Consider the following 230,686-nt stretch of genomic DNA (forward strand, 5'->3'; position numbering starts at 1 on the left):
CGGCTGACGGCTATGTGATTGCCTTTTATCTGCCGGAGCAGGTGGGGGAAAAAGCGAATGGCGTTTATCCCGTCACGGGTACTCCGTTTAAGACTTTCTCCATTTCCGGAGATACGGCAACCAGCAAACTCACGGTCACGGAACAGGCTGAAGGCCGTTCCCCCTATGTCACCCGTTATTGGCAGGGAATGGGAGGCGCCTGGTGCATGTCCCAGGGTGAAGGAGAAGACGCCATTTACACCCTGCGGGAAAAACAGGCTATCACTTCCACCACATGGAAATTGATCACTACCGTTCAGCGCGGAGAAACAGGAACACCCATTTCTCGCGTGTGTGAAACTTATGAACAGACCTCCAAGGGGAACCTTTGCACCAGCCGAATTGAAGCCTACGGCACTGATTATGCCCGGGAAACCACTTACGATTATAACAGCATAGGAAAACTGTCACGGGAAACTGCTCCCGACGGGAGTGTCAAGACGTGGGCCTACGACGCTTTTGGTCGTGAAACAGTTCGCATGGAACCCTGGTCCGGAGGGGAAAGAAAAGGCACCTACACCTATTACCGGTACTCGGACCGTCCGGATCCGGATATCATCCACCAATATGTCGTTCTTACCATCAAAGCTGTACGGTTAAGGGACACGCACTACACCTATGAGGAAGCCAATGATGTGCGCCGTGTGACCAAGCGGACGGCTGCCCTGGGTGCGGAAGGAGAGCAAGTGGAAATAACGGAAACATGGATGCCCTCAGCTTCCAATGTCCATGCAAGGGGCCGGTTGAAGATGCGGCAGGCCGTCAATGGGGTACAGACCTCTTACGAGTATGAAGCAGACAGTCAATACGGCGCCCTGTACAGGATCACGGCGGAAACCCGGGTTGGGGGAGAGGCTGTGCCGGGGCAGAGCAAGCGCAAATTGACTTACGTGTCCGCACAGGGCACCAACACCCGGATAGAAAAATACGCTTTTCTGATGGATGGAACCTGGGCATTGACAGATACGGCGGACTACGAATATGACAAGGAGAGGCGATGGATCAAGCGCACGCGCGGCAACGAACGCGTGACGGAACGTGAAATGATGTGTTGCGGCCCCTTGTGGGAAAAGGATGAAGACGGAGTAATGACCACCTACTCCTACAACACGGCCCGCCAGCTTGTGGAAACCATTCGTTCGGCTACGGAAACTACTCCGGAGACCATTGTCAGCTACACGCGGGACGCTTTTGGCAGAGCCCTGGCGATACGGCGGGACGTCGGTCCCATGGCAACCAGTGAAGGGCGGGAATACAACCTGCTGGGGCAGCTTGTTCGTGAAACGGACGTGCTTGGGAGAGACCATGCCTATGCCTATAGTGAGGATGGATTGACGAAAACCGCTACCACGCCGGCAGGAGCCACGCTTGTCACCCGCCGCCATGCGGATGGAACCATTTTGGAACAAAGCGGAACGGGACAGAGGCATTTGCTTTATCAAACGGAATGCACGGAAGAAGGGATTCTCCATTCCACCCTTATACCGCAGGAAGCCGGGGAACCGGTCCTTATGGAACAATCTGTAACGGATGGCTGGGGCAACGTAGTCCGTCTTTCCCGGGCCAATGCCAACGGCGGCCTCATCCATGAACGATACAGTTTTGATACAAAGAACAGGCTGTTGCGGAAAGGGACGGACGGCATGGCTCCGATGCTCTACGACTATGACTTCTTCGGCAACGTGGTGAAAGAGACCTGGAAGTTGGCGGAAGAACCTGCTCCGGCTAACTCCCATATAACAGAATACTCCTATGCCTGTGAACGGAGGGAAGACGGCATATACCGTGTGAAGACTGTGGTGAATTACAATAGTTACGGGCTGCCTTACTCGAAAAGCACGGCGAGGCTGGTCTCTTTCCTGTCTCCAGTCGTTGCTGAAAAGATCATCTCTTCGGATACGAGAGGCAATGAAATTCCGGAATGGATGGAATATACGGCTCCCGGCAAACGTACAATCAGGAAACAGGTTCCTGATTCCATAGTCATTGCAGAAGTGCTTGTCATTGATGGGTATGAAGTCTCCAAAAAGGATTTCGCAAACATGACTACGACTGCGGCGCGTTCCTACACGGCCACGGGGAAAAAGGAAATCCTTACGGACACGCGCGGCAATGAAACCACGATCATGTTTGATCTTGCCGGGCGCGAAACCGGGAGAACAGACGCTGCCGGCAATACGGTTACGACTGTCTATGATCCGGTGACGGCATTGCCCTCCTGCATCACGGACGCACTGGGGAAAACGGCTTGCTATGCTTACGATTTGCGCGGACGCAAGACTGCTGAATATGGTACGGCAGCGCAGCCCTCTGTTTTTGCTTACGACGATGCGGACAGGTTGGTAGAACTCAAAACTTTCCGGGCTCCGGAAGAAACCATAGCAGGTGATCCGCGTGAACGGACGGATGGCGATACCACCGTGTGGAGCTATGATGAAGGCTCCGGCCTCATGACGGCAAAAACCTATGCTGACGGGCATGGGGAAACCTATTCCTATGACGGGTGGAACAGGCTGGTGACCAAATCACAAGCCCGGACGGTTGATGAACAGGGAACTCATCTTATGACGACTTACGGCTATGATGAGTTGACGGGAAATCTGCTCTCTGTCACCCACAATGATGCGACGCCGGCCATAGGCTACACATATAACCATCTCAATCTCCTTACGCAGGTAACGGATGATTCCGGTACGCGCACGATTTCCTATAACCAATATAATGAAGCGGTACAGGAAAATACGGCAGGTCTGGTTGCCAGCCGGCTTGACTACCAAAGAGACAGTCTGGGACGATTTCCTGGCTATAGTTTGCAATACAAAGATGATGTTGTTTTTCAAACCATTTGGAATTATGATATGTATAAACGCCTTGGCACTGTTTCCCTCAGGCGTGCAGGCGACCGGTTTACCTACGGCTATCATGCAGTTCATGGGCTTTTGGAAACGCTCACCTATCCCAACGCCCTCAAGAGATGGTATGCCCGGGAGGAAAAACGTGACTTGCTGACTAAAATAGCCTACCAGCGTCCCGGGAGCGCCGACTATTTAGCTAAAGTCGACTATACTTACGATGCACTGGGGCGCCCCCTGGAAAAGAAGGATTACTTTAATACTCCCAATCCCGATCTTACTCATGTTTACACGTATAATGACCGGGACGAACTGGTTGCCGACGTGATGAACCGGGGCGGAACGTACAGCTACTCCTATGACAATATCGGTAACCGGTTGACCTCACAGGAAGGAGCGGAAGCGGCTCCCACCGTTTATTTGTCAAATAATCTCAACCAGTACATTTCCGGTGATCGGGAACCCTCACAGGAAGAAACGGGAGAAGTTACAATCGTCTATGAGACAAATAGTCTCAACCAATACACTTCCATTATCGGCGGAGAAGAAAGTCCTTTGATACGGGAGTACGACGAAGACGGCAACCAGATTAAGGTAAAAACCTCTACAGGCGAGTGGGAGGTAAAGTATAACGCCTTGAATCAGGCGGTCAGATTCACGCAGGATGCCAAGCGGGTGGAATGCCGTTACGACTACCTGAACAGGAGAGTGGAAAAAACAGTCTATGAAGGAGAAATGCTGGTGTCCCGGAAACGGTTTATTTACTGTGGTTTTCTCCAACTTGCGGAACTGGATGCAGCCAATGCAACGGAAACGGTGCAACCCGTTCTTCGGAAAACCTATCTATGGGATCCTATGGAGTCCACGGCAACACGAATCCTGGCAATGACCACATTCGACGAAACGGGTACCTATGTGGAAAACCTTTTTTATACGCATGATCTGTTGAAAAATACTACAGGTCTATTCGATACCCAGGGAGAATGCCGCGCCCTGTATGAATACGGCCCATACGGCAATGTTCTCAGGATGGAAGGCAATATGGCGAAGGATAATCCCTTCCGTTTCTCCAGTGAATATGCGGATGATGAATTAGGTCTGGTATATTATAATTACAGATATTATAATATTTTAAACGGTAGATGGTTGAATAGGGAGCCCATTGGAGAGGATGGTAATTTCAATTTATATAGAATGGTTTATAATAATCTTTTCACGTTTATCGATTATACTGGGAGTATCCCAGTGAAAACACCGGATGCTGCGATGACCAACTCTCCTTCTTATCTCGCGGATATAGCAAGAGCGACTCGAGGCATTACATCATCATCTAATATATCTCGAAGAGCTGCAAGAGTTGCGGCTGCGGCTGCGGCTGTTGTCATCGCTACCCGGAAAGGCTGTAAACCCTGTAAGCCCCCGGCTGGATCGAAACGGCATGACATTGCCAAACCAGGATCCAGAGAAAGAGGAGCTCACAAGTGTGATACTGTAGGTCACGTTAAAGTATGGACGATGAATCAGGCTCCATTTCCATCATGCATATGCAATTGGAATGGTCCTGTTACTTTGGAAAACACACAAACTCCACCAGAAGGAAGTGCCCCGGATGGCCCTCCCCCTCCTAATCCCGCTGGTGGCGGAGGCCCTTTATAATATAGAACAAAAATAATTCTATGCAAAAAACTATTTATTATCCCGAAGGCTTGCCAGTTAGAACAGGCGATATAGTGTGGAATAATGAGGGTGTGAATGTACGCAAAGTGATAAGTATTGTCACGGAAGAAGAGGCTAAACAGGTGTTTGTTGCAGATGGCGTGACAGATGGGGCCGGATTTTTCTGGTCGCGTTATATCGGTGAATCGGATTTAGGTATCCTTGGCTTTGAATCGAAAGAATCTTTTGAAGAAGAAGGCGTAGGAAAACTCTCTCGACCAGAATTATTATGCGTGAAATTTTTATTTCATTTGCTGGGAAAGCAGATCGGTTTGAATATATGGAATAATAAAGATTATCTGTATTATCCTGTTCTGTGGCCAGAGGAAAGGGAAGACGGAAAATATGAATGGATATGGTATTTGTTTTTCCAACCGTATCGCCCACCAGTCACATCGTTTGATGAAGAACAGTGCTTTCGGTTTGATGAATATCGATGGCATTTTGAAAAAGTGGATCGGAAAAAGCAGGATTTGGTTCGAGGTCTGTAACAAGTATTATGTTTTAAGTACTAAACATAAATATAATTTCTATCTTCTATCCTTTAAAGTAGAATGGAAGCAGCCTTTATAGAATACAGTTCATAAGCTTGTTACATGTTTGATTAAAGTTTAATTCAATCAATGCTAGACCTGTTCTTTTATTTTCCCCTAGGCAGAGATATGATGATATTAAGTACATTTGCCTGCAAAATATGGATCCAATAGTTAGGCAGGAAGTCTGCACTGTGGGCAGGAAACTGGCCCTAGCATGAATCGGAGAGTTATTATTGCATGAGAATAAAGAAAAAGCGTAAATTAACATGGCTATGATTTATCCTTCCGAGATTCTCAATAATATGATCCACGAAGTGGAAAAAGCATTTCCGTTGGAAACTCCTGTTTTTCCAACAAGTAGTATTCGCGATCTCATTGAAAACCCCGACCATCCGGATGATGAAGGGCGAGAATGCGGCGAACCGTTTTTGAACCAACGCTGGATTGATGTTCCTGCTATACAATGGTACTATAACGCCGAGTTTGTGAGTTTTGCTGCAAGTAGTGCTCTTGCCTATTTTCTCCCGTCAATCATAAGGCTTTCTTATCTTGAGGAAATAGCAAATGAAAAAAGGTACATGAGTGACACGAGGGAATGGATGATGAATGTACTAACTGGAATTAATTTTTGGGGAGAAGAAGTGCATTGGCGGATAAAAACTACAAATGATATCTATCATTCGTATACAAAAAAACAACTTGACTTAGTCAGAAATTGGATTTTATTCGAAAATAGAAAGCACAACGATGAATCCGGTTGTACTCATGCTCTTGACTTGGTAGATAGGGCAGCAAAAAAATTAATATAAATATGGCTTATTATTCCCATGAGAGTCTGAATAATATGATTCAGGAAGTGGAAAAAGAGTTTCCTCTTGGAAATTCTTTTTTTCCGACAACCAACATTCGGGAGCTCATTGGAAATCCGGATTATCCTGATGATGAAGCAACAGAATGTGTCAAACCATTTTTAAATAAACGTTGGATTGATGTTCCTGCCATTCAATGGTATCACAATGCAGAGTTTATCAATTTTTCATCGACCTGTGCCCTTTCATATTTTTTCCCTTCTATTATCAGGAATTCCTATATGGAGGAAATATCAGGAGCAAATAATTATATGATAGACACTGAGGAATGGATGATGAATAAACTTATTATAATTTGTTTTTCAGAAAGAATACGGGACTATGTACAAATAGAAGTAGATTATATATATCATTCCTATACAAAAGATCAACTCAGCATCGTTAGGAAATGGATATTATTTCAAAATAAGGATAATTATTTTACTGATGGATGTGATAATGCCTTAAAAATATTAGACATGGCAATAAGGAATAAGTAACAATTCATATGTTAATTCTTAGGGATATGTCCTCTACAATGGAATAACTAACTATGGACTCTCTCTACATCATCGGGTTTCCGTCCCTCTATGGAGGGGCGGGAGCCGAGCTTTACCACCAGATTAAGGTTTGGAGGCACATGTGTGTGGATATTCATCTCATTCCCACCCAAAAAAACGTGCACCGTGCCGAGCTCTATCCGGAAATGGTTGGGCAGGGCGTCACGGTACATGAGGGGTGCGACTGGTCAGCTATTCCGGAAGGCGCGCCCGTCATCAGTTTTTGCAATGAAGAGTTCCTGGCTGCGCTGCCGGAGATACGGAAACGGACAAGAAAGACAGTGTTTGTCAATTGCATGACCTGGCTTTTCGGACGGGAAAAGGAAGCCATGAAGAGGGGTGATATTTCCCTGTTTCTTTATCAGAATGACCAGGTGAGGGAGAGCGTGATGCCGCGCCTGAGAGCCTTGAATGCCGATCCGTCCATCCGGTTCATGACGTTCAAGCCGTATTTTGACACGACTGATTTTCCCTTCATTGTCCAGCGATCCACGGACTGGTTTGGCGCGGGGCACATTTCCCGCCAGGATGAGGACAAATTCAGCAAGGACACGTGGCACATTTACGAGAATTTCGCTTCACCCGTCCGGAAGAGAGGAACTTTTCTTGGCTTTGATCAGCGGAGCGAGGCGAAGACCGGAAGGCCGCCCGACTGGGTGGAGACGTTCCATGACCAGAGGTCTCTATCCCAGCAGGAGTTTTACCAAAGATGCCACATCGTGTTGCAACCCACGGATACGACGGAGAATTGGCCGCGCGTGGGCTTTGAGGCCATGGCGAGCGGAAGCGTGCTTATTGTGGACAAGCGCGGAGGCTGGGAACAGATGGTGGAACACGGAAAGACCGGATGGCTGTGCGAAAGCCCCGGGGATTTCATCACATACGCCACCAAGATGGCGTGGGAACCGCATTACCGGGAGGACATGGCTGCTGCCGCCCGGGAACGCGGCATGGCTCTGGGAGGGCTGGAAGCGTCCAGGGAAAGCTGGCTGGAAGTGTTTGAAGCAATCAGCCGGATACCGGATTAGCAACCTTCTCCCCGCCATGATAGGTGGATGATCTGTTGGCGCACATGGTCAGATAAGCCACGTGCCGTATCGGCAGAGGTTTTTCTGCCTGTTCATGCTGTAGGCGATGATGTATTTGAGGAGGTCTGCCTGGGAGTAGCCGTGTTCTGCGGCCGCCAGGCAGATGGAGCCGCTTTTGCCCAGGTGGCAGCAGATGTTCATTTCCAGGATGCGCCGTTCGCCTTTTTCAAAGTCAATCCGGTAGTCGATGCGGAAATAGTCCATCGGCCCCAGGGCGTCCCAGACTTTCTGCACGTCGTTGGCGATGTCCTGTTCCAGGCCGTGCACGGAGACTATCTGGTAGCCCAGGTGGTCATGCAGTTTCAGGTCTTCCGTGATGATGCTGCCCGGTTTGTCGGATTTCGGCTGCACGTATCCCAGGATGACGGGTTTTTCACCCCCCAGCACGGGAACCGTGACGTCAATGCCTTCGCAGTATTGTTCCACGAGCACTTCATGCCCTTCCTCCATCAGGCGCCGGGCGCACGCGGCTACCGCCTCCCAGGAGCCGCAGATGCTGTCTTCCCGAATACCGCCGGAAGCGGCTCCAAACCGTTTTTTGACGAAGTAGGGGCCGGGAAAGGGCGCCTTGTCCGGAATGCCTTTTTCCCCGGAAAGCCCGATGCCCTCCGGCATGTTCAGGCCCAGGGAGCGGAATACCAGCTTGGTCAGGAGCTTGTCTTCCGCAATGGCGCGGATGTTGGGCGGGGCGCCCAAATAGGGGACCTGGATGAATTCGCAGTACGAGGAGATGAATATTTCAGGCTTGGACATGCCGAACCTGTTCATCAGGGAGAATACATAGTCCACGTTTCCTTTGGCGAATTGCACGGAATAGGGCTTGGAGGAGGAGACGACGTCATAGCCGATGTCCTGAATGGCCTTGTAAATGTTGTAGTGGTACTGGGGATAGCCTCCGTTGCCCGTGTAGGGTTTTTTGGAGAAATCGGGAGCGTCGGGGGCATACGGGGCCAGATACATGATCCTTGCCGGCTTGCCATATTGATTGAGTTGAATATCCGGTATTTCAAACATGGTCTGTGGCGATTGCGTGGAATGTTTCTTGGATTATGGAAATCGCCGCAGTGTTCAAATAATATAAATAATAAGGGACGGCATAGCCGTCCCGGAGAGAATGGAAAAGAAGGAGGGAGAACTCCCACTCTATTTTCTGGACATCCCCTTGGCCACGCGCTTGACATATTGCTCCATGGACGGAAGTTCCTGTTCAATGCATTCCACCAGCTTGAGCTGCGTGCGGCAGCGGATGAGGTTGTGGTCCGGGCGGGAAACCTTGAAATATTGGTCTCCTTCCAGGTAGTCCGTCAGGAACCGGATGCCGATTTCCAGCGTGATGAGTTTTCCGGAGAAAGCAAGCTGGTCTATTTCCGCCTGGGTCAGGAAGCCGTGGGCGGCGGCCAGATACCCTTCCACAATGGATTGGAACATCGGCATGCGCATGCGCACCTTGTCCAGGTCTTCCTCATCTTCTTCCGTAGGCGGGGTAACGGTGCGCACCATGTCGCCGAAGTCGTACAGCACAAGGCCGGGCATGACCGTATCCAGGTCAATGACGCAGACGGCGTGGTCCGTATCCTCGTCCAGCATGACGTTGTTGATTTTGGTGTCGTTATGGGTGATGCGGGTAGGAAGCACGCCGCTGGCCTGGAGGTCCAGCAGACGGTCCACGTCCTGCTCGCGCGCCTTGATGAAGTCCAGTTCCGGAAGGCAGGTGGAAAGGCGTTCCTGCGGATCCTGCGCCGCCACTTCCACCAGGCGGTTGAAGCGGTTCCGGGTGTGGTGGAATCCGGGAATGGTTTCCACGATGTCGTCCGGATTCATGTCGCTGATCAAGTCCTGGAAGGATCCGAATGCAAATCCGGCCTGGTACGCCTGGCGGGTGTTTTCCACCACGTCGTAGGTATGCGTGCCTGCCAGGTAATTGTAGCAGCGCCAGATGCCGTCGCCGGGAATGTCGATGTAGTTGCGGCCGCCGCGTGCCGGATAGAGGTTGAGGGTCTGCCCGGCAGAGTCCTTCAGGCGGCGCAGGACTTTCCAGTTGATGTGCCGCGTGACTTTCTCCACATTGCGCATGACGGCTCTGGGGTCCTTGAAGACATAGTCGTTGATGCGCTGGAGGATGTAGGAGTCTTCCGTCCCGTCGCTTTTGCGGTAGGTGGCCTTGTAAGTGGTGTTGATGTGGCCGCTGGGGATTTCCTTGCCGGTGACGAATTCCCCTTCAATGGCGAAGAGGTCTCCAATTCCGGCGATACGGCACAAGAGCTGGTCGGGGTCTGTCGTTGCGGCAAGCGGAGCGGTCATGTGGAAGGGAGAGAGGGTTGAACGGATGGTTTTAACGAACGAATTTATAGCCTACAAGTTCGTCAAGCTTGCTCTTGAGCCGGGAAATGCCTTCTCCGTTGAGCGCGGAAAGGGGGATGACGTCCACCTTAGGAAAACGCATGCGGAAGTTGGCCAGGTTTTCTTCCGCCCCTTCCAGGTCCATTTTGTTGGCGACGACGAACCAGGGCTGTTTGGCCAGGTCTTCACTGTACAGCTTGATTTCCGTGCGGAGGTTTTGAAGGTCTTCAATGGGGTCGCGGCCTTCGCTGCCGGCCATGTCCAGAACGAAGACGAGCACCTTGCAGCGCGTGATGTGGCGCAGGAATTCATGCCCCAGGCCGCGGTTGTTGTGCGCGCCTTCAATGATGCCGGGAATGTCCGCCACAACGCAGCGGCGGAAGCTGTCGAATTCCACTACGCCGATGATGGGCTGGAGCGTGGTGAAGGGATAGTTGGCGACTTTGGGCTTGGCTTCCGAGATGTCTCCCAGCAGGGTGCTTTTGCCCGCGTTGGGGTAGCCCACCAGTCCGGCGTCCGCAATGCGGCGCAGTTCCATGAAGAAGACGCCTTCCTCCCCTTCCGTTCCCATCTCGGCTTCCGTAGGCGCCTGGTTGGTTGCAGAGCGGAAATGCCAGTTGCCCTTGCCGCCGATGCCGCCCTGGCACAGCGTGAACCGGGTGCCGATTTCCGTCAGGTCCGCAATTTTTTCCAGCTCGATGCCTTCGCCTTCCCGTTCCAGCCAGGTCGCCTCCGCCATGGAGGAGGCATTGCTGCGGTAGATGATGGTGCCGGGAGGAACTTTCCCGATGACGGATTTGCCGTTTTTGCCATGCTTTTTGGCGCTTTGTCCGCCTACTCCATCCGTGGCGATCAATTTGGGGTCGTAGAAAAAGGAGCGCAGATCATTCGTGTGCGGGTCCACTTCCAGAATGACGCTTCCGCCATCGCCGCCGTCTCCTCCGTCCGGACCGCCCTTGGGCACGAATTTGGCCCTGCGGAAGCTGACCAGCCCGTTTCCTCCCTTTCCTGCCCTGGCAAATATGCGGATGTTGTCAACAAACATGTTCTGAATATGAAGCATTTCCCCCCAAAACGCAAGACAAGTGCAGGACTGTACGGCTTTTCCATGGCATGTGCCGCTAACTTTTCCTGTGAACCGGAAAGCTGTTTGGCAAAAGGAAATTCCGGAAAATTACGGCAACCCCGGGTATTTTTCCGACGGCCCGTATTGGTTCGTTCCCCGCTGGCTGTCTTCACAGCAGTAAATGAGAAGAATAATGCTCCCTATCAGCGGAACCAGATAAAGCAGCAGCATAATTCCTCCTTTGTTGGTGTCATGCAGGCGCCTGCATGTGACGGCCAGCGAAGGAATCACGGTAAATAGACTCCATAGCAGAAGGGGAACGGCACCTGCCATGCCATAGGTAAAAGTTTCAGTTGATGACATTTGCTGCGGATGATGGCAGGCAAACAGGATGATCATGAAGATGGTGAGGGCCATGTCCAACAGGAGCAGGACGGCAGTCTGCCCCAATACCCAGTACCAATATTCCGAACGGGTAGCCCTCCCGGAAAATACAGCGTATTTGGAAATTACCGATTTGGCGGCCGTCAGCAGATTGTATCCCTTGAAAGTTGATGCTTGCGTGGCGTTCATGCCTGATGTTAGCCGCCGCGGGTCCGGGATGTCAATTCCCTATCCGGAGGAACGTTTTATATAGGGGATTTAAAGTGTGTGAATTATCTATTAAGAATATCTTTTGGGAAACTCCTGCTGGTCAGAAGTCTGGAAAAATGGAGCCGCATGATGGAACTTCATGGAATCCGCCTTCTGAAGGAGAGGCGCATGCAACCGCTTTTTTCCCGGGCATGCCGGGCAAACGGTCTTTTGGATTGAAAATCAGCGTCGGCATGGCATGATGCCCGTGAATCATGCCCCGCCTTTCCATCCAATTGCCCGACGGTTCCGAGAAAACCATCGTTCTTCCGAAGAACGGCGAATATTTCGCCCGCATCGGACGCGACGAACATTGTGAAATAGTGCTGCCTTTTCAGTCCGTGTCCGGAGAACACGCCCTGCTTCAGTTCAAGGAGGGCGCGTATGTTCTGGAAGACCTGGGTTCAACTAACGGAATCAAGATCAACGGGCTCACGCCCATGGGCGCCGCCTCTCTTTACGATGGCGACGAAATTGCCCTGGGAGATGCCAGGCTCCGGTTTGCCGAAGAGCCTTCTCCGGGACTCATTCCCGAGCCGACCGAAGCGGGGGAGGAAGAGGCAGCTCCTTCCGCCGCCATGCGGAATTTGCAGCAATTGGCGGATGAGGCCACCCGTACGGCGCGGAAGAATTATTTGTGGATGGCCCTGTATGCCGTCCTGATGTTTTTCCTGGCCGTTTTTGCCGGGTTGACTTACAAGCATTATAAGGTGACGGGAGAATTGCTGCCCCTTCAGTGGCTCGGCATTGAGTCTCCCAAGGCAGCCTTGAAGTCCATGACGCCTCCGCAGGCGGCGGACGCCGCGCAGCAGTAGGCCAATTCAAGCTTTTCCGCCGTTTTCACGAGCTGGCAGGGGTATTCCATCGGGCGCGTTCCGCATCCGGGAACAGCATGAAGGGAGCCACGGCACCCTGTTCCAGTTCCAGCAGATATTGCTTGATAGTCAGGCCGCCCGCGTAACCGGTCAGTTTTCCATTGGCTCCAATGACCCGGTGGCAGGGAATGATGATGCTGATGGGGTTCTGGTTGTTGGCATGCCCAACGGCCCGGCAGGCTGATGGCTGTCCAATTTGCCGGGCGATATCGCCGTAGCTTCTGGTTTCCCCATGGGGGATGGTTTGAAGGGCCTTCCAGACCGTTTGCTCAAATTCCGTTCCCTGCGGAGAAAGGGGCACGTCAAACATGCGGCGGCCACCTTGAAAGTATTCGTCCAGTTGGCTGGCTGTTTGGCGCAGCAGGGGCGTTTCCTCCCATTCCACATGCTCCGGTTGCACCATGCGGCTAAAGAAAACGTGCGTGACGGCCGTTCCGTTTTCCACGATGACGATGGCCCCCACGGGGGTTTGATGAAGAAGGGCCCGGCCACGGGGTGAAGGAGTGGTCTTCATACCGTAATCATAGCATGCGGCGGAAGAGAGTTTCTATCCATTTTACAGGGTATTTCCGCCATCCTGCAAGGGAAGGGAGGGAAAAGGCGCCCGTCCGGACGTATTTTGTTTGAAAGGCTGCGGTTCCAAGTACAGTATTGGTCCGTATGAAGAAGAGCCTGTTTGCCGTGTTGTTGGCCGCCTGCCTGTGCATGTCCGTAAAGGGAGAAGACGCCAAGCCTCCGAAGACCCTTCCCGGCGGATGGGTTTATGTTTGGGGTGACGAGTTCAACGGGTCCAAGATAGACGCCAAGAAGTGGAAGCCGGAGCTGGGCGTGATACGCAATCAGGGGTCCCAGCAGACCTATACAGCACGGCCCAAGAACATGAGGCTGGAAGACGGCTGCCTGGTCCTGGAGACCCACTTTGAGAAGTTCGCCAATATCAATTACAAGAAGAGTCCGTCGGACTGGATTAAGAATACCAAATTCATGCCCTACACGTCCGGTTCCGTGACGACGATCAAGACGAAGAATTTCATGTTCGGCAGACTGGAAGTTCGGGCCAAGGTTCCCAGAACCAAGGGCATCTGGCCTGCCATCTGGCTGCTTGGCAAGAACAAGTGGGGCTGGCCCGTCAATGGAGAGATTGATATGCTGGAGAATATTTCCCAGCAGCCGGATGTGGTTTATTCCACCTTCCATTTGAGCCCGGACGGCGTGTCCAAGAAAGATGCTTCCCGCGGAGGCACGGTGAAGATTGATAACCTCTCCGATGATTTTCATACGTATGTCATGGAGTGGGACAAGGATTCCATCAAGCTGATGGTGGATGACAAGCTGGTGAAATCCATTGATCTGAATACCACCAATTATGCCAATGAGGCGGGCAATCCGTTCCGTACGCCGTTTTACCTCATTCTCAATTCCGCCGTGGGCGGCAACTGGTGTGAAAAGGCTCCGAAGGATGGCAACGGTTATCCCGTGAAGTTCCTGATTGATTACGTCCGGTTCTACCAGACGAAGGAGCACGCCCAGCAGGCCAAGCAGTTTGATCCGGAAACCGGATTGCCGAAGAAGAAGTAATCCCGCCTTTTTCCTGGCTGGAACGGTTCCGGTATGGGGGCAGAAGCGGAACGTGTCCGGTTTTGTCCTTGTGCGTGGGAGATAAGGCGGAGACGGCTTTTTAAAGAATCCTTTCGCTTCGCTCTGGAGTGGAGTATGCCCTAAAGGCCGGGAGGCATTCATTCCCGGGTGAGCGCATTCCGTTTATGCCGGGGTGATGTGTTCTTTTACCGTGTTTCCTGATGGTCCGTACTGTAAAAACAGGCGTTTGATCCGTTCATGTTCCGGCTTCACTCCTCCTGTGGATTTCAAGCTGAACATTTCATGGAATGGCGTTGCGCCGCTTTCGGGTTTTGATGCAGTGGCGCAAAAAAACGGCCCCGCCGGACAGGAGGGGCCGTTTTTGCTGTCAAAAAGGAAATGCCAGGCTTTAGAAGGCTGTTCCCGTGGTCTGGGTCAGTTCCTGGAAGCGGGCCAGGATGCGGGCGGTCACCGGACCGATTTTGCCGGAACCCAGCTGGTAGGCGTCCAGTTTGGTGACGGGGACGCATTCCGCTGCCGTGCCGGTCAGGAAGCATTCATCCGCGCAGGTGATGGTAAAGCGGTTCATGGTTTTTTCCTCCGCCGGGATTTGCAGTTCCCGGCAGATTTCCAGCACCACGCGGCGCGTGATGCCGTCCAGGCAGCCGTCCGTGACGGGCGGCGTGAAGACGGCTCCGTCTTTTACGATGAAGATGTTGTCTCCCGTGCATTCGGCCACGTTGCCCAGGTCGTTCAGCATCAGGGCTTCCGCTACGCCCTGGCGCACAGCTTCCATCTTGGCCAGGATGTTGTTGAGATAGTTGAGGGATTTGACCTGGGGGCAGAGGGCGTCCGGACGGTTGCGGCGCACGGAGCTGGTGATCAGGGCCAGCCCGTTTTCATACACGGCGGGATCGTACAGGGAGATTTTATCCGCAATGATGAAGACGCTGGGGCGTTTGCAGTTGAAGGGGTTGAGCCCCAGGTTGCCAACGCCGCGGGTAACCACCAGGCGGATGTAGCCGTCGCTCAGGCCGGAAGCCGCCGCCGTTTCGCATACCGCGTTGGAGAGTTCCTCCCGGGTATAGGGAATGTCCAGCAGCAGATAATGGGCGCAGTTGTACAGGCGGTCCATGTGGTCTTCCAGGCGGAAGACGCGCTTGTTGTAAAACCGGATACCTTCAAAAATGCCGTCTCCATAGAGCGTACCATGGTCAAAAACGGAGGTCTTGGCCTCCTCCTGTTCCACCAGCTTTCCATCTAACCAAATCTTCATCGTTGTCTAGAATTTAGAAATTATTTATGCCAGAGCAGGATAGCCCCATTTGAAGAGGGGGGGAAGCTATAAATTCACCGGAGAGAACAAAAGTTCCGTCACCTGCAACGGGAGAGGCACGCGCGCGTTAAAAATATATGGAGGTATTCATGGAGCAGGCTTGACATTTATTTTCCAGTGCTTTTAGCTCTCGCGCGCAATGTCAGACCCCTCCAAGTTCCGCAACCTCGCCATTATCGCTCACGTTGACCATGGGAAAACGACCCTGGTCGACCAACTTTTGCAGGCGGGGGGAGCCTACCGGGCCAACCAGGCCGTGCAGGAACGCGCCATGGATTCCATGGACCTGGAACGTGAAAAGGGCATCACAATCAAGGCCAAGAATACTTCCATCCTCTGGAACGGCTACACGATCAACATTGTGGATACCCCCGGCCACGCGGACTTCGGCGGGGAAGTGGAGCGCGTGATGAAGATGGTGGACGGCGTGCTGCTGGTGGTGGACGCTTTTGAAGGTCCGCAGGCCCAGACGCGTTTCGTGCTTCGCAAGGCCCTTCAGGAAGGGCTGATGCCCATTGTGGTCATTAACAAGATCGACCGCCCCCATGCCGACCCTGCCGCCGTGCATGACCAGGTGCTGGAGCTTTTCCTGGAACTGGGCGCCACGGACGAACAATTTGAAGCTCCCTTTGTGTACGGGTCCGCCCGCGACGGCTATTTCATGAATTCCATGGAGGGGGAACCTCCTGTGGACTGCACGCCTCTTCTGTTCAAGATTGTGGAGCACATCCCCGCTCCTAAGGATGCCGATCCGGAAGGGGAGTTCAAGATGCTCGTTTCCAATATTGACTGGGACGACTACGTGGGCCGCGTGGCCATTGGCCGCATCACCTCCGGCACCGTGAAGAAGGGGGATACCGTATGGCTTCACCAGAGCGACGGCACCTGCATTTCCGGCAAGGTGACCCGCATGTTTGAATATTCCGGCCTGGGCACCACGGATTCGGCCATCGGCGTGGCGGGCAACATCGTAGGCGTGGCGGGGTTTGAAAACGTGAACATCGGTGAGACCCTGGGCGGTTCCGCGGATACGGAGCCCCTCCCGTTTGTGGCGATTGACCCGCCCACCATTTCCATGGAGTTTTCCATCAACAACGGGCCTTTCGGCGGACGCGACGGCAAGAATGTAACTTCCCGCGTGATTCGCGACCGCCTGATGAGAGAGATGCGGACGAATATTTCCATCCAGGTGGAGGATACGGACAAGGCCGGCGTTTTCTCCGTTTCCGCCCGCGGGGCCATGCAGATTGCCGTGCTGGTGGAAACCATGCGCCGCGAGAATTACGAACTGTGCGTTTCCCGTCCCACCGTGATCATGAAGAGGGATGAAGGTGACCGTCTTACGGAGCCGTATGAAACGATTTACGTGGAAGTTCCGGATGAGCACGCCAACGGCGTCATGAAGCTTCTGCACGCCCGCAAGGGACAGATGGAAGACATGATTTCCAAGGAGGGCACGGGCCACACCTTCATCCAGGCCTATATTCCCACCCGCGGCATCATCGGATTTGAGTTTGAGCTGGTCAACCTGACGTCCGGCCACGGCATTTTCTCCCACCTGTTCCGGGATTACGGCCCCTACGCCGGGGATATCACCACGCGTACCACCGGCACCCTGGTTTCCATGGAAACGGGCGTTTCCACGCCGTTCGCGCTGGTGGCGCTGGAAGAACGCGGACGTCTGTTCGTAGGGCCGCAGGAAGATATTTACGAAGGCCAGATCGTTGGTGAAAACCCGCGCCAGATGGATATGCCGGTCAATCCGTGCAAGGAAAAGCACCTGAACAACATCCGGTCCGCCACGAAGGGGGACGGCATCCAGCTTTCCCCTCCCGTCGCCTTTTCCCTGGAACGCGCCATTGAGTACATTGAGCCTGATGAACTGGTGGAAGCCACCCCCCATTTCATCCGCCTGCGCAAGCGCATCCTGAACGCCAATGACCGCGTGAGGGAGTCCCGCAAAGCTGGCAACTAGAGGTGCCGGAACGCCGGAGAGGCGACCCCGTCCTATGTAGTTGCGTCCTGATGGCCGGTAAGGTAGAATCAGGGCGATGGATTGTAGCCGGATTTCCTGTTCCCCTGTCCCTGTTCACGCGATGATGGAGCTTCTGCGTGAGCTGGGGCCGTTCCATTACATGATGAACCAGGGGAATGTGGGGGATGCCCTGATTGCCGCTTCCACGGTCGCCCTGTTTGAAAGGGAAGAGCTGAATTTCAGTTCATGCGGCCCGGAACTCCCTGCAGGAAAGGAGGAAATAACGCTGGTTTACGGCGGCGGGGGAGGTTTTGTCCCCTATTTTGGCATGCTGCCTCATTATGTACGCCTTTTTTCGGATCCGCGCCTCCGGAAGTGCGTGATCCTGCCGCAGAGCTTCAGGGATTGTGATGAACTGGTGGATGTGCTGGATGAACGTTTTACCGTGTTTTGCCGGGAACGGGCTAGTTATGACTACTGCCTGTCAAGGAATGGGAAGGCGCGATTCCTGCTGGCGGATGACATGGCCGTGGCCGCGGAGCCCGAGATGCTGAAGAAGCGGCCCGTCAGGCTGCCTTTTCTGGAGATGGAGGAACGGGCGTGGGGCAAGCGCATGAAAAGGGATGTCAAGACTTCCTTGGTAGCGTTGCCCGGCGCCGGAAAGCTTGCCGTTTGCCTGCGAGATGATCCGGAAAGTACCGGCCACGCTCAAGCGTTGAAGGAACTCCCTTTGAATACGGACCTTTCCGTGTATTCCGTACGCGTGATTGATGAGGTGGAACACGCTTTTGCCTATACCCGCTGGCTTTTGAAGGCGCTGGACCAGCCTGACGCCATCTTGACGGACAGGCTCCATCTGGGCATTTCCGGAGCTCTTCTGGGCAAGGAGGTTTTTCTGATGGACAATGTTTACGGCAAAATTTCCGGAATTTATGAGTTGTCCCTGCGGGAGCGTTTTCCCCGCGTACATCTGTTGAATGAGTTGAGTGAATTTCCCTGGCTGGAGAAGGTTTTGACTGTACCGGACCTCGACCGCTGCCGGGAAAGGAAGGCGAAGCATGCGCGGCAGATAGGGAAAGCCGCCGCTTTGTCCAAGTACCTTTATTACCGCAAGGAGGAGAACGGAGTGCTCCGTGTCAAGGTCTGCGGCTTGCGGATTTGCAAGAAGCGGGTGGGTTGAGGATATTTATGGCCGCCGCGCGCTTGCATGGGACAGGCTTTATCATTCGCGGCTTTGATGCAGGGGACCCTCTTTTTTACGTTTATAGATCCGAAGGCCAAGAATCTTGATGCGGACGCTGGCCGCATCTTCTTTTTTATAGTACAGGAAGTGTTTGATTCTCTTTCCCATCCGTTGAGGGAAAGTCAATGGCTTGGGCGCCGGGTACACACCCAGGGACAGCCTTTCCTTTAATGCCTGAGCCCACGGTTCCTGAGAAGTTCCCCATTTTTCGGCATCTTCCAGAATGGTCTGGTATTCGTAAAAGATGTGTTCATTCCATATCTCCTTGTCGCGAATTTCATCCAAAGATATATCGCGTAAATAAAAAGCTCCGGAGGCCTTGAAATTCAGGATGGTCCGGAAGCATTTTTCGCATACTCCGCAATTGTCCTGATCCGGATTGGAGTGCCAGCATACTCTCAGGTTGCGCAGTCCTCTTTCCCATTGGCTGACCAATTTTGCCTTCTGGCTCCGGGTGAATCCCCAGCCTTCTTCATACACACGGAATCGCCGGGAAGAAAGGAGGGGGTCCGTCACAAAGTTGGAGCCAAAATCCACTACGCCGGATGAATAGGGATAGGTGCTCCCCACCAGTACATTGCCATAATCCCTTTGCCAAAAGGATGCCATGCCTGTCAAAGCCGCCAGATGAACCAGTTGCCAGTGAAATCCCCAGTTAAGCTGGTTGTTCCAGAATGTATCCAGAGGGAAAATTTCAGGATAATTGCTTCCGCAGCGCAGAAGGTGCGTGATGCCCAGTTCCTCAATCGTAGAGAGAGCTTTTTCATAACAGCGCAGGAACAGGGGTTCTTCGTAAAGTCCCCGGTCTCCGCCCTGTACCAGCAGGCAGGCTTTCACATCCAGGGAATCATACCGCGGTTTCCGATGTGGGGACGCATGCCTGTACAAGGCGAAGGTCGCATCCAGCCCCTGGGAAAAGAGGGCAACCGCAGAATCGTCCACCGGCGCGTTTCTGTCGTCTATAATCCGGTCCGGCTTGATATCTACCACGTTAAGATACTCAGGATGCATTTGCGACCAGGCTTCCATGAAATGCTCTAAATTCCGAAGCAGAGTAAGACTGACGGCCCCTTTCACTTCAAAACGGCCTCCGACATGCATCATTTCAAAAATGAGCATCCTGATCCATGCGTCTGCAAAATTGTTTTCCACTGTGGGGGCCTGGTCGAAGGGTGCGAGGTCTACCCATACCCGGCAGTTATAACCGGGAGAAATAAAATCGCAATACAGGCGGGAAGTCCCATTGGGTTGAATATCGACCTGTTGTTGTGGAATGAGCTGGGAAGTAGCCATGGGAAACCGGAATCGGAAGGGAGGTTGGGTTACTGGGAACTTCGGGACAACAGGGAAGGCTGCTTTCTGATGCAGTGGAACCATACCTGCCGTTTTTCAGATGGGGAAAGGACCGTGGAATGCTTCAAGAGATAAAGCATTTCCTGCTGGAAGTGGCCTGAATGAACAATCGTTTTTGCGAGGAAGCGCAGCGGCTTGTCTTGAAAAGCCCTCAAGTTGAAAACCTTGGAAAATTCCTGCAAATGACCAAGCAGATAAAGCTGGGAAATCGTACGGCGGCATTTCAAGCATGTGCCGCAGTTGAAAGCACGTTCCAGACAAACATTGAGGAAGTCGCAGGCAGGAGGATAATTGGCAAGGATGGCTGTTTTTTCATACCTTGCCAAATCCAGGCCATGCAGGTGGAAACGTACCTGTTCCGTTTCCGCCGCGGATAGAATGTGGGATTGAAGATGGAATTCACAGTAATCCCTCCGGTCCCTGGTGGTGAAATCCGGATGATTGATATGATAGGTGGCGGAAGTCCAGTATGAATTCATTAATCCATTCAGGACAAGCACACTGCCGGAATCCAAAAAGGGAAACCAGTTCAAATATCCCTCGTTGCCATAAAAATCGTACAGGGATGAATCCATCCAGACGAATTCCATACCGTTTTTTTCAGCAAAATTCCGGCTGAGCTTTCGTCTGCCTTCAAGCAGTTCCCGGTTTCCCCAATGGGAGCCGCAGTTATTGTGGAACAGGTGGGTGACAGGCGTCCCCGCCTTTTCCAGCTCCGCGATAGTGCACAGGGAATCCACCCCCAGGGACCCGCCCGTACCAATGCGGCAGCCGGGAATGGGGGAAAGAACTTCCGCGTGAACTTCTCCCGCCAGTTCAACGGGTTTCAGGAAAGGCCCTATTCCTGTCAGGATATGGGAGAGGAGCCGTATGCCGAAGTGGTACAGGTGCGCGGAGATGGCGGGAAGAACGCGAACCTGACCGCCCTGCTGGGAAATCCATGGAAGCAGGGCCACAAGGGCTCCATCCGCCCTGCCGGGATTCAAAAAGTCACGGAAACGGGAGTCTACCGTAAACGAAAGCGTGCGCGGCGCGTGGCCGTCCTGAAGAATGGGATAGGAGATGGTGACCGCATTTCCCTCTGTCTGTACGGATGGATGGTTAATCGTGATCATGAGTGTTGGAAGAGTTGGCGGATTTTATGTCTCATGCCGGTTGGCGGAAGATCCCTTTCCGCCAGCCGCCGTTCCAAGGTGACCGCCCAGGGCTCCTGCCCCAGTCCGTTGGCCTTGGCATGCTTGAGTATTTCCTGGGCATAGAGGACGCGGAAAGGGCGGTTAAACTGAATTTGGGAGATATCTTCATTCATGGCGTTGCGCGGCATGCACGTTATTTTGTCCCTGGGCACTCCCATGGCCATGAAGTTCATGATGGTCAGGCGGCATTTGGTGCATACGCCGCAGTTGCCGGACGCGTCTTTACCTTCCCAGCAGCATCTCAGCAGGGCCATGGCCTTATCCCACTGCGCGATGAGTCCGGCTTTTTCCGTACGATCATGTCCCATGCCGTCCGTGACGGCTTCCTTGCTGTGGGAGCCTAGATAGTGGTCCGTGATGGGATTGGAGGCCCAGGGGTAGGAGAAGGAGTCATAGGACCCTTCGCTGCCCGCCATGAAGTAACCGAAGCGGGAGGTGAAAACGCGCATTCCTCCCATCAGCATGGTATGGTAGGTCATTTCGTAATCCATCCCCATGTTCCGGAAATTGGTCCGGATGCGGTAGAATTGGCGGATGCCGATGTCTTCCAGCAGTTCTCTGGCCTTGGAGAAAGCCTTGTCAAAGTGTTCCTGGTTGTTTTCCGCAATGTCCGCTCCCTGGAACATCACGCAGGCCGTCAGATTAAGGGTCTGGGGGCCTGCCAAGCCTTTCCGGTGGCGGTAGGCGGTGAAGCAGGCGTCCAGACCGCCGGAAAAGCAGGAAATGGCTTCGTCCCGCTGGGGAACAGCGGAGTCGTCTCGCTCGGCGGCATGGATGGTGACGCGGTGAAAGGCGTTGGGCATCCAGCGGTTCCAGGCTTCCGCGTAGCGGTCCAGATTGACCAGCAGGGAACGGGACAGGCGCCCCGGCCCTGTAACGGAGAATTCGCCGCCCGTTTCCATCATTTTATGGATGAAGAAGATGCACCAGGCGTCCGCCAAGTCGTCTTTGTCAATGTCCACGTTTCCGGTGGATTCAATATCCATGTATTGATGGAATTCCCGGCCTGCAGCTGTGGAAAGGACCGCTTTCAGCGTTGTTTTGTGTGGAGAGTGGACCTCGGGGGGAAAAATGCGGAGTTCGTTACTCATGTCGAAAAGGAGTCAGTCTTAAAGTCGAACGAACATTAACGAATAAGAAATCCGCAGACAACATGTTTTTTTGAGGCAGAAAGGGTAGCAGCAGGAGAAAGGAGGATTGCAGAGCGATGGGAAAAGAACGCCCCTGCTTTTTTTTCTTCCAAACCTCCCATTAAATGGATGGTTCAAAGAAAATGTTCCGCTGTCGTCCAGTTGGCGGATTTCTTATCCGCAGTCCGAAGAGCGAAAAAAATGCCCGGTTCCTTTGGGGAAACCGGGCATTGCATCAAAGCCGTTGAAGGGCTGTTTATATCTTGCCGAAGAGGGTCTTGCCGGCGGACATGAGGTTGTCTGCGGCTTCCTGGAGACGGGCGGCGACTCCCTTTTCACCCTTGGCGAGGTAGGAACGGGGATCGTAGTCCTTCTTGTTGCCCACTTCACCGTCAATCTTGAGCACTCCGTTGATGTGTTCGCACATGTGGGAGACGATCGGACGGGTGAAGGCGTATTGCGTATCGGTGTCGATGTTCATCTTGACTACGCCGTAGGAAACGGCTTCGCGGATGTCGGAGAGTTCGGAACCGGAACCGCCGTGGAAGACGAGGGGCATGCGGGCCGCTTCGCCGTGCTTGGCGACCACGGCTTCCTGGCCGTCGCGCAGGATGCTGGGCTTCAGCTTGACGTGGCCGGGCTTGTACACGCCGTGCACGTTGCCGAAGGTGGCGGCCAGCATGAATTTGCCGAGGGGGGCCAGGGCTTCATACGTCATCAGCATGTCTTCCGGAGAGGTGTAGAGCTTGTCAGCGGGGTGGCCGGAGTTGTCCACGCCGTCTTCTTCGCCGCCCACGACGCCGATTTCAATTTCAAGGACGATGCCCAGTTCGGCGCATTCCTTCAGCAGTTCACGGGAAAGCTTGAGGTTTTCAGCCATGGGCAGCGTGGAGGCGTCCAGCATGTGGGAGTTGAAGAGGGGGGCTTCACCGCGTTCCACGCGGCGGCGGGATTCGGCGATCAGGGGACGCAGGAAGGTGTCCACGTGTTCGGGCTGGCAGTGGTCCGTGTGCAGGGCTACAAGCACGTTGTGCTTTTCAGCCAGGCGGCGCGTGGCTTCCGCCAGAACAATGGCGCCAAGGGCGGAACTGCCGATGGAGGTGCCGGAGGCGAATTTGCCGCCGCCGATGGAAACCTGGATGATGCCGTCGCTCTTGGCTTCGGAGAAGGCGCGGAGGGCGCCGTTGATCACTTCGATCGTGGTCACGTTGACAGCCGGATAGGCATAGCCTTCCTTCTTGGCCGTTTCAAGCATGGTAATGTATTGTTCTGGTGTGGCTATTGGCATAACGGGGACATGATAGGTGTTTTTTTTCGGGAGGGCAAGGCTGAACTCAGGCGCGCGCAGGGGTTGCAGAGCTCTTGCGGGACATGGTCATTCGCGGATCATTTTCGCCTCCGGCTGCGCCGGTTCTCCGGAGTCCGTCCGGTAGTTGACGCGCTGCGCGTCCAGGAAGGGCTTGTGCCTGTCCAGGCGTTCCTTGAAGTCTGTGAAGTCCTTGCGGCCAGGCTGTGTCCAGCCCAGCTCCGCGATGGCGAACATGCGCGGAAATACCATGTACTGCCATTTGGCCAGTGTGGTCATGTATTCGCTCCAGCAGCTTCCCTGCACGCCCAGGATGTTTTTTTCCTGTTCCGGGGTGAGCCCCTTCGGAACGGGATTCATGTTATAGACTTTTTGCAGCGGAATGGTGGAGAAAGTCGCCATTTCATATTCGGGGCCTTCCGGATGCGGACCCTCCTGCCGGATCAGGTACGTGCTTTCAAAGGGAGTCATGATCACCTTGTTTCCGTGCTTGATGGCTTCCCGGGCAATGCCGGGATCATGCCAGACCATCAGGGTGGCTGTCTTGGAAAGGCCGCCTTCCCGGATTTCATCCCAGCCGATGATCTGTTTGCCGCGCGCGTTGACGAGTTTTTCCACGCGGTGGACGAAGTAGCTTTGGAGCTCCTGTTCGTTTTTCAAGCCGTTTTTCTTCATCACCTCCTGGGCCTGGGGGGAGTTTTTCCACTGCTGCTTGGGGGCTTCGTCCCCGCCTATGTGGATGTAGGGGGAATCCGGAAAGAGCTGGCAGACTTCTTCCAGGATGCCGTCAATGAATTTGAAGGTGGGTTCCGTGGGACTGAACGTGAAGGGGAGAATGCCCCAGCGCGTCGCCACCCGGGGCTTGTAGCCGGGAATGTCCTTGTTGCCGAATTCGGGATAGGCCGTGATGGCGGCCGCGGCGTGTCCCGGCGTTTCTATTTCAGGCACGATGGTGATGTGCCTGCGTTTGGCGTAGTCCACCAGCTCCTTTACTTCCTTCTGGGTGTAGAAGAAGGTGAAGGGTTTTCCGTCTCCCTTGTTGCGGTTGCCGGGAATGGGGCTTTCCGGGCGGGTGGCGCCGATGGAGGTGAGCCTGGGATATTTTTTGATTTCCAGCCGCCAGCCCTGGTCTTCCGTCAGGTGCCAGTGGATGGTGTTTACCTTGTAGCAGGCGAGCAGGTCGATGATGGTTTTCAGCTCCGCGATGGAACGGGGATTGCGGCCGCTGTCAATCATGATGCCGCGCCACGTGAAGCGCGGACTGTCCGTGATGGTCATGCAGGGAAGGGCCCAGTGGCTGGCGGCATCCTTTTCCAGAGACTGCTTGAGGGTCTGCGCCGCATAGAAAGCTCCGGCGGGGGACGTGCATGAGACGGTGATGCCCTGCGTGGAGACCTTGATGGAATACCATTCCGGAGACAGGGAGGCGTCTTTTTTCAGGAGGATCTGCACGGCATTGGCCGCGGAGGGGGCCGGGCTGACCTTGATTTGATGAATGTTGTTGGAGAACCCCGTTACGAAGGAGGCAATGCAGCTTTTGTCACCCGTTTTGGAAACAGGCAGCGTGTTGCTGACCAGAAATCCCGGCTTGTTTTTTTCCACATCCAGCGCGGATGGAAGGGGGATGATGGCCGGGTCGCCCGGTACGGGCCTGGAGGGCAGGGAATAGGCGGCGGACGCGAACAGGAGGCCTGCGGCTAGAAAGAGGCTTTTGGAAAACATGACGGAAAAGGGATGAAAAAGAGAGGAAAAAGGTTTAACGTAAATAGTATATTCCGCGGGTGTCTGCAAGGCGGCTTTACGGGATTTGCCCTGGAGGGAATAAAGAAGTCCTGCCTCCGGTGCCGGGGGTGGACCGGAAAGCCGCAGGGCTGATGCCGCGGCGCGGATTTTTAAAGATCCGGGAATGTCCGGCCGGGTGTTTTATTTCAGGGTGATGGAGGCGGTGCCGGGCTTGATGGCGTATTTTTTACCGTTAATCACTAGGGAATAAGAGTTGTTGCTTGTGACGCCAACGGTGTTTTTGCCGTCAAAAACGATGTCGGTGGTAGTCGTCCCGAAATGAAGATTTTTTAATCCGTGCCTGCCTTTCTCCCTTTTCAATCTCCACTGGACTTCATTCCGTAGTGCAGAAACCTTATGGAAGCCCAGAACGTTTTCAATGAAGAGGGAAATGGGGCCCAGCGCCGACCAGCCGCAAAATTCCGGCCGGGCCCTGCGGCCATGTTCGGTAGACGGCTCGTTGGAACTGGGGCTGTAGCATTCCCATATCGTGTGCGGTTTGATGCCATGGTAAGCGGCAAGCTGCTGGCGGATGATTTTTTCAGCGATCATGTCGGCTTCCTCATGGTAGCCGTATTCTTCAAGCGCCTTGACAGTCATGTACGTGGTGGGCAGCCAGATGCCGCCGCGCCAGTAATCCCCGGTTTGGCCATGGTAGTCCTTATCCCTGCGGGAAAGGGTGGGCGTCGGGTAGTCTCCTCCGAATTCCTGCGGGTCCCGAAGGTATTTTACCATTTTTTCCGCCTGGGCCGGCGAAGCAACTCCGGCTAAAAGCGGCCAGTAGGAGGCCATTGTCCTGATGCGGCAGGGCTGCCTGCTTTCTATCGCCACATCATAGTAGAACCCGTCCTGCTCATCCCAGTACAGTTCGTTTATTTTGTCTTTCAGCTTGCGGTAGATGGCCTCCCATTTCCCGGCTGCGCCTGCATTGCCCAGTGATTGTTCCAATTGGGCCATGCAGCGTGCGCTCAGGGCTTGCTGGGAAATGGCGTCAATCCATAAAATCTTATTGTAGCCGCCTGCGTCCCGGCCTCTGGGCGTGTTGTCCATTCCGCTGGCGCCCCCCGTCCATGTAAAGCCATCTTCACCGATGGCGTTCAGGTAGATGTTTTGGGGAGAGCATTCGAAACGTTCCCCCGCTTTGGCATTGGCAAACCAGTCAAAATGTTTTTGAAGGTACTGTTTCCGATTCAGGATTTCATGGATGCGGTTTTTGTTTCCGGTAAAGTCGTAATATTCCTTTTCAACCCATGCGAATAACGGAGGGTTGTCCACGAGGTGAATGCGGAGCGGAGTTTTTTCCTTATCCCAAATGGGCTTGTACAGGTTGTCCATGCTTCCCTCTCCGGGGAATGAATGCGGCGCATACTTGGCAAAGAGCACCATGAAACAGGTATCCCAAATCCAGATTTGGTCTTCGTAACAGTTTTCATCCATGTAGGGCGACCCGGGGAGGCCCTCAGGGCCTTTTCTTACCCGTCCGGCCGCGATTTCCCATGTTTTATGGTAAAGGTCCACGAGGTCTTTGTCAGGGTAAACCGGCTGGGGAATTTCCTCTTTCCAGCCTTCCTGGATGCAGCTGTCATGATGGGCCGTAGCTCCAAAGCCTTGCACGCAGGCCATTGTTCCCAGGATGATGCCGCATGCTGTCCGCAGGTAGTATTTCATTTCCAGTATACGGCCAGGGAGGCGAGAAAATATCTTTTTTCTCGTCCCGTACCGGGTGGAAGGATTTTCCATGCCGTCATGTTCCCCTGGCAGGCCAATGATGGCATGGAACCGAATTAGTATTACTGAAGGCGGCGCTGCCGCCGGAAGGATGAAAGTGAAGCGACAGCGTGGAGGAAAGGGAAAATGATTTTTTCCGTCAACATGGAATAATAGGAAAAGGGACGTCCCTCCTCCGGTTTTTATCTTCGTGAGACGCCCCTTTGAAAGTGGGGAAAGATGAAGCGCGGGAGGTTATTCCGGAATGGATTCCCCCCGGATGAGGTCTTCCCAGGTCTGGCGGCTGCGGATGACGTTCCACTGGTTTCCGTCCACCAGCACTTCTTCCGCCATGGGGCGGGAATTGTAGTTGGAGGACATGGAAAAACCGTAGGCGCCGGCGGACAGCACGGCCAGGAGTTCTCCCTGGCGCACGTCCGTCATGTCCCTGTTCTGGGCCAGGAAGTCCCCGGATTCGCAGATGGGGCCGACGACGTCCGTGGTAATGCAGGATTCGGAGAGGTGTTCCCTGACCGGGATGATTTCATGATACCCCTGGTAGAGGGCGGGGCGGATGAGGTCGTTCATGCCCGCATCCACGATTTTAAAGGTTTTGGCCTTTCCAGTCTTTTCATACAGGCAGCGGGTGATGAGCGCGCCCGCATTTCCCACGATGAGGCGTCCCGGTTCCACGATGATATGCAGGCCCAGAGGCTGGAGGGTGGGAACGACGGCCTGGGCGTAAGTGCTCAGCGTGAGCTGGGCGCAGTCTTCATTCCACCATTCCTTGACGCCGGAATCCAGCGTATCCTGGTAAACGATGCCGATGCCGCCGCCGATGGAGAAGAATTCGATGCCGTGCTTTTCTTTCAGCGCGGCGGCCAGCGGAGCCACTTTCCTGACGGCTTCCAGGAAGGGTTTCGCCTGGGTGAGCTGGGAGCCGATGTGCATCTGCAGGCCCTTGAGTTGGAGGTTCGGAAGTTCGCGGGCCGCCATCTCGTAAAGAGGTTCAATGAGTTCAAAGTCCACGCCGAATTTGTTTTCAGCCTTCCCGGTGGTGATGTATTTGTGCGTCCCCGCCTCCACATTGGGATTGACGCGCACGGCTACCGGAGCCTTCACTCTCATGGACGCGGCGATGGCGTCAATGGCGCGCAGTTCCGCCTCCGATTCCACATTGAAGCAGTAAATGCCCTGTTCCAGGGCGTAGCGGATTTCCGCCTCTGTTTTTCCCACGCCGGCATAGGTGCATTTGGAAGGGTCTCCGCCGGCCTTGAGGACGCGAAAGAGTTCTCCGCCGGAAACGATGTCGAACCCCGCGCCATTGCGGGCCATGAGGTTCAGGATGGCGATGTTGGAGCTGGCCTTGACGGCGTAGGCCACTTCCGCGTTAAGGGGCGCCAGGGCTTCCCTGAGGCGGTGGAAATGGTTCAGAATGGTCTGCTTGCTGTAGACGTACAGGGGGGTGCCTTCCTTGTCCGCCAGTTCCTGGAGGTTGACGTTTTCACAGTAGAGCGTGCCGTTTTTATATGCGAATGAATGCATGGATTATTCCTTGGTTGTGCTTTCGTTGGTTTTCCCGGAATGGAGAGGAGGGAGCGGGAATCTGGGCGTAGGGGGGTTGTCGATGAGCTGGGCGATCCAGGCGAGATCCTTGGAGCTTTCCAGCCCGAGCTTGATCAGCATGGTGATGGGGACGGCCAGCAGCATGCCGATGGGGCCCCATACCCAGCCCCAGAAGATGACGGAGAGCAGGACCATGCTTGTCACGATGCCGAATTGGCGGCCCAGCAGCATGGGTTCCAGGCAACTCCCCAGGACCGTGTTGATCACCAGGTAGCCGCCGGCTACGATGATGCCCGCGGTGGGGCTGATCAGGAGCATGGCGAGCAAGGTGGGGGGAATGGCCGCGATGATGGAGCCGAAGGTGGGGATGAAGTTGAGCGCGAAGGCCACGATGCCCCACAGCAGCGGGAAGTCCACCTTCATGTAGTAGCAGAGCAGGAAGGCCAGCAGTCCGGTGGCTGCGCTAATGAAGGTCTTGATAATCAGGTATTTCTGTACTCCGGCCAGAGCTTTGGAAAATTTGCGGATTCCCGTGTCGCTGTTGTTGCCCAGTTTGTTGATGTTCATCCGGAAGCGGGGGGCTTCCCCCAGGAAGAAGGTCATCAGGATCAGAATCAGGGTGGTGAAGGTCAGCATGGAGGCGAGCTGCCCCATCACCCCCGTGGAGAACGCCACGATGCGCTGCCCGTTGAGCAGGTCCGGGAGTTCCTGAAGCATCTGGTCCGCCAGATTGTTCCAGTCACGTTCAATGAGGAAGGCGCGGAGTTCGTGGATTTTCTCCATCATCAGGGGCTGGTATTTGACCGTGACCGTCCGGGCCAGGTCCTGCCCCAGGTACTGGGCCAGATAGGCCAGGCCCACAAGAATGCCGAAGTCCATGATCACCGTGAAGGTTACCGCCAGCCAGTGCGGAAAACGAAGACGGCCCTTGAAAAAAGTGGTCAGCGGGTAACTGACGATCGCCAGAAAGCCGGACAGGACGATGGGGAGCAGCACCGGCTTCCCCGCCTGCAGCCCGGCCGTGATGACGATGACGCTGGCGAGCATGAGCAGGATTTTCAGGCCCTCTTTTCCGGATTCTTTCTGGGGAGTCATGGAAGGATTGGTGTTAACGGGGTGAGTAATGGTGTCCGATTTCCTGCGGGATTGCAATATTAAAGGCCCTCATTCCCATCATGTTCCCGGAAAAAGCGGTCCAGGTCTTCAAAGCGGGTCAGGAGGTAGTCAGGCTTCCGTTCTTCGAGCCCCTTTACATCCGCCTCCGCGGCCCATCCTGCGGCAAGAATGCGGATGGGAACGGCGCGGCATGCGTCCACGTCCGTGGGGGAATCCCCGATGTAGATGGCTTCCCCGGCGGAAGAGTCCAGGCGGTCCAGCGCCCGCCTGATGCGGTCCGGCTTCACGCCGCCCTCAGGGGAGCCTGTTTCCAGAATGGGGAAGAACTCGGCCAGATGGAAAAATTGAAGGGAAATCTCCGCGCTTTCCAGGCGTTTGCCGGTGACCATGGCCAGACGGATGCCGCGGCTGCGCAGGGCGTGCAGCAGTCCGGCCGCCCCGGGGAAGGGAGTGGGCGCCAGTTCCGGATGCAGCTCATGGTAATAGCGGAGGAACAGTTCCCTGCCTTTTTCGTGCAGTTCCGGCTTTCCGGGAAGCAGTCTTTGGATGACGCCCAGGTCGTCCGGCCCGAACTGGCGTTCGATTTCCTCATCCGTCAACGTTCTGCCGTCCAGTTCCCGGACGGCGCGGCGGAAGGCTTCCCGGCACAGGGGTATGGTATCCGCAAGCGTTCCGTCAAAATCAAAAATGGCGGTTTTGATCATCAGCCGTACCCTACATGCCGCCTGCGGACGGTTCAAGGGGAAAGCCGTGCCTGAATAGTCATGATGACGCTGCGGGGCGTTCCGGACCGGCAGGACGTGTCATCTCGTATGGAAAGGTCAACGTTCCGTCCCTGTAAGCTCTCTAATTCCCTTATGCACGGGAAGGCTCCAAAAGAATATTTATCCCTGTGGAGCGTGATTGCATTGGGAATAGGTTCCATGGTAGGAGCGGGAATTTTCGCCCTCATGGGTCAGGCGACCCTGATGGCGGGCAAAAACGTGTACTGGTCCTTCCTGCTGGGAGGCGTCGCGGCCCTGCTTTCCGGTTATACCTACGCCAAGCTGGGTTCCCGTTATCCCGGTTCCGGAGGAATCATGGATTATTTCAACGAGGCTTTTTCCCATAAGACCCTCTCCGGCGCGCTGACGCTGATTTACCTGGGAACGCTGGTCATTACCGTGGCCCTGGTCGCCAAGTCCTTCGGGGCCTATGCGTCCCGCCTGTTTTTGCCGGACGAATTAACCAACATCTATTCCACCGCCCTTTTCGCCAGCGTGGCCATTCTGCTGCTGGGAGCATTGAACATGGGAGGAGCCAAGGCCGTAGGGAAGTCGGAGGTGGTGATGGTGGCGTTCAAGCTGCTTATTCTGACGGTTCTGATGCTTGCCAGCTTCGGTTCTTCCGTGCCAGTGGGCGCGGACCCCATTCCGGTGAAAGGACTGGACGGGCTGCTGGGGAGCGTGGGACTGACGTTTTTCGCGTTTGCCGGCTACGGCATGATGGCCAATACGGCGGGCAATCTGAAAAATCCTTCCAAAACATTGCCCAAGGCCATTTTCCTGGCTATCGGCATCGTGCTGGTTCTGTACCTGGTGCTTTCCTACGTAGTGCTGACCAACGTTCCCGCCACTTCCCTGGAAAGCCACACGGAAACCGCCGTGGCGCAGGCCGCCTATCCCGTGCTGGGCGTGTGGGGCTTCATGGCCGTATCCGTGGCGGCGCTCATTGCCACGGCGTCAGCCATTAACGCCACCATGTTCAGCATGCTGGACATTTCCCGGGCACTGGCGCGCAACGGCCAGCTGGGAGCCATCTTCAAGCAGCCTTTCTGGGGCAGCGGCACGGAAGGCTTTTTCTATCTTCTGCTGGGCATTCTGGTGATGACGAATGCCTTTAACCTGGTAGCCATCGCCAATCTGGCGGGGGCCTGTTTCCTGATCAGCTACCTGGCGGTGTTCGTTGCCCATTGGCGGCTCCGGAAAGAGACGCAGGGGAACGCGCTGCTGATCATCCTCGGGTTCCTGCTGATGCTGTTTATTCTGGGAGCCTTTTTCTACCAGATGTTCTTCAGCCAGCCTTATCTGATTCCGCTGATCCTCCTGTTTGTGGCCGCCTGTTTCATTCTGGAATTTTTCATTCGCAAAAAGCTGGCGAAGGGGGCTTCCAAGGCTTCCTAGGCTGTGGGGGTTAGGAAAGAAACGCTTTCCCTCCCGTTGCACTTTTAATGCAGGAAGGAAGTGAGGGGGCTGGTGGCGGCAGCCCGGACGGAAACGGCGGGAAGGCCGGCCAGATGGGCCATGCGCCCGGCGCGGCAGGCCAGCGCGAACGCTTCCGCCATGGAGGCGGGGTCTCCGGCGGCGGCGATGGCCGTATTGACGAGCACGGCGTCCGCCCCCATCTCCAGGGCTTCCGCCGCATGGCTGGGGGCTCCCAGCCCGGCGTCCACCACTACGGGCACGACGGCCTGTTCAATGATGATGTTGATCAGCTCCCTGGTCAGCACGCCCTTGTTGGTGCCTATGGGAGCGCCCAGAGGCATGACGGCTGCCGCTCCGGCTTCCTGGAGGCGTTTGGCCAGCACGGGGTCCGCATTGATGTAGGGAAGCACCGTGAAGCCTTCCCTGACCAGGATTTCCGCCGCTTTCAGCGTTTCAATGGGGTCCGGCATCAAATACTGGGCGTCCGGATGGATTTCCAGCTTGATCCAGTTGGGGAGTCCGGCTGCCGCCGCCAGTCGCGCCAGTCGCACGGCTTCTTCCGCCGTTGTCGCTCCGCTGGTGTTCGGGAGAATAAGGTATTTTTCAGGGTCGATGAAATCCAGAATATTGGCGGCGGGGTCATGGGAGCCCGTCAGGTCCGCCCGGCGCAGAGCCACCGTCACAATTTGGGAGCCGGAAGCTTCCAGAGCTTCTTTCATGCTCTCATTGGAAGAAAACTTTCCCGTTCCCACCATCAGGCGGGAGGTGAATTGGCGTCCGGCTATCTGCAAAGGTGAATCTGTCATTGCGGGTGAAGGGTACCTCCCCTTTCCTTTCCAGGCAAGGGGGAATGAAGAAAAAGGCAGGAGTTGCCGCGGCATGGACGAGCGCCTCCGACTGGGAATGAAAGGTTGATTCATCCATCTTCCAGATTTACCCGCCCTGCGGGCTTCAAGATGAGCTTTCCATCCAGCCGGACTTGTCCGGTTTCCCGGCCTTCATACAACCTTTCCGATAAAAAATATTCTGAAAACTTTCCTTCAAGTCCAGGAAAAACCGGTTTTTGAATGGACGGAGGGAGAACCCCCCTCCTCCCCTCTATTATTCTCCGCTGAAGGAAATGCCCCGGAGCGCTCTGGGCTTGCCCAGGATTTCCTGATAAAGAATGGCCGTTTTCAAGGATTGGGAACGGCGCAGGGAGTTTTTCAGGGAAAGAGGTTCGGACGCGGCGACCGTGGGAAGCGGTTCAGACCGGCTTTCCTTCATTTCCCTTTCCTGCAAACGATGCAGGGCGGCCTGTTCCGCGTCAGACAGGGAACGCATGGACTGCCGGGCTTCTTCCGTGGCCTTTACGTAGCGTTCCAGCACGTTCTGGGCGGTTTGCTGGGCGGTTTCCGCCGTCCACTCCGGCTTGGGTTCCGGTTCAGGACGGCGCTTGCGGGCCACGGCGGGAGTGGGAAGCTCCACGGGTGGGGCGGAGGGGCGCGGAGCGCGCGCCGGAGCCTGTGGCCGTGCCGGCTGTGGCTGCCGCGGCTGCGGATTGGTCCGGCGCATTTCCGCAATGACTTCCTTCACGCGTTTTTCATGATGGTCTTCCGTGTCCAGGACGGGCGTTTCCTCATCTTTTTCTTTTGGTTTCAAAAACTCAATTACTTTCTTGATGAGAAAGATCGCCCCCACGATCAGCCAGAACCAGAGCTTCAGGCTGTCGTCATCGCCGCCGGAGGCGAGCATGTATGCCAGTGAATCCATAAAGGAGGAAGGGCCACCGGAGAGAAAATCCGGTCTCTCCGGTGGCCTGAGAATTTATTTAATGGAAGAGGGGGAAGCATCCGGCTTGGCAATGGAATCCCTCATCTTGGTATCGGCCACTACGTTCTGGTAGCGGGCGTAATCCAGCACTCCCAGGTTGCCGTTGCGGAAGGCTTCCGCCATGGCCATGGGAATCTGGGCTTCCGCTTCCACCACCTTGGCGCGCATTTCCTGCGTTTTGGCGGCCATTTCCTGTTCCGTGGCTACGGCGGCGGCGCGGCGGACTTCCGCCTTGGCCTGGGCAATCTGCTTGTCCGCTTCCGCCTGTTCGGCCTGGAGGCGCGCGCCCACGTTGCCGGCCACGTCCACGTCTGCAATGTCAATGGAAAGCACTTCAAACGCCGTGGCGGCGTCCACGCCCTTGTCGCTCACAGTGCGGGAGATTACCTCCGGCTTTTCCAGAACATCCTTGTAGGAGGGCGCGGAGCCTACGGCGGAGACGATGCCTTCCCCGACGCGGGCGACCACCGTTTCTTCCGTGGCGCCGCCTACGAAAAGGTCCAGGTTGGTGCGCACCGTCACGCGGGCACGCACTGCCACGGCAATGCCGTCACGGGCCACCGCCGTCAGGCGCGTCTGGCCGGAGCTGGGGTTCGGGCAGTCGATGACGCGGGGGTTGATGGAGGTTCGCACGGCTTCCAGCACGGTCTTGGACGTGCCTTTCACGGCCAGGTCAATGGCGCAGGCACGGTCATAGCTCAGCGGGATGCCGGCTTTTTCCGCAGCAATCAGGGCGAGGACGCAGTCCACGATGTCGCCGCCGGCCAGGAAGTGGGCTTCCAGTTCATCCGTGCTGATGTCCAGTCCGGCCTTGGCCGCCGTGATGCGGGTGTCCACTACCAGGGGGTAGGGCACTTTGCGGAGCCACATTCCCAGCATGTTGCTCATGGAGACAGGGGCTTTCGCGAGGCGCGCGCGCAGCCATGTCTTGAAGAATTTGGCGATGATGGCGAAGAAGATGACCAGGAAGATGACGAGGACGATCACCAGGATGGTCCCCCAGGCGGTGGCGTTGGAGATGTTTGCTAACAGCAAATTGTTCATGTATCCTTCCATACCATATTAACCGAAGCAGGGTAAAGATATAATTGTGTTACCTATGGTTTAAAGGTATTGACCTTTCGGCGGATTCGTGGCAATGCACTTGGCCGTGCGCACCATTGATTTTGATTATCCGCTGCCGGAAGAGTTGATAGCGGACCGCCCCCTCCCGGACCGCGCCGCCTCCCGGATGATGGTCATCCACCGGGATACCGGCCTGATTGAGCACAGGCATTTTTGCGACCTGCCGGAATATGTGCGGGAAGGGGACCATTTCATCCTGAATGATACCAGGGTGGTTCCCGCAAGGTATTTTTCCAATGACGGCGCCATTGAAGTGGTGCGTGCAGAGGTGCTCAACCCCCTGCTGTGGAAGTGCATGGTGCGCCCCGGGCGCAAGATGAAGCTGGGGCGTACGGTCTCCATCGGTAATGCGGTGGGCACCGTGGAAGGCATTGACGGGGAAGGCTACCGCCTCATCCGGTTTGACCGGGAGGTGGATGAGGAAAAGTACGGCCGCCTGGCGCTTCCCCATTACATGAACCGGGAGAGCGACCCGTCCGACAAGGAGCGCTACCAGACTGTTTACGCCAGGCATGAAGGGGCGATTGCCGCTCCCACGGCCGGGCTGCATTTTACGCCGGAGCTGCTGGCGGCCGTTCCCCATGATTTTCTGACGCTGCACGTGGGCGTGGGAACGTTCCGTCCCGTGAAGGCGGACAGGATTGAAGACCACCAGATGCACACGGAACATTTTTTCCTGCCTGAAGCCACCGCGAGGGCGATTAATGAGGCCGGGAGGGTGATCGCCGTGGGCACCACCAGCGTTCGCGTGCTGGAGCATGTGGCTACCGCGGAAGGACTGCCGTTAAGGGAGTGCTCCGGGTCAACGAACATTTTTATTTATCCACCCTACAAGTACAAGGTGGTGGATGCCCTGATCACGAATTTCCACCTGCCCCAGAGCACGCTGCTCATGCTTGTCAGCGCCTTTGCCGGCAAGGAGCTGGTCATGAAAGCCTACCTGGAAGCCATCCGGGAACGGTACAGGTTTTTTTCCTACGGGGATTGCATGCTGATTCTGTAGGGTTCCGGCGGCCTTTCCTTCCCTCTGGCGGAAGAAGCGCAGGCTGCCTTCAACGCTTGCCGCACGGAAGTTGTTCCGGGCTGCGAGGGGATGAAGACGGAGCGCCGTCCGGGGAAGCGTCCGGATGCTGCTCTTTTTTAAGCTCCAGCAGGGTTTTTCCGTGGTCCCTGATTTGCTGGAGGGCAGTCAGGAAGTGCAGCGTTTCCCCCAGCAGTATGTTCATGACGTTGGCATAGTGGCAGTCCGTGTTTTTCAGGCACAGCCGGGGAAAATAGGAGGCTTCCAGCTCCGGCGCATTCCATTTGTCCCGAATGATGCGGCTTCTGCGGGATGCCGGAGGCCAGCAGGGATGCTGCCGGTCCCTCAAATAAAGGAGGTAGCAGTCTTTTAACATGTCGAGCTGGGAGGCAACACCGGCACGTGCAGGAGGAGTGATGGACGGCTGGACATCCTTTACTCCTTCAAGCGTCATGTTGATGGTTGTTTCCGCAAGGACGGTCCAGTAAAGAATAGGTTCCGCCACGGAACGGCTCCGCCTGCGGAACCGCAGGTAGAAATGATGGCTGAGTTCCAGGGCCGACAAGGCTTTTACGTAATGCACCAAAACCACCCGGCCATATTGCCGGAAAATGAAGTGTTCCAGCTTTTGCCGGAGGGGAGCGTCTTCCATTCCCGTTTCCTTCCTGAGAAGGGTCCACTGTTCCTCGAATGTTGAATTTTCAGCCATGAATTTGGGAAGAGGTTATTTTTAATAAATATAAATTATGTTACCATGAAATTCAAATAAAATAACAATCATTATCAATGTTTATCAAAATAATCCGGGGAAAAAGAGAGGAATTCCTGCGGATGGGGCGGTAACACGGTAACCGCCTGGCGCAAAGGCGTACGAGAAACACCTGCGTCCGGAAAAACAGCCTGGGAGGTGGTAAGCCCGTGCACGACGGCTTGAGATGTGGATGCCGCGGATAATGAAAACGCCATGCCCGGACATGCAGGCATGGCGCTTGTCAAATCAGGCCTGAGCCGGATCAGAAGTTGTAACGGTAGCCGAGGGCTCCGCCGATGGAGGTGTCTCCGGAGCGGAGATCCGCATTGCCGTCCACGTAAACGGCGCCGTAATCGGAGCAGGGAATGCTGAGGCCTGCGCCCAGCTGGACGCCGGTGCGGCCGAGCTTGGCTCCCCTGATGGTCTGGACAAGGCCCGGATTGGCCAGGTAGGCCACGTTGGCCTGTGCCTTGTCCTCCCCGAAGTCCTGAGAAACCAGAACGCGGAATTCTCCCGTGATATCACGCCCGGTCAGGTTGGAACCCAGAACGCCTTTCAGGCGCAGACCGGCGGCCACGCTTCCGGTGGTAATATCCATGTCATCCACGCGGAGTCCCGCTCCGCCTGCGCCGGCTTCATTGAAGCCATCCACGGAGGAGTGCATGACGCTGACATTGGCGACCGGCTGAAGGATGGCCGTCCGGCGTTTATTGAGAGCCAGGTCATAAGTGAGCTCATACATGGCTCCGAAACTCATGCCGGTGGTGCTGAAGCTGGCCTGGTAGCTTCCCAGCTCATGGCGTACGCTGCGGGTAATATCCGCATCTGACCAGCCTCCGGAGAGAATGAGGGAGTGGCCCCATTTCCTGTGGCGGTAGTGGCCGAAGAGGCTCACGTAGTAGGTGTCCAGGTCGCCGGAGGCGGAATCAGCCCCGTCAGAGGAGTAATCCCCATAGTTGGCGGAGAAGGCCGCGCCCAAAGTGAAATTCTCCGAGCAGTTGACGTCCAGCCCGGCGGTGCCTCCCCAGGAGTTAAGGGTGAAACCGTTGCCTTCATTGGAACCGTCCAGGGAATCCCTGCCCCCGTTGGCTTCAATCCAGCCGTTCACCTGGGGAAGGTCTCCCTGAATGTAGTCGGGATTGAGGCCCATGGTTTCCGCGCGGTTGCGGATGAAGGTCATTTCCCTCCGCAGGCCGGACCTTTGCGCGGCCAGGATGCCGGGAATGGCCGTTCCGGCGGAGGCGCTCAGAAGGCGGTTGGCCCTCGCGTAATCTCCGTCGTTCCAGGCGTTGGAAACGGCGCGGTTCAGGGAGCTCAGCTCCGTTCCGTCCTTGATCTCCCCGCAGTTCCAGAGCAGGACGGCCCCGGCGGCGGAATTGGAGGTATCAGCCGTGGCGAGCAGGGCGTTGTCCGCCTTGCGGGTTCCTGTCAGCACGATTTGGCCGTCCCGGTTTTCCGCATGCAGCTCGGAATAATAGGTGCCCAGCGCGCCGTAAGCGTTGATATTGAGGTAGCTGCCCACCATGTTCCCTTCAAAGAGAACCAGTTCCAGCATCCTTTCCGGCGCGGCGACGTTGGATTCAATATTGAGGGTGGTCCCGTTGCGGTCTCCCTGAATGGTCAGCGTGGCTCCGTCTTCCGTGGAAATGAAGGGAGTATTGGTCTGTGCCAGCAGGGGATTAATCACGAGCGTGATGGTGGAACCGTTCATGAACTGGCTTGTTCCGTTAAGGAGAAGCGTGGTATTATGGGCGGCTCCGGCGGAGGCCATGGCGAGCGTAAGCGTCCCGGTGGCATCAACCGTCAGGGAATGGAGCAGAATGGGATTGGCTGAATCACGGATCAGGGCCACTTCCCCTTCCGTAATGTTGAGGTTCAGGGTGTCTGACCCCGCGCCGGTGTAGGTCCATGCCGCTTTCCCCGCCTTGTTGATTGTGCCGTTCCCCTGGAAGGAGCCGGAAAAAACGGAGGATTTTTCCGCATGGAGGGCGAGTTCCCCGTTGTTGAAGATCACGGAGCCTTTCCCCAGCAGGCCGCCCACCATGGAATTGCGTGTGGAGCCCAGGTCCAGCGCGGCGGCAGCGGATTCCGGACCCACGGCGACCGCCGCTCCGTCAAACCTGGCATTTCCGGACAGGGTGAAGGTTCCTTCCTGGACGGCCAGCAGGCCGGAACCGGCAATAGTGATGTCCGTGTCCAGCTTGTTGCCGTTGCGGATGGCCAGCATGGAATCCGCGTTCAGCCGCAGGATGCCGGTGCCGGTGATGGAGGCGTTTTCCGTCAGGACATTGGCCGTTCCGCTCATCTCCAGGGTGGCGTCATTCAGTGTTAGAGCGCCTTCCTGCCCGGAGAAACGGGTGGTGGAGGACGCATGGAAGATGGAAATGCCGCCTCCGTTCAGCATCATGGCTCCGTAGGCGGAGGATTCGGAAGCGAGGATGATGGCTCCGCTGGTGGAATCCAGATGGAACCCCGCGTTTCCGGCGCTTCCCAGCGTCAGGGCGCCGGCGCCTTTCTTGCTGAGCGTGCCCGTGCCTTGGAGAGTTCCGTTCCACGTGAGGGGATTGGCCGTATCCAGGGTGATTTGGCCGCCCTGGGCGGCCAGAACACCGTCTCCCGTAATGGAATGAATGACAATGTTCCGGGTGGCTCCCGCGTTCAGGGTGGAAGCGGCGGAATCCAGGGCCAGCGTAGCTATTTCCATCCGGGCCTGGTTGGTGAAGGCCAGCGTTCCCTGGGTGATGTGCAGGGTACCGTTCCGGGTACCGTCAATGTAGATGGCGTCTCCAATGGTGTTGCTGCCGTCAAAGGCAAGCGACTTTCCTTCCGCCAGGGCGACGGTGCCGGAGCCTACCAGTTTGAGGCCGCTGGAAATGGTATTGTCCGTTCCGGTCAGAGTAAGGGTGGAATGGAGAAGATTGATGGAGCCCCGGGTGCCGGTCAGCTTTCCGACCTTGGCTGTGGCTTCCTCCCTGGCAAGCTGGGACACGCCGAAGGTTCCTCCGTTCATCTTCAGCTCCCCGATGGTGTTGGAAGCGCCGGAAAGCACCAGTCCCCCCTGCTGTACGTCCAGAGCTCCGCTGGTGGAGAAGCCGCCGCCCAGCACCAGGTTTTTAGCCCCCGTCTTGATGAAATTGGCGTCATTGCCGATGACCTCTCCGGCGCAGATGGAGTCCATGGCGGTGTTGGAGAGATTGACGGTCAGCGCTTTCCCCGCAGTGATGGTGACGTTGTATTCCGCCTTGTCTCCTCTGAGGGAGGGCAGGACGATAGTAGAGCCTTCACCCGGATCAATAGTCATGTTCCGGTTGACGAGAACGGAAGTGAAGAAATTCAGGTCAATCTGGTCCGTGATGGAAGCGCCGTCCACGGACGCATAATAGGTGGGGTCATCCTTGAGCACCCAGCCCATCTCCGCAAGGAGGGCTTTTTCCTGGTCGCTGGGGTTTCTCCTCTGGATGCCCTCCCCGATGGAATATTGCATCAGGGCGTTCGGGTCGCTTGCAGCGTCCACGTGGGACATGCTGGAACCGGGAGCGAAAACAAAGGGATTGTAAACAGTGAGGCCTCCGGAACCAATCGTGTAGGAAACGCCGGTCTGGTAATTGAAGCCCGCATCTCCCGGATGGTTGCCCTGGGCATCCGTGATCAGGGAATCCCAGATCGTGTAGTATTCTCCGTATGTTCCTGTATCATTCAGCGAGTTGAAGCCGACGTTATGCCCGATTTCATGCAGAAGGACGCTGATGAAGTCTGTGGCGTTCTGGGGCGTGGTATTGCCTGTGCTGAAACCGTAGACGGGATTGAATTGGAGCCTGAAATCCATTTCCCCTTCCTCCAGCACGACGTCTTCCCCTTCTTTCCAGATGACTTCCGTGGAAGTGGCCGCATTGTAGTTTTCCCCGTCGTATTCGACGTAATTGGAGAAAGAACCTGCCAGGACGCCTTCTTCAAGGGCCCCCCAGGAAATGGTCGCTTCAATCTTCCGGGAAGCGGTGTTGCGGAAGGTATCGTCCCATATATTGAGGGTGGTGGTGACGGCGGCTATCTGGTCGTCACTCCAGTCACGGGTCCCCATCCAGTCCGCCGGACCGTCCCCGTTGCCGAGGAGCGTGATGTGGAAGTTCTTGGTAGTGATTTCATGGGTGGCTGCCCAGCCCATGGGGGCCAGGGTAGAGAGGCCCGTCAGACAGGATAGGATAGATAGGGTGAGTTTCATCAACACGCTTTATAGGAATCCCGTATGCGTAAAGTCAATTAGAAACGATTGAAAATACAATAAAAACGGAGTTTTTAATAAAAATAAAAATATGATAGAATCCTGCCAGGCTCCGTTTTTCCTGCCGCAGATTTCCCCCGGCAAGAAAAATGCGACTGCATTCCAGTGCGGCGCAATGCGTTCTTGTGAGGGGAAATCAAACGCGATAGCGTAGGAACGACCTGGTGGTCAAAGATACCCTCTTAGACTTGTCACGCGCGTATGGATCACGATTTCAGCCTCATCTTCACTTTTGTCGGCGGATTGACCGCCGCCCTCCTTTTCGGCCTTATTGCCAGAAAACTGCATTTGTCTCCACTGGTCGGGTACCTGCTGGCCGGGGTAGTGGTAGGGCCGTATTCGCCGGGATTTGTGGCGGATTCCCACACGGTGGAGCAGTTCGCGGAGCTGGGCGTTATTCTGCTGATGTTCGGGGTGGGGCTCCATTTTCATTTGAAGGATTTGATTGCCGTGCAGAGGGTCGCGGTGCCGGGAGCCGTGGTGCAGATATCCGTGGCTACGGTGCTGGGGGTACTGGTGGGCTGGATGTTCGGATGGTCCACGATTTCCGGGCTGGTGTTCGGCATGGCGATCTCCGTGGCGAGCACCGTAGTGCTTACACGAGTCCTGGAAGACAACCAGAACCTCCATACGCCGAGCGGCCATGTGGCCCTGGGGTGGCTGGTGGTGGAAGACCTGTTCACCATTCTGCTGCTGGTGCTCATCCCCGCCGTGATGGAGGCGCGCCAGAGCGGTGCCGGGGACTGGAGCGGCATTCTCTACGAACTGGGCTGGATGTTCGTCAAGCTGTCCCTGCTGGTGGCCCTGACGCTGTTTGCCGGAAAAAAAATCATTCCGCTGGTGTTGCGCTACGTGGCGCGGACGGGAGCGCGGGACCTGTTTACGCTGGCGGTGCTGGTCATTGCTCTGGGCGTAGCGGTGTGCTCCGCGAAATTCTTCGGCGCTTCCATGGTGCTGGGAGCGTTCCTGGCGGGGATGGTTGTGGGGCAGTCGGACTTTTGCGCTCGCGCGGCGGCGGAGGCCATGCTGATGCGGGATGCCTTTGCCGTGCTCTTCTTTGTTTCCGTGGGGATGATGTTTGACCCGATGTCCGTGGGGGATTGCTGGCCGCTGGCCCTGGCGACGCTGGGGGTGGTAATGATCGGCAAGCCGCTGGCGGCCTATGCGGTGGTGCGGTGCCTGCGGCGTCCGCTGCCGCTGGCGCTGAGCGTATCCGTAGCCCTGGCGCAGGTGGGTGAATTCTCCTTCATCCTAGCCGGGATGGGGCTCATGTACAACATTCTGCCGCCGGACGCCAACCAGGCCATCATTCTGGCGGCCGTCGTCTCCATTTCCCTGAATCCCATCCTGTACCGCCAGATTGGCCCTGTGGTCAAGTGGCTGCAAAAGCGCGGCATCGGCCTTACGGATCTGGGCGGAGTGAACAGCCTGGCGCTCCCGTCGCCGGACGCGCGGCGCGTGGTGCTGGTGGGGTTTGGCCCTACGGGGCGCATTCTTAAAAGAATATTGAATGACAACGGGGTGGAAGTCATCATCGTGGAGATGAACATAGACACGGTCACCGCCATACGTGAACAGGGCGGAGACATCGTTTACGGGGATGCCAGCCAGCGTGAAATCCTGCGCCATGCGGGCATTGAATATGCGGAAAGCCTGATTCTCTCCGCCTCCATTCCGGATGCCAAGGAAATCGTGGGGGTGGCTCTGGAGCTCAACCCCCACATTGACGTGATGATCCACACCAAGTACATGAGGGACGTGGACGTGCTTAAGGAAGCCGGCGCCTCCCAGGTCTTCTCCTCGGAATCGGAAGTGGCTCTGTCCATGGCGGAATACTTTCTGCGGGAAGGCGGCGCGGACGACGAACAGATCGTTTCCGAACGCCAGCGCATCCGTGCGGAACTGGACAGGGAAGTGCCCGGAGCTTCCGCCGCGGGGCACTGATGACCGGGGGCGCTACTTCTTGCGGGCGGAGATAATCAGCATCATGGGGCGGCGCAGCTCTTCCTGCATGCCGGGGACGGAATCCAGAAGTTCACGGGACGGCTTCGGTTCCTCCATGGCGGTAACCTCAAATCCGCCGGCGGCCAGAGCGCCGAGATAGGAAGTAAGCGTCCTGTGATACTTGGTCACTTCCTCCCCCAGGAAAACGGCCTGCCGCGGGCCTTCCATGAAATAGCCGTCCACGGGCCAGTGCATGATCTGGCCGGATTCATCGTAATGCCAGTCCTGCGTTCCCTGGGCGGTGAAAACGGGATGCTCCACGGAGAAAATAAAGGCGCCTTCCGGCTTGAGCCAGCGGGAGACATTCCGGCAGACTGCCTGGAAATCCGGCGTGTAATGGAAGGCCAGGGAGCTGAGGACAATGTCGAAGGAAGCCTCGGGAAGCAGGATATCCTCCATGGGCATGCAGCGGTACTCGATAATGCCTTCGTTTCCCATGGACCTGGCTTTGGCGATCATCTTTGCGGAAATGTCCACGCCCAGCACGGAGGCCGCCCCGTGCTCTGCCGCATACCGGCAGTGCCAGCCGAATCCGCATCCCAGGTCCAGAACGTGCTTGTCATGGAAATCCGGCAGCAGCCGTTCCAGTGTTTTCCATTCTCCGGCCCCTTCCAGCCCCTTTACGGAACGGTCCATTTGACTGTATTTCTGAAAAAAGGCGTTATCGTCGTACTTGTTTTGTTTCATGATGGGGAGGAAATGAACGTTGCGTGGAAATAAAATGCTGTTTTATTTGGCCGGTTTCAGAATGACGGTAACGCGGCCCAGGTGGTGCAGGGCATTTTCTATCTGGTCTTCCAGTTGGGAGGCGATCTGGTGGCATTCCCGGATGGTCAGGGATGCATCCGCGGAGCATACGCAAGTCAGGGTGGGAAAATTGTCCTCCCGTGCCAGGTCCAGCTTGAGAACCTTGCAGATATTCCTGTGCTGCTGGAGGATAAGGTTCACCTTCAGGCGGACTTCCTCCGGCGGAACGTGCTCCGGAATGGCGTTCGCCTTCATATCGCGGCAGTCCGGCTCAATGCGGCAGATCACCTTCTCCGGCTTGAGCGCATGCTGGACGGAATCCCGGAACGCCTTCACCACATGGTAGCCGCGCTCCAGAGGCCAGTCCGCGGGAATCTCCACATCCATGAAATAACAGGGAGCATGTTTGCCGCTGCCTGCATAAAATCCGTGGATGCGGACATGGTGGCGCAGGGCCAGCCGGTGGACGACCGTGTCCGGCTCCATGTTGGAAAAATTCTCACGGGCCGGTTCGATATGGACGATCACGTCCGCTTCCGGCAGCTCGTACTTGACAATGCCTTCGATGGACTCCGCCACATCATGGGCGTCGTCCACGTGCAACTCCGCGGGCGCTTCCACGTCCAGCTCCACAAAAATGCGGGCGCCGCCGTCACGCAGACGGATGCGCTTGACCGGGTAATCCGGGGCGTTCTTCTTCATGGCGGTTAGAACCTGCTGCGTCAGGGCGGAAGACCCCCCGTCCATCAGGGCGTGAATGGAACGTTTGGCAAGGCCGAAGGCCACGGAACAAACCAGGGCCGCCACAAACAGGGCTGCGATGGCGTCCGCCTTCTCCAGCAAGCCGTGCCAGACGGAATCTGCGGGAACCAGGTGCGCCAGCCATACGCAGAAAAGGCCCAGCAGCACGACGGCGGAAGACCAGATATCCGTGGTAAAATGAAGGGCGTCCGCTTCCAGCGCCTGGCTCTTGTGCTTCTTGGCCACCCGGCGGAGCATGGCGGAGCGGTTCACGTCCACCAGCAGGGAAACGGCCACCACGGCGAAGGCCCACCAGGTGAGGGTGATCTCCGCCTCATTGTAAAACAGCCGGTCCACAGCCTCCCATACAATCCATGCGCAGGTAATCAGGAGCAGGGCAGTTTCCGCAAGCGCGGAAAGATTCTCCACCTTCTCATGCCCGTAGGGGTGGCTCTCGTCGGCAGGACGGGCGGCCACCTTCACGGCGTAAAAAGTCATGGCCGCAGCCATCAGGTCCAGGCCGCTGTGCAGGGCCTCGGAAATGATGCCCAAGCTGCCCGTCACGATACCGGCCCAGAGCTTGATGCCCGTCAAAAAGGCGGACCACAGGACGGAGGAAAAGGCCGCATGTGATTTTTCTTGGTGCGCTGCTTGTTCCATAAGACAGAGAAAAGGAAGAGGAGCATATCTAAGCCCGCCTCCCTTTCTTAGTCAATGATAACACAGACGGCGTTGAACTTCGGTCCCGTTCCATGACGGAATAGAGGTTTTCCCGGGAAAATGCGGGACAGAATATCGCGGATACTTTTAATTTTTATTATTAACTTGAATATTTTTTGAATGGATTTCTAATCAAGCCGGAACATGCCGGGCGTGTGGCGGAAATCCTTTTTTCCCGTGTAAAAATGATTACGGAGGTTCTTTCAACAAGTGGAAATGCCATCCTGTCCTCCCTCTGATGGACTGTGTCAGGAAAAGGCGGAGAAGGGGCCGGCAAAAGTGGTTATGCTCCACGTCCGGATGGTCGTGACATTTTCCGAAAATGGTTCTAAAAGATCAAATAAAGAGGGTTCGGTTTATTGAAATAATTGATATATCCTTCACATCATATTAGGATACATCATTCAGGGTAATGATATGGATCATGTTATGAGGTGTTCTTTATACATTTTTTTAATAGCAGTTTCAGGCGGGATAACTTTTTCGGAAGGGGCGAGGCGAATGATTGACCCGGTTGGGCATCCTGTGATGGATTTATGGGAGCCCCTCAACCCTGGCTATTCCGACCGGAAGTATCCTCCCGTCAATGGAAGATGGATTGAACAAAAGTTGATCGAATTCAATGATCATCAATATCTGCAATGGAAACTGATTCTTAATTGTGAAGAATGGATCGACGCGCGCCGCGGAACAAACCGGAAGCAGGGAGAGGCTTTGAATTTCCTGTCCGGATTCTACCCCAAAAAGGATTATGATGAAACGAACGACCGGGAATGGACGGACATTCAGGAATATGCGTTGTGCATTTACACCTATTTCACCGCGGATGGGAAAATCTGTGACCTTGACGATCAGGGCTATCACATGCGTGTGGTGGAAGAGAATAGGGGACGCAGGTGCGTCACTTTTTATGGTGTACGGGGAGAAGATGCCCTTTGTGCAAATGGTTACCACCGGGGAGAGGTTATTTGCCAGGAAGGGGCAGGGATTCTCAATGGTCCTTTCATTTTCAGGGAATCCTTTTTTGGAAAAGGAGATGATTCAAGAAGTGTCGTAAGCCAGGAGCCTGTGGATGTGGAACGTCCGGCCATTTTTCCGAAGGGACGAATGATCCGTTACCATCAGTACAAGGCAACGCCTGCCGTGGAGGCGGGCGTTGCCTGCCTGGAAGTTCATCAAGGATGGGAAGCGGAATTGACGGCTTCCACAAGAAAAACCTTTTATTTAAAAGAAAGATTTGGTGATTGGAACGATATCGATCAATTGCGGTTACTTCTTCCTGAAGATTTGCTTCAAGCAAAGTATTATCTGGACCCTTATGATGTAGCTGAAGCGGAATATACGGACAAGTTTGGCCGGTTGACTCGTGGCCTCCAGGGGTGGGCCCGGCGTTGTGCAGACCATTATGAACCTGGGAGTGATTTGGGAGGAGGCCGCGCCGTGAAGGAAATCCGCTATTACGACGAAAACGGAGAGTTAAGTTCCGATCATTTAATGAAGTGTGCTATTATCCGTTTTTCCTATCCGGAACATGGATTCCAGCAAATCAGCTATTTTGATGAGCATGGCAGGGAATTGAAGCATTTTCAAAAAGCAAGGGAAGGGCCTTTGGAAAAGGAAGAGCCATATAGTTATTATTCCATGTTAAACGAAGATGTTACCTGCTATGAGCCCGACAACCGGGATGAAGGGGAAATAATAGAGCGTGAGGCGGACTAGCGGAGAGAGGATAAAGCGGCCGTCCATCTTTTCCTGGAGATGCTCGCGCTTTCATCAAATTAAATAAGACGGGCAGTCTTTCCGTAGAATGATTACTCCAGACTGTGGGAGGAATTGTTTATCCGGTTCCCTGGGGTTTGCTTCCATGCTTCCGTGACCTAAAAAAGTATTGCCAATGCTGGGGAATACGTTATTTTGCGTGTGTTGAGAGTGACTGCCAAGCGGTAGCCGGAGCCCCTTAAGGGTGTGCGGCGTGTTCCCCGGCAGAGTATCCGGTCCCTGTAACCTATTTACGGATGGCCGCACCCTGATTCCCTTCCTGCGTGGTATTTGCGAAAGACAATGTGTTCGCCCGGGTTGAAGAACAGTTCCACTTGTTAGTTTGTCTCTTTTCACATACACTTACTATTATTCCCAATTCTATGTCAGGACATAATAAATGGTCTAAGATCAAGTACGTTAAGGCTAAGGAAGATGCCAAGAAGGGCAAGGTGTTTGCCCGCTTTGCCCATGAAATCATGCTGGCCGCCAAGAGCGGCGGCGGAGATCCTGATCTGAACCCTCGCCTGAGGGCCGCCATTGACGGGGCCAAGGCCGTGTCCACCCCCAAGGAGAATATTGAACGCGCCATCAAGAAAGGCACCGGGGAACTGGGCGGCGCCACCATCCAGGAGATTACTTATGAAGGCTACGGCCCGGCGGGTACGGCTTTCCTGATTGAAGTGGCGACGGACAACACGAACCGTTCCGCTTCCGAGCTGCGCACTCTGTTTACCAAGAACGGGGGCAGCATCGGCACTCCCGGTTCCGTGGCCTACCAGTTTGAACGCAAGGGAGAAGCCCGCATCATGGCGGAAGGCCTTACGGAGGATTCCGCGATGGACCTGGCGCTGGAATGCGGCGCGGACGATGTGGAGCAGGGTGATTCCGACAATGAATGGGTGTTTGTTACGGACCCGACGGAATTGAACAATGTGTGCGCCGCCCTGCGCGAGGCCGGGCATACGGTGATTTCCATGAAGCTGATTTCCGTGGCGCAGAACGTTTCCGTGATTAACGATCTGGAGACGGCGAAGGCCGCCCTGCGCTTGTATGAAGCGTTGGACGATTACGATGACGCGCTGAACGTCTTCTCCAATTTCGACGTGGCGGAAGAAATCCTCGAACAGCTTGACTAACGCCGTTGTCTTTCAGGAGACGCCTGTTGTTGCAGTCCAATTTTCTTTTCCATGTCTGATACCCCCCCAGATTTGACTCCGGAACAGGTTTCTCCGGAGCCATCGCCCAAAAAACGTATTGTCCGCAGAGCCAAGTCTGCGGCGGAAGCTCCGGCAGAGTCCCACGCCGCTGCGGAAGTTTCCGGGACGGAACAGGGTTCTTCCCCGGCCCCCCGCAAGCGGACGGCAAGGAAGAAGGTTCCGGAATTGGCGGGTGAAGGGATGGAGAGCACGGATGCGCCGCAGAAGAAGAGCGCCCGCAAAAGCAGCGCTGAAATTCCGGCGGCGGAAGGGACGGAGGAAGCTCCTGCCAAGCCCCGGCGCGGACGTCCCCGCAAGAAGCCCGTGGAGGAAGTTCCGGAAACTGCCGGTTCCCCTGATGTTCTCGTAACGGAAGCTCCCGTCAAGCCGGTGCGCAGGCGTTCCGCCAAGACCATTGCGCCTGAAGACGATGCCGCAGAGGGCGCCAAAACGGACGCTGCCGTTTCCATGGCGCCTGCCGAACCGGCCGCCAGTCCTGCGGATTCTGCTCCGGAACAGTCCGAAGGAGGCAGGCCGAAGGTGATCCGCCAGAGGTTTGTGAGAAAACCGCGGGTACAGGAGACGGGGCCGGATGCGGATTCTGCCGCTCCGTCCATCAAGGTGGTACAGGAAGGCGCGACGGATTTCTCCGGAGATGCCGCGCGGGAATCCCATCGGACGAATGAACCGCAAAGGCAGCGTTTTGAGAGACAGAACCGCCGCAATAACAACGACCGTTTCAATAAGAACCGGAATAACCGGCAGGACGGCCGCAATGGCAGGAACGGCAATGACCGGGTTAAAAACCGCTGGAACAATAATCACCAGGAGGGGAATGCTCCCCAGAATAATGCTCCCCGTGAGCTGGCGCCCCCGGAACCGGTGGACGGCCTGCTGGAAATCACGAATAAGGGATTCGGCTTTTTAAGGAAGCCGGATAATGATTTTGACGCTTTTGCGGAAGCCGTGTACGTTCCGCAGGACATGATCCGCAAGTTCGGCCTGCGCCCCGCCGTTTGGGTGCATGGACAAGCCTGCCGCCATGACCGCGGCATTCTTCTGACGGAGATATCCGCCGTCAACGGAGATGCGCCGGAGAAGGCCCGCAAGAGCCCGCATTTTGAAGAGCTCAAGGCGGTCAATCCGAATAAGCGCATTTCCTTTGAAACCCGTCCGGAGCGCTATACCACGCGCACGCTGGACCTGATTGCGCCGATCGGGCGCGGCCAGCGCGGCCTGATCGTTTCTCCGCCCCGCGCGGGGAAGACGACGCTGCTGCAGCACATGGCGGAAGCCATTCTGGAGAATTACAAGGATTCCATCCACCTGATGGTGCTGCTGGTGGACGAACGCCCGGAAGAAGTGACGGAGTTCAAGCGTTCCCTTCCCGGAGCCGAGGTATACGCTTCTTCCAATGACGGCAGGGTGCGTGACCACTGCCGCATGGCGGAGCTTTGCATTGAGCGCGCCAAGCGGCTTGTGGAAGCCGGCCAGCATGTCTTCCTGCTGATGGATTCCATCACGCGCCTTGCCCGTGCCTATAATAACGCGGACAAGGGGAGCGGCCGCACCATGTCCGGCGGCATTGATGCCCGTGCGCTGGAAATGCCCCGCCGTCTTTTTGCCGCCGCCCGCAATACGCGCCAGGCCGGTTCCCTGACCATCATCGCCACTGCACTCGTGGAAACCAACAGCCGTATGGATGACCTGATTTTCCAGGAGTTCAAGGGTACGGGCAACATGGAGCTTGTCCTGAACCGCCGCATTGCGGAGCAGTATATCTTCCCGGCCGTGGATATCCTGAAATCGGGAACGCGCCGGGAAGAACTCATCATGCCGGAAACGTGGCTGTACAAAATGAACCTGATCCGCCGCGCGCTGGCGGGGCACAAGCCTGTAGAGGCCATGGAACGCTTCCTGTTTTTCCTGAACAAGTACCCAAGCAACGCCCAGATGCTGCTGGACCTGAAGCAGAAGGCATAAGCTGCCGGAATGATGGGGCGAAGAGCTCCACGCAGGATGCCTGCCAGGGAATATTTTCCTTTGACTATACAAGGGCGTTTTCAAACGCCCTTTTTGCTGTCCCAAATGGCGATGTGCAGACGGTCTGAAAAGCGGAGGCCATAACGGAGGCACCATTCCACCGTCTGCGCGCGCATGGCGTCCAGCTCTGCCCGTGTGGAGGCCAGTGGCATGAGCAGGATGCGTTCTGCGGGAATGTCTGCCCCGGAAGCCTGCCGCAGGGCGGTTTTTACATCTTCCTCGCACGCCACTACGAATTTGAACCACGCTTTTTCCGTGGAAGCCAGACGGCGCAGGATGTCCGGTTTCCATGTTCTGGCGGTTTCATTGCCGGAGTGGGGGAGTTTGGGAGACACGTTGAATTGCGTGATGCGTTCCAGCAGTTCCGCATCCGGCATAATGGTGCCGTTGGTTTCCAGCTCCACGGCATGGTCCGGCAGCAGGCGCAGCAGGGCGGGAAGGGCTTTTTGCTGAATGAGCGGTTCTCCCCCGGTCAGTACCAGGCGGCGGCATGGATAACGGAGCGCCAGTTCCGCCGCCTTTTCAGGCGTGAGCCGCACTCCGGGAACTGTCCCGTTCCAGGAGTACGCCGTGTCACACCAGGAACAGGCCAGGTTGCAGCCTGCCAGGCGCAGAAAGACGCAGGGAGTCCCCTGGGAGACGCCTTCCCCCTGGATGGAATGGAAAATTTCCGGTTGTCCGTGAAGCTGGGCCAGTGTGAGCATGATCAGGCAGGCCTGAGACTACCATATCCCTGCCGCCCGTCAACGCCTCCCTGCGGAGGGCGCCGGAAGAGCGGCAAACGGGACGCAGGAGCTTTTCTTCATTCCGTGCCCTCAAGTTTTCAGGAACACGCTCAGCCGTTGCTGCGGCGGAAGGCCCCCACCGTGAACAGGAGGAGGATGAATCCCACAACGGAGGCAGCGCCCGTGAACAGCTTCTGGAAGGAGGCATGGTCCTTTTCCTCCTTCTCCAGCTTTTTCACTTCTTCTCTGGAAGACTTGCGCATTTCAGCTCGGGCCTCGTCATAGGTCCGGGACGCCTGTTCCTCTTCTTTCCGGGCTTGTTCCAGAGCGTTCCGGACGGCTTTGGACTGCTCCCTGTATCCGGCTGTAGCCAGCAAATCGTCATCTCCCGGGTCCGGGGCGGCGGTTTCTTCCCGGTCATCGTCGGTTAAGGCCTTGTTTTTCTGTTCGGTGAGTTTTTCCTCCGCTTTCTGCATCAGTAGCTGCTGCTTGCCGGTTTTTTCTTCCAGGGCTTCCAGGGCGGCGTCCAGAGCCTGCATTTTTTTCTTTGTGGCGGAGGTTTTCAGGCGAATGAAGGCTATTTGCGATTGAAGTTCCGAGATGTTCTCCTTCTGGGGAGCGGCTCCTGAAAATTTCTTTTTGGCTTTGGCATCCTCCCGGTTCTTGGCCAGTTCCCGTTCGGCCTGCCCCAGTTCCGCCTGAATACTTCTCTGCTTGTCGGCCAACTTCGCAAGCAGGGTTTTCATTCCCTCCCTCTTTTGAAGCAGTTCTTCCCTGGCGGACTTGGAGTTTTCCCTCTGCCTGCTCATGCGGCGGCGCAACTGGTCAATCCTCTGGTCGTGTTCCTTCACTTCCTCCTGCTGGTCCGCCATGCTTTTTTGGTAGGCGGCAACCTGGGCTTCCTGCTGCTGCTGTCTTTTCTGCTCAAGATAGGTTTCCCGGAATTTTTCCATGGCCTCTTCCGCCGTCCGGGTGGCGTCCTGGGCTTCATCCAGTTTCTTCCGGGTCTGGCTGACGGTTTTCTCCAATACTACGGCCTCCTGTTCCATGGCTGTTTTCCGGGCGGCCAGTTCCTTTCCTTCCGGGGAGATATGGTGTTGATAGTACCAGACGGAGAATCCGGCGGTTAAAATGGTCAGGAGAAGCAGTACATAGCGCATGAGAGTGTTCCAACGATTCGGGTAAAAGTACAAAAAGGAGTGTGCCTTGTCAACATGGCAGAAATAAAGGCAACCCGCCTCCCTCCGGGAATGGAGAGGAAGCGGGCTGCCTGGAAGGCGGGTTCCGGAAGAGTCCGGAGATGAGTCTAATTCCTGTTAAAGATTCAGGGAGAAGGCGGAGATGGCGTCTATCTCTTCCGCAATCTTGTTCAGCAGTTCATCGGAAACGGGTTTGTTGGTCTTGAGGACGGCCAGGGCTTCCCGCGTGGCGTGATCGGCCGGAGCGGCGATGTTGTCAATGTTGATGCCGTTGGAGTACAGGGCGGAACCGATGGTGGCGATGATGCCGGGACGGTCCTTGTAATGCAGGAACAGCGTTGTGCCGCGCAGGTCCGCATACAGCCCGTTGAAGTTGTTCAGGCGGGAGACCATGGGAATGCCTTCCGTCACCACGCCGCGCACGCTGGTGTTGAAATATTCCCCCTCATCTTCCATCACCACGTCCAGCGTGATGGAATCTTCATAGGGCTTGTCGTCCTTGGGCTCCCGCGCCTTGAAGACGATGCCGTGCTCCCGCAGGGATTCTTCCGCGGCGGCGGGCATGAGGCCCTTTTCCGCGTGCGGCAGCAGCCCTTCCAGAATGGGGGCAGTGAACCATTTGCGGAAGACGCGCAAGTTGCCGTAGAAGGTGCATTCCACCCGGCGGATAGGCTTGTTGCCTCCGGCTTTGCGGGCCAGGGCAGCGAGCAGGAAAGCCAGTTGGAGATGGGCCGGATTGAGACCGTTGGGGGATTCCCCGTTCACCACGCAGGAGGTGTCTCCGTCAGAGAAATAGGCCACCATCTGTTCCGCGGCGCGCTTGGCCGCCTTCGTGTTGGCCTCCCGGGTGTTGGCGCCCAGGTGGGGAAGGATGAGGTCCGCCACGGCGGCGGAAGGTTTTTCTCCGGGCGCGTCCTTGGGGTGGACGTCCGTCAGGTAGCCGATGTTTTTGCCCGCGGCCTTGGCGGCGGCCAGCGCTTCTTCATCCACCACGCCGTAGCGGGAGCAATTGATGAGCACCGCGCCGTCCTTCATGCTGTCGATAAGTTCCGCGTTCACCATGTGGTGGGTGGAGGGACCGCCCGGAACGTGCAGGGTGATGATGTCGCACTGGGAGAAGATGTCTTCAATGCTGGTGGGGGTGACGCCGATGTTCAGGGCGCGCTGGCGGGCCAGAAAGTGGTCGTAGCCCAGCAGGGTGGGTTCAAATCCCTGGAGGCGCTTGACGAGGTTGCGGCCGATGTTGCCCAGGCCGATAATGCCGACGGTTTTTTTGGTCAGCTCGCTGCCCATGTATTTTTTCTTTTCCCACAGGCCTTCCCGGGTGGTGGCGTCCGCCTGGACGATGTGGCGGTAATACGCCAGAATCATGGCCATGACTTCCTCCGCCACGGCGTTGGAGTTGGCGCCGGGGGTGTTCATGACGTCCACATTCTTCTTGCGGGCGTACACGATGTCAATGTTGTCGTAGCCGGCTCCGGCGCGGATGACCAGCTTCAGGGAGGGTAGGGCGTCCATGATTTCCGGAGTGACTTTTTCACTGCGGACGATCAGGGCCACGGTGTCCGGATGGGCGGCGGCCTGTTCTTCCAGAGGCGTGTCGGCATCCTGGACGACTTCATAGCCGGCCGTTTTAAGCGTATTGGCCGCTACGTCGGAGAGTTTGGTGGGAATAAGAACCTTGTTCATGTTGGTATGGTGGAAAATGTCATTGTTCAATGGTATGGACAAAAAGTCCGCTGCGCAGCTTGGGCTCAAACCACGTGGACTTGGGGGGCATGATTTCCCCAGCGTCCGCCACGCGGAAGAGGTCGTCCATGGTGACGGGGTACAGGGAGAAGGCCAGCGCCATTTCTCCGGAGCAGCGGCGTTCCAGTTCTCCCAGGCCGCGGATGCCGCCTACGAAGTCGATGCGGTCGCTCGTGCGCGGATCGTCAATGCCCAGGATGGGGGCCAGCACATTCGCCTGAAGAATGGCGCAGTCCAGGCTTTCGATGGGATGGTCCGCCGGGAAGGTTCCCGGTTTGGCGGTGAGGGAATACCACCGGCCGTCCAGATACATGCCGAATTCGTGCTTGGCGCGGGGGGCGTAGCCTTCTCCGGGAATGGCGTCCGCAGGCGCCACGTCAAAGGAGGCGCGGAGCTTTTCCAGGAATTCTTCCCTGGCCAGGCCGTTCAGGTCGCGCACGACGCGGTTGTAGTCCATGATGAAGAGGTCTTCATCACAGAAGACGACGGCCATCAGGTAATTGAATTCCTCCTGTCCCGTGTAGTCCGGGTGCTCCTTGCGCCGCCTGGCGGAAACGGCGGCGCTGGACGCCGTACGGTGATGGCCGTCCGCTATGTAAAGAGCATCCACTTCTTCAAAGCCTTTGCGGATGGCTTCCACCGTGCCGGGATCGGAGACGGGCCACAGGATGTGGGTGACGCCGTCTTCCGTGGTGAAATCGTACTCCGGTTTGTGGAATTTGATCCATTCCCGGATGATGCCGGAAAGGTCCTCGTGCTTGCGGTAGGCCAGGAATACCGGTTCCGTCTGGGCGGAACAGGCGTCAAAGTGCTCAATGCGGTCCAGCTCCTTTTCCCTGCGGGTCAGTTCATGCTTTTTGATGACGCCGCTGGCGTATTCATCCACGGAGGCGCAGCCGACGATGCCCGTCTGCACGCGGCCCCACATGATCTGGCGGTAAATGTAGAAGGAAGGTTTTTCATCCCGGACGAGGTAGCCCTTGCGGACGAATGCTTCCAGGTTTTCCCGCGCCTTGGCATAGGTTTCCGGGGCGTGGATGGCGGTTTCGCTCGTGTCGATGTCGGAGCGGCAGACGTGGAGGAAGGAGGCGTCGTTTCCGGCGGCCATTTCCCTGGCCTCCCGGTGGTTCATGACGTCATAGGGGAGGGAGGAAACCCGCGCGGCCAGTTCCCGGGGCGGACGGAGGGCGGGGAAGGGATGGAGTGTGGACATGGAAAAATGAGAGAGTACAGAAGGTTAATGACGGAGGGAGCAATGATATAGCGCACGGATGCCGGAGACAAGCCCCGCCAAAATACATGCCGCAATGAACAGCAGCAGGTACCGCATGGGCGCTCCTGCCGCTTTGAGAAAATCCAGGGGCTTGAACAGAAGAAGCCGGACAAACTCTCCGCCTCCCGGAATGCTGTTCAACAGCAGGAGCATCCCGATGAGCAGCAGGAACAGGCTTGCCGCGGCGGCCATGCTCCATGTGCAGGAGCGCGCCATTTCCCCCGCCTGTTCCCGGTCCAGGCGTTTTTTCACCAGGATCAGGTAGTACGGAACAAGCATTAGAAAGAAGGCTCCGGACCAGGGGCGCATGGCTTCATTCAAGGCTCCGGCGATGATGAGGGCCGTCAGGACGCAGGCGGAGGCGATGATGAACAGAGCCTGGAGCGCCGTGTGAAGAACCTTGTTCATGGCGGCTGTTCCGTTCATTCTCCGGAGGAGGCGTTCTTCCCTCTTTCCCGGGCGGGGCCGGAAAAGAGGGAAGGGAAAACGCTTACTTGAGTTTCAGGATGTCCACGATGTTGGACGTGATGGAGCGCATGTCGTCCATCGTCAGCTCACCCATGTGGGCGATGCGGAAGGTCTTGTTCTTCAAATCCCCGTAACCGTTGCCGAGCTGCATGCCGCGTTCGATCAGCACGTTGTTCAGGGCGGCGATGTCAATGTCCCTCGTGTTGCTGATGACCGTCAGGGTGCGGGAAAGATGGTCCCGGTTGGCGAAGACGCTGAAATATTCATCCGCCCAGGAGCGCACGAATTCCGCCATGGCTTCATGGCGCGCAAAGCGGTTTTCCACGCCTTCCTGCATGATGCGCTGGAGCTGGAGGTCCATGGCGTACATGATGGAGACGCAGGGGGTGTTCGTGTACTGGTAGTCCTTTTTCTGGATAGTGTCGTAAATGGAGCGCAGGTCAAAGTAGCAACCGCGGTTGGGGACGGAGGCGGTGCGTTCATAAGCCTTTTGGGACAGCGTGCAGACAGCCATGCCGGGGGGGAGCGCCAGCGCCTTCTGGGTGGAGGTCACCAGCACGTCCACGCCCAGCTTGTCCGTTTCAATCCGGGAGCCGGCGGCGGAACTTACCGCGTCCATGCACCATATGACGTCCGGGTATTTTTTGAGTACTTCCGCAATTTCCTCCACCGGGTTCTGGACGCCGGTGGACGTTTCATTATGGGTGATGCAGATAGTGTCGTACTTGCCGGTGGAGAGGGCGGCGTCCACCATTTCCGGGGTGGTGGGCTGGCCGAGTTCGCTCTTGAAAATGTCGGAGGGAACGCCGTTGCCCGTGGCAATCTTGTACCATTTGTCGCCGAAGGCGCCCACGGAAAAAATGGCGGCTCGCTTGGCGGTGCAGGAACGCACGGCGCCTTCCATCAGGCCCGTACCGGAGGAAGTGGAGAGCAGTATTTCCTGTTCCGTCAGCAGAATGCGGCGCAGATTGTTGGAAATGCGGCGCTGCAGGGCGGAAGCCGCCTTGGATCGGTGCCCCATCATCGGGCCGCTCATGGCGGCAAGTACTTCAGGTGCTACTTCAGTGGGTCCGGGAATGAATAATTTGGTTGCCATTTGTTTAAAAACTGGGTACGTGTACTATAGCGTCTCCAAACGGTTTGGCTATGAATTTTTGTTGGGGCAGGCTGGGAAAACCTGCCGCAGCAGCGGGAATAGGAGCGGTTTACTGCCCGGATCCGCCGGGAAACGAATGATAAATCCGGAATCAGGGGCTGCTTTTTATCTCAAGGAACTCATGTTGAGTAGCCGTTTCTCTGTTGGAAACCGTTCCGTTGCGGATGAAACGGCCTTTTTGCTTCCGTACGGGGAGGAGACGCGGATGCATGCTCCCCCCCGCAGGCGAAAGGTCTTTAAAGTTTAGAAGCTGATGAGCTTGACCAGCCAGTAGCCGCCGAAGAAGAGCCAGACGTACAGGAGGCCCGCAAGCAGGAAGGGGCGCGCTCCGGCTTTCTTGAACTTCTCAAAGCTGGATTCTGCGCCCAGAGCCGTCATCGCCATGGTCAGCAGGAACGTGTCCAGGGTGTTGATGGCGTCCACCAGTTCGGCAGGCAGCAGGTGCAGGGAATTGAAGCCGATGACGGCGAGGAACAGGAACGCGAACCAGGGGATGGTGATTTTACGTTTTTCGCTGTTTCCTCCGGCGGCGGAGTCCCGCCGCGCCAGGATGATGCTCAGGATGACCAGCACCGGGGCCAGCATCATCACGCGGATCATCTTGACGATGATGGCCGGGTCGGAGATGGCCTGCCCCATGGCGTTGCCGGCGCCCACCACGTGGGCCACTTCATGAAGGGTGGCTCCGGTAAAGAGGCCCATCTGTTCCGTCGTCAGGTTCAGCATTCCGGCCCGGTACAGGGCCGGATACAGGAACATGGATAGCGTGCCGAAGATGACGACGGTGGAAACGGCCACGGCCGCCTTGTAAGGCTTGCTTTTCACGACGGGTTCCGCGCCCAGGACGGCCGCCGCCCCGCAGATGGAACTGCCGATGGAGGTCAGAAGGGCCGTGTCCCGGTCCATTTTCAGCAGCCGCCCCAGTCCCGCGCCCAGCAGAATGGTGAGGGAGACCACAATGAGGTCGATCAGAAGAGCCGCGCCCCCGATGTCGATCACGCTCTGGAAGGTCAGCTTGAACCCGTACAGGACGATGCCTGTTCTCAGCACCTGCTTGGTGCAGAACTGGATGCCGGGCACCCACGCTTCCGGAAGGTGGTTGCGCAGGCTGTTGGCGTAAAGCATCCCCAGCACGATGCCGACGATCAGCGGGCTGAAGGAGAGGTGTTTCACCCATTCAAAGTCCGCAATGTAGAAGGCGGAAAAGGAGAACAGGACGATGAGCAGGATGCCGTGGAGCGGATTGGCGAGATGTTTGGGGGACATGGGCTGTAGAATGATGGCTGCGGCCGCCCGTCTTGTCCGGAGGGGGAACGTGCCGGAACGGCTGCGTGGGAGATATACTCCACAATCATCATAAAATCTAATCAGAAATTGTTATAGGCGATTAGATTTTGTTATAATAATTCCGGCAGAATTTGATGAATAATTCATTGATTCTGCTGTAGTCTCCGTGCCCGTTGGCAAAGTGAAAGGAACGGCGGATTTCCAGATGGCGGAGATGGATTTTTTTCAAATCCCCGCGTTTGAGCTCTTCCCGCACGGCGAGGGAGGAGAGAAAAGAGCATGCCGGGGAATGCGCCAGATACATCTTGATGCTTTCCGTATTGCCCAGCGTCATCAGGACGTGGAGGCCGGAAGCGGCGATTCCGTGTTTCTTCAGGACTTCCTCCACCACCCGGCGCGTGCCGGACCCCGGTTCCCGCATGATCAGGGGAACATGGGAGAGCTGCGGGAGGGAGAGGCCTTCCCGCGGGGCGGCGGCATGAGAACCGCCCGCCAGAATGATTTCATCCTCCATGAAGGGCAGGTAATGCAGGTCCGTGCGCCTTGCGGTGCCTTCCACGATGCCGAGCTGCACGGCTTCATCCTGCACGGCCTGTTCGATTTCCTCCGTATTGCCGCTTTTCAGCCGTATGCGTATTTCCGGATAATGGCGGTTGAACAGGGCCAGCAGCGGAGGCAGGACGTACTGGGACATGGTGGAGCTGGCTCCCAGGCTCAATTCACCGGAAACGGGCGTATTCCGGCCGGAAGACATGTCTTCCGCCAGCGTTTCATATTCCTTGAGGATGCGGCGGGAATGGACCAGCAGGCGCACGCCTTCCGCCGTCAGGGCGATGCCGCGGCCTTCCCTTTTGAACAGGCGGGCGTCCAGCAGGCGTTCCAGCTCCTTGATATGCCGGGTGACGGCCGGCTGCGTGATGAACAGCTCCTCCGCCGCGCGCGTGAAGTTCAGGCGCCGCGCGACGGTCTCAAACACTTTCAGCCGGAAATCCGTAATCATGGAGAAGGCATGCATTCAACCACGCCTCCGCGTTCCCGGCAAGCTCCTTTCCTTCATGCGGTTGCCCGTTGAAAAGAAAAGGCCGTGAAATCCGGATGATGACATGATGGCGGCTCGTGCGGGGAAGCCGGAAGGAAGAGAACAGGAGCAGCATGGGCATGAGATGGCGGATTATGGCCGCGGCGGCATTTTGCGTGGCCGGGTGGGCTTCCGGGGATGTGCCGTCCGATCCTTCCAGGGAGTTTTTACTGCCTTCCGGAACGTTGAAGGCGTTTGCCGAATATATACCAGCCTATGGAAAAGGTGCGGTTCCTGGTCCGGAGGAGACGGAGCCTGTCCGTCTGGAACAAGCGATAGACGCCACCCGGGCGGCAAAGGATGCCCGTGCGCTGAAGGAAGCCGCCGCCGCACTGGACGCCTATTGGCAGTCCCGGCTGGATGCTCTTTATGCTCCCGTAGCCGCCTGGTTGGCTTCACGGTGGTTTGTAAAGTCAGAATTGATTGAACATCAATCAAAGTGGTTTAAGGAAATGCCTCTTCAGGAATTGCAGGATGAAATAGTGATGGAATCCTGGGTGCAGGCGCAGGTGGCTTGGGAGGCATTTTTAAGAGCGGATGAGAGGTTTTACAGGGCGTGGATGCTGGCCGCCCAAAACCGGCGCTCTGCCATGAAGGGGGAGGGCGTACCCGATGCCGGGTCATTGGGAGAGCTGGAGGAGGCGGAAGTCCATGTGCGCCGGGCCTTCAAGAAGATGGAACGGATGATGGCTATTGCGGATACGGCCTGCGCGACGAATGCCTACCCGCTGGTAGACGTTGCGCCCGTGGATCCCGGCTGGCAGGAGAATGACCCCGTGCTGCAAAAGGTGGAACAGGCCGTTTGTTCTTCTGAATATCCCTTCGTCAAGTTCCTGCTGGGCTCCTACCGGAATTACTGGAAGGCCCGGTTGTCCGGTATCCGGACGGCTTTCTTGCCGGAGAATGGCTGCAGTTTCATGCGTACCGGATGGGAGGACAGGCTCCGGGAGGCGGACCGGGCGTGGCGGCGTTATGTGGTTTTTTCCGTGGAGTATGAAATTCAGCCCGGCATTTATTTCTGGAGTTCCTGGATAGGCATTTACATGACGGCGCATGAGTCGTGGCTATACCGCCAGAGGTGCCGGGATTTGCTGGCCGTCGCGGGGCTGGTACCGGAGAGAAGATCAGAGGGCTTCACCAGCCCGGCCCGGAATTTTGCCGGCTTTGGGGAAGCGCGTCTGATCGCGGAGCGCATGGCAGCAGCCGGAGGATCGTCCGCTGCGGCTTACCGAAAATTGTCTGAAAACCTGGAAAGGCTGCGCACGGATTTATTCAGTTCGGTTTCTCCCTGGCCAGCCGTTTTTTTGGCCGTGGAAACGGGGGATGAGAGCATGCTTCGTTTTCTGATGTCCCGGCTTCGCCTGTCCGGGGAGGATATGCTTCCGGGCGGTACGACGACTCCCCTGATGAAGGCCGTTGCCTCCCGATCCGTTCCCCTGGCGGATATTCTGGTTTCGTGCCGGGAGCTGCTCAATGCGGTGGATGCCAGGGGCCGTACGGCGTTGGACATGGCGCTGGAGCGCGGGGATGGGGGAGATGGCCGCGTTGCTGCGGCGTCACGGAGGCATCACCGGAGAAGAACGGAAAAAGGAGAGAGAACATTCCTCCCCTTCCTCTCCGCCTGCGTATGACTGAGCCGGAGCCGGGAACGTTTTTCAGAGCTGGTGCGGGAGGTCATTCCCGGCAGGTTTTTTTGTTGGAAGGGGAATGGTTTTTGTTAATGCCGCCTTACCTGCCCGGAGCATGATTGTCCGGAATATTCCGGAGGGTGCAAGGGCTGGAAGAGGTCCCGATGGTTTCCGGCGTGCAGCAACGCGTTCAAGACGGAGATAAGACAAACGGGCGGAAGTTCTGTCATTCATAAACGTTTCTGTTTGAAAATAAGTGAATTTGGAAAGTTTTCACGGCACAGTGGAAGTTCCCGGAACCGTGCATCGTCTGAACGGAACGAGACGGGAGGGAATCAAATGCCTATATGAAACTGCATTCCATGATCATTGTCGGCGGAGCCGGCCTTTTGCTGTTGGGGGCCTGTTCCCCTTCTTCCTATCAGACCACGTTCCCGGAACCGGCCTATGTGAAGGTTTCCACCAATAACGGAGCCTATGCGCCTTATCCGGACAACCCCATCGGCCAGCAGGAACTGGTGTACTGGTATGATTCCCTTACTACCCCCATGACGGTGGTGGCGGAAGTACCGCCCACTCCCATCGTCACCAAGGGCCCCGGCCCGGTGATCCTTGATTCCAACGATTTCTCCGCGAAGCTGTACCGGGACAGAACGGAAATCAAGAAGAAGGACAAGGATGGCAACTGGGTCACCAGCGTGCGCCCCACCACTCCCGCTGACCAGCGCATGAGGAATTATGTGATGGCTTCCAAGAAAGCCCGTTAATCTTTTCCTCCGTTAAATTCACGAAAACCTGTCCGGCCTGCTTTCCTCTCCGGAGGAAGCAGGCCCGGCTTGTTTACAGCAGGTTTTTCTTCCCATTCATCCGCGGAAACGGGACGGCGGCGAACGCTTTTCCCCGGCCATGGGAGATAGGCGTCCGTATAAAAGGAGGAGCCGCAGCCCCGGCATTCCAGCATGATGCCTGTATCCGGCCTTCCCTGTTCCTCCGGCGTCTGCGAGGCGGGGCGAAGCCCGGCATGCCCGCAGTGTGGGCAGCGGATGGGGAGAGGGGCGGCATATTGAATCATCAGAACTGCCGTGCAGACGAGCGCCCAGGCAATGTAACCGGCCCAGAAAGGCCATTCCGGATTCAGCAGCCAGATTGTCGTGACGACGGGAACGGAGCACAGGGCATATAGCAGGGTGCGCTTCTGCCTCGTGGCCAGGAGGTGGAAGCAGTAGATCGTATCCTGCATGAAAGGGGGGAAGGAAACGGTTACAGATCCTTCAGGGTCCATTCATCCTTCCATTCCAGAATGATCTGGTCGCCGTCCCATTTCATGGGAAGCCACATGTGGCGGCCGTCAATGGCGTTTTTAGGCCGCCAGATGTCCGCCATGAAGATGAATTTGCCGGGCTTGCCCTGTACGGGCAGGATGTAGGTGCTTTGTCCGCCGAAGGTGATATTGGCCTTGGGCCCCACGCAGGGATTTTTGAGCTCCGTCCACGGTCCGGCCATGCGGGGGGCCACGGCGCTGCGGGCCGCGTTGGGCGCCCAGCCGGAGCAGCCGGAGGCGATCATGTAGTATTTCCCGTTGTGCTTGCAGATGGCGGGAGCTTCCATGTAGCGGTTGACGAAGACGCGGACGTATTTTCCGTTATGCCCGGTGTAGTCCGGCGTCAGTTCCGCGATGTGCAGGGTGATGTTCCCTTCGGAGGAGTAAATATGGTAGGCCTTGCCGTTGTCGTCCACAAAGATGGTCATGTCACGGCTCATCTGGCCGCCGGGGAAGTCCCTGCGGATGATGCGGACATAGTCAGGCATCTCCTTGGTGAACTCGGTCGTCTGGTCCTTTTTGTCCAGATTCAGGGGCCATTTGCCTGGATTGACGCGCCCGGCTTTCAGGAACGTGAACGGTCCGGTGGGCTTTGTGGCCGTAGCCACGCCCGCGTACGCGGAACCGTAGCCCTTCCCCCTGAGTTCCAGGTGGAACCACATCACGTACTTTTTGGTCTTCTTGTTGTAGACTACCTTGGGGCGTTCCAGGATGCAGCCCTTGGCGATGGGGTGGGAGTTGTCCCCTTCCACCACTTTCAGGGCGATTCCTTCGTCCTTCCAGTTGTAAAGGTCCCTGGAGGAATAGCAGTGCACGCCCACCTGGGCGCGGTTTCCGGCGTCCCCCTCCACCTTGTGCTCCCCGTACCAGTAGTAGGTGCCCTTGTCGTACAGGATGCCGCCGCCGTGGGCGTTGATGTGCACGCCGTTGTTGTCCGTCCAGATTTCACCGGGCTTGAAGGACGTGTGTTTGACGGGGGCGTCAGCCGTGGCAACGGAGGAGAGGCAGCAGGCCAGTCCGGCAAAAAAGGTGAGCAGCAGTGTTTTCATGCGTGTTGGCGGTGAATCGGGTTACATGTCTTCCAGTTTCCATTCGTCTTTCCATTCCAGTTTGATCTGGTCTCCGTCAAACTGGATGGGAAGCCACATATAGCGGCCGTCAATGGCGTTCTGGGGCCGCCAGATGTCCGCCATGAAGATGAATTTGCCGGGTTTGCCCTGTACGGGCAGGATGTAGGTGCTCTGTCCGCCGAAGGTGCTCCCGGCCTTGGGACCCACGCAGGGGTTTTTGAGCTCCGTCCACGGTCCGGCAATGCGGGGAGCCACGGCGCTGCGGGCGGCGTTCGGCGCCCAGCCTGTGCATCCGGAGGCGATGAAGTAGTATTTGCCCTTGTGCTTGAAGATGGCGGGAGCTTCCATGAAGCGGCCGGGGAAGACGCGGACGAATTTTCCGGTGTGCTCCGTGTAGTCCGGCGTCAGTTCCGCGATGTGGGTAGTGCTGTTTTCCTCGGAGGAATAGATGTGGTAGGCCTTGCCGTCGTCATCCACAAAGATGGTCATGTCACGGCTCATCTGTCCTTTTTCAAAGTCCTTCTTGAACATGTCCTCGGAACGCACGCCTTCCGGCAGGGCGCTGGAGGTCAGGCCGGGCACTCCCTTGAACGTTTTCATGGTCTGGTCCTTCTTGTCCATGTTCATGGGCCATTTGCCCGGATTGACGCGCCCGGCTTTCAGGAACGTGAACGGTCCGGTGGGCTTTGTGGCCGTAGCCACGCCCGCATAGGCCGCGCCATAGCCTTTTCCCTTGAGCTCCAGATGGAACCACATCACGTACTTTTTGGTCTTCTTGTTGTAGACCACCTTGGGGCGTTCCAGGATGCAGCCCTTGGCGATGGGGTGGGAGTTGTCCCCTTCCACCACTTTCAGGGCGATTCCTTCGTCCTTCCAGTTGTAAAGGTCCCTGGAGGAATAGCAGTGCACGCCCACCTGGGCGCGGTTTCCGGCGTCCCCCTCCACCTTGTGTTCCCCGTACCAGTAGTAGGTGCCCTTGTCGTACAGAATGCCGCCGCCGTGGGCATTGATGTGCACGCCGTTGTTGTCCGTCCAGATTTCACCGGGCTTGAAGGACGTGTGCCGGACCGGCGTTTCCGCGGTGGAAACGGCGGCCGCGCCGCAGAACAGGCAGAGCGCCAGAAGGGATTTCATGGTGTTTGTCATGGCCGGAATGGTGTGGAAGTAAGGGATGAAGGCGGTTCCGGCTGTCCGTACAGCTTGTCCCACGCGCGGGAAAGGGCGTAAAGGGCGTAGCCGGTGCCGTAGAATTTGTGATAATTGTACAGGGGGTAATCCCACCAGGAACCGTCTGTTCCCTGACGGGTGAGGATGTCGTCCGCCAATAGAGACGCATGGCGTTTTACCTGATTTGGGGCCAGCATGTCCAGACACATTCCTGAATAATAGTATCCGTAGTAGAAAAAGTAGCCGGAATTCTGGGCGAAACTTTCATGGGGAGTGGGCTTGTGCAGGGCCATCGTCAGCCATCCCCGGCGGCTCCACAGGCGGTCCAGTCCGTCCACGAGCTGGCGCAGGGAGATGTCCTCCGGCTCCCAGAGCCTGATGGCGTAGTCACAGGCGGGGGTGCGTGCCAGGCTGCCGGTGTGGCGGTTGATGGGCCGGCCGGGATAGAAGGCATGCCCCAGGGAATAGACGTAGGTTCCCGCCGGCGTCCTCTGGGATTTGAGGAATTTCAACGCGCGGCTGAATATTTTGTTGTCCAGCGACAGGCCGAATGATTTTCCGGCCATCCAGGCGGAGATGAGGACGGTTCCCGTCAGGAAGGAGGTAGGCTGCGCCGCGGGCCGTTTGCTGAAGCCGGAATAGGTGAGGTAGCCCCAGCCCCCCATGGCGGAAGCCAGCTCATTGAGCTTTTTCACCTGGGCGCCGGCGCAGCTTTTCAGCTCCCGGTAGCGCGGGCTGTTCCGGTCCAGTCTTGCGGCCCGCATGCTCATGGCGTCCAGCACGTAGGTATGCGCCCAGGTGTTGTACACGCAAAGGGAGTCGCCGCGCTTCAAATGGGGCATCGTACGGATCAGGTAGTTTTCCGCGCGGGTCATGGCCTGCTGCACGGCGGGTTCGTTGTGCAGGGGGCTGGCGTTAAGCCCCGCAATGCACAGGGCGGTGCTTGCCGTCTTGAAGGTGAGCGGGCCGTCCGGATAGGGGCAGAGGATGTTCCAGGTGCCGATCACCCGGTGGTCGCCCCAGGAGCCGTCCCTGTTCTGCGTTTTCAGCAGGAAGTCTACGCCGCGGCGGAACGCCTGGTCAAATTGTTCGGGTTTCGCGGGCGGGATGTCCGGAATTTTGGCGATCTGGATGGCATCCGCCTTTTCCGCCTGCGCGGGTTTCCCGTGCGCTGCGGGAAGATGCAGGCACAGAATCGCGAGAAGGCTGGTCGTCAGCAGGCGGAACATGGGTCAGGAGGCCGTTGCGGCATTGGAAGGGTACAGGGATTCCCTGACGCGGGAGACGGCGTACAGGGCATAGCCGGTACCGTAGAATTTATGGTAGTTGTACAGGGGATAGTCCCACCAGGAGCCGTCTTTTTCCTGCATGGGCAGGAGGTCGCTTGCCAGATGGGAGGCATGGCGCGCCAGATGTTCCGGGGCCACTTCCTCCAGGCAGCGGGCGGCGTAATAATACCCGTAGTAGAAGAAGTAGCCCGCGTTCTGGGCAAAGCTTTCATGGGGAATGGGCTTTTTCACGGCCAGGGAAAGCCAGCCGCCGCGGCTCCAGATGCGTTCCAGGCCGTCTTCCAACTGCCGCCTGGAGATGAAAGCCGGGTCATACCGCATCAGGGCCAGGTCTCCGGCGGGGGTGCGGGCCAGACTGCCGGTGTGGCGGTTGATGGGCCGGCCGGGATAGAAGGAGTGGGAAAGGGAATAGACGTAGCTGCCGGCAGGGGTCCGCAGTTTTTCCAGGCAGGCGACGGCGCGTTTGACGACGCGGGCATCCGGCTTGAGGCCGAAGGCCTGTTCCGAGTCCTTGTAGGCGAGCAGGACCGTAGCCGTCAGGAAGGAGGTGGGCTCTCCGATGGGACGTTTGGAAAAGGTTTCAAACGTATAATAGCCCCAGCCGCCCTGGACGTCCGCCATCTGGTCCAGCGCCTTGACCTGAAGGCCGGCCACTTTTTTTAGTTCCGCATACAGGGGGGAATCCGCAGGAAGATTGCGGGCCGCCCGGCTCAGGGCGGAGAGGCCGTAGGCATGGCCCCAGACGCCGAGCACGGTGCGCGTGTCTCCCCGTTTCAGGGTGGGCAGCGTGGTTAGCAGGTACTGCACGGCCTTGTCCAGCGCGGCCTTGACGGCGGGGTCCTCCTTCAGGGGGCTGGTGAGCAGGCCGATTACGCACAGGGAGGTGGAGGCCGTTCTGAACGACCTGGGCCCTTCAGGGTAGGGGCAGATGACGTTCAGCCCCTTGGTGCGCGTATGGCTTCCCCAGGAGCCGTCCCTGTTCTGTTCCTTCAGCAGGAAGTCCGCCGCCTTCCGGATGGAGGCGTCCAGGGTTTCCCGGGAGGGCGGCGGAACGTCCGGCACCCTGGCAATGGGAATGGTATCCCTTTTTTCCGCGTTTTCCTCCGGAATGGAGGCGCAGAGCGCCGTGCTGGCCCCCAGGGCGGCGAGAAAAAAGACGGCTTTATTCATGGAGGTCCGTAGGGGGATCAGGCCTGCTGGTCCTTGATGGTGACCTGGACGGGGAGGCCGGGAGCGAAGATCTGGCTGGCGGGAACCTTGGGCGTGATGATGATGCGGCGCTTGCCGTCCGCCCCCGGAATGGGGCTGGCTTCCGTAATGACGCCGGGAATCTGCATGTTCGTTACCTTGATGACGACGGCTTCCCCCACCTTGGGCGTGGCGGTGGAGTCCGGCAGCGTGGCCTGCACGATCAGTTCCGAGTTCGGCGGGACGATGGTGGCGATTTTGTCAAAGGCTTCCAGCTTGCCGCCGGGCTTGAGCTTTTCCGCCACCGGAATGGCTACCCATTTGTCCGCCACATAGCCGCCGTACAGCAGGATGCCGTTTTCAGGGGCCTTGAAGGCGGCCATTTCCCGGTCCGCTTTCAGTTCGTTGTATTTGTCCTGAAGGCGGCGCAGGGACACCTCCGCCTCCGTCAGGGCTATCTTTTTCTGTTCCAGGTCAAAATCAGCCTGCTTCCGGGCCTGTTCCAAATCCATCTGCTTTTCCTTGACCGCCGTGGCGTAGTCTTCCCCCAGGCGGTGGATGTTGCGCAGCTTGGCCAGCTCCGCGACGAGCTTGGCTCCCTGGACGGCAAATTCGCTTTCCCCCAGTTCGTTTTTCAGGCGCTTGAGGATGATTTCTTCCGTTTCCTCCGCCACCTGGTCATCCTTGTACATCTTGGTAAGCTGGTTCAGCTCCTCCTGCTTGTAGGACATGTGGCGCAGGGCCTTGTTGACGCGTTCCTCTTCTTCCGCCAGCATGCGGGCCTTCCGCTTTTCCAGGAAGTCTTTCTGGTCCTCCTCCGTCCGGGTCAGGGCCGTCTGGTATTTTTGCAGAGCCAGCGCGGAGCGTTCCTTCTGCTGGTCCAGGGCATACCGGAGTTTCAGCACTTCCAGGTTTTTGCTCTTGATGGTGCGTTCGTAGTCTTCAATGCTCTTGTCCAGGATGCGGAAGTCCGCCTGCGCCACGGATTCCCCCTTCTTGACGGAGCTGCCCTGCGGCATGATGCCGAGCAGGAAAATGTCCGAGCTCCCCTTGGGGGAGAAGGAAATGGACTTGGTGTTTTTCTTGGGAAGCAGGATGCCCGGGGCAATGGAATCCGCCAGGGCGGGAATTCCGATGAGCAGGGCGGCCAGAAGTCCGGCCGTTGTAAGAGTTGTGCGGTTCATGGTGGCAGGATGGAATTAGGATTGATGCGCGGAAAAGGGGACGAAGCGCCCCTTCTTTCCAAGAATAACGGTGTGAAAAGTGGTTTTCTTTCCTTTATGTGAGGCAGGCACGGCCTCCGTGCTCACTTCAAAACCCGCTTTTTGGAGTGTGCGGGCAAGCCGGACGTCCGGCCGGGCCACGGTGATGACCAGCAGGCCGCCCTGCTTGAGCGCGGCAAAATAGTCGGAAGCCTCCGCCACGCTCAGGTTCATGCGTTCATGCGTGGAACGGCACAGGATGGCGTGGAAGCTTTTCGGGTTTTTGCGGGCGATCTGGAGCGCCGGAGTGAATTCCACGCTGACGCGGGGATCGTGCAGGAAGCCGGGGCGTTCCCCGTCCATCAGCTCCTGGTGCCAGTCAACGAGCGGCTTGCAGGGCTCCGCTACGATGAAGCGGGCCTTTTCCCTCTGGACCAGGTCCATCAGGGCAAACAGGGTGAACCCCAGGCTTAAGCCGTCCAGGAGAAAAGCGGGCTGGTTGGCCCTTTTAACCGGGGCTGCCGCCATGGCCGCCGCCGCTTCATTGCTCCCATGGGAAAAACTGGACGCGAGCTGCACGCCGTCACGAAGAAGAAAATGGAAGCCGTCCCGTTCCCAGAGGTCGAGAATGGAACCGTCGGGCAAGGTGGTGGAAGCTAATTTGGTAATGGGTTTCATATGAAATAATGCCGGATACACAGCGTAGGAAAGAACGCTTTTCAGGGCAAGTCCGGACAGCGTGTTTAGGATGGAATACGCTCCAAATTAAAAAAAATTGCATGGAATTTGGGCTTTGCGCATTCTTTTTCTTGATTTACGGTCGGAAATAAGCGAGAGCTATCGTTCAGCACAGCTATTTTTTCCGATATGAGTAATCCACCTCCCCCCTCCATTCCGGGCGGTACTCCGCCTCCGCCCAGCATTCCGACTCCGCCGGCCGCTCCCTCCGTGCCCAAGGCACCGGCGGCTCCCTCTGTCCCTCCCGCCTCCGGCGCTCCTGCGGCTCCCGCCGCACCCGCCGCGCCGCCCGCTGCTGCTGCGCCCACCATTCCCCTTCGTCCCGCCGGGCTCGGCGGAGGCATCAAGCTTGGCGGCGGGTTGAAGACGGTTGCTCTCGGCTCCGCCACGACGCCCGTGGCTCCTCCCGCCGGTGCGGCACCCGCAGCCGCTGCGCCCACCGTTCCCCTGACCTCTCCCGGGGCAGGCATGGCGACCGCCCAGCTTCCGCAGGCCACCATCGGGCTGAATACCGCTCCTGCGGCCGCTCCGGTTTCTTCCGCCTCCTTTACGGCCAAGAAGTTTGAAGAAGATACGGAAGCGGCCCCCAATACGCTGCTCAATATTCTTTCCTTCGTGGCTCTTGCCTTTGCGCTTATTTTCGTTGGTTATCAATACGCCACGGATACCCTGGAAGCCCGCAGCATGACGGGCTGGCTGGGGAGCGACTCCAAGCCCGCTGCCGCGGCTCCCACCTCCGCCGGTGAGGAAGCGACCGATGACGCGGCCGCCGAATCTTCTTCCGATGACGCCTCCTCCGATGCCCCTGCAGAAGAGTCTTCCGATGATGGCGCCGATGCAGAAGAATAAGTGAACATAATGACTGTTGAAATACTCTAAGCGGTACTATGGCAAACGTATTTTCTGAAGCAAATTTTGAGGATGAAGTCCTGAAGTCCGACATTCCTGTGCTTGTCGACTTCTGGGCTACATGGTGCGGCCCCTGCCGCATGATCGCCCCGATCATTGACCAGCTTTCCACGGAACTGGCCGGCAAGATCAAGGTGGGCAAAGTGGATGTGGACGCCAACAACGGCCTTGCCGCTACCTATGGCGTGCGTACCATTCCCACCCTCCTGGTTATCAAGGACGGGGAAATCATGGATACGATGGTGGGAGCCTCTTCCAAGGACGCCATCATGCAGCGTTTGCGTCCGTTCATGTAACCGGATTGGTTTATTCATTCAAGCCGGCCTGCTGCGGAATGTACCGCGGCAGGCCGGTTTTTTGTTCCTGGGGCCTGTCTGAATGAATCCGGTGAAGGGAAGGCTAATAACGGGCCGTCCGCCGGGGTAAGATGCATTTTTTCTTGGCAGGACCGCCATGGAAGAATACATTGTCAGCATGGGCCCCGAGCAGCGGGACCGTTCCTCTACTCCTTTGCCGTTATGCGATTTATCTCTTCATTCCTCTCTGTCTTTTCCGCCTGCTGCCTTCTTCCCGCCGCATGGGGCGCTGGAGACATGGCGCCGGATTTAAAATCCGGCGCGTTCTGGATCCTCCCGCAACCGGATTTGTTTGGGAAATATTTCAACGGGGAATCCGGAGGCTGGGTGGACAGGGACAAGACCCAGCTCCGGATTGCGAAGCCTGCAATCAAAATAGGGGAAATGTCCCTGGGGGAAATGCTGGTGCACTGGAAGGAAGGCGTTCCCCAGTCCATGACCGTCATGATGTACAACAAGGGGGACAACGGGGCCATTGACAAGGATGAGTTTGAAAAACGCCTGGACCGCATCAGGGAAGGGCTGACCGCTCTCACCGGAGTGCAGCCCAGGGAGTACCGGGCCACCCGGAAGGAGGCGGTGGTCAAGGTCAATGGCTGGTCCTGGATTTGGGACAAGGGGGCGATTACCCTGGAAACCAATACGTCGCGGGAGGGCAGGGAATTTGAAGCGGAATTCATCCGGTTGAAGGCCGGCCCCACGGAGGCTTCCATCGCGAGGGGCGACGCTTCTTCCCGCGCCAGAAAGGCGGACATCAAGCAGCACGTCAGGAAAGAAGGAAAACGGGTGGTCATCCAGGACATTCCCATGGTAGACCAGGGGCAGAAGGGTTATTGCGTGGTGGCGACCGCCGCCCGGATTTTTGCCTATTACGGAATGGATTACGTGGACCAGCACGAACTTGCTTCCCTGGCCAATTCCTCCGCGGAAGGAGGAACCAGCACGGCGGCAATGGCGGAGAACCTGAAAAAGATAGGGGCGCGCTTCCAGATCCGGATCAAGGTGCTGGATTCCCTGACGGACACCCGTGATTTCCGGAATCTGCTGAAAGCCTACAACCGCGCCGCCTCCAAATTAAAAAAGGAGAAGGTGGAGAATGAATATGACTGGTCCGGCTTCTGGGACAATGCGGACGGGGAGGTGCTGAAGCTGGCGCGCGCCGGATCTCCGTCCCAGATGGACAAATGGCTCAACGCCATCAGGCCCTACATCACGGCGGGCATTCCCGTGCTGTGGTCCGTTCAACTGGGCATCGTTCCTGAACCGCTGCGCCTGTCCCAGACGCGCGGTGGCCATTTGAGGCTCATCATCGGCTTTGACGAGGAAAAGAAGACGCTCATCTTCTCGGATTCCTGGGGTGCGGCCCACACGGAAAAGGAAATGCCGCTGGCGGACGCCATCGCCATTACGACGGGGCGGCAGGTTATGCAGCCCTCCAAATAAGGCCGTGCTGCACGCCCTCCTTCCGCTGCCGGAAGCGCCTGAATATTCTCTCCGGAGAAAAGTAATTCTGCTGGCATGGGAAAGGCGCTGTATTATACTTGCGCCATGATCAGCAGAACATTGGTGAAATATGCTTTGAACAGTGAGGCGGAAATGCCGGACGTATTGATTCAGGGCTGGGTGCGTACGCGCCGTGATTCCAAGGCTTTTTCCTTTCTGGAAGTAAATGACGGTTCTTCCGTGGCTTCCCTCCAGGTGGTGGCGGATGCAGGCATTCCCGGTTATGAACGGATTGGGGAAATGACCACGGGCTCCGCCGTGAGCGTTCGCGGGGCTCTGGTTGCCGGACAGGGCAGGCAGCGATGGGAACTGCGCGCTGCCTCCCTGGAGCTGGTGGGGACCGCTCCGGATTCCTACCCTTTGCAGAAAAAGGGGCATACGCCGGAATTCCTGCGTTCCATCGCCCATCTGCGCCCCCGCACCAACCTGTTCGGCGCCGTGTTCCGCATGCGCAGCAGGCTGGCCTATGCCATTCACCGGTTTTTCCAGGAGAGGGACTTTTCCTGGGTCAGCACGCCCATTATTACCGCCAGCGACTGCGAGGGCGCCGGTGAAATGTTCCGTGTGACGACGCTGGACGTGGGCGACGCCGCCTCCCGTGACGCAGCCCTGGATTTCTTCGGCAAGGCGGCCTACCTCACCGTGAGCGGACAGCTTGAAGGGGAGGCGTTCGCATGCGCACTGAGCAATATTTATACCTTCGGCCCCACTTTCCGGGCGGAGAACTCCAATACCACGCGCCATGCGGCGGAATTCTGGATGGTGGAGCCTGAAATGGCCTTCTGCGACCTGTACGGAGACATGGACATGGCGGAAGCGTTCGTCCGCTTCCTGGTCGGCGACGCCCTGGAGAACAGCGCGGAAGAGGTGGAATTCCTGACCCGCTTTGTGGACAAGGGGCTGCGGGAACGCCTGGAGCATGTGAAGGAAACGCCGTTTGTGCGCTGTTCCTATACGGAAGCCGTGGATATTCTGCTCAAGAGCGGGAAAACGTTTGATTACCCCGTTTCCTGGGGCATCAACCTCCAGAGCGAGCACGAACGCTTCCTGACGGAAGAGCATTTCAAATGCCCGGTCATCGTTTACAATTACCCGAAGGAGATCAAGCCTTTCTACATGCGTCTGAACGAAGACGGCAGGACCGTTACCGCCATGGACGTGCTGGTGCCCGGCATCGGGGAAATCGTAGGGGGAAGCCAGCGTGAGGAACGGCTGGACATTCTGGAGGAAAACATGCGCCGCATGGGCATGAATGAGGAAGCCTACCGCTGGTATGCGGATCTGCGCCGCTACGGCACGGTTCCGCACGCCGGATTCGGAGCCGGGTTTGAACGCCTGCTGATGTTCGTGACCGGAGTGACCAACATACGCGACGTACTGCCCTTTGCCCGCACGCCGCGCAACTGCGAGTTCTGACCTGCGCGGAGAAGCTTCCGTTTTTCCGTTCGGGACGGCATTGCGCGGCCCCGGAGCGGGCGCGTTGGCGAATGGGGAAATGCTTGTGAAAATTGACCCCGCCGGCAAAAGAAAACCCCGGCTTTCCCTTTGGGGAGCAAGCCGGGGTAAAATCGGTGCTGGGGCGGAGACTACTGTCTCTTTCTTCTTAACAGCAGGGAGCCCAGTCCCAGCAGGCTCAGCGTGGCCGTTGCGGGTTCCGGAACGGTTTCATAGTTGATCAGTACCTTGGTGACGCCGTTTTCTGTGACCTGTGTCACGGTCGCCTGTACCTGGGAGTTGCTGGCGATGTTCAGGCCGCTCAGGTCCAGATTGAGGTTGCCTCCCTGCTGGGCGGATTTGATGGAAGCCAGTTCAATCGTTCCGCTTCCGGAAAGGCTGTTCATATCCAGCGTGCCGGTGAAGGTGACGGTTTTTCCGTTGGTCCAGAAGTTGGTGAGGTCCGTAGCGGTCCAGGAACCGTGTTCCGCCGCCGTAAAGGTGCCGAAATCCAGCGTAAAGTCACGGCCCAGTCCAAAGGCGTTGCTGGATTCAAATACCAGATGGGAATTGCCTTCCAGGGTAAAGGAATTGACGTTGAGATCCCCTATCGTAGTCGTGCAGACCAGGGTGCTTCCGGACCCTACCTGGACCGTATTGGTAGCGCCGAAGAAGGATTGCGCGGTGGACCAGGTAACGGTTCCGGCGTTTTCCCCGATGATGGCGTTGTCATTGGTGCTGTGCTGCGGGAAGTAGCCGTTCGGCGCGCCGTCCACCGTCCAGTTGTTGGAATCTCCATAGATCCCGTTTCCTGCCGCTCCGCTCCAGACATAGGTGGCAGCCTGGGAAATCCCGGCGGATAGGCAGCATAAAATGCAGAATGTAGATAATCTCATGCTCAACAGATACTTTAACAGAGACACGGATAACGGATTTCCAATCCGGCGTCAATGCAAATGTTTGAGGGAGGAACACATCAGGCAAACATATCTTTACTACAACTTAAACGGAAAAGAGGGCACGAGCATTTAATTAATTCATAATTCATTTATTGTAAAATATTTATTTTTTAATAAACCGGGAATCGGATTGGAAATCCGTGCAGACGTCATTCCTTTATTTCGAAATGCCGTTTTTAAAAGAAAAGATTTAATGTGCGGCAGGAGACAGTGGCTGAAACATACGGAAAACCCTTTCCCGCACAGGGCGGGAAAGGGCCTACCATAACCAAGTAAAAGCATGCGCTGAAGCGCCGTCCTACTTAGAACGTATAGCTGATGGCTCCGTTGATTCCATGGGAGGTCAGCTTGTTGCGGGTCTCGAACTGATAGCAGACCCGTGCTCCCCAATTGCTGGAGAAAAGCACGTCAATGCCGGCATTCAGGCGGAATGCGGTGCGACCGACGTTGACGCCGCGCACGTTCCAGGCTCCCAGGGGTCCGCTGACGTTGGACTTGGGATTCATGCGGCTCACATCCTGCGCCGCGGCCACCGTCAAGGCCGGGGTGATGGTGGTGCCGCCGTCCGTCTGGTAGGCGCGGGCGATGGTCACGCCCAACGGAATGGTCCAGTTCTGGGCGCGGGCGTGGTCAAAGGAGCGGCCGTAAGGTCCGCTTTCCGAGAAGCCCTTGAGTTCGGTGGTCATGAATTCGATACCCGTGTAAGGCGTTACGAAGGCCTTGCCGAGTGCGAAGTGTTCCGTCCAGGTGGCGTACAGGCCGCCGCTGAAGGAGTCCGCATTTTCATTGCCGTTGGCGGCGGTTCCCATGATGTAGGAATTGCCCTTGAACTTGGAGCGTCCGTAGGCGCCGTAGCCGTCCAGCGTGAACTTGCTTTCCCTGAAGGGATGCATGCGGCCGTAGATCATGGCCATGAAGGAATCCACGTCGTAGTCGGAGCCGAATCCGCTCTTGTCCTTGATGTCGCCGAAGCTCTGGCCCACTGCAATGCCGATCAGGGAACCCTGGGCAGCCTTGTAGTCAATACCCACGGCATAGCCGCCTGCATTGTACTTGTAGCCGGAGATGCCTCCGCGGGCGTCCTGGTCATCCCAGTTGCCCATGCCGCCTACCCAGATGTTGCCGTTGCCCTTGGCGATCGTCTTGCGGGCGATCGGGGAGCCCTTGGCGTCCACCACTTCAATGGTGTCTTCCGTCTGGCGGGCCATGGAAGCGGCGGACTGGATGCGTCCCAGGTCGGCAAAGCTCCTCAGCGTCCGGCTGGCGGCCCACGCGAAGTTCATCACGTTTTCACCGCTGACGGACTGAATCATGTTGGCAGCTTCGTTCGGGTCCGTCACGCGCAGCAGGGTTTCATAGAACTGGGCGGCGGGAGAACCGGCGGCCACGTTCAGGCGGTTGCTTTCCAGAGCGGCCGCTACGGTGTAAACGTTGCCGTTGTAGCCGGACATGGGACCGTCAATGCCCCTCATGTTCTGGGTGATGGTGGTGGTGCCTTCCGTTGTTCCCGGAGCCATGGTGGTGGTCAGGAACAGGTTGTTCAGCAGGCGTCCGGAAATGTCCGTGCCGTTCAGCGTGACGTTCACGCTTTCCGTGCCCTTCTTCAGCTGGGCGATCGGGACGGGATTGCCGGTGGCGTCGGATACCTGGATGCCCACGCGGGAATTATCCGTGAAGGTGGCCGGGGTGCCGAAGTCAAGCACGGAGCCGTCGCTCAGGAGCAGGGTGGAATCGCCGCCGAAGGTGGCGGAAGCCCCCTTCATGGTGGAATTCTGCGCCAGGGTCACCTGGCCCGTCCGGATGTCGTAAACCGTATCGTCCGTGCCCATTACGGCGGCGCCGATGGACTGGAGGGGACCGACTTTTCCGGTAGCGGCGTCCACGGTTCCAAAGGTGGCGTGGCCGATGATCAGGTTGCCTTCAAGCTGCTGGTAGGTGCCTCCGAACGTGTCGGTGGCTCCGCCGCCGTAGACGAGGGTGCCCGTGCCGGTCTTCGTCATGACGGTCTGGTCAGCGGCCAGAGGGGCGGCGTCAGCCGTGGGGGCCGCGGGAGCCGCGGTGTCAATGCCGTCATTGATGAAGGTGTAGGCGGTGCCGTCCGTATAAACGTTGATCTGGGTGTTCTGGCCCGCATGCACGGAACCGAGGACGCCGTTGGACGTGTTGTCGGAAAGAACTGCGCCGGAACCGATGTACAGGGTCTGGCCGTCGGCCAGGTTGATGGCGGCCTTGCCGGCGTTGGTGGCGGTGTTGCCCACGACCTGGGTGCCGTCTCCGATGGAGATCTGGCCTCCCGCAGTGATGATGCCGTCAGCGGCGGTATTGCCGGTGATCACGCTGTTGGTGCCGATGGCAATATTGTCATCCGCCGTCAGGGTGGAATTCCCCTTGACGGTGGTGTTGTTGCCCAGGGTGACGCTGCCTTCGATGGTGTCCAGCTTTTCCGTGCCCACAACCGTATTCCAGTTGCCGTCGTCATTGCTGTAAACCGTCTTGTTCAGGTCGACGGATTCCGCGGAAACGGTGGTGCCGTTCAGAACGGTGTTGTCTCCCAGGGAAACATTGCCGCCTACAGTCTTGATGATGATGGATCCGGCCGTGGTTTCACCAAGGACGATGCCGCCGGAAATGCTGTCATCCATGGAATCGATGACGGTTTTGCTGTTCTGGTTGTTGGCCGCGTCAAACTGTTCCGTGGTCACGGTGCCGATCCCGGCCGTGGAGGTCACGTCTCCGTTCAGCGTAACTTTGGCCGCCGGATCACTGACGATCTGGCCGGTAGCCGTCACGGTGTCCTGCATGGTGACGTTGTTGCCCAGGACCACGGCCTGCTCGTTGGAATTGCTGTAGGTGTCGTAGGTCGTCCTGGTATAGGCCTGACCTGCCGGGGGCGTGGAGGGGTCCACCGTGTGGGCCGCCTGGCCGGTAACGGTGACGGCTTTTTCCATGGAAACGTTGTCGCCGATGCCTACCTGTCCGTTCGTGGAAGTGACGGTGGCGCCTACCGTCTTGGGATTGGCGGCGTCATTCGTTCCTTCGATGGCAATGTTCCTGCCGTCAATGGTGGTGGTGTCCGTGGCGTTCGTGACTACGATGTCATTGTCGCTTCCCAGGGGTTCGCTAAGCGTGATGTCGTTGAAGCTGACCTGTCCATTAACCAGATCATAATTGAAATTAACCAGTTTGCCGCTGGGGTCCGCCATTTGGACGGTAACGTTGCCCGTTCCGGAGATGGCGTTCAACTGGGCCCGTTGTTCCTGGGTCAGTGTGATGTTATCGGAGCCTGCCGGCACGGTGATAGTGATGGTTGACGCTTCATTCGAGGCGGCAGCCTGGTTCCAGGCCGTCACGAATGAATCGGCGCTGTTGGCCGCATAGTTAGCTGCCGTAGCAACGGAGAAACTGCCAAGGCAAGCGATAACTGCTGCCAGCAGCATATGTGGGAGTCTTAATTTCATGCTTTTTTATTTGTTTAATGATTAGGTGGTTATGCGTTCGTGACAATCACGGCGCCCGAGGTTTTAGATGATTCTCGTTCCGGGCTGTTCAGTGGGATGACATGGGAAGGTTTGATGGAGATGGGAATGAAAATGATTCAGGATAAGATGGTTGCGGCTATTGTCTGGCGGTCTTTGTCATGACAGGGTTTTTAAACCTGGAGCCGGAAAGGAATTCCAGAAAGCTTCCAGTAAATTCATTTTCCTGAGAAGAAAAAATATCTCATTGATGGTGAGGGATGTATGATGTTTTCTGGGTCCTCTTTTATTTTGCTGTTTCCTTCCCGGAATAATGGCCGTGAAAATGGTTCAAACATAAATAAGAAAATTTGTTTCCGGCTGTGGTGGCAGTTTGGATGCTCCGTTCCGCCTCTGCAAGAATGGAGCCTCCCGAACAGGGATGTGTCCAAAGCTGTGCAATCAGGCGAATTTTATTGACTGCCAACGGTCGGCAGCCTATTACCGGGGAATGACTACCCGATTGTTTACGGTCCTCGCGGCCGTGTTGCTGCCGCTTGCCCCGGCGCAGGAGGCCGATGTGCCGCACCAGCCGCGCGTGTGGACCAATACCGCCGGCAAAACCATCACGGCGGCTTTTGTCCGCTTCAACGCCGCCGGCAGGAAAGTTTCCCTTAAATTGGAGAAAGGCCGACAGGTGGAACTGCCTCTGGCAAGCTTGTCCGGGAACGACGTGGACTGGATCAAGGAGCATGTTCCGGAAGCCATGAGCAACCAGGAGCGCATGCAGCGGCATACGGAAGGAAGGCTGGGGAAGATCACTAAAATCCCCGCTACGGCTTCCTATCCGGAAGCCTTTGTCTATTATCCATCTACGCTGAAGGCGGAAACTCCGCCTCCCGTCATCATTCTGTTTAATTCCGTAGGCAATGGACAGCACATGGTCCAGAAATTCCGGAAGGCCTGCGAGGCCAACGGATGGGTGGCCCTGGGATTGACGACGTTTAAAAATTCGGAGTCCAAGGAACATGAAGCCGGACTGGGCAAGCTGTGGACTTCCACGAACGGGAGTTTGGAGAGAATGGCCTTTTTTGATGCGGACCGCATGTACATGGGCGGCATTTCAGGCGGAGCGTCCCGTGCCTTTACATATAGTGAGCGCAGGATTCCGCCCGTCCGCCCGTGGAAGGGGATTGTATCCATGGGCGGCTGGCTGGGAGGGAAGGACCGCCTCACGTGCCCCACGCGCATGGCGGTGGCTATTATTAATGGAGACAAGGACGGAGGGGCCAACAGTGCCGTCAGCCATGACGTCAAGGTTCTCAAAAGAAGACAGTGCGCCATCAAGGAATTTCCCTTTCCGGGAAAGCATGAAATGCCGCCGGACGAGAATTTGGTGGAAGTCCTCAAATGGATGGAGGAGGTGTCTCCCCAGACCTCCGCGCAGCGTCTTCCCTCCCCGGCGGAAAAGGATTAAAGACCCGGTGCGCCCCGCATTTACCGCAGGAAAGGGGGACAGGCTTCTTATTCTACCGCCCACTCCTCCACCAGGCTGGCCGGGAATTCATCCAGAAAGCGGGAGGGCATCTGCATGAAGGTTCCTCCCTGCGCGCGGCAGTTCCAGCGGGGGTAGGTCAGGTAAAGCTGGTCCTTGGCGCGGGTGATGCCCACGTAGAAGAGGCGGCGTTCCTCCTCAAGACCCGCCAGGTCTCCGTCGTCAATCACCCGCTGGTGCGGGAACATGCCGTCGCACAGGCCGATCAGGAAGACGACGGACCATTCCAGCCCCTTGGCCTGGTGGATGGTGGACAGGGTGACGGCGCCTCCGGAGAGATCCGCCGCCGCGCTTTCATCATCCGTATTGCCCAGCAGGGAAAGCTGGGAGAGGAAATCCTCCGTGGATTCAAAGCGTTCGGAGAATCCGGCCAGGTGCAGGAGGTCCTGCCTGCGCTGGTCGTAATTCTCAAAGGCGGCCTGCATGTACTCGTCATACACGGCTTCATTGATGGAAATGAGCATGGAGGCCGGCCCGGCGATTTTTCCGGCTGGGGCCAGTTCATCCAGCGTGTAGCAGAGCTGCGTCCAGGCCGTTTTGGATTTGGCCGGGACCGGAAAATCCAGCATCAGGGCGGAGAAGGATTCCGGCGGCGTTTCCAGCCGGCTTTCCGGGCATGCCGCCCAGCGTATCCAGAGCTTCTGGGCCATGCCGGGACCGATGCCGGGCAGCAGCATCACCATGCGGCGGAAGGAGAGTTCATCCCTGGGATTGACCACAAAGCGCATGAACGCCACCACGTCCTTGATATGGGCCTGTTCAAAAAACCTGATGCCGCTGGTGATGCGGAAGGGGATTTCCCCGCGGGTCAGTTCCATCTGCAATTCCATGCTGTGGAAGTGCGCGCGGTAGAGCACGGCTATTTCATTGGGGTCCGTGCCTTCTTCAATGAGGTCCCGGATGCGCTGGGCGACAAATTTGGCCTGCATCCTGTCGTCGTTGAGCGGAACGAGGGCCGGGGGCATTTCCCCGGTAGGCCGCACGGAGCGGAGCCTTTTTTCAATCTGCACCTCGTTGGCGGCGATGGCCGCGTTGGAGAGCTCCAGAATTTCCGGCACGCTGCGGTAGTTGGTCTCTATCTTGAAGGTCTTTGCCGCCGGGTAGCGGGTAGTGAAGCTGAGGATGTTCTCCATGTCCGCCCCGCGCCAGGAATAAATGCTCTGGGCGTCGTCCCCCACTACCATGAGCTGGCCGTGTTCCCGGGACAGCAGGTCGATGAAGCGGCTCTGGAGGTAGTTGGTGTCCTGGTATTCGTCCACCAGGATGTGCTGGAAGCGGGAGCCGTACAGGGCGCGCAGATGCTCCTGTTCCTGGAAAAGCCTCACGACGTTGAGCAGCAGGTCGTCAAAGTCCATGCTATTGGTTTCCTGCTTGCGGGCCACGTACTGTTCATGCACGTCCAGGATGGCGTCCAGGTGGTTGGAGAGGTACGGATAGGCGTTTTCCAGCGTTTCCTGGATATTGGCGCCCTCATTATCCGCCAGGCTGAACAGGGAGGAAAGAACTTCCGGTTTGGGGAAGCGGGTGGATTTCTCATCCAGTTTGAGGGACTTGATCACGCTTTTAATCATGGATTTGCGGTCGTCGGAATCCATGATCGTGAAAGCCGGAGTATAGCCCAGGTATTCCGCGTGCTGGCGCAGGATGCGGTTGGCAATGGAATGGAACGTGCCGCTCCACAGGCGGGACAGATCCAGGGGAATCAGGGAGCGAACCCGTTCCGTCATTTCCCGCGCCGCCTTGTTGGTGAAGGTCAGCAGCAGGATGTTCCACGGGTCCGTGCCATGATCCAGGAGCCACGCCACGCGGTAGGTCAGCGTGCGCGTTTTTCCCGAACCGGCCCCTGCAATGACGAGCGCCGGCCCCGGTTCCGAAGAAACGGCTGCATACTGTTCTTCATTAAGGGCCGTGCGGTAGTCGATCCCGGAGATGGGAGCGGCTGGTGCGGCATCCTGCTTGATGACGTAGCGGCGGGCCATGCGTTTCAGTTAATAGTTAATAGAGAATAGTTAATAGAGAATAGTTAATGGGATTGGTTGAAAAACTTTTCTCTCCACTCTCCACTCTAATCACTCTTTAAAAGTCCAGGTACATTTCCGCGCGGCGGTTTTCCTTGCGGGCTTCATCCCGCGTTCCTTCGTCCGCCGTGGGGGAGTAGGTGCGGCGCGGTTGTGATTTGCCGAATCCCTTCGTGATGATTCTTTCCGCAGGAACGCCGAACTGGACGAGCTGGGCCTTCACGGCCGCCGCCCGGCGTTCGGAGAGGCCCTGGTTGTAGCGTTCACTCCCCACATCGTCCGTGTGGCCGCTGATTTCCAGCTTCTTGCCGCTATCCGTCTTGATGGCCTCCGCCACAATCTGGAGCTGGCGTTCGGAACGCTTGGACAGAGAATCTTCATTGAAACCGAAGAACAGGGCCAGGGAATCGCCCCCCTGCGGATTCTTCACGATGGGGATGAAAATGTCGTCTCCGGCCCCCTGCCGTTTCGTGTAGGCTTCCAGCATGTTGTCCAGGGAGGCTTCCGTAATCAGCCATTGTTCATCCTTCTTGGCTACGGTCAGGCCCACGTTGCCGGCTTTCCTGCCCTGGGCGTCCTGCAGGTGGACGAAAAAGCCCGCATTGGTGGGCGCTTCATAGGCGGTTTTGATGGGAGCGTCCTCCCGGAGGCGGAAGGCGCCTTCTTCAAACAGGATGCACAGCCCGGCCACGGTGGCGTCCTGCACCTTGGTTCCGTCCACGAATTTCCGTGCCGTGCGGAAGTCCGCCTTGGCAACGGCGTCCATGAAGGAGCTGACGATGCCCATGGGATCGTTCATGGCCATGGGGGCGGCCTTGTCCTTGGCCAGGTCCTGCTTGCTGGGCAGCGTAAGGGTGTCCAGCGTCCACTGCTGCTTGTCATTGCGCTTCATGTCCAGGTAGCCGCGCGCGCCGCTGCTGAAGTTGAGCGTGTATCTGGCCGTGGGGTTGGCCCCCTGGTTATTCGCGCCGATGCTGGTGATGCCGGGGGTGGAAAGGCGCACATGGCGCGCTTCCATGAGTTCCCGGATGATGCGGCCCTGGGCCTCCGTGACGGCCTGCTGGATTTCCAGGGATTTCAGGGTGTCCGCGTCCCGGTCCTGAATAACCTTGGCAATCGCCTGCGCCAGCGTCTGGGGGGAGCTGAGGTTGACCAGGGAGGACGGCGTGGCCGTCTGCCGGCTGATGTCTTCCTTGGTGAGCGGGTCCACGGTGGGCTGGGGCGTTACCGTCTGGCGCGGAGGAACTTCCGTTTGCGCCGCGGGTTCAGCGGGGGCGGGCTCCTCCTCCCGGTTTCCCAGGAACAGGAAGACCAGGGCCAGGCTGCCCACGACCAAGAAGCTGATGATGAAGGCGGTGATGGTGGATGCGTTTTTCATTGGAGGTGAATGTATGAAAAAGGGTCAGGCGTTCAAGGCTTCCAGCAATTTGGCGTGAATGCCGTCAAAACCGCCGTTGCTCATTACCAGAATAACGTCTCCCGGCTGGGCTTTCTTGCAGACGGCGGAGACGATTTCCTGCGCCTGTCCGCCGATCAGGGCGTCCTTGCCCAGCGCGGAGAGGTCATTGGAGAGTTTGGTGAGGTCCAGGCGTTCCTCCAGGGCCACCTTGTCCGGATGGTCCACGGCGGCCACCACGGGGAAATCCGCCGTAGCGAGGGATAACGCCAGTTCATTCTGGAAGATGTTTCTGCGCGTGGTGTTGGAGCGCGGCTCAAAAATGGCCCAGATGCGTGATCCCGGGTAGCGCTGGCGCAGGCCCAGGATGGCCTGCTTGATGGCCGTGGGGTGGTGGGCGAAGTCGTCCACCACGGAAATGCCGTTGACCACGCCCTTGACTTCCTGGCGGCGGGCCACGCCTTCAAAGCGGCTCATGGAATCCGCCAGCTGCTTGACGTTCAGCCCCGCAAATTGTGCGGCGGCAATCGCCATGGCGGCGTTCCGGATGTTGAATTCCCCGATCATCGGCACGTAGTAGCGGGTTCCTTCCAGCGTGAAATGGCTGCCGTCCGTGGAGGTTTCCACGTCCAGGATGCGAATGTTGGAAGAGTCGGAAAAGCCCAGTGTCTTGACGGGGCAGGGGGCCCCCTTCACCACGTCCAGGCAGTTGGGATCGTCCGCATTGACCAGCGCCAGGCCGTTGCGGGGAATGATCTGGGTCAGGCGGCGGAAGCTCAGCTTGATTTCCTCCAGGGAATTGTAAATGTCCGCGTGGTCGAACTCAATGTTGTTGATGACCACCAGTTCCGGCAGGTAATGCAGAAATTTGGAGCGTTTGTCGAAAAACGCCGTGTCGTATTCGTCCCCCTCCAGCACGGAGAAATCGGAATCCGTAAAACGGCCGCCGCGGCCCAGATTACGGGCGATGCCGCCGATCATGAAGCTGGGGTTCAGCCCGGAGTCCTCCATCAGCCACGCCAGCATGGACGTGGTGGTGGTTTTGCCGTGGGTGCCGGTCACCACGTAGTTGCGCTTGCCGCGCAGGAAGTATTCCTTCATCGTCTCCGGCAGGGAGAGGTAGCGCAGGCGCCGCTGGAGCACGGCTTCCACCTCCTCATTGCCGCGGCTCATGGCGTTGCCGATGACGATGACGTCCGCGTCCGCGGGGATGTTGGAGGCCTTGTAGCCTTCAAACAGGGTGATGCCCTCCTCCTCCAGGAAGGTGGACATGGGGGGGTAAACGTTGGCGTCTGAGCCGGTGACGGTAAAGCCGCGGCGGGCCATGGCGGCGGCTACCGCACCCATGGCGGTTCCGCAGATGCCGAGGAAATGAAAATGGCTGTTCATGACGGGGGGAGAGGAATGGAGCAGGTTTTTATTTGGAAAAGGTGGGGGCCGCAATGCAGGAATCCGCCAGGGCGCGGTCACGGCGGCGCACGATGCCGTTGGCGATGTCCGTCACCATGCCGGACAGCAGGCGGGTAAGGTGGCTGCCGGGCGTGTAATCCGCCGGGGCGATGAAGTTCACGCGGTCGGAATTGGAAGCCAGGTTATAGCACTTGCGGAAGCTGCGGCCCGTTTCGTCCTCCGGATTGTACACGGCCACGGCGTGGCCGCCGTTCCTGCGCATAACGGTGAAGCAGGGCACGTCCGTGGGGCCGTCGCCGATGTAGATCATGTTGGCGAAGGGAATCGGGCGCATGTCCTCCGGCATGTGGTCGTTCACGTCCTGGTCGTAATCCAGCATGCCCTTGTTGATGCGGAAGAGGTACTGGGTCTTCGTGGTGTGGGAAATGACCCTCTTGGGAAAGTTGATGTAGCCGTTCTCCTCGCTGAACTCGCACCCGAACACGGCCTTGAAATAGGGGCGCAGGGCAGAGCCGTCAATCAGGGCTTTCAGGCCGGAGGAAATGATGTAGTATTCAATGTTGATGCCCAGGTCCGTATGAAGGGAGGACAGGGTCATGGACGGGAAGGCGTCAAAGAAATCCGGCAGGCCGGGGTAAAAGGTGAGGCGTTCCCCAAGCTGGGTGAGCCGGGTATTGCTGACGCGGTCCAGGGAGAGGGCGTCCAGCAAGCTTTTCATGTAAATCAGTTCCCCGTCCCAGCCTTCCCGTTCCCCGGTGGCGTTGCACCTGGTCCAGAACTCCTGCGGGGAGATGCCGAATTCCGGAAAAATGGCCTGATCCTGCATGTAGAAGGGGCTCAGGGTCTGGTCATAGTCGAACACCAGGGCGATCGTATTCTGCGGAGAGGACATGGGAGGGGCGGAAAGTGGCGTTACATGCGGAACTGGTCGCCCAGGTACTGCTTGCGGGCGATGGGGTCGTTGGCGATTTCCTCGGAAGTGCCGTGCTTGATGACCTTCCCTTCAAACAGGATGTAGGCGCGGTCCACGATGTGCAGGGTTTCCCGCACGTTGTGGTCCGTAATCAGGATGGAAAGGCCGTCCGTATCGCGCAGCTCCATGACGATCTTCTGGATGTCTGAAACGGCGATGGGGTCCACGCCGCTGAACGGTTCGTCCAGCATCAGCAGTTTGGGGCTGGTGGCGAGGGCGCGGGCGATGGTCAGCCGCCTCTTTTCCCCGCCGGAAAGCTGGATGGCCATGGAGCGGCGCAGCTTGGTGATGCCGAAGCGGTCCATCAGCTCCACGGCGCGGTCCTTCTGCTGGCGGGAGGTCATGTCCTTGCGGGTCTGGAGAATGGCCAGGAGGTTGTCCTCCACGGAAAGCTTGCGGAAGATGGACTCCTCCTGCGGCAGGTAGCCCATGCCGCGCCTGGCGCGCAGGTTCATCGGCAGTTCCGTGATATTCTCGCCCGCAAAAATCACGCGGCCTTCGTCCGGGCGCACGAGCCCCGCCACCATGTAGAAGGAGGTGGTTTTTCCCGCGCCGTTCGGCCCCAGCAGGCCTACGATCTCGCCATGGCCCACCGTCAGGCTGACCTGGTCCACGACGGTCCGCGTTTTATAGGTTTTGCAGATGCCTTCGGCTCTCAGCAGATGGGTGGATAGGGGGGAGCTCACGGCTTGCGGTTGGTTTTCTGTTTGTCCCGGTCGGAAAGCTTCTTGTCTACGTGGCGGAACGTGGTCTTGGTGCCGCGGCTGCTGTACATATTCCCGTTCGAGTACACGCGGATGAAGGCGTCCTTGTTCGGATTCTTGATGATGGCGTCCGGCGTAATAATCACCGGGGAGCCTGTCAGGATGATTTCCCCGGTTTTGGCGTTATAGGTGATCTTGTCCGCCTGGGCGTTGCTGGTTTCCCCCTCCTTGTTGGTATAGCTGGCTTTCACGTTGCCGGAGGCTGCGACCGTTTTAATGGAGTTATAGTCAAAATTGCCGCCGTTGGGGAGGGCCACCTGGGGCTTCTCCCCTTCTTTTTCCTTTTCCTTCTCTTTTTCCTGCTTGCGTTCGGAGGGCTTCTTGTCGCCCGGCTTCTTCGGCACGAACTCCGCATAAATTTTCAGGTGGTCCGCACAGTCCATGGAAAGATTGGGGTTGCGCACCCGGACGTTTTTCATGAACACCAGCACGCCTTCTTCCATGTCGAAGTACAGGTCCCCGTCACAATCTACGGAGTACAGGTTGTTTGAGGAATTGGCGCGCATGAAGTTCTCTTCCGGATTGGGCGCAGCGGGAGCGGTGTCCGCAGCCGGGGCGGCGGCATTGCCGGTGACCTGGTGCTGCTGGCGGAATTCCTGAATCTGCCCGTCAACGGTCTTTTCCTTCACGTTGTACGCTTCAATCGCCTTCTCACCGTCTTCCTTCAGGCCCGCGGTCGGAACGGGGGCCAGTTCCCGTTCCCTCCGGGCGGTTTCCTCCGCCGTCAGGGGACGCACGATGCCGGAGGGGGGAGCCAGGGGCGGCTCCAGGCGTGGATCCAGTTCCTTGGGCAAAGGCTGTACGATATGGGCGGGAACGCCGTCAGTGGCGCCGCAGGCAAGACCCCCGGTCAGGGCGAGCAGCAGCAGGGAGGAAAGTTTTTTCATAAAAGGAATGGTTACTTGTTGCGTTGATCCATGCGGATGGTGGTTTGAACGGGGCCAAGGATGATGCCCCTCTTGATATTGGTATCCATGTAAAGGCCGGTGCCCCTGGCGGAAAAGTTCTCTTCCTTGAGGGTGGTCTCCGTATGGGAGACGACCAGTTTTTTGTCCAGAAAGTAGGAGGCGGCCTTCGTGAAAAGATGGGAGGTCTGGTTGTTCTTTCCGTACAGGTACACGTTCAGGATGCTGGCGGCAATTTCCTGCGGGGCGGCTACGGTCACGCTTGAAGCGGTCAGCAGCATGGAAAGGCGCGGCCCTTCATACCGTGACAGGCTGACTTTGGGGAGCACCTGGCCTACGGGCAGAAGCTCCAGCATGGGCAATTTCTTGTCTACGCCGGCGAAGGGCGTGGCTGCGGGCAGGGTGGTATCCGCCTGCGCCGCCATGCCATGCATGGCAATTACCAGAAAGCATGTGAACGGTAACTTTATCATGACTGAACCGCCTGATGGATGGACTGAAGGCGTTTCAGCACGCCTTCAAGCAGGTGGAGGGGGATTTGGTTGGGCCCGTCGGAAAGAGCCTTGGACGGATCCTTGTGCACCTCCATGAACACGCCGTCAATGCTGCCGGTCGCCATGGCGGCGGACGCCAGCACGGGAGCCAGTTCGCTGTCTCCTCCCGTGGTTCCACCCAGGCCTCCGGGCCTCTGGACTGCGTGGGTGGCGTCAAACACGACGGGGAAGCCTTCCTGTTTCATCCAGTACAGGGAGCGCATGTCCACCACCAGGTTATTGTAGCCGAAGGAGGTGCCGCGCTCGCACATCATGAACTCGTCACAGCCGAAGGCGCGCATCTTTTCCCCGATGTTCACAGTATCCCACGGAGCCAGGAACTGGCCCTTCTTGATGTTCACGGGACGGCCGCTCTTGGCGCAGGCTTCCAGAAGATCTGTCTGGCGGCACAGGAAGGCGGGAATCTGGAGCAGGTCCACGTATTCGGCGGCAATCTCCGCTTCCCGGGCCGTATGCACGTCCGTAACGACGGGCAGTTCCAGCTCTTTGCCGATTTCCGACAGGATGCGGCAGCCTTCCCGTACGCCGGGTCCGCGGAAGGACGTGATGGAAGTTCTGTTCGCCTTGTCGTAGGAGGCCTTGAAAATCAGCGGGATGTCCAGGTTTTCCGCAATGGACTTGATGGAGCGGGCCATCTCCCAGACGAAGGATTCGCATTCCAGAGAGCAGGGGCCCAGGAGGTAGAACGGCCGCGGGCCGCCGATTTCAACGGATTGAATGTAAAACGACATAAAACAAAACCTGTATGTCCTTATATCATGACGGTTTCAAGCCCTCCGGTCAAGCCGCTATCCTGCCTCCGCCGGGAGATTCGGCAAGAGGGGGCTATTTTCTCCGGACCCTTTCTTTAGAAGGTTCATAAGAAAATGAAAATCAGCGGAATAAAAGAATTTTTCCTGCCGTATTGCGGAGAATGGGCGGCCATGGAGGGAAAAGGCAGTTATGGTATTGCCGGAATCCGGCGTTTCTGTTACAAACGGCAGGCATGCACCGTCCCTGCGTCTGCAAGTGGGGAAGATGCTGAACGCCGCCTTCCCTCCGGGGTCTCACTTCACATGCCCAAAAAAATTTACAAGCTATGCGTCTCCTATGATGAGGCGGGGGCCGAACTCCGGCAGCATCTGGCGGATCGCATCAAGCTGCTGGGCATGGACGGCGCTCCCGTCTGGCAGGCTTCCTTCCGGGACATGCAGGCGGACGACCTGCCTCCGGGCGACGGGGTGGTTCAGATTTATCCAGTCTTCATGCAGAGCGGCTGGACGGTGACGGAAGCGCTGCCGGAACAATTGAGCGCCATGTATGCGGAACGCGGCGTGTCTCCGGAATTCGAATTCAAGCCGGTGTGGGGAGCCGGGGAAGACGTGATGCCCCTCCTGACCGTCCGCGACGCCCTCGGGAAAGAGCTGGGGCCGGGAACGTCCCTGCTGGTGGTGGCCCATGGAGTGGTGGGAAAGGACCTTCCTCCGGAGCCGTTCGCCTTTTTACAGAAACTGCGGGCCTTTTTATGGCCGCAGGAAACGGATATGGCCCTGGCCTATTTCGGCGCTTCCCCCTCCGTGGAGGAAGTATTTCCACGTTTGAAGGGAAACAGGGTGGTAGTGCTTCCGTTCCTGATCGGGGAGGGAAAGCACATGAGGGAGGACATGCCTTCTCCGGAATTGGCGGAGAAGTGGGGCAAGGAACTGGAAATATTGCCTCCCCTGGGCGCGTTTTATTTGCAGAAGGCGCGGGAATACTGGGGAAGGGAACGCTCCGGGGTTTCCGCGAAGACCTGTGATTGACCCCTGCGGCGTTCCATGACGGTTTCCCTTTCCTCCGGGTGAGATACCGGTTCCGGTGCGGGGCGAATGCCAGCCGCAATCACGCGGCCTGCCGGACGGCTCCCGGCTCTTCCTCACGGCAGGGAGGAAAGCCCTGCTTCATGGACCGCGCCAGCTTTCTGCTGGTGAAGTAATAGGCGATGGCGAGAGGCACGCAGGAGCCGATCCAGGCGGCGGGGCTCGCCATGCTGGCTCCGGTGAAGCCCAGGCAGCGGGCCAGCACGATGGCGGCCAGGGCGCGCATGCACAGCTCCATGACGCCCGCGAAGGTGGGCACGATGCTCTGGCCCAGCCCTTGCAGCGTGTAGCGGAAGACAAAGAGAAGCGCCAGCACCCAGTACATGGAGGCATTGATGTTCAGGTAGGTCTGGGCCAGGCTGACGACTTCCTTTTCCCCGTCTCCCACGAACAGCCGGATCAGTTCCGGTCCCCAGGCAATATTGGCGGCGGCTACGGCGATGCTGAACCCCACGGACATCAGGTTGCACTGGAGAACGCCCCGGCGGATGCGCTCCAGATTCCTGGCTCCGTAATTCTGGGCCACGTACGTAGCCATCGTGATGCCGAAGGACATCATGGGCAGCGTCGCCACCATGTCGATTTTCTGGGCCGCGCTGAAAGCCGCTACTGACTGCGCTCCCAGCCGGTTGAGGGCAAACTGCACCAGAATGGCGCCAATGGCGATGATGGATGCCTGGAACCCCATGGGAAGGGCCACGCGGATATGCGCCCAGAGGTAGCGGCGGCTCATGTTCCAGTCCGCCCTGGTCAGCCGGAGAATGGGAAACCTTTTAAAAACGTAGGCGGTGCAGCAGAGGCCCGCAACCAGTTGGGAGGCTACGGTGGCGACGGCAGCCCCCGCGGGTCCCATGCCGAACCGCAGGATCAGCGCCAGGTCCAGCGCAATGTTCAGTACGCAGGCCAGAACCAGGAAATAGAGGGGCGTCCGGCTGTCCCCGAGGGCGCGGAGAACGTTGGAGAGGAGGTTGAACAGCATGGCTGCGCCGATGCCCCAGGAAATGACGATGATGTAGGCGTGGGCCGCCTCCAGGATTTCCGGAGGAGTTTGCAGCAGTTCCAGAACGGGACGAGCGAAGGCGACGCTGACGGCGGTCAGCAGGACGGTCATGATGGAACTCAGGACGATGCAGACGGCAAAGCTGCGCCGCACCGCCCGCCTGCGGCCCGCTCCAAAGCGCTGGGCCGTGATGATAGCCAGCCCCGCCGTGAATCCGATGACGAAGCCGAGGATGAAAAACATCAGGCCGCCTGTGCAGCCCACGGCGGCCAGGGCTTCCACGCCCAGCGTGCGGCCCACGATCAGGGTGTCCGCCATGTTGTAAAACTGCTGGAACAGGTTGCCGATCAGCAGGGGAATGGTAAACAGGAAAATCAATTTGGCGGGATTGCCGCTTGTCAGGGTCTTGGTCATCCGGAACGCCCGCATGGAACGCCTCTTCCATGTTTTTTCCAAGACTGTTTTGCGGCATGTTCCTGTTTTTTGTACGATAAGTATCAGGCAGGGGGTGAAAGCCGCTGCGGAGGCGCTCCTCCGGCGGGATGCCGCGGATGGCGGAATGGTTGCGTAAATCAATGATTTATGCTTTGACAAGAAGGGCGTCGTGAAGTATATTATTTGTCCCTCGCGTGATTCGGCGCAACCTGAACAATGGGGATCGGAGGGGTAGAAAGCGTCGAAGTCCCCAAAAACCGCTTTTCCTGCCGCAAGGAAAGCCACCTACATACATATATGATTAATGATCTGATTAACCAGATGGTTGAAGCCGGTGTTCATTTGGGCCACCAGACCCGCAAATGGCACCCCAGCATGAAGAAGTACCTTCTCAAAGACAAGGCCGGTATCCATATCATCAACCTTGAAGAAACGGAAAAATGCCTGGACAAGGCTTGCTCCTTCCTGGCCGATCTGGCACGCCGCAACAAGAAGATCCTCTTCGTCGGCTGCAAGCGCCAGGCCCAGGAAGCCGTCCGCGAAGCCGCGGAAGCCACTGGTCAGTACTACGTCAACCATCGCTGGCTGGGCGGCATGCTCACCAACATGAGCACCATCCGCAAGAGCATCGAACGCCTTTCCTACCTTGAAGGGATTGAAAAGACCCCGGAATTCAAGAGCATGTCCAAGAAGGAACTGGCCGCTCTGGACCGCGAACGCCAGAAGCTGGAACGCAACCTTCAGGGCATCCGCAACATGGGCGGCGCTCCGGACGCCATGGTAGCCATCGGCGCCGATCATGAAGACATCGCCATCCGCGAAGCCCACCGTCTGAACATTCCCGTCTGCGTTCTGGTTGACACCAACGCCGACCCGAAGGAAATCGATTTCCCGATTCCCGGCAACGACGACGCCGTCCGTTCCATCCGTCTGGTCCTTGACTGCATTGTCAAGGCCATCAACGAAGGCAAGGGCGCTCCCGCCGAAGCCTAAACCAACCCATTTAGAAAGAACAGAAACACTATGGCAGAAATTACTGCAGCTCTCGTCAAGGCCCTCCGTGACAAAACGGACGCCGGCATGATGGATTGCAAGAAAGCCCTCAACGAATGCAACGGCGACATGGAAGCCGCTGTGAAGTATCTTCGCGAAAAGGGCATTGCCAAGGCTGCCGCCAAGGCTGACCGTGACGCCAAGGAAGGCGTGATCCGCGCCGCCGTGGCTCCCTGCGGCTGCTCCGGCATCATCCTTGAACTCAACTGTGAAACGGACTTCTGCGCCAAGGGCGACAAGTTCCAGGGCCTGGTGAACGACGTTGCCAAGGCTCTCATGGATTCCAAGGCCTCCACGCTGGAGGAAGCCCTCCAGGTTGCCATGCCCGAAGGCACTACGGAAGAATACATCAAGGCCATGTGCAGCTCCATCGGTGAAAACATGGCTCTGCGCAAGTTCGCCCGCCTCACGGTGGACGGCTCCGGCGCCGTGGTCTCCTACATCCACATGGGCGGCAAGGTTGGCGTTCTGCTGTCTATCAAGGCCGGCAAGGAAGAAACCGTCAAGTCTGACGCGTTCAAGGCTCTTGCCAAGGATCTGACCCTGCACATTGCCGCCGCCGCTCCCAAGAGCGTCAGCTCCGACAGCCTGGACCCCGCCTTCGTGGCTGAGGAACAGGAAATCGCCAAGCAGCAGCTCATCCAGGAAGGCAAGCCCGAACACCTGCTGGAAAAGATTCTTCCCGGCAAGCTGAAGGCCCTGTACGCCCAGTCCTGCCTGCTGAACCAGGGATTTGTTAAGGATCCCAACGTCACGGTGGACGCCCTGCTCAAGCAGGTCGGCAAGGAACTCGGCGATGACGTCTCCGTCGTCTCCTTCGTCCGCTACCAGCTCGGCGCGTAAGCTCCGCGGCAGCATCAATCTCAGGAGCCGTTCCCTTCGCGGGGAACGGCTCTTCTTCTAAATTTTGTTTGACTTTTAATTTTTTTTATGTAAAAATAAAGATTTATGAAGGTTATAACAAAATTATTTTTTGGATTATTGTTCTCAGTAGCATCACTTTATGGAGCTTTAGAAGCTACACAATTGAAATGTGAGGTAGATGTAGAGGATCTTGGTTTGGAGCCATTACGACAGACCAATACTTTATATTCTTATGATGTCAATGCATCATGTGTTTTTACTTACAATCATCATGATGGTAATGGTCGCTCAGAAGATTTTAATGAAAAACTTGGACCGTATGTCGTAAGCAAACTACCTCCGGAAGGAAGAGTACAAGCTTTTATCAAAGCATACTACTCAGTATACAGAAAAGCATATGAAAAATTGCGTGAAGATTGTAAAAATAACGGGTGTGACTGCGTGCTCCACGGTTGTTCTTGTTTAGGTTGTAAGCCGGCCCCTCTTCGTCTGCGCGCTAGAAATAATATCGCTATTGAAGATGAGAAGCAAGTGGATGAAGATGCTGCCGCTTTAGTAAAACCTATTATATTGAAAAAAATAAAAAATATTGGCGGAATCAAAACTGCACAAAAGGAATATCTTTATAAACATTATAAAGACGAGATGCTTCATGGAATCATTAATATGTACACCATGTACGATAGTCGGTATATTCATATTGCGGCCATCCAGGATGAAGCTGGCCAAGTGAAGTTGGTTTTCTTTGATATGACTGATATTTATAATAAAATTGGAAAAAGGGGTGACAAGTTTGAGAGGTTGAAGGTCAAAGAATTGATGGCAAGGCATAAATCAGTGAAGAAACAAGGCGATCTGGTCAATGAATGAAGCTAATAAATATCTCGCGAATATGAGATATTCCTTTGATTTTAGAAAATACTGAAATATAAATTTGGAGAAGAATGGATAGAAGTTTATTTATTTTATCTAGAATGAATGCGATGAAAAATATTATAAAATTATTATGCGTGGTATTGTTTATATTCGTACCGTTAGTCGGGTGTTCTGATGACAAGGAACCGATTGATGAGATGGATGAAACTGTGCAGAAGGAACAAAATCTCATTAGATCCATGATGAAACTGGTTCTTCTTGAAAACGTTGAAACTGTTGAAGGAATCAAAGCGGCGCAGGATGCCTATCTCAATGATCATTATAAAGACTATGAATACCGTGGGGGCAATATGTATGGAACGTTTAAGGGCTTATATATTCAAAGCATTGGTGTTCATAATAAAAAAGGACTTATGCAACTTGTATCTTTTGATATGACCGATATTTACAAGAAACTTGAGAAATCAAATGATGAGGCTACCAGGAAGAAAGTCAAAGAATTGATAAGGCGGCACGGAGATTTAGAGAAATAGGTTGGTGGAGAATGAAATAGTTTCCAGAGATAAACCTTAATGACACTCGCAGTAATTCCTGTTGACGAAGCTGGCACGGTTGGGGTCTTGTCTTGCTCCGGGAGGATTGTTAGAGTGATGGCATGGCTTTTCTGGAACTGGATCATGTGAGCGTTGTCTTTCCTGCGGTGCAGGGGCTTCTCTCCTCCCGTAAACCGGCGCCCGTGGTGGCGGTGGACGGGGTATCCCTGTCCGTGGAGCGCGGGGAAATCCTGGGCCTGGTGGGGGAATCCGGCTGCGGCAAGTCCACGCTGTCCCGGACAGTCATGTTGCTCCAGAAGCCCACGGCGGGCCGCATTTGGCTGGAGGGGGAGGAGCTGACCGCCCTGTCCCCTTCCGAGGTCAGGAAGCGCCGCCCGGATTTCCAGATGGTTTTCCAGGACCCTTATGCCTCCCTAAATCCGCGTTTTACCGTGTACGCCACGCTGAAGGAGGCTCTGGAATGCCGTTCCCGCAAGCGTTCCTTTTCCCAGATGAGGGATGCCGTGGCGGAACTGATGGAGCGGGTGGGGCTGAATCCCTCCCTGATGCGGAAGTATCCGCATGAATTTTCCGGAGGACAGCGCCAGCGCGTAGCCATCGCGCGTGCCTTGGCGCCGGAACCCCGGCTGGTCATTGCGGATGAACCCGTTTCTGCGCTGGACGTCTCCATCCAGTCCCAGATTTTGAACCTTCTCATCGCTCTGGCCCGCGGCTTGAACCTGACCATGATCTTCATTTCCCATGATTTGTCCGTGGTTCATTACATTGCGGACCGTATTGCCGTGATGCGCAAGGGCCGCATCGTGGAATACGGGGAGGCGGACGAAGTTTTTTCCTCCCCCTCCCACGAGTACACCCAGGCGTTGCTTGCCGCAGTGCCGCGTTTGTAAATAGCAGGTCTCCGTGAGTGGAGATTTGAATGAATGCCTGGAAACGCCGCCCTTCCAAGTGGAACTACAATAAATTTAAAAGGGACGGTTCCCGGAAGGAGCGTCCCTGAATTCTTTAACGGAGCATGACCCCCGATGATTTAATTTTCGGGAACCTTGAAAAGAATATAAATGGAATTGGAACCCGGAATGGGCATGATGCCCACGGCTTCCGCATTGTTGGCTTTCGCGAAGGCGGTGATATCCGCTTCCGCCAAGGGCTTCTGGTTGGCCGTGTAATACTGGCGTTCGTAAAGTACGTATTTCATGTTTGTTTTTCTTGTTGTTGGCGACATGACTTCCCTTTTGTCGTATTCCGGAAGGTTCTCATTCCTTTTCCTTCATCGTCTTTTTGGAGGGGAAGGGAAACAAGTCTTACACGTTATGGAGGGGGAGGTGGTCACGCAGAGCGGAAGGATGGGTTTCCGGGGAGTTCATGGTTCCTCGGCGCAATTTTCCTCCACACTTCCCCTGGGGAAAATTTTAACATGATGGTGTCATTTTTATGGAATGAAAGTAATCGGAAAATTGTCTTAATAAAAGATCATCTAATCGTGAAAAAATCGCTGTTAATCCCTCTGGTTCTTTTTTGTTGTCCTGTTGCCGCGGTTGCAGTGCAGGAGCCGAAGGTGCAAGCTGCCGCCAGGGACGCCGTGGAGTGGCGGCACCATATCCATGAGAATCCGGAATTGTCTTTTGAAGAATACAAGACGAGCAATTATGTGGCGGACCTGCTTGCCTCGTTCGGCCACATTGAAGTTCTGCGGCCTACGAAGACCTCCGTGGTCGGCATTCTGCGCGGCGGAAAGCCCGGGAAAACCGTCGGCTTCCGGGCGGACATGGACGCGCTTCCCGTGCAGGAGGAGACAGGATTTTCCTTTGCCAGCAAAACACCGGGCGTAAGCCATGCCTGCGGGCATGACATGCACACGGCCATGCTGCTGGGAACGGCCAAGGTTCTTGCCTCCATGCAGAAGGAATTGCCCGGCACGGTGTATTTCATTTTCCAGCCCGGGGAGGAAAAATCGCCCGGGGGCGCCCTTCCGATCATCAAGAGCGGAGTTCTCAAAGGCGTAGACGCCATCTTCGGTGCGCATGTGATGCCCAATGAACCTGCCGGGTCCATCGGCATTCTGCCGGCGGGGGCCGCCTCTTCCTCGTCGGACGGCTTTTCCCTTACCATTCAGGGGAAGGGTTCCCATGGCTCCATGCCGCAGCTGGGCGTGGACCCCATCGTCACGGGCTCTGAAATCGTGATGGCGCTGCAAACGGTCGTCTCCCGCAATGCGACGCCCGGGGACATGGCCGTGATCACCGTGGGAAAATTCCAGTCCGGCAACGCTCCCAACGTCATTCCGGACAAAGCGGTGCTGGGAGCCTCCATCCGTTCCGTAACGCCGGAAACCCGCAAACTGCTGGAAGAACGCACCCGGTCCGTCATCGACCATGTATGCAAGGCCAATGGAGCGCAGTACAAGCTGGATTACGTTCTGGGCTATCCGTCCATCCAGAATAACGCTGCCCTGCGGGAACTGGCGAAGAAGGCGGCCGTTGAAGCCGTGGGTGAGAAGAACGTTTTTGATTCTCCCAGAGTACCGGCTAGTGAGGATTTCTCCTATTATGCGCAGGTAGCGCCCACTTATTTCATGACCATCGGTTCCGGGGACGGCCCTGCGAATCACAATCCCGGATTCAAGGCGGACGACGGAGCGATTCTCAACGGAATCAAGGCGGAGGTCCGGATTATCCTGGATTACCTGAACTCCAAATAAAAGGAGGAAGGCAACAAGGAAAGGCCCCTATTCCTGACCGGAGCAGCGGGCGGCCTCCTGCATTTCCCGGATGCATTCCTCCATTAGCGCGGCGTCTATTTCATGGACGTCCTTTCCCCGGCCTATCCCGGTAAGCATCAATACCGTCAAATGGCCGCCAAGGTGCTCACGGAAGGCTTCCAGGCCCTTCAGCACTTCGCATGCGCCATCCTCCGTCCTGCGGGAGAGCAGAGGGTGGAACACGGGCAGTCCCAGGGCTTTCAGTACGGAGACGATTCTTTCCGCCTCCGCAGCAGGCAGCCATCCCTTCCTGACGGAATAAAGGATGTCCAGGCACATGCCCACGGAAACGGCTTCCGCATGGTCCAGCGTGTAGCCGGACATGGTTTCCATGTAATGGGCGGCCCAGTGCCCGAAGTCCAGGGGGCGGCTGGAACCCAGTTCAAAGGCGTCTCCACCTCCGGCGATGTGAGCGGCGTGCAGCAGGGCGGAACGCTCCACGGCATATTCCAGCGCGTCCCGCTCGCAGGCGGCCAGCGCGTCGGCGTTCGTTTCCAGCCAGTTAAAGAAGAAGGCGTCTTTTACCACGGCCACCTTCACCACTTCCGCCAAGCCGGCCCTTTTAAGGGAGAGGGGCTGGGAATGAAGGAACAGGAAGTCATTAAGCGTGGCCCAGGCTACGGCGAAGGTGCCCAGGTAGTTCTTCTGCCCCATGAAGTTGATTCCGTTTTTGACGCCTACGCCGGAATCCGCCTGGGAAAGAGTGGTGGTGGGCACGCGCAGCAGCCGGATGCCGCGGTGGGCGATGGCGGCGGCAAAGCCCGCTACGTCCAGAAACGCCCCGCCTCCCACGGCAATGATGTAGGAATGGCGGTCGATGCCCGCTTCCACAATGTGGCGGAGGGCCTTTTCCCACGCGGCAAAGCCGGTTTTGGCCGCTTCCCCGCCCGGAACGGAACGGCAGCCGGCATAGGCCAGTTCTCCGGCGTTTTTTTCAAAATAACGGTCGATGTCCGCCGGGAGCTGAGGATAAAACCGTTCCAGTCCTTCCTCCATGAGGACGAGGACGCGGCCTCCGGGCCTTTGCTCCATCAGGCTGGCCAGCGCATCGTTTTCCGGACGGAAGGCTCCGTGGGTAAAGCCCGTTCTATAGGGAAAATCCAGCCGGATATTCAGCGTATGAAGGGACATTTCAGAAGGAATGCAATGAAATGGCTCGCGGCTTTGCTAATCCCTGCGGAGCACGGGAACAGCCCTCATCTGGATGAAGCGGTCCGCCTTGGCGGCCTCTTTCTGGGACATGTACATGGTGTACGGCTGCTGGGCCACCTCAATGCGGTGCGTGCCGCCGGGAGCGGGCAGGTCCAGAAGCTGGTTGAGGTGCTTGAGGCTCTTTACCTGGACGCCGTTCACTTTTTCCACAATGGAGGAGTTCATCTGGGCATAGCCCAGCGTGGCCTGGGTGGGCAGCGCCATCAGGAAGACCACGATTTCATCCACGCCTTTTTTCCGGATGTCTTCCTTTTTCTGAATAGCTTCCAGCAGGTTGAGAGGGGGGCGGTTCTTGCTGAGCTTATTGATTTCCCTCATCAGGGCTCCCGTCAGGGGAACGAACACCAGACCTCCGTAAATGCGGTAGGGGGGATTGGAAATAAAGGGGGCCGGATTGATCAGATCCCCCTCCAGCGCGCTCCGGTCAAGCTTGACATCCAGCGTCATGGGCTGGCTGACGCCGTCCTTATCCTTGCGGCGGATGCCCAGCGTAATGATATCCCCCGGCATGGCGGAGTCACGGAACAGGACGTTGGCGGAAACGGGGCCCAGCGCGGGATCCCTGATCAGGCCCTTGCTGTCCAGCGGAATGCCGTTGACGCTTTCCACCACGTCTCCGGGACGCACGCCTGCCTTGTAAAAGGAACCGTAGACAGGCAGTTTCACCACGTAAAAGCCGCCGCCGGTTTCCGGAAGGCCCAGGAACTTGCGGAAAACGGGGTCGGTCAGTTCCGTGACCTGGGTGCCGTCCGCCGGGAAGCCAGTGTAATTGCCGGACCGGGCCTGTTGGAGGAACCGGGAAATCATGGTATGGGTCACGGCCAGCGCCTTCTGGGCGGAAGGATCGCAGCTGGCGCTGAGAGCCACCAGTTTATTATCCCTCATGATGGGGTTGCCCGCGCCGCCTTTCAGAGGCGTGACGGAGGATTTGACATTGTACAGGACAAAAGGTTCGCTGTTGGTGAAAGGGCTGGAGCTTTCCGTTGCCAGAAGGGTTCCGGACGTAGTGATGGGGAGGCCGTCGTCATTGAACTGCCAGAAGGTCACCTTGTCGCCCAGGCGCGGGGCGTTCCCCAGCGTGACGGGCACCAGCTTGTCCAGGAAGGCGGCGTCTGCCTCGTTTTTCAGGCGCAGCAGGGCAAGATTGGCTTCCGGGTCAAAGGCGGTCACGGTCACGGGAACCGTTTGGGAGCCGTCCGCGGAGGTCACTTCCACGAAGCTGGCGGAATAAACGATGTTGGCCGCCGTCAGAATATTGCCGTCCCCCAGGTAAATGCCGAAGCCCTGGCTGTACGCCGGGTTTTCCTTGCTCCACGGCTGGACCATGGCATAGCCCTGGTTGGTGGCGTTAATGCCTACCATGGAGTTGGTGGGAGAAGGGAGCTGCGCCGGAGCGGCCGTTTCCTCCACCTGTTCAGGCGGTGTTTCCGGCTGCTGCCCGGGCTGGGGTTCGGGAGCGGTTCGTCCGGCTTCGCGCGGCTGGCAGCCGCCGAGCAGAATCAGGGAACCGAGGGCGAAAAGGGAAAGAATTTTCATGGCGGTTAACGGGCGGGGTTGGTGTTCCGGTCAGGCTGGCGGCCGGGAATGGCGCTGTCCAGACGGGCGTTTTTCGGGATGTTGTAGGTTTTGGAGATGCGCTTGTTGGCCGCCTCCATGGCCTTGCCTTCAAAGATTAGGGGGCGTTCCCCGTTTTTCAGTTCAATAATCACGTATTCCGGCATATTCTTCGGATAAAGGAGTTCGTAGGCGTGGGTGAGGCCCTTGACCTTCACGCCGTTGATTTTTTCCACGATGGCGTTGGAGATGGAGCCGGACAGGCGCGCGTTCACTTCATCGTCCAGCACCTTGGTGATGATTACCATGTCTTCATGGTCCACGCAGCCGCCGTCTTCCTGGTAATCCCGGATATCCAGGGCGACGTCCAGCATGGAGATGTCCGCCGCCGCAAGCACATTGCGCTGGATGGGCTGGAACACCAGGCCGCCGAAGACAATATAGCGGGGCATCTTGTCGTATTCCGCCATCAGCAGATCCTTGGAGAGAGAGGGCTTCATCACCATCTCCACCTTCATGGGCTTGCCGTCGCGGATGATATCCAGCGGGAGCCGGTCATCCTTGAAGCAGCGTTCAATGAGCTCTTTCATGCTGATTTTCTGGCCGTCCAGCTCAATCATGGCGGAGCTGTCCACGTCGTAGCCGTCCACCTTCATCAGCAGGTCCCCGTTGCGGAGCACTCCATCGGCGGAGGAGCCCTTGAGCACTTTGCCGATCAGGACGCCCTTCTCGTCGTCCGGCAGGCCGAACGCCTTGCGCATGGCGGGATTCAGGATGGGCGCGGCCTGGATGCCCATGTCCACGTAGCCGTCATAGACGCCGTCCTTGATGTCCTCCAGAAAGTGGCGGATGACGGGCGTGGGAATCACGTAGCCCGTGTTGTTGGCGTTGTTCAGGCCCTGGAAGGCTACGCCGATGACTTTGTCCCCCATCAGGGCGGGGCCCCCGCTGTTGCCCGGATTGATGGCGGCGTCCACCTGGATGGTCAGGTGTTCCGTGTTGCGGGGGTGGGCATATGTGGTGAAGTCGATGCGGGAGACTACGCCGCGCGTGACGGAAAGCCTGTTGCCGCCGATGGGGTAGCCGATCACCCTCACCTCGTCTTCCAGGTGGGGCAGGTTCTTGCTGAATTCAAAAGGCCGGATGCCCTTGAAGGGCTTGGGGTCGTCCGCTTCCAGCAGGGCCAGGTCCGCATCATGGGCGATGAATTTGACCCTGGCGGGAATTTTGCGGGAATCCCCGTACATGGAGATGTAAATGCGTTCCGCGTTGCTGACCACATGGGCGTTCGTCATGAAGGCGTTTTCCCCGATCAGGAAGCCGGTGCCGATGCCGCCCTGGTAGCGGCCCGTATCCCATGGAGTGGCGTAGTCCGGCGTCAGGGAATCCACTTCGATCTTCACGACTCCCTTGTATTGGTCATTGATGGAAACGACGGGGCCGGACATGACCTTGTCCACCCCGAAGTCTGAAATGGAAACGGCCGGTTCATCCGCGTAGGAAAAAGCGGCGGCGGCCAGGACTGCACACAGTCCTTGGAGGCAGGTATGGAAGTGCATGGTGGTCTGTAGTGAAGAGGTAATGTTGTGAAAGTAAGTTGGTTATAGATTGCTTTTCCGGCTTTGGGTTGCCAGGCTTTCCTGGAAGGAGTTGACTTCCTCCAGCAAGGAGGAAAAACGTTCCGTAACCTCGTTGTCCACCTGGCTGCGGCGGATGTCCAGCGCGGCTACCGTCTGGCGCGTCTGTTCCACGCACAGGGCCATGCGGGCGGCCATGGTGCAGTAGTCCGCAGCGTTTTCCTTCTCCTGGAGCAGGCAGGAGAGAATGCGCGGGGTGATGTAGCGGATGCAGTAAAAAATCTGGTTCAGGGGTTCCAGCGGTTCCGTCCGGTTCCTCTGGGATTTGTTGATCTCCCGGCTGAACTGGCGCTGGCACAGGTCCGTCAGCTCCATGACCTGCTGGAAGAGGGGGTGGAACATGCAGGACTGCACTTCCTGGGCCTCCTGTTCGTTGAGGATGTCAAAGAGGCTGAGCATGCCGGTGCTTTTGCAGGAACACGGAGTGCCCGTTTCCTCCGACTGGGCGATGTTGTCAAGCACGTCGTCCCAGCCCATCACAAAGGCCAGGCGGATGTCTCCGGTGGGGTTCAGCCTGTATTTCTGGAACACTTCCTGGTAGGCGATGGCGATGGCTTCCGCCTCCCGCAGGCGCTTGTCCCAGTGGTGGTCGGGCAGGTTGCCGTCCTCCTGGGTGTTGGCATAGGTTTTGGACCATTCCTTCACCTGGGTGCGCAGCATCTGCTGGTTCGCCATGATCTGAACCTGTTCCTCGCAGGAATCCATGATCCATTCGGGGAGGGAGACCTTGATGGAAAAGGCCGTGCTTTCCAGCAGCACCATGTCGTGGTGGCTGGTGAACCATTCCAGGTACAGGGAGTTTTCCATGGTTTTCTTCCCCTTGACGGGCATGCGGCGGCTGGCCGTCATGTCCCCCGCCACGCCCCGGATGTTTTCCGGGAGCTGGGTAAGTTCCGCAGGGAGCATCTGGGGGGAGGGGTTCCTGAAATCGACCAGGCATCCGGCCAGATCCTGGAGGCAGTCCCCCTGCAGGGTGATATTCACCGGATGGGGCATCCCCATAAGCTGCAGCGCAAGCTTGACGGTTCCGCGTTCACGGTTGTCCAGCGTGCCGTAGTGGACGTAGTCTGTAATTCTGAAAATCATATGGGGAAGTGGGGGATAGAGGGGGGGTAGGGAGAGGTCAATGTTGAATCAGCAGGAGGCTGTTACCTGGGGCAGTTCCGCATTTTTCTTTTCCACGGCATCCATGTTGACAAGCAGTTCCGCAATGGAATCCCAGCGGCCCCGGCTCAGGGCTTCACGGGCTTCCGCCGGCATCCGGATGGGGAAGGAACCTTCCTTCCAGGAGGCTGTCATGTTCAGGAGGTCGATCGTCACTTCCGTTTCCGGATGATCGGAAATGTACCGGGTCAGTGCGGCAATGTCATCCGCGGACGCGCACACGCAAGGGAGGCCGATGCCGGTGCTGTTGCCGAAGAAGATTTCCGCAAAGGATTCCGCGATGACGGCTTTGATGCCGGAGCGTTTGATGGTTTGCGGAGCGTGTTCGCGGGAGGAACCGCAGCCGAAGTTGGAGCCGCCCAGGATGATGGAAGCCCCCTTGAAGCGGGGATCGTCCACCGGATGGGATTTGGACTGTCCGTTTTCGTCAAAGCGTTCGTCCCAGAACATGACTCCCGCCAGCTCGTCAAACGTGATGCACTTGAGGAAGCGGGAGGGGATGATGCGGTCCGTGTCCATGTCCGGTCCGGGAACAGGAACGCAGGTGCCGGTGATGGAGGTGAATTTGGTCAGAGACATAAAGGAAAAAGTTGGAAAGTTAATTCAGGGAAAACACGTCGCGCGCGTCGGAGACCTTCCCGGTCAGGGCGGCGGCGGCCACCATGGCGGGGCTCATCAGCAGGGTGCGCCCGGTGGGGCTTCCCTGGCGGCCCTTGAAGTTCCGGTTGGAGGAACTGGCGCAGAGCTGGTCCCCCTGGAGCTTGTCCGGATTCATGGCCAGGCACATGGAGCAGCCCGCCAGGCGCCATTCAAAGCCGGCTTCACGGAAAATGTCCGCGATGCCTTCCTCTTCACACTGCCTGGCAGTCATCTGGGAGCCGGGAACGGCCAGGGCCCGGATGCCGGGAGCCACATGGCGCCCCTTGATAAGGGCGGCTACTTCCCGGAAATCCGAGATGCGGCCATTGGTGCAGGAGCCTACGAAGCACACCTGCACCGGCAGTCCCTTGAGGGGCATGTCCGCGGGGAATTTCATGTATTCCAGCGCCTCATTGATCATCTTCCGTTCGTCGTCGTTCCTGGCGGAGGAGGGGTTGGGCGTGCTGCCGCTGATGCCCGTGTTCTGGTCCGGGGAAATGCCCCATGTCAGCGTCGGTTCAATGGCGGCTCCGTCAATCTCCACGATCTCGTCGTACTCCGCGTCCGCATCGGAAGCGAAGCTCAACCAGCGTTCCACGGCCTTGTCCCAGTCCGCGTCGGTGGGGGCGAACAGACGGCCCTTGATGTATTCCACCGTGGTCTGGTCGGGGTTCACGTAGCCGCAGCGGGCCGCGCCTTCAATGGACATGTTGCAGAGGGTCATGCGTTCGTCCATGCTCATGGCGTCTATTACGTTGCCGCCGTATTCATAGGCGAAGCCCAGGCCGCCCTTGGCGCCCAGAAGGCCGATGATGTGCAGGGCCACATCCTTGGCGCGCACGCCGGGGGCCAGTTTCCCGTTCACGTTGATGCGGCGCACCTTGAGCGGGCTGAGGGCCATGGTCTGCGTAGCCAGCACGTCGCGCACCTGCGTGGTGCCGATGCCCATGGCAATGGAGCCGAACGCGCCGTGCGTAGCCGTGTGGGAGTCCCCGCACACGATGGTCATGCCCGGCTGGGTGATGCCGAGTTCCGGGCCTACCATGTGCACGATGCCCTGGAGGCCGGTGGGGAGGTCGAAAAAGCGGATGCCGTTTTCCGCGCAGTTCCGGCGCAGTTCCTTGATCATGGCGTCAGCCGTGGCGTCCGCGAACGGTTCCGCCTGGTTGTCCGTGGGGATGATGTGGTCCACGGTGGCAAAGGTGCGTTCCGGGTGACGCACGGTTAGGCCCAGGTCCCGGACCATTCCGAAGGCCTGCGGAGAGGTGACTTCATGCAGCAGATGTGTAGCGATGAACATTTGCGTTCTTCCGTCCGGCAGGATGCCGACGGAATGAGCGTCCCAGATTTTTTGGAAAAGTGTTTTCCCCATAACTGGTATAAGCATCCGTCCGTTCGGGAACCGCGTCAAGATGCAAGGACGTATTGCTGACACGGTCTGTGTCTTACAGGAAGTGTTTTTTTGAACATTTCCCCTGCATTCATGGTCTGAAATGGCCGCTTCCCAGCCTTTGGCGCATTTCCGTCTTCAAGGGAAGAAGGATTTTTCATGCTCCCCGGCACACTCTGCACCTTCTGAATTCCGGTGGAATTTTTCCTTCCACAGTGTTGCAAAAACGTTTCCGAACCGGTTCAGCAGGTCGTCCTTCTGCCCGGATTCCGGCATTTCCTGTTCCAGGCAGGTCATCTGCACGCCCTGGATGCCGCACGGAGTGATTGCCTGGAAGGGGGGCAGGGATTCGCGGGTCACGTTGAAGGCGAAGCCGTGCATGGCGATCCATTTTTTCACCCCTACGCCGATGGAGGCTATTTTGCGGTCCTCCACCCATACGCCCACCAAACCTTCCCGGATGCGGGCCTGTACGCCGAATTTGGCGCAAGCTTCAATCAAGGCGTTTTCCAGGGCGGTGACGTAGTTGTGCAGGTCCCTGCCGCAGCGGTTCAAATCCGTGATGGGGTACCCTACGAGCTGGCCGGGGCCGTGGTAGGTGGCCTGCCCGCCACGGTTGATTTCATGAACGGGGAAGGGGAGCGCGGAACCGGGGTGCAGGCTGGCGTGGTCGCGCGTGCGCCCGATGGTATAAACCCCGGCATGTTCCAGCAGAAGCAGGTCATCTTCCCGTTCCGGGTCTTCCTGATGGGCCCGGACCAGTTGTTCCTGAAGTTCCAGGGTTTCCTGATAGTCTGCCAGGCCGGGAATGCGGATGATGTTCATGCTGCGGAGGGGCAACCCCCGGTAAGTGCGGGGCTTAACGCGTTCTGCGCACCTGCTGGCCCAGGGCGGTGCGGTACTGGCGCACGGCGGCGGCCAGGGAGGAGGCCATGAAGTTCTGGTAGCGCTCCGTGGAGATGAGCAGAGCTTCCTGCGGGTTGGACATGAATCCGCCTTCCACCAGAATGGCTGGGTGCTTGATGGTGCACAGCACGGAATAGCGGGCGCGCTTGATGCCCCGGTCAACCATGGAGATGCCTTCCTTGATGGCGAGCGGCCCTTTCAGCATGTGCCCCTGCACGGCTGTAGCCAGGGCGATGTTCATGCTGTCTTGGGAGTTGCCCTGGAGGGCGTCCTGGCGGATGTTGCGGGACATGGAGGAGGAAGTGCCCGCAGGGGCCAGCGTGAAGGTTTCCACCCCGCGGGCGGAGGGGCCGCCGTCATTGAAGTGGATGCTGATGAAGATGGCGTTGCTGTGCCTGTTGGCGATGCGGACGCGGTCCTGGAGGGTAATGAAGTTGTCCGTGTCACGGGTCATCACCACCTGGTAGCCCATGCCCTTGAGACGGTCCCGCAGTTTTTTGGCGACGGAGAGGTTGATGTCCGCCTCCCTGCTGATGCGGTTGCGCGTGCCGCTGTCATGGCCGCCGTGGCCGGGGTCAATGACTACCGTATTGAAGCTGCGGCGGTTGGCGATGTAAGTGGGGCGCAGGACCGGGTCAATGATTTTGTGCAGGTCCATGTTGGAGACCATCAGCCCCTTGGACGGATGGTCCGCCACGGGATAGGAAAGCACGAACTTCATGTTGTTCATGAACATGTCCTGGCTGTGCGCCTGCATGCGTATCTGGATCTTTTCCGGCACTTCGTAAACTTTCTGCCGTCCTTCCGTGCGTTCCCGTGTCAGTTTGTAATGGGTGCGCACCTCGGACATCGGAATGTACTGCACGCCGTTGATGGTTTCCGGGTTCCATCCGAAGGCCGTGGACAGCGTCAGCAGAAACATGCCCAAAACGCCGAGCACGGCTGCAAATGATGTGCGAGAGGTCGGATACATAGGACGATATCGCGTCCAGACTAACGGATTTTTCATGACGCACAAGAGAAAAGTTTCCGTGAAAGATTCTTTTGCGCCTGCCTCCGGAAAGGGAAAAGGCGGCTCCCGGAAGGGGGAGCCGCCTTGAATGAGTGGGAACAGGGAAGGAGCCGGATTATTTGGCCGCCTTCTCGTCCATCTTGGCCTTGACCAGTTCTTCGATTTCCTTGTACAGGTCAGGGTTGGACTTGAGGGCTTCCTTCGCGGCGTCCCTGCCCTGGGCGATCTGGCTGCCGTTATAGCTGATCCAGGAGCCGCGCTTCTGGATGATGTCATACTCCATCGCCAGGTCCAGCAGGCTTCCCACGGAGGAGATGCCTTCATTGTACATGATGTCGAACTCGCATTCCGTGAAGGGGGGCGCCACCTTGTTCTTGACCACCTTGATCTTGGTGCGGTTTCCGGCTACGGAGCCGTCGCTGGCCTTGATCTGGCCGATGCGGCGGATGTCCACGCGCACGGAAGCGTAGAATTTCAGGGCGCGTCCGCCGGGAGTGGTTTCCGGGTTGCCGAACATGACGCCGATTTTTTCACGGATCTGGTTGGTGAAGACGCAGACGGTGCGGGCCTTGGAGATGAAGCTGGTGAGCTTGCGGAGGGCGGCGGACATCAGGCGCGCCTGGGCGCCCACCGTGGAGTCTCCTATTTCGCCTTCCAGCTCCTGCTTGGTGACCAGCGCGGCCACGGAGTCCACCACGATGACGTCAATGGAATTGGAACGCACCAGGGCTTCGCAGATTTGCAGGGCTTCTTCCCCGGAGCTCGGCTGGGAGACCAGCAGGTCGTCCAGGTTGACGCCCAGGCGGGCGGCGTACTGCGGGTCCAGGGCGTGTTCCACGTCAATGAACGCGGCCAGGCCGCCGGCTTTCTGGGCCTGGGCGATGGCCGTCAGGGTCAGGGTGGTTTTACCGGAGGATTCCGGCCCGTAGATTTCCACGATGCGGCCGCGGGCGAAGCCGCCCACGCCCAGCGCGCGGTCAATGAGAAGATTGCCGGTGGGGATGACGTCCACTTCCATCTTGACGTTGTCTCCAAGGCGCATGATGGCGTTTTCTCCGAAGTCTTTCTGGATTTGGGAGAGGGCCAGGTCAAGGTTGCGCTTGCGGGCCGCTGCCAGTTTTTCCGCTTCGGGTGATAAAGGTGTTTCGTTGCTCATAATATCGTGGAAAGTATAGCTTGCGCGGCGTTATTGGCAAGTGTTCAATAGGTCTTCACGATCTCATTTCCCGTTGAGAAAGAATAGAATTCTGACATGGGGGAAAACCTGTGAAAACCAGGTGTTTCGCTCGGGAGGAATTGAGGAAAATATGGGAGAACGTTCCCGGGAGAAGGCCGGGAACGGGGAAAAACCGCTTCCGGGAGGGGACGCCGGCACGGCGTCATTCCTCAATCGGTTCCGCAAGGGGGATGTCCTCGTAGGAATCGTCGAAAATGACGGGGATATTGTGCTCCGGAATCAGGTTGATGGCGCTGATTTTCCGGTGCGTCTGGCGTGCGTGCCGGAGAGCGCGGGACAGTTTTTCCACCTGGTGCTCCAGGCCGTAATGGCTGAAGGTGGCCTGGCAGTCGTTGGAGAAGCGCACGCAGAAGGACCAGTCGTTGGGCGTGGTGATGGAGACGATGCTGGGCAGGTATTCCGTCACCGTGCCGGAGAGCAGCTCAATCAGCTTCATGGGCGCTTCCAGCTCCCGGATGCCGACTCCGTAGCTGAGCTGGCCGGAGCTGGGCGGCCTGAGCGTGACGGAGGGCATGTGCCTGCCCTGGATGTAGGGCATGTGGACCTGCTCCATACAGGGGAAAATGACGCCCTCCTTGTCCGCCAGAACGCCGTATTTGGCGTCTCCCGGGTGGACGCCCAGTTCCGGGCAGTCAATCCATGCCACGGGGATGCGCGCGTCAATGTCCACCAGCAGCGTGGGATTGGAGGATATCTGGCGCTTGACGGCCGCCCGGCGGATGGCCGGGCATTTTTCCAGCCGCTGTTCCAGTTCCGCGGCATCCATGGAAAAGATGTTGTCCTTCGGGCCTATCCCCATGACGGCGAAAGCCTGCTCGGAGTTGAAAATGCCGTTGCTTTTCAACGTGACGGTGTCGATGGAGAGCCAGTCGTACTTGAGGATGTAATCCGTCCAGAGGAAGACGATGGCCCCGATAAGGCCGAAGATGAGCGTGTAAACGGTGACGATGTGGTATAGCTTGCGCCGGAAGAGCCAGAAACGGTAGTTCCTGCCCTTGCGCTCAATGGTTTCTTTTCTGGCCTCCCGTTCCAGCAGGAGCATTTCCGGCCTTTTGGCGGAGCGGGGGACTGGCGTTGTGGCTTTGTGCGACATCGGGGGGTGTGGGATGGGCGACTCCCCGCCCTCTGTCAAATATTACGCTATTTCCGGGGGGTGGCTAGCGATAATTCCGCTATTTTTTCGCAAAGGGCCTCGTAGGACCAGCCGGCGGCAGCAGCCGCCTTGGGGAGCAGGCTGGAGGGGGTCATGCCGGGAATGGTGTTAATTTCCAGCACGAAGGGGGAGTCGTCTACCTCGCGCAGCAGCACGTCCACGCGGCCGTACACCTCCACGCCGGCGGCGCGGTAGGCCTTCAGGGCGGCCTCCTGCACCTTGGCGGCGGTTTCTTCCGGAAGGTCCGCCGGGCAGATGTAATCCGTGCCTCCGCCCATGTTCATCCACGGGTACTTGTTGCTCAGGTCATAGAAGCCGGAGCGGGGGCAGATGTGGATGACCGGGAGGGCTTCCCCGTCCAGAACGCCCACCGTAAGTTCACGGCCTTGAATGAATTCCTCCACCAGCACGGTGGTGCCGTGGGTAACGGCTTCCTCCATGGCGGGGAGCACGTCTTCCTGCTTGTGGACGATGTGGACGCCCACGCTGGAGCCCTCGCAGGGGGGCTTGATGACGAAGGGAAGGGGAAGGGACGGCATCACGATGCCGCCGGAGCAGTCCAGGATTTCCGCGCGGGGGGTGGGAACCCCGGCTTCCAGAAACACCTTCTTGGATTCGGACTTGTCAAAGCACAGGGCGCTGGAACGGGAACCGGCTCCCGTATACGGAACGCCGCGTTCCTCCAGAATGGCTTGAAGGGCTCCGTCCTCGCCGAAGGTGCCGTGAATGATGTTGTAGGCCAGTTCCGTGCCTTCCGGCAGCCGGAAGTCCGGACCATGTACGTCCACCTCCGTTACGTCGGTAAACCCGGCCTGGCGCAGGGCGCCGTAAACGGACTTTCCGGAGACGAGGGATACTTCCCGTTCCGCTCCGGGGCCGCCAAGGAGAAGGGCAATCTTGAGGTCGCGCTTGAGAGTGCTCATGTTGAAATAAAATAATGAATGGGTTAAAACTGGGGTTCCCGGTCTCCGATGACCTGGGCTTCCGATTTCAGGTCAATGCCGCGGTTTTCCATGGCTTCCTTCCGGATCATGTCAATCAGGATGGTGATGTCCCGCGCCCTGGCATGGCCGCGGTTGATGATGAAATTGGCGTGCACGTCTGACACGCAGGCATCCCCCACGCAGGCGTTTTTCAGGCCCAGCTCGTCAATGAGCCTGCCCGCCGGGATTTCCTCCGGGTTCTTGAAGATGCAGCCTGCGCTGGCTCCTACGGGCTGGGAAAGCTTGCGCTTGGCCCTGGCCGCCGCCAGGAGCCGTTCCATTTCCTCCGCCGGGGCGGGCTGCGCTTCAAACACGGCCTGAAGCACAAAATTATGGGCCAGGTCCGGGATGGAGCGGTACTGGGCGTTCAGTTCCTCCTTTGTGTGACTGCGGATTTCCCCGTCTTCATCCAGGCAGACGACGGAGACGAGGTTTTTAATCATGTCCATGCCCATGGCCCCGGCGTTCATGCGGAGGCTTCCTCCCACATTGCCTGGAATGCCGTCCATCCATTCCAGGCCGCCCAGGCCGTTCTGGACGGCGGTGGAAACCAGCTTTTTCAGCCGCACTCCCGCGCCGGCGGAAAGGCGGTTCCCCTGAATTTCCAGGACGTCGAATTCGCCTCCGGAGGGGTGGATGACGGCGCCGCGCAGGCCGCCGTCCCTGACGATGATGTTGGAGCCGCGGCCAATGACGTGCACGGGAATGTTCCTGTCCCTGCAATAATTGACGGCCGTCTGCATGCCGGAGAAGGTGGAGGGCTCCAGCCAGTACTGGGCGCAGCCTCCCACCCTCATGGTGGTGTGGCGTGACATGGGTTCGTACAGCTTGCCTTCCAGGGATTCGCCCGCGGTGCGTTCCAGATCCTCCAGCAGAGCCAGGTCGCGCGCGATGCGCATGCCGCATTCGTGGACGTTTCCGGCCCCCAGCGTCAGGAACAGGTCTCCGGGTTTCAGCGCGTTGCCGATGGCGTGGTGGGCCGTGCCCAGGTCGGGAAGGTAATGGGTTTCCACCGGGCCGTGCCTGTGCATGGCGTCGATGATGGTCTGGCCGCTCACTCCTTCAATGGGCAGTTCGCTGGCGGGGTAAACGTCCGCCACAAAGACGAGGTCCGCCGCCTGGAGCACCTTGCCGAAGTCGTCCGCCAGCATCTGGGTGCGCGTGTAGCGGTGCGGCTGGAAGTAAACCACCAGGCGGTTCGGGTGGAGGGAGCGGGCGGTCTGGAGCGTGGCGGCTATCTCCGTGGGATGGTGGCCGTAATCGTCCACAATCCGGATGGTGGGGGAAAGGTATTTGGTCTCAAAGCGGCGCTTGGCCCCGGCGAAGGAAGCCAGGCCGCGCGTTATCGCCGGGAAGTCCACGCCCAGTTCCGTTGCCAGCGCAATGGCCGCCAGGGAATTCAGCACGTTGTGGCGTCCGGGAATGCCCAGCTCCACGCGGCCCAGTTCCTCTTCCCCTTTCAGGACGGTGAACAGGGTGCGGCCGCGGCGTTCCAGGATGTCCGTGGCGGTGTAATCCGCACCAGACCAGCCGTAGGAAACGGAATTGGGATAGCCGGCGCATACGTCCGCTGCGCCGGCATGGGCGCGGCAGTAAATGATCATGCCCCGCGTCTGGGAGCAAAGCTGGTCAAACACGGCCTTGATTTCATCCAGGTCCTTGTAATGGTCCAGGTGTTCCGGCTCAATGTTGAGGACGATGCTGTGCTCCGGGATGTAGTTCACCAGCGTGCCGTCGCTCTCGTCCCCTTCCGCCACCAGGTATTCGCTGTCCTCGTTCCAGTGGGCGTTGGTGCCCAGCACGGGGATTTCCGCCCCTACATAGTGGCACGGGCGCATGCGGCCTTCCCGCATCAGGTGAGCGCAAAGGGCCGAGGTGGTGGTTTTGCCATGCGTGCCGGAGACCACGACGCCCTTCTTCCCGTTCAGGATGGCCGCCAGGCATTCCGCGCGGCGCATGCAGGGAATGTTCAGTTTGCGCGCGGCGGAAAGGGCCGGATTGTCCTCCCGGATGGCGCTGGAATAAATGACGATTTCCGCGTCGGAGACGGCGTCCGCTGAATGCGGGCAGGAAAAAGAAAGCCCCAGGCTCTGGAGCCGTTCGGTTTCCGTGCTGGTCACCCGGTCGCAGCCGCTCACCCGGTGCCCCATTTCCATCAGCATGAGCGCCAGGCCGGACATGCCGGACCCGGCCACCCCGATGAGGTGGAGACGTGCCGGATGTTCCCTGTCCATCAGGCGTTTGCGTAAAGTCTCAATCATGGATGGCTGCATGGTCCGTGTTTTCAATGACATTGGCGATGCGGGATACTGCATCAGGCGTATCCAGACGTAAAGCACATTCATTCATGGAGGCCAGCAGGGAGGAATCCTTGAAGACTTCATTCAGAAAAGCCGCAATATCGTCCGGCGTAAGGGTGTTTTCACGCATCATGCGCGCCGCGCCGTGGGCCGCGAAGACGCGCGCGTTGTGCGCCTGGTGGTCGTCCGCGGCGAAGGGGTAGGGAACCAGCAGGGCGGCCTTCCCCATATGGGCCAGCTCCGTCAGGCTGGACGCCCCGGAGCGGGAAATGACCACGTCCGCCGCGGCGTACGCAGTCGCCATGGCGGAACAGAATTCAATGACGTGCACATGGGGCATGTCCGCCGTCAGCTGGCTGACGCGCGTGAAGTCAGCAGAGCCCGTGATGATGAGAAAATCGCACAAGTCCGCGCATTGCCGGGCCGCTTCAATGATCAGTGAATTCAGGTTCCTGGCGCCCTGGGAGCCGCCCATCACCAGGGCCACGCGGCGGTCCCGGGGCAGGTGGAGCTCCGCCCTGGATTCATTCCTGTCCTTCCTGGCCACCATTTCCTGGCGCACCGGGGTGCCGGTGACAATGCATTTGGCGGGGTTAAAGTAATGTCTGGCTTCCTCAATGCCCAGCAGCACGTTCGTGCAGCATTTGGCGGTCATGCGGTTGGCCTTTCCGGGCAGGGCGTTGGAATCGTGCACGTAGGTGCGGATGCCCTTGCGGTGGGCGGCGTAAACGGGGGGGAAGGAAGTAAAGCCGCCCATGCCGATGACGACGTCCGCATTCACCTCGTCCAGAAGGCTGCGGCTGAAACGGATGGCCTTGTACAGCCTGAGCCCGAAGCCCAGCAGGGACATGGACGGGATTTTGGGCATAGCGATGGCCTCAATGGTGCGGAAATTGAGATCGCCGTAATTCTTGCTGGCCTGCGCATCCACCTTCTTCTGGGAAATGAGGAGGGTGACGTTGTGGCCGCGCTTTTTAAGTTCCTGGGCTACGGCTATGCCGGGGAAAAGGTGCCCCCCCGTGCCGCCGCAGGCAATCACGATGTTCAGGGTGGGACGCGAGGGAGAGGGTTCAGTCATAATCTTACGTCAATGGAGCGTTCGTCTTTGCGGGTGATTTCACAGTTGGGCTGTGCACCGGTGGAAAATCTCTGAATGCTGGTGAGCATGCCCAGGGCGGCCAGCGTGAAGACCAGGTTGGTGCCCCCGAAGCTGATGAAGGGCAGCGGTAGCCCGGAGTTGGGCACGGCGTTGGTCACCACGGCAATGTTCAGGATGGCGGGGCAGAAGATGATGGCGACGATCCCCACGGCCAGGAACCGGCCGTAGGCGTCCCGGCACTGCATGGCTACGCCGATGCCCGCATAGGTCATCAGGAAATAGCAGAGCAGGACGAACATGGTTCCGTAAAAGCCGAACTCCTCCCCAAGCGGGGCGAAGATGAAGTCCGTATGGGCGAAGGGAAGCGTGCCGTGCTTTTCCGCGCTGTTGCCCAGGCCCACCCCGTCCAGGCCGCCGCGGGACAGGGCGATGGAGGCGCGGTACTGCTGGAGCCCCGCGCCCAGGCGGTGGGCGTCCAGGTCCTTCCAGGCCAGGAAGCGTTCCAGGCGGTTGGCGTTGCTCTGCACCAGAACGTACAGGGCCGCTCCGGCGAGCGCTAGGGCGCCGCCCAGGTAAATCTTGCGCGTGCCGGCCACGAACATCACGCAGAACGCGGCCAGGGCCAGCGCTACGGAGGTGCCCATGTCCTTTTCAAAAAGAATCAGCGCCAGCGGAATGCCGAAGATGACGCCGGGCATCACGAACCCCCACCAGAAGGAGGTAGTGCGGTCCCGGTACAGGGCCAGCCAGTTGGCCAGCGCCATCATCATGCAGAGCTTGGCGCATTCACTGGGCTGGAACTGCATGCCGATGGTGATCCAGCGGCGTTCCCCGTTGATCTCCTTCCCGATGCCCGGCACGTAGCACAGCACCAGCAGGAAGCAGGCGAACCCCAGAATCCACCAGATATACTTCCTCCATATCCGGTAATCTATCCGGGAGAGGATCATGGCCCCCACCAGCCCCGCGCAGGCAAAGGCGGTCTGCTTGAACAGGGGCTCGTACGGGTGCTTGGTTTCTTCCGCCCAGGCCGCCGTGCTGGATACCATCACCAGGCCCACGACCAGAAGGCAGATGACGAAAAACCAGACCAGAATCATGCAGACTTTGGAAGACATGGCGGCAGGGGCGGGAAGAGAAAGAACTTACTTCTTGGGAATCATGATCTTTTGACCGATCTTGAGGCGTGCTACGTCCCGGTCGTTCATCTTGTTGAATTTCTGGAGGGAGCGCCAGTTCATCTTGTACTTGCGGGCGATTACGGAGAGGGTCTCACCCTTCTTCACGATATGCGCCACGCCGTCCGGTTCCGTTTCCGCGGCGGCGGTTTTTTCCGGCGCCATCTTGTCGCCGGGGCGTGCCGGAATGACGAGCGTGCTTCCGCTGACAAGGCGCTGCACCCTGGGATTGACGGCTTTCAGGTCATTGACGGCCACCTGGTTGTCACGGGCGATCCGTTCCCACGTATCCCCCGTGCGCACGATGTGGCGCGCAGGACCTGCCACCGGAGCGGCATCCGGAATGTGTTCCTGCACGGCGGGAACCGGCTGCCTGTTCGGGCGCGCGTCCACCACCTGTTCCGGCTGCGTGATGGTGACCGGAGCCGCGGGAGCGGCCTGGGGAGCCTGGGGCAGAACCGCCGGGGGAGCCGCAGGAACGGGCGTCTGGGAAACGGTGGGCGGCGCGGGAAGGGCGGTTGCCATTTCCACGGTCTCCGTCGTATTCCTGAACCAGGTGCTGCGGACATAGACGCCGCCGATAACAAGAAGATGGAGAAGAAGGAGGACGACGAGCCAGCGCACGACGGTGCTGCTGGGAGCGTCATCTTCAAATTCGGAGACGCGTGCGCGGTATCTGCTGAGCTTGGCACGGAGCACGGTGCCCATTTTGCGTTTCGGACGGGTGCGTCCGGTCGGATTGTGATCGGGGGTCTTGGTCGTTTTCATGATGGTGGGTTTCTGGTGGGTTGTCAGGAAAGGGGGGAGAGGGCGTTCACCGCGTCCCGGAAGGCCTGGCCGCGCTGGACGTAGCCGGTGAACATGTCAAAGGAGGAGGTGCCGGGGGAGAACAGGACGGTGTCTCCCGTCCTGGCGCGGGCGCGGGCCTTGGCCACGCAGTCCGCCACGTCCGCTGCTTTTTCCGTGGGAACCACGGGGGAAAAGGCGTCCTGGAGCTGGTCCGCAATCTGGCCGAAGACGACGCACGCGCGCACCTTTTCCTTCAGCATGGGCCGCAGGGGCAGGTAATCCAGTCCCTTGTCCTTGCCTCCGGCAATCAGGATGACCGGGGAATTCTGGGATTTCAGCGCCGCTTCCAGCGCGTGCAGGTTCGTGGCCTTGGAATCGTTCAGCCACAGCACGCCGTCCAGCGTGCGGACGGTCTCGCAGCGGTGGCCGGGGGGAGTGAACTCCTTCAATACTTCCGCAGCCGTTTCCGCGGGAATGCCCAGGTGGCGGCAGGCCAGCACGGCGGCCATGGCGTTTTCCGCGTTGTGGCGCTGGTTCAGGGTGGTATCCGCCAGGTTCAGCAGGGGCTTGTCTCCCTCCATGACCTGCGGTTCCCGGTAATAAAGGTCCGCCGCCGGATCTTCCGAACTGAAGGTGCGGACGGGGGCTTTCAGGTGCGGGAGCCTTTCCCCGGCGCGCACGACGGCCAGGTCTTCTTCCGTCTGGTTGTCGAAGATGTGCAGCTTGGCGTGGTAGTAATCCTCCACGGACTTGTAGCGGTCCATGTGGTCCGGCGCAAAATTGAGCCATACGGCCACGTCCGGGTGGAAATCGCGGATAGTTTCCAATTGGAAGGAGCTGACCTCCAGCGCCAGCACGTCCGGCACGGAATCCCGGAGCAGGATTTCCGCCATCGGGACGCCGTAATTGCCGCAGGCGATGGCCGCCTTTCCGGCGCGAAGCAGGATTTTTTCCACCAGGGACGTGGTGGTGGTTTTTCCGTTGGTGCCGGTGATGGCGATGATGCGGCCATGGTAGAAGCGGCAGGCCAGCTCCATTTCACCGATGGTTTCCACGCCTTCCCGCCCGAAGGCCCTGACAAAGGGGCTGTCCGTCTCAATGCCGGGGGAGATGACCACCAGGTCCGCGCGGAAGGCCCTCCCGTCTTCCTCCGTGGCGGCGGCGTGTAGCGGAATGTCTTCCGGCCAGTTGCCGATGGAGGGGGAGGCGTCAAACACGCGCACCCGGGCGCCATGCTTCATGGCGAGGCGCGCCGCGGCGCGTCCGCTTCTTCCCGCTCCCAGAACGGCTATGTTGAGATTGTTGAGCTGCATGTTCGTGGTTGTCAGGCGGTGGTGATCAGGAAAAGGCCCAGGAACGCCAGCAGGAGGCTGATCATCCAGAAGCGGGCAATCACCTGGGTTTCCTTCCATCCCTTGAGTTCAAAATGGTGGTGGATGGGAGCCATGGCGAAGATGCGTTTGCCGTGGCGCAGCTTGAAGCTGCCTACCTGGAGAACGACGGATGTGGCCTCCATGACGAAAACGCCACCGATGACGATGAAAAGAAGCTCCTGCGCCGTGCAGACGGCGGCCATGCCGAATGCTCCGCCCAGGGCCAGGGAGCCGGTATCCCCCATGAAGACCCTGGCCGGGTAGCAGTTGTGCCACAGGAAACCCAGGCAGGCGCCCACCAGGGCCATCATGAAAACGCTGATTTCCCCTGCGCCGGGGTGGAAGGGGATGTCCAGGGAATCCGCCATCAGCCAGTTCCCGCAAATGGCGGCAATGATGGCGTAGGAGATGCCCGTGGTGACGGAGCAGCCGGAGGCGAGGCCGTCCAGTCCGTCCGTCAGGTTCACCGCATTGGAGGCGGACATGACCACCACGACGCCGAAGGGAATGTAAACGTACCACGGCAGGTTCACCTGGCCGTAGAACGGAATGAACAGGGAGGAGACGTAGTCATGCAGTTCCACGCGGGGGCTGCCTTCCGGGTACAGGTACAGGAACGTGACGCCCGCCAGCCCGGCCAGGAACTGGATGAAGAGTTTTTTACGCGCGGAAATGCCGTCCGAGGTTTTCTTGGCCACCTTCAGGTAGTCGTCCCGGAAGCCCAGCAGTCCCAGCGCCAGGGTGACGAACAGGCAGGAGATGATGAAGGGATTGTTCATTCTGGCGCACAGCAGGGTAGCCGCCGTCATGGAGCCTACGATCAGCACGCCGCCCATGGTGGGAGTTCCCGCCTTGGCTCCGTGGAGTTCCGCCAGCTTGTGCACTTCCTCCGCGGTCCTGATGGGCTGGCCGATTTTCAGGGAAATCAGCGCGCGGATTACCCGCGGGGCGAACATCATCGTCAGGACAAAAGAGATGAGGCAGGCCAGCAGGGCTCTCCCTGCCGGTTCTGCAAGCGCCCCCGCGGGGCTGAGCTGTTCAATGAAGGAATGCATAAAATTTACTGGGGCGGAAAGGTGAGGTTCATGACTTGCTCCATCCGGGCAAGGCGGCTGCCCTTGAAAAGGACGATGTCTCCCGGCGCCGTGTGGCTGCGGAGCCATTCGGCGGCTTCCTCTGCGGAGCCGAAGTTCAGTCCTTTGGTGGATGAGTTCGGAGAAATGGCGTCCGTAATCCGGGCGGCATCCGTTCCCACGCTGACCACGCAGTCAAAGCGGAGCTTTTCCGCCGTGCGTCCCACCAGCGCGTGCCCTTCTTCGGAAAACGTTCCCAGTTCCCCCATTCTGCCCAGCACCGCAAAGCGCCTGCCGGTGCAGGAAAGCTCCGCTGCGGTGTGCAGGGCGGCCTGCATGGAATCCGGATTGGCGTTATACGTATCGTCCACTACCAGAATGCCGTTGGACCGGGTGCAGTGGAGCCTGCCGCCCGTGAGCTGCGCCCGGTTGAGGCCGGAGACGATCTGCTCCTTCGCAAGACCTGCCACCCAGCCGGCGGCGGCGGCCAGAAGCGCATTGGCCACCATGTGGCGGCCGTGGACGGGCAGTTCCACCACCTCCCGGCAGAAATCAGGAATGGAAAGGGTGAAACGCGTCCCATTCTCCGTGGAGACCGGGTTTTCCGCGCGGACGGTTCCGGAGTCAATGCCGCACTCAATGCACGCGGCGCGGGTGGACCGGCGGATCATCTCCGCATAATCGCAGTCCGCCGGGAAAATCATGAAGCCGTCTTCCGGCAGGCAGCGGGCTACCGTGCATTTTTCCCGGGCAATGTTTTCCCGGGAGCCCAGGTATTCAATATGGGAAGTGCCGATGCTGGTGATGATGCCGATCTTCGGGCGCGTCATTTCACACAGGGGGGCCAGTTCTCCCGGATGGTTCATGCCCATTTCCCACACGGCGGCCTCGTCCGCCGGGGAAGCCCGGAGGATGCTGAGGGGAACGCCGATGTGGTTGTTCAGGTTTCCCTGCGTGGCGATGGTCCGGAATCCCTGGGAAAGAACGGAGGCGGTCAGGTCCTTGGTGGAGGTCTTCCCATTGGAGCCGGTCAGGCCGATGGCGGTGAGGGTCAGCCCGGCACGCCACCAGGAGGCCAGCTGCTGGAGGGCTTTCAGCGTATCCTCCACCAGGATGACGGCGCAGGAGGGGTCCATCCCTTCTTCCACGCGGCTGACGACGACTGCCGCCGCGGTGCGGGAGGCCTCCGGGGCAAACAGGTTGCCGTCAAACTTTTCTCCTCCCAGCGCGAAGAAAGCGGCATGGGGCGGCAGGGCGCGGCTGTCTGTGCACACGCCTCCGGAAGCGACCCTGTCAAAGGGGCCGCTGACCAGTTTTCCGCCGATGGCGTTGCAGATGCCGTGTGCCGTGAGGGAGGTCATGAAAGATGAAATGATGTGTTATGCCTGCGGGAACTCTTCCCTCTCCTTGATGAACATGTTGCGCCGCACTTCCTTGGCGTCGCTGAAATCGATGCGTCCGGTGGAAAGCTCCTGGTAATTTTCATGGCCCTTGCCCGCAATCAGGACGACGTCCCCCAGCCGGGCCTGTTCGATGGCCGTGGCGATGGCCCGGGCGCGGTCCGGAATGATGGCGTACCTGCCTTCCGGCATGCCCGCCGTAATCTGGCTGATGATGGAGAGGGGCTCCTCGCTCCTGGGGTTGTCGGAAGTGACGATGCAGGCGTCAGACAGGCGCGCGGCCACGGCGCCCATCAGCGGGCGCTTGCCCTTGTCCCGGTCACCGCCGCAGCCGAACACGGTAATCAGGCGGCGGGAGCAGATTTCCTTGAGCGTCCTGCAGACGTTTTCCAGGGCGTCCGGCGTGTGGGCGTAATCAATGAAGATCTGGGCGCCTCCGGGGTGGGTGAACAATTGCAGTCTGCCGGGAACCTGCGGAATGTTCTGGAGGTTCGCGATGGCGTCCCGTACCGGGATGCCGGCGCAAATGACGGCCGCCAGCGCGGCCAGGCTGTTGTACATATTGAATTTGCCGATCAGGGGCACGCGCACCAGGTAGCTTTTTCCCTTGTATTCCAGTTCGTATTCGCTGCCCTTGGCCGTGGCGTGGTGCACCAGCATGCGGAAATCCGCGCCCAGGGCGGAACCGTAGGTCTTGACGGCCATGCGGCCGGAGAACATTTCCGCCAGGCGGCGGCCGTAGGCGTCGTCAATGTTGATGACGGCCACGGGCTTGCGGCGGGCCCTGGTGTCCTGAGCCATCTGCTCGAACAACTTCGCCTTGGCCTGGAAATAATTCTCCATGGTGTGGTGGTAATCCAGGTGGTCCTGGGTCAGGTTGGTGAAAATGCCCACGTTAAAATTAATGCCGGCCACGCGTTCCTGGTCCAGCGCATGGGAGGATACCTCCATGGAAACGCCGCGGCAGCCGTTTTCAAACATCTCCTTCAGCAGGTGTTCCAGCTCCAGCGGGCCGGGCGTGGTGTGGGTGGAGGGGGTGATTTCCTCCCCGTTGTCATAGGCGATGGTGCCGATCAGCCCGGCGCGCAGCCAGGACTGCTTCAGCAGGGAATGGGCGATGTAGGCCGTCGTAGTTTTTCCGTTCGTCCCCGTCACGCCTATCATGGTCATGTGGCGGGAGGGATGGCCGTTCCAGGCCGCGCCCATCAGGCTGACGGCCAGGCGGGAATCGTTCACCTCCACCCAGCTGACTCCGGCGTCCCTGGCTTCCTTCGTGCAGGGCATTTCCGCGACGACGGCGCAGGCTCCGCGGCGGATGGCTTCCGGAATGAACTCGTGGCCGTCCGCCTGGGTTCCCTTCAGGGCAATATAGCAGGAGCCGGGCAGAACGCGGCGGCTGTCGCATTCCAGATGGGAGATTTTCACCTGGGGGGAGCCGGTGAGCGTATGGGCGGGAAGGTCTTTGAGCAAGGTAAGTAGCTTCATGATAGGATTATCTGCGCGGCGGTTTGGACGGGGAGGAAGAGGCTTGGGCGCGGGAGGCTTTTTTGTCCGCCTCCGCGGAAGGGGTATTCTTGGGAATGTTCATGGCCGCCGCCAGGCGGGTGGCCAGTTTCTGGAAGACCGGAGCGCATACGGTGCCGCCGCCGGGGTGGCAGTGCTTGGAGGTGGGATCGTCAATGACGATGAGGCAGACGAAGGCCGGGTCCTCCACCGGAAGCATCCCTACAAAGGAGACGGTATAGCGGTTGTCAAAATAGCCGCCTGTGGGCTTCACCTTGTGGGCGGTGCCGGTCTTGCCCCCCACGTTGTAGCCTTCAATCCGCGCCCTTTTGGCGGTTCCGTCCAGGTCCGTGACGTGGAACAGGGCGTTCCGGAGGTTCCGGGCTGTTTTAACGCTCATGACCCGGCATACTTCCACGGGGGGGGATGGCTGGAAATTCTTGTCGTCCACGTAAATGCCGTCCACCAGCCGGGGGCGCATGCGCACGCCGTCATTCGCGATGGCGGCGTAGGCCATGGCGACCTGCAAGGGGGAGACCATCAGGGAATAGCCGAAGCTGATGCGGGAGAAGTTGACGAAGTTGCTGCCGTCCTGGCACTGGCTGTTGGTTTCCCCCGGCAGGTCGATGCCCGTCTTGGAGGAAAAACCGTACAGGTCAAAATACTTTTTATACGTGGGCCAGCCCGATTTCAGCGCAATGCGGAAGGCGCCCGGGTTGCTGGACTTTTTCAGCACGCCCGCCACGGTCAGGCCGCTGTAGAAACGGGGGGCGTCCGTGACGGGGCGGGAGCCGGGCACCATGTAGGGCGTGCAGTTGATCATGGTATCGAACGTGGCCTTTCCGCTGTCCACGGCGGACGTGACGGAAACGATCTTGAAGGTGGAACCCGGTTCGTACAGGGACTGCACGGCGAAGTGGTAGGCGCCTTCCTGCAGGCCCTCGCGCGTATTTAAATTATAGTGGGGACGGCTGGCCATCGCCAGAATGCTGCCGGTCTTGGGCTCCACGACGATAATGCAGCCGCGGGGCTTGTGGGTCTGGTCCGTGTAAAAGGAAATGGCGGCGTCCAATTCCTCCTCCACGATCGTCTGGTACTCCATGTTCACGGTCAGGCGAACGTTCAGGCCGTCCACGGCGTCTTTGAAACGGGAATCCGCGGAGGGGATGATGCGGCCCCGGCTGTCCTTCCGGTACTCCCTGATGCCGTTGTGGCCCAGAAGCTGGTCGTCCAGCTGTTTTTCAAGGCCGGAAAGGGCCACGGGCCGCGGACCGCTGTCCTTCGTCTGGGCGATGTAGCCCAGAATGTGCACCATGCATTCCGGCACGGAATAAACGCGCTTGGAAGAAGTCTCAAACCGGAACCCCTGGACGCGGGCGTTCTGGATGGCCTGGCGCAGCAGTTCCGCTTTTTCCTCGGACAGGTTCTTGGCGATGACGATGCGCTTCTTGGGAATCTCCCCGTCCTTTTCCACCGTGTTGATGATGTCCTGCACGCTCATGTCCGGCAGGAAGGGGGCGATCACGCTGGCGGCGTATTCCAGATGGGCCTGCACGTATTTTCTCACCATCTCCGGCTCATAAAGCTCTTCCAGCTTCTTCCTGGCCATGTCTACCCCTTCCGGGCCGTCCTCAGGCTCTTCCAGCAGGATTTTCGCCAGATTGTGCTCCTTGCTGCCGTCCTTCTTGCTGGCCGCCTGTCCCAGGATTTTGCTGCGGAAACCGGAAACGAGCTTCTCTTTCTCCTTGTCCGTGGCGGCTTCTCCCCAGAAGGCGGAGTGGACGGCCTTGGAATAGGCAAGAGCCCAGCTGATGGTCTTGGGATCGTTCAGGTGGTAGCCGTCCGCAATCAGCTCGGAACTCTGCATGTTGTTGGTGAGGATCTCCTCATTGGCGTCCATGATGCGGCCGCGCTGGGGCAGGAGAACCTCCCGTTCAATAATGCCGCCGCTGGGGACTCCGCCCGTTTTCCGGGGGGAAATCAGTTGGAGGTTGACCAGCGTCAGCATCAGCCAGATGACCGCAGCGCCCGCCACGCCGCACAGGACGAGGCTTCTTCTGGCAAATCTGGACTTCGTGATCGTGGTCATGAACGGCTCGGCGCATTTAATTGCCTGCCGCGGCAATGCGGGAGGCGTTTTCGGAAGAAATGTATTCTACGGCTGAGGGCTCGATAGGCTGAAGGTTGGACTTGTCCTGGGCCAGCCTGTCGCGGATGGCCCAGCGGCTGGTCAGGGAGGAAGTCTTGGAACGGTAATATTCCTTCGTGAGTTCGCAGGAAGCGATCTCCTCGTTCATTTGCTTGATGTCGCGCGCGACCTGGATCTGGTCGTTTTTCAGCACGGCATAAGTGATGCCCGCCCCGCAGGTGAGGGAGGCGAAGGCAATGAGCCACATGATCATGCTCACGCTGATCTGGTGGCCGGTGAAACGCTGTTTGAATCTTTTCATGGCGGTGGCGAAGGAGAGATGGGTCAGATGATTTTTTCCACGCCGCGCAACTTGGCGCTGCGGGAACGGGGGTTGGTTGAAAGTTCTTCTTCTCCCGCAGTGACGGGCTTGCGGGAAAGCAGGCGGAAGCAGTAATCCGGGTTGGGGCGCGGAGCCGGCCATTCCGGACGGTCGATTTCCGGACGGCTCCGGAGGTCGAAGAACTGCTTGACCCTGCGGTCTTCCAGGCTGTGGAAGGTAATAACGGCCATGCGGCCCCCCTTGCCCAGCAGGCGCACGGAGGAATCCAGCAGCGCGTCCAGCGCGTCCAGCTCCCCGTTGACGGCGATTCTCAAAGCCTGGAACGTACGGGTGCCGGGATGCTGCCGCCCCTTGCGCGGAAGGACGGATTCCACCACGCGGGCGAGCTGGGCGGTGGTGGTGATGGGAGCCAGGGAACGCGCCTTTACGATGGCGCGGGCAATGGCGCGGGAAGCCCGTTCCTCTCCGAACTGCCAGAGGATGTCCGCGATCTCTTCTTCCGGGGCCTCGTTCACCAGGTTGCGGGCGGAAAAGGCGGCGCGGGTGTCCATGCGCATGTCCAGCGGGCCGTCTTCCCGGAAGGAAAAGCCGCGGGAGGCGGTATCAAGCTGGTGGGAGGAAACGCCGAGGTCCGCCAGCAGGCCGTCCACCTGGGAAACGCCCTGCTGGGCGAGGATGCTTTCCACATCCTGGAAATTGCCGGCGAGCACCTTGAAACGGGAGCCGAAGCGGGCCAGTTTCAGCGCGGCGGCGCGGCGGGCGTCCGGGTCGCGGTCAATGCCCCAGACGGTAGCGCCCTGTTCCAGAAGAAATTCCGTATGGCCGCCGCCGCCGAGCGTACAGTCCACGATCAGTTTGCCGGGGCCTGCCGCCAGCATGTCCACCGTCTCATGCAGCAGAACCGTAACATGGTTGAAACCGTTGCCGGAAACGGCTCCGTCCGTTTCCGCGTCAGCGGAGGCGGAAACGGCGTCATCCCCCAGTTCGGAAACCAGGGCGTCCACTTTGGCTTCGGCTTCCGGAGCTTTCAGGGCTTCCGTGTGGTACACGCCTTCCCAGTTCATGGAGGGGGCAAGCGCCTTCCAGGAACAGACCAGCTCGTCCACCCCCTTCTCCTCCGTCAACTCCGCAATCACGTGCACATGGTTGCGGCAGATGCTCCATGCCAGCACGCGGCAGGACGTTTCCGCCGCAAGGGCATTTGCCAGGGCCTGCGCCTCCTCCGTGCGGACATGCGTACCCGCGCCCGCGCGTAAAGAAAGCTCAACATGGCCATCAAAAGCCCGGTTCAGGCTGGAGGACAATGCGCCCAATTTGCCATAAGCGCCCTTCTGTCCCGCCAGGGACATTTCCGCGGTGATGCGCGCCTTCTCCTGCTGCCAGGCGATCATGTCCTGCGCCGGAAGGGCGTCGTGCCCCCAGAAAACAATGGAATAAGCCGTAACCTCCGCATTCAGCCCGGTTCTGGCGCCGACGCCCAGGCCGGAAACAAGCCAGCCCGGGCGCAGCGCAAGCGTTGCGTAGGGATGGGCCTGATGCGTGGGCGGAATGGTAGGGTCTGGGGGCATGAAGGGAGATCAGAGAATGCCGTAGGATTGGTTGATATCGGAAATATTGGCGTTTTCACGCCGGGAGACTTCTTCATAGAGAGAAGGTTCCCATAATTCGAAATATCCTCTCCGCGCGGCGAGCCGGACGGAGGAACTGAGCTGTGCGTGTTCGCACATTTGTTTGGGTATCAGTAGTTTGCCCTGGGCGTTGATGATGGCCTCCACGCAGTTGGCATATAATCTGCCGATGAACAGGTCGATCTGCGCTTCCGTGTAGCCGGGCGTGGCTTCTATCTTGTCAATGAGTTGCTGGAATTTTTCCCGCGTATAGGCTTTAACGGTCGGCAATTCAAGGCGCCGGCCGGATAGCAGGAGCAGGGCGCAGCCTTCGGTAGGCCTCCATTCAGCCGGAATCGCAATCCGGTTTTTGGGGTCCAGCTTGTGCGTGTATGCACCAAAAAGGTTGTCTGATACACTGCTCATCGCATGCAAGTACACTACGTAGTGACTTCAATACACTTTAATGCACCTGAAATGTCAACCCCGTACTGGAAAAAAGTATTTTTTCTTGTGTTCATGTCGTGAAAAAAAGCATTGATCCGCTCTTGCGCCGCTCCGGGACCGGTATTATATTCCGCGCATGATGCAGTTTTGCGTGTTGGGCAGCGGCAGCGGAGGAAATGCCACCATCGTCAAGGCGGGGGAAACCGTCCTGCTGGTGGATGCCGGGTTCAGCGCCGCCAGGCTGCGGGATAAAATGAAATCCGCCGGCGTGGAACCGGAGGAGCTGGACGCCATTCTGCTCACCCATGAACACACGGACCACATGAAGGGCGTGCATCAGTTCACCAGGAAATACACCGTGCGCGTCTATGCCACCCGCCATACGGCCATGTGCGTTCAGGAAAAGGCGCCGGAAGCCCCTTGGGCCTACTTTGAAAAAGGGCAGTCCTTTAAAATAGGGGATATCGTCATCACCCCCTTTGCCACCTACCATGACGCCGTGGACCCGGTGGGATTCAAGTTTGAAACGGAACAGTCCAGCCTGGGCTTCATTTCCGATACGGGGCAGGCCCCTGGCTGCGTGGCGGAACACCTCTCCATGGTGGACAGCCTGGTGGTGGAATCAAACTATGATCCGGACATGCTGGCGGCCACCCCCAAGCGGCCCTGGCCGTTGAAGCAGCGCATCGCCTCCACGCACGGGCACCTTTCCAATGAACAGGCCTGCGACCTGCTGAGGCGCATCGCCCATGACGCCCTGAAAAACGTAGTGCTGGCCCACCTGAGCGCAGAAAGCAATTCTCCGGAATTGGCAGAAAGCCTGATGCGTGCTACCCTGCATGACATGGGACTGGCTTCCACCTCCCTGTTCTGCGCCAGCCAGGACTCCTGCCTGCCGTGGATACGGGTCTGCTGAATCCGCCTCTTTCCTTCCTCCTGCCGCCATGTTCCTCTCCATCTGTGAAATCATGAGCACGATCATTGGAGCCCTGGCGGGATCCATTGCTTCTTCGCGCGTGAAAATGGACCTGTTCGGCGTGATTGTCTGCGGCACCCTGGCGGCCCTGGGCGGAGGGACCGTGCGCGACCTTCTGCTGGACATTCCGGTGTACTGGACGCTGCCCTCCGGGGAAATCTTTGTCCTGGCCGCCGTCGTCACCAGCCTGGGAACCTTTTACGTGGCCCAGAAATACCCGCCGCCCATGGGCACCATCCGCGTGGCGGACGCCATCGTTCTGGCCCTCTTCGGCATGATCGGCACGGAAAAATCCTACCTCCACGGCTATACGCCCACCGTTTCCGTGATGATGGGCATCTGCACCGGCGTGGCGGGCGGCCTGCTGCGCGACGTGCTCACCGGAAACGTTCCCTACGTGTTCCGCCCCGGGGAACTGTACGCCACCGCGGCCCTCCTGGGAGGCGTGGCGTACGCGGTGCTTTACTACTTCGGGATCGACTCCTCCACCTGCTTCGTGACGGGCTTCGTGGTCACGCTCTCCGTGCGCCTGGCGGCCATCCGCTGGAACTGGAACCTGCCTTCCTACATTCCCCTGTTCTCCCCGGAGGCGGAACCGGAAGCCATGGAGGAAGAGGAAAAGGAGATTCTTTCCGGGAAACCCGGCGGACGGTAATCCGCGCTACTTGTGGAAGCACCCTTCCATGCAATAGACGGAAAGCTTCTCCACCGTACCGTCCCGCTCGCAGCAGGAGCGCATGTTGCAGTGCGGGCACAGTTCCCGCACATTTGCTACGTCCAGGGTTCCCCGTTTTTCGTGAAGGGAATAAAGGTACTTCAGGTATTTCCCCTCCGCGATGCGGTGGTGGCTGTCCTTTTCCTTCAGCCCCTTCCATTCGTACAGGCGTTTCCCGCCCTTGGAGGAATTGCAGGACTTGCATACCCTGACAACGTTATCCATGATATCTTCTCCCCCGCAGTCGCGGGGCAGGATATGCTCCGTGGTCAAATTCTTTTTTTCGCCGCAATAAATGCATTCTCCGGGATGTTCCATTTCCCTGACCCATTCGCGAACGGAGGAAGACCAATGTATGGTCCCTGCGCAAAGCTCCTTCCACTTGCTCATAATCATGCCGTAATTGGCCTTTCCGAAGCCGGAAGAAGAGGCAATGATTTTGGCATATTGGTAATAAATGATTTGGCGGACGGATTTGACGGCGGGAGGAGGCATGATGAGGATATAAAAGCTACTTGTTGAATGATGCTGTCCGGATTTTCCGGAGCTTTACTTGCCCAGGCAGAAGGAGGAAAAAATGGCGCCCAGCACGTCCTCCGTATCCACGGCTCCGGTGATTTCCCCCAGATGCGTCAGGGCTTCCCTCAGTTCCAGAGCCGTGAATTCCGGGCTCTCCTGCCGGGAGATGGATTCAGAAGCCAGCCGGACATGCTCCAGGCACAGGCCCAGTTCATGCTGGTGCCGGGCGTTGATGGCTACCAGGGAGCTGCCCGTTTCACCGGGCAGGGAGGAAGCGAAGGCCCGGACGATGGCTTCTTCCAATTCCTTTCTGCCTGCTCCGGTGGCGCAGGAAAAACGGATGCCGGGAACGGCCTCCCAGTCCGGGTGGATTCCCAGGTCGCACTTGTTCAGAATCAGCAGCCGGGGCGCGGTACGGGCGGCCGTGGGGAAAGCCTCTGTCCGGGGCGCGGAGGCGTCCGCCACTTCCAGAACGAGATCCGCGGATTCCAGCGCCCTGTTGGTACGAGTGATGCCGGCCTGTTCAATCACATCGGAAGATTCCCGGACGCCTGCCGTGTCAATCAGCCGCAGAGCCAGCCCGGCGAGCTGGATGGATTCCTCCACCGTGTCCCGCGTGGTTCCGGCGATATTGCTGACAATGGCCCGGTCATACCCCAGCAGGGTATTCAGCAGGCTGGATTTTCCGACGTTGGGCGGTCCGGCGATCGCCGTGCGGATGCCTTCACGCAGAAGACGGCCGCCCTCGGCGGTCCGCAGCAGCCCGGAAAGCTTTTCCTCCATGCTCCGGAGCCGCGCCAGCAAACCGGAAGCGGTGTCCGGGGAAATATCTTCATCCGGAAAATCAATGTAGGCCTCAATATGGGCCAGGACGTGAACCAGGCTGTCCTTCAGTTCGTCCACCTGGGAGCCGATGCCTCCGTCCAGCTGGGTTTGCGCGGCTTTCAGGGCTAGGTCGCTCCCGGCGGAAATCACATCCATCACGGCTTCCGCCTGGGTCAGGTCCATGCGACCGTTCAGGAAGGCCCTCTTCGTAAACTCTCCCGGTTCCGCCGGGGAGGCTCCGCACTGGTAAAGGCGTTTCAGCAGGCGGTCCGTCACCAGCATGCCGCCATGGCAGGAGACTTCCACGGTATCTTCCCCCGTATAACTGGCCGGGGCCGGGAACCAGGTGATGAGCGCCTGGTCAATGGCGGTTCCCTCCGCGTCCAGAATGCGGGCCAGCGTCGCGCGGCGCGGCTGGAGGCGTTCCGTGAAGGCCGCGGGGGTGCATTGTTTCAGGACGGCCATGCAGCCGGGGCCGCTCATGCGGATGACGGCAATGGCTCCCTGTCCTGCGGCGGTGGCCTGCGCGGCGATGGTGCGTTCCGGGTCAATCATGGTTCTATGGATTCAAAAAAACCGCCCCCGAGCAACTTGCCTCCGTCGTAAAAGGCGCAGACCTGCCCCACGGCCAGCGCCCGGAGGGGCGTGTCAAAGCTCAGGCGCACCTTTCCTTCTTCCAGATATTCGCAGGAGGCCCATTCCGCCTTGGCGCGGTAGCGGGGCTGCGCCATCACGCGGGAGGGCAGGGGCGCCAGCGTATTGGAAATGCCGCCAACCACCGCACGGGCCGCGTACAGTCCCTGCGTGGATGCGTCTTCATACCCCAGGATCAGGCGGTTGCGTTTGACGTCCTTCCCCACCACCACATAGGCGATGCCTTCCCGCGGGGAGGCGATGCCGTGGCCTTTCCTCTGGCCCATGGTGAACAGGTGCAGGCCGTTGTGGGAGCCGAGCACCTTCCCCTCCGTATCCACGATTTTGCCGGGTTTATCCGGCAGGTAGTGGCGCAGGAAGTCGCTCATCTTCACCTGGCCGATGAAGCAGATGCCCTGGCTGTCCTTCTTGCGCGCCGTGGGAAGGCCGTATTTGTCCGCCAGCACGCGGACCTCCGGCTTCAGCAGGTCCCCCAGGGGGAACACGGCGCGGGCTGTCTGGTCCGGACGCATCAGGGACAGGAAGTAGGACTGGTCCTTGTTAGGGTCCCGCCCGCGCAAGATGAAGGAGCCCTGCGGCGTATCCAGCCTGCGGGCGTAGTGGCCGGTGGCTACGGAGTCAAACCCCTGCTCCAGGGCGTAATCCAGAAAGACGCCGAACTTCATTTCCCGGTTGCACAGCACGTCCGGATTGGGCGTGTATCCGGCGCGGTAGCCTTCAATCAGGTAATTCACGATGCGGGCGCGGTATTCGTCCACCAGGTCGATGACCCGGAATTCAATGCCGATTTTTTTGGCGACGGCCAGCGCGTCCTGAATATCCTGTTCCCACGGGCATTCGCCGGGAATGCCCTCGTCATTCACCCAGTTTTTCATGTAGGCTCCCACCACGTCATGCCCTTGCTCCACGAGCAGGGCTGCTGCCACGGAGCTGTCCACCCCGCCGGATAAGCCTACAAGAATACGTGCCACGATGTTGAAAAAGATATGGGTGTGATAGGGAACCTGCGTTTGGGAAGTCTTTCCCGCCTGCCCCTGTAAATCAAAGATGCCCCTGCAAGCCAAGACAAAAAGCGGGGAAGACGATTATTCGGACGTAACCTGGGAAAACAAGAAGATGCCTTACAGTCTTTTTATGCAGGAAAGGGTTTGCACTAGTGACGCTTTTGTTGTCCGGATTTAGATGCCTCTTTAATTTTTCTGTTTGGGCAATCCTTTGTAAAGGTAGGCCGCTTTCGGCACCCGGCCGACGGTTCTGTCCAGCAGGGCCGGAATGTCCTTGTCCCTGTATCCGGCCAGACGCAGGTATTTTTTAACCTCCTGGGCCTTGGTCGGGAAGCAGGTCATCAGTTCCCTGATAAATCCGCGTTCTTTGCTTTTGATGGCGAATTGAGCGTTGTTGCTTCTCGAACTCAGCGCGCTTGTCTTGTTGAACAGCTTGGTATCGTTTCCTTCTGGCATTCCGGAGGCATGGTCGATGAGCATGTGGGCGAAAATTTCCGTAGCTTCAAAAGCATAATCTACCTGGCTGTGGAATTGTTTGATGATCAGAGCTTTTGCGGATAAATAAAATCGAAGGGCCTCTTCCCTGCCTGGGAGGCTGCTATTCTTGTCCGTTAGCGCAAGGAAAGGGATGCTGTTCGTGAAAAACTCTTTTGCGTGGTGATCTACGCTAGTGTAGGTAGCAAGCCATTCGACATTTTCGTAATCGTTGAGGTCAATGAACGGGGCCTTGGCAATCAGATAGCACAGGAAAAGCCCCTCCGTCAGTTCCTGAGGGGTGACGTCCTTTTTCCGGTAGCGGTTGGATTCTTTCAATATTTTATCCGCCCCCTGGTAGAACGGAATGATCTGGCCACTGTCCAGCAGTTTCTTAAGCCGCAGGAGTTCCGGGTTTTGCTTGTTCAGATTCCTGATGGCGGAAGGAAGGGGGAGCCCGCCCTGCTCCGGAGAGGCTGAACAGGGAAAAGACAGTGAGTAAAGGACGAATAACAGAAGGAAGGAATAAGATTTATTCATGATGCTAAAAACAGGAGGTTATGGATTGGCGGTAGAGTCGGCATGCAGGGCATTGCCTGCTGTGCTGCGCGTGACGGTGCATCCGAATTTGGTGATGCTTACCTTGATATTTTTCAAGCCCCTGGTGGGAGAGTCTTTATTGGTTTCCCTTTCATCTTCGTACTCAAAACTGAAATCCTGGGAATACGTGTCATTGCCAACCTTGCAGCAGTCCTTGCCGTCGGCGTGTACGTACCACCCGCAGGTCCATGAAAAGGAATCGGGAAGTTTCATGTCCTGCAAGTGCTGCAAGCGAATATCCTTCTCCTTGTCCCATCTCCAGCCGATGTTGTCATGATGGTGGGCATTCAGGGCATTGGGCCACATCAACTGTTTTCCCGGGGTATGCACCGGTTTGAATCCTTCCGGGTCTTCTGCCCGTTCCATGATGGGAACATTGCTGAAACTGACCGCCAAGGGAAGAAAAGTCACGACAAGCTTGGAGGAAGCTCCCGGTCTGTCTTTCTCCTTGTCCCGGGGATGTTTTTCCACCCGTTTCCCGGAATGTTCCGCTTTAATGTCAGAGGGAACGAGAATGCTGAAAACGGAGGGTTCTCTTTTCGGCAGTTCTTCATCAAGGCTGGTTTTAACTCGAACCTTCAGGTTAGTATCCTCGGTAAGGTTTCTGCTGATGGTCAGCGTAGCTTGATTAATATCGTCATTTGATTTCTCAATGCTGGCCGCCTTCTCCGGCTCCAGGGACCATTCAAGGGAATCCGGGTCTACGTCCCTAACTCTCTTGCCGTTCAGGGCCAAGGTGACCACTTCTCCAATACCGACTTTGGTACGTTTCCTGTCCTCGTCCTGGTCTCCCTGGTCGATGAGGCATTGGGGAGAGACGGCTTTCGTTTCCGATTCGATGTACAGGGAGCGGTCATCCGTGGCGGGAATATCTTCCGCATGCGCAAGCGCTGCCAGGGCGTGCAGAAAAATGCCGGTAGAAGAAAGGCGGAAAGAGGGGAAATTCATGCCAGGGTGCGAGCTGAGGAGAGTTATGCTCATGATAGTCTTCCGCCCCTTTTAATGTCAATGCATCCAAAAATATGTTAGATACAGTTTGCCGGGGGAAGAAACGGGCGGTTTTCCGGATGTTTACCGTCCTAGGAGGGGGCTAATGCTCCAGCTCCCGTATGATGCATTTCGCCAGCTCCCGGGGGGAGGCGGAGGGGGCAGCCGGAAGTTCCCGGAGCCATTGCTCCCGTTTCAACCAGGTACGCTGGCGTTTGGCGTATTGCCGGGTGGCGAGCGCCAGTTTCGCCTGGCAGGTTTCACGGGTGATTTCCCCGCGCAGCAGGCTGCGTATCAACGCCAGGCCAAGGGTGCGTTCCGCCGTGGCGGAGCAGGGGCCCAGGGCGGCTGCTTCTTCCACGGCCCCCTCCTGCATCATGCGTGCGGCGCGGAGGGCGATTCTCCCGTCCAGTTCCGGAACTTCCCTGGTGATGACCCAGCCGGGCCCCAGGGGCGGCTTCAGCCAGTTCTGCTTCCAGAAGGAAAGGGGTTTTCCTCCGGCAAGGACGATTTCCAGGTTGCGTTCCACATACCGCCGGTTGGAAGAATTGGTCAGGGCTGCGCCTTCCGGGTCCAGGGAAGCCAGCCTGGCGTACAATTCTTCCGTGGAACAGTCCGCAAAAGCGGCGCGGAGGGCGGCATCCCCCGGCGGCGCTTCCGACATGCCGTGGGAGAGGAATTTGAAGTACAGTCCGGAGCCGCCCGTGACGATGGCCGTTTTTCCGCGGGCATGGATATCCTTCACGCACCGCATGGCGCGGTGGTAGTGTTCCGTGGCGTCCCAGGGCATCCGGGCCGGAATGATGGATACCATGTGGTGGGGAACGCGTGCCCGGTCTTCCGGGGAGGGAGCCGCCGTTAGAATGGGAAGCTCACGGTACACCTGGTAGGCGTCCGAACCGACGATTTCTGCACCCAGCATTTCCGCCAGTTCCACGGCCACGGCGGATTTTCCCGACCCGGTGGGGCCGGCAAGGAACAGCGTGGCGGGAAGGCCTGTAGTAGAAATGCCGAGCATGGCGCAGTCAGGATTTTTCCGGATGCCTGAGGCGTTCGGGCAGCGGCTTGTTTTCTGCGGGATTGCCGATCGCGAGACAGCCGGAAGGCACATCCCTGGTGACGACGGCTCCGGCGGCTACCACGGCTCCGGAACCGATGGTGACGCCTTTCAGGATAATGGCCCTGGCTCCGATGAAACAGCCTTCTCCGATGTGAATGGGCTTGCCGTGCCCGGGATTTCCCCATGTGCTGCCCCAGCTGGCGCCGCTCCGGGGATAGTGCATGTCGTTGTCCAGAATCAGCGTGTCTGCGCCTATCAGCGTATGGCGCCCGATGTGGATGCCGTTGACGCAAACCAGGGTGGCTCCGCTGATGCCGCAGCCGTCCTCCACGGTGATGCGGGCTTCATTGGAAAGGGCCGCCAGGCAGGCATGGTGGGAAAGGACCGGATTCATCCGCGTCATGGAGTGGATGGTGACGCCGTTGCCGATGGTGATGCAAGCTCCCGGAAATTTTTTAATCCGGGGCAGTCCGGACAGGATGACGCCCGTTCCGGTACGCACTCCCCGGAGCTTGAGCAGCAGGCAGCCTATCTTTGAAAGGAACTGAATAATGAGCTTTTTTATCATGGGAAGAAAGGCGAAAACAGGTTTTCTTTGGAAGCTCCGGAGGTAAAAGAAAAACCTGTCTGTCAGGAAGCCGTGTCTTTTTTCTCTTTCATCTCCAGCAGCGAGCCATAGACGTCCATAAAGTCTTGGGAAGTAGTTTGAATACTGAGCTTCCTTTTTATTTCCTCTATTCCGTATTTTCCCATGGCAATGGATTTATCCAGGGATTCCGTCACGGCAAGGACGGCTTGGCGAATGGCTTCGCTGTCTTTGACTGGGAGGATGTATCCGGATTTGCCGTCTTCGACGTATTGTTTGCTTCCGGCATTGACCGTAGTGATAACCGGTAATTCCATACAGCGGGCTTCCTTGACAATGGTGGGTCCTGTATCGGCCAGAGTTGGAAGTAACAAGCACCAGGCCGTTTCCATCTGCTGCCTGAGTTGCATCCTGGATAGTTCCCCAAGCCAATGGATATTGGGAGGGCATCCGGAATTTAGCTTGGTGCGTAGTTTCCCGTTTCCTGCAATATAAAGGTCTATATGCGCCAGGGAGGGATCTTTAAAGGCTTCAATCAGAAAGGGAAGACCTTTACGTTCATTCAGTGATCCTGCGAACAGGCAGGATGGCCGTGTACTGGGAGCGCGTTTCTTTTCCTGGAACTCGGACTCAATGCCGTAGTCGATAAGATGGATGGAAGCTGCCGGGTTGAGTTTCCGGACACATTCCGCAGCCCATGGTGATTCACATGTAATATGCTGGTATGCCGGAGTTGTTCGTTTTTCCCAGAATGCTTGAAGGTGCGCCAGAAAGGGCATTTTACTTTCCCGGCAATAGGCATGCAGGGCCCCCTGGTATGATAATAATCGGGAATACGGCTGGTTCATGCATGCCTTGGCATATGGAAATTCAATGCCCCATGCATGGACCAGGGCTGGTTTCAGGGAATGGAGAAGAAGGCGTATTCTTTTAGAGGCAAGAAAATGCCCGCTTAAAAGTCCCAGAGCCAAACTTGGATCAGGCAGAATGTGAATGGTCTGGCCTTTCAGTTGCCGGACGGTATGGGCCTTTACATATTTTTTGAGAGTAATCCAATGAATTTCATAGCGTTTTTGATGAGCCAGATCGCAGAAAAGAGCATAAATCCATGGAATCAAGGTGTGGTCTTGATCTTGAAACTCTTCAGGAAGCAAGCGTCCCAAAGGCATGTTTGCCAAAATGGCGATAACAGGAAGAGATGACCGATTTTCCATATAAAAACAGCAAGGATTATTAATAACGCGGACGAATTGAAAAGTCCAGAAAATGCGCAAGTATGATGATGAGCGCCTTGGCTGCGAGCAAGATGAAAAAAAGATTGTGTCTGTTTTCTATCTGGAATCCCTTTTTTAAACTGATACAATAATGGTCTTTCTTTAAAACGGGAGACTTGGTTTCCGCAATCTCCTATTGAAAAATTTTAACGCGGAAATTCTCATAATTGAGAAACTGGGTTGCTCTGGAAAATGCAATGATGGAAATGGCGAAAAGGCGTTTTACCATGGGATAACGTTCGTGAGGGACATAGCCGGGGCCGAATTCATCCCATGGAATCAATTCAATCCTTCTGCTTTGGGGTACGGGAGGAGGGAATGGAGCTGAGCAGGTCTTCCCATTGTTGATATACGACTGATGGATCATACTGTTCCTGCCATTGCCGCAGCCCCTCCTGCCCTCGGCGCTCCCGGAATTTTTCGTCCGTCAGAGCCCCCACGGTTTTTTCCAATGTGGCGGAGGATGTTTTTTTCAGGATGATGCCTCCCTTCAGGGTGGAAACGGCTCCCACATCGGGAGCAAACCATGGGATGCCGCACGACATAGCCTCCAGAATGCAAAGCGGCTGCTGCTCCTGATAGGAGTAAAGGAAAACGGCGGCGCTCTCCATAATGGCGGCTTCCACCTCCGGACGGGGAAGATTGTAAAGAATCCTGAATCTGGGATCGTCCCCAATAGCCTGCTCCATTTGCTCAGCGTAGGAATTGCGTTGCGGAACAAGGAAAAGGAAAACGATGTTGTTCAGCTTGGTTTGCTTTACATGGCGAATAAACAGAAGCTGCCGCTTCGTGTTGCAGGCGCTGGCGGGGCACGTGAAAACGGGAGCGTGGGACAATCCGTATTTTTCCCGGAAGAAAGGAACGGCTTGTTTCAGCGCCGGAAACGTGTTGGGAATGCAGACGTAACGGGAAAGATTCAGTTTGGAGCAGTAGTAATAATCGAACCCTTTGAAGGGCGTTCCATAGGGGTCAAGGAAAACAAGGCGGTTTAACGAGGATTCCCGGTGTACGTTCAAAATGCCCCTGCGTATTTGGAAAAAGGAGCAGAGCCATTTTTTCATGCCGAAAAAAGGAGGGTAGTCCACGCGGAAATAGGAACGGAGGTTGGTGGGCATGCCGTGGGAACGCAGAAAAAAGGGAAGGCGCTTTTCCCGTGCGCATGCCAGCAATTCCTTCCGGCACCAGCCCGACCAGGAATGGTAAACGATAAAATCCGGCTGGATATCTTTTAAAAAAGCGTCCAGGTACTCCTTCAAGCGGTTGGTGTCGTCCGTCAGGGAATCCGGCAGGGCCGTGATGGGGCAGCATCTTGTGCGGGAAGGATCCTCCGGCAAATCCTGCTGGCGGGTGAGGACGTGAATGTCCCAGCCTCTGGAGCCCAGGCTGTGCGCCATTTCATAGGCCGCCATACTCACGCCTCCTTCCCCGGGAGGGAAGGCATAGGCGGCAATCAGAATCCTTCCTTTGCTCACGGGCGGTAATATAGATGGAAGAGGGAAATAAAACAAGAATGCTTTATGGAACAATGTTGGATAACTGGTATGGAGCAGGTTGTGGCTTATGGATAAAAAGATGTTGATGCAGTGGATTGTTGTGCTAGATTAATGCCGCTTTTCATGGCCGTATGACTGGCAGAATATCCTGTTTGTATTTTACTAGCCGGATAAATGAAACCGGGTATGAATGATTTCTGTATTTTTTGTTTTCTCGTGAAGAGAGGATAAGTCCATGGAATAAATGGTATGAAGGAGTCTCGCGTAAAAAAAAGCCTGTTGAATGCCCGGGTGAACCTCATTTTTTATGTTCTGATTCTCATCATTTCATTTTTTTCAAGAAAAGTTTTCCTGAATTGCCTGGGCGCTGATTTCGTCGGTTTGACGGGAACTTTAATGAATCTGCTGAATTTTCTCAATTTGGCGGAGCTTGGCATAAGCACGGCTATCGGATATGTTCTTTATAAACCTATTTTTGAACATGATGAGGCCAGAATTAATGAAATTATTTCTGTTCTGGGTTACATGTACCGGTGGATAGGGCGTATCATTATTGCCGCCGGATTGCTGCTTTCCTGTTTTCTGCCGCTGATCTTCCCTTCAACGGGGTTTTCCTATGGAATCATCTATTTTGCTTATTATTCCTTTCTCGCCTCTTCCCTGATTGGGTACTTCGCCAACTACAGGCAGACTCTCCTAGGGGCGGACCAGAGGAATTACGTGGTGGCCTTCTATTTCCAGACGGCCTCCATAATCAAAATTTTATGCCAGATATTATCTGCGTGGTATACGGGCAGCTATTATCTATGGATAATGATAGAACTGCTGTTCGGCATTATTTATTCCTTCATCCTTAACTGGAAAATTAATCAGGTATATCCCTGGTTGAAAAGCAATGTGGCTCTGGGAAAGGAACTGTTCAGGAAATACCCTGAGGTTATTAAATATACCAGGCAGCTCTTTGTACATCGGCTGGGTTATTTTTTCCAGTTCCAGGTCACGCCGTTTCTGGTTTATGCATTTGTTTCCCTGCAGATGGTGGCCTACTATGGCAACTATTCCACCATCATGGATAAACTGTTCCTCCTGGTCAACAACCTGCTGGGCAGCACGGAAGCCAGCGTGGGAAATTTGATCGCGGAGGGGAATGCGGAAAAAATCCGCAAGGTGTTCAATGAATTATTTTCCCTGCGCATGCTGATAGCCGGGACAATCTGCTTTACCCTTTACCAGCTTCTGGAGCCATTCATCACGCTTTGGCTGGGAGCGGGCTACATCCTCCCCCGGGAAATCATGATCCTGATCATCATCAACCTGTTCATCACTGTCACGCGGGGTGCAGTGGATCAATTTTTATACGGCTACGGCCTGTTCTGGGATGTCTGGGCGCCCATTGTAGAAAGCGTGATCAACATTTCCGTAGCAATTATCGGAGGTTACCTATGGGGATTGCCCGGCATTCTTCTGGGGGGTATTTCCAGCCTGGTGCTTATTGTTGGCATTTGGAAACCCTTCATGCTGTACACTTGGGGATTCAGAAAGAACGTGATGAATTACTGGCTCCAATTCGGTTACCAGCTGGCGCTGATTCTGATACCTATGGTGCTGATGAACTGGATTTGGAAATATTCCCCCTTGCAACCCTCCGGGTCTTTCCTGAACTGGTTTGCCTGCGCCTTCCTGATGGTTGTTTCCTATGGCGTCATAACGATTCTTTTAATGTATTGCTGTACGAAAGGCATGCGTGGCATGGTACATCGTGGACTGGCAATAGCGGGGACGCGGCTGCTCTGGAAGAGGAAAAAGTAAGCGTTCCCTATGGGGCATTATAAGGATTTTTTACTTCCTTGGCAGGAAAAATAAGTGCAACTCTTTTTTATTCATATATTCAGGGTAACTGGTTGATTTCCACGACAGCGGTCTGGGCATAGTGGTGGCCGACAAAAACCCACACTTGCCGGGGTTGCCCGGTCGTGTTGGGGGCAAGCGTCAGGGTGATTTGGCCGCCGCCGGCTGGTATCTGCTCCGCGGATTGGCTGCACCATACGGCGGCGGGGTCATGCCCGCACATCGTGTCGTTAATGGCGTACACAGCCTCCGCCAGCGTGGAGGATACCGTCAGCGTTACTTCACCGCCTTCCGCTCCCACCTCCAGCGCGGAAGCCGTCACCTCCGGCACGGGCTTGACCGCCACTCCGTCCATGACCACCTTCCCCAGGATATCCCTGGCCGCCGTGCTGCCGGGCAGGCTGCCCGTGTTCACCCGCATTCCGGCCATTCTCAACCCTGTCTCCTGCGCGCTGGCCACTTCATGGGCTTTGACTGTTGCTGATAATACAGCCGTATGGCCGCCGCCGCAGAACCGCGCTGTCATGGGCATGACGTATTGCCCGTCGACGAACAACTCCCACCTGTTTTCAACGTAGGGATGGTCTGCCGCATGCCGGGGCGCCATTGCTACGGCAAGATAGGTGGCGTCTGGGACCAGCGCCCACACATACCGGGCTTCCCCGTTGCCGCGCCCGTAATCCGTGCCGCGAATCAAGCAGGATGCAGAACTGCCCAGGTAAGACTTGCCGTATAAAGTCGCCTGCCAGGCGGGCGTCATATCATAACCGTTGTAATTATTAACGGAATTGAGCAGAGGAAACCTGTAATCCTGCCCTGTCCCGGCATGGTCATAATTGCACCAGTGAATGGGATGCGCATAGCATGGCGAGGACGGGTTTGTGGTGCATCCATAGCCATGTGTGGTGCTTCCCAGCATGATGGACGCCTTGTCCGCCCCCGTAATGCACCATGCCGCCGCCGCCGCAAAACTGGAATCTTTGTAGGTTCCCAGTGAATGAGCAAATTTCCAGGGCTTAGTGCCCACCCCCAGCAAGGAAATGCCGGAGGCGGGAGTCATTCTAATGACATGGTCATATAGTTCATTTTCAATGATGCCTTCCTTGACGGATGCATTGGCGCTGGAATACTTGTAAATGCTGAGGGATTGCATGCGCACCAGCAATGCCACCCATGGCGGAACGGCGGCATAGGAGGCGCTGCGCACCAGGAGCCATTCCCGTCTGGCCTGCTCTTCGAGCATGGAGTCCCAGGACAGGGCCTCCTGGGCCGTGGCAGGCAGCGGCACGCGTACGCCTCCGTTGGCGTTGACGGTGCCGGCAAAGGTTCCGGACTCCGCCATCATATTTTTTAAAATGGCATCCTCTCCCGGTTGAACGCCGTCCTGGACAAACAATCTCGGGACCGGCGTTTTAAAAATCTGTATGACAAAAGCGTCTTCATCGGATATTTCTACCGCATCCGTCGGAGCCACAAAACCGTATTGGCCCGCTTTTCCTGCTTCCAGAACAAGCATGAGATCCACGCTGGAACTTAAAACGGCATGTACTGTACAAGCTTTTGTACAAGTCATTACATAGGAACTTCCTTTGATAGTGTCAACTTTCATGAATAAACTAATTTTTAAAATACTCCCTACTTGCCGATACGGTCATCAGGTATAAAACGTTGACGCATTCTTGCACACGCTTTTCTGGTCTGCTTTGAATGCGTATACTGCCAGAACTGGTTGGCGGAAATAGTCACCGTGGAACCCGGTCGTGGAAAACTAATGGAGGCATCCGTAAAATGATCTTTTTGGACAAGCCGGAAAATCACTATACCGGAATCTGGGCGTGAAAAGGGCTTCCATGAAAAACCTTTGTACGTAAAGCTAAAAATCAAAAGGAAAAAATGGGCTTATTCTGCTTTAGTAATAACGTTTATGTGCGGGAAAGACAGGCAAATTCTGAAGCTGTGGCTTCGGATCATCATCAGCCGCGGAATGAAAAAGACATGAGCTTCGTGCATTTGAAGCATTTGCAGCCATGGAAATCCCGAGTGGACAATTTCCTGACTCGGGGAAATACCAAGGAAAAAAGGAATACGGATGGTATCCCGAAAAAAATGGCTGATATTGGCGTTCCTTAATAAAAAAGCGCTCTGTAAATCGGTTGCTTCCTGGTCATCGGGAAAGGCAGGAAAAGCTGGCGCAATCCTACTGGTGTTTGCCCTGCAAAAGCCGTTTGCCCTTCCCCAGGAGGCATCTCATTCGGGAAACAAACATTCGGGCAGAATCATTTTGCTTTCGGAAATCCCGGATCTTATCTTTCCACGGAGATTTTTTCCAATACTTGTAGAACAGCCCGTTATCCTGACGCAGGCTATTGGGCTGCCAGGGCTTGGGATGCCCCCAGTAATGAATGATGCCGGGACTGGTGGCGGCTTCCAACAAATCCTTCGGCTCTAGGGGATTATTCTCGAAGCTTTTTATTCCTTCCCAGCGGATCGACCAAATGGCGCCGTCGCAGATGTTCCACATGGGATGGAGCAAAAAAATACGTTCTTGATAACATGCGTTCAAAATATCCTGATCCTGCCAGGAGAGATGATGGATGTTGTTTTTCGCATAAGATAAAACTTGGGATTCAAACCGTTCTTCACGAATTTTCTTAACATGATAAAGAACAACGCCTGCATTGATGTAAATGGAATCCCTGCCCAGATTCATTTCCTGTTTCCAGCGTGAGAAAAACTCCTCAGTCAAATGTTCCGTAGTGAAAACGCCGGCGATGAGGCAATCCCCGAGCTCGGTTTCATACATGGAACTGATATCCCGGTTGAAAATGGTATCAATATCTACATACAGGGCGCGTTCCACCGTGGCGGGAAGTTCCCCTGCGAGGCCAAGACGGTAATACGTCGCTGCCGACCACTTGGAACCAACGGGAAAATCCTTGTATTTATCCTTCATGTCAATGAAGTGTAAACTCAGGCGGTAAGACCGTTGCAGAGAATTTAAACGAGCCGTATTGTCCTCGTTCAAACCGTCTGTCATGATGTAAATATCGGCATGAACGTCGGCTGGTAAATTCTCCATGAGGGAAACGATGCTTACCCCCGTTCCCAGCGCTCCCTTATCGTCTGTAGCGTATACGATGTTCATGGTAAAGGTCCGGCATGGACTATGGCAGGTGAAGAAATGGATCTGCGTTTCCCATCCGCGTTACTGGTTTCTATTGAGAAACAACATGGATCTTCCCATTCTTTCCAGGCGGTCCAGCCAGACGCATAAGGAAACGGTTCTATTCATGAGCGCAGTAAATGATTGTTCCATTCCTTCCTTTGCAAAACATGCCTTCGCATAGGCGTCAAAATAGGTCCGGTTCAGGTAGGGATGCGTCACCTTCCTGATTCTGCCCAGCAAGGAGGTCCTTTCCTCTTCGTCAAGAGCCAGCAACCTGTTGGAATGCAATTCCCTGATGATCAGGAAATGAACGGCGAACTGCCATGTGGGTTTTTTCATGGCTTCAAGTTCATCCAGCAAGGGCGCAAGGAGCGTATGAATGGAGACATGCCGGTAATTCACATCATGCATGGCGGATGATGCCCTTTGCCGGTAAATTGAGGTGACGGTTCCTCCCAGCCCGATCAGGGCTGTCTGCCTCATGCACCGCGTCCAGTACAGGCCGTCTTCTCCATAGGACATATTTTCTTCCCAGGACGGAAGTTGAAACGCAAGAGATGAACTCAGGATAACATTGCTTGGGTGCATGAATAGCAATCCCCTTAACCCCAATTTCCGGATGAATACAGGATGGGATGGGGGACGTGGCGCTATGTTGGCCAACTCGTCCAGGATGTGACGGTTGGAATAAACCAATATCTCAGGATGAAGATTGAAAAAATTAGCCGCCAGCGCCAAATGTTCTGGGTACCAGTAATCGTCCCCGTCCAGAAAAGCGATATAAAGGCCTTGGGCTTTCTTCATTCCTGCATTTCGTGCTCGCGAAACGCCGCCGTTGCGCTGGGAAATAAGATGAATTCTTTGGTCGTGAAAAGATTGGATGATAGAAACGGTTCCGTCTGTAGAACCATCGTCAACGATAATAATTTCAAAATCCTGAAATATTTGAGCCAGTACCGACTGAATGGTAGCAGCAATATATTTTTCCAGGTTATAGGCTGGAATAATAACGCTGAAAAATGGCTTCTGCATTTAGGAAGGAGATGGAACGCTTTTGGAGCTGGACGGGAATCCGGATGTGGAGGAAAGACTTCGCGCTGATTCTGGAGTAATAACAATCGGTAAATGGAGGAGGGAAAAAATCCCTCGTGACGCCTTCATTGTTAATCAACGCATTGATGGACCAAATCATAGCGGATTAAGAATCCGTGATTAATCAACGCCGCCATAAAAGATGCGCATGATAGGGAACATCAGGATGATAGGAGAATCTTTTTAATCCCTGTTATCCCCGTCATCCTTATATTCCCCATTACCTCTAACAAACTTTTTCCCAGATTTTTCCGTTGACGCCGGATTCTTAATCCGGTACAAACGTGACGCCTTATCTATAAGTACTGTGGATCATAGTCCATCTCGGGATTCACATTTCCTTTTCCGTGCCGCTTTTCTTCATGAATCCTCCGGAACTCCCCTCCATCAGCATTATTCTGACTGGGCATAATGAGGAATATTGCATTGGAGATGCCATCCGGAGCGTATTCGGGCAGGATTACGAGGGGCCGGTAGAAATCATCCTGTCTGATGACGGTTCTTCCGACGGTACCTTTGCAGTCATGCAGGAAATGGCGGCGGAGTACCGGGGACCGCACCGTGTGGTATTGAACCGGAATGAAACCCCTCTGGGGCGCGGGCCGCATATACGGCAGGCCGTGGAGCTGGCCACCCATGAATGGATTCTCCGTCAGGACGGAGATGACTGTTCCTTCCCCTGGAGGTGCAGGATTTTTGCCGGAGTGGTGACGGAGCATCCGGATGCCGTGGCTGTCGTTAGCCAGATGACCCGCGTGTATGAGGAAGCCGGCGTTATGTTCGAATTCCCGGCGTTTCCCGCTGTTCCGGAAAAGGCCCCGGTGATCAGGCTTCAAGAGGGGACTTTCTCCTCCACTGCCCATTACGGAGGCAGTATGATGATCAGGAAAAGCGCCTGCCAATGGGGGCGCTCCCTACCGATGACGGACAATTTTGAAGATGACCTGATGGGATTTCATGTGTGGCTGCAAGGCAGCATCTATGAATTGCCGGATGTCTCCCTGTACTATTACAGGTTTGCCGTCAAAAATATTTGTGCCGTCAACAGTGCAGCGCGGTTTGCCAGCATGAAAACGGCTGCGGCCTTTGAAAAAAGGGATCGGATGATGCGGCGCCAGTTGAAGAAAAGCAAGGAAGCCGGCCTGGAACTGTGTAAGGACTTGTTGAAGGGCCGCACTCCGGTTTTCCGTTCGCGGGAAGAATTGCTTGCCGAAATGGAGGAGAGAAGAAAGGCGATACGTTGCATTGATCAACAGCAGAACTGGTGGAACTATTCCTTCCGCCGAAGGTGGGCGCTAAGGAAGCCGGGATGGATGGGCATCGTCCATTGCTTGCCGCAAAAACTGTATCTGTTCTGCATGGTCTTCTTTTTCAAGCTCAGGAAAGTGAAAAGAGCCGTTTGTGGAGTGCGGTAGGGGGTGCCTGAAGACCCCGGATGGAAAGGGACCGCCAGGGCAGGGAAAAAGCTCTTGGATAAAATCTCCGTGAAGTGTTCATGGAACCATGTTCTGCATGGCTGCTTCCTCTGCTGCATGTGGAATAGCGTGTGCAGGTTTGAGTGCGTGGAATGGGAAAAAGGGGATGAATGCGTATTCATGCGCGAAAAAGAAGAAGGGGAAATCTTGATACCGGTCATTTGGCAGATAGGGACACAGGGGGATGAACTGCATGCAGGGAAGGGCGATGCATAATCTTTGTCGATAGGTGAAAGCCTCCAGGAAGCTTCTTTTCAAACCGAAGGGATTGATCGGAGGGATGTAGGGAAAAAATGAAGGAAGTGCCGTATTTCATGGAATCATCCTTCTTTGGTTGTCCGGAAAAACAGAAATCAGGATAAGAAAGCAAAAAGCATTTTATGTTTTGTTACTAAAAATGAGAACTGATGGCTTAACCGCGAATTTCTAATCCGGATTCAATAAAAAATACTTAATATAAATGGTGACAGTTGAGGGGAGGCAATCCTGGAAAGAAATGTCCTTCCTGTCGTGCAGCAGCATGAAGCCGTATAAAAAGCTCATAATGTGCATGTTGGTAAACCTTCATGTATCCGGACAAAGAACCCGGATTAGAAATCCTGTATTTCTCCACCGAGTTTTAAATCTGGAAAATGGAAGAAAAGAACAGGCATCTCCGGGATAGCCGCTATGGTTGGATAGAATTCAGCGTGATTTTAATCGCCTATAATCTGGAGCATTATTTGAGAAAAACCGTTCAATCCGTATTGGATCAGGAATTTAAGAATTTTGAATTGATCATCGTTGATGACGGCTCGACGGATGGCACCCTTCAAGTGGTGGAATTTTTTCAGGATTCCAGAATTAACGTCATTTCCCAGGAAAATGGAGGCGCTTCGCATGCCAGAAACACGGGAATGAAAGCGGCCAAAGGAAAATACGTGGCGTTCCTTGATGGAGATGGCTACTGGTATCCTGATCATTTGAAGATGGCATATGATTTTTTCCGGAAGCATCCCGGCGTGTACGTTTATGCCGCCAGATATACATGGAACAGGGAGGATTGCATTCCCCGCAGGAAGGGAAAACCGTGCTCCTTCGTAGTCAGGAAACTGGGGTTAAGAGGGCTTTTATCCATCCATACGAGCAACGTTGTTCTGAATTCCTCCCTGGCATCTTCTCTTCCCTTATGGGAAGCAGGCATGAAATACGGAGAGGATGTCCTGTATTGGATGCGGTTGATGAGAAGAACGGCGATGATTGGCTTGGGAAAAAGAGTGGGCTCCATCTATGTACAGCGTGCCGGCTCTGCCATGCAGGAGCAGGCTTGCCGTGATATTTCCGTGGAAGACCTGCTGACGCGCCGGCTGGAGGAATGGAAACTGATGCCGGACAGGGAATGGCAGTTTGCCGTGCACTTTTTAATTTTGCGGGAATTACATGTGCCCAGACTGCTGAAGATGGAGAAAGAAGCCCGTATCCGGTTCCTCAAAGAGATTGGTTCCATGCTGCATGGATGGCTGGAGGGACCCTGTTTTAATGCTTATGTGCAGGCCTGCTCGCGGGAGGAGCCGGCTGAGATGGAAAAGGCGTTTGACAAGCTCCAGGCCCGGGTAAACTGCTGGTGCGTCTGGGCGGACAGGGCGGAAAGATGGTGCATGCGCCCCTGGTCTCTCCTGGTAAATGGGTTGTATAAGGGATTTCTATGGGGCAAGTAAATTCCCTTTCCGCAAGGGGTCCGGAAAACCCGGAAAAAGGGATGGAGGAGAAAAGGCAAGCCGCTCTTCCCTGCGTCAACCAGATTTACCGGTAACGGCTTCTCCGTAGTAAAAAGAAAAAGCGCCTTCCCACGGATAGTGGAAAGGCGCGGTAAAAGGAAAGAAAGCGTATACCGGATTAATACACGTCCCGCTGGTAGCGGCGGTGCTGTTTCATGTCCGCTACGTACTCCGCAGCTTCTTCCGGAGTCTTGTGGCCCCAGGTCTGGATAACTTCATGAAGGGCGGCGTCAACGTCCTTGGCCATGCGGGAGGCGTCTCCGCAGACGTAGAAGCATGCGCCGTTTTCCAGCCATTTCCAGAGCTCTTCGCCTTCCTGGACCATGAGATGCTGAACGTATACCTTCTTCTCCTGGTCGCGGGACCAGGCTACGGACAATTTCAATCTGCCGTCCGCCGTCAATTTGGCCAGCTCGTCTTCATAGCAGAAATCGGTAGCTTTGTATGGGTTGCCGAAGAACAGCCAATTGCCGCCCTTGTCCCCGGAGGCGATGCGTTCCTCCCAGAATGCCCGGAAGGGGGCGATGCCGGTGCCGGGGCCAACCATGATGATGGGGGTATCCCCGTCTTCCGGCAGGCGGAAATTCTTGTTGGTATGCACGAACACCCTGGCCGTATGTCCCGGCTGGAGGCGGTCCGCCATGTAAGTAGAGCACACGCCGCCGCGCTTGCGGTCCCGGGCCGTGTAGCGCACCGCGCCCACGCACAGATGCACTTCTTCAGGGTGGGCGTTCGGGCTGGAGGCGATGGAATAAAGGCGCGGCATGATCTTTTTCAGGATGCCTGCAAAAGCCTCCGCAGATTCAAAGGAGGCCGGATACTCCGTTGCCAGATCCAGCACGTCGCGTCCCCACAGGAAATCGCTGAGCGCGTCCTTGTCCCCGGCCAGCAGGGTTTCCAGCTCCTGACTGCCGGAAGCGGTTGCCCATTTGGTCAGCAGGGCCTTGTTGACATTGGTGATGTCATAGCAGTTGATCAGGGCGTCCCGCAGGCTGGCGGCTCCCCCCTCCGGCGTGGGAACCTGGGAATCCGGGCTGAGGCCGAGCTTTTCAATCAGGGCGTCCACCAGGGAAGAATCATTGGAGGGAATGACGGCCAGGGCGTCTCCGGCAACGTACACCATTCCGGCGCCGTCCAGGCTGTATTCAATATGGATCGTTTCTTTCGGGCTGCCTTCCCCGGTGAGGTGCTTGACGGAAAGGACGGGTGCGGGGAACGGATTCTTTTTGCCGTACGGTTCGGTTGTCATGTGTAATGTAAGTTTCTGGAATGGAATAACGGAAATTACCAGCGGATGGCTGCGGCGCCCCATGTGAGGCCTGCGCCGAAGGTGACCAGGACGACGTTGTCCCCCTTGCCGAACCTGCCGGTGCGGCGCGCTTCGTCAAAGGCGATGGCCACGGCGGCGGCGGAAGTATTGCCGTATTTCTCAATATTGATGAACACCTTGTCCTCCGGGATGGAAAGACGCTGGGCCACGGCATTGATGATGCGGAGGTTGGCCTGGTGGGGAATGATCAGCTTGATGTCATCCGACGTCAGGCCGGCGCGTTCAATCACGCTGGCGGCGGAATCCTTCATGCGGGGAACTGCCTGGCGGAAGGTCTCCTTGCCGCGCATGGCGAGGGTAGCCAGGCGTTCGTGGGCGTTCTCCACCGTGGTGGGGCAGCGGGAGCCGCCGCCCGGAATCTGGAGCAGGTCGTGCAGGGCGCCGTCCGTGCCGATGTCCGTAGCGAGGATGGAGCCTTCCCCTTCCTCTCCCGTGGAAGCCTGGAGCACGGCGGCTCCGGCGCCGTCCCCGAACAGGACGCAGGTGGTGCGGTCCTCCCAGTTGACGACGGTGGAAAGTTTTTCCGCGGCGATGATGAGGGCCGTCTTCATCTGGCCCGTGCCGAGGAACTGGACGGCCGTTTTCATGGCGAACAGGAAGCCGGAGCAGGCGGCGGAAATGTCAAAGGCGGCGGCATTCTTGGCGCCCAGGGCGTCCTGGATATAGCAGGAGGTGGAAGGAGTGAACGTATCCGGCGTAATGGTGGAGACGATGATCAGGTCGATATCCTCCGGCTGCAATCCGCAGGATTCCAGCGCCCGCTGGGCGGCCTTCGTTCCCATGTGGGAGGTGTACTCGTCAGGGGCGGCGATGCGGCGTTCCACGATGCCCGTGCGTTCGATGATCCATTCGTGGGAAGTGTCCACCATCTTCTCCAGGTCCGCATTGGTCAGACGGCGTTCCGGAACATAGGAGCCCGTACCGATGATCTTGACGGGCAGTCTTTTAAAGGCGATATCAGAATTTGCGGCCATAGCTTTGGGCGTATGATGAACAGAAAACGTCCTGACGTTTTATGTGGGGACAGTCTAAAAGAAAGGAGGCCTGATGACCAGCACAAAACACGGGACTCCTGCCATGCCGTAAACGGATGGCTTACAACAGCCATCCCTGTCCGTTGGCGGGCGGCGTGGCCCCCATCTTGAGATAGGCGGAAGGCATCGCCACGCGTCCCCTGGGAGTACGGTTGATGTACCCCTGCATGATCAGGAAAGGCTCGTGCACGTCCTCCAGCGTGGAAGCGTCTTCCCCCACGGCCACGGCCAGGGAGGACAGGCCCACCGGACCGCCGTTGAACTTGTAAATCATGGCTTCCAGCAGGCGCTTGTCCATCTCGTCCAGGCCGTCGTCGTCAATCTCGATCATGGTCAGGGCATCGTGCGCCAATTGCTCCGTAATCACGCCGTCGCCGCGTACCTGGGCGTAATCCCGCACCCAGCGCAGCAGGGAATTGGCCACGCGGGGAGTGCCGCGGGAGCGCAGGGCGATCTGTAACGCGCCTGACGGTTCCACGGGAATGTTCAGCAATCCGGCGGATCGCTCGATGATCGCGCACAGATCCTCCTGCGTGTAATAATCCAGCCGGTTCACGAGGCCGAAGCGGGAACGCAGCGGGCTGGTCAGCATCCCGGCGCGGGTGGTGGCCCCCACCAGGGTGAACTTGGGAAGATTCAGCTGGATGGAGCGGGCGTTCGGGCCCTGGTCGATAATAATATCCAGCCGGAAATCCTCCATGGCCGGGTACAGGTACTCCTCAATGGCCGGATGCAGGCGGTGGATCTCGTCAATAAACAGGATGTCCCCTTTTTCCAGATTGGTCAGCACGCCTGCCAGGTCCCCCGCCTTCTCGATCTGGGGGCCGGACGTCGTATGGATGCGGCAGCCGACGGCATTCGCGATAATATTGGCAAGCGTCGTCTTCCCCAGGCCAGGGGGGCCGCTCAGCAGAATGTGGTCCAGCACGTCGTCGCGCTGTTTGGCGGCTTCCACCATCAGCATCAGGCGATCCTTGATCTTCTCCTGCCCGCGGAACTCGCTGAAGGCGGGCGGCCTGAGGGACAAATCAAAGGCGGAGGGGGGTGTCTCCGTAGTGCGTGTGTAAAAGGACTCTCCCATGCGCAGGACTAGCAAACCTGTCTTTGAGGCATACGTCAAGATGGAAGTGCGGGGGGGAAACGCCTTTTCCGGGACATGCCGGAAGCCTCTGGCCTTTTTTGATTGCGGATGGAGTGTGGTTCCGTCAGAATCACGCGCAATGAAATGGCGTATCCTACCTCTTCTGCTGGCGATGGGCGGCAGTGTTTTTGCCGCTGGCGATGTGGAATCCCGTCCCTATCACATCATCCCGGAACCAGTCGAAGTCAGCACTTCCTCCGGCGTCTGTAAATCCCCCAAAATCCTCAAGCAGGCCGCCAACAAGGCTCTGGGACCGGAGGGATACAAAATCACCATCAAGCCGCAGGGCGTGGAAATCCAGGCTGGCGGCCGCGCGGGCCTCTTTTACGCTAAAAACACGCTGGAACAGCTCCAGGCCCAGTACAAGGACGGCGGCATACCCTGCGGCGTCATTGAAGACAAGCCCCGGTTTGGCTGGCGCAGCATGATGATGGACACCGCGCGCCACTTCGTGCCGGTGGAGGACGTCAAAAAATTCATTGATGTGATGTCCTTCTACAAATTCAACAAGCTCCATTTTCACCTTACGGATGACCAGGGCTGGCGCCTTCCGGTGCCCGGATACCCCAAGCTGGAAAGCGTGGCCTCCAAGCGTAAGGAAACCTTTGGCAACAAAACTCCCCATGGTGGCATGTACACCAAGGAACAGCTTAAAGACCTGGTAAAATACGCGGCTGCCCGGAACATTGAAATCATCCCGGAAATAGACGTGCCCGGCCACAACCAGGCCCTTTGCACCGCCTATCCGGAATTCCTCTGCTTCCCGAACCCCAAACTGGAAGTGCGCACGAATGCGGGCATCTCCTACACGCTGGTATGTCCCGGCAACCCGGACGTCTGGAAATTCTACAACGCCGTCTTCAATGAACTCAAAGACATCTTCCCATCCCAATACGTCCATCTGGGCGGAGACGAAGCGCCGGAAGACAACTGGATGAAATGTCCCAAATGCGCCGACTTCCGTGAAAAAGCCGGTATCCATGAGGAAAACAAAAAGGCCGCCGCGCAAAAGGAAATGGTGGAATTCTTCACCCGGTGCGCCAAAATGCTGAAAAGCCGCGGGAAAACGGCCGTCTTCTGGTATGAACCCATGGGCAAATATCCGGACGGAGTGATAGTCACTACGTGGAGAGGCGGTCACACGCCTAAGACGGTTGCCAACACCACGGGCGACAAGGTGGACGTCATCTGCGCGCCCAACGGCAAATGCTACTTTGACTATCCCCAGCTTCCCGGTGACTGGCCTTCCGGCCAGCCGGATACGGGCTGGATGCCCGTCAACACGCTGGAAAACGTGTACTCCCTGGAACCGGAACATGGTCTCTCTGCCAAAGAAATGGAACGCGTGCGCGGCGTAGACTGCTGCCTGTGGGCGGAACGTCTGCCGAACATCGAACGTGTCTTCTACCAGGCTTACCCGCGCGCCCTGGCCCTCGTGGAAACCGCATGGTCCCCCAAGGAGGTGAAAAACCTGAACCGCTTCAAGGACAAACTGGAATTCCACAAAAAATTCATGCAGAAAAAATGGGGTATCGATCTTGAACGCCCGGGAAAGAAATAATGACCGGACAGCAAGAGTCCCTTCCTGAAAGATGCAAACGTTGAAAAAATAGTAAGAACGTTCTTTCCCTTTCTGAAGAAGAGAGGCATCGGGCACGAAGGACTCAACCTTGTTCAATGACAGGCTTCTGTAGATAACAGAAGCCTGTTTTTTGCATGGTATGCATGATTCCTTTCCCATTCTCTTTGAAGAGTCCCAGGCAATACCTCTGTGCTTTCCATCCTTTTCAGGCAACGGGGAAGAGGCGAGAAGAGCCGGGGAAAAACAGGAAAATGCCTCCCAAGTGAAAAAAAGATTGCCAACCCCCTCTTCTGCCGTTACATTACCCCCGCTTTCCTATCTAACACAATCTATCAACGGGCAGGTGTCAGAGTGGTCGAATGAGCACGCCTGGAAAGTGTGTGTACTGGCAACAGTACCGAGGGTTCGAATCCCTCCCTGTCCGCCATCAATTTTCTGCCGCAATATATTCGTAATGAGTATATTGCGGTTTTTGCTTGTAGGAGGGTGCGGAAAATTGTGGGAAAAAGCGATTATGTTTTGCATCTTGGTTTCTAAAATAGTATAGTGTGTTGAAAATTCAAATTCTTAGAAGATATGGGAGAATGGTCAAAGAAGATAGGAGAATATGGGGAAGATGTCGTATACCAAATACTGTCGCTTGTTGGCTGGAGTGCAGCAAGCAAGGGAAAAGACATTCCTTGTGTTGATAAAGAAAACCATGCTAAAAATGGCACAAAAGAACGAATAGAACATGGTATTGATTACATGTATACATACATGAGCCCTCTTGTTTCTGGACAATTAGTTCATGCATTAATATCATCAAAATATAGTACAAACAAATACCCCAATAGCCCAAATAGACTTGTTCGGGAATATACGAATGATTTAGTTTCCGCCTTAGATTGTTTTGATGGCTCGAAAATACAAACCGATATGGACGAAAAATTCGAATACTCTTCGACTAATGATGTAGGCGTTCTTTTTTGGTTAAACAATATTGCAGAAGAGGATGATGATCTGGTACAAAAGATTAGTTCCATGAGATTAGATGCAAATACAGTAAAGAAATCTCTATATATAATAGACAACAAAAGAGCTGGATTCATATTGCAATTAATGTTATATATAAAAGCAAACGAATTTAATTATGACTATGATTTTTATTACCCAAATACAGGATTAAATATAAATCCTATAGACAGGAAAAATGTTGGTAAAATTTTACCAATTGAATATTTTAATTCACCAATTATTCCGATAAAGCTCACTAACAAGAAAAGTAGAGAAACGAGCTTGTTCTTAGGCATTTTAGATAATTTTGAATCAGATAGTCTTATTCGCTTAATCGGCCTTGCAAAAGATATCACAACAGAACTTACTGGTAAAGTAGTAATCGGATTTCATGATTACAATAGGCTTAATGATGAAGAGTACGTTTCTACAGCAAAACAACAATTCCAAGACGATATTTTTACTAAATCTGTTAAAATAATAAATTACACTAATCCATTAGATCTTCTTATTGAATGAAAACAGAGCATAAAGATATAAAGACAGTACTTCCTTATGGTGAGAATTTACGTGGATTTATACAACAAAAATTTATATCTGAATCAGAGTTGCATAAAATATTGAAAAAAAGAGGAATATATGCTTTATCTTCTGATAAGGAATATACTGTTCCTTTGATTCAAACGTTATTGATAAGCCCTCAAGAATTTGATTTGATAAGGGATGCTTTTTCTTCAAAGGAAGACAACAAAAAAATAATTTCTCGAGATATCAAGTGGACAAATAATGCAAATATTTTTGCACAAGATGTTCGTCAAATTGATGGTAATATTATTGCCGATTATTTAAAACGATATTTACCAACATGTAAATTAGAAAGACCATTGAAATTAAGTATTGTTGAAGATAATCCCAACCATGTAAAAGCAGAATTTACGCTAAAGAGGGTGGATCGAAATAAAGCATGGTACGAACAAACCAATTTATTTACAGGCTCTTTTCAGTTCATTAGAGACACAAATTCAAAAGGGCGCGTGGTCATAGAACATACTTCTCCTGAAACTAAATTGCTTGCAGAATTTGCGACATCACAACAAATAAAAAATTATAAGTCCAGAGGAGTAATACCTGATGATGCTATATTAAGGAAAATAATTTTTAACGAGTTCAAAAATGGGGAGCGTTTTGATTTTTTCTTCCAATTGACAAGTAAAATTTCTAGTGATTTTTTAGAATTTGAAGCAATAAAGGATGTTTCTATACAACCGGAGGAAACTGTTTCTCAAGCAGATATAAAATGGATGGAGAAAATTAAAAAACTAGCATTAACTGGAGAAGAATTAGATAAGAAATTTTTCATCCAAGACAAAAAATATCATACGGACTTAAAACTATGGTCTATGGATTCTTCATTCAAATATTCATACAGGGGCCACAAAGGGATAGTTAGAGTCAATTTTGGTTTTCCTGATTTCAATAGTGGAAAAAATGAGACAGCAGAATTTGAAATTAACATTTCTACTTTAACCTCTTCCGATTCCATAAATTTTATAACTAGAAATATGTTGAAAAAGAATCTCCTGTCTGATATCGATCGTCTCAAATCAGCCGCCTATGATACATTTGTATCTAGTAAGATAAAATAATATATGGAACTAGATTTTATAGAAACAGAAATATCTACTATTAGTATCCACAAAGTAGGTAATAAATTTACTAATGAAGGGTGTATATTTTCAAAAGCACCCATTTTCATATCTAAAGATTTACAAAATATTTTAGTTCATTATTTTGTTTCGTCTTTTAACTTGAATGAATTCTATCGATTCAGTCATGAAATAGATCTAAACTTAAATGAATTGTATCTATTTTCAAAAAATATTTTTTCTGACAAAAAAAAATTCCATGATCAATCCTTAAATATTGCAAAGTATTTATATGAAAAAAGTAATCATCCTAAAATAAGAGGAGGAGAACTGTATGTAGTTCATTTTAAGAAATGCCTGCTAAATAATAAATATGTAAATGCTATTGGGATTTTCAAATCAGAAAATAGAAATACTTTTTTACGTGTTTTTCTATCAGATGACAATGATTTTGTTATAGAAAGTGAAAAAGGAATCGATATAAACAAACTAGATAAAGGTTGTATAATATTTAACCAAGAAGAAAAAGATGGATTTTTAATTGCGGTTGTGGATTCATCGAATAAAAACACACGTCCAAAATACTGGACAGATGATTTTCTTCATATTGTTCCGAGAAAAGATTCATATCAAGATACAAAAAACATTTTAGCTATTTCTAATTCATTTATATCTAAAAAAATAGGAAAAGACGAAAAATTTACTAAATCTGACCAGGTAAAATTAATTAACAAATCATTTGAATTTTTTGCAAATAACATAAATTTTAGTATAGATAATTATGCTAATGATGTTCTAGCCGAATACGGTCTTGTTGATAAATTTGATACATATAAATCAAAATATTTGCATGATAATAACATAGAAATTTCAGATGATTTTCATATTTCTAAACAAGCTTTAAAAAAGCAAATGAGAAAATTGCGAGGTCTAATTAGATTAGATGATAATTTTGAAGTTTTAGTACGCAATAGTAATAATTATATTAAGAGAGGTTTTGATAAAGAATCTGGCCTATATTACTATCAATTATTTTTTAATGAAGAACATTAAATATTGAAAATACAATTTCACCCATTTGTCACTTCTTCCTGATTAGGTTCGTAGCTTCCAAAATCTGTTCCAATCAGGATTTTCTTCTTTTGAATGATTGTCCCTAAGACTGTTCTTGCCCTAAATCTCTCCAAGAACCTTCCCTGCAATCTCTAAGTCATTCCTCTATATCCTAAACAATTTTCATAGGAATAATTTTAGAATTAATTGCTTAGAATTATTTTAATTAAAAATGCCTTCGTACAAAACTGATTGACCTTGGAAGTCCTGGAATCTGGTCATACGTAATCATACATTTGGTAATTCCTCCATTTATTATATTCATACATTGAGTGAGATTATTTTTCTTATAACTTATTTGTTTCCATGCGCTTATGAATTTTCATGAAATTTCTGGAAACAATACTAGATATACAGCGGTATACATTAAAAATTCTCTCTTTTATCTTAAGTATACATTGTATGAGACCATTTTTATCATAACTTGCTCATTACAATAAATTTGTAAATTTTAAACCCGTTTTATATTCCTTCATTACTTCATTGTACAGGATCATTTTTGAAATCCCATGTTTGAGAAAATGCAGATTACTGTATACGTAGAATCATTTATACACAGATTATTTTATTCTTAATAGTCCTAGAATTGATTGTATGGATTTTTTAGCCTCTCCCCTTACCAATTACCTTCTTTCCTGAATAATTTCCGTAGAAATCAATTTAGAATTAATTGGGCTATATTCCTTTGATTCCAAGTGATGAATGCTGTTTGGATGACCACGAGGAAAATGTTTTTTTGAAAACGGCTTCGTACAAAATCCTCATAGGGAAATGATGCCGTGTTTTTGGTCAATGGTACGTGCTATTCTTACTAATGAAGGGTAATTTATTCTGAATGACTCCAGGATCATTTGTAAGGATTTCAAAGGAATGATGGGTATTACCCATACGAAAATCTGAAAAATGACCGCAAAAAATAATTTTGCCTTACAAAGGGCTAAATGGATTTTCCTCTTTTCTCACCTGATACATTTCCTAAGGGAGAAAAAGTTTTCATTTTTACCATAGGTTCACGGCATATTTAACGCTTGTGAAGAATAATCGGGATTCCCCAATAGCTTTATTCGTTTATTCCAGCAATGTCGGTTTTGGGTTTTGGGTAGGCTTTATCGGTAATCCATTTTTTCGTTTCAGCCACCATTTCGGGGGTGACGGTGAAATCGTAATTGGCATAGTCGCCGATGTGGAATTGTCCGGTTTCGAAGAAGCCCCATTTCTCGAAGAAGTCGGTCAGGTCGGTTTTTGTGACGTCACAGCATGCCCTGATGAATTCGAACTGGTATTTAATGGTATCATTCCCTCCGTAGTTTCCTGCGTTGTTGCGCAGGTATTCCATGACGTCAGGGTAGAAGTCGGGATGTCCGTTTTCGGTAAAGTAGAGATGGAGCTGCCACAGGGGGACCAGCTTGTTGAAAACGTCCTTTGATTGCAGGTAGGCAATTTTCCCATCGATGATTTCCTTGCGCGCCTTGTCGTAGCTGCCCTGGCGTTTCAAGCGGCTTTCGTTGCCCGTTTTGGCGGCGGCTTGAAGAGAGAAGATGTTGTTGCTGACTTCCGTCATGCCGCCCCAGGTCATCGGGCGCATTTGCATCACGTGGCCGACTTCGTGGGAGAAGCCCCAACAGGCGTCGCCTTTGAGGACGTTTTCAGGATCGGTCACCATTCGCATCGTACCATTGTCTCCCAGGTAGGCTACTCCATCACCGTCGCGGAACATGTAGTAGTTGAAGTTCACGCGGGCAAAGACGCGGTTTTTCGGGATTTTGCCGTATTTCTCAAGGCCCATCAGCTGGTATTGGATGCCTATCAGCTTGTCGTAGGCGTTGATGAGTTCAGTGCCGCGGTCCCTGGTGAATTTTTTCAGGAATTCGACGGGGTAGGCAACCTGGATGTATTTTCCCCGGGCGTCCATGATCGGGGAGACGGCCTGGTCAAGCAGGCGTACCCAGTCTTCGTTGGTATCGCCCCGGGTGGTGTCGAAATAGCCGTTGACTTTGCCCGTCACGAAATGGACGGGGATTTTCGGTGCCGTGTCGGCATCGTTGCTGAAGTAGCTGATGTAGGCGTTGGCGGGCGTTTCTACATCAATGATGTTGATTCCTTCCTTAAGGGGTATTTGCTTTTTGTGCAGTCCCCAGCCGTTGGGATCCTTCGTCGGCTGCACTCCTTCGGCCGGCTTGCGCATCAGGTTCGGGAGCAGAAGACTGATTTCACGCCCATCCGTCTTGCCGACCAGCACGACGTGCTGCCCTTTTTCCAGATAGACGCCCGTCATGTTGTCGTATTTACTGAATCCCTCTCCGATTCTAAGGTTTTTGCCCGTCTGGCGCGGTGAGGGGAGGGCCTGGTATTCGGCATACAGGTAGTCCGGCTTGTAGTTGCCTGCCAGGATTTTGCCCGCGAGTTCCTTCATCGCGTCAGACTGGAAGGCGGAAATGTCTTTAACATGCTGCTTCAAAGCCGTGCAGGAGGCATCCTTGAATAGTTGGAGGTCGTTGCCGATGCTTTCCGGAGTGTTGGCCGCAAGTACGGATGCGAGCGACAACAGGGGCAGGGAGAGGAATGAAATGATTCGGTTCATGATAACGTGGGAGTGGGTGATTCTATGATGTTACAAGTTACATTCTCCGTTTTCCTCTTCTTTCACCATTTCTCTTTTTACCGGCAAACGAAAAAATCAACCTGCTTCAACGGAAGACGGGGCGGGTTGATGAATGGGAACGCTCTCACGTTGTATAGCTGGTTTTCTTTTCGTATGGCGTGTTTTTTAAGGCTTCCATGTTTTACTCAATTGCCTTCCCATACTGCGGTAGTCCTATGAGGGCGTTTGCGACTGTAACCCTTGAGCCATTTGATTGAGTCCTTCTGAAATTCTTCGACATCGGCATAGAATTTCTACCACGCGCCTCCCCGCAATATTCTCTTCCTGTCATCCGTCAGAATGGCTTTTATGTGCCATCCGTGTTGCTGATAGAAGAACAGCACGTTGTTGTTCAGGATGAGGGCTGCCTGATCGAGGCGTTTCTCCATGTAGAGAAAGCGGAGGCAACGGATCCATAGGTTTCTATGAGCATTTACAGGTAGATTCTGCCTGTGTTTTTGGGTTTGCCCGTACAGAGAGAGTCCGGCACAGCCGGGAACCTTGCTTTCCACAGCCATTCCTTGAAGCAAAGTCGCTCTTTTCGGAAGGATGGGCGCTGTTTTGAGTTGCTTGACTTGAGTGAACTCCTTTTCCAGTTTCAGAAACCATTTCCTGCGGTTTCCCGGATGCGGGGTTCCACTTCGAGAGACATTAAAGTTATAGAAATGATCGGCTTCTCACCCTCCTTTAAGAGTCTTATTCTTGAACGGAGAGGCTTCGATACTGTTTTAACAGGAGAGTAGCCTCCAACCGTTTTTCCAATTCCAGCTTCTGATGAAAGGGTCCTTCATTTTTCAAATCAGGTTATTGTTTTTGAGGGCTAACAAGCTTCTTTGGGTCAAGGCTACCTATTTTGCGCTGCTGGCTATTGTTACGGCTATTGCCTCCATTTACCTGGGCGAGTTTGTTCCGTTTGATATTTTTCAAAAGATCGGGGCCGATACGGTCGATACAATTTTGAATATCCTGGCTTCAAGCATGCTGGCGGTTACGACTTTTTCCTTAACCACGGTTGTTTCCGCTTATGCAGCGGCGACGTCGAGCGTAACGCCCAGGGCTACGAAGCTGCTGATGGAGGATTCCACGGCCCAGAATGCTCTTTCCACATTCATCGGTTCCTTCATTTTCAGCCTGATTGCGATTATTTTCCTGAATTCCGGCATGTATGACCAGCGGGGAAGGGTGGTTCTGTTTGTTGTCACCCTGGGGGTGATTGCCATTATTCTGGTCACGCTCATCCGGTGGATTGAGCATTTGTCCAGGCTTGGCCGGGTGGGAGAGACTTCCGAGCTGGTGGAGGGAGTAACGGAAAGGGCATTGCTGGAACGCGCCCGGGAACCCTATCTGGGCGCCAATCCCCTCGTTGATAGGGAGCTTGATATTCCGGAAAATGCCGTTCCCGTCAGGAGTGATCAGACAGGCAATATTCAATATATTGATATTGAAAAGCTGGACCATCTTTCCAGGGATAGAGATCTTGATCTTTACGTCGTCTCGCTCCCGGGGGATTTCGTGTCCGTTACCTCGGTTCTGGTTTATGCTGACAAGCCTGTGTCAAATGAAACCCGGCGTGATTTGCTTGGAGCGTTTATCATCGGGCATGAGCGCAATTTTGAACAGGACCCCAGGTTTGGATTGTGCGTGCTTGCCGAGATTGCTGCCAGGGCCCTGTCTGCAGCCGTCAATGATTACGGAACGGGTATTGATATTATTAACCGGGGCGTGCGGCTGCTGACGAAGTATGCCCGGGAAGAACGCCGTCCCGGCGTGAAGCACGAGAGGATATGGGTGCTTCCGTTGACCGTCTCCAATTTGTTTTCGGATATTTTCAGCCCTATTCTGCGCGACGAAGGAGGGATTATGGCGATTGACATCAAGTTGTTGAAGGCTTTTGCCGCATTGCATGGCCTGGATAACGGGCAGTTCAAGGAGGAAGCCCGCAAGTATTCCCGCCAATGCTATGAACATGCATCCAGAACGGTAGTGCTGGATGAAGATAAGGAAGTCCTGAAAAAACTGGTCATTGATTAGCTTGCTTGTCTTCACGGTGAAGAAGAGGGGTTTTAGAGGTCCAGGTATGGTTGAATGGGCTGAATCTTATTAACGGTCCACAGTTTCCCGGATGGACCAGGTTGCAAAAAGGCGTTATTTTCCGGGAGAATCCATGGGAGAGAAATCATCATGGTAAAACGGATGGCTGCCCGGAATTTCCATGTTCATCAATGGGGCAGCTACGGGCGTCATGTCTGTTGAATGATATTCAACATTTTCATGTGTAGTGTTTTTGGGCAGGAGGAAGTTTCATTCATTCCCCGGTTATTTTCTTCAGCATGTTGAATTTTCGATAGGTACCGGACCGTACATGACCATGATTCAGCGTATTGTCATGAAGGTAAGCACATGTTTTCGTACCGGAGTTCTTTTTTGCCTGTTGATGGCTGGCAGTCCTTATGGTTTTGCGGAGAAGCCCGTTTTAACAGACTGGAATTATTTGCCGTCCTACGGGCAGTCGCTTTCCGTAGGATGGACGGCCAAGCCGGTGGTGACGACGGAGCAGAAGAACGGCAATTTGATGTTCAAAGGCGGCGTTCGTCCTTTTGAGGGCGGCAATGACCGGAGCGCCGTGATTCCCCTGGTAGAAGGCATTTCTCCGGACGGCGCCAGGGGAGAGACGCCCGTTTCCGGCGCTGCCGGGAATTTCATGCGCCTGCTGAAGAAGCGTGACTCCGGGAAGGCGTCCAACGTCCGGTTCCTGTGCTCTGCCGACGGCGTGGGCGGCGTCAGCATCGGTGTTCTTTCCAAAGGCAACGCCCCCTATCAGCGTATTCTGGATGATTTGACAGCGGGGCGCGAGCTCGCCTCCAAGGCCGGCAAGTCATTTTCCATGCCTTGTTTCCTGTGGACGCAGGGGGAAACCGACCAGCAGGACAGGAAAACCGGGGAATGGTACAAGGAGAAGATGCGCGCGCTGATTCAGGATATTGACGCGGACGCCAAGGCCGTTACCGGACAGAAGAACGATGTGCTCTGCTTTGGATACCAGGTTGCCTCCCATCTCAATTATTTTGCCCAGAATCCGACGGATTATCCCGCGATTGCCGTGGCCCAGCTGGATTTGGCTCTGGAAAAGGACAGCCGGTACATCATGACTACGCCCATGTACCATTTTTCCTATAGCGACGGGGTGCATTTGACCGCTCCCATGTCCCGGCTTTACGGGGAGTATGCCGGATACGTCATGTACAAGGTGCTGGTGGAGGGCGTGCATTGGAAGCCCATCCATCCTGTCGCCCATGCAGTTGGCAGGAAGGGGAAGGACTGGACGGTAGACGTGAAGTTTTTCGTGCCTGTGCCTCCGCTGGCGCTGGATACCAAGACGATCCTTGATCCGGGCAATTACGGCTTTTCCCTGGTGAACGCGCAGGGCGAACCCCTGGAGATCAAGTCCGTCACGCTGAACGGCAGAGACGCCGTCCGCATCATAATGTCGTCCGACCCTTCCGGCTGTCATCTCCGGTACGGAATGACCTTGAAGGAGAAACTTCCTTCCGGCCCGCGCACCGGAGCGCGCGGATGCCTGCGGGATTCCCAGGGGGAGAAGGTAAAGACCCGGATTCAGGACGTCGTTTACCGCATGGACAATTGGTGTCCGTTTTTCGACTATCCCTTGGATTCCCGGAATGGGATGAACAAGACGGAGTCCAGGTAGATTTTCATGTGACTGCCAGATTTTTTTGGTTTCTCACTCCTTCAGCATGGTTTATCCATTCCTTTGGAGAGAGTCAGAGTTTCTGCTCTGGTCTTAGGATGGTACGGCATGGATTGCGGTTGTAGAGCCCTTCGGAACAAGATAAAGTCCAGTAATGATGAATTCCATGTTCAAGTTTTTGATGGGTGCGGTGTGCGCCGCAGTTCTGCCCGCCTTCGGGCAGGGAGAGAAGACGGATTTTCCCACGGACAAGGCGGTGACCGTATTCAGCGCTGGGGAAGGGAACCCTTATGCGTCCATCCGCATTCCCGCCTTGCTCAATATCGGGAAGGGGCAGCTTTTGGCGTTTGCCGAAGGCCGGTATAAGAATACTGACCAGGGGGAGAACGACATTATCATGAGCGTCAGCAAGAATGGCGGAAAAACCTGGTCACGCCCCCGGGCGATCGCCAAGTCGCATGGGGCCACGTTTAACAATCCGTGCCCGGTTTATGATGCCAAGACCAAGACCGTGACCGTCGTATTCCAGCGTTATCCCGCAGGAGTCAAGGAACGGCAGCCCAATATTCCTCAGGGTTGGGATGACGAGAAGTGCATCCGCAATTTCATGATCCAGAGCAGGAATGGCGGTTCCTCCTGGACGAAGCCGGAGGATATCACGAAGACGACCAAGCGCCCCACCGGCGTGGACATCATGGCTTCCGGCCCGAATGCGGGAACCCAGTTGAAGAGCGGCCCCCACAAGGGGCGCCTGGTGATTCCGATGAATGAAGGGCCGTTCGGCAAATGGGTGATTTCCTGCATTTACAGTGATGACGGCGGCAAAAGCTGGAAGCAGGGCCAGCCGACCGCCAATATGAAGGGCCTGGTGAATGAAACGTCCATCGCGGAGACGGATAACGGAGGCGTGGTCATGGTCGCGCGCCACTGGGGCGGAGGCAATTGCCGCCGCATCGTGTGGTCACAGGACGGCGGCGCGACATGGGGTGAAGTGGAAGATGCTCCGGAATTGTTTTGCGACAGCACGCAGAATTCCCTGATGACTTATTCTCTGACGGCCCAGCCTGCCTTTGGCGGCAAGAGCCGCCTCCTGTTTTCCGGTCCCAGCGCCGGACGGCGCATCAAGGGACAGGTGGCGATGAGCTATGACAACGGCAAAACCTGGCCGGTGAAAAAACTGTTGGGAGAAGGCGGTTTTGCCTATTCCAGCCTCGCCATGGTAGAACCCGGTGTCGTGGGCGTGCTTTATGAGGAGAATCAGGCGAATATCAAGAAGTTGAAGTTCGTTCCCATTACGATTGAGTGGCTGACCGACGGAAAGGATACGGGGCTGCCTTCCGGCAAGAAACCCCCCGTGGCTAAATAAGTTTTATGGGGAGGATGGATTATTTCATCCTCTATTTTGAGGTAGTGGCTAGTTTGAATTTGCCATACAGTAGTTCAAATTGTTGTTTAATATCAAAGCCTGGATGGGTATCAGAGGTTTTCATGATCTAGTGGTTCGCTCAATAGCCCTCATATAAAGGACGTGACAAAAAAGATTTTGTCGGGTATCTTCTTCTCTGTCGAATTCTTCATGAATTCGAGGATTGAAATATATGTGGGCTTTTGATAGCCGACGAGTGAGCATGGTGCAGGTTTTACCTGCACCATGCTGTTCGTTGAAATATAGTTTAATGCTTTCAATGGCATTGTATTTATGATGATGGTATCTCTCTCCGGTTGTTAATCATTAGGACTATTAGTTGGAAGATTTCAGAGTATAGCCATGTCTTGTGGTATTATTGTAGAGAACTTGATAGGAAAATGCCTGCGTCCACCCTCAAAAAGAATGAAAGAGAATTAAAGAATGTTGTTTACATATATCGAAATCTCTCGTTTTCTCATGGGAATATCCATTTGATGTATGACAAGGTGCGGATGGTTTGTCGGCTTGATTCCGGGGAGGACGCAGTTACCCTGCAAGGCATCCGTTGCCCTTGGAGCTCTTCCCATTCGGGAGGGCCGGCAAACGGAAGATGATTCCCCGTTTCAATATATGTCCTGGATTTATCTGGTGTTGGCCGGTCTCTGTGAGATCGGATGGCCTCTGGGCTTCAAGCTTTCACAGGCGCCCGGCACGGGTTCCGGCAGGTTTGCCGCCTGCATTGCGTTCTCCGTGTTCAGCATGGCCCTGAGCGGTTTTCTTCTGTGGCTGGCCCAGCGCAGCATTCCCATCGGCACCGCTTATGCGGTGTGGACGGGCATCGGCGCGCTGGGAACGTTTCTGGTGGGCATCCTGTGGTTCGGGGATTCCTCCAATGTCTGGCGCATGCTGGCGGCCACCTTCCTGCTGATAGGCATTATCGGGTTGAAGCTGGCCCCCGGGCATTGAGCTTCCCTGTAGGGCAATTCATGCCGGGGCGCCGGAGAAGGTCAGCGTGCAGCAGCCCTCCAGAAGGGTTCAACGGTGGGAAATATATTTTTCCCACACTGTTCCGCAGGCGTCGGAAGGCATGCGCCAGTCTCCTCGCGGAGAAAGGGCAATGGTGCCTACCTTGGGGCCGTCCGGCATGCAGCTGCGCTTGAATTGCTGCCGGAAGAAGCGGCGGATGAAGATGCCCAGGCAGCGGCGAATGAAGTCCGGCTGGAATTCGCCGCGAAAGGCGTGCTCCGCCAGATACAGGATTTTGTCCGGCTCTGCCCCGTATTTGATGAAGTGGAAGAGGAAAAAATCGTGCAGGTCGTAAGGCCCCAGCACGTCTTCCGTACGCTGTTCAATGGAGCCGTCGCCTGACGGAGGCAGAAGTTCCGGGCTGACGGGGGTGTTGTTGATGTCCGCGAGGGTGGCGGCCAGTTCCGGGGACGATTCTCCGGCGATGTGTTCAATGAGGCACCGTATCAGCGTCTTCGGAATGGAGCAGTTGACCGCGTACATGGACATGTGGTCTCCGTTGTAGGTGCTCCAGCCCAGGGCTATTTCCGACAGGTCTCCCGTTCCCACGACCAGCCCCCCGGTTTTGTTGGCCAGGTCCATCAGGATTTGCGTGCGTTCGCGGGCCTGGACGTTTTCATAGGTGGTAGTGCGTTCGGCGGGGTCGTGCCCGATGTCGCCGAAGTGCCGGAGGCAGCATTCGGAAATGGGGATTTCCCGAAGCTCCGCGCCCAGAAGGCGGCACATGGTTAAGGCATTGTCGTGGGTTCTGTCCGTGGTGCCGAAGCCCGGCATCGTGACGGCCAGAATGTCGGAGGCGGGGCGTTTCAACGCCCGGCAGGCGCGCTCGCAAATAAGCAGGGCCAGCGTGGAGTCCAGACCGCCGGAGATGCCGATGACAAGCCGCCGTGCATCGGTGTGCTCCATTCTTTTAGCCAGTCCCGCTGTCTGGATGGCGATGATTTCTTCGCACCGTTCCGGGCGGTGTGCGGGGGAGGGCAGAAATGGCCGCGCCGGATTAAAGGCGTATTCCAGACCGGGGGGGGCGGGAACTTCCGCCGGCAGCGTCAGATGAAGGGCATTTCCGGCAGGGGAAAGGGATTTGCTGTCATTGAAGGAGCTTTCGGAGAGGCGCGCCGCCGCCAGCCGTTCAAAGTCCACGTCCGCAAGGATGAGGGAGCTTTCCCTGCCGAACCGTTCGCCTTCAGCCGCCAGCCTGCCGTTGTCCGCAATGAGGGAATGCCCGCCGAATACGGTGTCCGTGGTGGATTCATGCACGCCTGCGGAGGAAAGGACATAGGAGCAGAGGCACCTGCCGCTTTGCTGCTTGACCAGTTCGCGACGGTAGGCGGCCTTGCCCGTGAGTTCCGTTCCCGCGGAGGGGTTGAATATGGCCCTGGCTCCCTGAAGGGCCAGTCCGGAGCTGGGGGGAATGACGCTCCACAGGTCTTCGCATATTTCCACGCCGAAGCTGAAGGAGGAGGCTGCATCGTGGAAGATGATTTCCGTTCCGAACGGAATATATGCCCCATTGACTTTGGCCTCCTTCGTCCCTGTTCCCAGCTCCCTGCCGGATGTAAACTGCCGCTTTTCGTAAAATTCCCGGTAGTTGGGGAGCACGGTTTTGGGGATCAGCGCCAGCACTCTGCCGGACTGGATGACCGCCGCCGTGTTGTACAGGGCATCTTCATGCAGGAAGGGCAGGCCCGCCACGGCAATGGTGCCTGAGCCTTCCGTCGCTTCCGCAAAGCGGCGCAGGCCGTCCAGGGCCGCCTCCCGCAGGCGCGGCTGGAAGAAGAGGTCTCCGCAGGAGTAGCCCGTGATGCTCAGCTCCGGAAAGACGACGGCAGCAGCTTTCTGTTCCGCAGCCTTCCGGAATCCGTCCATGAGCTGGTCGACGTTGTAATCCACATCAGCCACGCGGAGCTGGGGGACGGCGGAGGCAAGTCTGTAATATCCGAACATGGGCGGCGCAGTCTGGAAAATGGAGCCCGCAGATGGTCGTTTTCCCGTAATCAGGACGCAATCCGGGAGAAGCGGGCCTGATCCGGATACTAAAAGCTCGTGAAAGACTTGTAAAGCCATCAGTGGGGACTGCATCCCGCCCGTTTGCCGGGAGGATGAGGAAGCGGCAGGAAAAGGTATTCACCCGGCTGCCTTCAACGGGCCAGGCGGCGGGAGCGGCTCTTATGCCTTTTTCCTGAAATCCCGCGGTGCGGCGGCTTTTCATGTTCCGGGAACAGCATTGAAGCTGGAAAAACGGGAGAAAAGGAGTAAACCATCTCACAAAGCCCGATGAATAATACTGACCGATTTACCGGAAAAGCCGGGGCCTACGTTCAGGGCAGGCCCGGTTATCCCGCCGCCGTTGTTGAGCTTCTGACGCGGGAAACCCGCCGGGAGAATCCCCGAATGGCGGATATAGGTTCCGGAACAGGCATCCTGTCCCGCGCCATGGTGGAGCATGGCTGGACCGTGTACGGCGTGGAGCCTAACGATGACATGCGGAGGGAGGCGGAGAAGGTGCTGAAGGGTTTCCACCGCTTCCATTCCGTGCCGGGAACGGCGGAGCATACCCTGCTTCCCGGCGCTTCCGTGGACCTGGTAACGGCGGCGCAGGCGTTCCACTGGTTTGACGCCGCCGCGTTCAAGCGGGAATGCCGCCGTATTCTGGCCGCGGAGGGCAGAATAGCCCTGATCTGGAATTCCAGGGTGGAAGACGGCCCCATTGTCCGGGAGGAAGGGAACATCCATCGTCTTTACTGCCCGCGTTTTTATGGATTCAGCGGGGGCTTGGCCGACTTGACGGATAGACTCGGCGAGTTTTTCGACCACCGCTTCCGGGTATTCCGCTTTCCGAATGATCTGTCCTATACGCGGGACCAGTATCTCCGCCGCATGATGTCCGCCTCCTATGCCCTGACGGAAAAGGATGAGGGCCATTCCCCCTGGCTGGACGCCCTTAACGGGCTGTTTGACCGGTTTGAGACGGGAGGCCGTGTTACGGTTCCGAATGAAACCGTGGTGTATTTAGGGGCCTGCTGAGGACGCACCGTTCATGCACTGCATCCGGAAAAGGATGTTCACGCGTTCCTTTGCCGGTTGTTTCCTTGGCCTCCATCCAGTGCGATGTTCTTCCGGCAGAAGCCCGGAACCGCAACGGCCCTTCTGCCGGAATATCCCGGAAATGTCCGGCAATGAAAAAAGGAAAGCTTTCTTTCAATTCATGGATTGAAAGATGATGGCGGCAAGGACGGCGATGATTGCCAGAACAACAATGATGGTGGGAATATAGCGGGTTTTGTTCACGTCAAGAGTCCACTCCCTGTTGAGGCGGGAAAGATTCTCCCCTGCCGCGTAGCGGGAAAAAAGGTCATGAAGCTGGGAGTAATCCAGGGCTTTGGGAGCCATGTAAAGTTCCCTGTTCTTCCCGTTGACGAACGAGATTTCGCAATGGTAGTTTTCCGGACCGTTGCATGTGGTCTGGAGGAACTCGTCTCCGCGGCTGCAGATGATGAAGGCCTCCGTATCGTTTTTGATGCTGGAAAGGGCTTTCTCCTGTGTTTCGCAGGGATCTCCGGAGAGCTCCCAGACGATGGGAGGAAGGGATGAATGAAGGCTCATAATAGAAACGGAACGGTAGAGGAAGATTTCTCCTGCCGCCAGTATAAAAGAACTCCCTGCTTCATTCTTGAGAAGAGAACGGACCCTTGTACGATGCTCCGGAGGGTGATGAGCGCCTTGGCGGGGTACGGCATTCAACGATTGTCTTTCCGCGCCAATTCCGGGCCTGAATGTTTCTTCCGGGCACGTGTCGTCCGGATTTCTACGGCCCCGCATTGATATTTGCTTTTCCGACTCCGGAAAAATCATCCCGGGATGCAGACATGGCTTCTTCTCTCACGTTATTCTTGCTTTATCCCGGTGGGCCTGCCGTGCTACGATGGCTCACCGCCATGACGCAGCAGCCTTTTTCCCAAGAACCTTTTATGGTTTCCGGATTGCATGGGGACCAGATTCTGGGCGCCCGCAGCAATCAGCAGGATTCCTTTTCCATCCTGGCCGGGGATGACGCCCTGGTGCTGGTCCTGGCGGACGGCATGGGGGGCTATACCGGAGGGGAGCTGGCCAGCCGCGCGGCTATAGAAGGTTTTTTTCAGGCGTTTGAGCGGGAAAACCGGTCTCCCGGCAAGAGGATGAAAGACGCAGTGACCGCCGCCAATGAACAGGTGCGTACGGTCCGGAAGAAGAGGGGGAAGGATGACGAGATGGGCACGACGCTGGTAGCGGCCTGGATAGGGCCGGAAGGTCTGCGCTGGGTCAGCGTGGGAGATTCCCTTCTGCTGCTCATCCGGGAGGAAAAAATGTTTCTGCTTAATGACCTGCACCAGTATTCCGCGGAGCTGGAACGCATGGCGGATGAAGGTTCCATCAGCCGGGAGGAGGCCTTGAGCCATCCTTCCCGCCATTCCCTGACCTCCGCCCTGATGGGGAGGGAAGTGCCTTTGGTGGATCTGCGGGAAGAGTGCTTCCCTCTGGTTCCCGGGGACCGCCTTCTGGTCGCCAGCGACGGAGTGGGGCCTTATCTGGACTCCCTGGGCCCGGCGGGGATGCGGTACTTGTCCATGCTGTCCGCGGAGGAATTGGTGCGGTCCGTGCTGGAAGGCATCAACCGTGACGGCGCGCCCAACCAGGATAACGCCACGCTGATCTGTGCGGAAATAGCGGAAGCGTGATTCTCCGGAGGCGGTGTGGCTGAAAAGGGGCCGGAAACAGGCGCTGGTTGAATTTCACATCCCTCCTCCGGCCCGGACGGATAATTAAATGCCCCGCATGCAGGAGACGCATGCGGGGCATTCCTTTTAAATGGCTGGAGCCGTCCGCGTTCAGGAATGATATTCCTGGAGGGAGCGGGGGGATACCTTCACATGCTGGGCGGAGCGGATGCCCTCCACCGTGGCCCTGGCGGCGGCGATGGTGGTCATGTACGGAATCTTCTTCTGGATGGACTGCATGCGGATGAAGGAGTCGTCAATCATGCTGGTGCGGTCCACCGGAGTATTAATGATCAGGTCAATCTGCTTGTTGGTGATCATGTCGCCCAGGTTCGGGCGGCCTTCATGCAGCTTGTTGACCACTTCCGTTTCCACGCCCTGGCCGCGCAGGTATTCCGCGGTGCCTCCGGTGGAGACGATCTTGAAGCCCAGGGAGATGAGGTCCCGGGCGATGGGTTCAATGAACTTCTTGTCGCGGTCGGAGACGGTGACGAGCACCTTGCCGGAGGTGGGCAGGATGCAGCCTGCGGCTTCCTGGGCCTTGTAGTAGGCCATGCCGAAGTTGTCCGCAATGCCCATGACTTCCCCCGTGGCGCGCATTTCCGGCCCCAGGACGGGGTCCACTTCCGGGAACATGTTGAACGGGAAGACGGCTTCCTTCACGCCGATGAAGCGGCAGGCGCGCGGCTTCAGGCCCAGGTCCTTGAGCTTCTTGCCCAGCATGATTTCCGTGGCGTGGCGCGCCATGGAGATGCCCGTGACCTTGGAGACGATGGGCACCGTGCGGGAGGCGCGGGGATTGGCTTCAATGATGTACACCTCGTCGTCGCAGATGGCGAACTGCACGTTCAGAATGCCCTTCACCTGGAAGTCCTTGGCGATCTTGGCGGCGTGTTCCTCAATGGTGCGGACGTGCTTGGGGGCGATGGTCACGGGAGGAATGGCGCAGGCGGAGTCTCCGGAATGGATGCCCGCCAGCTCAATATGTTCCATCACGGTGGCCACGAAGGTGTCCGTGCCGTCGGCCAGCGCGTCCACTTCCGCTTCAATGGCGTTGTCCAGGAAGCGGTCGATCAGCATGGGGTATTCCGGGCTGACCTGGATGGCCTCCACGCCGTAGCGCTTCAGGTTTTCTTCATCGTAAATGACTTCCATGCCACGGCCGCCCAGAACGAAGGAGGGGCGCACCATCACCGGGTAGCCGATCTGGCGGCCCAGTTCCACGGCTTCTTCCAGGGAGCGGGCGGTGCCGCTTTCCGGCTGGCGGATGTTCAGGGCGATCATGCGTTCGCGGAAGTATTCGCGGTCTTCCGCCAGGCGGATGCCTTCCGGCTGGGTGCCCATGATCTTCACCCCGGCGTCCTTGAGGGCCTGGGCGATGTTGAGCGGGGTCTGGCCGCCGAACTGGACGATGACGCCTTCCGGCTTTTCCTTCTCGTAAATAGCCAGCACGTCTTCCACGGTCACGGGTTCAAAGTACAGCTTGTTGGCCGTGTCAAAGTCCGTGGAGACCGTTTCCGGGTTGCAGTTCACCATGATGGATTCATACCCGTTGTCCCGCAGGGTGAAAGCGGCGTGCACGCAGGTGTAGTCGAACTCGATGCCCTGGCCGATGCGGTTGGGACCGCCGCCCAGGATCATGATCTTCTTCTTGTCGTTCACGGGCACTTCATCCTCTGCGCCGCTGTAGGTGGAATAGTAATATTCCGCGTGTTCCACGCCGCTGACGGGCACGATGCGGTAGGTGGCGGTGATGCCGTTTTCCTGGCGGCGGGTGCGGACGGCCTTTTCAGGCACGTTGAAAATCTGGGCCAGATACTTGTCGGAGAAGCCCATCTTCTTCGCCTGGCGCAGGGTTTCCACGGGCAGGGAATCCCAGCCCTGGCCATCCAGGGAGAAGTCAAAGTCCGCCAGTTCCTTCATCTGTTCAATGAAGAACGGGGTGATGCGGGTCAGCTTCACGATTTCCTCCACGGTCACGCCGCGGCGCAGGAGTTCGTAAATCTGGAAGAAGCGTTCGCTGTTGCCGTACGTGATCTTTTCACGCAGTTCCGGCGTGGTGAGGGCTTCCAGCTTCTTCACGCGGCCCAGCCCGGCGCGGCCGATTTCCAGGGAACGCACGGCCTTCTGGAAGGCTTCCTTGAAGTTCTGGCCGATGCTCATCACTTCCCCCACGGCCTTCATCTGGGTACCCAGCTTGTCGGCTGCCTTGGGGAACTTTTCAAAGGCCCAGCGGGCGAACTTGACGACTACGTAGTCGCCGTAAGGCTCGTACTTTTCCAGGGAGCCCTTGCGCCAGTAGGGCAGCTCGTCCATCGTGATGCCGGAGGCCAGCTTGGTGGAGACGGAGGCGATGGGGAAGCCGGTGGCCTTGGAGGCCAGGGCGGAGGACCGGGACGTGCGGGGGTTGATTTCAATGACGATGATGCGGTTGTCCTCACGGTTGTGGGCAAACTGCACGTTCGTGCCGCCCGTGACGCCAATGGCGTCCAGAATGCGGTAGGAGTAATCCTGAAGCCTGTCCTGCACGTCCTGGGGAACGGTCAGCATGGGGGCCACGCAGAAGCTGTCCCCGGTGTGCACGCCCATGGGGTCCACGTTTTCAATAAAGCAGACGGTGATCTTCTGGCCCTTGGCGTCGCGCACGACTTCCAGTTCCAGTTCTTCCCAGCCCAGCACGCATTCCTCCACCAGCACCTGGTTGATCAGGGAGGCGGCCAGGCCGCGGGGGACGATCTGGCGCAGTTCCTCCACGTTGTACACGATGCCGCCGCCCGTGCCGCCCATGGTGTAGGCGGGGCGGAGCACGACGGGGTAGCCCAGCTCGGCGGCCACCTTCTCCGCTTCCTCCACGGTATAGACGGGTTCGGACTTGGCCACCGGCACGCCGATCTTGTCCATGGTTTCCTTGAAAATGATACGGTCTTCACCGCGGGCGATGGCTTCCAGGTCCACGCCGATGACTTCCACGTTGTACTGCTTCAGGATGCCTTCCTCATTCAGCTTGGAGGCCAGGTTCAGGGCCGTCTGGCCGCCGAGGTTGGGCAGCAGGGCATCCGGGCGTTCCTTTTCAATCACGGCCGTGATGCGGTCCACGGTCAGGGGCTCAATGTAGGTGTGGTCCGCCATGCCGGGGTCCGTCATGATGGTGGCGGGGTTGGAGTTCACCAGAACGACGTCGTAGCCTTCAGCGCGCAGGGCCTTGCAGGCCTGGGTGCCGGAGTAGTCGAACTCGCAGGCCTGGCCGATGATGATGGGGCCTGAGCCGATGATGAGGATTTTGCGGATGTCTTCGCGTTTTGCCATGGTATGATGCCTCTATGTGGTCCGTGGTGGTTAAAAATAAATACCGGAAACAAGGTCCGCCCAAGGTGCGTTGCCTCTCCGCTCCGCATACCCGGCGCGTGACCTGACGCACAGTAAGGGACGTTCTGCGATAAGTCCAGACAAAACAACAGGAATTCCGGGGAAAAGGCTATGGTCTTCTTCCCTTTCCGTACAGCGCTGCGCGCGCAATCCGCCCTTGATATTTTCCGCCGCCCGTATACCCTGTGGGGCAAGGATGAGGAATGCTCTGATATTGATTTGCTGCCTTGGGCTGCTGTGGCCGGCAGCCGTGACGGCGGCGGAACGCGCCCCCGCAGGCCGGGGTGCGGCCATGACTCCGGGTGAGGCCGCATGGTACCAGTCCCTGCGCGCCGGACTTTCCCAATTCCGGAAGGGCGGAGGCTACAAAACCAACAGGGAAGCCATGGAAGCCCTGGCGCAGAAAACCTGCCGCTGGGACCCCCGCACGCGCCGTCCCGTCTTCCTTCTCCGGGAGGCCACCCCTTCCTTCTGCTCCTCCGCCTGCTACCTGCTCCTTTTAAAATCCCTGCAACTATGGGACGCCGCCCAGCCGCAGCCCGTTATTTCCGAGCGAGCGTGGCTGGCCCTCATTCCCCGCCTGGGCCAGCATGACGGCGAAGGGCCGTGGGGCTGGGCGAACGCCAACGGTCCCGGCCTGGCCGTGCTGGTGCACAGGCTGGGAGCCGGCGTCAACTTTGAAGACTGGCGGAAGGCCCGTCCCGGAGACTTCATGAAAATATTCTGGACGGACCACATCGGCCGCCGGGAATCCGGCCACCTGACCGTTCTGGTGAAGGACGGCGGGGACACGGTCACCTTCTGGTCCTCCAACATGCCGGACGGCTACGGAGCCAAGACAGTGCCCAAATCCCAAATCAGGCGCGTCATCTTCACGCGCATCACCAGGCCGGAGCGGTTCAACCTGGCTCCGGCGGTAGGAAGCCATCCGTGGCTCTCCTCCCTGCTCCGGCAGGAGGTGGGCATCAAGGAGGTGCGCAGATACTCAGGCATGCAGAACCCGTGACCTCCTCCCGCCGTGAAGAAATGCTCCTTCCCTCCCTCCGTCACGCCGGAATGCTCCGTGCTGGTGCTCGGCTCCCTGCCGGGGGATGAATCCCTGCGGCAGGCCCAGTATTACGCCCATCCGCGCAACGCCTTCTGGAAAATCATGGGAACCCTGCTGGATTTTGATCCCTCCTTGCCGTATGGGGAACGCCTGTCCCTGCTCAACCTGGGCGGGGTGGGGCTGTGGGACGTGGTGGCCTCCGGCGTCAGGCCCGGCAGCCTGGACCAGCACATCTCCCAGGAACAGCCCAATGACATTGCCGCCCTGCTGGAATGTTTCCCCGGCATCGGCACCGTCTGCTGCAACGGCACCGCCTCCCATAAATACCTCAAGCGGTATTTTCCGGAACTATTCCTCCGGGAAACCCCTGCCATCATCCAGATGCCCTCCACCAGCCCGGCGGCGGCGCGGCTGACGTATGAGCAGAAATTCCGCGCCTATGAGGAAGTCATCCTCTCCCGACTCCGGCAGGGAGGGAAAAAAGGCTGAGCTCCCGCGCCTTAATTGCCGTCTAATTCCCTGGAGGTTTTGGCCCCCGCTTCTTTCAGGATGCGCGCCAGGCTGCTCTTTCCGGTGGCGATGGCGCGGTCCAGGGGAGTGGCCCCGCCCCTGGCGCGGAAATTCACGTCCGCCTTGTGCTCAATCAACAATTTGGCGGCGGCGTTTATGGAATTTTCCTGAAGGCCGGAAACGTCCGCGAGCACCCACAGGGCTGTTTCCGAATTGGCCGGCTTGTAATGGCCTAGCCGCGGCTTGCCGTTGGGTTTATTGGGGTCCGCACCGTTTTCCAGCAGGAACCTGACACTCTCCTCATTCCCGTACCTGGCGGCGGAAATCAGCAGGGTTTTGCCGTCGTTGCACACGTAATCCGGGTCCGCCCCGTGCTCCAGCAGATAGGCTGCCTGCGGGGCCCTGGGATTGAAATAATGCCTGGAAAGAAGGGAGGAAGAGGCGTTTTTATACTCGTCGGACCGGCCTATTTCCAGATTGACGTCCGCCCCGTTGGCAATCAGGAGGTCCGCCAATTCAAAAAACTGCATGTCCAGCGCCAGGGCCAGCGCGCAGGAATTATCCCCCCTGATGCCCTCCCCCTGGTAATTCACGTCCGCCCCGGCGCGGATGAAAGCGCTGACTTTGGACAGCTCCGGCTTCGTTCCCTGTTCCGGCAGCTTGTCATACTTCCTCTTGCCGTTGATGGTGACGGAGGTGGTTGTGCTCTCCCGCGCGGGCCTGTAATCCTTCAGCTTGTACAGGTATTCATACAATTCCAGCCCCTTCTTCTCCCGGGTGGCGCGGTCGGCGGAGGGGTCCACGGGCAGCGGAGCCTTTTTGGGAATCAGGCGCAGGGAGCGTTCCGCCGTGCGGTGCCCCTGCCTGGCCGCCTTGGAAAACCAGAATTTGGCCTGGGAGGGACTGCGCTTGACGCCGTCTCCTTTCAGGAAGCAGAGGCCCAGACGGTACTGGGCTTCCGCATTTCCTTCCTTCGCTTCCAGGTAGATGCGCCTCCCTTCTTCCGGGGTGACGGCGCGGACGGCGGGCGAACAGCCGAGGAAGACGGCGGCTGACAACAGCAGACGGGAGTAGTAGGTCATAGTGGGGTAGGGGAGGTGAGGGAGTCTTCATTCAGGAAGACCCGACGGCGGCCAGCAGGTGGACGTCCAGCGCCAGGGCTTCATGAATGTTGAAATTCAAATCGTCGCGGAGCCTGTTAAGGGCTTCCATGCGCTTCAGCAATTCGTTCACGGGCATCTGCGCGGCCAGCGTGCGCACCTCCGGATGAATCGGCGTGACCTCCGGAGCGCCGGAGGCGATCAGGGCCGCCTGGCCGAACCAGCTGATGAGCAATTCCAGGGCCTGGTTGCGCTGTTCCAGGTACTCCGTCTCTATCTGGGCGGTGTTCGCGTCCTTGTTGCGGGACTCCCAGTCGGAAGTATCCGTGCCCTGGGCGGCTTCCTTCGCTTCATCCTTCAGGGCCTGGTTCAGGTTTTTGGTGATGGCGGCCTTGGCCTCCGTCATGACGTCCACGAACTTGCTGCGGAAGGCCAGCGCGGCCAGGTCATTGTCCAGATTGCGGCAGGTCTCCAGCCAGTGGGGCAGCAGGGCCTCCTGGATGGGGGTGAGCCTGAACTCCGCGGATTGCAGCAGGTTGACACGCACGCATCGGGAAATAATGGTCTGGAGAAGCTGGTCCGGCTGGGAGGTGGACAGAATGAGCAGGCACTGGCTGGGCGGCTCCTCTAGGGTTTTCAGGAAGGCGTTGGCGGCCTCGTCATTCATGCGCTCCGCATCCATGAACACGGCTATCTTCCATTTTCCCTCCGCCGCGCGCTGCTGGAGGAAAGGTTCCACCGCGCGGATGTCATCCCGCAGGATGCGGCGCGACTTGGACTTGGGGCGCACCAGGCGGCAATACTCGTCCCGCACGCCGTCCAGGTGGTCCGCCCGGATGCCGTTCATCAGCTCCAGCAATTGAAGGATCAGGCGGGAGGCTCCCTGGTGCTCGTCTCCCACAATGAGCAGGGCATGGGGAAGCCGGTTGCGGGAGAAGGCGGTGCGGAGCAGGTCGAACGCTTGGGATGCCGTGAATGCCATACGCTCCCTATGAAAACATTTCGTTGCGTCAGGGCAACAGAAAAGATTGGTATATGTCGGATATTTCATGTACTAAGGGGGCCGGTTATGGAACAAAACGACATCTCATCCCGGATTGTCTTTGCCGACCGCGGCAAGGTGAATGTGGAAAAAGGCGTGGAATTCGCCCCCAAATTTGACCAGAACGGCCTGATTCCGGCCCTCGCCATGGACCACGTTACCCATGAACCGCTGATGCTGGCCTACATGAACGCGGAATCCCTGCGCATGACCATGGAGCTGGGGGAAGCCGTTTACTACTCCCGTAGCCGCCAGGAAATCTGGCACAAGGGCGCGACCAGCGGCCACGTGCAGAAAGTGAAGCAAATCCTGATTGACTGTGACCAGGATGCCCTGATCGTGCTGGTGGACCAGTGCGGCGCCGGAGCCTGCCACACCGGGCACCACTCCTGCTTCTACCGTTCCGTGCCCTTCGGCGACGAGCTGAAGGCCCAGCCCCAGGGGGAACCCGTCACGCTGCGTGAAGCGGACGGCGGCGTCGTTTTTGATGCTGAAGCCGTATACGGCAAGGGACACTAACTCTTTTTTGCGCGTCAATCTGCGTTCACCGGGTTGACGTGCCCTCTTTTTCTGCTGTAAAGTCATGAATGTGAAAAAGCTGCTTGTCATGATGGCCGCCGTCTCCGGAACGCTGGTGCTGTGCCAGTGCTCTTCGGAAGCGCCCCCGCCCCCTGGAACCGTCCGCATGGTGGACCAGCAGGCGATTGCCCTGATGCAGGAAGCCAGGGCGAAGGAAGCGAAAAACGACCTGTCCGGCGCCATCAAGAAATACAAGCGCGTGGTGGAAAAGCACCCCCTTTCCAAGGAAGCGCCGCAGGCCCGGTTCAGAATGGCGGAACTCTATGAAGCCCGCAAGGAACCTGCGGATGCCTTTGACCAGTACCAGAAGCTCATTGACCGCCACCCGGACAGTCCGCTGTACAAGCAGGCCATGGAACGGCAGAAGGAAATGGCCTTCGGCGCGGCGAGCGGCGCGTTGACCAACCGCGTACTGTGGATGTTTGACGTCCGGATGGACCCCAAGAACGTTACGGAATGGCTGAACCACGTGCGTGACAACGCCCCGTACGCCCCTACCGCCCCGCAGGCAATGAACGTGCTGGGCAGCTACCTGGCCGCCCGCGGCCAGATGAAGGAGGCCATTGAGGCGTATCAGAACCTGGTGGACAACCATCCGCACTCTCCGCTGGCCCCGACGGCCCAGCTCCAGATAGCCACCCTGTACCGCCAGGCCGCCGCGGACGGCGACCGCAACCACGTCAATGTGGCCCGCGCCCAGGAAGCGTATGAAGACTACCTCCAGCGCTATCCCAACAGCGCCCGCGCCGGGGCCGCCCGCTCCGACTTGGCCGCCATGAAGCGTGAGCTGGTGGCCCAGCAGCTGGAAGTGGCGGAATACTACCTTACCAAGATGAAAGACACCGATGCGGCCATCTTCTGCTACCAGGAAGTGGCCTCCAAGGGCAGCGTCAATCCCGCCGCCGCCGCCAAGGCGAAGGCACGCCTGAAAAAACTGGGCGTCACCAGCAGATAACAGGAACTCTACGTCCGCATGAACCGTATCCGGAACGTCTTCAAACTTCTTCTGCCCGTTCTGTGCCTGCTGGCCGGTTCCTGCGGCTACCAGCTCGGCGGCACCAAGCCGCCCAAGCTGGAATTTGCGCAGACCGTCAAGGTGTGCCTCTTTGCCAACAACTCCCTGGAACCCCGCGCCGCCACGCTGGTGACCGGCGCGCTGGCGGATGAACTGCAGCGGGACGGCACCTACCGGCTCAGCACCGGTGCGGATGCGGATATCCGGGTGGAAGGAGAAGTGTACTCCATCACCTTCGACCAGTTGCGTTCCAGCCGGGAAGACACCTACAAGAGTACGGAGCTGGGCCTGCGCCTGGCCGTCAAGTACCGGGTGGTGGACGCCAGGACGCAGAAAGTCCTGTATGCCAGCTCTGCGGAGGAAGTGGGCCAATTCTTTGACCTGGGCAACATCCAGACGGCCCGGACCAACGCCCTCTCCTATGCGGCGCGGCTGGTAGCCACCTCCATTGCGGAAACCCTCACCAACGGCTAGACCTGTCCGGCTCCGGAAAATTTGTGCTTATGGCGGAAGTGGAATACAGCGTTTACTTCGTTCCGGTGCCGATCGGCAACCGGGCGGACGTCACCCTGCGGGCGCTGGACGTGCTGCGCAAGGTGGACGTCATTGCGTGTGAAGACACCCGCCATTCCGGGCTTCTGCTCTCCCACTATGAAATCCGCAAGCCCCTGATGAGCATGCACGACCACAACGAGCAATCCCGCGCCGGGGAAATTGCCGCCCGTGCCGCCGGCGGGGAAAGCTTTGCCGTGATCAGTGATGCGGGCATGCCGGGCGTGAGCGATCCGGGCTACCGCCTCATTCAGACGCTCAAGGAAAAGGAAGTAAGCTTCACCGTGCTTCCCGGACCGTCTGCCGTGGTGACGGCCCTGGTGGGGTCCGGACTGCCTACGGATGCCTTCTTCTTCGGCGGCTTTCTGCCCGTCAAATCCGGCAGGAAGGGCTCCATGCTCCAGGCGGCGGTGGAAGCTTCCCATACCAGTATCTTTTATGAATCACCCCACCGCATCGTCAAAACCGTGCAGGCGCTGGCGGCGCTGGACCCGGACGTTCCCGTCTGCGTAGCCAGGGAACTGACCAAAACCTTTGAAACCTACCACCGCGGCCCGGCTTCCCGGCTGGCGGCGGAATTTGCGGAACGTGCCCCCAAGGGGGAAATCGTGCTGCTGGTGGGCGGCGTAAATGCGCCGCGGGCCGTCAATTAATGAGCCAAGGGCATTAATAACGGACCGTCACCTTGACCGGGCGGTGGTCGGAAGCGGCAGGCTCTTCAATCACCCTGCGTTCCGCCACCTTGAACGCCTCCGCCTTTCTCCCCCTGTACATCCAGATGTAATCAATGCATTCCGCCGGTTGATCGGCAGGGAACGTTTTTTGGGAAAAATCGCTCAGCGGAATGAAATGCTTCTTCATCCGGGCTATCGGTTCCGAGCCTGGCGTCAAATTAAAATCTCCCGCAATGAAAAAGGGCTTCCTGCACTCCGCGGCCAGAGCGGCAATCATGTCGATGGAAGCGTTGCTATCCTCCCGCGTCAGGGACAAATGCGTGACGCAAAAACAGTAATCCTTGAACTCGGCCATCAGCAGCACGCGCGCCTCCTCCCGGCCGGGCAAAGGAATTCGCTTCACGCTCAAAGGCTTCTCCCTGGATAAAAGGCCGACTCCATAGGAACCGCCCGAATAATCAATGGCCTTGGCGTACGTCCCCGTCAACTTTGTCCTTACGGCCAATTCCTGCAAAGTGTCCCTGCCGCCGCTCCTTTTTGTCTTGCTGTCCAGTTCCTGAAGGGCCGCGACATCCGGTTTTGCCTCCGCAATCACCCGCGCCGTACGGTCATAATCCCGCTTGCCGTCCATGCCGGTACCGTTCTTTACGTTGTAACTCATGAACGTGGCTTCCCCGCCCCACAGGGAAAAAGGAGCCAGAAGAACCGCCGCGGCTGCGCATGGACTGAAAATGACCGGATTCATACCTGCAAAAATGAAATTTAGGGCCTGTTGTTCCGAACGGCCCGGATTACAGATAATACGCATGCCTTTCCCCCGTTTCTTGCAGAGCTTCTTTCCTTCCTCCGGGTGAGTAAATCCCGTGGATGGGCGAATCAACAACACATCTCCCGCTCCGGGAAATTTCCTCATCCGGTTTCCGGACACCCGCCTTTTATATCCTTCCTGCCCCATACTGCCGGAAAATGACGCAGGTCTTATCAACTTGACGCCTGGAAGTGTGTCATGATAGTATTCTATCATCATGCTGGAGGATAGGAGATCACGTTCCTCGCGCAAGACACCGGATTTGGTGACTGATGAGCTTATTATCATTCTTCATGAGGCGGGCATGCTGGAATTCAATGACATCTTCCAGCGTACCGTTATCGTGATGAAGCAAAAGCACATGTCCCTGGGCGGTGAGGAAATCCTGCGGCTGCGGATTTATGAAAAGCTCCAGGGCCTCGTGAGCGCCGGCGGCCTAGTGAAAAAAGGCCGCGAATACACAGCCCAGCCCAAGCTGATTACATTGAAATCGGAAAACCCGGTGCAGGGAATTGGCCGTTGAAATGTCTGGCTGGGAAAAGAACGGAGAGACGGATTGCTGAAAGGATAATGTCATGTGAATCAAAGGCGTCTTGGTACAGTTAGCGTGATTTGCTCAGTAGACGATAGACTTCCCCGGCGCCTTTCTTGTCAAAATAGTACCCGTCCAGAGTACTCTTGGTATGATTTGACGATTCCAGGGCATGGTCTGCTGCTGTTTTCCCCTTGTGGTCCCTGACGGAGGCGTCAGCTCCTTGGGCAAACAGGACTTTCACCGTAGCCGTTGGGTGTATTAACCTCAATTCCTTGCTGGACTAGAAAGGGAACAATGGCGGCTTGACCGTACTGGGTAGCTTGATGAAGGGCATTTGCTTTGCCATCTTGCCTGATGTCATGGATATTGGCTCCTTTCGCAAGGAGCATCTTGATGACATTGACGTTTCCTCCTTCGTCCGCCTTGACGATAGCTGAGCCGCTAGCAGAGCAAATAGCTGCACTGTGAATGTGGCATTCCGCGCCATGTTCCAGCAGGAAGCGAACCATGGTTTCATTTCCTCTTGAACAGGCCCAGGCCAGCGCTTCGCCCCTGTCCCTTTTAATATCAAACCCGTTCTCCAGTAAATAACGCATGACAGTCAGGTGGCTGCAATCGGTTTCCTGTTTTGAACGGCAGCCTGCTGATATATTGCATTGATGGCTGACAGCTGCCAGACAGCCGGAATGAAAGGGAACGCCCTGTTCTTTCAGAAAGCGGAGCATATTCAAATCCCCCTTCCGCGCGGCGATGTTTGTAGATCCTACTCTTTGATTGTCAGTATCCGGTATGTGTTTCAAAAGCAGCTCCACCATTGGGGTATGGCCGGATTTCGCCGCAGCATTCAGTATGGCGGAATGGCTCGGGTGGGTTTCGTAGTTGACGTTGATTTTCCCGTCTTTCAGGTCAAGGTTTATCCCATGCTTGATAAGCACTTCCATCATCAGGACATTGCCGGATTTTGCCACGGCAATGGCGGGAAACGTGTCCCTGCCTTCAATGGGCACTTTCTGATTGAGGTCTATCTGGTATTTGTTGATTAGTTTCTCCGCCTCCTGTGCCGATTTTTTGAACAGACGTTCCTGTTTTTGTCTGTTCTGTTTCTGCTTCGAGGCCGAGGGAGGAGAATTCTTGTGTTGTTTTTTTGATGATTTCGAAACTTTTTTATTGCTGGAAGAGGTTTCAATTTCTCCGCTCAGTAAAGATATGAATTTATCCATATAATTCTCGTTATTCCTGTCATCCCGGGCGAAAGACTGGGGAATGAACAGAAACAGGAAAAGGAGCAGGGCGGATAACGGCTTGCTGAAAAATGGGGGAAGCATAGGAGTGTAATGGGTTGGAGTAGCTCTGATGGAAGGGAACTATGTTGGGGTCCTCAAATTATTCTAAGTTGGAAATAATTTCAGGTACATTGAGGCTCTTCAAATTCTTCCGTCTCAGGGAGGAGTTCGATACACTCCTCATCCCCATGAATGGATACGTTCGTAGGGAAAATGATCTCCATGCTCTGTACGGGGACAACTTCATGGGAATGGTCGCTGGTCCAATAGCCTTCAACGGCGGCATGGTAGACGGATCCTTTGACGGCGGTAAAAGTGAGGAGGGACGGAGTCCCCTTGTTTTCTTTCGCATCGTAGGATTCATCTCCGGAAAGTTTTTCGTGACGAATTTTCTGAGGCCGGATCCCTGTGGCATGGGTGAAAATGAGTTGGGCCGTATTGCCCTGCGGCGTATACAGGACGATGCATAAATCCTTCGCATTGCAGAACATTTCCTTTTCTTCCGCTGTCTTGATCCTAATGGAAGCTCCATCCAGAGATTTGGGCGCCTTCACTTCTTCCTGTGAAAACGCGGAACAGGTGCATACAAGACCCATGGAAGCAGATAAAAATGCAATGGATAGTTTATTCATACGAATTTGGGCAACATCATTAATAGATCTTATATCTTTCTAAAGAGGGAATGTTATTGGAAAAATAACGGCAAAGTGATTGTAATACTGAGCAGCTTTTCTCTGAAAGTGACGGTATAATTAGATTCCTGGGCGTCATTTGTTTCCGGACTTGTCGTGTATCCGTATAAATATCCGAAAAAAGCTCCTTCATAAATTTTATCGGATAATTTCTTTGTAAATACCATGTATGGCTCGGGGTCAAACATAGTCATAACTTCTTCAAATGTATCTGAAGCGGAAAGGCAAAGGGAAACATCCGGTTTCCCAGGCTCTTCGTCCAAGTCCAAAACAATTCCGGCTTCTTTTTCATCCGGATATTTTAGGAAGTAGTATAATAATTCGCAGTTTTTCCCGATTTCGTAACTGAGGGTTCTCTTATCCGTCTGGATCTGAAGGATGGTGCCTTTTTTCAGGGTTTCCGGCCCTTTTATACTGCCCGTTACAGGGCGGTTATCGTCAGGAAAAATAAACTCAATTTTTTCGTCTTTCAGCATGGCCAGATTTTGTTGTTCCTCTTCGCCCCTGTAATTATAGTGGGAAAACAAAGATCCCGAGACTGTTCCGGAATAAACATTCCCTTTTCGCCCGGTGAAGGTAACCAAAGCCGGCTTTACTTTTTCTCCATAGACTTCTTCTATTGTTGTTGCTCCGGTAAGCGAGTCTGAAAGATGGATTCTGGGCATGAGCCGCTTATGGTAGCGTATAATCATCCGGGCTGTATTTTTCTGAGGCTCATACCGTTCGATAGTAATATTGGAGGGATAGTATAATTCCCCATCCAAGTTGATCGTTGCCCCGTTGATGGATGCCGGAATCTGAACATCTCCGGCAACTGACTGGCCCCAGCATACGGCGGTAATGAGGAAAAAAGAAAAGAGGGGCAGGATATTCATTCGTTTATTCATAAATTGACGGAAGGCAAAATATAGTTCAAATAAGATAGGATTTGGTTCATGTTCAAACAGGGCTGTAGAATAATATAATTTATTGAAATGCCTGATATGGCCAAGGTAAATGATTTGTGACCAGGAAAAAATCCGTTCTGTTCGTATTTGAGGCGACCCCATGCAAAACAGGCGAGCGCCGATAATAGCGGGAGCGCGTAAGGCCATCGCATATATTCAAAAAGGTAATAGGAATTTCTGAAAAGTAAAATGGACAGCCATGAGAGCAGGATGCCTGCAATGAGCGCAAGTTCAAACCGTACGGATTTATAATAAAACTTCGCCATAAAAATGAGAAGATAGAGGCTGAATATGGATATAATGGCATAAAAGGCTTCTCCCCTGTAAGGGGTATGAAGGAATCCCATGGCTCCACCAACGGACATGGCCGACAGTAATATGGCTGTTAGCGGATTATGGTGGATTCCGGAAATCTGTTTAAAAACAGGGCCGCACATGGCAGGGATGAGAAGGGCCGCCCCTGATATGATGTAGGCCATATTGACGGCAGCGGCATTTTTTACGGACGGGAATAGATCGCCCGTAAGCAGAAAGATAATGTAGGGATCAGAAATGCTATCCTTTGTGTCAATAGTTATTCCAAGGATAAACAAAACGATGATAATGAAAAAAGAAATCAGGGAAGAGACAGGATGTTTTTGGATGGGATAAATGATGTCGTAAAATGAATTTTTATAAGAAAAGCTTCTCTTCCATAAACCGTTGATCCATTCCCCCGCCTCTTTTTGCCCCTCCGGGGAGCACATGACTCCTTTGCCCTGCAACCCTTCTTCCGTATCATCCCACGTACCTTCGTAGATATTGCCGTCGCTCCATGTCATCGTTCCGCGGCCCTTTCTGAATGTTCCGCAAAAAGTCCCCTGGTCCGTTCGCTGGTGCTGCGCATGGTAAAAGGTGGCATTTCCGGAGAGGTTGTCGTTTTCCCATGTCCCCTGCACCCAGGAACCGTCATTGAACGAATAGGTTCCTTTCCCGTGTCGGCGGCCGTCCTTTAATGCTCCGGCATAGCTTTCTCCATGGGGACAGGTCTGAGTATTGCGGGAGTGACCGCTGTTTTCAGCGGGAAAGGGGTTCGGTGTTGTAGAAGTGCTCAACATAAAATGGAGGGATTATTCAGGTTTTTGGTTAAAGGCGATACATCCGGCCTTCAATGCCTGCCAAACGCATACCATCCAGACAAATGGACCAATGATGGCGGCTCCTATGGCCAGACCGACTCCAAGCCCTCCAATACGGAATCCCCATTTTTCCATGGAAGATTCCAGGTCTGTTCCCCGGATGGTTGCTCTGGTGCCATCGTTGAACGCAATACTTTTACCTTCGAGCGCATCCGCATATTTATCTTCCGCTTTCCATTCTGCACTGGTTTCTTGAACGATACTACCGAAAGTGTCCTCTTCCGGGAAGAATCCCATGGCTTTTCCAACCCCGAGGGCAATGCTGTTGAAAAGCCATAAAAGAACCATACTTGCGAAAAAACCTTCCGTCACATAGCCATAAATGGCCACTATCAAGCCTATCCCTATCAGAGGGACGATGACCAGGGGGGCGATATTTTCAACATTCGGCTTCAGTGTCTTCCTGTAAAAGGCTACAATGTATAAGATAAAGGCTATCAGGGAGGTGACCATGATGAAGGCGATAATTTCCTCCGCCTGCGTTATGGAGTCCCCTCCCGTCAAGGATTTCTGAATGATCTGGACGATATTGTGGAAGAACTCCGATAAATTTTCCGATTTTTTCATGAAATGGTTTTATTCAGTAGTCACTATGTAAAAGGAGAGTTGGCTGCAACTATTCAAGGAGGATGAAATCCAAATTAAAGATCGCAGCTCTGGATGATGGAGAGCAGATCTTCCAGAATGCGGCAGCGTGTTTCAGTCATTTCAATGATCATGATATTCATATTGGCTTTGAACCATCCGTCTTCCTTCTTGTTTTCCTTCCCTGCTTTAAGACAGAACCCGCAGGCATGCATGGTGGCGTCTCTGGCGGTAAGCCACGCTTGCTGGGAAGTCTTTAACGGTTCCGCCAGTTCCGGACGGAACGCGTAATATTGCAGCAAGCGTTGATAGACCCGGTGAAGCCTTTTTTCCCAATAGAACCAGAGTTCCACCCTGATTCTATTGGCTTGTTGTTCGTTATTTGGATTACTGGATTTTTTGAGCAATGCCGTTAGTTCCTGCTTGTCGGGAACTAGTCCGGGTATCTGTTTTTCCAGGGCTCCCTTTGAAATATTACCGGAAAAAATGACCAGCAACACACGAGTCGTCATTTTCATTGTTAGCGAGAAAGCATGCCTCATTTGTTGAAATATTGGAATTCGGATTCTTCGGCAAACGTCCGGAAAGCGCTCTTTTGCTGGAAGGGATAGTTGGTGGGAATCAGGCCTCCTTCGCTTGTAAGAGAACCAGCCTTTTGTACATGGCTGCAATGAGAGAGATTCCCATTACCGGGGCCAACAAAATGCTAATGATCATACCCAGGTCAGGACTGATCAGAGACATGAGACCGAGGAGAACCGCAAACGATATCAGGAGAGCTATTGAGGCCAGGAAAAAGGAAAACTTGTTCCCATAAGTGTATTTGTTGCTTAATGTCAGTGCCTCTGTGGGATTGACTCCCTTATCAATCAAAAGAATCGGCGCCAACATCCATGAGTATGCCAGGACGACGCCGGGGATAATAAAGAGACACGAACCAGTGACTATTCCGAAAATCATTAGAGAAGCCATGATAAAAAATTCTCCAAAGAATTGCCTGTAGCGTCTGGCAAAAATACATGTTGGAGAAATGATTTTCCCCTTGGCCAAATCCACCGGAAGGTTAGCTATGGCTATCGTGGTTCCTATATGGATGTATGGAATCCAGATGGTTAAAGCCCACAGGATAACGGCCAGGAAAACAGATAAAAAATTTTTGAAGGCAATGGCATACGTATCCAATAAGATAGGCAGAAATCCCTTTCCGACTTCTCCTTTGGCGAGAGCATGGAATTTTTGCTTCTGCTTGAAAGGCGCTAATGAATAGGGAGAGCCTTGCGGCGGGAGGATGTCACTCAAACGGCGCCATTGGGCATCCCCTTTCCGGATGACGTTGGCGGATTCATGGATGATGTGTTGCTTCAGCAGCTTGCGCAGTTCCTGTTTGCTGACGGGGCCTGTAGCCTGTCCGTCGGCTGAGGCATAATAATATGCCCTGCCTGATTCGTTCATGTTTTCAGCAACAGACGGAGCTGGCTGATCTGCCGCTTGAGGTGGGAGGATGTCACTCAAACGGCGCCATTGGGCATCCCCTTTCCGGATGACGTTGGCGGATTCATGGATGATGTGTTGTTCCAGCAGCTTGCGCAGTTCCTGTTTGCTGACGGGGCCTGTAGCCTGTCCGCCGGCTGAGGCATAATAGTATGTCTTATCTGATTCGTTCATAACAGTGTCGATGTATGTATCTGTTAGTTGAAAAAGTGATTGGCGTCTCTATGGGGCAGCGGGATGGCGATGCAGATGGGGTTGAATGCGGCATCAGGAAGCCATGAATCTTACCCTTGCAAGCACAGCTTTTCCGGTCAGGTAATTGATGCCGAATATTCCTGTGCAGACAGGTATAGATCCTGTAAGAACCAGGGCGAAGGCTGTCAGGAAATATGTTCTGTCCGGACATGGGGTACGGAAAGCAATAGCGTTAGGACTTTTTCCCGCCTTTCAGGATAGATAAAAGCAGTTCCGGCAAAAGAGCCGCGAAGATATAGCACAAATGAAGGGCTACGGGTGCTGCCAGCAGAGATATCCATCCAATCACTCCCCATACGGATAATTCCCCCGACATCAGCAGCCGCACAAGGAAACCTCCCCTGTCCCCGGAAAAGAGGACAAAACAACAGAAGCCGCACAATCCCAGCAACCATACGGGAATCAGCGTTTGCGCCGCTACCAGGGAGAAGCGGAGCTGATACATCATATATCCAATAAGGTCCGAAGGCCCGGAGGCTTCTTTATCCGTCACTTTCATGAAAAGCCGGTCGCAATTCAAATGCAGCCAGATCATGTACAACTGGGAAGCCAGAGCCAGAATCGCCAGGAAAATAAAGATCCCTTTCGCAAAGAAGAGGGAAATGAGCGTGCCAAGCAATAAAATACACAATATGATGACATTGAGCCTGGGCAGCAGCATGGAGGATAACACTGGCTTCCTGCTATAGAAATAGTTGACATTGGCTTTTGAAAACAACCCGGAAATGTATTGCAGGATGACTCCTAAAAGAAAGCCTCCGCCCAACGCCGCCATGAAGGTTCCTCCAGACATTCCACTGTCCGACTCCACCGCCTTTTGTGCGGTTTCCATGGCTCTGGGATTGAACGTGGAATAAGGGGTCATGTACATGGGTTGGGGCTCGGAAGCAATGGACGCCACGGCAAAAGCAAACAGGATGGATGTCAAGATCGTCATCACGCTTGTCAGATGAATGGTGAAATTGACCCACTTTTTAAAGTGAGGCACCAATTTTCTGAACCCGAACAAACTGTACAGACGATTATCTATAAACGTATTGAGGTCATTGAGAGTTTTCTCGGCTATATCCATCATCCGGGCAGCCCCGTCAACGGCAGAAACACGGTTCTCTTCATGCCGCTCCGTTGGCAAGGGAGGGAAGCAGGCAGGGACTGGGGGAGGAACAAACGCTTCGTCTCTCCCGGGCTGCTCGTGATCCTTCAGCATGTGCTTGATTTGGCGCCATTGGGTTTCCCCTTTCCGGATGACATTGACGGATTCATGGATGACACCTTGCGCCAGCAGCTTGCGCAGTTCCTGTTCGCTGACGGGGCCTGTAGCCTGTCCGTCGGGAGGGGCATAATAGTATGTTTTATCTGATGGGCTCATGTTTCCTGCGCCAGGCGGAGCTGGCTGAGCCGCCGCTTGAGGTGGGAAGACGTCACTCAAACGCCGCCATTGGGCGTCCCCTTTCCGGAGGATGTTGGCGGATTCCTTGATGGTGCCTTGTTCCAGCATCTTGCGCAGTTCCTGTTCGCTGACGGGGCCTGTGGCCTGTCCGCCGGGAGAGGCATAATAGTATGTCTTATCTGATTCGTTCATAACGGCGTGAATAGCGTGTATCTGTTGGTCGCAAAAGCTTGCGTGGGTTTATATGGGGCGGAAGGACGGCGGTGTGTGACAGTTGGTTTCGGCAGGCTTCCGTTTTTTCCAGGCTTTTTCCCCCAAGGGTGGAAAAATCATTCCTGACAACAGGGAAGAAGGAAAGAGAACTGTTTTCATGTCGGTTCTGCATCAACATTGTTTATTGGGGCAGAGTAATGGCAATGCCGGCAAGCTTGATTCCGATCTCCTGTCCTATGTTAGTCACCATATACCCCTTGAGCGCGCCCGTGTATGTATTGCCCTTTCTTCCAGTGAACGTAATGACGGCCAGTTGTTTCCTGTCATCATTCACCCACTTTTTAAAAGAACTGGCGCTGGTAATGATCCAAGTCCTGGCTTTTTGGGCATTAAATTGTTCGGAGTACTCGAAAGAAATCAGAGCAGTATTTCCTTGAGGTATATAGCTGCCTTCATCAATCCAGAACTCCCCTGGTTTAAACGTTTCTTCAAAAACTTTACCTTCGCCTTCTAGTTTGTATTCAATAGTAATGGTAGCTCCGGCGATGGATTTTGGGGCATGGATGATGTTGTCCGTCTCTTTTTTCTTTTTCGTTAATAGGACTCGCAGCTCCTGTTCCCTTGTTTCCAGTGAATGGAGTTGCTGTTCACTTTCCTGCAGGAAGCGTTGCAGGGCTTCCAGGTTTTTATCCTGTTTGATTATCTGCTGTTTAAGATATTTCTCTTGTTCCTCCAAAATAGGAATAGCGTGAGCGCCAGAGTCCTGGAGGGCGGGATGGTGTTTTTTGAGTGCTTCTTCCAGGGCGGATTTTTCTTTTTCCTGGGCGGCGATTTCCTGTTGGGCCTGTTGGCATAGTTCCTGATTATGCCGGCATGAGTTGAACAACCATCCAGGAAGACCCAGGGAAAGCGCCAGAACTAAGGGGATAATAAGGATTTTCATGGGAAGAAGGCATTTAATTATTTAATATTTAACGGAGCGAGACGATATCCTGCCGATTCGTCTGGAGGCATGTTTGAATTGAGTTCTTCCCTCCAATGGATGATTTGCCCGATAGAGTTGGTCTCCCACATCTCCTTGGCGTATCCCTGGATGCTGCGGCCTTTCTGATCGGCGTACTTGTAAATATAAATAATTTCCACGTGATTGTTCTGGTAAGCCACTTTGAGAAGGCGGTAACTGCGCCGCGGCCATTTCTTCCAGAATTCCCGGATGTTATTCATGACCATTTCATTGGGAACTTCTCGGTTGTTGGCGTACTGATAATTGCAATAGGGAGCAAAATGCTCGGAAAGCACGGCGGCAGTTCCATGCTTGCGTGCCTTTAGATAGGCTATGCTGGTCTGCCGCAAGAGAGCGTCAGTTTCCGGGCAAGGGGGATTGATCATGGGGGGGGTGACGGTGTTTGCGTTTACGCGTTCCCGGGTATCCGGCCTGATCTTGTCCTTGGTAATTTTAACCAATTCTTTTTCCAGAGTTTCCGTGCGCTTGTTGGCATCGGATAGTTCAGTAAGGGCAGAGTTGTATTTTTGGCGGGTTTGTTCCACCTCCTTTTCCTTTTTCCTCAATATTGCCAGAAGACGCGCATTTTCTTCTTCCTTCAGGAGCTTGCTTTGATTGTTCTTCCGGGCATCATTCTGTTTTTTCCGCAGCAGAGTTATTTTTTCAGACAAATCCGCAGCGTCCTTTTTCAGATGAACTGTTTGTTCCTCCGAGGCCTTTTTTTCTGTGTGCAAATAGTAGCTTAAGCCTCCGCCGGCTGCCAGGATGGCGGCTACTGCAGGAAGGAGCCAATTTAGTTGTTTCTTTTGTCCGGAGCTTGAGGTGTTTGGAGGCGTGGGCGGCAGTGGCGGCATTCCCGGCAACGGTGGTACAGGCGCGTCTGTGGGCGATGGAAGCGGAATCTCCGGCAAGGGCGGTACAGGCGTGTCCGCAGACGGTGGGGGAGGAATCTCCGGCAAGGGCGGTACAGGCGCGTCTGCGGGCGGCGGGGGAGGAATCTCCGGCAAGGGCGGTACAGGTGCGTCTGCGGGCGGTGGGGGAGGAATCTCCGGCAAGGGCGGTACAGGCGCGTCTGAGGGCGGTGGGGGAGGAATCTCCGGCAACGGCGGTACAGGCGCGTCTGCGGGCGGCGGGGGAGGAATCTCCGGCAAGGGCGGTACAGGTGCGTCTGTGGGTGGTGGGAGTGGAATCTCCGGCAAGGGCGGTACAGGCGCGTCTGTGGGTGGTGGGAGTGGAATCTCCGGCAGTGGCGGTTCCGGCGGCAATGGCGGCCAATCTGCTTGCGGCTCCGCCGCGTTGGCTGGTAAGGGCGGGAGAGGAGAATCCATCGGGTGCATAGATCAGGAAATGAAAGGGAATGGAGTGTTAAAATACCTTGCCGTCAGGTAGAAACATCACGGTTTGACTCCGTGGAGTACTATGGTTAGAATGTCTATCATATATCCTCGCCCGCAGGGCCTCCTTTAATCTCCAGATCTTTGCCGGGGAGGGTGGGATCGGCACTGATCGTTCTGCGTTTAACAGGCGTGCCGTTGATATGGGTCAGATTGAAGGAGAAGGCGCCGCCCCGGAGGTAGGAGCGGTAGTCGTTGGCTGCATGCCATTTGCCGCTGAGGCAGCGGCGGTTTTTGTAAATGCTCCCTTTGTACCTGACGGTGGTGCCGGTGGAGCTGTTCATGACGGCCATTTTCGCGCCGAGGTAGGAATCTCCCAGGGTGGTGAGGTAGAAAGTAATCCTCCGGTCGTCCACTCTGCCGCCAATGCTCCCGCAGGAGAATGGGTCAGTGGCAGAGGACGACGGAATGCTCAATTTGCCTGAAATGGTACCATCCCTGTATTCCTTCAGGATTAATGCGCGCGCCTGTCCGCCGCTCGTTCCGGTGACTGTCCCGCGGTAGGTGTATTCCCCCACGATGGGGGAGCAGGAGATCGTCGCCAGCGTCAGCAATGCCGCCGGGAAGGTGTGGATGCAGTCCGTTTTCATAGATCAGGGTTAAGGCCGAGGTGAAAAATCAGGGGAGGATATGGGGATTGTCCGCCAGGGCCTTCCTCAGCTTGTAAGAACCGTAATAGTCCTTCTGGAACAAGGCTTGCCGCAGGGGCTCCTTCCGGAACAGGATTTTGCCGTATTCTTTTTTGTTCCAAAGTTCCTTCTTTTCTTCTTCTTTCATGGTTTCCTGCAATTCTTCGGATTTTTTACGGAGTTCGGCGAGCCTTTCGGCGTTTTTTTCCGCGCTGGATTGATCCTTGATGCTTTCCATGAGTCCAATCATTTCTTCCTGCATGTCCAGGTATTGTTCCGTGTTTGTTTTCTGGCAGGAGACGGCGGTCAGGGTCAGGAGTACGGCGCAGATGGCGGAGATGTTTTTTTTCATCATGGCGAATTAATAGTTAATGGTCTAAAACCCAAAGAGCAGATACTAAAGATTAAAGACGAAAGAGGATGGATAATTAATAGGTAAAATTAATAATTGGTGTGGTGGTTATCTGCGTCTTAAAGCGTTGCGCAGTTTTTCTGATTCATAGTATTTTCCAACGTGAAGTTTATTGCCCAGATCTTCCAATTTTTCGCGGTTTTCCATGTATTTAGGATGATCCTTCAGTTTTTTTTCTTCATCTTTATTTTGATCTACTGTATCAAGCAGTTTGATGAATTGATCCGTGAGTTCAGCAACTTCATTAGCGTATTTATCTGCGCTGTCTCGGTCATTGATTTTTTGCATGGTCCCGACCAAATTGGTTTGTGCGTCCAATGCTTGATCTACATTGCTTTTCTGGCAGGAGACGGCGGTTAGGGGCAGGAGTACGGCGCAGATGGCGGAGATGGTTTTTTTCATCATGGTGTGTTAATAGTTAATAGTTAAAAGTTAATAGGCGATGGTCGGTGGGGATGCGCGCCGGGGGTGGGGTGTGTGCCCGGCGCGCATCTGGGTTTGTTTTTTGCAGTTTGGAGTTAGAAGCTGTAGGAGACGTTAAGGTTGACGCTTTGGTTGGTTTGTCCGCTGCGGACTTCAAGCGTATAATAGGCTCCCGCCTGCCAGTTTCTGCTGATTTGCCAGCCCAGGCCGGCGCGGGTCATCAGGGCGTTCCTGCCGGGAGCGTGGCCACGGCCGGTTACGGATTGCCCGGCTGTCCAGGTGCGGGTGTACGGGTTCCTGCGTGCGATGTCTCCTACATACGCCACGCTCAGTTCAGGCAGGAGGGCCTGGCCATTGCCCAGCCCACAGACGGACTTGAGGGTGATGCCCACGGGGATGCTCCATGACTGCAGGCCTCCATTCCCGAAGGAGCGGCTGCCGCCGTCAAAGGTTTCTTCAATGGGGCCCTGGGTTCCGTACATGTAGGTGATTCCGGTGAAGGGAGACACGGTGAAGGCGTCTCCGGCCTTGATGTCCCAGTCGGCCAGCAGGCCGAAGGCGTAAACATTGTCATCCCAGCGGGCCCGTCCGGGCGTCTGCTGGGAGCCGCCCACATGCGTTCTGGCGGTATGATCAACGCTGCCGTAGGAGAAATAGCCGGAGAGGTTCAACTCATGCCCCCGGGCAAGTTCCTTGCGGAGATTGCCGTACAGGGCGAACATGAAGGACCTCTGTTTGTCGGAGAGCAGGGAGTCGGAACTCTTGTGGGTCCCGAACATCTGGCCGAATGCGGCTCCTGCCACGGCGTCCTTTCCGAGAGCTACATCCGTGCCGACGGCATAGCCACCGCCTTGATAGGAAAATCCGCTCAGGGAGTCCATGGAGGACATGGAAGTGAAGTACCCCAGGCCGGCTCCCCACAGGCGGGAGGATCTGTTTCCGGCCATTTTCCCCTGTTCGTTTGCCGTACGGGCAAAGGAAGCGACGGAGGAGGCGCTGCTCCAGAGGGTATCTGCCAGCAATGCGGCATCGCGGCCCGCCAGGCCGGTGGCGGCGGCAACGTTCAGCTTGCCGGAGAAAGTGAGAAGCCCGGTTTCCGGATTCCAGTCCAGGACTCCGCCGTCTTCCAGCAGGCCGGTTTCTCCGGTGAGATGGAGTTGTTGTTCCAGGGCGGCGTTTCCGGTGATTTCAGCCGCTTGGAGCAGGTTCAGCGTGAAGGACTCGGAACCTGCGGCAATCAGTCCGGAGCCGACGTGTACCTCAATGGACGGCGTTCCAGCGATAGACAGGGTTCCCACGGTTGCGTGGGAATAGGTGTCTGCCGCATTCATCCCGGCGCTGAAGGGGGTTGTTCCGTTGACGGAAAATGCCATTCCGGAGCCTTCCTCAAATGTCAGGCCATTGAAGCTGGCCGCCCCCTGAATCTTCAAACGCCCCCCCTGCCGGACGGTGACGGACTCAAAGGAGCCGCCGCCGGAAAGGATGCCGCCATTCTGCACCAGAACCATGCCGGTAGTCTGGCCGCTGTTGCTCATCCTGCCCTGGAGGGTAACGTTGCCTTCCAGAGATCCGCTGTTGTTCAACAGCGCGTCTTTCGCCACGGTGATTTGTTCAGCCGTCAAATCCCCCGTGTTGGCCAGAGCTGACTGGCTGTTCAGGTTGATGTTCGCAACATTCAATGTCTTGTTGTTGGTCACGGAGCCGTCGGAGTTCACGGTAAGGGAACTGCCCTGAATGGTGCCGTTATTGATGAGGGAGGCATTGGTTTCTCCGCTGTTGCGGGAGGAACCGACGGTAATGACTGTGTTTTCGTGACCCAGAGAGGCTGTTTCTTTGATGTCGGCCAGGCCGCTGCGGACATTCAGGGCGGCGATGTTGTACCTTTCCCCGCTCAGGTCAACGGCGCTGCTGTTCAGGGAGCCGTTACTGCTGCCGATGGCGACGCCGCCGGCGCTGTTGCCGCCGGTTCCGTCAATGTCGTAGCCAATCCCTTTCTTGCCCGTCAGATTGCCCGTCAGGATCAGGCTCTGGTCTTCATTCATGACCAGCAGGCCGTCTGTTCCTTCTATAATGGTCTGGTTAGTGAGCGGCGTGTTCTGGGGAATGCCGGTTGCGTCCAGCGTACCGCCCAGCAGGTGGACGCGTTTGCTCAGATCAGTAATGGATTTTTCTTCTCCGGTACGTACATAAATATCGTCTTCACCGGGCGTGGGCGTTGACCCTTCTTCCAGTTTAAGGATGACGCCCCATTTCCCGCCAGACAGGATCGTGGTTGTCAGTTCCGCATTTTCCAACGGGTTGAAGGTATTTATCCAGGTTTGCGTGCCGGCATCATAAGTTTCCGTCCAGCTCTGGAGCGTCCAGTCGGAGATATTGCCGGTAAAGTTGCTTCCTGCAGTTTCTCCGCTGAGCCGGAAAAGTGTCAGGCTGCCCTCCCAGTTTTCATATTCGCTGTTCAGGTTAATGATGGTGGAACCGGAAACGGAAAGTGTTCCTGTGACGTCGATTCCGTTGGCGCCATAATTGAAAGAGGCGTCATCAAGGTTTTCCGGGGAGAGCCAGATGGTGCTGTCCGTCAGACTTAAATTCGCATCAACGGTTAATGCGTAACCATCATTCTGGGGACGGAGCCGCAGATCCGCTCCTGTCATGGTGACGGATTGCGCCTCCAGGGTTGACCCCGTTCCACGGTAGTGATCCAGATAGGAGCCTTGTTCAAATACGATTTCCTGAGCAGTTAATTTATTATCGGATCCTGTAAACTCAACGGCTGAACCTTCCCGAACAGTAAACTTGCCTCCTGCCGTGAGGGAGGAGCCGCTCTGAAATTCGATCCTTCCTCCGTCTTTCAGGACAGTGTTTCCGACAATATCCAACGTTCCTTCCTGGGAAAGGCAAGCATATCCGGATGACGTAAAGTTCCTTCCCGCCGTCATGGTTGCCTGGGTAATTCGCAAGTCGGCTCCGGATTCAAACGTGGCATCACGGTCAATATTCAGGGTGCCGTTATTGAAAAGCTCTGTGAGAGAATCGGTTTTGGCAATATAATTGCCTCCGCTGAAATCCCCATTCAAAATATTCAGAATGGCGCCGGCACTGATGCTCAGGGATCCTCCATGGAGAGTGAGGTTGCCGCCGATTTTCATGGAAGATGTCAGGGATTCTTTCAGGCAATTCTGAAAATTTTCCCCGATAGAATCCAATCCCAGATTTTCGAAAATATTCTTCAGCTCCTCCTCTGCATGAAGGCCGGAAAACACAATAGCTCCGCTTCCTGTTACAGTATTGCCGTCACTATCTTCATAGCGGTTCAGATAGGAATCAACCTCTGATGTCTCCCTGACGGGGTCGTAGAAGGTGATTGTTCCGCCATCTGGCCGGGTGGAAAGTTCAATTGAAAGGCTCCCATTTTTTGGGCGTCCAATACTATTGAGTACGCCGCCGGTAAGAATTCCTTCTCCATCATATTGTTTCACATAATTTCCTCGGAATTCAACGGTTTCATTGTTTACAATGGAAATGGTTCCGCCGTTGCCGGAGATAGCTCCGCCTGCAGTTCCGGAGCTGTTTCCCGTGAAAGAGACCGTTTTATTTCCCGTGATAGAGAGGAAACTGGCAGATATGGCTCCCCCCAATCCTTTTGCTGTGTTGTTCTCAAAAAGGACAGTTCCGTTTTCCTTGAAGATAAGTGTGCTTCCATCGTTGCCTGCTTCTGCGATAGCTCCACCATCGTTTCCCGAGGAGTTTACGATGAAAGACAATTGTGTGTTTTTCTGGAATACAGGATTGTCGACAATTGCGCCATTTCCAGTAAGATAAATAGCGCCGCCGCTACCTGCTGCTGTATTATTTTCAAATAGGACAGATGCATTGCCGGCAAGATCGAAATGGAATGCCTTGGAGCCACTTTCACGACGAATATAGAGGGCCCCCCCTCCGATATCGTCACTACCTTTACTGTGGTTACCATTAAATTTCACTTCCCCTTTGGTGTTGGCAATGTTTAGGGAAGAGGCGTAGATAGCTCCCGCGAATTGGGAACTGTTGCCGGTAAAATGAACCTGGTTGTTTCCGTCGAAATTGATGGTTCCAGTGGTATAGATGGCTCCTCCGTATATATCGGCCGAGTTATTCAGGAAAATGACGTTGTTATTGTCTTTAAATGTAAAATCATTTCCTGTTCTTCCGTAAATAGCGCCTCCGGAATGACCAGCGTGATTGGATTCAAAGAGGATATCTCCGAGATTGTTTTTAAACGTCAGCTTCAGAGATCCGCCCTCTATTGCTCCCCCAGTGCTTGTTGCAGTGTTGTTGATAAATCTGATGGGGCCTTCGTTATTCAGGAATTCCGCTTGTCCTTTGGAACCATCGGACCAGGAAGTAGCTATAGAAATGGCTCCACCACTTCCATTGATGTTGTTATTGAGAAATTCTATGGCTTTGTTATTCTGAAAAGATAAAAATAATGTAGGAGGATCGTATGAGTAATTGAAATCATATACAAAGCGATGTCTTCCATCGTTGAAAGACAGCGTTTCTTCATAGTTTTGGAAAAGGTCGGTTCCCATGGACACGGATGTGCCAGCGACCGGAAGGAGCAGGGAGAGCAGTATTCTGCGGAGAGTGTAAGGCAGGTGAATTTTCATAACCGGAAAAATAAAGGATTGCAGGAAGTAAAAAGGAAAAGCAGATAGGAAGAGTGCCGTGCGCCTTTTGACGCACGGCTGTATGAAGACACCGCAAGAGGATTAGTTGCCTTTGACGGTGGTGGTGTACTTGCTGACTACGCCAAGGATGTTTTCACGCTTGACGTCCACGCTGGAGACCGTGCTGATGCCTCCCTGGGCCTTGGCGGCGGAGATGGAGGAATCGCCCACGGCAACCAGGCCGAGGTATGAAGTAGCCGTAGCTACCCCGGTGCGGGATCCGGAGGAATTAGTAGCGGCGATGGGGTCTGATACGTTGGCATATACCAGTCCCGTGGGGTGGTTTGTGAGGCCGCCGCAGCTGCAAAGCAGGGCGGAGGATGAGAGCAGGATGAGGAGGTTTTTCATTATTGGATTTCAATTAATTGGTTTGACAGGCCTTCTCCTTATGGGAGGTTTCATGCGGCGTCATGCAACCGCGGATGCCCAAAAGGGAAGGCCTGTGTTGACGGATAGCGAATTCAGAATCCGTATAGAAATTCCTGCGTCCTCTTTGTCATTAAACGGTTTGGAAAAGAATTACTGGGATGGCGGTGCGGTGAAGGGTAATAGGATGGAATCACTGAACCTTTTGATTAATAAAGTACTATTTTTACTTGACTGCGGATTCTGAACCCGCGGCAAAATAGATGGAATGAAAGAGGAAATATCAGAAATGGACCATGCGGCTCTGGCCATTTTAAGAAAAACAGGGCTGGATGTGGTAGAAGCCGCCCAGCTGGCGCATGAATTGCTACAGGCCAGCAGGGGGCGCGGCGGTCGCCGGAAGAGAGCGAGGGAATGCATCCGTCTGGGAGAGGAGGCTTTAATTGCCAGAAGAAAAACCGTGGCGTTCAGGAGAGCCGTGGATGAGGCCATGGAGGCCCGGCATGACCGGAGGAAAAGAACCAGGGATGATTTCCGTTATATCAGCCGGCGTCTGCTAAGGTGCTGTCCGGAAATGGCCCGGAGGCCTGTACGCTTCATCACGCCCCAGGAATGCCGTGCCTGGCTGGAAAAATCATTTGGAACCCTCAGGCAGAGGCATAAGGCCCGGTTGGTGCTTAGCGGTGTTTTCGGAACAGCTGTGAAACGCGGCTGGTGCCGGGAAAACCCGGTGGCGTATGTAGACCTTCCAAGGCTGCAGGAGAACCCCATTCCCGTGCTGTCCCTGGAAGAAATGCACCGGTTGCTGACGGCGGCGGCGGAGTATGCCAACGGGGCGTGCCTGGCCGCGATTGGGCTTATGCTGTATGCCGGTATTCGTCCGGAGGAGGTGAGGCGCCTGGATTGGGCGCAGATTAATTTACGGGAGGGCATGGTTTCCTTGAAGGCGAGGCACAGCAAAACGGGAGGAGCTCGCATCGTGACGATCCGGCCGGTTTTGAGAAACCTGCTGGAACGAGCTGCAGCCATGGGATTCGGGACAGGAAGCGTGTGCCCGCATAACTGGCCGGCAAAGTGGAGGGCGTTGAGGCGTCTGGCCGGGTGGGACGGGAAGGAGAAGAAATGGACTGCGGATATTTTAAGGCATACGTTCGCCAGTTATTTTGCCAGGCATTTCAAGAATCTGCATGTATTGCAGATGGAAATGGGGCATGCTTCTTCTGATTTGTTAAGGACCAGGTATTTGAATATGGAAGGCATTACGGAAATGACGGCCGCCGTCTTCTGGGGGAACTGCCACGTGGGTTTTTCCTCCATAAAAAATGGCCGCCCCTGAATGGAGGCGGCCATACATTGACGGAATGATGCCGTCCGGCAGTTTAGAAATTGGTGCGGAAGGCAATGTTGTAGCTCCAGCCGGTGAAGCCTTTCTGCTTGCTGGCGTCCGTGCCGTTGGAATGGGCGTATTCAACGCCCGCCATGATCTTGGCCATGTTCGGGTTGCATTCGAAAATGTAGTAGTTGACGCCCAGGTACAGGGCCTGCATGCAGTCGGAAGTGCCGGAATAGGTGGAGTTCTGCGTATAGCGCTTTTCCCATTTCACGGCGTTGCTGCCCGCTGCCATCTGGTAGCGGACCACGCCTTCCCAGTTGGGGGTGAATTTGTAGGACGGCATGATGGTCACGCCGAAGACGTTTTCAGCCCCTGCCTTCATGCCAATGACGTTGAAGCCGGCCATCACTTCCGTCATCAGGGAGAAATCGCCCTGGGAGCCTTCCCAGGTCAGCGCCACCACGTCCTTGGCGCCGGTGCCCTGGTATTTGGATTTGAAGCCGTAGCCGGTGAGCTTTTCATACGCCTTGTTTTGTGCGTCGTCGCCCCAGTTGGTGAAGTTATGGGCGTAATCCAGCCACAGGCGGCTTTTTTTCAGGAAAACGTCGTTGGACGTATCATAGCTGAGCGTGCCGGTGACGAAGCAGTTGTCCCGGGAGTTGAAGGCGGGTTCAATGCGGTTGTTGAACGTGCCGGTTCCGGTTCCTCCGTTGCCGTTCATCCAGATGCCCGCGGCCCAGCCGAGCTTGTCATTCTTGTCGGAATTGTTCACCTGGAACCCGTAGTTGGTTTCCGAGCGGAGTTGGTTGACCAGCATGGAGCGTTCAATGGTCAGGATGGCGGAGGAGGATGTGCGGTATTCCCCGGTGATGCGCGGCTTCATTTTGCCGATGGCGTAGGTGACGGGGCCCCCCTTGTATTCCAGATTCAGTTCATACAGGGAGTAGGTCAGGTCGGAGGTGTCCCAGGTGTTGGTTTTCGCGTTGTAGCTTTCCAGACCGTCCATGCCGCCGATGTTCCAGACGTTGTTGAGCTTGAAGTTTTTCAGGAACTTCATGTTGAAGCCGGCGCGGAAGCGGCGCCATTCGTCGTTGAAGCGGCGGCCGTTGCCTTCCTTTTCACCCATCACGCGCCCTTCGCCGTTCGGGTCAATCCAGTCCAGTCCGTACTGCATGCGCAGGGAAACGTTGAATTCCTGGATGTAGGGATTCTTGTGATCCCGTTCCGCATTGAACCACTTGAAACGTTCGCCGAGCCATTTGCAGGTGGAAAAGCTGTCGCGGGCCAGCAGAACGTCTCCGGTGGATGCCGTGGAAGGCGTGGCGGCGGCAAAGGCGGCGGCTCCGAGAGTCATGATGCCGATGACGGGGAGAGTATAGGTTTTCATTTGTTTTCTATGGTTGGTGTGTGTCTGTGAGAAGGTCTTCCGGGGAAGGTTCTTCCTCACGGAGACGGCTTCTGTCTATCAAACCAGCCACAGGGCTGTCCAAGGCTTAAGGGTGACAAAATAGCCACCCGTCTCATTGAAGGTTACACGGTAATGCGGAGCCATGCTTTGGCGGCCAGGGCGTCCGCGGCGGCGGCCACTTCCGCCTTCCGCTTGCTGGCTCCATGGCCGGAACCGATGGCGTGTCCATGCCAGAAAACGCGGGAGTGAAAACGGTTTTCGGCGTCCCTCTGCCCTTTTTCTTCCGTTTCATAGGAAGGAGTTTCGGGCAGGATGTCCTGAAGAATGGCCTGGAGTTCCCCCTTGGGGTTGATTTCCTTGGGGTGGCTGGCCGCGGAGTCCAGCGCTTCATGAAGAACGCGCAGGGCCACGGCCTTGGCCGTTTCATAGTCGGAGTCCAGCGACATGGCCCCGAAGACGGATTCAAACGTGTTGGCGATGATGGAGTTTTTTCCCCGTCCTCCGGCCCGTTCCTCCCCTTTTCCCAGGGCAATGTATTTGTCCAGCCCCAGGATGAAGCCGTATTTGCCCAGATTGGCGCGGCTGACGGTGCGGGCGCGCAGTTGGGTCAGCTCCCCTTCCGGAGACTGGGGCATGTGGCGGTAAAGGTACTGTGTGACGGCAAGCTGTAAAATGGCGTCGCCCAGGAATTCCAGCCGTTCATATGTCCGGCGCGTTTCCGGCTTGCTGTCCGTGCTGGGGTGGGTGAGGGCCTGCACGAGCAGGTCCGGGTTTTTGAAACGGTAACCCAGCTTGTCTTCCAGCGCGGTATAGTTCATCCCGGAAATGCTAGGGCCGCCAATTCGGAAATGCAACTCCAAAGGAAGGGTGTTTCCGGCAGGGCGGGGCACGCCTTTTCCGCGTCATCCCAGCCGCTCCGCGGCTTTGACATATGGCTGGAGAGGTGTAGGATGGTACGCGAACGAACGTTAGAGACCGCGATGAAAAAGATTGATCCAAAGGAGATTCGGGATAACGCCATGCAGTTGATCGGGCACGACTGGATGCTGGTGACGGCTGGAACGCCGGAGCATTTCAATATGATGACGGCCAGCTGGGGCGGCCTGGGCTTCATGTGGAAGAAGCCCGTGGCATTCGTGGTTATCCGTCCCCAGCGCCATACCTTCGGCTTCATTGAGGCCGGGGAGGAGTTCACGCTTTCCTTCTTCAGCCATGAGTACCACAAGGCGCTGACTGTTTGCGGCACCACGAGCGGACGGGATACGGACAAGGTGGCCGCCTCCGGACTGACGCCGTATGCGACGGAGAACGGCAACGTGAGTTTTACGGAAGCGCGCCTGGTGCTGGAATGCCGCAAGCTGTATGCGGAGGCTCTCAATCCGGAAGCCTTTCTGGACAAAACCATTGTACCGGAGTGGTACGCCGCGCGGGATTTCCACAAGATGTACATCGTGGAGATTCTGAACGTTTGGGTGAAGGAATAACGTGCCGGAAATGCCGCCGGGATGAATTCTTGTTTATCGTAATTCCCCGCGGTTTGTTTAGAGCGGTTTAAGCGTGGAATCCTCCAGCCGGAAGGATGGCAGGGGGCACGGGGTATCGTGCAGCCAGTCCAGATGGGTGGTGGTGATGAGGCTTTGCGCGTCCGCCGGGAGCGATTGCAGAAAGGCCACCCGGCGCGTGGGGTCCAGCTCCCCGAAGACGTCGTCAATCAGGTGGATGGGCGTATGCCCCGTTTCTTCCGTGAGCAGGGAGGATTGGGCCAGCTTCATGGAGATGGCGATGGTGCGCTGCTGCCCTTCAGAGGCGAACTGTGCGGCGCTCCTGCCGTTCAGCGTGATGTCCAGGTCGTCCCGGTGGGGGCCGTTCTGGGTTTGCCCGTACCGGATGTCCCGGTCCACGGCGGCGCACAGCCGTTCATACAGGTCCCCTTCCTCCGAGGCGCGGTAGGCCACGGCCACCTGTTCCTCCCGTCCGCCGATGCTGCGGTAGGCGAGGGTGATGTGGGGGGCCAGCAGCGTCAGCAGGCTGGCGCGCAGGCTTTTCAGTTCCGTGCCGTGCAGGGCCAGCTGGCGCGTGTAGGCGTCCAGCTGCAGCTTGTCCCTGTGCCTGTGCTTGAGCAGGTAGTTGCGCGTTTTCAGCGCCCTCCGGTAGCTGAACAGGGCCAGCCTGTAGCCGGGGTGCCACTGGCTGCCCAGAAAGTCCATGTATTTCCGGCGGGCGTCCGCTCCGGCCTGCACCAGGGAAAGATCGTCATTCCCCATCCATACCACAGGGTAGCTGTCCGCCAGATAGCTGCGCTGGTCCTTGCGCGGCTCTCCGTTGACGCGGAGGTCCGGAGCGTCCGGGGTCCACAGGATGCGCCGGGCCTGCCCCGGCAGCTCTCCGCGGATGCCGAAGGACTGCTTTCCGTGAGCGGCCAGCGGGCCGGGCCGGGCGGTGCGGGGGGATTGCAGGCGCAGCAGGAAGCAGACGGCTTCCAGCAGGCTGGTTTTTCCCTGGGCGTTGTTTCCCAGGATGATGGCCCCCTGCTGCGGAATCTGCCAGGAGAAGCTTCCGTAGCAGCGGAAGTCCATTAATTTCAGCCTGGAGATCATGGGGCAGGGGAAGGAGGGATTATTCCGCAGGGAGGGCGCGGATGGCGTCCATGATCCTGTCCGTCAAATGCTGGTACGCCTCTTTTCCCCTGGCGTTAAGTTCCGCCGGAGTAAAGGGGATTGGGTCCCCCACCGTGACCGTGACGGGGTGGAGTTTGGGGAAGCGGGCGCCGATGGGGAAGGCTTCATACGCTCCGCTGATGCGCAGGGGCTGCACGGGAACCTTCGTCTTGCTCAGAATGAGGCCGATGCCCCCCATGCCGTCGTGGATTTCACCGTCCGGAGTGCGGGAACCTTCCGGGAAGACGAGCACGCGCTTGCCGGATTTCAGCAGGCGGATGACGTGCTTGAGGCTGGCGGCGTCCGGGTTTTCCTGGTCGATCGGGATGGCCAGGCAGAGCGGAAGAGCCCATTTGAAGATGCCCTGGAACAGGGTCTTGCGGGCAAAGAAATAGATGCCGTCCTCATAGGAGATGCCCAGCATGGGCGGGTCCAGAAAGCTCTGGTGGTTGCTGACGATGAGCACGGGGCCGTCTTCAATGAGCTTTTCCCGGTTGACGACTTTCCAGGAAAAGAAGGCTTTGGAAATGCTTTTAAAGAGCGTGTAGAAAACCCAGTAGAAGGAGTTCATCTGGCGGAGAGTTTTTGTTGAATGTTGTCGGTAATGAAACGGACGACCTGGTCGATCGTCATGTCTGACGTATCCACCAGCAGGGCGTCCGGAGCCTGGGCCAGCGGGGCGGTGGCGCGGGAGGAGTCCTTGCGGTCCCGTTCCGCAATGGAGTCCGTCAGGCCTTCCGCGGCGCGGCGGGAGGCCCTCACTTCCTCGGAGGCGGTGACGAAGTACTTGAACGGCGTGTCCGGAAATACCACGGTGCCTATGTCCCTGCCTTCCATCACCACGGGTTCCCGGCGGTTGTATTCCCGCTGCCGTTCCACCAGCAGGGAGCGCACTTCCGGAATGGCCGCGATGGTGGAGACGTGGTCGTTAACCTGCGGGCGCGTGAGTTCTTCACCCAGCACGCGTTCCCCGCACAGGACCACGGAGCGGCTGCCGTCCTTTCCGAAGGAGAGGGGAACGGAGGACAGCGCTTCCAGCACGGCGGCCGTGTCCGCAGGGTCGATGCCCTGTTCCAGCATGTACCAGGTGACGGCCCGGTACATGGCCCCGGTGTTGATGAACGTGTAGCCGAGGCGGTCCGCGATGAGCTTGGCGACGGTGGATTTTCCGGATGCGGCGGGACCGTCAATGGCGATGGCTGGATGCATGAGTGTCTTCTATGTTGGAAATGGGGGCTAAAGCCGCTTGGATTGTAGCTTTGCGCCCCGTGGAAATCAAGACTGCGTTCCGGCGGCCCGTGCAAAAAGAGTTTCACTTTTTCCTGTAAATCCGTTATACAGCGGGGCATGGCCCAACTCAAACACCCGAAGATGGTGGACATCAGAGACATTTTGGACGAGAATACGCGCCTTCCCGCCCTGGTGGCCGCGTCCGCCGAAAAGTTGCTGGGCCTGGAACGCTTGAACAAGGCGTACGACAAGATCGTGCGCGACAAGGAATCCGGTTCTCCGGAGAATTTCTTCCAGCTTGCTTCCAGACATTTGAACCTGAAGCTGCAACTGCGCCCGGGGGATCTGGAAAATATCCCCAAGAAGGGGCCGGTGGTCGTGGTCGCCAACCATCCGCACGGCCTGTCGGACGGCATCATGTTCGGAGAGCTGCTCACCCGCGTGAGGGAGGACGTCCGCATTCTGGCGAACGAACAGCTTTCCCTGTGCCAGGAGTTGGAACCCTGGCTGATCAAGGTGGACGTGTACGAGGATGAGAACGCCAAGCGCAAGAATCTCTCCGGCATGCGCAAGATGATCTCCTGGCTGCGGAAGGGCGGCGTTCTGGGCATTTTCCCCGCCGGCACAGCCTCCAGCTTTTCCCTGGCCCACAAGAGGGTGACGGACGATCCCTGGAACGCGAACATCGCCGCCATCATCCGCATGACGAAGGCGACGGTGGTTCCCGTGCATTTTCCGGGGCGCAACAGCCTGCTGTTCCAGGGCGTTTCCCTCATCAACCGCAAGGCGCGCGTGGCCTTCCTTCCCCGTGAAGTGGGGCGTGACGGGCGCCGTACGCACCGCATCGTGGTGGGCAAGCCCATTCCGTTCAGCCAGCTTGGGCAGTATGATTCCGATGAAGCCCTGGTTTCCCATCTGCGCTTGCGCACCTACCTGCTGGGCAAGAGTTATGAAAAGAGCCGCCGTCCCCATGTGCACAGGAAGGACCGGAAGGCGAAGATGGCCGCACTGATTCCGCCCGTTTCCGTGCAGGACATGCAGGCGGAGATTGATGCGCTGCCCGCGGAATGCCTGCATGCCCGCCAGGAGAACGGAGACTGGGACGTGTACGTGGCGGACGCCCTGCAAATCCCCAATATCCTGATTGAAATAGGGCGCTTGAGGGAATACACCTTCCGCCAGGTGGGGGAGGGCTCCGGCAAGGCGTGCGACCTGGACACGTACGACAACCATTACAAGCACCTGTTCCTGTGGGACAGGACCCACCGGAAGATTGCAGGGGCCTACCGCATGGGGGAGACGGACAAGATCATCGCCCGCTACGGCGTGAAAGGGCTGTATAACGGGGAATATTTCTCCTTTACCCCCGCCGCCCTGAAGGTGCTGGACCGCTCCCTGGAAATGGGACGCGCCTTCATCGTGCCGGAATACCAGAAAAGGCCGCTGGCCCTCGGCTTCATCTGGGAAGGCATCGGCCAGTTCATGGCCCGCAACCACCATTACCGCTACCTGTTCGGCACGGTGAGCATCTCCCGTGATTACACCAACCTTTCCCGCGCCCTCATCGTCTCCTACCTGAAGGCGCATGAAATGGACTCCGTGCTGGTGCATGAGGTGAAAGCCTACAATCCGCCCCGCAAGGCAGACCTGAAGAGGTCGGAATCCTGCATCCTGCCCATTGGCCTGACGGACGCCCAGGGGCTCTCCCAGCTCGTGGCGGACATTGAGGAGGACGGCAAGGGAATTCCCGTGCTGCTGCGCCAGTACCTGAAGCTGAACGGAAAAATCCTGTCTTTCAGCGTGGACAAGCATTTCGGCGATGTGCTGGACTGCCTGATCCTGGTGGACATTTTCAAGTCTCCAGAACGTTCCATCAAGCGCTACATGGGGAAGGACACGTACGAACAGCTGCTGCCCTACATGCAGCGGGAGAGGGAAGAGGAGAAGGCGGCGGAATAGTTCCGCAGGCGTTTTTTGCCGGGTTCCGGTCCGGTTTTTCCCTTATCCGGCTAGTTGAAATGCCTGTAGCCTGACGGAAGGGCGGAGGAGGGTTCCGTCGTCATTTCTCCGATAACGGTGAAGGGCGTTTCCGGGAAATGCTCCGCGGCCAGCCGGGCAACCCGCTCCCGGTCGCCGGGACGGAACGTGACCAGCAGCTCGTAATCCTCCCCGTCTCCTGCGGCCTGCGCCGCGGTGAAGCCCGGGCGCACGGGAAGGAGTTCTTCATGAATGCGGAATCCCAGTCCGGAGGCCGCGGCCAGCCGTGGAAGGTCGGTCCCCAGACCGTCGGAAAGGTCCATCATGGCGGTGGCCAAGCCGGAGGCGGCCAGTACGCCGCCCTCCCTGACCCGTGGAATGAAGGAAAGATGGTGCCCCGTGGGAAAGCTGCCGCCGAGCACGCCCGTGACGGCGAGCAGGTCTCCCGCGCGCGCCGTGCTGCGCAGGACGGCTTTCCCTTCCGCAACCTCTCCGGTGAGGGCCACGCTGATGATGAGGCCGTCTTCCGGCAGGCCGGAGCTTTCCCCTCCGGCAATGCTGATGCCGAATTGCCGTGCCAGCCGTCCCATTCCCCGGTAAATTCCTTCCACCTGGGAGACGGGACGGTCCGCATGCACGAACAGGGTCACCAGCGCGTGAAGCGGTGTGCCGCCCATGGCCGCTATGTCTGAGACGGCCCTAGCCAGCGCCTTCCTGCCGATCAGTTCGGGATCCGTTCCAGGCAGGAAGTGCATGCCTTCCACCACGCAGTCCGTTTTCAGGAGCAATTGACGGTTTCCGGAGCTCCGGGCCACGGCGCAATCGTCCCCCGGTCCCGTGACCAGGAAGGCGTTGGAGGGCATCAGGGGCAGGAGCCGGGCCACCAGCGCGTCCTCCCCCGTCTGCCGGATGGTGGGATCAGGTTCCATAGGGAAGGAGAACGCCGGGATACAGGATGTTGATGAGGGTGGCGGTGTTAAAAATGCAGTGGGCGATGATGGGCGTCCAGATGGAGCCCGTGTATTCGTACAGCAGCACCAGCATGGCCCCGAAGATTGCCAGCGGAATGAAGGGCACCAGGCTGACGTGGATGATGCCGAAGAGCAGGGACGTGGTGACCAGCGCAAACCAGGCGCCCGTGTACTTTTTCATGATTGGGTACAGGTAGCCGCGGAAGATGAGTTCCTCCACCAGCGGGGCCGCGATGGCGGCGCTGAAGCAGATGACCACAACCAGGGGAATATCGCTGGAATGCCGCAGCACGGAGACGATGGACTGCTCCGCCGGAGCGTGCGTGACCTGTTCAATCCACTGGAACAGGCCCGCCCTGTCCAGCAGGAAGTGGATGACCAGCACCAGCAGGTAGCCCGCCACGGGGGCATAAAGAAGGGCTTTCAGGGAATGTTTTTTCAGCCCCAGCGCCTCCATTCTGCCCGTGTGGAACATGCGCACCAGCAGGACGAAGGCCAGGATGAGGTTCAGGCAGGTGCCGTTGAAAATCTTGTAGCCGTCCAGCTCCATGTTTGTAGTGGTGGGCGGAGCGGAGGCTCCCGGAGGCGTGGCCGCAGCCATCAGGGCGCCCAGGCTGAAGTACAGGACGATGATGCCGCACATGGCGATGTCCAGCATGTCCAGATGGTCCACGGGGATGTGCCATTTCAGGGGGCGCTGGATGTTCGGCGCATGGGCCTGGCGGAAGATGTCCACCGCCACGGCGATGAACATGACGGCAATCAGGGCGGAGGAGAACAGGGTAATAAGCTGGTCCGTTAATTCATTCATGAAACAGGTATGCGTGGAATAGGCCGCCCTTCCGGAGCGCCACGCCGGAATAAGGACACCTGCTTCTTTAGTGAAAACACGGTGATTTTCCAGCAGAAAGTGAGCTATCGCCCCGTACTCCGCAAAAAAAAATCATGAAGGAAGGGAATGAATACTTTTCAAAGAAAAGCGGGTATGCTACGTTTCCAACGGATTATTGCCATGAATATTCAACCCAAAATCACGCCTGTGCTGGACCCCGGCTTCGTGCCGGCCGTTCTTTGGAATCAAGCCTTTGAGGCCAAAGCCGCCGCCGATCCCGCTTCTCATCAAGTGGACATCGCTCTGACCCGCAATGACGGGACCTGCTTCCGCTGGTCCGGCAAGCTCCTTCCCCACACCGGGGAAAACGTTGCCCTGAATGAGACCTATGTGGAACGCATCGTGAAATTCCTGCTGTGGCAGAAGGGCGGCAATATCATCCTCGTCGCCGGGGATGACGCCATTGCGGATATGCTGGCCTCCCGCTACTGCAAGGGGGGCGCCCGCGAATTCGACTGGGATTTCATCGGCAAGAAGATTTACGGCTCCCCCATTGAAGTGAAGAAGGTGTCCGTGGAAGAACTGCCTGAGGAATATTCCGGCTCCATGACCCTGGGCCGCAACCTGGACGGCTACCGCATCGGCTTCGACCTGGGCGGTTCCGACCGCAAATGCGCCGCCGTGGTGAACGGAGAAGTGGTGTATTCCGAAGAAGTGGTCTGGGACCCCTATTTCCAGAAGGATCCCCAGTACCACATTGAAGGCATCCAGGACTCCCTGGAACGCGCCGCAGCCCACCTTCCGCGGGTGGACGCCATCGGCGGTTCCTCCGCCGGCGTCATCATCAACAGCGAGGTGCGCACCTCCTCCCTGTTCCGCGGCGTCAGCCAGGAAGACATTGAAAAGACCCTCGGCAAGGTGTTCCGCACCCTCCAGAAGGAAAAGTGGAACAACATCCCCTTTGAAGTGGTGAACGACGGTGAAGTTACCGCCCTCGCCGGAGCCATGGGCATGAACGACAACGCCGTGCTCGGCGTAGCCATGGGCACATCCGAAGCCGCCGGCTACGTGGACCCGGAAGGCCACATCAAGCCCTGGCTGAATGAACTGGCCTTCGCTCCCGTGGATTACTCGGAAGAAGGCGGCGTGGACGAATGGTCCAAGGACATGGGCGTAGGCGCCCTCTACTTCTCCCAGCAGGCCGTAGCCCGTCTGGCTCCCCGCGCCGGCTTCCAGTTTGAAGGCATGCCCTTCCCGGAACAGCTCAAAAAGGTTCAGGCCGCCATGGCGGAAGGCGACGAACGCGCCCGCAAGATTTATGAAACCATCGGCGTACACTTCGGCTATGCCATTGCCCACTACGCCAGGTTCTATGACATCCGCAACCTGCTCTTCCTGGGCCGTGTGGCTTCCGGAGACGGCGGCCAGATCATCATTGACAAGGCGGAGGAAGTGCTGCGCACCGAATTCCCCGAGCTGAAGATCCAGCTCCGCGTGCCGGATGAAAAGACCAAGCGCCACGGCCAGGCCGTAGCCGCCGCTTCCCTGCCGGCCCTCTCCTGACAGGCGGAATGAAATTTGCGGGAGGGACCCTGTACGGGGTCCCTCCCTGCTCATATCCGGAGGGGGACTTTTGCCGGATGCGCTGAACAGCCTCTGCCGCGCCGGATTCCCGCCCCTCCTTTTTCCGATTTCCGCCCCGACGCCCTGCGTTCATGAATCCCCAGCAAGACACCATTGTTCATTGCCCGGAATGCGGGCAGGCCATGGACGTTTCCCAACTGCCTCCGTATGCCAACGCCATCTGTCCGGGCTGCCAGGCGCTGACGCGCGTGAAAACGCGCATGGGCCCCTACCGGATTACCGGAAAACTGGGAAAAGGCGGCATGAGCGTGGTATACCGGGCGGAAGATTCCGTGCTGGGGCGGGAGGTGGCCCTGAAGGTGCTGAATGACACCTATGCCGGGGATGCCCTGCGCAGTGAACGCTTTGAACGGGAGGCCCAGATCATGGCGCGGGTTTCCCATGAAAACCTGGTGCAGATTTATGCCGTGGGGCGCGACCAGGGCCTTTTTTACATTGCCATGGAACTGGTGGAGGGCAGCGGCCTGGATGCCCTGATTACCGCGGAAGAACGCGTGCCGGAGGACAAGGTGCTACGCCTGACGCTGGATATCGTGCGCGGCCTGGACGCCGCCTGGAACGCGGGCCTCATGCACAGGGACATCAAGCCCGCCAACGTTCTCCAGTCTCCTGACGGAGTCGCCAAGATCGTGGACTTCGGCCTCTCCCTGCTGCACAGTGAATCCGACGTGGAGCGGGAAATATGGGTCACTCCCTATTACGCAGCTCCGGAAACGCTGCTGAGGGGAGAAGAAGACTTCCGGACGGACATGTACGCTCTGGGAGCCACCATGTACCATTTGCTGGTGGGCGCTCCCCCCCGCGTGGACGCTTCCCAGTCTTCCGATGTCCTTCTGGAGACCAAGAAAAACCTTCCCCGCCTGGAACAGGTGGTAAATGACGTCTCCCCCATGACCTGCTTCATTGTGGACAGGCTGATGGCTTTTGACAGAGAAGACAGGTTCTCCTCCTATCCGGAATTGATGGATGCCGTGGAACAGGCCCTGGAGGAATACACCCTGGCCATGCAGGAATCCGGCCTCACCTGGTCGGAACGGCGCGCGGCGGAGGCGCGGCGCGTCCGCCGCAGGAAATGCCGCATTATCGTCATTTCCTCCGTTGCCTCCGTAGTGGCGCTGGGGTTGGGCATCTGGGGCTGGGCGGCATGGCAGAAGGGGAGGGGCGCTTCCCCGGGAACACCCCCTCCGGCGCTCACTCCTACGGCGGGAACGGGCACTACCCCGGAGGACACGGCTGCGGCGGAATCGCGGCTGGAGCGCAGCATCCGCTTCGGCAAGCTGTTCAATGAAGCCCAGGAATCCTTGAACCGGGGAGACCTGGTGAAAGCCGCCGCCATGTTCGGGGATCTGGCGGACCAGCCGGACTGCCCCCTTTCCACCTCACTCTGGGCCGGTCTGAACCAGGTTCTGTGCATGTGGACGCGCGGCCAGTTCCCGGAAGGGGTGGAGCGCCTGGAAGAGCTGGGCAGGAAGGTGGAGGCCTGCAAGGACCCTGCGGAACTGGAACGCTCCAGGGACGTCGGCAACCTGGTCATGTACTTGAGTTCCGGGGACTGGTCTTCCCGAATGCCGGGTTTGCGTTCCAACTCCGATCTGGCCGTGCATTACTATGTGGGCATGGCGCTGAAATCCTGGTACTTTGCCGGTAAATGGCCGGAATACGGCGTTTTTCTGGACAAGGTGGCGGCCGATGCGGCGGACGACCGGGACAGGAACGTCCGTGAGCTGGCTTCCGCCTGGCTCAACAACCTCAAGAGATATACGGACCAGTACGAACGCCTGAAACGCCTTCAGGACATGCCGGAAAAGACGGTGGCGGAAGTGGAGGCCAAACGGTCCGCCGCAGACTTCCTGCGGGAACAGATGATGATCGGGGAAGTGTCCGCGATGCCTCCAGCCTATGCTGCGCTGGAAGGAATGCTGGACCATTTGAGAATGCAGTACCAGACAGCCCGTGACTGGGAGGCGGCGGAAGCCGTGAAGATGGCTGAGAGGAAAAAGGAGGAGGAAAGACAAAAAGCTCTGGAGGAGGAAAAGAAAAAGGAAACCCTGCTGGCCGCTCAGTCCAGAAGCTATGAAGACGTTTGCCGGGAAGCGGCGGACGTCATGAAAAAAACCGGGGACTTTGAAAAGGCCTCCGCCGTTTACGGCGGGGCGGAAAAGGTTATTTCCTCCCCCGCCGTCAAGGCCAGGCTGTCCGTGCGCCGGGAAATGACGGATCAAATGCTGCCCCTGTTCACCCGCATGGAGAAAATTCTGCCCGCTCTCCTGGAAAAGAAACCTGGAAAACCCCTGGTGCTGAAAGACGGCTCCAAGGTGCGCCTGACAGGGATGAAGGGGCATCTGCTGACTGTGGAACCGCAGGACAGCCGGGAAGGCAGTGATGCGTACCAGGTCAGCTGGAACGAGCTACCGTTCAACTCCCTGTATGCCCTGGCGCGGGAATGCCGCCAGAAGCAGCCTGCGGAATTCTCCCCCCTGGCGGATGCGTATTCCAAGCCGCTGCTTATTTTCGGCAGTCTGACGGAGACCATTTCCCCCGCCCAGCAGGAAAATGCGCTGCTCCAGATGGACCGCGCCTTCATTGAAAAATGGAACCTGTGGATGAGCGGTCTGGACGCGGAGGAGACTCCCCCGGAAGACGGTGAAGAATCGGATTGATTCCGGCAGGCTCTTGGCCGGAGGAGGGCGGGAAGGCCGTGCCGACGGTGGAAAAGTCCCGTCTGGAAAAGGAACCCTGCGCCGGTTTTGCGGAAAAGTAGGCGTGATGAAGTAAAATTTGCTTGCCTAGGGTACTCCGTACAGGTCTCATAGCCGCATGAGACTGATCAGCTTTTTGACGCTGGCATGCGTGGCCGGCATCCTCTCTTCATGCGGTTGTGACTGTCACAAACACGCGGACTTCGCGCTGAAGGACTACCAGCCCACCTCCAGCAAGCAATTCCGTTAACTGCTTGAATATGTTTGAAATTCGTGAAAAGCCGGAAATGGTGGAGCGAGCCATGCTCGTTTCCATCTACTTCGACCCTTCCGAGGCCAGGGAAAAACAGGCCATGCTGGACGAGCTGGAAGACCTTGTCACCAACCTCGGCATCAGCATTGCAGGCAAGCACCTCATCAAGTCCCGGGACATGCACGCCAAATTCCTGTGCGGCACCGGAAAAGCCCAGGAAGTAAAGCAATTGGCGCTGGACTGCCGGGCGGATTGCGTGGTGTTTGACAATATGCTTTCCCCCTCCCAGCAGCGCGAATGGGAACGGCTGATTGACGAATGCGTGATTGACCGTGAAGAGGTCATTCTGGATATCTTTGCCCGGCGCGCACGCACGCGGGAGGCCACCCTCCAGGTGGAGCTGGCCCGCATGCAGTATTCCCTGCCGCGCATGGCCCGCATGTGGAACCACCTGGACCGCCAGGGCGGCGGTTCCGGAGGAGGCAAGGGCGGCGGCGGAGCCGCCAGGGGCGAGGGCGAAAAACAGATTGAAGTGGACCGCCGCCTGGCGCGCGCCAGGATTGAAGCCATTCAGAAGGAACTGGCCCTAGTGACCCGGCAGCGCGCCACGCAGCGCAAGGAACGGGAGCGCCAGGCCGTAGCCACGGCCGCCATCGTGGGCTATACCAATGCCGGGAAATCCTCCCTGCTTTCCCTGGTATCCGGTTCCGAAGTCATGGCGAAGGACATGCTTTTTGCCACGCTGGACACCACGACGCGGAAAATAGAACTCCCCCACGGGCAGCCCCTGCTGCTGACGGATACCGTGGGCTTCATCCGCAACCTTCCCCACCGCCTGGTGGAGGCTTTCAAATCCACGCTGGAGGAAGCCGTGCTGGCGGATTTCCTGGTGCAGGTGGTGGACGCCTCTGATCCGGAAGCCGTGCGCCATTATGAAACCACGCTGGAAGTGCTCGGCGAGCTGGGCGCGGGCGACAAGCCCATGATCGTGGTCCTGAACAAGGTGGACCTTGTGCCGGAAGAAGAGCGCCACACGCTGGAAACCCTGTTGAAGCCCCACTTCAACGGCAGGGTGGTGCCCATGTCCGTGCAGGAGGGTCATGGCGCGGAAGACCTGCTGAACGCCTGCGTGGAGATGCTGGAAAGCCGCGTCCGGCGCGCGCGGTTCCTGATTCCCTATACCCGGAGCGACCTGGCGGCCGCCATGCACAGTGAAGGGAAGGTTCTCTCCACGGAATACGTGGAGGAAGGCACCCTGATAGAAGCCGTGCTCCCCGTGGCGTTTTATAACAAATTCAGCCGTTTTCTGGCGGAAAAATGATTTCCTCTTGATTGCGGAGAAACCGCATCCTCGGCAGGGAAATCATTCTTTTTTCTTGAATTTTTGTATGTTGGATATATTATATCCAGCATCTATAATGAATAAGTTGTGCTGTATTATTTTGTGCGGAATAATTTCCTGGGCCACTGTAAGCGCCCAATCCCTGCCTCCGGATGCCCGGAAATTGAAGGAACAATATGAGAACATCCTTTCTTCCATTAATCAGAAATATGAGGCGTCCAAATTGAAAGCCTATCGGGATTCCATGAACAAATATGCCGCGAAGAATGACTTCGCTTCTGCGGCGGAACTGCAGAAAGTCGTGGAATATTTGGAGAACCGCTTGTCAGCCAAAGAACTTGTTGGGAGGGATGAACTGTCCCGGATGGAAAAAGTTTCTCCTAAAGTAGGCGTACAGATGAAGGAAATTCAAGAAGATGTGGCGTCTAAAAGAATGAAGGAAAGGAAAAAGACGGACAAGGCCTACTTGGATGCCCTTCTTAAAATTCAGAAAAAGTACGCCAATCTCGGTAAAATAAATGAAGCGCTGGCCATTCAAAAGGAACTCTCCGCAGTTCGTGTTATTGCCTCTTTTATTGGGCGGTGGAAAACGGTTAAAGGGGATACCGCCGCGAATGAAATTCTTTATTTGAATGATGATTGCTCCGTCTTTTTGGGCAAGGACGGAAAAGAGGTTACTTGGTTGGGCCACAAATCATTCAGGGTATCTCCCCAGGCAGAGAAAACCATTGAGCTGTTGAACGACAAAGGGAACCACAGCGGATCCCTCAAGATGCTTTCCAATTTTGAAATCCAGTCGCCGTCTGGCTGGAAACTGCGCAAAATGAATCCCTGATGAAGAAGGCAGGAGCGTTAAACGTACATTTAATGCTCAGTAACCCAAGCTCCGCAGGCATTCCACCACCTCCCTGACGGGCAGCCCGATTACGTTGTCCGTATCTCCGCGCACGGAGGAAATGATCATCTCCCCGTGTTCCTGGAACGCGTAGGAGCCGGCCTTGTCCATCACATTCACCAGCTCCATGTAGCGGCGGATATCCTCTTCCTTCAGCTCCCGGAACGTCACTTCCGTCAGCACGGCCAGGTCTTTCACTCCCAGGGGGGACCGGATGGAAACCGCCGTGCACACGTGGTGCGTCCGTGCAGAGAGCATCCGGAGCATGGAACGGGCCTCTTCCCCGTCTTCCGGTTTGCCAAGAGGAAGGCCGTCCAGAAAAACGAGCGTATCCGCGCCGATGACGGTGGAATCCGGATGTTCCCGGAATACGGCTTGCGCCTTTGCCCGCGCATTGTGCAGGCAGAGTTCCTGCGGAGGCATGGCGGCGTCCTTCAGCTCCTCCGTATCCCGTACGACGAGGGAGAAAGGCACGCCGGCCTTCGCCAGAAGCTCGCGCCGCCGGGGGGACTGGGAGGCCAGGATGATGGGGGGAAGCATGGAAGGAGAGCCAATAGTTAATATCTATTAACTATTACCTGTTAATTGTTAACTATCTGCTTCCCATAATCCGGTGGAAGGCCTCCGGAGAAATTTCCCGGATGGCCCGGATGATGTTCCTGGAGAATCCGGCCATGCGCTTCCGTACCGTTTCCCGGTCTTCCGCGGATTCAAACTCCATGCCCACCAGGGCGCGGCCCACGCGTTCCCCGGTATAGGTGTAATTGAAGTAGCAGAGGGATGCCAGGTCCGCGATGCGTTCCATGAAGTCAAGAAAGGCTCCGGCGCGTTCCGGAAATTCGATGTGGACGAACAGGGGATGCTGGCACAGCTCCGCCTGGTAGTGAATCATGCGGAAGCGCACGTCGTCGTCCTCGCTGATGTCTTCAAACTCAATGCCCTTCTTCTTCAGCGTCGTGCGGATGGTGTCCAGGTCTTCGTCAGAGGCGGCGATGCCGAACACGGGGTACTGGGTGTTGCCCTCCGTCTTGCCGTACTGCACGTCCACCAGCGTGGTATCCTGCGGGATGTGGCGCAGATACTTGAGCACCTGGCCGCGCTTGGAATCCATGGAGATGCGCAGGTAGCGCGTTTCATGGTTGCCGATGCCCGCCTGGCGGGCGATCTGGGTGAGGTGGGTGAAATCCATGTTGGCTCCGGAAATGACCACGAAGCTCTTTTCCTCCGGCTTCACTTCACCTTCATTCCATTGTTTCAGGAATCCGGCCAGGCTCATGGCCCCGGAGGGCTCCGGCACTACGCGGGAGGATTCCCACATGGCGCGGATGGCCTGGCAGACTTCGTTATTGGTGACGGTCACGAACTCGTCGATCAGTTCCCGGCAAAGGGGATAGGTCAATTCTCCGGGGATATGGACGGCGGTTCCGTCGCAAAAAACGTCCACGTAATCCAGGTTCACCCGGTGTCCCTGCTCAATGGAGGTTTTCATGGAGGCCTGGTCCACGCCTTCCACGCCGATGACCTTGATGTGGGGCCAGAACTTTTTCAGCCAGCAGGCTACGGAGGCGGCCAGTCCGCCGCCGCCGATGGCGACGTACGCGCGGTCAAAAGGGCCTTCCCCACTCATCACCACTTCATCCGCCAGCGTTCCCTGTCCGGCCATGGTCACCAGGTCGTCATAGGGATGGACAAAAGTGCTTCCGTGGGTTTCCGCGTACTCGTGGGCGGCTGCGGCCGTCTCGTCATAGCAGTCTCCATGAAGCATGATCTTCACGTGCCTGCCGCCGTGGCGGCGCACTTCCGTCTGCTTCACTTCCGGCGTGGAGCGGGGCATGAAAATGGTGGCGTGGCAGTTCAGGACGCTGGCCGCCAGGGCCACGCCCTGGGCATGGTTGCCGGCGGAGGCGGCCACAATGCCCTTGTCCCGCGCCTCCTGGCTCAGTGCGGCCATGCAATTGAACGCTCCGCGCCATTTATAGGCCCGGATGGGGCCCAGGTCCTCCCTTTTGGCGTATACCGGGGCCTTGATGCCCGGCAGATTCAATCGTTGAAGAGGAGTCGGTTCGCCAACCGTGTAAACGCGCTGGCGGGCTTGCAGTATTTCCTCGGAAAGACGGTCCGAAAGTATGCTCATGATTGTAATGCTGGCTCCCATTCTACCGGGTTCCGGCCCTCTTTTCCAGTAAAACATTGCCACCGGACTGCCTGTTTCCCAGGTCCTGGACTTTCCGGGCACAAAAAAACCGCCCGGAGGCGGTTGTTTCTTTGAAGCAAGGTGGCGAAGCGGACGGGGCTCGAACCCGCGACCTCCAGCGTGACAGGCTGGCGCTCTAACCGAACTGAGCTACCGCTCCGTGACCTTGGATGCTGTGTTCCTGCCTTGCGGCGGGGACGTGGAGGCTTATACAGGCACTCCCATGGGAATGCAAGACAAGAAATCACTTTTTCCTGCATGCAGGCCGCGCTTGCTGGAAGAAGCGGGAGAAATACCCGTGCGGATTTAAAATCCGGAAATGTTCCTTAATGAGACCAGATATATAATAAAATATTGATAATGCCCGTACTTGGCGCCGGTATTCCCACTCTTCTTCCCTTCCTACGCATCAAGCCGTTCAATTGTCCTAAAGCGCTTGGCATTAAAAATTGTCATTGACTCCGGATTTTAAATCCGTTAATTATTACTAACGATATAGTCTGGTATATAATTTATTATTAATTATCAACACGTTACAAAATTATGCGTCCGCATTTGCCCCTCCCTCTCCTGTCCGCTCTTCTGGCCTGTTTCATTTCTCCGTCATGGGCTGCCTATACGTTGACGGGCAACGGAGAAACGACGATATCCTTTGCCGACGACCAGTATACGATTACGCCGCCGGCGGGGGATCCAGTGACTCAGGCGGATTCCCCCGGTGACATCTATTTGACGGATATTACGGAAAGCGGGACCTATGAAGACGGCTATAACCGGGTTCTCAATCTGGAAGGAGGAATTTATACGAAGCTGCAGTTATGGAATGTTGCGGGTACCGCCGGAGGCGTCACCTTGGGAGGGACCAATTCCTTTGTAATCAATATCGGGGCGGGAACGTCCCTGCTGAATACAAATCCTCAATTGATGGGGTGGAGCAATCAGGACCGGATCGTGGCTGCCGACATCACGCTCAATGTGGACCAGAATGCAGGGACGATCAATGGATTCTGCCTGGTGGGGGATGGCAACAAGACGGATGCGTTCCAGACGACAGGGACATACATTGTCAATATCCATGGGGGGGAATGGGCCGGAACTTCGGTTAGCTCGCCTAACGCCAGGTGGTGCATAGGGCTGGGGCAGGAATCCTTCCGCCATACGGGAGACGTCACATTCACCATTGACGGCGGAACCTTCGCGCAACTGGTAACGGCCGGAACGACACGTGGTGCGGGTCAAAAATCAACCATTCTCGGGAACGTTGCCCTGAATCTGGACGGAGGGACTTTTAACGGCTCCGTGGCCCTTCTGGGAAGAGGCCTCGTCCAGTTGGGAGACGGAACGAATGCATATACGGCCAAATTGAGAATTGCGGGAGGCCAGTATAATGCGAATGTGTATGGCTTGTCCGATGCGACCGCAGCAGGTTCCGCAGCAAATATTGCAGCCAATTCGTCCGCTTCCATGGAAATCACGGGAGGATCTTTTGCGCAAAGTTTGTTTGCGCAGGGAGTGACGACGACTATCACGGGAGCTACTTTTTCCGGAGACGGAACCAAGAAAATTTTTGCGGGCGCCCGTTTAAGCACGTCAGCCTGGAGCCTTACTGATACCAATATGACGCTGGACCTGGGCAGTGGCACGGTAGCGGCCATGATTGCGGGGGGAAGCTGGGTGGAAACCGGGGAAAGCACGTTCAATATTACAGGTTCCACCAACCTGACCTTCAAGTCCGGGACGTATACAGGCCAGATCTGGGGCGGTTCCTACATTAATGGAACCGCTACGGCTGCCCTTACCGGAAATATTGGTTCCACCAATATCACGATTACAGGGGGTACATTTGACGGAGCGCAAATATCCCTGGGCACGTATGTGGAACGCAACAACACCAGTTCCGCATTGACGATCGGGGAAGCCAACCTTTCCATCAGCGGAGGCACGTTCAACAATGCCGCCATTTATGCGGGCGGCCAGAAGGTCAACGGCACTTCCCTGACCACGGCGCTGGCCAACGTGACCATTACGGGTAATGACGCCGTCTTCACCGGGACGACAACTCTTTCCGGCCAGGGGCGCGGGGATGTGGTCACCAAAAGCGTGCTAAACCTGAACGGCGTGACAAAAGCGGACATGTTCGCCAACGCGACCGTTACCGGGTTTGACGAGATATCCGCCGGAGCGGGCACGGATGCAATCATTGCCAATGCCACGGTTCTGGATGGGCGGAGCGCCTTCACCAAGAGCGGCACGGGCAAGCTTACGCTCAGTTCTTCCACCGGGTTTGCGAATGCCCTGACGGTTTCCGGGGGAGAACTCAGCTTCGGGCTCGCCGGCGGAGTGGCCTTCGGCAATTCCATCACGATGGGAGCCGGGGCCCGTCTTACCTCTGCGGGTGATATGGCTCTTTCTCCGGCTTCCGGCCTGACGCTGGACCTGACGGGGCTGAATTCCTCCAGCGCTTCCATCATCCAGTCCGGCGGCACGCTTTCCTTCAATTCGGAAGGTACGCTGACCCTGACGATCAGCGGGGTGGACCAGACGATGGAAAACGACTACAAGCTGATTACAGCAGACAGCTTCGGCACGCTGACGGCCAGCAACTTTTCCTTTGATCCCAGCGGTCTTTCCGGCGATTACACTTATGCCCTGGAACTGTCCGGAAACACCCTTTACCTGCGCGTCAAGGCGCTGGGTGAAGCCCTCAACTGGAACGGAGGGGCCGCGGGTACGTGGACGGCAGCGGGAGGCGCAGCCATCTGGCTGGACAAGGATGGGACGGCGGTCGTTTATGATGCCGCCAAATCCGCCAACTTTGAAGACCTGGCAGGCGTGGCCCTCTCCGCCGTCACTATTGACGGGGATGTTTCCTCCGCCCGCCTTACGGTCAACAATGGGGAAACGGCCTATACGTTCACGGGCACGGGAGCCCTTGTAGACGGCGCGAATCCGATGTCCCTCGTTAAACGGGGGGAAGGGGAGATGACCATTGAAAATACCGGGACCAATACGTTCTCCGGCGGCACGACCATCATGGCCGGCACCCTCAACCTGAATGCCGTCCAGGGCCTGGGCACCGGCACGGTGACGCTGAACGGAGGGGAACTGGTGCTGAACACGGCGGGAACGACGGAAGGAACGCTGGGGCTGGTAGCGACCAACAAGCTCATTTTTGCAGGTGGCATTTTCACGTACGGCACGGGGGCCACGCAGGATATTTCCGGCCTCATTGACGCCGCCGCCAGTACCAGGGCCATCCAGGTGAATACGAACGGCAATAATATTGCGTGGGCCACCTATACCCAGGAACTGGGGAACAAGGACATCGTCAAGCTCGGGGATGGCCTGCTGACCGTTAACACGACCCTGGGAGGCACCTTCACCGGCGCTATCACCGTCAGCGGCGGCACGCTTTTCTATGATATCGGGGCCAACAGCGCCACCCGGACCTGGAGCGGAAACATCTCCATCGCGCAGGATGCCACTCTTCAAATCAGGGACAACCGCGCCCATGCCAGCACAATGACGGATACGCTGTCCGGCCGCATTTCCGGGGCCGGTTCCCTGGTGCTGGGGCACAAGGAGGGAGGAGGATTCCCCGGAGGAGGCCGTTATTCCATCAGCGGAGACAACAGCGGTTTTACGGGCACGTTCAAGCTGGTGGGCAACGGCACCAACGCCGCGTGGAATGAAGTGGCCTTTGCGAATGCGGCCGCCTTTGGCAGCGCCAGCCTGGAGCTGGACGGACGCGGCTTTTTTGTCAGTGATTCCACCAATTCCGTCAATGCCGACATTCATGTGAGGGCGGCGGGAAGCTGGCTGAACGGCAATTCCAACCAGACCGTGACGTTCGGGGGCGACTTGACGAGTGACGCCGGGGCCAACCTGGGAACGACGGCTGCAGGCAACCCGACGCTGACCACCATCTTCACCGGAAACCTCACCGGTTTTGTGGGAACCATGCACTCCGGGCAGGGGAATGTGGTTCTTGCCTTTGGCAACGGCGGTGCGGCCGCCACGCTGGGAACGGGCGAATTCATCAAGGCCGTTTCTATGGGAGGGGCCGGAACCTACCGCGTCAACTACACAGGCACGGGCAGTGACCTGCTTTATACCGGCAATGTGATTGATACGGCGGCTCTGGACGTCCAGGGCGGCGACAAACTGGTTCTTACCGGGGCGAACACGTCCACAGGGGAATTGAAGATTGCCCGGAACTCCTCCGTCCAGCTGGGCGACGGGACCGGGGATAACGCCGCCTGGGCCGGAACTGTCACCGGAGCGGGGAGCCTCACCGTCAACACCACGGGCACCTTTGCGGTGGGAGACCGCGCCAACGGCCTGACGGGAACGCTCACGCTGGCCAAGGGTACGCTGGACCTTTCCGACGCGGCGGCCACTACCAACATCCTCATTCAATCCGGTTCGCTGGCGAACGCCGGGAACTATGCGGGAACGGCTGCGAACAAGGTCCATGTCAATGCGGTTGCCGGTTCCGGCAATATCGCCCTGGGCGGCCTGGATGCCGCCGGGCTGGGAACGGTCGTCACCGCCACTGCCGGGACGCAGCTCACCGGGCTCAAGCAGGGTTCCACCTGGACCGTGACCGGCACGGGCAGCAGCCTTGCGGTAGGTGCGGGGAACATTTCCGGAGACCCCTTCACGGGGACGGATTCCCTGATTCAGTTTGAAGGCGCGGGGGACAACTTGGGCAGCATCTCCTTTGGAGACGGCTCCACCCTCACCCTGGACCTCACCAGCGTCATGGATGCCATGAAAACGGCGGGCGGCAATCTGGAAATCCTGCTGACGAACGGCGGCTTTGCGCAGGACCTTGAAACGCTCAAGGGCCACATTGCGGCCAATCCGCTTTTTGCCGCGCTGGGCTTCGGCATTGTAGACGTCAACGGGGGCAGCATCGTCCTCTCCGGTGATACGGACCTGGTTTACGTCTCCTCCGTGGACGGCACGGGCAGTGCGGACAATCCGGTTACGAACCAGTCCCTCAACTTCTACCAGGCCGTGATCGTGGACCAGGACCTTTACGTCCAGTCGGACGGCTCCATGGTGATCAAGAACCTGACCGCGCCGGGAACCAATCCGGGCCAGACGGGAACGGGCAACCTCATTGTCACCAACACGGCGGACAACAAGGGCAGCATCGAATTGCAGAACAACCTTTTCCATGAAGGAACGGGAGTGGACACCGTCTTTGCCGGGAACATCAGCGGCCTGGACGGTGCCGCGGCCAATACGGACCTGGTCAAGACGGGAGCCAACAAGCTCACCCTGTCCGGGAATGTGACGCTGGCCGGAGACATCATTGCGGAACAGGGAACGCTTCAGCTTAACGGCACGGCCAATGTGGAAGCCCTGCGCCTTGATTCCACGGACGCGGGCTCCCTTGCGGTGATCGGCGTGGGAGGCCACACGACGGCCCAGACGCTGGCGTCCGGCGCCAACGGCGGAAAGCTGGATATCGGTTCTTCCGGAACATTGACGCTGACGGGAGCTACCGATGGCCTTTCCCGCACGGAAATCGGCGGAACGGGAACGCTGAACATTGCGGAAGGCGCTTCCCTGGGACTGGCGGCGGACAGCGCGCTTTCCGGCGTGGTGCTGGACCTGGACGGCTCCCTGAGCCTGGCGGCGGACGGCTCTGCCGGTGGCCTGAACGGCACCGGAGACCTGGAGCTGAACGGGCAGACCCTGCATATTCAGGCGGCTTCCGGCCAAACGCATACGTATGATGGAACGCTGGGGGCCGGAACACTGGATGTTTCCGGCGCAGGCACCCAAGTCCTGCGCAGCTCCGGCGCGGATACCGATTTGACGGTCAGCGGAGGAACCCTGGTTCTCCAGGGCAAGGCGGATGTAGACGGCGCCCATCTCAGCTACGGTAATCTGGTGAACAACGGCAAGCTGGCCATCCAGGCCAGCGACAACGCCCTGACGGCGGTCAACACCACCCTGAGCGTGGAAAACGCCACCTTCGGCAGCGGTTCCACCACCACCTTCACCCTGAATACCGATGCCGACATGACCGCCAGCTTCATCAAGGCTTCCGGAGACATTGTCATTGAAAACGGAGCCGCCTTCCACGTCACGTCAATTCCGGGCGTCAACATCACCTGGAAATCGGGCAATCCTATGGAACTCACGCTGATGGAGCTCACCGGAGCCGGAACGATTGACCTGGGAGAAAATACGCTGACGGTAGGCGGTCTTTTCCTCACCTATTACAAAAATGCCCATCTGGTGCAGGAAGGGGACAAGGTCGTTCTGAAAGCGGAGGAACAAACGGACAATATTTATGCCGGCGTCGCTGACACGGCCAACTCCATGGCGGGCGCCAATCTGATTTGGGAAGCCGCCAGGCACGGTTCCGTGGACCAGGCCGTTACGGACTTCCTGGCCGCCCTCAATGACGACATGGTTAACAATCCCTCCGCCGCCAGGCGTTCCCTGGCCGCCGCCGCGGGCAGCACGGTCACCAGCCTGGGCATCGCCCAGCGGGACGCCCTGCGCGACCAGATGAACTGGATACGCAACCGCACCAACCAAATGGGCGTGAACCCCGCCTACGTCAATGCGGACCTCCCCTACTTCCACATGTGGATGCAGGGCACGGGCTCTTATGCCAAGCTGGACACCAGGGGGGATGAAAGCGGCTACCAGCTCACCACCTGGGGCGGCACCGTGGGCATGGACGTTGACCTCAGCGACCACTTCACCATGGGAGCGGCCTTCACGGCCAACTACGGCGACCTGACGGCCAGCGCGGCGGACTCTGCGGACGGTCATCTGGACAGCTACTACGCCAACCTCTTTGGCCGCTACCAGAACAGGCGCTGGGCGCACACATTGATTCTGACGGGGGGGTGGAACGACGCGAAGCTCAACCGCACGGTCAACTACGGAGCGGGCAGCTACGGCACGCAGGGCAACACCAACGGGTGGGGCTTTGGAGCGATGTATGAACTGACCTACGACGTGTACCTCAATGAAGACAGGAGCAGCATCCTGCAGCCCCTGGTCAACGCCTCGGTAGTAACCACGAGAATGGACGGCTACACGGAAACGGGAGCCGGCAACATGGGCCTGAACGTCGCCAAACAGGAGTTGACGACGGGAACGGTTGCGCTGGGCGGCCGGTGGATGGGCCTTGTAGGCAGCAACATCTTCGGGCGAGAAGCGCTGGCTGAGTTCCGGGTGAACGCGGCCCAGGACATGGGAGACCGCCGCGGAGAAGCCAATGTGGCGCTGCTGGGCAACCCCGGCTTCACGCAGAGAGTCAGAGGAGCGAAGGTGGGAATGACGGCGCTGCAAATCGGAGCAGGGCTGAGCGTGCCGGTAGGAACGCAGGGAACGATCTTCGTGGACGGCAATGCCGACTTCCGTGACGGAGCGAACTCGGTGAACGGAAGTATCGGCTACCGGTATGACTTCTAAGGAGAGTTGAAGTTTGAGAGTGGAGAGTGGAGCGGAGACGCTCTGCTCTCCCGGACCCGCAGGGCCGTTCCGGCATTGTCCGGAACGGCCCTGTTGCGTAAGGAGCGCGGCTTACAGCCGCGTTTTCGTTTAGTTGCCGCATCGGCATGCGGCGTTCCGGCGTCTGTTGGGAAAATACGGGAAGCTCCGTTTTCACTCTTCCAGCAGCCGGCCTCCGTCATGCCATTCTCCAAACATCCTGTTTTCCCGGGTATTCTTCAGGAACTTTTCCAGGCGGCTATGGAACAGCTCCGGCTGGTTTTTCTTAATCTGGATGGTATCCAGGCGCACGTGGCGGTACAGGCGGGGAAAGGCCAGGAAATTGGAATAAACGCGCGGGTCCTTCTGAAGGGCTTCTAAAATATCCGGATCAATCCGGAACGCCTCCGGGTCCATTTCCGGCAGGCATTTTTCTCCATGGGGGGTCATCAGCCCCAGCCTGGTCAGGCGGCGTACGCGTTCCTTGTTCAGCTCGGACCATTTGCTTTTCCTGGAACGTGGGGTGAGGCGCTGGGCCAGAAAACCGGAGGCTGTCTTCTTGCGGGTGCTGTCAATCCAGCCGAAGCACAGGGCTTCTTCCACGGCGTCCAGGTAAGGAATGGCATGGGGGGAAGGCTTTCTCGTCGTGAGAACCCAGCAGCAGGAGGAGGAACGGTGGTTCTGTTCCAGCCACGTTCTTAATTCCTGCCGTGTGGTGATGGGGAGAAGGTGGTCTATTTCCATGGCGGTTCGGTGAATGCCGCTTCTTTCTGCGGCAGCGCGCAAAAAGAGAAGGTGCGCAGGCCGTTTTTACGAAAGGGCCTTCCGTTGATGCGCCGCGTGCCGGGATGGAGCGGCTTACGGGGTGAGGATACCTTCCCGGAGGCTGCATTTCCAGTACAGGCATGTTTTTCTATTCCATGGCATATTTCCCGGCAGGGGGCCTGCCCTTCCTCCAAGTCCGGGAATCCCTTCACGGCGTCTTTTTTTCTTTCTGCGGACATCCTTTCCCCTCTTTTGCGTAAGGAAGGGCCGGAGACGGTCCTGCGCATGATGGAGTACGGCACCTGTCCATCCTTTCCCCGGAAGAACGGGGAACTGGCCTTCCATGCCGGCGTCTTTTCACCGGAAAGGTTATTGTTCCCGGAGTGGAGGGGCAGGCCGTTCCCGACGTTCTTTTCACTTCCGGCAAAGGGCGGCGGGTTTTGTCCTTGTCAAAACGAATGCCGCCATTATACATGATTTATGAAGAAAAGCGTGTTGCTGGCCGGGCTGGGATTGGTTCTGCTGGCCTCCGTGGTGGTGACTCTTAAAATGGCGTGTGCCGAGGATTCCGTCAACCGTGCCGATACCGCGCGGGAACGGGTAACGCCCGTGCTGAATTCCTTCCTGGACCTCTGCGGGGCCAAGGTGGGGGATCCTGTATTCCTGCGTGCCGTGAAGGAAGATTCCGTGCTGGAACTGTGGGTGAAGCCGGACAAGGTGGAACGCTACGTGCTTGCCAAGCGTTACCCCATTGCCGCGTGGTCCGGAAAGCTGGGGCCCAAGGAAAAGGAGGGGGACAAGCAGACCCCGGAGGGTTTTTACGAAGTGGAGCCGTCCGGCCTGAATCCCCGCAGCAACTACCATCTGGCTTTCAACATCGGCTATCCGAATGCCTATGACCGCTCCCTGAACCGGACGGGAAGCTTCATCATGGTGCATGGCCGGGACGTTTCCATTGGCTGCCTGGCGATGACCGATCCGGGGATTGAGGAAATTTACACCATGGTGGAACAGGCCCTGATTCACGGGCAGCAGCGCGTTCCCATGCAGATTTATCCCTTCGTGCCCACTCCGGCGCGTTTATTGAAGGAAAAGAATTCCCCCCACGCCGCTTTTTGGGCGGACATGGCACGTGCGTGGGACTGGACGGAACGGACCCACACCCCGGCCCGGGTGAATGCCGTGGATGGCAGGCTGGTGGTTGTGGAACAATAAAAATCCTCCGGCCGGGGGCCGGAGGATGGGAAAGGTGCGGAAGGAAAGGGGAACGGTTGCCCCTGTTGCCGCGCGTCCGGGAAAGACGTGCCGGAACGCTCTAGACGAGCTGGGCAATCAACTCTTCGCGGTCGCCCGGCAGGAAGTCCATCGGGGCGATTTCCGGCAGCGTGTAGCAGCCGGAGGCCAGTTTCATGCTGGCTCGGGCGCAAGCCACCATGACCTGGGCGGTCAGGGCCGGATTATTGATGCGCATTTCAAACGTGAACATCTGGTTCTGCGTGGAGCCGGAAACGCCCTTGCGTTCCATCAGCACGCCGTGGCCCATGTCCTTCAGCGCGTCGATGTCGGGCACCTGCTGCACGCGGGTGTCGTCATGGCTGAAATAGGAATCGGACTTGATGGCGAACTCCACGTCGGAGAACTTGGCTCCTTCCTTCAGCACCACGTAAACCATGCGGCGGTGCACGCCGGAACCGGTGGGGATGGTGAGGGAAAGGGCGTCCGCCACTCCTTCCTTGGAGCGCGCCACCACGCTGTGGCCCATGCTCATGCCGGGGCCGAAGTTGGTGTACGTAATGCCTTTGGGAGCCATCGCCAGCATCAGGGTGCGAATGACGGAGTCCGTGCCCGGGTCCCAGCCGGCGGAGATGATGGAGACGGCGTCATGCTTGATCGCCTGTGCTCCCAGGGAGCGCCGCAGGTTCACGATGTCCCCGTGGATGTCAAAGCTGTCCACCGTGTTGATGCCGCGGGCGAGCAGGGGCAGAGCCGTTTCTTCCACGCTGCGGGTGGGGGTGCAGAGCAGGGCCGCGTCCACATGGCCCAGGTCCTCCATGCTGCTTGCGGTCTTGATGCCGTGCACGGGTTCGCTGCCGGGGCGGCGGACGATGCCCGCCAGTTCCATATCGGGCGCGGCGCGCAAGGCGTCCACGGCGTATTTCCCGATGTTGCCGTATCCTACAATGGCTACTTTGATCATCTTGGTAGTAAATAGTAATGATTCCGGGAGCGGGGACGGAATGTCCTCCGGATGTTTTCTCCCGTTGACGCATGTTTTTTAAGCGTTGCGGGTGCGCATGGCAAGAACGGAGAATGACAGGAGCGCCTGTGCGGCATCATGAAGGGTTCTTTGAACGGAGTCCGGAGAAATGGAGTCTGACCACTCGGAACTCTTCCAATAAAACGATGAAAAGCAAATTGATTATTCTGAGTATCGCCACCCTTCTTGGGTGTGTTTCCTGCCATACGATCGGCGGAGTAGGCAAGGACGTGGAAGCCGTCGGCAGCGACATTAATTCCGCCGCCCGCTCCACCAGCCGTTCCATGTAAAAAGACTGTGTGTGACCATGGACGAAAACCGCTTCATCCGGATGGATGAAGCGGTTTTCTTTGATGGGCGTGACGCCTTTTTTCCAGCCTCCGGTTTTCCGGCTCCACGGAATGTTCCCGGTCCCTGTGAAAAGGGGTTTTTTACGATGTGTGACGGGAGCAATAAAAAGGGCATGCCGTATGCCCGGCATGCCCTTTGAAAAGAAATTAACCTTCCGTTTTTAACGGCGGCGGCGCAGCATCAGGGCCGCCAGGCCCAGAAGGCTCAGGGAGACAGTGGCCGGTTCCGGCACGCCGTTGATGTAGGAGACGTAAATCTTGCCGTTCTCCGTGAACACCTGGTACTTGCCTACGTTTTCAGCGGTCAGTTCTTCGGCGGCGATGTCGTCGCTCTGCGTTCCGCCCGTGATGGTCGTGTTGCTGGTTGCGGCGCTTCCCACTCCGTTGACGAGTTCACGCGTCACGAGCTCAAATGTAGTTCCTTCCGTAATCAGGTCGCCCAGGGAGGCGGAGAAGGCGAAACGGCCCAGATCGGTCTGGTTCGTAAGATTCAGGATGCCGGTCGTGCCCAGGTCCACGAACAAATTGTTGCTGTTGGCGTTCCAGGTAAGCGCGGCAGTGAGGTTCAGCGTGCCGTATACCGTCCAGTTCATGTTCTGGTCGCAATTGGCTACGATGGAACCGCTCGTTTTGCCGACGGTCAGCGTGGAGCCTTTTCCCACGGAGACGGTCGTGCGCTGGAATTTGGTGAAATTCTGAAGGGACACATTGGCTCCGTTGGAAACATTGATGGTGGAGGTCCATCCTTCCACGGTGGTGCCGGGTCCGCATACCACGGTATGGTCTCCGGAGACGTTGACCGTGCCCCAGTTGGGATTGACCAGCGGAACATTGCCGCTGGGGCCGCTTTCCGTCTGCCAGTTGGAGGCCTGGCTCCAGTCGGTAGAACCGTCAATGGGAGCCCATGTATAAATAGCGGCCTGCGCCGTCATGCAGGAAAAAGCCAGCAGGGAGGAAAGCAGGATCAGAGTTTTCTTCATATGAATGCGATGTGAATTAGAGCTTGAAAGGGAAACTTCCAAGCCCGCGGGAATATGCCGGATTACAAATCCGGGGTCAAGGGCCGATTTTCATATCAAGGAACTTATGCTGCCTGACCGTTGCACCATGGGAGACCGTTTCCGTGTAGGAAGCCTTCCGGAATGAGGAAGCCGGCCCCTGGAACGCCGCAAGCCTTTGCGGCCGTTGAAATATACGTGTCCTGCCAGGACGCACTGATTTTCAGGGAAAAGGATTCGCTGCCGCTCGGGTTGAATACGGATGACCCAAGGACTTGCGGCGCTTCATAAGGCATCGGGACCATTCCATGTTAATCTGTAACGGATTTGTAATCCGCGGGCGGCAGAGCACTCCATGGGGAACCGCCATCCATGAAACGATGGGGGAAACTTTAAATCTTTGCCTCTTTTGAATTAAAAAGAGGCTCCAGGCTGGTGGACGGATGCTTCTTCCGCTTTACTGCATGGACTCCCTGGTGGCCTGGGAGGCGTTGTCAATTTTGCTGCCCATGGCTTCCACGTCTTTTCCGATTCCGCTGATGGTGTTGCAGGAGGCAAGGCCGAGGGCGGCGGCGAGCGTCAGAAGGGCGAGTTTGGTATTCATCGGTGGAAGAGAGGTTGAAAGCCGTATCCTACCCTGCTTCCGGTTCCTTGTCAATGAGCCGGATGCTTTCCGGAACGCCTCTTTTTCCGGGCATGGGGCTTTCCGGCGGGGAAGAAAGTGGCTGTGCCGTGCCCGGATTCGGAAGTTATGTAAAGAATCTTCGCCGGGGACCTGGCGGCGAGTTATTGATGAAGGCCGCGGGGCCTTCATTCACGGGGGGAATCGCTGCGTGGACGGCTGCCGGGAGAAGGGGGTTTTTTCCCCTTGGCTAGATTTCTCCCTCCGGACCGCCTGGCGAACGGCGCAGTTTCCTTTTCAGCGCCAGCCCCGTGCGGACCAGGAAGTAAATGGCCGCGGCGGCCAGCAGAACGGCCGCGACGGGAAGAACGCAGGCCAGCACGGCGACGATGGAGGCGGAAGCCGTTTCCGCCGTGGTGACGACGGAGTTGCCCAGTCCGCCCGTAGCGGCGGAGGCCGCTCCCCGGATGGCGGCCATGCCTCCGTGGATGATGCCTGCCGCTCCGCCTCCGGCAATGGCGGCCAGCCCCCATTTAAGCATGGGGTCCATGCTGCCGATGAAGCCGGCGGCCAGGATGGTTCCCGCAACGATGGCGGCGGGAGCTCCCAGCACGTCCAGCGTGTGGTCGATGACCGGGATGTAGTACGCCGCTATTTCCAGCAGCGTGGCTACGGAGAGGGTGACCAGCGCGGCCGTGCCGCCCAGCCATGCGAATTCCGGCGTCACCGTCAGGAAGCCTCCCCGGATGGCGATGGCGGCTACCAGCAGAGGCACAAAGATGCGGAAGCCGCAGGCCGCTCCCAGCCCGATGCCGAGCAAAACGCCCATGACGGCTTCCATATTCATCTGCGGATCAGTTCAGTTTAACGGTGGTTGCAGTCGTGGCCGCCTGGGTGGCGGCTGCGGGAGCGGCTGCGGCAGGGGCCTTTTTCTCTTCCGTGGATTTTCCCAGGAAGGCGGGCAGTTCCAGCCCCACGCTCTTGCCGAGCTCGTGGAGAGGCAGGGTGTCTTTCACCAGATTCTGCACGAATCCGCCCACGGAGGAATCCCCTCCGTTGCCCATGACGACTACCTTGTCAAATTTCAGGCCCTTGATGGCGCCGGACTGGAGTTCCACGATCTTGGTGAGCTGTTCGGTAATCAGGAGGCTGGAAGCGGCGTCGGACGAGCCTGCCGCCTGTACGATCTGCTGGAAGCCGCGGGCCTTGCCTTCCAGAACGGCTTCAATGGCGGCGGCTTCACCGCGGCCCACCATTTCCATGCCTTCCCCTTCCGCCTTTTTCTTCAGAAGGGTGGCCTGGGCTTCGCCTTCCGCCAGTTGCCGGATGGCTTCCGCTTCCGCCCTGCGCTGGATGAGCAGGGCCTGCGCCTTGCCTTCCTGTTCCAGCTTGAGCACTTCCGCCGTGGCCTGGGCCTGCACTTCGCGCTGGCTCTTTTCAATGCGGGCCGTCACCAGGATGTTGGCCTCCTGCGTGGCGCGTTCGCGTTCGGCGCGCTTTATTTCCGCTTCCTTTTCCGCCTCGTAGGCTTCTTCCAGGGTCTTGGCTTCCTGCACCTTCTGGGCCACTTCCGCCAGCTTCTTGGCTTCCGCCTGCTTCACTTGCAGCTTGGCGGCGGATTCCGCAATCTTGATCTGGGCTTCGTTCTGGCCCTCAATGGCAATGGCGCGGGCGTTCGCCACCTGGACGGTCTGGTCCTTTTCCGCTTCCGCCTTGCCGATTTCCCCGCGGCGCGTTTCTTCCGCCACCTTGATGGTGGCGTCATTGATGGCGCGCGCGGCTGCTTCCTTGCCCAGGGCGCTGATGTAGCCGGAGGCGTCCTGAATGTCCGTGATATTGGCGTTAATGAGGTGGAGGCCCACCTTGTGCAGCTCCACGTCCACGCCTTCCGTAATGCCCTTGATGAGTTTTTCGCGGTCGGAGTTGATTTCCTCAATGGTCATGGAGGCGATCACCACGCGCATCTGGCCCATGATGATTTCCGCAGCCAGGTTGCGGATTTCCTCCCGGGAGCGGCCCAGCAGGCGTGCGGCGGCGTTCTGCATGATTTCCGGCAGGGTGGAGATGCCCACGATGAAGGAGGAGGGGACGTCCACGCGGATGTTCTGGGAGGAGAGGGCGCCCTGGAGGGGCACGTCAATGTTGATGGGGTTCAGGTCCAGGTAGCTGTAGGACTGGAGGACCGGAAGCACGAAGGTGGAACCGCCGTGGTAGCATTTGGCGGGCTGGCCCGTGCCCACCTTGCCGAAGACGATGAGGATTTTGTCCGGCGGGCACATGCGGTAGCGGCTGAACAGCCAGGAGGCCGTCAGGATGATGAAGAGAACCAGAATGGCGATAGGGATGATTTGGTCCATGGTATTGGATGGGGTGTATGGTTGGGTTTATTGGTTAATGAAGAGGTTTGACGGTGACGACGCCTGCCGTGACGGCGACTACTTCCACCGGGGTTCCTGCGGGCAGGGATTCCTCCCCTTCCTGAACGGCGGGGAGGTACAGAAGCTGGCTGGGATGGGCGATCGTCACCTGTCCGCCGCGTTCAAGCCTGCCGGGAATGCTGATGTAAACGGTGCCGTGCATGCCCTTGAGGGTTTCATAGTTCAGGGTGCCGTCTGATTTGAGGCTCATGATGAAGCGCATGGAGATGCCGATGATCAGGAACATCAGCACGCCGGTGAAGAAGGCCGCTGCCAGGGAGGCGGCCATTCCCCAGCCCAGGCCCTGGGCGAGCACGCCGCCCCAGCCGAAGCCCAGGAAGAAGCCGATGCCGGATTTAATGGACAGCAGGCCCACGTCCGCGCCGCCGGCGTCCGCGTCAAAGTCCAGGTCATGTTCCCCCAGCCCGAACAGGGACAGGAGAAACAGAAGCGCTCCCACGCCAGTCGCGGCCACGGCGATGATGAAGAAAATGGAGTAATCAGTCATAGGGTAGATTGATTGCCGGGAGTATCCATGTTTGGAGCCCGCTTGTCTATGGAAAAAGGAACGGCGGCCGGATATTCCGGCCTATTTCATTTCCACCACGGCTTTTTCCCCCTTCTTGAGCTCCAGTTCCCGGAGCAGGAGGAAGTCGTTGGTCAGCAGGCCGGCCTTCTCCACGGGAGTGGCGGTTTCTCCAATGGTGACGGTGGCCTTTTTGGCGGTGATCCTGTTGGGGAACCAGACGCCCAGGCGCGCCTTGGCGTCCTTGTTGGCCGTGACGGTGAAGCCCTTGGCGGCGTCCGCGGGGTCGTTCCACTCAATATGC

General features: G+C 56.6%; 193 protein-coding genes and 2 tRNA genes (2 of these 195 only partly in view). 65 read left to right on the forward strand and 130 right to left on the reverse strand.

Features of this window, described 5'->3' with window-relative positions:
- The 5 genes from QSJ36_RS03465 to QSJ36_RS03485 form a co-directional block, all read left to right on the forward strand.
- Positions 1-4,547: the 3' portion of an RHS repeat-associated core domain-containing protein gene (locus tag QSJ36_RS03465; protein WP_285466970.1), read on the forward strand. Its footprint begins 1,126 nt before the window's first position; only the last 4,547 of its 5,673 coding nucleotides appear in the window; its start codon lies off the left edge, out of view; it ends in the stop codon at positions 4,545-4,547.
- Positions 4,548-4,567: 20 nt separating this feature from the next.
- Positions 4,568-5,098, forward strand: a complete 531-nt coding sequence (locus QSJ36_RS03470) for a hypothetical protein (protein ID WP_022396382.1) — start codon at positions 4,568-4,570, stop codon at positions 5,096-5,098.
- Between the two features lie 311 nt (positions 5,099-5,409).
- The gene (locus tag QSJ36_RS03475; protein WP_022396381.1) at positions 5,410-5,952 is read left to right on the forward strand and encodes a hypothetical protein; all 543 of its coding nucleotides are present in this window, start codon (positions 5,410-5,412) and stop codon (positions 5,950-5,952) included.
- Positions 5,953-5,987: 35 nt separating this feature from the next.
- The gene (locus QSJ36_RS03480; RefSeq protein ID WP_285466973.1) at positions 5,988-6,491 is read left to right on the forward strand and encodes a hypothetical protein; all 504 of its coding nucleotides are present in this window, start codon (positions 5,988-5,990) and stop codon (positions 6,489-6,491) included.
- A 53-nt stretch (positions 6,492-6,544) separates the two neighbouring features.
- Positions 6,545-7,579 (forward strand): glycosyltransferase, encoded by a 1,035-nt coding sequence (locus QSJ36_RS03485; protein ID WP_285466975.1) that lies wholly within the window; start codon positions 6,545-6,547, stop codon positions 7,577-7,579.
- A gap of 48 nt (positions 7,580-7,627) precedes the next feature.
- On the opposite strand, the gene QSJ36_RS03490 is transcribed toward QSJ36_RS03485, so the two are convergent.
- The 5 genes from QSJ36_RS03490 to QSJ36_RS03510 form a co-directional block, all read right to left on the reverse strand.
- A complete protein-coding gene (locus tag QSJ36_RS03490; RefSeq protein ID WP_102721583.1) occupies positions 7,628-8,653 on the reverse strand; it encodes a hypothetical protein in 1,026 nt (341 codons plus the stop codon).
- 129 nt (positions 8,654-8,782) lie between these two features.
- Entirely contained in the window at positions 8,783-9,940 is a 1,158-nt protein-coding gene (locus QSJ36_RS03495; protein ID WP_022396377.1) for an aminoglycoside phosphotransferase family protein, read from the reverse strand.
- 31 nt (positions 9,941-9,971) lie between these two features.
- Positions 9,972-11,024, reverse strand: a complete 1,053-nt coding sequence (gene obgE / locus QSJ36_RS03500; RefSeq protein ID WP_102727343.1) for a GTPase ObgE — start codon at positions 11,022-11,024, stop codon at positions 9,972-9,974.
- A 129-nt stretch (positions 11,025-11,153) separates the two neighbouring features.
- Positions 11,154-11,618: a DUF805 domain-containing protein gene (locus tag QSJ36_RS03505; RefSeq protein WP_102731243.1), complete on the reverse strand. Its 465-nt coding sequence runs from the start codon at positions 11,616-11,618 to the stop codon at positions 11,154-11,156.
- A gap of 121 nt (positions 11,619-11,739) precedes the next feature.
- Positions 11,740-11,874 (reverse strand): hypothetical protein, encoded by a 135-nt coding sequence (locus QSJ36_RS03510; RefSeq protein WP_257228122.1) that lies wholly within the window; start codon positions 11,872-11,874, stop codon positions 11,740-11,742.
- A gap of 19 nt (positions 11,875-11,893) precedes the next feature.
- Between QSJ36_RS03510 and QSJ36_RS03515 the strand changes: the two genes are divergently transcribed.
- Entirely contained in the window at positions 11,894-12,493 is a 600-nt protein-coding gene (locus QSJ36_RS03515; RefSeq protein WP_022396374.1) for an FHA domain-containing protein, read from the forward strand.
- A gap of 25 nt (positions 12,494-12,518) precedes the next feature.
- On the opposite strand, the gene QSJ36_RS03520 is transcribed toward QSJ36_RS03515, so the two are convergent.
- Positions 12,519-13,067 carry a methylated-DNA--[protein]-cysteine S-methyltransferase gene (locus QSJ36_RS03520; RefSeq protein WP_285466982.1) on the reverse strand — a complete coding sequence of 183 codons (549 nt, stop codon included), beginning with the start codon at positions 13,065-13,067 and terminating at the stop codon, positions 12,519-12,521.
- 146 nt (positions 13,068-13,213) lie between these two features.
- Between QSJ36_RS03520 and QSJ36_RS03525 the strand changes: the two genes are divergently transcribed.
- Positions 13,214-14,131 carry a glycoside hydrolase family 16 protein gene (locus tag QSJ36_RS03525; RefSeq protein WP_022396372.1) on the forward strand — a complete coding sequence of 306 codons (918 nt, stop codon included), beginning with the start codon at positions 13,214-13,216 and terminating at the stop codon, positions 14,129-14,131.
- Between the two features lie 409 nt (positions 14,132-14,540).
- On the opposite strand, the gene ilvE is transcribed toward QSJ36_RS03525, so the two are convergent.
- On the reverse strand, positions 14,541-15,407 hold the full coding sequence (ilvE, locus tag QSJ36_RS03530) for a branched-chain-amino-acid transaminase (RefSeq protein ID WP_102729829.1): 867 nt from the start codon (positions 15,405-15,407) through the stop codon (positions 14,541-14,543).
- 199 nt (positions 15,408-15,606) lie between these two features.
- On the opposite strand from ilvE, the gene typA reads away from it, so the two are divergent.
- Together typA and QSJ36_RS03540 are read left to right on the forward strand one after the other, a co-directional pair.
- The gene (gene typA, locus QSJ36_RS03535) at positions 15,607-17,442 is read left to right on the forward strand and encodes a translational GTPase TypA (protein WP_022396370.1); all 1,836 of its coding nucleotides are present in this window, start codon (positions 15,607-15,609) and stop codon (positions 17,440-17,442) included.
- A gap of 121 nt (positions 17,443-17,563) precedes the next feature.
- Entirely contained in the window at positions 17,564-18,622 is a 1,059-nt protein-coding gene (locus QSJ36_RS03540) for a polysaccharide pyruvyl transferase family protein (protein WP_180971091.1), read from the forward strand.
- A 42-nt stretch (positions 18,623-18,664) separates the two neighbouring features.
- Here the strand turns inward: QSJ36_RS03540 and QSJ36_RS03545 are convergent, their stop codons facing one another.
- The 9 genes from QSJ36_RS03545 to QSJ36_RS03585 form a co-directional block, all read right to left on the reverse strand.
- Complete coding sequence (locus QSJ36_RS03545; RefSeq protein WP_285466983.1) at positions 18,665-19,978, reverse strand: hypothetical protein; 1,314 nt, start codon at positions 19,976-19,978, stop codon at positions 18,665-18,667.
- Positions 19,979-20,007: 29 nt separating this feature from the next.
- Positions 20,008-21,153, reverse strand: a complete 1,146-nt coding sequence (locus QSJ36_RS03550; RefSeq protein ID WP_022396367.1) for a hypothetical protein — start codon at positions 21,151-21,153, stop codon at positions 20,008-20,010.
- Positions 21,150-22,220, reverse strand: coding sequence for a hypothetical protein (locus tag QSJ36_RS03555; RefSeq protein WP_215442813.1), 1,071 nt, complete (start codon positions 22,218-22,220; stop codon positions 21,150-21,152). The genes QSJ36_RS03550 and QSJ36_RS03555 overlap by 4 nt, the downstream gene beginning before the upstream one ends.
- Before the next feature lie 400 nt (positions 22,221-22,620).
- Positions 22,621-23,652 (reverse strand): class II fructose-bisphosphate aldolase, encoded by a 1,032-nt coding sequence (gene fbaA / locus QSJ36_RS03560; protein ID WP_102721576.1) that lies wholly within the window; start codon positions 23,650-23,652, stop codon positions 22,621-22,623.
- A gap of 87 nt (positions 23,653-23,739) precedes the next feature.
- The gene (locus QSJ36_RS03565) at positions 23,740-25,392 is read right to left on the reverse strand and encodes a beta-N-acetylhexosaminidase (RefSeq protein ID WP_285466989.1); all 1,653 of its coding nucleotides are present in this window, start codon (positions 25,390-25,392) and stop codon (positions 23,740-23,742) included.
- Positions 25,393-25,593: 201 nt separating this feature from the next.
- Entirely contained in the window at positions 25,594-27,120 is a 1,527-nt protein-coding gene (locus QSJ36_RS03570; protein ID WP_285466991.1) for a trehalase family glycosidase, read from the reverse strand.
- A gap of 294 nt (positions 27,121-27,414) precedes the next feature.
- Positions 27,415-28,704 (reverse strand): diaminopimelate decarboxylase, encoded by a 1,290-nt coding sequence (gene lysA, locus QSJ36_RS03575; RefSeq protein ID WP_102727318.1) that lies wholly within the window; start codon positions 28,702-28,704, stop codon positions 27,415-27,417.
- A gap of 3 nt (positions 28,705-28,707) precedes the next feature.
- Complete coding sequence (locus QSJ36_RS03580) at positions 28,708-29,820, reverse strand: AI-2E family transporter (protein WP_102727344.1); 1,113 nt, start codon at positions 29,818-29,820, stop codon at positions 28,708-28,710.
- 59 nt (positions 29,821-29,879) lie between these two features.
- Positions 29,880-30,545 carry an HAD family hydrolase gene (locus QSJ36_RS03585; protein WP_102727945.1) on the reverse strand — a complete coding sequence of 222 codons (666 nt, stop codon included), beginning with the start codon at positions 30,543-30,545 and terminating at the stop codon, positions 29,880-29,882.
- 153 nt (positions 30,546-30,698) lie between these two features.
- Between QSJ36_RS03585 and QSJ36_RS03590 the strand changes: the two genes are divergently transcribed.
- On the forward strand, positions 30,699-32,003 hold the full coding sequence (locus tag QSJ36_RS03590; RefSeq protein WP_257228327.1) for an APC family permease: 1,305 nt from the start codon (positions 30,699-30,701) through the stop codon (positions 32,001-32,003).
- Between the two features lie 44 nt (positions 32,004-32,047).
- Here QSJ36_RS03590 and QSJ36_RS03595 read toward each other — a convergent pair whose 3' ends face one another.
- The 3 genes from QSJ36_RS03595 to floA form a co-directional block, all read right to left on the reverse strand.
- Complete coding sequence (locus QSJ36_RS03595; protein WP_022396358.1) at positions 32,048-32,830, reverse strand: thiazole synthase; 783 nt, start codon at positions 32,828-32,830, stop codon at positions 32,048-32,050.
- A 295-nt stretch (positions 32,831-33,125) separates the two neighbouring features.
- On the reverse strand, positions 33,126-33,776 hold the full coding sequence (locus QSJ36_RS03600) for a hypothetical protein (protein WP_285466997.1): 651 nt from the start codon (positions 33,774-33,776) through the stop codon (positions 33,126-33,128).
- A gap of 54 nt (positions 33,777-33,830) precedes the next feature.
- Positions 33,831-34,880: a flotillin-like protein FloA gene (gene floA / locus QSJ36_RS03605; protein WP_102721569.1), complete on the reverse strand. Its 1,050-nt coding sequence runs from the start codon at positions 34,878-34,880 to the stop codon at positions 33,831-33,833.
- A gap of 106 nt (positions 34,881-34,986) precedes the next feature.
- Here floA and queA point away from each other — a divergent pair, with 106 nt between their 5' ends.
- Positions 34,987-35,964, forward strand: coding sequence for a tRNA preQ1(34) S-adenosylmethionine ribosyltransferase-isomerase QueA (gene queA / locus QSJ36_RS03610; RefSeq protein WP_345783926.1), 978 nt, complete (start codon positions 34,987-34,989; stop codon positions 35,962-35,964).
- A gap of 49 nt (positions 35,965-36,013) precedes the next feature.
- Here the strand turns inward: queA and QSJ36_RS03615 are convergent, their stop codons facing one another.
- Both QSJ36_RS03615 and QSJ36_RS03620 read right to left on the reverse strand, forming a co-directional pair.
- Positions 36,014-36,691, reverse strand: a complete 678-nt coding sequence (locus QSJ36_RS03615; RefSeq protein WP_102729837.1) for a hypothetical protein — start codon at positions 36,689-36,691, stop codon at positions 36,014-36,016.
- A gap of 304 nt (positions 36,692-36,995) precedes the next feature.
- Positions 36,996-40,952, reverse strand: coding sequence for an autotransporter domain-containing protein (locus tag QSJ36_RS03620; RefSeq protein WP_285467001.1), 3,957 nt, complete (start codon positions 40,950-40,952; stop codon positions 36,996-36,998).
- 261 nt (positions 40,953-41,213) lie between these two features.
- Here QSJ36_RS03620 and QSJ36_RS03625 point away from each other — a divergent pair, with 261 nt between their 5' ends.
- The gene (locus tag QSJ36_RS03625) at positions 41,214-42,956 is read left to right on the forward strand and encodes a cation:proton antiporter (RefSeq protein WP_022396351.1); all 1,743 of its coding nucleotides are present in this window, start codon (positions 41,214-41,216) and stop codon (positions 42,954-42,956) included.
- 12 nt (positions 42,957-42,968) lie between these two features.
- On the opposite strand, the gene QSJ36_RS03630 is transcribed toward QSJ36_RS03625, so the two are convergent.
- Entirely contained in the window at positions 42,969-43,703 is a 735-nt protein-coding gene (locus QSJ36_RS03630) for a class I SAM-dependent methyltransferase (RefSeq protein WP_285467003.1), read from the reverse strand.
- Between the two features lie 42 nt (positions 43,704-43,745).
- Positions 43,746-45,164: a cation diffusion facilitator family transporter gene (locus QSJ36_RS03635; protein ID WP_022396349.1), complete on the reverse strand. Its 1,419-nt coding sequence runs from the start codon at positions 45,162-45,164 to the stop codon at positions 43,746-43,748.
- 561 nt (positions 45,165-45,725) lie between these two features.
- On the opposite strand from QSJ36_RS03635, the gene QSJ36_RS03640 reads away from it, so the two are divergent.
- The 3 genes from QSJ36_RS03640 (at position 45,726) to rho (ending at position 50,164) form a co-directional block, all read left to right on the forward strand.
- Positions 45,726-46,943 (forward strand): hypothetical protein, encoded by a 1,218-nt coding sequence (locus tag QSJ36_RS03640; RefSeq protein WP_285467004.1) that lies wholly within the window; start codon positions 45,726-45,728, stop codon positions 46,941-46,943.
- A gap of 422 nt (positions 46,944-47,365) precedes the next feature.
- Complete coding sequence (locus tag QSJ36_RS03645) at positions 47,366-48,121, forward strand: YebC/PmpR family DNA-binding transcriptional regulator (protein ID WP_022396347.1); 756 nt, start codon at positions 47,366-47,368, stop codon at positions 48,119-48,121.
- 51 nt (positions 48,122-48,172) lie between these two features.
- Positions 48,173-50,164, forward strand: coding sequence for a transcription termination factor Rho (gene rho / locus QSJ36_RS03650; protein ID WP_285467006.1), 1,992 nt, complete (start codon positions 48,173-48,175; stop codon positions 50,162-50,164).
- Positions 50,165-50,244: 80 nt separating this feature from the next.
- On the opposite strand, the gene QSJ36_RS03655 is transcribed toward rho, so the two are convergent.
- The 8 genes from QSJ36_RS03655 to QSJ36_RS03690 form a co-directional block, all read right to left on the reverse strand.
- Positions 50,245-50,928: a 7-carboxy-7-deazaguanine synthase QueE gene (locus QSJ36_RS03655; protein WP_285467007.1), complete on the reverse strand. Its 684-nt coding sequence runs from the start codon at positions 50,926-50,928 to the stop codon at positions 50,245-50,247.
- Positions 50,929-51,059: 131 nt separating this feature from the next.
- Positions 51,060-52,109 carry a hypothetical protein gene (locus QSJ36_RS03660; RefSeq protein WP_102736806.1) on the reverse strand — a complete coding sequence of 350 codons (1,050 nt, stop codon included), beginning with the start codon at positions 52,107-52,109 and terminating at the stop codon, positions 51,060-51,062.
- Between the two features lie 156 nt (positions 52,110-52,265).
- Entirely contained in the window at positions 52,266-53,837 is a 1,572-nt protein-coding gene (locus QSJ36_RS03665; RefSeq protein WP_146019470.1) for a 3-phosphoglycerate dehydrogenase family protein, read from the reverse strand.
- 19 nt (positions 53,838-53,856) lie between these two features.
- Positions 53,857-55,110 (reverse strand): DUF1015 family protein, encoded by a 1,254-nt coding sequence (locus QSJ36_RS03670; RefSeq protein WP_285467013.1) that lies wholly within the window; start codon positions 55,108-55,110, stop codon positions 53,857-53,859.
- Positions 55,111-55,134: 24 nt separating this feature from the next.
- On the reverse strand, positions 55,135-55,578 hold the full coding sequence (locus QSJ36_RS03675; RefSeq protein ID WP_146020055.1) for a hypothetical protein: 444 nt from the start codon (positions 55,576-55,578) through the stop codon (positions 55,135-55,137).
- Between the two features lie 82 nt (positions 55,579-55,660).
- Positions 55,661-56,734 (reverse strand): alanine--glyoxylate aminotransferase family protein, encoded by a 1,074-nt coding sequence (locus QSJ36_RS03680; protein WP_285467016.1) that lies wholly within the window; start codon positions 56,732-56,734, stop codon positions 55,661-55,663.
- Positions 56,735-57,037: 303 nt separating this feature from the next.
- Positions 57,038-58,060 carry a YeiH family protein gene (locus tag QSJ36_RS03685; protein ID WP_102727956.1) on the reverse strand — a complete coding sequence of 341 codons (1,023 nt, stop codon included), beginning with the start codon at positions 58,058-58,060 and terminating at the stop codon, positions 57,038-57,040.
- Positions 58,061-58,181: 121 nt separating this feature from the next.
- Positions 58,182-59,081, reverse strand: a complete 900-nt coding sequence (locus QSJ36_RS03690) for a LysR family transcriptional regulator (protein ID WP_102721556.1) — start codon at positions 59,079-59,081, stop codon at positions 58,182-58,184.
- 158 nt (positions 59,082-59,239) lie between these two features.
- Here QSJ36_RS03690 and QSJ36_RS03695 point away from each other — a divergent pair, with 158 nt between their 5' ends.
- Both QSJ36_RS03695 and QSJ36_RS03700 read left to right on the forward strand, forming a co-directional pair.
- Positions 59,240-60,790 (forward strand): ankyrin repeat domain-containing protein, encoded by a 1,551-nt coding sequence (locus tag QSJ36_RS03695; RefSeq protein WP_285467020.1) that lies wholly within the window; start codon positions 59,240-59,242, stop codon positions 60,788-60,790.
- A gap of 344 nt (positions 60,791-61,134) precedes the next feature.
- Positions 61,135-61,554: a hypothetical protein gene (locus tag QSJ36_RS03700; RefSeq protein WP_102721552.1), complete on the forward strand. Its 420-nt coding sequence runs from the start codon at positions 61,135-61,137 to the stop codon at positions 61,552-61,554.
- Here the strand turns inward: QSJ36_RS03700 and QSJ36_RS03705 are convergent.
- From QSJ36_RS03705 to QSJ36_RS03735, 7 genes are read right to left on the reverse strand one after another with little or no spacing between them, the layout of a single operon-like run.
- Complete coding sequence (locus QSJ36_RS03705; protein ID WP_102727334.1) at positions 61,551-62,027, reverse strand: hypothetical protein; 477 nt, start codon at positions 62,025-62,027, stop codon at positions 61,551-61,553. The genes QSJ36_RS03700 and QSJ36_RS03705 overlap by 4 nt on opposite strands.
- Positions 62,028-62,047: 20 nt before the next feature.
- On the reverse strand, positions 62,048-63,157 hold the full coding sequence (locus QSJ36_RS03710; protein ID WP_102721550.1) for a glycoside hydrolase family 43 protein: 1,110 nt from the start codon (positions 63,155-63,157) through the stop codon (positions 62,048-62,050).
- A 21-nt stretch (positions 63,158-63,178) separates the two neighbouring features.
- Positions 63,179-64,312 carry a glycoside hydrolase family 43 protein gene (locus QSJ36_RS03715; RefSeq protein ID WP_251828004.1) on the reverse strand — a complete coding sequence of 378 codons (1,134 nt, stop codon included), beginning with the start codon at positions 64,310-64,312 and terminating at the stop codon, positions 63,179-63,181.
- A gap of 8 nt (positions 64,313-64,320) precedes the next feature.
- Complete coding sequence (locus tag QSJ36_RS03720; protein WP_102729850.1) at positions 64,321-65,574, reverse strand: prenyltransferase/squalene oxidase repeat-containing protein; 1,254 nt, start codon at positions 65,572-65,574, stop codon at positions 64,321-64,323.
- A gap of 3 nt (positions 65,575-65,577) precedes the next feature.
- Positions 65,578-66,804: a prenyltransferase/squalene oxidase repeat-containing protein gene (locus QSJ36_RS03725; RefSeq protein WP_215458382.1), complete on the reverse strand. Its 1,227-nt coding sequence runs from the start codon at positions 66,802-66,804 to the stop codon at positions 65,578-65,580.
- A gap of 17 nt (positions 66,805-66,821) precedes the next feature.
- Positions 66,822-68,006, reverse strand: coding sequence for a hypothetical protein (locus QSJ36_RS03730; RefSeq protein ID WP_022396331.1), 1,185 nt, complete (start codon positions 68,004-68,006; stop codon positions 66,822-66,824).
- Positions 68,007-68,021: 15 nt separating this feature from the next.
- Positions 68,022-68,702, reverse strand: coding sequence for a hypothetical protein (locus tag QSJ36_RS03735; protein ID WP_102731255.1), 681 nt, complete (start codon positions 68,700-68,702; stop codon positions 68,022-68,024).
- 189 nt (positions 68,703-68,891) lie between these two features.
- On the opposite strand from QSJ36_RS03735, the gene QSJ36_RS03740 reads away from it, so the two are divergent.
- The 4 genes from QSJ36_RS03740 to asnS all read left to right on the forward strand — a co-directional run bounded on the left by QSJ36_RS03740 (position 68,892) and on the right by asnS (position 72,946).
- Positions 68,892-69,611, forward strand: coding sequence for a hypothetical protein (locus tag QSJ36_RS03740; protein WP_285467032.1), 720 nt, complete (start codon positions 68,892-68,894; stop codon positions 69,609-69,611).
- Between the two features lie 38 nt (positions 69,612-69,649).
- Positions 69,650-69,967, forward strand: coding sequence for a thioredoxin (trxA, locus tag QSJ36_RS03745; RefSeq protein ID WP_022396328.1), 318 nt, complete (start codon positions 69,650-69,652; stop codon positions 69,965-69,967).
- A 297-nt stretch (positions 69,968-70,264) separates the two neighbouring features.
- Positions 70,265-71,470 carry a C39 family peptidase gene (locus tag QSJ36_RS03750; protein WP_215443253.1) on the forward strand — a complete coding sequence of 402 codons (1,206 nt, stop codon included), beginning with the start codon at positions 70,265-70,267 and terminating at the stop codon, positions 71,468-71,470.
- 108 nt (positions 71,471-71,578) lie between these two features.
- Complete coding sequence (gene asnS / locus QSJ36_RS03755; protein WP_180971069.1) at positions 71,579-72,946, forward strand: asparagine--tRNA ligase; 1,368 nt, start codon at positions 71,579-71,581, stop codon at positions 72,944-72,946.
- Between the two features lie 170 nt (positions 72,947-73,116).
- On the opposite strand, the gene QSJ36_RS03760 is transcribed toward asnS, so the two are convergent.
- Positions 73,117-73,860: a PEP-CTERM sorting domain-containing protein gene (locus QSJ36_RS03760; protein WP_022396325.1), complete on the reverse strand. Its 744-nt coding sequence runs from the start codon at positions 73,858-73,860 to the stop codon at positions 73,117-73,119.
- A gap of 365 nt (positions 73,861-74,225) precedes the next feature.
- Positions 74,226-77,381, reverse strand: coding sequence for an autotransporter outer membrane beta-barrel domain-containing protein (locus tag QSJ36_RS03765; protein WP_285467037.1), 3,156 nt, complete (start codon positions 77,379-77,381; stop codon positions 74,226-74,228).
- Positions 77,382-77,889: 508 nt separating this feature from the next.
- On the opposite strand from QSJ36_RS03765, the gene QSJ36_RS03770 reads away from it, so the two are divergent.
- Positions 77,890-78,855 carry a hypothetical protein gene (locus tag QSJ36_RS03770; protein WP_285467040.1) on the forward strand — a complete coding sequence of 322 codons (966 nt, stop codon included), beginning with the start codon at positions 77,890-77,892 and terminating at the stop codon, positions 78,853-78,855.
- Between the two features lie 47 nt (positions 78,856-78,902).
- Here QSJ36_RS03770 and QSJ36_RS03775 read toward each other — a convergent pair whose 3' ends face one another.
- The 8 genes from QSJ36_RS03775 to kdsA form a co-directional block, all read right to left on the reverse strand.
- Positions 78,903-80,912 carry an ATP-dependent helicase gene (locus QSJ36_RS03775; protein WP_102731257.1) on the reverse strand — a complete coding sequence of 670 codons (2,010 nt, stop codon included), beginning with the start codon at positions 80,910-80,912 and terminating at the stop codon, positions 78,903-78,905.
- A gap of 97 nt (positions 80,913-81,009) precedes the next feature.
- Positions 81,010-82,329, reverse strand: a complete 1,320-nt coding sequence (locus QSJ36_RS03780; protein WP_285467043.1) for an OmpA family protein — start codon at positions 82,327-82,329, stop codon at positions 81,010-81,012.
- A gap of 24 nt (positions 82,330-82,353) precedes the next feature.
- Positions 82,354-83,736 (reverse strand): UDP-N-acetylmuramate:L-alanyl-gamma-D-glutamyl-meso-diaminopimelate ligase, encoded by a 1,383-nt coding sequence (mpl, locus tag QSJ36_RS03785; RefSeq protein ID WP_102729855.1) that lies wholly within the window; start codon positions 83,734-83,736, stop codon positions 82,354-82,356.
- 28 nt (positions 83,737-83,764) lie between these two features.
- Positions 83,765-84,649 (reverse strand): haloacid dehalogenase-like hydrolase, encoded by an 885-nt coding sequence (locus tag QSJ36_RS03790; RefSeq protein ID WP_215443255.1) that lies wholly within the window; start codon positions 84,647-84,649, stop codon positions 83,765-83,767.
- A gap of 20 nt (positions 84,650-84,669) precedes the next feature.
- Positions 84,670-85,416, reverse strand: coding sequence for an LPS export ABC transporter ATP-binding protein (lptB, locus tag QSJ36_RS03795; protein ID WP_102721539.1), 747 nt, complete (start codon positions 85,414-85,416; stop codon positions 84,670-84,672).
- Positions 85,413-86,381: an LptA/OstA family protein gene (locus QSJ36_RS03800; RefSeq protein WP_022396317.1), complete on the reverse strand. Its 969-nt coding sequence runs from the start codon at positions 86,379-86,381 to the stop codon at positions 85,413-85,415. The genes lptB and QSJ36_RS03800 overlap by 4 nt, the downstream gene beginning before the upstream one ends.
- 11 nt (positions 86,382-86,392) lie before the next feature.
- Positions 86,393-86,872, reverse strand: coding sequence for an LPS export ABC transporter periplasmic protein LptC (lptC, locus tag QSJ36_RS03805; RefSeq protein WP_102729857.1), 480 nt, complete (start codon positions 86,870-86,872; stop codon positions 86,393-86,395).
- Complete coding sequence (gene kdsA, locus QSJ36_RS03810; RefSeq protein ID WP_022396315.1) at positions 86,869-87,684, reverse strand: 3-deoxy-8-phosphooctulonate synthase; 816 nt, start codon at positions 87,682-87,684, stop codon at positions 86,869-86,871. Before kdsA ends, lptC begins: the two co-directional genes overlap by 4 nt.
- 324 nt (positions 87,685-88,008) lie before the next feature.
- Between kdsA and QSJ36_RS03815 the strand changes: the two genes are divergently transcribed.
- On the forward strand, positions 88,009-88,734 hold the full coding sequence (locus QSJ36_RS03815; protein ID WP_022396314.1) for a CbiX/SirB N-terminal domain-containing protein: 726 nt from the start codon (positions 88,009-88,011) through the stop codon (positions 88,732-88,734).
- Between the two features lie 79 nt (positions 88,735-88,813).
- Here QSJ36_RS03815 and QSJ36_RS03820 read toward each other — a convergent pair whose 3' ends face one another.
- Positions 88,814-90,247 carry an MATE family efflux transporter gene (locus QSJ36_RS03820; protein ID WP_215451182.1) on the reverse strand — a complete coding sequence of 478 codons (1,434 nt, stop codon included), beginning with the start codon at positions 90,245-90,247 and terminating at the stop codon, positions 88,814-88,816.
- Positions 90,248-90,523: 276 nt separating this feature from the next.
- On the opposite strand from QSJ36_RS03820, the gene rpsB reads away from it, so the two are divergent.
- The 5 genes from rpsB (at position 90,524) to QSJ36_RS03845 (ending at position 94,463) form a co-directional block, all read left to right on the forward strand.
- Positions 90,524-91,219 carry a 30S ribosomal protein S2 gene (gene rpsB / locus QSJ36_RS03825; protein WP_102721700.1) on the forward strand — a complete coding sequence of 232 codons (696 nt, stop codon included), beginning with the start codon at positions 90,524-90,526 and terminating at the stop codon, positions 91,217-91,219.
- 30 nt (positions 91,220-91,249) lie between these two features.
- Entirely contained in the window at positions 91,250-92,122 is an 873-nt protein-coding gene (gene tsf / locus QSJ36_RS03830; RefSeq protein WP_102727625.1) for a translation elongation factor Ts, read from the forward strand.
- Positions 92,123-92,227: 105 nt separating this feature from the next.
- Entirely contained in the window at positions 92,228-93,013 is a 786-nt protein-coding gene (locus tag QSJ36_RS03835) for a hypothetical protein (RefSeq protein ID WP_285467055.1), read from the forward strand.
- Positions 93,014-93,117: 104 nt separating this feature from the next.
- A complete protein-coding gene (locus QSJ36_RS03840; RefSeq protein ID WP_285467059.1) occupies positions 93,118-93,552 on the forward strand; it encodes a hypothetical protein in 435 nt (144 codons plus the stop codon).
- Positions 93,553-93,674: 122 nt separating this feature from the next.
- Positions 93,675-94,463: an ATP-binding cassette domain-containing protein gene (locus QSJ36_RS03845; protein ID WP_285467060.1), complete on the forward strand. Its 789-nt coding sequence runs from the start codon at positions 93,675-93,677 to the stop codon at positions 94,461-94,463.
- Positions 94,464-94,603: 140 nt separating this feature from the next.
- Here QSJ36_RS03845 and QSJ36_RS03850 read toward each other — a convergent pair whose 3' ends face one another.
- A complete protein-coding gene (locus QSJ36_RS03850) occupies positions 94,604-94,771 on the reverse strand; it encodes a hypothetical protein (protein WP_180973002.1) in 168 nt (55 codons plus the stop codon).
- A 360-nt stretch (positions 94,772-95,131) separates the two neighbouring features.
- Between QSJ36_RS03850 and QSJ36_RS03855 the strand changes: the two genes are divergently transcribed.
- Positions 95,132-96,274: an amidohydrolase gene (locus tag QSJ36_RS03855; protein WP_285467063.1), complete on the forward strand. Its 1,143-nt coding sequence runs from the start codon at positions 95,132-95,134 to the stop codon at positions 96,272-96,274.
- A 27-nt stretch (positions 96,275-96,301) separates the two neighbouring features.
- Here the strand turns inward: QSJ36_RS03855 and QSJ36_RS03860 are convergent, their stop codons facing one another.
- The 23 genes from QSJ36_RS03860 to QSJ36_RS03970 form a co-directional block, all read right to left on the reverse strand.
- Positions 96,302-97,465, reverse strand: a complete 1,164-nt coding sequence (locus QSJ36_RS03860) for a 3-dehydroquinate synthase (protein ID WP_285467065.1) — start codon at positions 97,463-97,465, stop codon at positions 96,302-96,304.
- 36 nt (positions 97,466-97,501) lie between these two features.
- Positions 97,502-99,082, reverse strand: coding sequence for a S1C family serine protease (locus QSJ36_RS03865; protein ID WP_285467067.1), 1,581 nt, complete (start codon positions 99,080-99,082; stop codon positions 97,502-97,504).
- 5 nt (positions 99,083-99,087) lie between these two features.
- Positions 99,088-100,659, reverse strand: a complete 1,572-nt coding sequence (locus QSJ36_RS03870) for a trypsin-like peptidase domain-containing protein (protein ID WP_022397724.1) — start codon at positions 100,657-100,659, stop codon at positions 99,088-99,090.
- A gap of 42 nt (positions 100,660-100,701) precedes the next feature.
- On the reverse strand, positions 100,702-101,823 hold the full coding sequence (locus QSJ36_RS03875; protein WP_285467071.1) for a hypothetical protein: 1,122 nt from the start codon (positions 101,821-101,823) through the stop codon (positions 100,702-100,704).
- Between the two features lie 48 nt (positions 101,824-101,871).
- Positions 101,872-102,480 (reverse strand): 3-isopropylmalate dehydratase small subunit, encoded by a 609-nt coding sequence (gene leuD / locus QSJ36_RS03880; protein ID WP_022397722.1) that lies wholly within the window; start codon positions 102,478-102,480, stop codon positions 101,872-101,874.
- Between the two features lie 19 nt (positions 102,481-102,499).
- Entirely contained in the window at positions 102,500-103,912 is a 1,413-nt protein-coding gene (gene leuC / locus QSJ36_RS03885) for a 3-isopropylmalate dehydratase large subunit (protein WP_102728951.1), read from the reverse strand.
- A gap of 156 nt (positions 103,913-104,068) precedes the next feature.
- Positions 104,069-104,755, reverse strand: a complete 687-nt coding sequence (gene lipB, locus QSJ36_RS03890; RefSeq protein WP_285467073.1) for a lipoyl(octanoyl) transferase LipB — start codon at positions 104,753-104,755, stop codon at positions 104,069-104,071.
- Positions 104,756-104,789: 34 nt separating this feature from the next.
- Positions 104,790-105,758, reverse strand: coding sequence for an N-acetylmuramoyl-L-alanine amidase (locus QSJ36_RS03895; protein ID WP_180970925.1), 969 nt, complete (start codon positions 105,756-105,758; stop codon positions 104,790-104,792).
- 205 nt (positions 105,759-105,963) lie between these two features.
- Positions 105,964-107,004, reverse strand: coding sequence for a recombinase RecA (gene recA, locus QSJ36_RS03900; protein WP_022397718.1), 1,041 nt, complete (start codon positions 107,002-107,004; stop codon positions 105,964-105,966).
- Positions 107,005-107,227: 223 nt separating this feature from the next.
- A complete protein-coding gene (locus QSJ36_RS03905) occupies positions 107,228-108,178 on the reverse strand; it encodes an FtsQ-type POTRA domain-containing protein (RefSeq protein WP_253232095.1) in 951 nt (316 codons plus the stop codon).
- Positions 108,179-108,225: 47 nt separating this feature from the next.
- Positions 108,226-109,161 carry a D-alanine--D-alanine ligase gene (locus tag QSJ36_RS03910; protein ID WP_022397716.1) on the reverse strand — a complete coding sequence of 312 codons (936 nt, stop codon included), beginning with the start codon at positions 109,159-109,161 and terminating at the stop codon, positions 108,226-108,228.
- Positions 109,162-109,184: 23 nt separating this feature from the next.
- Complete coding sequence (gene murC / locus QSJ36_RS03915) at positions 109,185-111,482, reverse strand: UDP-N-acetylmuramate--L-alanine ligase (RefSeq protein ID WP_285467078.1); 2,298 nt, start codon at positions 111,480-111,482, stop codon at positions 109,185-109,187.
- A complete protein-coding gene (gene murG, locus QSJ36_RS03920; protein ID WP_285467079.1) occupies positions 111,475-112,599 on the reverse strand; it encodes an undecaprenyldiphospho-muramoylpentapeptide beta-N-acetylglucosaminyltransferase in 1,125 nt (374 codons plus the stop codon). The genes murC and murG overlap by 8 nt, the downstream gene beginning before the upstream one ends.
- Positions 112,596-113,738 carry a putative peptidoglycan glycosyltransferase FtsW gene (locus tag QSJ36_RS03925; protein ID WP_022397713.1) on the reverse strand — a complete coding sequence of 381 codons (1,143 nt, stop codon included), beginning with the start codon at positions 113,736-113,738 and terminating at the stop codon, positions 112,596-112,598. The genes murG and QSJ36_RS03925 overlap by 4 nt, the downstream gene beginning before the upstream one ends.
- Positions 113,739-113,765: 27 nt before the next feature.
- Positions 113,766-114,566, reverse strand: a complete 801-nt coding sequence (locus QSJ36_RS03930; RefSeq protein ID WP_102728957.1) for a LysM peptidoglycan-binding domain-containing protein — start codon at positions 114,564-114,566, stop codon at positions 113,766-113,768.
- Between the two features lie 23 nt (positions 114,567-114,589).
- The gene (murD, locus tag QSJ36_RS03935) at positions 114,590-115,900 is read right to left on the reverse strand and encodes a UDP-N-acetylmuramoyl-L-alanine--D-glutamate ligase (RefSeq protein ID WP_285467082.1); all 1,311 of its coding nucleotides are present in this window, start codon (positions 115,898-115,900) and stop codon (positions 114,590-114,592) included.
- 11 nt (positions 115,901-115,911) lie between these two features.
- Positions 115,912-117,015 carry a phospho-N-acetylmuramoyl-pentapeptide-transferase gene (mraY, locus tag QSJ36_RS03940; protein ID WP_022397710.1) on the reverse strand — a complete coding sequence of 368 codons (1,104 nt, stop codon included), beginning with the start codon at positions 117,013-117,015 and terminating at the stop codon, positions 115,912-115,914.
- Positions 117,016-117,020: 5 nt separating this feature from the next.
- On the reverse strand, positions 117,021-118,394 hold the full coding sequence (murF, locus tag QSJ36_RS03945; protein WP_285467084.1) for a UDP-N-acetylmuramoyl-tripeptide--D-alanyl-D-alanine ligase: 1,374 nt from the start codon (positions 118,392-118,394) through the stop codon (positions 117,021-117,023).
- Between the two features lie 18 nt (positions 118,395-118,412).
- The gene (locus QSJ36_RS03950; RefSeq protein WP_022397708.1) at positions 118,413-119,918 is read right to left on the reverse strand and encodes a UDP-N-acetylmuramoyl-L-alanyl-D-glutamate--2,6-diaminopimelate ligase; all 1,506 of its coding nucleotides are present in this window, start codon (positions 119,916-119,918) and stop codon (positions 118,413-118,415) included.
- Positions 119,919-119,925: 7 nt separating this feature from the next.
- Entirely contained in the window at positions 119,926-122,025 is a 2,100-nt protein-coding gene (locus tag QSJ36_RS03955) for a penicillin-binding protein 2 (RefSeq protein ID WP_285467085.1), read from the reverse strand.
- A gap of 16 nt (positions 122,026-122,041) precedes the next feature.
- Positions 122,042-122,386 (reverse strand): hypothetical protein, encoded by a 345-nt coding sequence (locus QSJ36_RS03960; protein WP_022397706.1) that lies wholly within the window; start codon positions 122,384-122,386, stop codon positions 122,042-122,044.
- Between the two features lie 23 nt (positions 122,387-122,409).
- Positions 122,410-123,975, reverse strand: a complete 1,566-nt coding sequence (gene rsmH, locus QSJ36_RS03965; protein ID WP_249853110.1) for a 16S rRNA (cytosine(1402)-N(4))-methyltransferase RsmH — start codon at positions 123,973-123,975, stop codon at positions 122,410-122,412.
- A gap of 9 nt (positions 123,976-123,984) precedes the next feature.
- The gene (locus QSJ36_RS03970) at positions 123,985-124,440 is read right to left on the reverse strand and encodes a protein MraZ (protein WP_022397704.1); all 456 of its coding nucleotides are present in this window, start codon (positions 124,438-124,440) and stop codon (positions 123,985-123,987) included.
- Between the two features lie 157 nt (positions 124,441-124,597).
- Between QSJ36_RS03970 and QSJ36_RS03975 the strand changes: the two genes are divergently transcribed.
- Both QSJ36_RS03975 and QSJ36_RS03980 read left to right on the forward strand, forming a co-directional pair.
- The gene (locus tag QSJ36_RS03975) at positions 124,598-125,377 is read left to right on the forward strand and encodes an MBL fold metallo-hydrolase (protein ID WP_285467089.1); all 780 of its coding nucleotides are present in this window, start codon (positions 124,598-124,600) and stop codon (positions 125,375-125,377) included.
- Positions 125,378-125,429: 52 nt separating this feature from the next.
- Entirely contained in the window at positions 125,430-126,092 is a 663-nt protein-coding gene (locus QSJ36_RS03980; RefSeq protein ID WP_180971570.1) for a trimeric intracellular cation channel family protein, read from the forward strand.
- 6 nt (positions 126,093-126,098) lie between these two features.
- Here QSJ36_RS03980 and QSJ36_RS03985 read toward each other — a convergent pair whose 3' ends face one another.
- From QSJ36_RS03985 to QSJ36_RS04025, 9 genes are all read right to left on the reverse strand, one after another.
- Positions 126,099-126,647 (reverse strand): HNH endonuclease, encoded by a 549-nt coding sequence (locus tag QSJ36_RS03985; RefSeq protein ID WP_022397701.1) that lies wholly within the window; start codon positions 126,645-126,647, stop codon positions 126,099-126,101.
- Between the two features lie 54 nt (positions 126,648-126,701).
- Complete coding sequence (gene mnmE / locus QSJ36_RS03990; RefSeq protein ID WP_285467092.1) at positions 126,702-128,051, reverse strand: tRNA uridine-5-carboxymethylaminomethyl(34) synthesis GTPase MnmE; 1,350 nt, start codon at positions 128,049-128,051, stop codon at positions 126,702-126,704.
- A complete protein-coding gene (gene mnmA / locus QSJ36_RS03995) occupies positions 128,048-129,121 on the reverse strand; it encodes a tRNA 2-thiouridine(34) synthase MnmA (protein ID WP_285467094.1) in 1,074 nt (357 codons plus the stop codon). Before mnmA ends, mnmE begins: the two co-directional genes overlap by 4 nt.
- 219 nt (positions 129,122-129,340) lie before the next feature.
- The gene (locus QSJ36_RS04000) at positions 129,341-130,168 is read right to left on the reverse strand and encodes a hypothetical protein (protein ID WP_285467096.1); all 828 of its coding nucleotides are present in this window, start codon (positions 130,166-130,168) and stop codon (positions 129,341-129,343) included.
- Positions 130,169-130,186: 18 nt separating this feature from the next.
- On the reverse strand, positions 130,187-131,176 hold the full coding sequence (locus QSJ36_RS04005) for a hypothetical protein (RefSeq protein ID WP_285467099.1): 990 nt from the start codon (positions 131,174-131,176) through the stop codon (positions 130,187-130,189).
- 142 nt (positions 131,177-131,318) lie between these two features.
- Positions 131,319-132,233 carry a tRNA (adenosine(37)-N6)-dimethylallyltransferase MiaA gene (gene miaA / locus QSJ36_RS04010; protein WP_285467101.1) on the reverse strand — a complete coding sequence of 305 codons (915 nt, stop codon included), beginning with the start codon at positions 132,231-132,233 and terminating at the stop codon, positions 131,319-131,321.
- 7 nt (positions 132,234-132,240) lie between these two features.
- Entirely contained in the window at positions 132,241-132,843 is a 603-nt protein-coding gene (locus tag QSJ36_RS04015; protein ID WP_022397695.1) for a DapH/DapD/GlmU-related protein, read from the reverse strand.
- Positions 132,844-132,905: 62 nt separating this feature from the next.
- Entirely contained in the window at positions 132,906-134,135 is a 1,230-nt protein-coding gene (locus QSJ36_RS04020; protein WP_146017899.1) for a glycosyltransferase family 4 protein, read from the reverse strand.
- 284 nt (positions 134,136-134,419) lie between these two features.
- Positions 134,420-135,607: a glycosyltransferase family 4 protein gene (locus QSJ36_RS04025; protein ID WP_285467103.1), complete on the reverse strand. Its 1,188-nt coding sequence runs from the start codon at positions 135,605-135,607 to the stop codon at positions 134,420-134,422.
- A gap of 270 nt (positions 135,608-135,877) precedes the next feature.
- Between QSJ36_RS04025 and QSJ36_RS04030 the strand changes: the two genes are divergently transcribed.
- On the forward strand, positions 135,878-137,437 hold the full coding sequence (locus QSJ36_RS04030; protein ID WP_022397692.1) for a flippase: 1,560 nt from the start codon (positions 135,878-135,880) through the stop codon (positions 137,435-137,437).
- Positions 137,438-137,516: 79 nt separating this feature from the next.
- Here the strand turns inward: QSJ36_RS04030 and QSJ36_RS04035 are convergent, their stop codons facing one another.
- The 3 genes from QSJ36_RS04035 to QSJ36_RS04045 form a co-directional block, all read right to left on the reverse strand.
- On the reverse strand, positions 137,517-138,821 hold the full coding sequence (locus tag QSJ36_RS04035) for a BACON domain-containing protein (protein ID WP_285467106.1): 1,305 nt from the start codon (positions 138,819-138,821) through the stop codon (positions 137,517-137,519).
- An 852-nt stretch (positions 138,822-139,673) separates the two neighbouring features.
- Positions 139,674-140,621 (reverse strand): glycosyltransferase family 8 protein, encoded by a 948-nt coding sequence (locus tag QSJ36_RS04040; RefSeq protein ID WP_285467109.1) that lies wholly within the window; start codon positions 140,619-140,621, stop codon positions 139,674-139,676.
- A gap of 60 nt (positions 140,622-140,681) precedes the next feature.
- Complete coding sequence (locus QSJ36_RS04045) at positions 140,682-141,674, reverse strand: glycosyltransferase (RefSeq protein ID WP_102737015.1); 993 nt, start codon at positions 141,672-141,674, stop codon at positions 140,682-140,684.
- Positions 141,675-142,096: 422 nt separating this feature from the next.
- Here QSJ36_RS04045 and QSJ36_RS04050 point away from each other — a divergent pair, with 422 nt between their 5' ends.
- Entirely contained in the window at positions 142,097-143,149 is a 1,053-nt protein-coding gene (locus QSJ36_RS04050; protein ID WP_285467112.1) for a glycosyltransferase family A protein, read from the forward strand.
- A 78-nt stretch (positions 143,150-143,227) separates the two neighbouring features.
- Here the strand turns inward: QSJ36_RS04050 and QSJ36_RS04055 are convergent, their stop codons facing one another.
- On the reverse strand, positions 143,228-143,404 hold the full coding sequence (locus QSJ36_RS04055) for a hypothetical protein (RefSeq protein ID WP_156340794.1): 177 nt from the start codon (positions 143,402-143,404) through the stop codon (positions 143,228-143,230).
- Between the two features lie 494 nt (positions 143,405-143,898).
- On the opposite strand from QSJ36_RS04055, the gene QSJ36_RS04060 reads away from it, so the two are divergent.
- Positions 143,899-144,906, forward strand: a complete 1,008-nt coding sequence (locus tag QSJ36_RS04060; RefSeq protein ID WP_285467114.1) for a glycosyltransferase family 2 protein — start codon at positions 143,899-143,901, stop codon at positions 144,904-144,906.
- 178 nt (positions 144,907-145,084) lie between these two features.
- On the opposite strand, the gene QSJ36_RS04065 is transcribed toward QSJ36_RS04060, so the two are convergent.
- From QSJ36_RS04065 to ruvB, 3 genes are all read right to left on the reverse strand, one after another.
- The gene (locus QSJ36_RS04065) at positions 145,085-146,215 is read right to left on the reverse strand and encodes an FAD binding domain protein (RefSeq protein ID WP_022397683.1); all 1,131 of its coding nucleotides are present in this window, start codon (positions 146,213-146,215) and stop codon (positions 145,085-145,087) included.
- A gap of 35 nt (positions 146,216-146,250) precedes the next feature.
- Positions 146,251-147,270 (reverse strand): beta-ketoacyl-ACP synthase III, encoded by a 1,020-nt coding sequence (locus QSJ36_RS04070; protein ID WP_022397682.1) that lies wholly within the window; start codon positions 147,268-147,270, stop codon positions 146,251-146,253.
- 121 nt (positions 147,271-147,391) lie between these two features.
- Positions 147,392-148,411: a Holliday junction branch migration DNA helicase RuvB gene (gene ruvB / locus QSJ36_RS04075; RefSeq protein ID WP_285467120.1), complete on the reverse strand. Its 1,020-nt coding sequence runs from the start codon at positions 148,409-148,411 to the stop codon at positions 147,392-147,394.
- A gap of 139 nt (positions 148,412-148,550) precedes the next feature.
- On the opposite strand from ruvB, the gene QSJ36_RS04080 reads away from it, so the two are divergent.
- The 5 genes from QSJ36_RS04080 to QSJ36_RS04100 all read left to right on the forward strand — a co-directional run bounded on the left by QSJ36_RS04080 (position 148,551) and on the right by QSJ36_RS04100 (position 153,748).
- On the forward strand, positions 148,551-150,032 hold the full coding sequence (locus QSJ36_RS04080) for a beta-N-acetylhexosaminidase (RefSeq protein ID WP_285467122.1): 1,482 nt from the start codon (positions 148,551-148,553) through the stop codon (positions 150,030-150,032).
- Between the two features lie 358 nt (positions 150,033-150,390).
- Positions 150,391-150,480 (forward strand) — tRNA-Ser (locus QSJ36_RS04085).
- A gap of 149 nt (positions 150,481-150,629) precedes the next feature.
- Positions 150,630-151,568, forward strand: a complete 939-nt coding sequence (locus tag QSJ36_RS04090; RefSeq protein ID WP_146019340.1) for a hypothetical protein — start codon at positions 150,630-150,632, stop codon at positions 151,566-151,568.
- A complete protein-coding gene (locus QSJ36_RS04095) occupies positions 151,565-152,695 on the forward strand; it encodes a hypothetical protein (protein WP_146019339.1) in 1,131 nt (376 codons plus the stop codon). The genes QSJ36_RS04090 and QSJ36_RS04095 overlap by 4 nt, the downstream gene beginning before the upstream one ends.
- 3 nt (positions 152,696-152,698) lie before the next feature.
- Entirely contained in the window at positions 152,699-153,748 is a 1,050-nt protein-coding gene (locus tag QSJ36_RS04100; RefSeq protein ID WP_285467124.1) for a nucleoid-associated protein, read from the forward strand.
- Positions 153,749-154,868: 1,120 nt separating this feature from the next.
- Here QSJ36_RS04100 and QSJ36_RS04105 read toward each other — a convergent pair.
- On the reverse strand, positions 154,869-156,389 hold the full coding sequence (locus tag QSJ36_RS04105; RefSeq protein ID WP_285467125.1) for a M60 family metallopeptidase: 1,521 nt from the start codon (positions 156,387-156,389) through the stop codon (positions 154,869-154,871).
- A 314-nt stretch (positions 156,390-156,703) separates the two neighbouring features.
- Positions 156,704-156,838 carry a hypothetical protein gene (locus QSJ36_RS04110; protein WP_258001252.1) on the reverse strand — a complete coding sequence of 45 codons (135 nt, stop codon included), beginning with the start codon at positions 156,836-156,838 and terminating at the stop codon, positions 156,704-156,706.
- A 385-nt stretch (positions 156,839-157,223) separates the two neighbouring features.
- Here QSJ36_RS04110 and QSJ36_RS04115 point away from each other — a divergent pair, with 385 nt between their 5' ends.
- From QSJ36_RS04115 to QSJ36_RS04130, 4 genes are all read left to right on the forward strand, one after another.
- Positions 157,224-158,480, forward strand: coding sequence for a DUF2254 domain-containing protein (locus QSJ36_RS04115; protein WP_102728996.1), 1,257 nt, complete (start codon positions 157,224-157,226; stop codon positions 158,478-158,480).
- Positions 158,481-158,817: 337 nt separating this feature from the next.
- On the forward strand, positions 158,818-160,158 hold the full coding sequence (locus tag QSJ36_RS04120; protein WP_180975262.1) for a sialate O-acetylesterase: 1,341 nt from the start codon (positions 158,818-158,820) through the stop codon (positions 160,156-160,158).
- Between the two features lie 166 nt (positions 160,159-160,324).
- The gene (locus tag QSJ36_RS04125; protein ID WP_285467134.1) at positions 160,325-161,524 is read left to right on the forward strand and encodes a sialidase family protein; all 1,200 of its coding nucleotides are present in this window, start codon (positions 160,325-160,327) and stop codon (positions 161,522-161,524) included.
- Positions 161,525-162,196: 672 nt separating this feature from the next.
- Positions 162,197-162,532 carry a multidrug efflux SMR transporter gene (locus QSJ36_RS04130; RefSeq protein ID WP_102727590.1) on the forward strand — a complete coding sequence of 112 codons (336 nt, stop codon included), beginning with the start codon at positions 162,197-162,199 and terminating at the stop codon, positions 162,530-162,532.
- 69 nt (positions 162,533-162,601) lie between these two features.
- Here the strand turns inward: QSJ36_RS04130 and QSJ36_RS04135 are convergent, their stop codons facing one another.
- Positions 162,602-164,536 (reverse strand): NAD(+) synthase, encoded by a 1,935-nt coding sequence (locus QSJ36_RS04135; protein WP_102728999.1) that lies wholly within the window; start codon positions 164,534-164,536, stop codon positions 162,602-162,604.
- Between the two features lie 330 nt (positions 164,537-164,866).
- Here QSJ36_RS04135 and QSJ36_RS04140 point away from each other — a divergent pair, with 330 nt between their 5' ends.
- Positions 164,867-165,616, forward strand: a complete 750-nt coding sequence (locus QSJ36_RS04140; RefSeq protein ID WP_102729000.1) for a class I SAM-dependent methyltransferase — start codon at positions 164,867-164,869, stop codon at positions 165,614-165,616.
- 174 nt (positions 165,617-165,790) lie between these two features.
- On the opposite strand, the gene QSJ36_RS04145 is transcribed toward QSJ36_RS04140, so the two are convergent.
- Entirely contained in the window at positions 165,791-166,195 is a 405-nt protein-coding gene (locus tag QSJ36_RS04145; protein WP_285467139.1) for a hypothetical protein, read from the reverse strand.
- 365 nt (positions 166,196-166,560) lie between these two features.
- Between QSJ36_RS04145 and QSJ36_RS04150 the strand changes: the two genes are divergently transcribed.
- Entirely contained in the window at positions 166,561-167,307 is a 747-nt protein-coding gene (locus QSJ36_RS04150) for a protein phosphatase 2C domain-containing protein (protein ID WP_180975264.1), read from the forward strand.
- 150 nt (positions 167,308-167,457) lie between these two features.
- Here QSJ36_RS04150 and carB read toward each other — a convergent pair whose 3' ends face one another.
- Positions 167,458-170,652: a carbamoyl-phosphate synthase large subunit gene (gene carB / locus QSJ36_RS04155; protein WP_285467141.1), complete on the reverse strand. Its 3,195-nt coding sequence runs from the start codon at positions 170,650-170,652 to the stop codon at positions 167,458-167,460.
- Between the two features lie 352 nt (positions 170,653-171,004).
- On the opposite strand from carB, the gene QSJ36_RS04160 reads away from it, so the two are divergent.
- Positions 171,005-171,718, forward strand: coding sequence for a hypothetical protein (locus tag QSJ36_RS04160; protein ID WP_102729004.1), 714 nt, complete (start codon positions 171,005-171,007; stop codon positions 171,716-171,718).
- A 12-nt stretch (positions 171,719-171,730) separates the two neighbouring features.
- A complete protein-coding gene (locus QSJ36_RS04165) occupies positions 171,731-172,249 on the forward strand; it encodes a DNA-deoxyinosine glycosylase (RefSeq protein ID WP_285467143.1) in 519 nt (172 codons plus the stop codon).
- An 11-nt stretch (positions 172,250-172,260) separates the two neighbouring features.
- On the opposite strand, the gene QSJ36_RS04170 is transcribed toward QSJ36_RS04165, so the two are convergent.
- Both QSJ36_RS04170 and QSJ36_RS04175 read right to left on the reverse strand, forming a co-directional pair.
- Complete coding sequence (locus tag QSJ36_RS04170; protein WP_285467145.1) at positions 172,261-173,352, reverse strand: ankyrin repeat domain-containing protein; 1,092 nt, start codon at positions 173,350-173,352, stop codon at positions 172,261-172,263.
- Positions 173,353-173,383: 31 nt separating this feature from the next.
- Positions 173,384-174,352: a DNA polymerase III, delta' subunit gene (locus QSJ36_RS04175; protein ID WP_022397662.1), complete on the reverse strand. Its 969-nt coding sequence runs from the start codon at positions 174,350-174,352 to the stop codon at positions 173,384-173,386.
- An 87-nt stretch (positions 174,353-174,439) separates the two neighbouring features.
- On the opposite strand from QSJ36_RS04175, the gene hisI reads away from it, so the two are divergent.
- From hisI to rsmI, 4 genes are all read left to right on the forward strand, one after another.
- Positions 174,440-174,931: a phosphoribosyl-AMP cyclohydrolase gene (gene hisI / locus QSJ36_RS04180; protein ID WP_102722157.1), complete on the forward strand. Its 492-nt coding sequence runs from the start codon at positions 174,440-174,442 to the stop codon at positions 174,929-174,931.
- Between the two features lie 64 nt (positions 174,932-174,995).
- Positions 174,996-175,946: a tetratricopeptide repeat protein gene (locus tag QSJ36_RS04185; RefSeq protein WP_285467149.1), complete on the forward strand. Its 951-nt coding sequence runs from the start codon at positions 174,996-174,998 to the stop codon at positions 175,944-175,946.
- 18 nt (positions 175,947-175,964) lie between these two features.
- Positions 175,965-176,480, forward strand: coding sequence for an LPS assembly lipoprotein LptE (gene lptE / locus QSJ36_RS04190; protein WP_022397659.1), 516 nt, complete (start codon positions 175,965-175,967; stop codon positions 176,478-176,480).
- A gap of 29 nt (positions 176,481-176,509) precedes the next feature.
- Entirely contained in the window at positions 176,510-177,211 is a 702-nt protein-coding gene (gene rsmI / locus QSJ36_RS04195) for a 16S rRNA (cytidine(1402)-2'-O)-methyltransferase (protein WP_022397658.1), read from the forward strand.
- Positions 177,212-177,224: 13 nt separating this feature from the next.
- Here the strand turns inward: rsmI and QSJ36_RS04200 are convergent, their stop codons facing one another.
- Positions 177,225-177,977 carry an endonuclease/exonuclease/phosphatase family protein gene (locus QSJ36_RS04200; RefSeq protein ID WP_022397657.1) on the reverse strand — a complete coding sequence of 251 codons (753 nt, stop codon included), beginning with the start codon at positions 177,975-177,977 and terminating at the stop codon, positions 177,225-177,227.
- Positions 177,978-178,305: 328 nt separating this feature from the next.
- Here QSJ36_RS04200 and QSJ36_RS04205 point away from each other — a divergent pair, with 328 nt between their 5' ends.
- Positions 178,306-178,563, forward strand: coding sequence for a hypothetical protein (locus QSJ36_RS04205; protein WP_146017890.1), 258 nt, complete (start codon positions 178,306-178,308; stop codon positions 178,561-178,563).
- Positions 178,564-178,787: 224 nt separating this feature from the next.
- Here the strand turns inward: QSJ36_RS04205 and QSJ36_RS04210 are convergent, their stop codons facing one another.
- The 10 genes from QSJ36_RS04210 to QSJ36_RS04255 all read right to left on the reverse strand — a co-directional run bounded on the left by QSJ36_RS04210 (position 178,788) and on the right by QSJ36_RS04255 (position 188,466).
- The gene (locus tag QSJ36_RS04210) at positions 178,788-179,900 is read right to left on the reverse strand and encodes an ankyrin repeat domain-containing protein (protein WP_285467153.1); all 1,113 of its coding nucleotides are present in this window, start codon (positions 179,898-179,900) and stop codon (positions 178,788-178,790) included.
- 80 nt (positions 179,901-179,980) lie between these two features.
- Positions 179,981-180,490: a hypothetical protein gene (locus QSJ36_RS04215; RefSeq protein WP_215443311.1), complete on the reverse strand. Its 510-nt coding sequence runs from the start codon at positions 180,488-180,490 to the stop codon at positions 179,981-179,983.
- Between the two features lie 53 nt (positions 180,491-180,543).
- Positions 180,544-181,425 carry a hypothetical protein gene (locus QSJ36_RS04220; RefSeq protein ID WP_146017888.1) on the reverse strand — a complete coding sequence of 294 codons (882 nt, stop codon included), beginning with the start codon at positions 181,423-181,425 and terminating at the stop codon, positions 180,544-180,546.
- An 8-nt stretch (positions 181,426-181,433) separates the two neighbouring features.
- Positions 181,434-182,594, reverse strand: a complete 1,161-nt coding sequence (locus QSJ36_RS04225) for a hypothetical protein (RefSeq protein WP_215443312.1) — start codon at positions 182,592-182,594, stop codon at positions 181,434-181,436.
- Positions 182,595-182,606: 12 nt separating this feature from the next.
- Positions 182,607-183,242 carry a hypothetical protein gene (locus tag QSJ36_RS04230; protein ID WP_215443313.1) on the reverse strand — a complete coding sequence of 212 codons (636 nt, stop codon included), beginning with the start codon at positions 183,240-183,242 and terminating at the stop codon, positions 182,607-182,609.
- Between the two features lie 74 nt (positions 183,243-183,316).
- The gene (locus QSJ36_RS04235) at positions 183,317-183,778 is read right to left on the reverse strand and encodes a lysozyme inhibitor LprI family protein (protein WP_180971579.1); all 462 of its coding nucleotides are present in this window, start codon (positions 183,776-183,778) and stop codon (positions 183,317-183,319) included.
- A 103-nt stretch (positions 183,779-183,881) separates the two neighbouring features.
- Positions 183,882-184,925, reverse strand: a complete 1,044-nt coding sequence (locus tag QSJ36_RS04240; protein WP_102736989.1) for a DUF4339 domain-containing protein — start codon at positions 184,923-184,925, stop codon at positions 183,882-183,884.
- Between the two features lie 253 nt (positions 184,926-185,178).
- Complete coding sequence (locus QSJ36_RS04245; protein WP_215443315.1) at positions 185,179-186,588, reverse strand: DUF4339 domain-containing protein; 1,410 nt, start codon at positions 186,586-186,588, stop codon at positions 185,179-185,181.
- Between the two features lie 202 nt (positions 186,589-186,790).
- Positions 186,791-187,552 carry a hypothetical protein gene (locus QSJ36_RS04250; protein WP_285467160.1) on the reverse strand — a complete coding sequence of 254 codons (762 nt, stop codon included), beginning with the start codon at positions 187,550-187,552 and terminating at the stop codon, positions 186,791-186,793.
- A 17-nt stretch (positions 187,553-187,569) separates the two neighbouring features.
- On the reverse strand, positions 187,570-188,466 hold the full coding sequence (locus QSJ36_RS04255) for a DUF1348 family protein (RefSeq protein WP_253231830.1): 897 nt from the start codon (positions 188,464-188,466) through the stop codon (positions 187,570-187,572).
- Positions 188,467-188,477: 11 nt separating this feature from the next.
- On the opposite strand from QSJ36_RS04255, the gene QSJ36_RS04260 reads away from it, so the two are divergent.
- Positions 188,478-188,951 (forward strand): hypothetical protein, encoded by a 474-nt coding sequence (locus QSJ36_RS04260; RefSeq protein WP_285467163.1) that lies wholly within the window; start codon positions 188,478-188,480, stop codon positions 188,949-188,951.
- Between the two features lie 96 nt (positions 188,952-189,047).
- On the opposite strand, the gene QSJ36_RS04265 is transcribed toward QSJ36_RS04260, so the two are convergent.
- From QSJ36_RS04265 to QSJ36_RS04280, 4 genes are all read right to left on the reverse strand, one after another.
- Positions 189,048-189,596, reverse strand: coding sequence for a hypothetical protein (locus tag QSJ36_RS04265; protein ID WP_285467165.1), 549 nt, complete (start codon positions 189,594-189,596; stop codon positions 189,048-189,050).
- Positions 189,597-189,624: 28 nt separating this feature from the next.
- Positions 189,625-189,990: a hypothetical protein gene (locus QSJ36_RS04270; protein ID WP_102729925.1), complete on the reverse strand. Its 366-nt coding sequence runs from the start codon at positions 189,988-189,990 to the stop codon at positions 189,625-189,627.
- Between the two features lie 105 nt (positions 189,991-190,095).
- Positions 190,096-190,452 (reverse strand): hypothetical protein, encoded by a 357-nt coding sequence (locus tag QSJ36_RS04275; RefSeq protein WP_146017886.1) that lies wholly within the window; start codon positions 190,450-190,452, stop codon positions 190,096-190,098.
- Between the two features lie 113 nt (positions 190,453-190,565).
- Positions 190,566-193,121: an autotransporter outer membrane beta-barrel domain-containing protein gene (locus QSJ36_RS04280; protein WP_285467168.1), complete on the reverse strand. Its 2,556-nt coding sequence runs from the start codon at positions 193,119-193,121 to the stop codon at positions 190,566-190,568.
- 1,404 nt (positions 193,122-194,525) lie between these two features.
- Between QSJ36_RS04280 and QSJ36_RS04285 the strand changes: the two genes are divergently transcribed.
- A complete protein-coding gene (locus tag QSJ36_RS04285; RefSeq protein ID WP_285467170.1) occupies positions 194,526-194,930 on the forward strand; it encodes a hypothetical protein in 405 nt (134 codons plus the stop codon).
- A 288-nt stretch (positions 194,931-195,218) separates the two neighbouring features.
- Here QSJ36_RS04285 and QSJ36_RS04290 read toward each other — a convergent pair whose 3' ends face one another.
- Complete coding sequence (locus tag QSJ36_RS04290; RefSeq protein ID WP_102729928.1) at positions 195,219-195,524, reverse strand: TRL domain-containing protein; 306 nt, start codon at positions 195,522-195,524, stop codon at positions 195,219-195,221.
- A gap of 286 nt (positions 195,525-195,810) precedes the next feature.
- On the opposite strand from QSJ36_RS04290, the gene QSJ36_RS04295 reads away from it, so the two are divergent.
- Positions 195,811-196,878, forward strand: a complete 1,068-nt coding sequence (locus tag QSJ36_RS04295) for a tyrosine-type recombinase/integrase (RefSeq protein ID WP_215443725.1) — start codon at positions 195,811-195,813, stop codon at positions 196,876-196,878.
- A gap of 43 nt (positions 196,879-196,921) precedes the next feature.
- Here QSJ36_RS04295 and QSJ36_RS04300 read toward each other — a convergent pair whose 3' ends face one another.
- Together QSJ36_RS04300 and rnc are read right to left on the reverse strand one after the other, a co-directional pair.
- Entirely contained in the window at positions 196,922-198,262 is a 1,341-nt protein-coding gene (locus tag QSJ36_RS04300) for a porin (protein ID WP_285467175.1), read from the reverse strand.
- Positions 198,263-198,405: 143 nt separating this feature from the next.
- Positions 198,406-199,101, reverse strand: coding sequence for a ribonuclease III (gene rnc / locus QSJ36_RS04305; protein WP_022397654.1), 696 nt, complete (start codon positions 199,099-199,101; stop codon positions 198,406-198,408).
- A 162-nt stretch (positions 199,102-199,263) separates the two neighbouring features.
- Between rnc and QSJ36_RS04310 the strand changes: the two genes are divergently transcribed.
- A complete protein-coding gene (locus QSJ36_RS04310; RefSeq protein ID WP_022397653.1) occupies positions 199,264-199,767 on the forward strand; it encodes a flavin reductase in 504 nt (167 codons plus the stop codon).
- 57 nt (positions 199,768-199,824) lie between these two features.
- Here QSJ36_RS04310 and recF read toward each other — a convergent pair whose 3' ends face one another.
- From recF to cmk, 3 genes are read right to left on the reverse strand one after another with little or no spacing between them, the layout of a single operon-like run.
- The gene (gene recF, locus QSJ36_RS04315) at positions 199,825-200,880 is read right to left on the reverse strand and encodes a DNA replication and repair protein RecF (RefSeq protein ID WP_285467180.1); all 1,056 of its coding nucleotides are present in this window, start codon (positions 200,878-200,880) and stop codon (positions 199,825-199,827) included.
- 19 nt (positions 200,881-200,899) lie between these two features.
- Complete coding sequence (locus QSJ36_RS04320; RefSeq protein WP_022397651.1) at positions 200,900-201,511, reverse strand: lysophospholipid acyltransferase family protein; 612 nt, start codon at positions 201,509-201,511, stop codon at positions 200,900-200,902.
- A complete protein-coding gene (gene cmk, locus QSJ36_RS04325; RefSeq protein ID WP_022397650.1) occupies positions 201,508-202,149 on the reverse strand; it encodes a (d)CMP kinase in 642 nt (213 codons plus the stop codon). Before cmk ends, QSJ36_RS04320 begins: the two co-directional genes overlap by 4 nt.
- A 138-nt stretch (positions 202,150-202,287) precedes the next feature.
- Between cmk and QSJ36_RS04330 the strand changes: the two genes are divergently transcribed.
- Positions 202,288-204,129 carry a lysophospholipid acyltransferase family protein gene (locus tag QSJ36_RS04330; RefSeq protein WP_102722167.1) on the forward strand — a complete coding sequence of 614 codons (1,842 nt, stop codon included), beginning with the start codon at positions 202,288-202,290 and terminating at the stop codon, positions 204,127-204,129.
- 50 nt (positions 204,130-204,179) lie between these two features.
- Here the strand turns inward: QSJ36_RS04330 and QSJ36_RS04335 are convergent, their stop codons facing one another.
- Both QSJ36_RS04335 and QSJ36_RS04340 read right to left on the reverse strand, forming a co-directional pair.
- A complete protein-coding gene (locus tag QSJ36_RS04335; protein WP_285467184.1) occupies positions 204,180-205,076 on the reverse strand; it encodes a thiamine-phosphate kinase in 897 nt (298 codons plus the stop codon).
- A complete protein-coding gene (locus QSJ36_RS04340; protein WP_285467185.1) occupies positions 205,066-205,929 on the reverse strand; it encodes a type II CAAX endopeptidase family protein in 864 nt (287 codons plus the stop codon). The genes QSJ36_RS04335 and QSJ36_RS04340 overlap by 11 nt, the downstream gene beginning before the upstream one ends.
- A 201-nt stretch (positions 205,930-206,130) precedes the next feature.
- Here QSJ36_RS04340 and QSJ36_RS04345 point away from each other — a divergent pair, with 201 nt between their 5' ends.
- From QSJ36_RS04345 to QSJ36_RS04365, 5 genes are all read left to right on the forward strand, one after another.
- Complete coding sequence (locus tag QSJ36_RS04345; protein ID WP_022397646.1) at positions 206,131-207,513, forward strand: ROK family protein; 1,383 nt, start codon at positions 206,131-206,133, stop codon at positions 207,511-207,513.
- Between the two features lie 152 nt (positions 207,514-207,665).
- Positions 207,666-210,254: a serine/threonine-protein kinase gene (locus tag QSJ36_RS04350; protein ID WP_285467187.1), complete on the forward strand. Its 2,589-nt coding sequence runs from the start codon at positions 207,666-207,668 to the stop codon at positions 210,252-210,254.
- Positions 210,255-210,411: 157 nt separating this feature from the next.
- On the forward strand, positions 210,412-210,543 hold the full coding sequence (locus QSJ36_RS04355) for a hypothetical protein (RefSeq protein ID WP_022397644.1): 132 nt from the start codon (positions 210,412-210,414) through the stop codon (positions 210,541-210,543).
- 10 nt (positions 210,544-210,553) lie between these two features.
- The gene (hflX, locus tag QSJ36_RS04360) at positions 210,554-211,867 is read left to right on the forward strand and encodes a GTPase HflX (protein WP_022397643.1); all 1,314 of its coding nucleotides are present in this window, start codon (positions 210,554-210,556) and stop codon (positions 211,865-211,867) included.
- Positions 211,868-212,132: 265 nt separating this feature from the next.
- Entirely contained in the window at positions 212,133-212,723 is a 591-nt protein-coding gene (locus QSJ36_RS04365) for a hypothetical protein (protein ID WP_146018111.1), read from the forward strand.
- Positions 212,724-212,759: 36 nt separating this feature from the next.
- Here the strand turns inward: QSJ36_RS04365 and QSJ36_RS04370 are convergent, their stop codons facing one another.
- From QSJ36_RS04370 to QSJ36_RS04380, 3 genes are all read right to left on the reverse strand, one after another.
- The gene (locus QSJ36_RS04370) at positions 212,760-213,323 is read right to left on the reverse strand and encodes a Maf family protein (RefSeq protein WP_022397641.1); all 564 of its coding nucleotides are present in this window, start codon (positions 213,321-213,323) and stop codon (positions 212,760-212,762) included.
- A gap of 52 nt (positions 213,324-213,375) precedes the next feature.
- Positions 213,376-214,917 (reverse strand): pyridoxal-phosphate dependent enzyme, encoded by a 1,542-nt coding sequence (locus QSJ36_RS04375; RefSeq protein WP_180970910.1) that lies wholly within the window; start codon positions 214,915-214,917, stop codon positions 213,376-213,378.
- A gap of 142 nt (positions 214,918-215,059) precedes the next feature.
- Positions 215,060-215,137, reverse strand: a tRNA-Asp gene (locus QSJ36_RS04380).
- A gap of 383 nt (positions 215,138-215,520) precedes the next feature.
- On the opposite strand from QSJ36_RS04380, the gene QSJ36_RS04385 reads away from it, so the two are divergent.
- The gene (locus QSJ36_RS04385) at positions 215,521-222,429 is read left to right on the forward strand and encodes an autotransporter-associated beta strand repeat-containing protein (RefSeq protein ID WP_285467190.1); all 6,909 of its coding nucleotides are present in this window, start codon (positions 215,521-215,523) and stop codon (positions 222,427-222,429) included.
- Positions 222,430-222,621: 192 nt separating this feature from the next.
- On the opposite strand, the gene QSJ36_RS04390 is transcribed toward QSJ36_RS04385, so the two are convergent.
- Complete coding sequence (locus tag QSJ36_RS04390; protein WP_022397638.1) at positions 222,622-223,191, reverse strand: YdeI/OmpD-associated family protein; 570 nt, start codon at positions 223,189-223,191, stop codon at positions 222,622-222,624.
- A gap of 501 nt (positions 223,192-223,692) precedes the next feature.
- On the opposite strand from QSJ36_RS04390, the gene QSJ36_RS04395 reads away from it, so the two are divergent.
- Entirely contained in the window at positions 223,693-224,427 is a 735-nt protein-coding gene (locus tag QSJ36_RS04395; protein ID WP_285467192.1) for a murein L,D-transpeptidase family protein, read from the forward strand.
- A gap of 100 nt (positions 224,428-224,527) precedes the next feature.
- On the opposite strand, the gene QSJ36_RS04400 is transcribed toward QSJ36_RS04395, so the two are convergent.
- Positions 224,528-225,409 carry a diaminopimelate dehydrogenase gene (locus QSJ36_RS04400; RefSeq protein WP_022397636.1) on the reverse strand — a complete coding sequence of 294 codons (882 nt, stop codon included), beginning with the start codon at positions 225,407-225,409 and terminating at the stop codon, positions 224,528-224,530.
- A 206-nt stretch (positions 225,410-225,615) separates the two neighbouring features.
- Here QSJ36_RS04400 and QSJ36_RS04405 point away from each other — a divergent pair, with 206 nt between their 5' ends.
- Positions 225,616-225,759, forward strand: coding sequence for an entericidin (locus tag QSJ36_RS04405; RefSeq protein ID WP_102722172.1), 144 nt, complete (start codon positions 225,616-225,618; stop codon positions 225,757-225,759).
- 221 nt (positions 225,760-225,980) lie between these two features.
- Here QSJ36_RS04405 and QSJ36_RS04410 read toward each other — a convergent pair whose 3' ends face one another.
- From QSJ36_RS04410 to QSJ36_RS04435, 6 genes are all read right to left on the reverse strand, one after another.
- Positions 225,981-226,799: a PEP-CTERM sorting domain-containing protein gene (locus tag QSJ36_RS04410; protein WP_285467195.1), complete on the reverse strand. Its 819-nt coding sequence runs from the start codon at positions 226,797-226,799 to the stop codon at positions 225,981-225,983.
- 475 nt (positions 226,800-227,274) lie between these two features.
- Positions 227,275-227,421, reverse strand: coding sequence for an entericidin A/B family lipoprotein (locus tag QSJ36_RS04415; RefSeq protein WP_022397633.1), 147 nt, complete (start codon positions 227,419-227,421; stop codon positions 227,275-227,277).
- A 268-nt stretch (positions 227,422-227,689) separates the two neighbouring features.
- Positions 227,690-228,286, reverse strand: a complete 597-nt coding sequence (locus tag QSJ36_RS04420) for a DUF4126 domain-containing protein (RefSeq protein WP_102722175.1) — start codon at positions 228,284-228,286, stop codon at positions 227,690-227,692.
- 7 nt (positions 228,287-228,293) lie between these two features.
- Positions 228,294-229,796 (reverse strand): flotillin family protein, encoded by a 1,503-nt coding sequence (locus QSJ36_RS04425; RefSeq protein WP_102736969.1) that lies wholly within the window; start codon positions 229,794-229,796, stop codon positions 228,294-228,296.
- A 34-nt stretch (positions 229,797-229,830) separates the two neighbouring features.
- Entirely contained in the window at positions 229,831-230,364 is a 534-nt protein-coding gene (locus QSJ36_RS04430) for a hypothetical protein (protein WP_102729019.1), read from the reverse strand.
- Positions 230,365-230,445: 81 nt separating this feature from the next.
- On the reverse strand, positions 230,446-230,686 hold the end of the coding sequence (locus QSJ36_RS04435) for an insulinase family protein (protein WP_180972992.1). 4,190 nt of this gene lie beyond the right edge of the window; the window shows 241 of its 4,431 coding nt (coding positions 4,191-4,431); the start codon falls outside the window, past its right edge; the stop codon is at positions 230,446-230,448.

Origin of the sequence: Akkermansia sp. NBRC 115031 (assembly GCF_030268505.1) — a bacterium.
Lineage (GTDB): Bacteria > Verrucomicrobiota > Verrucomicrobiia > Verrucomicrobiales > Akkermansiaceae > Akkermansia > Akkermansia massiliensis.

Coding starts and splice junctions, on each gene's coding strand:
- QSJ36_RS03470 (WP_022396382.1), top strand. CDS start 4,568: ATGCAAAAAACTATTTATTATCCCGAAGGCTTGCCAGTTAGAACAGGC.
- QSJ36_RS03475 (WP_022396381.1), top strand. CDS start 5,410: ATGGCTATGATTTATCCTTCCGAGATTCTCAATAATATGATCCACGAA.
- QSJ36_RS03480 (WP_285466973.1), top strand. CDS start 5,988: ATGATTCAGGAAGTGGAAAAAGAGTTTCCTCTTGGAAATTCTTTTTTT.
- QSJ36_RS03485 (WP_285466975.1), top strand. CDS start 6,545: ATGGACTCTCTCTACATCATCGGGTTTCCGTCCCTCTATGGAGGGGCG.
- QSJ36_RS03490 (WP_102721583.1), bottom strand. CDS start 8,653: ATGTTTGAAATACCGGATATTCAACTCAATCAATATGGCAAGCCGGCA.
- QSJ36_RS03495 (WP_022396377.1), bottom strand. CDS start 9,940: ATGACCGCTCCGCTTGCCGCAACGACAGACCCCGACCAGCTCTTGTGC.
- obgE (WP_102727343.1), bottom strand. CDS start 11,024: ATGTTTGTTGACAACATCCGCATATTTGCCAGGGCAGGAAAGGGAGGA.
- QSJ36_RS03505 (WP_102731243.1), bottom strand. CDS start 11,618: ATGAACGCCACGCAAGCATCAACTTTCAAGGGATACAATCTGCTGACG.
- QSJ36_RS03510 (WP_257228122.1), bottom strand. CDS start 11,874: ATGCCGACGCTGATTTTCAATCCAAAAGACCGTTTGCCCGGCATGCCC.
- QSJ36_RS03515 (WP_022396374.1), top strand. CDS start 11,894: ATGCCCCGCCTTTCCATCCAATTGCCCGACGGTTCCGAGAAAACCATC.
- QSJ36_RS03520 (WP_285466982.1), bottom strand. CDS start 13,067: ATGAAGACCACTCCTTCACCCCGTGGCCGGGCCCTTCTTCATCAAACC.
- QSJ36_RS03525 (WP_022396372.1), top strand. CDS start 13,214: ATGAAGAAGAGCCTGTTTGCCGTGTTGTTGGCCGCCTGCCTGTGCATG.
- ilvE (WP_102729829.1), bottom strand. CDS start 15,407: ATGAAGATTTGGTTAGATGGAAAGCTGGTGGAACAGGAGGAGGCCAAG.
- typA (WP_022396370.1), top strand. CDS start 15,607: ATGTCAGACCCCTCCAAGTTCCGCAACCTCGCCATTATCGCTCACGTT.
- QSJ36_RS03540 (WP_180971091.1), top strand. CDS start 17,564: ATGATGGAGCTTCTGCGTGAGCTGGGGCCGTTCCATTACATGATGAAC.
- QSJ36_RS03545 (WP_285466983.1), bottom strand. CDS start 19,978: ATGGCTACTTCCCAGCTCATTCCACAACAACAGGTCGATATTCAACCC.
- QSJ36_RS03550 (WP_022396367.1), bottom strand. CDS start 21,153: ATGATCACGATTAACCATCCATCCGTACAGACAGAGGGAAATGCGGTC.
- QSJ36_RS03555 (WP_215442813.1), bottom strand. CDS start 22,220: ATGGATATTGAATCCACCGGAAACGTGGACATTGACAAAGACGACTTG.
- fbaA (WP_102721576.1), bottom strand. CDS start 23,652: ATGCCAATAGCCACACCAGAACAATACATTACCATGCTTGAAACGGCC.
- QSJ36_RS03565 (WP_285466989.1), bottom strand. CDS start 25,392: ATGTTTTCCAAAAGCCTCTTTCTAGCCGCAGGCCTCCTGTTCGCGTCC.
- QSJ36_RS03570 (WP_285466991.1), bottom strand. CDS start 27,120: ATGAAATACTACCTGCGGACAGCATGCGGCATCATCCTGGGAACAATG.
- lysA (WP_102727318.1), bottom strand. CDS start 28,704: ATGCATTCATTCGCATATAAAAACGGCACGCTCTACTGTGAAAACGTC.
- QSJ36_RS03580 (WP_102727344.1), bottom strand. CDS start 29,820: ATGACTCCCCAGAAAGAATCCGGAAAAGAGGGCCTGAAAATCCTGCTC.
- QSJ36_RS03585 (WP_102727945.1), bottom strand. CDS start 30,545: ATGATCAAAACCGCCATTTTTGATTTTGACGGAACGCTTGCGGATACC.
- QSJ36_RS03590 (WP_257228327.1), top strand. CDS start 30,699: ATGCACGGGAAGGCTCCAAAAGAATATTTATCCCTGTGGAGCGTGATT.
- QSJ36_RS03595 (WP_022396358.1), bottom strand. CDS start 32,830: ATGACAGATTCACCTTTGCAGATAGCCGGACGCCAATTCACCTCCCGC.
- QSJ36_RS03600 (WP_285466997.1), bottom strand. CDS start 33,776: ATGGATTCACTGGCATACATGCTCGCCTCCGGCGGCGATGACGACAGC.
- floA (WP_102721569.1), bottom strand. CDS start 34,880: ATGAACAATTTGCTGTTAGCAAACATCTCCAACGCCACCGCCTGGGGG.
- QSJ36_RS03615 (WP_102729837.1), bottom strand. CDS start 36,691: ATGGCTGAAAATTCAACATTCGAGGAACAGTGGACCCTTCTCAGGAAG.
- QSJ36_RS03620 (WP_285467001.1), bottom strand. CDS start 40,952: ATGAAACTCACCCTATCTATCCTATCCTGTCTGACGGGCCTCTCTACC.
- QSJ36_RS03625 (WP_022396351.1), top strand. CDS start 41,214: ATGGATCACGATTTCAGCCTCATCTTCACTTTTGTCGGCGGATTGACC.
- QSJ36_RS03630 (WP_285467003.1), bottom strand. CDS start 43,703: ATGAAACAAAACAAGTACGACGATAACGCCTTTTTTCAGAAATACAGT.
- QSJ36_RS03635 (WP_022396349.1), bottom strand. CDS start 45,164: ATGGAACAAGCAGCGCACCAAGAAAAATCACATGCGGCCTTTTCCTCC.
- QSJ36_RS03640 (WP_285467004.1), top strand. CDS start 45,726: ATGATTGACCCGGTTGGGCATCCTGTGATGGATTTATGGGAGCCCCTC.
- QSJ36_RS03645 (WP_022396347.1), top strand. CDS start 47,366: ATGTCAGGACATAATAAATGGTCTAAGATCAAGTACGTTAAGGCTAAG.
- rho (WP_285467006.1), top strand. CDS start 48,173: ATGTCTGATACCCCCCCAGATTTGACTCCGGAACAGGTTTCTCCGGAG.
- QSJ36_RS03655 (WP_285467007.1), bottom strand. CDS start 50,928: ATGCTCACACTGGCCCAGCTTCACGGACAACCGGAAATTTTCCATTCC.
- QSJ36_RS03660 (WP_102736806.1), bottom strand. CDS start 52,109: ATGCGCTATGTACTGCTTCTCCTGACCATTTTAACCGCCGGATTCTCC.
- QSJ36_RS03665 (WP_146019470.1), bottom strand. CDS start 53,837: ATGAACAAGGTTCTTATTCCCACCAAACTCTCCGACGTAGCGGCCAAT.
- QSJ36_RS03670 (WP_285467013.1), bottom strand. CDS start 55,110: ATGTCCACACTCCATCCCTTCCCCGCCCTCCGTCCGCCCCGGGAACTG.
- QSJ36_RS03675 (WP_146020055.1), bottom strand. CDS start 55,578: ATGAACAAGGTTCTTCACACGGCGCTCCAGGCTCTGTTCATCATCGCC.
- QSJ36_RS03680 (WP_285467016.1), bottom strand. CDS start 56,734: ATGGCAACCAAATTATTCATTCCCGGACCCACTGAAGTAGCACCTGAA.
- QSJ36_RS03685 (WP_102727956.1), bottom strand. CDS start 58,060: ATGTCCCCCAAACATCTCGCCAATCCGCTCCACGGCATCCTGCTCATC.
- QSJ36_RS03690 (WP_102721556.1), bottom strand. CDS start 59,081: ATGATTACGGATTTCCGGCTGAAAGTGTTTGAGACCGTCGCGCGGCGC.
- QSJ36_RS03695 (WP_285467020.1), top strand. CDS start 59,240: ATGAGATGGCGGATTATGGCCGCGGCGGCATTTTGCGTGGCCGGGTGG.
- QSJ36_RS03700 (WP_102721552.1), top strand. CDS start 61,135: ATGAAACTGCATTCCATGATCATTGTCGGCGGAGCCGGCCTTTTGCTG.
- QSJ36_RS03705 (WP_102727334.1), bottom strand. CDS start 62,027: ATGCAGGATACGATCTACTGCTTCCACCTCCTGGCCACGAGGCAGAAG.
- QSJ36_RS03710 (WP_102721550.1), bottom strand. CDS start 63,157: ATGAAAACACTGCTGCTCACCTTTTTTGCCGGACTGGCCTGCTGCCTC.
- QSJ36_RS03715 (WP_251828004.1), bottom strand. CDS start 64,312: ATGAAATCCCTTCTGGCGCTCTGCCTGTTCTGCGGCGCGGCCGCCGTT.
- QSJ36_RS03720 (WP_102729850.1), bottom strand. CDS start 65,574: ATGTTCCGCCTGCTGACGACCAGCCTTCTCGCGATTCTGTGCCTGCAT.
- QSJ36_RS03725 (WP_215458382.1), bottom strand. CDS start 66,804: ATGAATAAAGCCGTCTTTTTTCTCGCCGCCCTGGGGGCCAGCACGGCG.
- QSJ36_RS03730 (WP_022396331.1), bottom strand. CDS start 68,006: ATGAACCGCACAACTCTTACAACGGCCGGACTTCTGGCCGCCCTGCTC.
- QSJ36_RS03735 (WP_102731255.1), bottom strand. CDS start 68,702: ATGAAACCCATTACCAAATTAGCTTCCACCACCTTGCCCGACGGTTCC.
- QSJ36_RS03740 (WP_285467032.1), top strand. CDS start 68,892: ATGAGTAATCCACCTCCCCCCTCCATTCCGGGCGGTACTCCGCCTCCG.
- trxA (WP_022396328.1), top strand. CDS start 69,650: ATGGCAAACGTATTTTCTGAAGCAAATTTTGAGGATGAAGTCCTGAAG.
- QSJ36_RS03750 (WP_215443253.1), top strand. CDS start 70,265: ATGGCGCCGGATTTAAAATCCGGCGCGTTCTGGATCCTCCCGCAACCG.
- QSJ36_RS03760 (WP_022396325.1), bottom strand. CDS start 73,860: ATGAGATTATCTACATTCTGCATTTTATGCTGCCTATCCGCCGGGATT.
- QSJ36_RS03765 (WP_285467037.1), bottom strand. CDS start 77,381: ATGAAATTAAGACTCCCACATATGCTGCTGGCAGCAGTTATCGCTTGC.
- QSJ36_RS03770 (WP_285467040.1), top strand. CDS start 77,890: ATGACTACCCGATTGTTTACGGTCCTCGCGGCCGTGTTGCTGCCGCTT.
- QSJ36_RS03775 (WP_102731257.1), bottom strand. CDS start 80,912: ATGGCCCGCCGCTACGTCATCAAGCAGGATGCCGCACCAGCCGCTCCC.
- QSJ36_RS03780 (WP_285467043.1), bottom strand. CDS start 82,329: ATGAAAAACGCATCCACCATCACCGCCTTCATCATCAGCTTCTTGGTC.
- mpl (WP_102729855.1), bottom strand. CDS start 83,736: ATGAACAGCCATTTTCATTTCCTCGGCATCTGCGGAACCGCCATGGGT.
- QSJ36_RS03790 (WP_215443255.1), bottom strand. CDS start 84,649: ATGTCCTCTCCGCAGAATACGATCGCCCTGGTGTTCGACTATGACCAG.
- QSJ36_RS03800 (WP_022396317.1), bottom strand. CDS start 86,381: ATGAAAAAACTTTCCTCCCTGCTGCTGCTCGCCCTGACCGGGGGTCTT.
- lptC (WP_102729857.1), bottom strand. CDS start 86,872: ATGATAAAGTTACCGTTCACATGCTTTCTGGTAATTGCCATGCATGGC.
- kdsA (WP_022396315.1), bottom strand. CDS start 87,684: ATGTCGTTTTACATTCAATCCGTTGAAATCGGCGGCCCGCGGCCGTTC.
- QSJ36_RS03815 (WP_022396314.1), top strand. CDS start 88,009: ATGCCCAAAAAAATTTACAAGCTATGCGTCTCCTATGATGAGGCGGGG.
- rpsB (WP_102721700.1), top strand. CDS start 90,524: ATGATTAATGATCTGATTAACCAGATGGTTGAAGCCGGTGTTCATTTG.
- tsf (WP_102727625.1), top strand. CDS start 91,250: ATGGCAGAAATTACTGCAGCTCTCGTCAAGGCCCTCCGTGACAAAACG.
- QSJ36_RS03835 (WP_285467055.1), top strand. CDS start 92,228: ATGAAGGTTATAACAAAATTATTTTTTGGATTATTGTTCTCAGTAGCA.
- QSJ36_RS03840 (WP_285467059.1), top strand. CDS start 93,118: ATGAATGCGATGAAAAATATTATAAAATTATTATGCGTGGTATTGTTT.
- QSJ36_RS03845 (WP_285467060.1), top strand. CDS start 93,675: ATGGCTTTTCTGGAACTGGATCATGTGAGCGTTGTCTTTCCTGCGGTG.
- QSJ36_RS03850 (WP_180973002.1), bottom strand. CDS start 94,771: ATGAAATACGTACTTTACGAACGCCAGTATTACACGGCCAACCAGAAG.
- QSJ36_RS03860 (WP_285467065.1), bottom strand. CDS start 97,465: ATGTCCCTTCATACGCTGAATATCCGGCTGGATTTTCCCTATAGAACG.
- QSJ36_RS03865 (WP_285467067.1), bottom strand. CDS start 99,082: ATGAAAATTCTTTCCCTTTTCGCCCTCGGTTCCCTGATTCTGCTCGGC.
- QSJ36_RS03870 (WP_022397724.1), bottom strand. CDS start 100,659: ATGCACTTCCATACCTGCCTCCAAGGACTGTGTGCAGTCCTGGCCGCC.
- QSJ36_RS03875 (WP_285467071.1), bottom strand. CDS start 101,823: ATGATTTTCAGAATTACAGACTACGTCCACTACGGCACGCTGGACAAC.
- leuD (WP_022397722.1), bottom strand. CDS start 102,480: ATGTCTCTGACCAAATTCACCTCCATCACCGGCACCTGCGTTCCTGTT.
- leuC (WP_102728951.1), bottom strand. CDS start 103,912: ATGGGGAAAACACTTTTCCAAAAAATCTGGGACGCTCATTCCGTCGGC.
- lipB (WP_285467073.1), bottom strand. CDS start 104,755: ATGAACATCATCCGCATTCCCGGCCTGGCAGACTATCAGGAAACCCTG.
- QSJ36_RS03895 (WP_180970925.1), bottom strand. CDS start 105,758: ATGTTTCTGCTGACGCTGTCCACGGCCTTCGGATGGAACCCGGAAACC.
- recA (WP_022397718.1), bottom strand. CDS start 107,004: ATGAGCAACGAAACACCTTTATCACCCGAAGCGGAAAAACTGGCAGCG.
- QSJ36_RS03905 (WP_253232095.1), bottom strand. CDS start 108,178: ATGTCGCACAAAGCCACAACGCCAGTCCCCCGCTCCGCCAAAAGGCCG.
- QSJ36_RS03910 (WP_022397716.1), bottom strand. CDS start 109,161: ATGAGCACTCTCAAGCGCGACCTCAAGATTGCCCTTCTCCTTGGCGGC.
- murC (WP_285467078.1), bottom strand. CDS start 111,482: ATGATTGAGACTTTACGCAAACGCCTGATGGACAGGGAACATCCGGCA.
- murG (WP_285467079.1), bottom strand. CDS start 112,599: ATGACTGAACCCTCTCCCTCGCGTCCCACCCTGAACATCGTGATTGCC.
- QSJ36_RS03925 (WP_022397713.1), bottom strand. CDS start 113,738: ATGTCTTCCAAAGTCTGCATGATTCTGGTCTGGTTTTTCGTCATCTGC.
- QSJ36_RS03930 (WP_102728957.1), bottom strand. CDS start 114,566: ATGAAAACGACCAAGACCCCCGATCACAATCCGACCGGACGCACCCGT.
- murD (WP_285467082.1), bottom strand. CDS start 115,900: ATGCAGCTCAACAATCTCAACATAGCCGTTCTGGGAGCGGGAAGAAGC.
- mraY (WP_022397710.1), bottom strand. CDS start 117,015: ATGCATTCCTTCATTGAACAGCTCAGCCCCGCGGGGGCGCTTGCAGAA.
- murF (WP_285467084.1), bottom strand. CDS start 118,394: ATGACCTCCCTCACGGCACACGGCATCTGCAACGCCATCGGCGGAAAA.
- QSJ36_RS03950 (WP_022397708.1), bottom strand. CDS start 119,918: ATGAAGCTACTTACCTTGCTCAAAGACCTTCCCGCCCATACGCTCACC.
- QSJ36_RS03955 (WP_285467085.1), bottom strand. CDS start 122,025: ATGACCACGATCACGAAGTCCAGATTTGCCAGAAGAAGCCTCGTCCTG.
- QSJ36_RS03960 (WP_022397706.1), bottom strand. CDS start 122,386: ATGAAAAGATTCAAACAGCGTTTCACCGGCCACCAGATCAGCGTGAGC.
- rsmH (WP_249853110.1), bottom strand. CDS start 123,975: ATGCCCCCAGACCCTACCATTCCGCCCACGCATCAGGCCCATCCCTAC.
- QSJ36_RS03970 (WP_022397704.1), bottom strand. CDS start 124,440: ATGAGCAGTGTATCAGACAACCTTTTTGGTGCATACACGCACAAGCTG.
- QSJ36_RS03975 (WP_285467089.1), top strand. CDS start 124,598: ATGATGCAGTTTTGCGTGTTGGGCAGCGGCAGCGGAGGAAATGCCACC.
- QSJ36_RS03980 (WP_180971570.1), top strand. CDS start 125,430: ATGAGCACGATCATTGGAGCCCTGGCGGGATCCATTGCTTCTTCGCGC.
- QSJ36_RS03985 (WP_022397701.1), bottom strand. CDS start 126,647: ATGCCTCCTCCCGCCGTCAAATCCGTCCGCCAAATCATTTATTACCAA.
- mnmE (WP_285467092.1), bottom strand. CDS start 128,051: ATGATTGACCCGGAACGCACCATCGCCGCGCAGGCCACCGCCGCAGGA.
- QSJ36_RS04000 (WP_285467096.1), bottom strand. CDS start 130,168: ATGAATAAATCTTATTCCTTCCTTCTGTTATTCGTCCTTTACTCACTG.
- QSJ36_RS04005 (WP_285467099.1), bottom strand. CDS start 131,176: ATGAATTTCCCCTCTTTCCGCCTTTCTTCTACCGGCATTTTTCTGCAC.
- miaA (WP_285467101.1), bottom strand. CDS start 132,233: ATGCTCGGCATTTCTACTACAGGCCTTCCCGCCACGCTGTTCCTTGCC.
- QSJ36_RS04015 (WP_022397695.1), bottom strand. CDS start 132,843: ATGATAAAAAAGCTCATTATTCAGTTCCTTTCAAAGATAGGCTGCCTG.
- QSJ36_RS04030 (WP_022397692.1), top strand. CDS start 135,878: ATGAAGGAGTCTCGCGTAAAAAAAAGCCTGTTGAATGCCCGGGTGAAC.
- QSJ36_RS04035 (WP_285467106.1), bottom strand. CDS start 138,821: ATGATGGCGGAGTCCGGAACCTTTGCCGGCACCGTCAACGCCAACGGA.
- QSJ36_RS04040 (WP_285467109.1), bottom strand. CDS start 140,621: ATGAACATCGTATACGCTACAGACGATAAGGGAGCGCTGGGAACGGGG.
- QSJ36_RS04045 (WP_102737015.1), bottom strand. CDS start 141,674: ATGCAGAAGCCATTTTTCAGCGTTATTATTCCAGCCTATAACCTGGAA.
- QSJ36_RS04050 (WP_285467112.1), top strand. CDS start 142,097: ATGAATCCTCCGGAACTCCCCTCCATCAGCATTATTCTGACTGGGCAT.
- QSJ36_RS04055 (WP_156340794.1), bottom strand. CDS start 143,404: ATGCAGTTCATCCCCCTGTGTCCCTATCTGCCAAATGACCGGTATCAA.
- QSJ36_RS04065 (WP_022397683.1), bottom strand. CDS start 146,215: ATGACAACCGAACCGTACGGCAAAAAGAATCCGTTCCCCGCACCCGTC.
- QSJ36_RS04070 (WP_022397682.1), bottom strand. CDS start 147,270: ATGGCCGCAAATTCTGATATCGCCTTTAAAAGACTGCCCGTCAAGATC.
- ruvB (WP_285467120.1), bottom strand. CDS start 148,411: ATGGGAGAGTCCTTTTACACACGCACTACGGAGACACCCCCCTCCGCC.
- QSJ36_RS04080 (WP_285467122.1), top strand. CDS start 148,551: ATGAAATGGCGTATCCTACCTCTTCTGCTGGCGATGGGCGGCAGTGTT.
- QSJ36_RS04090 (WP_146019340.1), top strand. CDS start 150,630: ATGGGAGAATGGTCAAAGAAGATAGGAGAATATGGGGAAGATGTCGTA.
- QSJ36_RS04095 (WP_146019339.1), top strand. CDS start 151,565: ATGAAAACAGAGCATAAAGATATAAAGACAGTACTTCCTTATGGTGAG.
- QSJ36_RS04100 (WP_285467124.1), top strand. CDS start 152,699: ATGGAACTAGATTTTATAGAAACAGAAATATCTACTATTAGTATCCAC.
- QSJ36_RS04105 (WP_285467125.1), bottom strand. CDS start 156,389: ATGAACCGAATCATTTCATTCCTCTCCCTGCCCCTGTTGTCGCTCGCA.
- QSJ36_RS04110 (WP_258001252.1), bottom strand. CDS start 156,838: ATGGAGAAACGCCTCGATCAGGCAGCCCTCATCCTGAACAACAACGTG.
- QSJ36_RS04115 (WP_102728996.1), top strand. CDS start 157,224: ATGAAAGGGTCCTTCATTTTTCAAATCAGGTTATTGTTTTTGAGGGCT.
- QSJ36_RS04120 (WP_180975262.1), top strand. CDS start 158,818: ATGATTCAGCGTATTGTCATGAAGGTAAGCACATGTTTTCGTACCGGA.
- QSJ36_RS04125 (WP_285467134.1), top strand. CDS start 160,325: ATGTTCAAGTTTTTGATGGGTGCGGTGTGCGCCGCAGTTCTGCCCGCC.
- QSJ36_RS04130 (WP_102727590.1), top strand. CDS start 162,197: ATGTCCTGGATTTATCTGGTGTTGGCCGGTCTCTGTGAGATCGGATGG.
- QSJ36_RS04135 (WP_102728999.1), bottom strand. CDS start 164,536: ATGTTCGGATATTACAGACTTGCCTCCGCCGTCCCCCAGCTCCGCGTG.
- QSJ36_RS04140 (WP_102729000.1), top strand. CDS start 164,867: ATGAATAATACTGACCGATTTACCGGAAAAGCCGGGGCCTACGTTCAG.
- QSJ36_RS04145 (WP_285467139.1), bottom strand. CDS start 166,195: ATGAGCCTTCATTCATCCCTTCCTCCCATCGTCTGGGAGCTCTCCGGA.
- QSJ36_RS04150 (WP_180975264.1), top strand. CDS start 166,561: ATGGTTTCCGGATTGCATGGGGACCAGATTCTGGGCGCCCGCAGCAAT.
- carB (WP_285467141.1), bottom strand. CDS start 170,652: ATGGCAAAACGCGAAGACATCCGCAAAATCCTCATCATCGGCTCAGGC.
- QSJ36_RS04160 (WP_102729004.1), top strand. CDS start 171,005: ATGACTCCGGGTGAGGCCGCATGGTACCAGTCCCTGCGCGCCGGACTT.
- QSJ36_RS04170 (WP_285467145.1), bottom strand. CDS start 173,352: ATGACCTACTACTCCCGTCTGCTGTTGTCAGCCGCCGTCTTCCTCGGC.
- QSJ36_RS04175 (WP_022397662.1), bottom strand. CDS start 174,352: ATGGCATTCACGGCATCCCAAGCGTTCGACCTGCTCCGCACCGCCTTC.
- hisI (WP_102722157.1), top strand. CDS start 174,440: ATGGAACAAAACGACATCTCATCCCGGATTGTCTTTGCCGACCGCGGC.
- QSJ36_RS04185 (WP_285467149.1), top strand. CDS start 174,996: ATGAATGTGAAAAAGCTGCTTGTCATGATGGCCGCCGTCTCCGGAACG.
- lptE (WP_022397659.1), top strand. CDS start 175,965: ATGAACCGTATCCGGAACGTCTTCAAACTTCTTCTGCCCGTTCTGTGC.
- rsmI (WP_022397658.1), top strand. CDS start 176,510: ATGGCGGAAGTGGAATACAGCGTTTACTTCGTTCCGGTGCCGATCGGC.
- QSJ36_RS04200 (WP_022397657.1), bottom strand. CDS start 177,977: ATGAATCCGGTCATTTTCAGTCCATGCGCAGCCGCGGCGGTTCTTCTG.
- QSJ36_RS04210 (WP_285467153.1), bottom strand. CDS start 179,900: ATGCTTCCCCCATTTTTCAGCAAGCCGTTATCCGCCCTGCTCCTTTTC.
- QSJ36_RS04215 (WP_215443311.1), bottom strand. CDS start 180,490: ATGAATAAACTATCCATTGCATTTTTATCTGCTTCCATGGGTCTTGTA.
- QSJ36_RS04220 (WP_146017888.1), bottom strand. CDS start 181,425: ATGAATATCCTGCCCCTCTTTTCTTTTTTCCTCATTACCGCCGTATGC.
- QSJ36_RS04225 (WP_215443312.1), bottom strand. CDS start 182,594: ATGTTGAGCACTTCTACAACACCGAACCCCTTTCCCGCTGAAAACAGC.
- QSJ36_RS04230 (WP_215443313.1), bottom strand. CDS start 183,242: ATGAAAAAATCGGAAAATTTATCGGAGTTCTTCCACAATATCGTCCAG.
- QSJ36_RS04235 (WP_180971579.1), bottom strand. CDS start 183,778: ATGAAAATGACGACTCGTGTGTTGCTGGTCATTTTTTCCGGTAATATT.
- QSJ36_RS04240 (WP_102736989.1), bottom strand. CDS start 184,925: ATGAACGAATCAGATAAGACATACTATTATGCCTCAGCCGGCGGACAG.
- QSJ36_RS04245 (WP_215443315.1), bottom strand. CDS start 186,588: ATGAACGAATCAGATAAGACATACTATTATGCCTCTCCCGGCGGACAG.
- QSJ36_RS04250 (WP_285467160.1), bottom strand. CDS start 187,552: ATGAAAATCCTTATTATCCCCTTAGTTCTGGCGCTTTCCCTGGGTCTT.
- QSJ36_RS04255 (WP_253231830.1), bottom strand. CDS start 188,466: ATGCCGCCACTGCCGCCCACGCCTCCAAACACCTCAAGCTCCGGACAA.
- QSJ36_RS04265 (WP_285467165.1), bottom strand. CDS start 189,596: ATGAAAACGGACTGCATCCACACCTTCCCGGCGGCATTGCTGACGCTG.
- QSJ36_RS04270 (WP_102729925.1), bottom strand. CDS start 189,990: ATGATGAAAAAAAACATCTCCGCCATCTGCGCCGTACTCCTGACCCTG.
- QSJ36_RS04275 (WP_146017886.1), bottom strand. CDS start 190,452: ATGATGAAAAAAACCATCTCCGCCATCTGCGCCGTACTCCTGCCCCTA.
- QSJ36_RS04280 (WP_285467168.1), bottom strand. CDS start 193,121: ATGACAGGAGCGGATCTGCGGCTCCGTCCCCAGAATGATGGTTACGCA.
- QSJ36_RS04285 (WP_285467170.1), top strand. CDS start 194,526: ATGAACCTGGTTGTTTCCGTCGAAATTGATGGTTCCAGTGGTATAGAT.
- QSJ36_RS04290 (WP_102729928.1), bottom strand. CDS start 195,524: ATGAAAAACCTCCTCATCCTGCTCTCATCCTCCGCCCTGCTTTGCAGC.
- QSJ36_RS04295 (WP_215443725.1), top strand. CDS start 195,811: ATGAAAGAGGAAATATCAGAAATGGACCATGCGGCTCTGGCCATTTTA.
- QSJ36_RS04300 (WP_285467175.1), bottom strand. CDS start 198,262: ATGAAAACCTATACTCTCCCCGTCATCGGCATCATGACTCTCGGAGCC.
- rnc (WP_022397654.1), bottom strand. CDS start 199,101: ATGAACTATACCGCGCTGGAAGACAAGCTGGGTTACCGTTTCAAAAAC.
- QSJ36_RS04310 (WP_022397653.1), top strand. CDS start 199,264: ATGAAAAAGATTGATCCAAAGGAGATTCGGGATAACGCCATGCAGTTG.
- recF (WP_285467180.1), bottom strand. CDS start 200,880: ATGATCTCCAGGCTGAAATTAATGGACTTCCGCTGCTACGGAAGCTTC.
- QSJ36_RS04320 (WP_022397651.1), bottom strand. CDS start 201,511: ATGAACTCCTTCTACTGGGTTTTCTACACGCTCTTTAAAAGCATTTCC.
- cmk (WP_022397650.1), bottom strand. CDS start 202,149: ATGCATCCAGCCATCGCCATTGACGGTCCCGCCGCATCCGGAAAATCC.
- QSJ36_RS04330 (WP_102722167.1), top strand. CDS start 202,288: ATGGCCCAACTCAAACACCCGAAGATGGTGGACATCAGAGACATTTTG.
- QSJ36_RS04335 (WP_285467184.1), bottom strand. CDS start 205,076: ATGGAACCTGATCCCACCATCCGGCAGACGGGGGAGGACGCGCTGGTG.
- QSJ36_RS04340 (WP_285467185.1), bottom strand. CDS start 205,929: ATGAATGAATTAACGGACCAGCTTATTACCCTGTTCTCCTCCGCCCTG.
- QSJ36_RS04345 (WP_022397646.1), top strand. CDS start 206,131: ATGAATATTCAACCCAAAATCACGCCTGTGCTGGACCCCGGCTTCGTG.
- QSJ36_RS04350 (WP_285467187.1), top strand. CDS start 207,666: ATGAATCCCCAGCAAGACACCATTGTTCATTGCCCGGAATGCGGGCAG.
- QSJ36_RS04355 (WP_022397644.1), top strand. CDS start 210,412: ATGAGACTGATCAGCTTTTTGACGCTGGCATGCGTGGCCGGCATCCTC.
- hflX (WP_022397643.1), top strand. CDS start 210,554: ATGTTTGAAATTCGTGAAAAGCCGGAAATGGTGGAGCGAGCCATGCTC.
- QSJ36_RS04365 (WP_146018111.1), top strand. CDS start 212,133: ATGAACAAATATGCCGCGAAGAATGACTTCGCTTCTGCGGCGGAACTG.
- QSJ36_RS04370 (WP_022397641.1), bottom strand. CDS start 213,323: ATGCTTCCCCCCATCATCCTGGCCTCCCAGTCCCCCCGGCGGCGCGAG.
- QSJ36_RS04375 (WP_180970910.1), bottom strand. CDS start 214,917: ATGAGCATACTTTCGGACCGTCTTTCCGAGGAAATACTGCAAGCCCGC.
- QSJ36_RS04385 (WP_285467190.1), top strand. CDS start 215,521: ATGCGTCCGCATTTGCCCCTCCCTCTCCTGTCCGCTCTTCTGGCCTGT.
- QSJ36_RS04390 (WP_022397638.1), bottom strand. CDS start 223,191: ATGGAAATAGACCACCTTCTCCCCATCACCACACGGCAGGAATTAAGA.
- QSJ36_RS04395 (WP_285467192.1), top strand. CDS start 223,693: ATGAAGAAAAGCGTGTTGCTGGCCGGGCTGGGATTGGTTCTGCTGGCC.
- QSJ36_RS04400 (WP_022397636.1), bottom strand. CDS start 225,409: ATGATCAAAGTAGCCATTGTAGGATACGGCAACATCGGGAAATACGCC.
- QSJ36_RS04405 (WP_102722172.1), top strand. CDS start 225,616: ATGAAAAGCAAATTGATTATTCTGAGTATCGCCACCCTTCTTGGGTGT.
- QSJ36_RS04410 (WP_285467195.1), bottom strand. CDS start 226,799: ATGAAGAAAACTCTGATCCTGCTTTCCTCCCTGCTGGCTTTTTCCTGC.
- QSJ36_RS04415 (WP_022397633.1), bottom strand. CDS start 227,421: ATGAATACCAAACTCGCCCTTCTGACGCTCGCCGCCGCCCTCGGCCTT.
- QSJ36_RS04420 (WP_102722175.1), bottom strand. CDS start 228,286: ATGAATATGGAAGCCGTCATGGGCGTTTTGCTCGGCATCGGGCTGGGA.
- QSJ36_RS04425 (WP_102736969.1), bottom strand. CDS start 229,796: ATGGACCAAATCATCCCTATCGCCATTCTGGTTCTCTTCATCATCCTG.
- QSJ36_RS04430 (WP_102729019.1), bottom strand. CDS start 230,364: ATGACTGATTACTCCATTTTCTTCATCATCGCCGTGGCCGCGACTGGC.